Origin of the sequence: Aliiroseovarius marinus, assembly GCF_004360145.1 — a bacterium.
GTDB lineage: Bacteria > Pseudomonadota > Alphaproteobacteria > Rhodobacterales > Rhodobacteraceae > Aliiroseovarius > Aliiroseovarius marinus.
The window spans coordinates 57,672-260,699 of sequence record NZ_ML178714.1 but is presented as its reverse complement, the minus strand read 5'-3'; the positions used below and the strand labels follow the sequence as shown (position 1 = coordinate 260,699).

Annotated in this window: 210 protein-coding genes and 6 tRNA genes (1 of these 216 cut by a window edge); 104 read left to right on the top strand and 112 right to left on the bottom strand. The window is 60.2% G+C overall.

Going from position 1 to position 203,028, the window contains the following annotated elements:
• Positions 1-166 precede the first annotated feature (166 nt).
• Positions 167-3,118, top strand: a complete 2,952-nt coding sequence (locus EOL43_RS06040) for a Tn3 family transposase (protein WP_133486563.1) — start codon at positions 167-169, stop codon at positions 3,116-3,118.
• A gap of 171 nt (positions 3,119-3,289) precedes the next feature.
• Here the strand turns inward: EOL43_RS06040 and EOL43_RS06035 are convergent, their stop codons facing one another.
• The 3 genes from EOL43_RS06035 to EOL43_RS06025 all read right to left on the bottom strand — a co-directional run bounded on the left by EOL43_RS06035 (position 3,290) and on the right by EOL43_RS06025 (position 5,469).
• The gene (locus EOL43_RS06035) at positions 3,290-4,240 is read right to left on the bottom strand and encodes a DUF3179 domain-containing protein (protein ID WP_133486561.1); all 951 of its coding nucleotides are present in this window, start codon (positions 4,238-4,240) and stop codon (positions 3,290-3,292) included.
• Between the two features lie 94 nt (positions 4,241-4,334).
• Positions 4,335-4,976, bottom strand: coding sequence for a peptidylprolyl isomerase (locus tag EOL43_RS06030; protein ID WP_133486559.1), 642 nt, complete (start codon positions 4,974-4,976; stop codon positions 4,335-4,337).
• A complete protein-coding gene (locus EOL43_RS06025) occupies positions 4,969-5,469 on the bottom strand; it encodes a peptidylprolyl isomerase (RefSeq protein WP_133486557.1) in 501 nt (166 codons plus the stop codon). Before EOL43_RS06025 ends, EOL43_RS06030 begins: the two co-directional genes overlap by 8 nt.
• Before the next feature lie 152 nt (positions 5,470-5,621).
• Between EOL43_RS06025 and EOL43_RS06020 the strand changes: the two genes are divergently transcribed.
• The 9 genes from EOL43_RS06020 (at position 5,622) to EOL43_RS05985 (ending at position 13,206) form a co-directional block, all read left to right on the top strand.
• Positions 5,622-6,809 (top strand): phosphoglycerate kinase, encoded by a 1,188-nt coding sequence (locus EOL43_RS06020; RefSeq protein WP_133486555.1) that lies wholly within the window; start codon positions 5,622-5,624, stop codon positions 6,807-6,809.
• Between the two features lie 190 nt (positions 6,810-6,999).
• Positions 7,000-7,125: a hypothetical protein gene (locus EOL43_RS15560; RefSeq protein WP_276320885.1), complete on the top strand. Its 126-nt coding sequence runs from the start codon at positions 7,000-7,002 to the stop codon at positions 7,123-7,125.
• Positions 7,122-7,292 (top strand): hemin uptake protein HemP, encoded by a 171-nt coding sequence (gene hemP, locus EOL43_RS06015; protein ID WP_133486553.1) that lies wholly within the window; start codon positions 7,122-7,124, stop codon positions 7,290-7,292. Before EOL43_RS15560 ends, hemP begins: the two co-directional genes overlap by 4 nt.
• A gap of 242 nt (positions 7,293-7,534) precedes the next feature.
• The gene (locus tag EOL43_RS06010; protein WP_240686474.1) at positions 7,535-8,410 is read left to right on the top strand and encodes a fructose bisphosphate aldolase; all 876 of its coding nucleotides are present in this window, start codon (positions 7,535-7,537) and stop codon (positions 8,408-8,410) included.
• A 183-nt stretch (positions 8,411-8,593) separates the two neighbouring features.
• Positions 8,594-8,896, top strand: a complete 303-nt coding sequence (locus EOL43_RS06005; RefSeq protein WP_133486550.1) for an FtsB family cell division protein — start codon at positions 8,594-8,596, stop codon at positions 8,894-8,896.
• 177 nt (positions 8,897-9,073) lie between these two features.
• A complete protein-coding gene (pdhA, locus tag EOL43_RS06000; protein WP_133486548.1) occupies positions 9,074-10,075 on the top strand; it encodes a pyruvate dehydrogenase (acetyl-transferring) E1 component subunit alpha in 1,002 nt (333 codons plus the stop codon).
• Positions 10,076-10,099: 24 nt separating this feature from the next.
• Positions 10,100-11,464 (top strand): pyruvate dehydrogenase complex E1 component subunit beta, encoded by a 1,365-nt coding sequence (locus EOL43_RS05995; RefSeq protein ID WP_133486546.1) that lies wholly within the window; start codon positions 10,100-10,102, stop codon positions 11,462-11,464.
• A 12-nt stretch (positions 11,465-11,476) separates the two neighbouring features.
• Complete coding sequence (locus tag EOL43_RS05990) at positions 11,477-12,775, top strand: pyruvate dehydrogenase complex dihydrolipoamide acetyltransferase (protein ID WP_133486544.1); 1,299 nt, start codon at positions 11,477-11,479, stop codon at positions 12,773-12,775.
• A 95-nt stretch (positions 12,776-12,870) separates the two neighbouring features.
• On the top strand, positions 12,871-13,206 hold the full coding sequence (locus EOL43_RS05985; protein WP_133486542.1) for a carboxymuconolactone decarboxylase family protein: 336 nt from the start codon (positions 12,871-12,873) through the stop codon (positions 13,204-13,206).
• Positions 13,207-13,528: 322 nt separating this feature from the next.
• Here the strand turns inward: EOL43_RS05985 and cysE are convergent, their stop codons facing one another.
• On the bottom strand, positions 13,529-14,332 hold the full coding sequence (gene cysE, locus EOL43_RS05980) for a serine O-acetyltransferase (RefSeq protein ID WP_133486540.1): 804 nt from the start codon (positions 14,330-14,332) through the stop codon (positions 13,529-13,531).
• An 84-nt stretch (positions 14,333-14,416) separates the two neighbouring features.
• On the opposite strand from cysE, the gene EOL43_RS15510 reads away from it, so the two are divergent.
• Positions 14,417-14,755 carry a TraR/DksA family transcriptional regulator gene (locus EOL43_RS15510; RefSeq protein ID WP_240686473.1) on the top strand — a complete coding sequence of 113 codons (339 nt, stop codon included), beginning with the start codon at positions 14,417-14,419 and terminating at the stop codon, positions 14,753-14,755.
• On the opposite strand, the gene EOL43_RS05970 is transcribed toward EOL43_RS15510, so the two are convergent.
• The 23 genes from EOL43_RS05970 to EOL43_RS05860 all read right to left on the bottom strand — a co-directional run bounded on the left by EOL43_RS05970 (position 14,736) and on the right by EOL43_RS05860 (position 35,625).
• Positions 14,736-15,038, bottom strand: coding sequence for a DUF7742 family protein (locus tag EOL43_RS05970; protein WP_133486538.1), 303 nt, complete (start codon positions 15,036-15,038; stop codon positions 14,736-14,738). The genes EOL43_RS15510 and EOL43_RS05970 overlap by 20 nt on opposite strands.
• A complete protein-coding gene (locus tag EOL43_RS05965; protein ID WP_133486536.1) occupies positions 15,039-18,962 on the bottom strand; it encodes a baseplate multidomain protein megatron in 3,924 nt (1,307 codons plus the stop codon).
• Positions 18,962-19,408, bottom strand: coding sequence for an NlpC/P60 family protein (locus tag EOL43_RS05960; RefSeq protein WP_133486534.1), 447 nt, complete (start codon positions 19,406-19,408; stop codon positions 18,962-18,964). The genes EOL43_RS05965 and EOL43_RS05960 overlap by 1 nt, the downstream gene beginning before the upstream one ends.
• A 1-nt stretch (position 19,409) precedes the next feature.
• Positions 19,410-20,369 carry a DUF2163 domain-containing protein gene (locus EOL43_RS05955; RefSeq protein WP_133486532.1) on the bottom strand — a complete coding sequence of 320 codons (960 nt, stop codon included), beginning with the start codon at positions 20,367-20,369 and terminating at the stop codon, positions 19,410-19,412.
• Positions 20,369-21,001 carry a DUF2460 domain-containing protein gene (locus EOL43_RS05950; protein WP_133486530.1) on the bottom strand — a complete coding sequence of 211 codons (633 nt, stop codon included), beginning with the start codon at positions 20,999-21,001 and terminating at the stop codon, positions 20,369-20,371. The genes EOL43_RS05955 and EOL43_RS05950 overlap by 1 nt, the downstream gene beginning before the upstream one ends.
• A gap of 33 nt (positions 21,002-21,034) precedes the next feature.
• Positions 21,035-21,697, bottom strand: coding sequence for a phage tail tape measure protein (locus tag EOL43_RS05945; RefSeq protein WP_133486528.1), 663 nt, complete (start codon positions 21,695-21,697; stop codon positions 21,035-21,037).
• Positions 21,697-21,915 (bottom strand): rcc01693 family protein, encoded by a 219-nt coding sequence (locus EOL43_RS05940; protein WP_133486526.1) that lies wholly within the window; start codon positions 21,913-21,915, stop codon positions 21,697-21,699. The genes EOL43_RS05945 and EOL43_RS05940 overlap by 1 nt, the downstream gene beginning before the upstream one ends.
• Positions 21,908-22,240 carry a gene transfer agent family protein gene (locus tag EOL43_RS05935; protein ID WP_133486524.1) on the bottom strand — a complete coding sequence of 111 codons (333 nt, stop codon included), beginning with the start codon at positions 22,238-22,240 and terminating at the stop codon, positions 21,908-21,910. The genes EOL43_RS05940 and EOL43_RS05935 overlap by 8 nt, the downstream gene beginning before the upstream one ends.
• Positions 22,241-22,242: 2 nt before the next feature.
• Entirely contained in the window at positions 22,243-22,656 is a 414-nt protein-coding gene (locus EOL43_RS05930) for a phage major tail protein, TP901-1 family (RefSeq protein WP_133486522.1), read from the bottom strand.
• Between the two features lie 23 nt (positions 22,657-22,679).
• Positions 22,680-23,090: a DUF3168 domain-containing protein gene (locus tag EOL43_RS05925; protein WP_133486520.1), complete on the bottom strand. Its 411-nt coding sequence runs from the start codon at positions 23,088-23,090 to the stop codon at positions 22,680-22,682.
• Positions 23,087-23,425 (bottom strand): phage head closure protein, encoded by a 339-nt coding sequence (locus EOL43_RS05920; protein ID WP_133486518.1) that lies wholly within the window; start codon positions 23,423-23,425, stop codon positions 23,087-23,089. The genes EOL43_RS05925 and EOL43_RS05920 overlap by 4 nt, the downstream gene beginning before the upstream one ends.
• The gene (locus tag EOL43_RS05915; protein WP_133486516.1) at positions 23,422-24,027 is read right to left on the bottom strand and encodes a head-tail connector protein; all 606 of its coding nucleotides are present in this window, start codon (positions 24,025-24,027) and stop codon (positions 23,422-23,424) included. Before EOL43_RS05915 ends, EOL43_RS05920 begins: the two co-directional genes overlap by 4 nt.
• A gap of 164 nt (positions 24,028-24,191) precedes the next feature.
• A complete protein-coding gene (locus EOL43_RS05910; protein WP_133486515.1) occupies positions 24,192-25,409 on the bottom strand; it encodes a phage major capsid protein in 1,218 nt (405 codons plus the stop codon).
• A gap of 34 nt (positions 25,410-25,443) precedes the next feature.
• Complete coding sequence (locus EOL43_RS05905) at positions 25,444-26,016, bottom strand: HK97 family phage prohead protease (protein ID WP_133486513.1); 573 nt, start codon at positions 26,014-26,016, stop codon at positions 25,444-25,446.
• An 18-nt stretch (positions 26,017-26,034) separates the two neighbouring features.
• Positions 26,035-27,222 (bottom strand): phage portal protein, encoded by a 1,188-nt coding sequence (locus EOL43_RS05900; RefSeq protein ID WP_133486511.1) that lies wholly within the window; start codon positions 27,220-27,222, stop codon positions 26,035-26,037.
• Positions 27,223-27,417: 195 nt separating this feature from the next.
• Positions 27,418-28,683, bottom strand: coding sequence for a DNA-packaging protein (locus tag EOL43_RS05895; RefSeq protein ID WP_240686476.1), 1,266 nt, complete (start codon positions 28,681-28,683; stop codon positions 27,418-27,420).
• A gap of 540 nt (positions 28,684-29,223) precedes the next feature.
• Complete coding sequence (gene mltG / locus EOL43_RS05890) at positions 29,224-30,384, bottom strand: endolytic transglycosylase MltG (protein ID WP_133486507.1); 1,161 nt, start codon at positions 30,382-30,384, stop codon at positions 29,224-29,226.
• The gene (fabF, locus tag EOL43_RS05885) at positions 30,384-31,646 is read right to left on the bottom strand and encodes a beta-ketoacyl-ACP synthase II (RefSeq protein WP_133486505.1); all 1,263 of its coding nucleotides are present in this window, start codon (positions 31,644-31,646) and stop codon (positions 30,384-30,386) included. Before fabF ends, mltG begins: the two co-directional genes overlap by 1 nt.
• Before the next feature lie 181 nt (positions 31,647-31,827).
• Positions 31,828-32,571 (bottom strand): 1-(5-phosphoribosyl)-5-[(5-phosphoribosylamino)methylideneamino]imidazole-4-carboxamide isomerase, encoded by a 744-nt coding sequence (locus tag EOL43_RS05880; protein WP_133486503.1) that lies wholly within the window; start codon positions 32,569-32,571, stop codon positions 31,828-31,830.
• 171 nt (positions 32,572-32,742) lie between these two features.
• Positions 32,743-32,976, bottom strand: a complete 234-nt coding sequence (locus EOL43_RS05875) for an acyl carrier protein (protein ID WP_108856591.1) — start codon at positions 32,974-32,976, stop codon at positions 32,743-32,745.
• A 221-nt stretch (positions 32,977-33,197) separates the two neighbouring features.
• A complete protein-coding gene (gene fabG, locus EOL43_RS05870; RefSeq protein ID WP_133486501.1) occupies positions 33,198-33,935 on the bottom strand; it encodes a 3-oxoacyl-[acyl-carrier-protein] reductase in 738 nt (245 codons plus the stop codon).
• A gap of 67 nt (positions 33,936-34,002) precedes the next feature.
• Positions 34,003-34,944: an ACP S-malonyltransferase gene (fabD, locus tag EOL43_RS05865; RefSeq protein WP_133486499.1), complete on the bottom strand. Its 942-nt coding sequence runs from the start codon at positions 34,942-34,944 to the stop codon at positions 34,003-34,005.
• A gap of 90 nt (positions 34,945-35,034) precedes the next feature.
• The gene (locus EOL43_RS05860; RefSeq protein WP_133486497.1) at positions 35,035-35,625 is read right to left on the bottom strand and encodes a hypothetical protein; all 591 of its coding nucleotides are present in this window, start codon (positions 35,623-35,625) and stop codon (positions 35,035-35,037) included.
• Positions 35,626-36,060: 435 nt separating this feature from the next.
• On the opposite strand from EOL43_RS05860, the gene rpsF reads away from it, so the two are divergent.
• Genes rpsF through rplI form a run of 3 tightly spaced genes read left to right on the top strand, consistent with a single transcriptional unit; the run spans position 36,061 to position 37,294 of the window.
• Positions 36,061-36,417 (top strand): 30S ribosomal protein S6, encoded by a 357-nt coding sequence (gene rpsF / locus EOL43_RS05855; protein ID WP_133486495.1) that lies wholly within the window; start codon positions 36,061-36,063, stop codon positions 36,415-36,417.
• Positions 36,418-36,432: 15 nt separating this feature from the next.
• Positions 36,433-36,660, top strand: a complete 228-nt coding sequence (gene rpsR, locus EOL43_RS05850) for a 30S ribosomal protein S18 (protein ID WP_005982441.1) — start codon at positions 36,433-36,435, stop codon at positions 36,658-36,660.
• Positions 36,661-36,673: 13 nt separating this feature from the next.
• Positions 36,674-37,294, top strand: a complete 621-nt coding sequence (gene rplI / locus EOL43_RS05845) for a 50S ribosomal protein L9 (RefSeq protein WP_133486493.1) — start codon at positions 36,674-36,676, stop codon at positions 37,292-37,294.
• 74 nt (positions 37,295-37,368) lie between these two features.
• Here rplI and EOL43_RS05840 read toward each other — a convergent pair whose 3' ends face one another.
• Positions 37,369-37,689, bottom strand: coding sequence for a DnaJ family domain-containing protein (locus EOL43_RS05840; RefSeq protein ID WP_133486491.1), 321 nt, complete (start codon positions 37,687-37,689; stop codon positions 37,369-37,371).
• Positions 37,690-37,805: 116 nt separating this feature from the next.
• On the opposite strand from EOL43_RS05840, the gene EOL43_RS05835 reads away from it, so the two are divergent.
• Positions 37,806-38,291 (top strand): lytic transglycosylase domain-containing protein, encoded by a 486-nt coding sequence (locus EOL43_RS05835; RefSeq protein ID WP_133486489.1) that lies wholly within the window; start codon positions 37,806-37,808, stop codon positions 38,289-38,291.
• A 160-nt stretch (positions 38,292-38,451) separates the two neighbouring features.
• On the opposite strand, the gene tig is transcribed toward EOL43_RS05835, so the two are convergent.
• From tig to EOL43_RS05820, 3 genes are all read right to left on the bottom strand, one after another.
• Entirely contained in the window at positions 38,452-39,783 is a 1,332-nt protein-coding gene (tig, locus tag EOL43_RS05830) for a trigger factor (RefSeq protein ID WP_133486487.1), read from the bottom strand.
• Between the two features lie 22 nt (positions 39,784-39,805).
• Positions 39,806-39,890 (bottom strand) — tRNA-Leu (locus EOL43_RS05825).
• A 169-nt stretch (positions 39,891-40,059) separates the two neighbouring features.
• Positions 40,060-41,679 carry an NAD(P)H-hydrate dehydratase gene (locus EOL43_RS05820; protein ID WP_133486485.1) on the bottom strand — a complete coding sequence of 540 codons (1,620 nt, stop codon included), beginning with the start codon at positions 41,677-41,679 and terminating at the stop codon, positions 40,060-40,062.
• A 166-nt stretch (positions 41,680-41,845) separates the two neighbouring features.
• Between EOL43_RS05820 and EOL43_RS05815 the strand changes: the two genes are divergently transcribed.
• Together EOL43_RS05815 and glnA are read left to right on the top strand one after the other, a co-directional pair.
• The gene (locus EOL43_RS05815; protein WP_133486483.1) at positions 41,846-42,184 is read left to right on the top strand and encodes a P-II family nitrogen regulator; all 339 of its coding nucleotides are present in this window, start codon (positions 41,846-41,848) and stop codon (positions 42,182-42,184) included.
• A 35-nt stretch (positions 42,185-42,219) separates the two neighbouring features.
• Positions 42,220-43,626 carry a type I glutamate--ammonia ligase gene (gene glnA, locus EOL43_RS05810; RefSeq protein WP_133486481.1) on the top strand — a complete coding sequence of 469 codons (1,407 nt, stop codon included), beginning with the start codon at positions 42,220-42,222 and terminating at the stop codon, positions 43,624-43,626.
• Between the two features lie 151 nt (positions 43,627-43,777).
• Here glnA and EOL43_RS05805 read toward each other — a convergent pair whose 3' ends face one another.
• Together EOL43_RS05805 and EOL43_RS05800 are read right to left on the bottom strand one after the other, a co-directional pair.
• A complete protein-coding gene (locus EOL43_RS05805) occupies positions 43,778-44,047 on the bottom strand; it encodes a hypothetical protein (RefSeq protein WP_133486479.1) in 270 nt (89 codons plus the stop codon).
• A gap of 138 nt (positions 44,048-44,185) precedes the next feature.
• On the bottom strand, positions 44,186-44,962 hold the full coding sequence (locus tag EOL43_RS05800) for a heme-dependent oxidative N-demethylase family protein (RefSeq protein ID WP_133486477.1): 777 nt from the start codon (positions 44,960-44,962) through the stop codon (positions 44,186-44,188).
• Positions 44,963-45,197: 235 nt separating this feature from the next.
• On the opposite strand from EOL43_RS05800, the gene EOL43_RS05795 reads away from it, so the two are divergent.
• The 13 genes from EOL43_RS05795 to EOL43_RS05735 all read left to right on the top strand — a co-directional run bounded on the left by EOL43_RS05795 (position 45,198) and on the right by EOL43_RS05735 (position 57,481).
• Positions 45,198-46,412 (top strand): bifunctional alpha/beta hydrolase/OsmC family protein, encoded by a 1,215-nt coding sequence (locus EOL43_RS05795; RefSeq protein WP_133486475.1) that lies wholly within the window; start codon positions 45,198-45,200, stop codon positions 46,410-46,412.
• 91 nt (positions 46,413-46,503) lie between these two features.
• Positions 46,504-47,553 carry an alanine racemase gene (gene alr / locus EOL43_RS05790; protein ID WP_133486473.1) on the top strand — a complete coding sequence of 350 codons (1,050 nt, stop codon included), beginning with the start codon at positions 46,504-46,506 and terminating at the stop codon, positions 47,551-47,553.
• On the top strand, positions 47,550-48,335 hold the full coding sequence (locus EOL43_RS05785; protein ID WP_133486471.1) for an MlaE family ABC transporter permease: 786 nt from the start codon (positions 47,550-47,552) through the stop codon (positions 48,333-48,335). Before alr ends, EOL43_RS05785 begins: the two co-directional genes overlap by 4 nt.
• On the top strand, positions 48,332-49,078 hold the full coding sequence (locus tag EOL43_RS05780; RefSeq protein WP_133486469.1) for an ABC transporter ATP-binding protein: 747 nt from the start codon (positions 48,332-48,334) through the stop codon (positions 49,076-49,078). The genes EOL43_RS05785 and EOL43_RS05780 overlap by 4 nt, the downstream gene beginning before the upstream one ends.
• 81 nt (positions 49,079-49,159) lie before the next feature.
• Entirely contained in the window at positions 49,160-49,600 is a 441-nt protein-coding gene (locus tag EOL43_RS05775) for a paraquat-inducible protein A (RefSeq protein WP_133486467.1), read from the top strand.
• A 55-nt stretch (positions 49,601-49,655) separates the two neighbouring features.
• Positions 49,656-51,023, top strand: a complete 1,368-nt coding sequence (gene radA, locus EOL43_RS05770) for a DNA repair protein RadA (protein WP_133486465.1) — start codon at positions 49,656-49,658, stop codon at positions 51,021-51,023.
• A gap of 51 nt (positions 51,024-51,074) precedes the next feature.
• Complete coding sequence (locus tag EOL43_RS05765) at positions 51,075-51,656, top strand: CvpA family protein (RefSeq protein WP_133486463.1); 582 nt, start codon at positions 51,075-51,077, stop codon at positions 51,654-51,656.
• 174 nt (positions 51,657-51,830) lie between these two features.
• The gene (gene purF, locus EOL43_RS05760; RefSeq protein WP_133486578.1) at positions 51,831-53,282 is read left to right on the top strand and encodes an amidophosphoribosyltransferase; all 1,452 of its coding nucleotides are present in this window, start codon (positions 51,831-51,833) and stop codon (positions 53,280-53,282) included.
• Positions 53,283-53,323: 41 nt separating this feature from the next.
• A complete protein-coding gene (locus tag EOL43_RS05755; RefSeq protein WP_166636204.1) occupies positions 53,324-53,884 on the top strand; it encodes a DUF2199 domain-containing protein in 561 nt (186 codons plus the stop codon).
• Between the two features lie 48 nt (positions 53,885-53,932).
• Positions 53,933-54,586: an SDR family NAD(P)-dependent oxidoreductase gene (locus EOL43_RS05750; protein ID WP_133486459.1), complete on the top strand. Its 654-nt coding sequence runs from the start codon at positions 53,933-53,935 to the stop codon at positions 54,584-54,586.
• A gap of 131 nt (positions 54,587-54,717) precedes the next feature.
• Positions 54,718-55,515 carry a 5'/3'-nucleotidase SurE gene (gene surE, locus EOL43_RS05745; protein ID WP_133486457.1) on the top strand — a complete coding sequence of 266 codons (798 nt, stop codon included), beginning with the start codon at positions 54,718-54,720 and terminating at the stop codon, positions 55,513-55,515.
• Positions 55,512-56,180, top strand: a complete 669-nt coding sequence (locus EOL43_RS05740) for a protein-L-isoaspartate(D-aspartate) O-methyltransferase (RefSeq protein WP_133486455.1) — start codon at positions 55,512-55,514, stop codon at positions 56,178-56,180. Before surE ends, EOL43_RS05740 begins: the two co-directional genes overlap by 4 nt.
• A 122-nt stretch (positions 56,181-56,302) precedes the next feature.
• Positions 56,303-57,481 (top strand): LysM peptidoglycan-binding domain-containing M23 family metallopeptidase, encoded by a 1,179-nt coding sequence (locus tag EOL43_RS05735; RefSeq protein ID WP_133486453.1) that lies wholly within the window; start codon positions 56,303-56,305, stop codon positions 57,479-57,481.
• Positions 57,482-57,578: 97 nt separating this feature from the next.
• On the opposite strand, the gene EOL43_RS05730 is transcribed toward EOL43_RS05735, so the two are convergent.
• From EOL43_RS05730 to EOL43_RS05715, 4 genes are all read right to left on the bottom strand, one after another.
• Positions 57,579-59,537 (bottom strand): bifunctional 2',3'-cyclic-nucleotide 2'-phosphodiesterase/3'-nucleotidase, encoded by a 1,959-nt coding sequence (locus EOL43_RS05730; RefSeq protein WP_133486450.1) that lies wholly within the window; start codon positions 59,535-59,537, stop codon positions 57,579-57,581.
• Between the two features lie 156 nt (positions 59,538-59,693).
• Positions 59,694-61,154: a ribosome biogenesis GTPase Der gene (der, locus tag EOL43_RS05725; protein WP_133486448.1), complete on the bottom strand. Its 1,461-nt coding sequence runs from the start codon at positions 61,152-61,154 to the stop codon at positions 59,694-59,696.
• A 47-nt stretch (positions 61,155-61,201) separates the two neighbouring features.
• Positions 61,202-62,551, bottom strand: coding sequence for a PQQ-like beta-propeller repeat protein (locus EOL43_RS05720; protein ID WP_240686472.1), 1,350 nt, complete (start codon positions 62,549-62,551; stop codon positions 61,202-61,204).
• Positions 62,552-62,612: 61 nt separating this feature from the next.
• Positions 62,613-63,251 (bottom strand): tetratricopeptide repeat protein, encoded by a 639-nt coding sequence (locus EOL43_RS05715; RefSeq protein WP_133486446.1) that lies wholly within the window; start codon positions 63,249-63,251, stop codon positions 62,613-62,615.
• Between the two features lie 201 nt (positions 63,252-63,452).
• Here EOL43_RS05715 and EOL43_RS05710 point away from each other — a divergent pair, with 201 nt between their 5' ends.
• Positions 63,453-64,679: an efflux RND transporter periplasmic adaptor subunit gene (locus tag EOL43_RS05710; protein ID WP_133486444.1), complete on the top strand. Its 1,227-nt coding sequence runs from the start codon at positions 63,453-63,455 to the stop codon at positions 64,677-64,679.
• Positions 64,676-68,434 carry an efflux RND transporter permease subunit gene (locus tag EOL43_RS05705; protein WP_133486442.1) on the top strand — a complete coding sequence of 1,253 codons (3,759 nt, stop codon included), beginning with the start codon at positions 64,676-64,678 and terminating at the stop codon, positions 68,432-68,434. Before EOL43_RS05710 ends, EOL43_RS05705 begins: the two co-directional genes overlap by 4 nt.
• A 52-nt stretch (positions 68,435-68,486) precedes the next feature.
• On the opposite strand, the gene EOL43_RS05700 is transcribed toward EOL43_RS05705, so the two are convergent.
• Positions 68,487-70,313, bottom strand: a complete 1,827-nt coding sequence (locus EOL43_RS05700; protein WP_133486440.1) for an ABCB family ABC transporter ATP-binding protein/permease — start codon at positions 70,311-70,313, stop codon at positions 68,487-68,489.
• Positions 70,314-70,397: 84 nt separating this feature from the next.
• Here EOL43_RS05700 and EOL43_RS05695 point away from each other — a divergent pair, with 84 nt between their 5' ends.
• Complete coding sequence (locus EOL43_RS05695; RefSeq protein ID WP_133486438.1) at positions 70,398-70,727, top strand: ArsR/SmtB family transcription factor; 330 nt, start codon at positions 70,398-70,400, stop codon at positions 70,725-70,727.
• Positions 70,728-70,851: 124 nt separating this feature from the next.
• Here the strand turns inward: EOL43_RS05695 and EOL43_RS05690 are convergent, their stop codons facing one another.
• A complete protein-coding gene (locus EOL43_RS05690) occupies positions 70,852-72,018 on the bottom strand; it encodes a LysM peptidoglycan-binding domain-containing protein (RefSeq protein ID WP_133486436.1) in 1,167 nt (388 codons plus the stop codon).
• 108 nt (positions 72,019-72,126) lie between these two features.
• Here EOL43_RS05690 and EOL43_RS05685 point away from each other — a divergent pair, with 108 nt between their 5' ends.
• Positions 72,127-72,684 (top strand): LOG family protein, encoded by a 558-nt coding sequence (locus EOL43_RS05685; protein WP_133486434.1) that lies wholly within the window; start codon positions 72,127-72,129, stop codon positions 72,682-72,684.
• On the opposite strand, the gene rarD is transcribed toward EOL43_RS05685, so the two are convergent.
• The 8 genes from rarD to EOL43_RS05645 all read right to left on the bottom strand — a co-directional run bounded on the left by rarD (position 72,648) and on the right by EOL43_RS05645 (position 80,797).
• Positions 72,648-73,562, bottom strand: coding sequence for an EamA family transporter RarD (gene rarD / locus EOL43_RS05680; RefSeq protein WP_133486432.1), 915 nt, complete (start codon positions 73,560-73,562; stop codon positions 72,648-72,650). The genes EOL43_RS05685 and rarD overlap by 37 nt on opposite strands.
• 102 nt (positions 73,563-73,664) lie before the next feature.
• Positions 73,665-74,264 carry a superoxide dismutase gene (locus EOL43_RS05675; protein ID WP_133486430.1) on the bottom strand — a complete coding sequence of 200 codons (600 nt, stop codon included), beginning with the start codon at positions 74,262-74,264 and terminating at the stop codon, positions 73,665-73,667.
• 117 nt (positions 74,265-74,381) lie between these two features.
• Positions 74,382-74,807, bottom strand: coding sequence for a hypothetical protein (locus EOL43_RS05670; protein WP_133486428.1), 426 nt, complete (start codon positions 74,805-74,807; stop codon positions 74,382-74,384).
• 59 nt (positions 74,808-74,866) lie between these two features.
• On the bottom strand, positions 74,867-75,310 hold the full coding sequence (locus EOL43_RS05665; protein WP_133486426.1) for a hypothetical protein: 444 nt from the start codon (positions 75,308-75,310) through the stop codon (positions 74,867-74,869).
• A gap of 65 nt (positions 75,311-75,375) precedes the next feature.
• The gene (locus EOL43_RS05660) at positions 75,376-75,930 is read right to left on the bottom strand and encodes a sarcosine oxidase subunit gamma (protein ID WP_133486424.1); all 555 of its coding nucleotides are present in this window, start codon (positions 75,928-75,930) and stop codon (positions 75,376-75,378) included.
• Positions 75,923-78,955 carry a sarcosine oxidase subunit alpha family protein gene (locus EOL43_RS05655; RefSeq protein WP_133486422.1) on the bottom strand — a complete coding sequence of 1,011 codons (3,033 nt, stop codon included), beginning with the start codon at positions 78,953-78,955 and terminating at the stop codon, positions 75,923-75,925. Before EOL43_RS05655 ends, EOL43_RS05660 begins: the two co-directional genes overlap by 8 nt.
• Entirely contained in the window at positions 78,952-79,275 is a 324-nt protein-coding gene (locus EOL43_RS05650) for a sarcosine oxidase subunit delta (protein WP_133486420.1), read from the bottom strand. Before EOL43_RS05650 ends, EOL43_RS05655 begins: the two co-directional genes overlap by 4 nt.
• Positions 79,276-79,549: 274 nt before the next feature.
• A complete protein-coding gene (locus EOL43_RS05645) occupies positions 79,550-80,797 on the bottom strand; it encodes a sarcosine oxidase subunit beta family protein (RefSeq protein ID WP_133486418.1) in 1,248 nt (415 codons plus the stop codon).
• 222 nt (positions 80,798-81,019) lie between these two features.
• On the opposite strand from EOL43_RS05645, the gene ccmI reads away from it, so the two are divergent.
• The 4 genes from ccmI to EOL43_RS05625 all read left to right on the top strand — a co-directional run bounded on the left by ccmI (position 81,020) and on the right by EOL43_RS05625 (position 83,418).
• On the top strand, positions 81,020-82,276 hold the full coding sequence (gene ccmI, locus EOL43_RS05640; protein ID WP_133486416.1) for a c-type cytochrome biogenesis protein CcmI: 1,257 nt from the start codon (positions 81,020-81,022) through the stop codon (positions 82,274-82,276).
• Positions 82,273-82,740, top strand: a complete 468-nt coding sequence (gene ruvX, locus EOL43_RS05635; RefSeq protein WP_133486414.1) for a Holliday junction resolvase RuvX — start codon at positions 82,273-82,275, stop codon at positions 82,738-82,740. The genes ccmI and ruvX overlap by 4 nt, the downstream gene beginning before the upstream one ends.
• On the top strand, positions 82,737-82,970 hold the full coding sequence (locus EOL43_RS05630; protein WP_133486412.1) for a DUF1289 domain-containing protein: 234 nt from the start codon (positions 82,737-82,739) through the stop codon (positions 82,968-82,970). Before ruvX ends, EOL43_RS05630 begins: the two co-directional genes overlap by 4 nt.
• Positions 82,971-83,049: 79 nt before the next feature.
• Entirely contained in the window at positions 83,050-83,418 is a 369-nt protein-coding gene (locus EOL43_RS05625) for a hypothetical protein (RefSeq protein ID WP_133486410.1), read from the top strand.
• Between the two features lie 355 nt (positions 83,419-83,773).
• Here EOL43_RS05625 and ispG read toward each other — a convergent pair whose 3' ends face one another.
• From ispG to hemA, 3 genes are all read right to left on the bottom strand, one after another.
• Positions 83,774-84,889, bottom strand: coding sequence for a flavodoxin-dependent (E)-4-hydroxy-3-methylbut-2-enyl-diphosphate synthase (gene ispG, locus EOL43_RS05620; protein ID WP_133486408.1), 1,116 nt, complete (start codon positions 84,887-84,889; stop codon positions 83,774-83,776).
• A gap of 95 nt (positions 84,890-84,984) precedes the next feature.
• The gene (locus tag EOL43_RS05615) at positions 84,985-86,193 is read right to left on the bottom strand and encodes a helix-turn-helix domain-containing protein (RefSeq protein WP_133486406.1); all 1,209 of its coding nucleotides are present in this window, start codon (positions 86,191-86,193) and stop codon (positions 84,985-84,987) included.
• Positions 86,194-86,300: 107 nt separating this feature from the next.
• Complete coding sequence (hemA, locus tag EOL43_RS05610) at positions 86,301-87,524, bottom strand: 5-aminolevulinate synthase (protein ID WP_133486396.1); 1,224 nt, start codon at positions 87,522-87,524, stop codon at positions 86,301-86,303.
• A 270-nt stretch (positions 87,525-87,794) separates the two neighbouring features.
• On the opposite strand from hemA, the gene EOL43_RS05605 reads away from it, so the two are divergent.
• Entirely contained in the window at positions 87,795-89,171 is a 1,377-nt protein-coding gene (locus tag EOL43_RS05605) for a M20/M25/M40 family metallo-hydrolase (protein ID WP_133486394.1), read from the top strand.
• Positions 89,172-89,230: 59 nt separating this feature from the next.
• Here EOL43_RS05605 and EOL43_RS05600 read toward each other — a convergent pair whose 3' ends face one another.
• From EOL43_RS05600 to EOL43_RS05585, 4 genes are all read right to left on the bottom strand, one after another.
• On the bottom strand, positions 89,231-89,443 hold the full coding sequence (locus tag EOL43_RS05600; RefSeq protein ID WP_133486392.1) for an RND transporter: 213 nt from the start codon (positions 89,441-89,443) through the stop codon (positions 89,231-89,233).
• An 82-nt stretch (positions 89,444-89,525) separates the two neighbouring features.
• A tRNA-Asp gene (locus EOL43_RS05595) sits at positions 89,526-89,602 on the bottom strand.
• A gap of 152 nt (positions 89,603-89,754) precedes the next feature.
• Positions 89,755-89,831: transfer RNA gene (locus EOL43_RS05590), tRNA-Asp, on the bottom strand.
• A 212-nt stretch (positions 89,832-90,043) separates the two neighbouring features.
• Positions 90,044-90,119, bottom strand: a tRNA-Val gene (locus EOL43_RS05585).
• 158 nt (positions 90,120-90,277) lie between these two features.
• On the opposite strand from EOL43_RS05585, the gene EOL43_RS05580 reads away from it, so the two are divergent.
• Complete coding sequence (locus EOL43_RS05580) at positions 90,278-91,279, top strand: GlxA family transcriptional regulator (RefSeq protein WP_133486390.1); 1,002 nt, start codon at positions 90,278-90,280, stop codon at positions 91,277-91,279.
• A 4-nt stretch (positions 91,280-91,283) separates the two neighbouring features.
• Here the strand turns inward: EOL43_RS05580 and speB are convergent, their stop codons facing one another.
• A complete protein-coding gene (speB, locus tag EOL43_RS05575; protein ID WP_133486388.1) occupies positions 91,284-92,255 on the bottom strand; it encodes an agmatinase in 972 nt (323 codons plus the stop codon).
• Between the two features lie 202 nt (positions 92,256-92,457).
• Between speB and EOL43_RS05570 the strand changes: the two genes are divergently transcribed.
• The gene (locus EOL43_RS05570; protein WP_133486386.1) at positions 92,458-93,210 is read left to right on the top strand and encodes a hypothetical protein; all 753 of its coding nucleotides are present in this window, start codon (positions 92,458-92,460) and stop codon (positions 93,208-93,210) included.
• Between the two features lie 34 nt (positions 93,211-93,244).
• Here the strand turns inward: EOL43_RS05570 and EOL43_RS05565 are convergent.
• The 5 genes from EOL43_RS05565 to EOL43_RS05545 form a co-directional block, all read right to left on the bottom strand.
• Positions 93,245-93,320 (bottom strand) — tRNA-Val (locus tag EOL43_RS05565).
• 127 nt (positions 93,321-93,447) lie between these two features.
• Positions 93,448-95,853 carry an endopeptidase La gene (gene lon, locus EOL43_RS05560; protein WP_133486384.1) on the bottom strand — a complete coding sequence of 802 codons (2,406 nt, stop codon included), beginning with the start codon at positions 95,851-95,853 and terminating at the stop codon, positions 93,448-93,450.
• A 219-nt stretch (positions 95,854-96,072) separates the two neighbouring features.
• On the bottom strand, positions 96,073-96,558 hold the full coding sequence (locus EOL43_RS05555) for a flavodoxin family protein (RefSeq protein WP_133486382.1): 486 nt from the start codon (positions 96,556-96,558) through the stop codon (positions 96,073-96,075).
• A gap of 125 nt (positions 96,559-96,683) precedes the next feature.
• Entirely contained in the window at positions 96,684-97,826 is a 1,143-nt protein-coding gene (gene tgt, locus EOL43_RS05550; protein ID WP_133486380.1) for a tRNA guanosine(34) transglycosylase Tgt, read from the bottom strand.
• A gap of 54 nt (positions 97,827-97,880) precedes the next feature.
• Positions 97,881-98,132 carry a hypothetical protein gene (locus tag EOL43_RS05545; RefSeq protein ID WP_133486378.1) on the bottom strand — a complete coding sequence of 84 codons (252 nt, stop codon included), beginning with the start codon at positions 98,130-98,132 and terminating at the stop codon, positions 97,881-97,883.
• Positions 98,133-98,387: 255 nt separating this feature from the next.
• Here EOL43_RS05545 and EOL43_RS05540 point away from each other — a divergent pair, with 255 nt between their 5' ends.
• The 4 genes from EOL43_RS05540 to EOL43_RS05525 all read left to right on the top strand — a co-directional run bounded on the left by EOL43_RS05540 (position 98,388) and on the right by EOL43_RS05525 (position 100,680).
• Positions 98,388-98,753 (top strand): SUF system Fe-S cluster assembly protein, encoded by a 366-nt coding sequence (locus EOL43_RS05540; RefSeq protein ID WP_133486376.1) that lies wholly within the window; start codon positions 98,388-98,390, stop codon positions 98,751-98,753.
• A 154-nt stretch (positions 98,754-98,907) separates the two neighbouring features.
• Positions 98,908-99,558 carry a hypothetical protein gene (locus EOL43_RS05535; RefSeq protein ID WP_133486374.1) on the top strand — a complete coding sequence of 217 codons (651 nt, stop codon included), beginning with the start codon at positions 98,908-98,910 and terminating at the stop codon, positions 99,556-99,558.
• A complete protein-coding gene (locus EOL43_RS05530) occupies positions 99,551-100,258 on the top strand; it encodes a DUF3307 domain-containing protein (RefSeq protein WP_133486373.1) in 708 nt (235 codons plus the stop codon). Before EOL43_RS05535 ends, EOL43_RS05530 begins: the two co-directional genes overlap by 8 nt.
• 29 nt (positions 100,259-100,287) lie before the next feature.
• A complete protein-coding gene (locus EOL43_RS05525) occupies positions 100,288-100,680 on the top strand; it encodes a HesB/IscA family protein (protein WP_133486371.1) in 393 nt (130 codons plus the stop codon).
• 100 nt (positions 100,681-100,780) lie between these two features.
• On the opposite strand, the gene EOL43_RS05520 is transcribed toward EOL43_RS05525, so the two are convergent.
• Positions 100,781-101,698, bottom strand: coding sequence for an isopenicillin N synthase family dioxygenase (locus tag EOL43_RS05520; RefSeq protein WP_133486369.1), 918 nt, complete (start codon positions 101,696-101,698; stop codon positions 100,781-100,783).
• Between the two features lie 131 nt (positions 101,699-101,829).
• On the opposite strand from EOL43_RS05520, the gene tpiA reads away from it, so the two are divergent.
• The 4 genes from tpiA to EOL43_RS05500 all read left to right on the top strand — a co-directional run bounded on the left by tpiA (position 101,830) and on the right by EOL43_RS05500 (position 106,748).
• On the top strand, positions 101,830-102,576 hold the full coding sequence (gene tpiA, locus EOL43_RS05515; RefSeq protein ID WP_133486367.1) for a triose-phosphate isomerase: 747 nt from the start codon (positions 101,830-101,832) through the stop codon (positions 102,574-102,576).
• A gap of 112 nt (positions 102,577-102,688) precedes the next feature.
• Positions 102,689-104,086 carry a pyridoxal phosphate-dependent decarboxylase family protein gene (locus EOL43_RS05510; protein WP_133486365.1) on the top strand — a complete coding sequence of 466 codons (1,398 nt, stop codon included), beginning with the start codon at positions 102,689-102,691 and terminating at the stop codon, positions 104,084-104,086.
• A 146-nt stretch (positions 104,087-104,232) separates the two neighbouring features.
• The gene (trhA, locus tag EOL43_RS05505) at positions 104,233-104,967 is read left to right on the top strand and encodes a PAQR family membrane homeostasis protein TrhA (RefSeq protein ID WP_133486363.1); all 735 of its coding nucleotides are present in this window, start codon (positions 104,233-104,235) and stop codon (positions 104,965-104,967) included.
• A gap of 242 nt (positions 104,968-105,209) precedes the next feature.
• Positions 105,210-106,748: a trimethylamine methyltransferase family protein gene (locus tag EOL43_RS05500; RefSeq protein WP_133486361.1), complete on the top strand. Its 1,539-nt coding sequence runs from the start codon at positions 105,210-105,212 to the stop codon at positions 106,746-106,748.
• A 77-nt stretch (positions 106,749-106,825) separates the two neighbouring features.
• Here the strand turns inward: EOL43_RS05500 and EOL43_RS05495 are convergent, their stop codons facing one another.
• From EOL43_RS05495 to EOL43_RS05485, 3 genes are all read right to left on the bottom strand, one after another.
• Entirely contained in the window at positions 106,826-108,646 is a 1,821-nt protein-coding gene (locus tag EOL43_RS05495; protein ID WP_240686471.1) for an ABC-F family ATP-binding cassette domain-containing protein, read from the bottom strand.
• 31 nt (positions 108,647-108,677) lie between these two features.
• The gene (locus tag EOL43_RS05490) at positions 108,678-109,418 is read right to left on the bottom strand and encodes a GNAT family N-acetyltransferase (protein ID WP_133486358.1); all 741 of its coding nucleotides are present in this window, start codon (positions 109,416-109,418) and stop codon (positions 108,678-108,680) included.
• A 174-nt stretch (positions 109,419-109,592) separates the two neighbouring features.
• Positions 109,593-110,066, bottom strand: a complete 474-nt coding sequence (locus EOL43_RS05485; RefSeq protein ID WP_133486356.1) for an outer membrane protein assembly factor BamE — start codon at positions 110,064-110,066, stop codon at positions 109,593-109,595.
• 143 nt (positions 110,067-110,209) lie between these two features.
• Here EOL43_RS05485 and EOL43_RS05480 point away from each other — a divergent pair, with 143 nt between their 5' ends.
• The 8 genes from EOL43_RS05480 (at position 110,210) to EOL43_RS05445 (ending at position 116,291) form a co-directional block, all read left to right on the top strand.
• A complete protein-coding gene (locus tag EOL43_RS05480) occupies positions 110,210-110,806 on the top strand; it encodes a YceD family protein (protein WP_133486354.1) in 597 nt (198 codons plus the stop codon).
• Between the two features lie 244 nt (positions 110,807-111,050).
• Positions 111,051-111,260: a 50S ribosomal protein L32 gene (gene rpmF, locus EOL43_RS05475; RefSeq protein WP_108856658.1), complete on the top strand. Its 210-nt coding sequence runs from the start codon at positions 111,051-111,053 to the stop codon at positions 111,258-111,260.
• A 62-nt stretch (positions 111,261-111,322) separates the two neighbouring features.
• A complete protein-coding gene (gene plsX, locus EOL43_RS05470) occupies positions 111,323-112,405 on the top strand; it encodes a phosphate acyltransferase PlsX (RefSeq protein WP_240686470.1) in 1,083 nt (360 codons plus the stop codon).
• On the top strand, positions 112,402-113,376 hold the full coding sequence (locus tag EOL43_RS05465; protein ID WP_133486350.1) for a beta-ketoacyl-ACP synthase III: 975 nt from the start codon (positions 112,402-112,404) through the stop codon (positions 113,374-113,376). The genes plsX and EOL43_RS05465 overlap by 4 nt, the downstream gene beginning before the upstream one ends.
• Before the next feature lie 186 nt (positions 113,377-113,562).
• A complete protein-coding gene (gene ihfA / locus EOL43_RS05460) occupies positions 113,563-113,865 on the top strand; it encodes an integration host factor subunit alpha (RefSeq protein WP_133486348.1) in 303 nt (100 codons plus the stop codon).
• Positions 113,866-113,917: 52 nt separating this feature from the next.
• A complete protein-coding gene (locus EOL43_RS15505) occupies positions 113,918-114,943 on the top strand; it encodes a MerR family transcriptional regulator (RefSeq protein WP_240686469.1) in 1,026 nt (341 codons plus the stop codon).
• A gap of 100 nt (positions 114,944-115,043) precedes the next feature.
• A tRNA-Pro gene (locus tag EOL43_RS05450) sits at positions 115,044-115,120 on the top strand.
• Between the two features lie 97 nt (positions 115,121-115,217).
• Entirely contained in the window at positions 115,218-116,291 is a 1,074-nt protein-coding gene (locus tag EOL43_RS05445) for a 2'-deoxycytidine 5'-triphosphate deaminase (RefSeq protein WP_133486346.1), read from the top strand.
• Positions 116,292-116,393: 102 nt separating this feature from the next.
• Here the strand turns inward: EOL43_RS05445 and EOL43_RS05440 are convergent, their stop codons facing one another.
• The 8 genes from EOL43_RS05440 to EOL43_RS05405 form a co-directional block, all read right to left on the bottom strand.
• On the bottom strand, positions 116,394-116,810 hold the full coding sequence (locus tag EOL43_RS05440; protein WP_133486344.1) for a hypothetical protein: 417 nt from the start codon (positions 116,808-116,810) through the stop codon (positions 116,394-116,396).
• Between the two features lie 17 nt (positions 116,811-116,827).
• Positions 116,828-117,037, bottom strand: a complete 210-nt coding sequence (locus tag EOL43_RS05435; RefSeq protein WP_133486342.1) for a hypothetical protein — start codon at positions 117,035-117,037, stop codon at positions 116,828-116,830.
• A 4-nt stretch (positions 117,038-117,041) separates the two neighbouring features.
• Positions 117,042-117,722, bottom strand: a complete 681-nt coding sequence (gene scpB / locus EOL43_RS05430) for an SMC-Scp complex subunit ScpB (RefSeq protein WP_133486340.1) — start codon at positions 117,720-117,722, stop codon at positions 117,042-117,044.
• A complete protein-coding gene (locus tag EOL43_RS05425) occupies positions 117,712-118,506 on the bottom strand; it encodes a segregation and condensation protein A (protein WP_133486338.1) in 795 nt (264 codons plus the stop codon). Before EOL43_RS05425 ends, scpB begins: the two co-directional genes overlap by 11 nt.
• Positions 118,493-119,524, bottom strand: a complete 1,032-nt coding sequence (locus EOL43_RS05420; RefSeq protein WP_133486337.1) for a glycoside hydrolase family 3 N-terminal domain-containing protein — start codon at positions 119,522-119,524, stop codon at positions 118,493-118,495. The genes EOL43_RS05425 and EOL43_RS05420 overlap by 14 nt, the downstream gene beginning before the upstream one ends.
• 3 nt (positions 119,525-119,527) lie before the next feature.
• Positions 119,528-120,715, bottom strand: coding sequence for an SPOR domain-containing protein (locus EOL43_RS05415; RefSeq protein ID WP_133486335.1), 1,188 nt, complete (start codon positions 120,713-120,715; stop codon positions 119,528-119,530).
• Between the two features lie 103 nt (positions 120,716-120,818).
• Positions 120,819-122,540, bottom strand: a complete 1,722-nt coding sequence (argS, locus tag EOL43_RS05410) for an arginine--tRNA ligase (protein ID WP_133486333.1) — start codon at positions 122,538-122,540, stop codon at positions 120,819-120,821.
• Positions 122,541-122,788: 248 nt separating this feature from the next.
• Positions 122,789-123,931 carry a deoxyguanosinetriphosphate triphosphohydrolase gene (locus EOL43_RS05405; RefSeq protein ID WP_133486331.1) on the bottom strand — a complete coding sequence of 381 codons (1,143 nt, stop codon included), beginning with the start codon at positions 123,929-123,931 and terminating at the stop codon, positions 122,789-122,791.
• A gap of 139 nt (positions 123,932-124,070) precedes the next feature.
• Between EOL43_RS05405 and EOL43_RS05400 the strand changes: the two genes are divergently transcribed.
• On the top strand, positions 124,071-124,394 hold the full coding sequence (locus tag EOL43_RS05400; protein ID WP_133486572.1) for a HesB/IscA family protein: 324 nt from the start codon (positions 124,071-124,073) through the stop codon (positions 124,392-124,394).
• Positions 124,395-124,397: 3 nt separating this feature from the next.
• Here EOL43_RS05400 and EOL43_RS05395 read toward each other — a convergent pair whose 3' ends face one another.
• Positions 124,398-124,814, bottom strand: coding sequence for a globin family protein (locus tag EOL43_RS05395; protein ID WP_133486329.1), 417 nt, complete (start codon positions 124,812-124,814; stop codon positions 124,398-124,400).
• 141 nt (positions 124,815-124,955) lie between these two features.
• Here EOL43_RS05395 and EOL43_RS05390 point away from each other — a divergent pair, with 141 nt between their 5' ends.
• From EOL43_RS05390 to EOL43_RS05360, 7 genes are all read left to right on the top strand, one after another.
• Positions 124,956-126,146, top strand: coding sequence for a BaiN/RdsA family NAD(P)/FAD-dependent oxidoreductase (locus EOL43_RS05390; RefSeq protein WP_133486327.1), 1,191 nt, complete (start codon positions 124,956-124,958; stop codon positions 126,144-126,146).
• A gap of 62 nt (positions 126,147-126,208) precedes the next feature.
• Complete coding sequence (gene xth, locus EOL43_RS05385; protein ID WP_133486325.1) at positions 126,209-126,988, top strand: exodeoxyribonuclease III; 780 nt, start codon at positions 126,209-126,211, stop codon at positions 126,986-126,988.
• 9 nt (positions 126,989-126,997) lie between these two features.
• Positions 126,998-127,936, top strand: a complete 939-nt coding sequence (locus EOL43_RS05380; protein ID WP_133486323.1) for a nucleoside hydrolase — start codon at positions 126,998-127,000, stop codon at positions 127,934-127,936.
• Positions 127,933-128,379 (top strand): GNAT family N-acetyltransferase, encoded by a 447-nt coding sequence (locus tag EOL43_RS05375; protein ID WP_133486321.1) that lies wholly within the window; start codon positions 127,933-127,935, stop codon positions 128,377-128,379. Before EOL43_RS05380 ends, EOL43_RS05375 begins: the two co-directional genes overlap by 4 nt.
• Before the next feature lie 24 nt (positions 128,380-128,403).
• Positions 128,404-129,087: an endonuclease/exonuclease/phosphatase family protein gene (locus EOL43_RS05370; RefSeq protein WP_133486320.1), complete on the top strand. Its 684-nt coding sequence runs from the start codon at positions 128,404-128,406 to the stop codon at positions 129,085-129,087.
• Between the two features lie 90 nt (positions 129,088-129,177).
• Positions 129,178-130,440, top strand: a complete 1,263-nt coding sequence (locus EOL43_RS05365) for a cation:proton antiporter (RefSeq protein ID WP_133486319.1) — start codon at positions 129,178-129,180, stop codon at positions 130,438-130,440.
• A complete protein-coding gene (locus EOL43_RS05360; RefSeq protein WP_133486318.1) occupies positions 130,440-131,276 on the top strand; it encodes a PhzF family phenazine biosynthesis protein in 837 nt (278 codons plus the stop codon). The genes EOL43_RS05365 and EOL43_RS05360 overlap by 1 nt, the downstream gene beginning before the upstream one ends.
• Here EOL43_RS05360 and EOL43_RS05355 read toward each other — a convergent pair.
• Entirely contained in the window at positions 131,273-131,935 is a 663-nt protein-coding gene (locus EOL43_RS05355) for a TetR/AcrR family transcriptional regulator (protein ID WP_133486317.1), read from the bottom strand. The genes EOL43_RS05360 and EOL43_RS05355 overlap by 4 nt on opposite strands.
• Positions 131,936-132,054: 119 nt before the next feature.
• On the opposite strand from EOL43_RS05355, the gene EOL43_RS05350 reads away from it, so the two are divergent.
• The 5 genes from EOL43_RS05350 (at position 132,055) to EOL43_RS15330 (ending at position 136,048) form a co-directional block, all read left to right on the top strand.
• Positions 132,055-132,876: an oxidoreductase gene (locus EOL43_RS05350; RefSeq protein WP_133486315.1), complete on the top strand. Its 822-nt coding sequence runs from the start codon at positions 132,055-132,057 to the stop codon at positions 132,874-132,876.
• 77 nt (positions 132,877-132,953) lie between these two features.
• Positions 132,954-133,370, top strand: coding sequence for a Fur family transcriptional regulator (locus EOL43_RS05345; protein ID WP_133486313.1), 417 nt, complete (start codon positions 132,954-132,956; stop codon positions 133,368-133,370).
• A 123-nt stretch (positions 133,371-133,493) separates the two neighbouring features.
• Positions 133,494-134,366: a DMT family transporter gene (locus tag EOL43_RS05340; protein WP_133486311.1), complete on the top strand. Its 873-nt coding sequence runs from the start codon at positions 133,494-133,496 to the stop codon at positions 134,364-134,366.
• An 84-nt stretch (positions 134,367-134,450) separates the two neighbouring features.
• The gene (gene eno / locus EOL43_RS05335; RefSeq protein ID WP_133486309.1) at positions 134,451-135,725 is read left to right on the top strand and encodes a phosphopyruvate hydratase; all 1,275 of its coding nucleotides are present in this window, start codon (positions 134,451-134,453) and stop codon (positions 135,723-135,725) included.
• A gap of 170 nt (positions 135,726-135,895) precedes the next feature.
• A complete protein-coding gene (locus EOL43_RS15330; RefSeq protein WP_166636203.1) occupies positions 135,896-136,048 on the top strand; it encodes a hypothetical protein in 153 nt (50 codons plus the stop codon).
• Between the two features lie 82 nt (positions 136,049-136,130).
• On the opposite strand, the gene EOL43_RS05330 is transcribed toward EOL43_RS15330, so the two are convergent.
• Positions 136,131-136,457 (bottom strand): GYD domain-containing protein, encoded by a 327-nt coding sequence (locus EOL43_RS05330; RefSeq protein ID WP_133486304.1) that lies wholly within the window; start codon positions 136,455-136,457, stop codon positions 136,131-136,133.
• A gap of 122 nt (positions 136,458-136,579) precedes the next feature.
• On the opposite strand from EOL43_RS05330, the gene EOL43_RS05325 reads away from it, so the two are divergent.
• The gene (locus EOL43_RS05325) at positions 136,580-137,005 is read left to right on the top strand and encodes a cupin domain-containing protein (protein WP_133486301.1); all 426 of its coding nucleotides are present in this window, start codon (positions 136,580-136,582) and stop codon (positions 137,003-137,005) included.
• Here EOL43_RS05325 and EOL43_RS05320 read toward each other — a convergent pair whose 3' ends face one another.
• A complete protein-coding gene (locus EOL43_RS05320; protein ID WP_133486299.1) occupies positions 137,006-138,358 on the bottom strand; it encodes a divergent polysaccharide deacetylase family protein in 1,353 nt (450 codons plus the stop codon).
• A gap of 130 nt (positions 138,359-138,488) precedes the next feature.
• Here EOL43_RS05320 and EOL43_RS05315 point away from each other — a divergent pair, with 130 nt between their 5' ends.
• From EOL43_RS05315 to lexA, 6 genes are all read left to right on the top strand, one after another.
• Positions 138,489-139,070: an anthranilate synthase component II gene (locus EOL43_RS05315; protein ID WP_133486297.1), complete on the top strand. Its 582-nt coding sequence runs from the start codon at positions 138,489-138,491 to the stop codon at positions 139,068-139,070.
• Positions 139,067-140,083, top strand: a complete 1,017-nt coding sequence (trpD, locus tag EOL43_RS05310; RefSeq protein ID WP_133486295.1) for an anthranilate phosphoribosyltransferase — start codon at positions 139,067-139,069, stop codon at positions 140,081-140,083. The genes EOL43_RS05315 and trpD overlap by 4 nt, the downstream gene beginning before the upstream one ends.
• Positions 140,084-140,233: 150 nt before the next feature.
• Positions 140,234-141,034: an indole-3-glycerol phosphate synthase TrpC gene (trpC, locus tag EOL43_RS05305; protein WP_133486293.1), complete on the top strand. Its 801-nt coding sequence runs from the start codon at positions 140,234-140,236 to the stop codon at positions 141,032-141,034.
• Entirely contained in the window at positions 141,031-141,513 is a 483-nt protein-coding gene (moaC, locus tag EOL43_RS05300; RefSeq protein WP_133486291.1) for a cyclic pyranopterin monophosphate synthase MoaC, read from the top strand. The genes trpC and moaC overlap by 4 nt, the downstream gene beginning before the upstream one ends.
• Entirely contained in the window at positions 141,513-142,685 is a 1,173-nt protein-coding gene (locus EOL43_RS05295; protein ID WP_133486289.1) for a molybdopterin molybdotransferase MoeA, read from the top strand. Before moaC ends, EOL43_RS05295 begins: the two co-directional genes overlap by 1 nt.
• 143 nt (positions 142,686-142,828) lie before the next feature.
• Complete coding sequence (gene lexA / locus EOL43_RS05290; RefSeq protein WP_133486287.1) at positions 142,829-143,527, top strand: transcriptional repressor LexA; 699 nt, start codon at positions 142,829-142,831, stop codon at positions 143,525-143,527.
• Between the two features lie 75 nt (positions 143,528-143,602).
• On the opposite strand, the gene phaR is transcribed toward lexA, so the two are convergent.
• From phaR to EOL43_RS05275, 3 genes are all read right to left on the bottom strand, one after another.
• Positions 143,603-144,163, bottom strand: a complete 561-nt coding sequence (gene phaR / locus EOL43_RS05285; RefSeq protein WP_133486285.1) for a polyhydroxyalkanoate synthesis repressor PhaR — start codon at positions 144,161-144,163, stop codon at positions 143,603-143,605.
• Positions 144,164-144,338: 175 nt separating this feature from the next.
• A complete protein-coding gene (locus EOL43_RS05280) occupies positions 144,339-144,782 on the bottom strand; it encodes a phasin family protein (protein ID WP_133486283.1) in 444 nt (147 codons plus the stop codon).
• 151 nt (positions 144,783-144,933) lie between these two features.
• The gene (locus EOL43_RS05275) at positions 144,934-146,739 is read right to left on the bottom strand and encodes a PHA/PHB synthase family protein (protein WP_133486281.1); all 1,806 of its coding nucleotides are present in this window, start codon (positions 146,737-146,739) and stop codon (positions 144,934-144,936) included.
• A 111-nt stretch (positions 146,740-146,850) separates the two neighbouring features.
• Here EOL43_RS05275 and phaZ point away from each other — a divergent pair, with 111 nt between their 5' ends.
• Entirely contained in the window at positions 146,851-148,167 is a 1,317-nt protein-coding gene (gene phaZ, locus EOL43_RS05270) for a polyhydroxyalkanoate depolymerase (RefSeq protein WP_133486279.1), read from the top strand.
• Between the two features lie 75 nt (positions 148,168-148,242).
• Here phaZ and EOL43_RS05265 read toward each other — a convergent pair whose 3' ends face one another.
• The 4 genes from EOL43_RS05265 to EOL43_RS05250 form a co-directional block, all read right to left on the bottom strand.
• Positions 148,243-148,968 carry an alpha/beta fold hydrolase gene (locus tag EOL43_RS05265; protein WP_133486277.1) on the bottom strand — a complete coding sequence of 242 codons (726 nt, stop codon included), beginning with the start codon at positions 148,966-148,968 and terminating at the stop codon, positions 148,243-148,245.
• Positions 148,969-149,032: 64 nt separating this feature from the next.
• A complete protein-coding gene (locus EOL43_RS05260; RefSeq protein WP_133486275.1) occupies positions 149,033-150,001 on the bottom strand; it encodes an alpha/beta hydrolase in 969 nt (322 codons plus the stop codon).
• Positions 149,998-150,747: an alpha/beta fold hydrolase gene (locus tag EOL43_RS05255; RefSeq protein ID WP_133486273.1), complete on the bottom strand. Its 750-nt coding sequence runs from the start codon at positions 150,745-150,747 to the stop codon at positions 149,998-150,000. Before EOL43_RS05255 ends, EOL43_RS05260 begins: the two co-directional genes overlap by 4 nt.
• Positions 150,748-150,760: 13 nt before the next feature.
• Positions 150,761-151,429 (bottom strand): DNA-3-methyladenine glycosylase I, encoded by a 669-nt coding sequence (locus EOL43_RS05250; protein ID WP_133486271.1) that lies wholly within the window; start codon positions 151,427-151,429, stop codon positions 150,761-150,763.
• 161 nt (positions 151,430-151,590) lie between these two features.
• Here EOL43_RS05250 and thrS point away from each other — a divergent pair, with 161 nt between their 5' ends.
• From thrS to EOL43_RS05225, 5 genes are all read left to right on the top strand, one after another.
• Complete coding sequence (thrS, locus tag EOL43_RS05245; RefSeq protein ID WP_133486269.1) at positions 151,591-153,537, top strand: threonine--tRNA ligase; 1,947 nt, start codon at positions 151,591-151,593, stop codon at positions 153,535-153,537.
• Between the two features lie 414 nt (positions 153,538-153,951).
• Positions 153,952-154,245: a BufA1 family periplasmic bufferin-type metallophore gene (locus tag EOL43_RS05240; RefSeq protein WP_133486267.1), complete on the top strand. Its 294-nt coding sequence runs from the start codon at positions 153,952-153,954 to the stop codon at positions 154,243-154,245.
• A gap of 95 nt (positions 154,246-154,340) precedes the next feature.
• Positions 154,341-155,219 carry an MNIO family bufferin maturase gene (gene bufB, locus EOL43_RS05235; protein ID WP_133486265.1) on the top strand — a complete coding sequence of 293 codons (879 nt, stop codon included), beginning with the start codon at positions 154,341-154,343 and terminating at the stop codon, positions 155,217-155,219.
• On the top strand, positions 155,216-156,001 hold the full coding sequence (locus EOL43_RS05230) for an HvfC/BufC N-terminal domain-containing protein (RefSeq protein WP_133486263.1): 786 nt from the start codon (positions 155,216-155,218) through the stop codon (positions 155,999-156,001). The genes bufB and EOL43_RS05230 overlap by 4 nt, the downstream gene beginning before the upstream one ends.
• Positions 156,002-156,022: 21 nt before the next feature.
• Positions 156,023-156,571, top strand: coding sequence for a DoxX family protein (locus EOL43_RS05225; RefSeq protein WP_133486262.1), 549 nt, complete (start codon positions 156,023-156,025; stop codon positions 156,569-156,571).
• 65 nt (positions 156,572-156,636) lie between these two features.
• On the opposite strand, the gene EOL43_RS05220 is transcribed toward EOL43_RS05225, so the two are convergent.
• Complete coding sequence (locus tag EOL43_RS05220) at positions 156,637-156,993, bottom strand: hypothetical protein (protein ID WP_133486260.1); 357 nt, start codon at positions 156,991-156,993, stop codon at positions 156,637-156,639.
• A gap of 35 nt (positions 156,994-157,028) precedes the next feature.
• Complete coding sequence (locus EOL43_RS05215) at positions 157,029-157,364, bottom strand: arsenate reductase family protein (protein ID WP_133486258.1); 336 nt, start codon at positions 157,362-157,364, stop codon at positions 157,029-157,031.
• A gap of 264 nt (positions 157,365-157,628) precedes the next feature.
• Here EOL43_RS05215 and EOL43_RS05210 point away from each other — a divergent pair, with 264 nt between their 5' ends.
• Positions 157,629-157,847 (top strand): cold-shock protein, encoded by a 219-nt coding sequence (locus EOL43_RS05210; protein WP_133486256.1) that lies wholly within the window; start codon positions 157,629-157,631, stop codon positions 157,845-157,847.
• Positions 157,848-158,028: 181 nt separating this feature from the next.
• On the opposite strand, the gene EOL43_RS05205 is transcribed toward EOL43_RS05210, so the two are convergent.
• The gene (locus EOL43_RS05205; protein ID WP_133486254.1) at positions 158,029-158,718 is read right to left on the bottom strand and encodes a hypothetical protein; all 690 of its coding nucleotides are present in this window, start codon (positions 158,716-158,718) and stop codon (positions 158,029-158,031) included.
• A complete protein-coding gene (gene thyX / locus EOL43_RS05200; RefSeq protein WP_133486252.1) occupies positions 158,718-159,629 on the bottom strand; it encodes an FAD-dependent thymidylate synthase in 912 nt (303 codons plus the stop codon). Before thyX ends, EOL43_RS05205 begins: the two co-directional genes overlap by 1 nt.
• Before the next feature lie 153 nt (positions 159,630-159,782).
• Here thyX and EOL43_RS05195 point away from each other — a divergent pair, with 153 nt between their 5' ends.
• Together EOL43_RS05195 and EOL43_RS05190 are read left to right on the top strand one after the other, a co-directional pair.
• Positions 159,783-160,211, top strand: a complete 429-nt coding sequence (locus EOL43_RS05195) for a VOC family protein (protein WP_133486250.1) — start codon at positions 159,783-159,785, stop codon at positions 160,209-160,211.
• 32 nt (positions 160,212-160,243) lie between these two features.
• Entirely contained in the window at positions 160,244-160,972 is a 729-nt protein-coding gene (locus EOL43_RS05190; RefSeq protein WP_133486248.1) for a DUF1194 domain-containing protein, read from the top strand.
• Here EOL43_RS05190 and EOL43_RS05185 read toward each other — a convergent pair.
• The 3 genes from EOL43_RS05185 to EOL43_RS05175 form a co-directional block, all read right to left on the bottom strand.
• Entirely contained in the window at positions 160,966-161,463 is a 498-nt protein-coding gene (locus tag EOL43_RS05185; protein WP_205669529.1) for a MarR family winged helix-turn-helix transcriptional regulator, read from the bottom strand. The genes EOL43_RS05190 and EOL43_RS05185 overlap by 7 nt on opposite strands.
• Before the next feature lie 127 nt (positions 161,464-161,590).
• Positions 161,591-161,899: a succinate dehydrogenase assembly factor 2 gene (locus tag EOL43_RS05180; protein WP_133486246.1), complete on the bottom strand. Its 309-nt coding sequence runs from the start codon at positions 161,897-161,899 to the stop codon at positions 161,591-161,593.
• A 3-nt stretch (positions 161,900-161,902) separates the two neighbouring features.
• Entirely contained in the window at positions 161,903-162,298 is a 396-nt protein-coding gene (locus EOL43_RS05175; RefSeq protein WP_133486244.1) for a helix-turn-helix domain-containing protein, read from the bottom strand.
• 106 nt (positions 162,299-162,404) lie between these two features.
• Between EOL43_RS05175 and EOL43_RS05170 the strand changes: the two genes are divergently transcribed.
• Positions 162,405-163,607: a pyridoxal phosphate-dependent aminotransferase gene (locus EOL43_RS05170; protein ID WP_133486242.1), complete on the top strand. Its 1,203-nt coding sequence runs from the start codon at positions 162,405-162,407 to the stop codon at positions 163,605-163,607.
• A gap of 32 nt (positions 163,608-163,639) precedes the next feature.
• Positions 163,640-164,041, top strand: a complete 402-nt coding sequence (locus tag EOL43_RS05165) for a hypothetical protein (RefSeq protein ID WP_133486241.1) — start codon at positions 163,640-163,642, stop codon at positions 164,039-164,041.
• A 34-nt stretch (positions 164,042-164,075) separates the two neighbouring features.
• On the opposite strand, the gene EOL43_RS05160 is transcribed toward EOL43_RS05165, so the two are convergent.
• A complete protein-coding gene (locus EOL43_RS05160) occupies positions 164,076-165,437 on the bottom strand; it encodes an MATE family efflux transporter (RefSeq protein WP_133486239.1) in 1,362 nt (453 codons plus the stop codon).
• Positions 165,438-165,637: 200 nt separating this feature from the next.
• On the opposite strand from EOL43_RS05160, the gene EOL43_RS05155 reads away from it, so the two are divergent.
• Complete coding sequence (locus EOL43_RS05155) at positions 165,638-166,441, top strand: 3-hydroxybutyrate dehydrogenase (RefSeq protein ID WP_133486237.1); 804 nt, start codon at positions 165,638-165,640, stop codon at positions 166,439-166,441.
• A 40-nt stretch (positions 166,442-166,481) separates the two neighbouring features.
• Here EOL43_RS05155 and EOL43_RS05150 read toward each other — a convergent pair whose 3' ends face one another.
• The 4 genes from EOL43_RS05150 to EOL43_RS05135 form a co-directional block, all read right to left on the bottom strand.
• Positions 166,482-167,624, bottom strand: coding sequence for a lytic murein transglycosylase (locus tag EOL43_RS05150; RefSeq protein ID WP_133486235.1), 1,143 nt, complete (start codon positions 167,622-167,624; stop codon positions 166,482-166,484).
• 140 nt (positions 167,625-167,764) lie between these two features.
• Complete coding sequence (ppk2, locus tag EOL43_RS05145) at positions 167,765-168,718, bottom strand: polyphosphate kinase 2 (protein WP_420867497.1); 954 nt, start codon at positions 168,716-168,718, stop codon at positions 167,765-167,767.
• 151 nt (positions 168,719-168,869) lie between these two features.
• Positions 168,870-171,161 carry a glycosyl hydrolase family 28-related protein gene (locus EOL43_RS05140; RefSeq protein ID WP_133486231.1) on the bottom strand — a complete coding sequence of 764 codons (2,292 nt, stop codon included), beginning with the start codon at positions 171,159-171,161 and terminating at the stop codon, positions 168,870-168,872.
• Between the two features lie 201 nt (positions 171,162-171,362).
• On the bottom strand, positions 171,363-173,009 hold the full coding sequence (locus EOL43_RS05135) for a lysine--tRNA ligase (RefSeq protein WP_133486229.1): 1,647 nt from the start codon (positions 173,007-173,009) through the stop codon (positions 171,363-171,365).
• A gap of 152 nt (positions 173,010-173,161) precedes the next feature.
• On the opposite strand from EOL43_RS05135, the gene EOL43_RS05130 reads away from it, so the two are divergent.
• Together EOL43_RS05130 and EOL43_RS05125 are read left to right on the top strand one after the other, a co-directional pair.
• Positions 173,162-173,533, top strand: a complete 372-nt coding sequence (locus EOL43_RS05130) for a tellurite resistance TerB family protein (protein ID WP_420867498.1) — start codon at positions 173,162-173,164, stop codon at positions 173,531-173,533.
• 212 nt (positions 173,534-173,745) lie between these two features.
• On the top strand, positions 173,746-174,447 hold the full coding sequence (locus tag EOL43_RS05125; RefSeq protein ID WP_133486224.1) for a glutathione S-transferase N-terminal domain-containing protein: 702 nt from the start codon (positions 173,746-173,748) through the stop codon (positions 174,445-174,447).
• 43 nt (positions 174,448-174,490) lie between these two features.
• Here EOL43_RS05125 and dacB read toward each other — a convergent pair whose 3' ends face one another.
• The 3 genes from dacB to EOL43_RS05110 form a co-directional block, all read right to left on the bottom strand.
• Positions 174,491-175,918 (bottom strand): D-alanyl-D-alanine carboxypeptidase/D-alanyl-D-alanine endopeptidase, encoded by a 1,428-nt coding sequence (gene dacB, locus EOL43_RS05120; RefSeq protein ID WP_240686468.1) that lies wholly within the window; start codon positions 175,916-175,918, stop codon positions 174,491-174,493.
• Between the two features lie 131 nt (positions 175,919-176,049).
• Positions 176,050-176,646, bottom strand: a complete 597-nt coding sequence (locus tag EOL43_RS05115; RefSeq protein ID WP_133486220.1) for a nicotinate-nucleotide adenylyltransferase — start codon at positions 176,644-176,646, stop codon at positions 176,050-176,052.
• Positions 176,647-176,662: 16 nt separating this feature from the next.
• Positions 176,663-177,247 (bottom strand): hypothetical protein, encoded by a 585-nt coding sequence (locus EOL43_RS05110; RefSeq protein ID WP_133486218.1) that lies wholly within the window; start codon positions 177,245-177,247, stop codon positions 176,663-176,665.
• Positions 177,248-177,381: 134 nt separating this feature from the next.
• On the opposite strand from EOL43_RS05110, the gene ettA reads away from it, so the two are divergent.
• The 4 genes from ettA to EOL43_RS05090 all read left to right on the top strand — a co-directional run bounded on the left by ettA (position 177,382) and on the right by EOL43_RS05090 (position 180,622).
• Positions 177,382-179,037: an energy-dependent translational throttle protein EttA gene (gene ettA / locus EOL43_RS05105; protein WP_133486216.1), complete on the top strand. Its 1,656-nt coding sequence runs from the start codon at positions 177,382-177,384 to the stop codon at positions 179,035-179,037.
• Positions 179,038-179,045: 8 nt separating this feature from the next.
• Positions 179,046-179,465 (top strand): DUF2251 domain-containing protein, encoded by a 420-nt coding sequence (locus EOL43_RS05100; RefSeq protein WP_166636202.1) that lies wholly within the window; start codon positions 179,046-179,048, stop codon positions 179,463-179,465.
• A gap of 68 nt (positions 179,466-179,533) precedes the next feature.
• Entirely contained in the window at positions 179,534-179,896 is a 363-nt protein-coding gene (locus EOL43_RS05095; RefSeq protein ID WP_133486212.1) for a ribonuclease E inhibitor RraB, read from the top strand.
• Between the two features lie 234 nt (positions 179,897-180,130).
• Positions 180,131-180,622 carry a histidine phosphatase family protein gene (locus tag EOL43_RS05090; protein WP_133486210.1) on the top strand — a complete coding sequence of 164 codons (492 nt, stop codon included), beginning with the start codon at positions 180,131-180,133 and terminating at the stop codon, positions 180,620-180,622.
• Here EOL43_RS05090 and EOL43_RS05085 read toward each other — a convergent pair.
• The 8 genes from EOL43_RS05085 to EOL43_RS05050 form a co-directional block, all read right to left on the bottom strand.
• Complete coding sequence (locus EOL43_RS05085; RefSeq protein ID WP_133486208.1) at positions 180,619-181,005, bottom strand: acyl-CoA thioesterase; 387 nt, start codon at positions 181,003-181,005, stop codon at positions 180,619-180,621. The genes EOL43_RS05090 and EOL43_RS05085 overlap by 4 nt on opposite strands.
• Before the next feature lie 80 nt (positions 181,006-181,085).
• Positions 181,086-181,511: a homoprotocatechuate degradation operon regulator HpaR gene (hpaR, locus tag EOL43_RS05080; RefSeq protein WP_205669528.1), complete on the bottom strand. Its 426-nt coding sequence runs from the start codon at positions 181,509-181,511 to the stop codon at positions 181,086-181,088.
• The gene (locus EOL43_RS05075) at positions 181,462-181,908 is read right to left on the bottom strand and encodes a 5-carboxymethyl-2-hydroxymuconate Delta-isomerase (protein WP_133486204.1); all 447 of its coding nucleotides are present in this window, start codon (positions 181,906-181,908) and stop codon (positions 181,462-181,464) included. Before EOL43_RS05075 ends, hpaR begins: the two co-directional genes overlap by 50 nt.
• Before the next feature lie 74 nt (positions 181,909-181,982).
• A complete protein-coding gene (locus EOL43_RS05070) occupies positions 181,983-183,215 on the bottom strand; it encodes a Tm-1-like ATP-binding domain-containing protein (protein WP_133486202.1) in 1,233 nt (410 codons plus the stop codon).
• Positions 183,212-184,579, bottom strand: a complete 1,368-nt coding sequence (locus EOL43_RS05065; RefSeq protein ID WP_240686475.1) for an aldehyde dehydrogenase family protein — start codon at positions 184,577-184,579, stop codon at positions 183,212-183,214. Before EOL43_RS05065 ends, EOL43_RS05070 begins: the two co-directional genes overlap by 4 nt.
• The gene (locus EOL43_RS05060; protein ID WP_133486200.1) at positions 184,561-186,201 is read right to left on the bottom strand and encodes a tripartite tricarboxylate transporter permease; all 1,641 of its coding nucleotides are present in this window, start codon (positions 186,199-186,201) and stop codon (positions 184,561-184,563) included. The genes EOL43_RS05065 and EOL43_RS05060 overlap by 19 nt, the downstream gene beginning before the upstream one ends.
• 7 nt (positions 186,202-186,208) lie before the next feature.
• Positions 186,209-186,898, bottom strand: a complete 690-nt coding sequence (locus tag EOL43_RS05055) for a tripartite tricarboxylate transporter TctB family protein (protein ID WP_133486198.1) — start codon at positions 186,896-186,898, stop codon at positions 186,209-186,211.
• 78 nt (positions 186,899-186,976) lie between these two features.
• The gene (locus EOL43_RS05050) at positions 186,977-187,918 is read right to left on the bottom strand and encodes a tripartite tricarboxylate transporter substrate-binding protein (protein WP_133486197.1); all 942 of its coding nucleotides are present in this window, start codon (positions 187,916-187,918) and stop codon (positions 186,977-186,979) included.
• Between the two features lie 116 nt (positions 187,919-188,034).
• Here EOL43_RS05050 and EOL43_RS05045 point away from each other — a divergent pair, with 116 nt between their 5' ends.
• The gene (locus EOL43_RS05045) at positions 188,035-188,901 is read left to right on the top strand and encodes an IclR family transcriptional regulator (RefSeq protein ID WP_338068768.1); all 867 of its coding nucleotides are present in this window, start codon (positions 188,035-188,037) and stop codon (positions 188,899-188,901) included.
• Positions 188,898-190,250 (top strand): aspartate aminotransferase family protein, encoded by a 1,353-nt coding sequence (locus EOL43_RS05040; RefSeq protein WP_133486193.1) that lies wholly within the window; start codon positions 188,898-188,900, stop codon positions 190,248-190,250. Before EOL43_RS05045 ends, EOL43_RS05040 begins: the two co-directional genes overlap by 4 nt.
• Before the next feature lie 42 nt (positions 190,251-190,292).
• Here the strand turns inward: EOL43_RS05040 and EOL43_RS05035 are convergent, their stop codons facing one another.
• Genes EOL43_RS05035 through EOL43_RS05020 form a run of 4 tightly spaced genes read right to left on the bottom strand, consistent with a single transcriptional unit; the run spans position 190,293 to position 193,643 of the window.
• Complete coding sequence (locus EOL43_RS05035) at positions 190,293-190,661, bottom strand: VOC family protein (protein ID WP_133486190.1); 369 nt, start codon at positions 190,659-190,661, stop codon at positions 190,293-190,295.
• 53 nt (positions 190,662-190,714) lie between these two features.
• On the bottom strand, positions 190,715-191,026 hold the full coding sequence (locus EOL43_RS05030; RefSeq protein ID WP_133486188.1) for a 2Fe-2S iron-sulfur cluster-binding protein: 312 nt from the start codon (positions 191,024-191,026) through the stop codon (positions 190,715-190,717).
• Between the two features lie 26 nt (positions 191,027-191,052).
• The gene (locus tag EOL43_RS05025; RefSeq protein WP_133486186.1) at positions 191,053-192,342 is read right to left on the bottom strand and encodes a type I glutamate--ammonia ligase; all 1,290 of its coding nucleotides are present in this window, start codon (positions 192,340-192,342) and stop codon (positions 191,053-191,055) included.
• A 41-nt stretch (positions 192,343-192,383) separates the two neighbouring features.
• Positions 192,384-193,643: a cytochrome P450 gene (locus EOL43_RS05020; protein WP_133486184.1), complete on the bottom strand. Its 1,260-nt coding sequence runs from the start codon at positions 193,641-193,643 to the stop codon at positions 192,384-192,386.
• Positions 193,644-193,728: 85 nt separating this feature from the next.
• On the opposite strand from EOL43_RS05020, the gene EOL43_RS05015 reads away from it, so the two are divergent.
• On the top strand, positions 193,729-194,439 hold the full coding sequence (locus EOL43_RS05015) for a type 1 glutamine amidotransferase (protein WP_133486182.1): 711 nt from the start codon (positions 193,729-193,731) through the stop codon (positions 194,437-194,439).
• Here EOL43_RS05015 and EOL43_RS05010 read toward each other — a convergent pair.
• On the bottom strand, positions 194,436-195,086 hold the full coding sequence (locus EOL43_RS05010) for a GntR family transcriptional regulator (RefSeq protein ID WP_133486180.1): 651 nt from the start codon (positions 195,084-195,086) through the stop codon (positions 194,436-194,438). The two genes, EOL43_RS05015 and EOL43_RS05010, sit on opposite strands and share 4 nt — an antisense overlap.
• A 238-nt stretch (positions 195,087-195,324) precedes the next feature.
• On the opposite strand from EOL43_RS05010, the gene EOL43_RS05005 reads away from it, so the two are divergent.
• The 6 genes from EOL43_RS05005 to pta all read left to right on the top strand — a co-directional run bounded on the left by EOL43_RS05005 (position 195,325) and on the right by pta (position 202,325).
• The gene (locus EOL43_RS05005; RefSeq protein ID WP_133486179.1) at positions 195,325-196,722 is read left to right on the top strand and encodes an aminotransferase family protein; all 1,398 of its coding nucleotides are present in this window, start codon (positions 195,325-195,327) and stop codon (positions 196,720-196,722) included.
• A 99-nt stretch (positions 196,723-196,821) separates the two neighbouring features.
• Positions 196,822-197,412, top strand: coding sequence for a GNAT family N-acetyltransferase (locus EOL43_RS05000; protein ID WP_133486177.1), 591 nt, complete (start codon positions 196,822-196,824; stop codon positions 197,410-197,412).
• A gap of 92 nt (positions 197,413-197,504) precedes the next feature.
• The gene (locus EOL43_RS04995) at positions 197,505-197,807 is read left to right on the top strand and encodes a hypothetical protein (RefSeq protein ID WP_133486175.1); all 303 of its coding nucleotides are present in this window, start codon (positions 197,505-197,507) and stop codon (positions 197,805-197,807) included.
• A 55-nt stretch (positions 197,808-197,862) separates the two neighbouring features.
• A complete protein-coding gene (gene pdxR / locus EOL43_RS04990; RefSeq protein WP_133486173.1) occupies positions 197,863-199,341 on the top strand; it encodes a MocR-like pyridoxine biosynthesis transcription factor PdxR in 1,479 nt (492 codons plus the stop codon).
• Positions 199,342-199,459: 118 nt separating this feature from the next.
• Positions 199,460-201,235 carry a sulfoacetaldehyde acetyltransferase gene (gene xsc / locus EOL43_RS04985; RefSeq protein WP_133486171.1) on the top strand — a complete coding sequence of 592 codons (1,776 nt, stop codon included), beginning with the start codon at positions 199,460-199,462 and terminating at the stop codon, positions 201,233-201,235.
• Positions 201,236-201,320: 85 nt separating this feature from the next.
• Positions 201,321-202,325, top strand: a complete 1,005-nt coding sequence (pta, locus tag EOL43_RS04980) for a phosphate acetyltransferase (protein ID WP_133486169.1) — start codon at positions 201,321-201,323, stop codon at positions 202,323-202,325.
• Here the strand turns inward: pta and EOL43_RS04975 are convergent.
• Positions 202,322-203,028, bottom strand: the 3' portion of a protein-coding gene (locus EOL43_RS04975) for a phosphate acyltransferase (RefSeq protein ID WP_205669527.1). The gene runs 160 nt beyond the window's last position; the window shows 707 of its 867 coding nt (coding positions 161-867); its start codon lies beyond the right edge, outside the window; its stop codon occupies positions 202,322-202,324. The genes pta and EOL43_RS04975 overlap by 4 nt on opposite strands.

The following is a 203,028-nucleotide window of genomic DNA, read 5'->3' as shown; positions in this document are numbered from 1 at the left end:
AAGAGCTGCTTGTTTCATACAGATGTCATGTCTCCAAAACGGCCGTTTTATGGCCTGACTTAACGTGATTGCTGTGATCCTGAATCGGCGCGGCAAATCTGTCTTTTTATCGGTCTCTATAATATTCGATGTCTTCAAACTTGCAACTACCTTTTGAGGACACCCTATGGCCCGTCGACTACTTTCTTCCCGTGCGCATGCAGATCTCTTTGGGATACCGGTGGAACCTGATGCTTTGATCCGCCATTATCTGCTAAGCAGGCACGACATTGACCTGATCCGCACCCGACGCCGCGCCGAAAACCTCCTTGGTGTCGCGGTTCATATTTGTCTGCTGCGCCACCCAGGCTTTGGGTGGAGCGACGGCATCATGCCGCCAGCGGAGCTGATCGCTTGGCTTGCTGAACAGCTTCAGGTGGAGGCCTGTACTCTCGACGACTATGCCATCAGGAGAAATACGCGGCACGAACATCATGCCGTCGCGATGCGCCACTTGGGGCTTTCGCCTTTCGGATCTGAACATGTGCAGCAAGCGGAGGATATCGCCACGAGGGCGGCCTTCGCGACGGATCACGGCGTAAAGATTGTTGAGACTCTGGTCGCGGAGCTGCGCAAGCAGCATCTGGTATTGCCGAGCGTAGACACGCTTGAGCGCTTTGCGCTGAAGGGGCGGGCACGCGCTCGGCGCGAGGCTGCCGCTGCGCTGTTTGATGCTCTATCCCCGGACCAACGGGCCCAATTACAGGGGCTCTTGGTCAACGATCCGTCTGTCGGGCAAACGCGACTCACATGGTTGCGGGGCTATCCGCACTCCGCAAGCCCGGCCAGTATGACCGCGCTTCTAGACCGCCTGAAATATCTGCGATCGCTGAATTTACCGTCAAACCTTGGGCACGGCCTGCACCCTGACCGGCTGCTCAAGTTCGCGCGCGAGGGCGCTGTAGCACCGGTCAGTTTGCTGAATGATTTTGGCGAGCGGCGGCGGATCGCTACGCTCGCGGCGCAGATGTCGGATTTATCTATCACGGTCACCGACGCGACCATCGCCATGTTCGAGCGGCTGACCGGCCAGCTCTTCTCAAGATCCCGCAATCGCCAGGAGGAGGTTTGGCGTATGGGCAAAGCGCGGGTTGGCAAGCTGATGCAGCTCTTTGGCGAGTCCATTGATGCGATGGCCCGCGCACAAGAATTGGGGCAGGATCCATTTGCGGCACTCGATGCGGAAATCGGGTGGGACAAGCTTTTGGGCCGTCGTGACGAAATCGCCGGGTTCGGGGAATTGGCCACCAGTGCCCCCCTATCCCTGGCGGCCGAGCGTTATGCCTATATGCGGAAGTTCGCCCCCGCCTTTCTTGAAGCCTTCCAGTTCAATGCCACCGATGCGGGGGATGAGCTCAAGGACGCGATTGCCTTGTTGCGCGACCAGAACCAGAGCGGCAAGCGCAAATTGCCGGATGATCCGCCCATGCCCTTTGCCGCCAAGCATTGGCGATCGTTGATCGTTCAAGACGGTCAGCCGAAGCGGCGTGTCTATGAAACTGCCGTTGTTTCCACCTTGCGAGATCGTCTGCGCGCAGGAGATGTCTGGGTCGACGGCAGTCGTGAGTATCGCCGGTTCGACAGCTACCTTATGCCCCGAGACAATGCTGAAACTGTCATGCGGGATGCAGGCTTCGAGACCGATCCGGACGCGTGGCTGGCTGATCGCCGGACCATGTTGGCGAAACGTCTTGACCAAGTGGACCGCGCCTTGAAACGCAATGCTCTTACTGGCGTCCGTATCGAGCGCGGGCGGCTGAAAATCACACCACATGATGCGGTGACACCTCCTGCTGCGGTGCGTTTGGAACGGGCCATCGACGCCGTGATGCCGCGTATCCGCATCACGGAGCTGCTTTGGGAGGTGAATGCGCAGACAGGGTTCCTCGACGCCTTCACCGATCTGCGGTCTGGCAAGCAGCACGATGAACCCGCCGCAGTACTGGCCACGATCTTGGCCGGGGCCACTAATCTCGGCCTGGAGCGCATGGCCTATGCTTCATCGCGTGTCAGCCACGCTCAGTTGACCTGGGCGCAGACGTGGTACTTGCGGCCCGAGACATTCGCGGATGCCTTGGGCCGGATTGTCGATGCCCATCATGGTCTGTCCTTCGCGCAGCATTGGGGCGCGGCTGAGCACAGCTCATCAGATGGCCAGTTCTTCTCCGCCAATCGTGGCAGCGGGGTCATCAACGCAAAATACGGGCCCGACCCCGGGCTGAAGATCTATTCCTTCCTGTCTGGCCAGTACGGATCGTTCCATTCCAGTGTCATCGGGGCAACCGCAGGCGAAGCGCCTTTTGTGCTCGATGGCCTCCTGAGCAATCCGGCCAGCTTCGACCCCCTCGTTCATTACACAGATACCGGCGGCGTGTCGGACCACGTCTTTGCTCTGTTCCATCTGTTGGGGATGACCTTCGCGCCGCGTCTGCGCGACTTTCCGGACCGGAGGTTGGCCTGCTTCGGGGGCGCGAAGGCGTTGCCCACTTTGTCGCCCATCATCGGCAAGCCTATCAATGAAGAGGTGATCCGGCAGCATTGGGGCGATATCATGCGGCTCGCGGCTAGCATTCGGGACAAGTCTCTGAAACCGTCTGAAATCCTGCGCAAGCTCGGGGCGTACCGCCAGCAAAACCGGCTATATCTCGCCCTTGGCGAAATTGGGCGCATTGAGCGGACGCGCTTCATGCTCGATTGGATCGAGAACGCCGACCTGCGAATGGAATGCCAGGCTGGCCTGAATAAAGGTGAAGCGCGCCACTCGCTGGCCCACGCCGTCTTTGCGCACTCACAGGGGCGCATTCGTGATCGTTCTGAGGTTGCCCAACAGAAACGCGCTATGGCGCTCAACCTGGTCATCGCTGCCATCACATTCTGGAACACAATCTATATGGACAAAGCCGCCAACCACCTCGCAAAGACCAACCCACTGTACGATCCCGCCCTACTGCCGTTCACGTCGCCCCTCGGGTGGGACCACATAATCCTATCAGGCGACTTCGACTGGCATTCCGGAGCCGCAGACCGCAAAATTGCGCGGCCGCTTAACACCAGGCCGTCCAGAGAGTGGGGGACGTGAAGATGTTCCTTAAATGTTCCTCCTTAGCGTGGTTCTACGAAGAAACCTTCCGATGGGGCCTAACTCCGTATCGGGTTTTATCGACAGCAGCCATTGATGCGAACGCAGCGAAAGCGCACTCCGTCCGCATCTTACCTACTCAAGCGCTGCGCAGCGAAGGTCGGGAATGACCTATGATACGATTCCGCCCCCAGCCGGATCAGATCCCAAATTCATCTGATGTTCGACAGTTCCCATATTGTTCCGCCTTAACGGGATCCTACGAACAAACCTTCCGATTGGGCCCGTATCCAGTGCCGAGGCTTGCCCCGCAGTCCAACTAATGGTCACGCCCGCCTCGGTGATCTCGCCTTCTTTCGACAGGCGCGCGACGGGCCAAGCGCGGTCACCGACGCGGACGACGCGGGCCAGTGCGGGAACGCCATGGGGCGGCTGTTCCCCTGTAAAGAAACCGTAAGGGCGGTTGCGGCTATCGTAGCCCGCGTAGGGGTTGCGGCCATAGGATCGGTTGGCGCGGGGTTGGTCCATGACCAGCCCGTCGGGATTGCGACGGACAAATTCTGCCCAGCTTTCCATCCAGGCAGGCAGTTGTTTCAGCTGGGTGCCGGTGTGTTTGCCAACGATCCCCTCCCCCAGCGCCTGTTGCCACCAGCTTTCCGTCTGGTGGTCATACATCACCATGTCCGAGGCGCGCAGCTTGCCCGTTACGCCAAATGTCAGCTCTTGCGCGCCGACGCGGCGGTCGAAGACCATGCCCGAATTGCAGAGCGGGCAGAAGGTCACAGCGACGGGCACGCCGCCCACCGTGTCATTTACAATCTCATGCCATGTCAGATAGCGCAGTGGATAGGCACGCGGGGTCGCGCCTTGGATCTCGACCGTCAGGACGGGTTCGCGGGGGCCGATGCCGGTCTCGTCACTTGCATTGCGAAAGGCTGGGTCAGAGAGCGCGGGGATGCCATCGCGACCGGGACCGCCCGACAGGATTTCGTTCCAGCCGCCAATATTGGATTGTGTGAAATCGGTTTTCGGAAACTCGCGTTCCCACTGGGTCGGGTTGGCGCGCACGTCCTGCGCCCAAAGCCCGACGGTGATCGCAAGCATGGTCATCAGAATACGCATAGGGCCGCTCCTTTTCTCGGACAGACCCAGCCTGACAGAGAAAGAAGCGGCCCCATAGCCCCCCTCACGAGGGTTTGAGCATTCGTGCGCGTGCTTATTCGACCACGCGCATCGAGGTCATGACGTCGGGCTTGCCCAGCACCGACCCGTTCGGGCCTTCGCCGCGCTTGATCGCCTGCACCACGTCAAAACCGTCGGTCACATTGCCCACAACGGTGTATTTCCCGTTCAGGAAATCGCCGGGGGCGAACATGATGAAGAACTGGCTGTTGGCCGAGTTCGGGCTTTGCGAGCGGGCCATGCCCACGGTGCCAGTCAGATAGGGCTCGTCCGTGAACTCGGCCTTCAGGTCCGGGTAGGACGATCCGCCCATGCCCGCGCGACCGCCATTGCCGTCGGCCTTGCCGAATTCGACATCGCCGGTCTGTGCCATGAAGCCGTCGATCACGCGGTGGAAGACCACGTTGTCATAGGCGCCTTCCTTGGCCAGCGTGATGATCCGCTCAACATGCTCGGGCGCCAGATCGGGGCGCAGAGTGATCTCGATCACACCATTGGCCTCGCCTGCGACGGTGATTTCCACCTTGGGGGCGTCGCCCACGACGACCGGGTCCAACTCGGGCGGGGTCGATGGCCACAGCGTGTAGATCGCATAGGCCACGACCAAACCCACCCCGGCCAGAAACGCCAACCAGAAGGTGCGGCGCTCGCGCGGGGTGTAGTTGCCGTCAGACATCGGCAGCCACCTTGACCGAAACCATCACATCGGGGCTTGCAGGCGGCTCGCCACGGACAATCGCGTCGACATGCTCCATACCCGAGGTCACGCGACCATAAACCGTGTACTGACCGTTCAGGAAGTGGTTGTCTTTGAAGTTGATGAAGAACTGGCTGTTGGCCGAGTTCGGGTTCTGCGAACGGGCAGCGCCCAGCGTGCCGCGGTCGTGCGGCAGTTTCGAGAACTCAGCCGGCAGATCCGGCAGGTTCGACCCACCGGTGCCCGCATAGCGGAGCATGGTCGCGTCTTTGCCGTTCTTTACGTCGCCGGTCTGGGCCATGAAGCCGTCGATCACGCGGTGAAAGACCACACCGTCATATTCGCCTGCGCGGGCCAGCTCTTTCATGCGCTCGGTGTGCTTGGGAGCTACGTCGGGCAGCAGTTCGATCACCACGGTGCCGTCTTTCAGTTCCATCAGGATGGTGTTTTCGGGATCTTTATATTCGGCCATCGGGGCCTCCTTCTAAGATTATGTGTTTCGTTGGCGCCAAACTAAGCACGCGGGCGAAAAGATGGAAGGGCAGACGGGCTTCTTTTCGCCGCGCCTGTTGACCCGCGCGTGCTTTTGGTGTGCAACACGCCCGACACCTAATGGAGGGACCGATGGCCTGGAAAACACTCGACGAGATGGACCTGAACGGCAAAACCGTTCTGACCCGTGTAGACATCAACGTGCCGGTGAAAGATGGCGTGGTGACCGACGACACCCGCATCCAGCGCATCCTGCCTACCATCCGCGATATTCTGGCCGCTGGCGGCAAGCCGGTTCTTCTGGCCCACTTTGGCCGCCCCAAAGGCGAACGCGTGGCGGACATGAGCCTGTCTGTCGTGCGCCCTGCCCTTGAAGCCGCCCTTGGAAGCCCGGTGAAATTTGCCGAGGACTGCATTGGCGGGCCTGCCAAACAAGCCGTTGCCGCACTTGAGGCGGGTGAGGTTCTGCTTCTGGAAAACACCCGCTATCACGCGGAGGAAACCAAGAATGACCCCGCCTTTGCCGCCGCTTTGGCCGCTTTGGGCGATGTTTACTGTAATGACGCGTTTTCGGCCGCCCACCGCGCCCACGGCTCGACCGAGGGTGTTGCCCGCCTTCTGCCCTCTTGCGCAGGTCGCCTGATGCAGGCCGAGTTGTCGGCGCTTGAGGCTGCCCTTGGTGAACCTGTACGCCCGGTCGTCGCTGTTGTCGGCGGTGCCAAGGTCTCGACCAAGCTGGACCTTCTGGGCAATCTGGTTGCGAAGGTGGATCATCTGGTGATCGGTGGCGGCATGGCCAACACATTCCTTGCAGCGCAGGGTATCGACGTGGGCAAATCGCTGGCCGAGCATGACATGACCGACACGGCGCTAGAGATCCTGAACAAAGCGCAAGACGCTGGCTGCGAGATCATTCTGCCGTCGGATGTTGTCGTCGCCCGCGAATTCGCCGCAAATGCCGCCAATGAAACCGTCGCCGCCGACGCCTGCCCATCGGATGCGATGATCCTTGACGCTGGCCCCGCAGCGGTTGCCAAGATCTCGGACGTCTTCGAGCAAGCAAACACCCTGATCTGGAACGGCCCCCTTGGCGCCTTCGAGATCGAGCCGTTTGACACCGCCACCAACGCTGCCGCCCTGAAAGCGGCTGAGCTTTCTGAGGCGGGCAACCTGACCTCGGTCGCGGGTGGTGGTGACACTGTGGCCGCCCTGAACAAGGCAGGTGCTGCGGCGCGCTTCACCTATATCTCGACCGCAGGCGGCGCATTCCTTGAGTGGATGGAAGGCAAAGAACTGCCGGGCGTCGCCGCTTTGGGCTAAGCCAAGCCACGAAAACATCATTTTTCAACGCCCTGCGCAGAAATGCGCGGGGCGTTTTTTGTTTCGCATTTCCGGCTTGACTATTACCTGACTGTTTTTATAGGTATTACATATCAGCCAGTCGCACCCCCCTGCGATCAGCCGGAGACCTGAGGGGCACACCCGCCCCGCACCATCAGGAGCGCGACACATGACTGACTTTCACCGCGGATGCTTGACCGCCCGCACCGACATTCCAAACCCCATCCCTTTGCTTCCCGGCCTGCAAGCTTTGGCCGCGTGGATCGAGGCCGTCCTTGAAGGAGACCGCACATGACCGCCCCCATTACCAGCGCCGTATTTGAAACCGCCTTGCGGAGCACTCCACCCGAACATGATGCGTTGGATCTGACGCAAAGTGGCAAGACTGCCCGCATCGTGCTGAACGACATGGTTTATACGCTGACCATCACCCGCGCCGGCAAGCTGATCCTGACCAAGTAACCCGCGCAATCGCGAACGCATCGGCGCGTGTCGGCCAGAGTTCCCCTGCGCCGTCCAAGTTCCCTTCGCGCCCGTTGCCGAGGGGCAAGGCCCATATCCGTTTCATCCAACCTTGCCCCTCACTCTTTCCTACGCACACCTGTTAGCGCCAGCAGAATTGCATGCCCGCTCGCCCTCGCCTATGAACGGGGTAATTCAGACTTTTATTCACACGTGGGATCGACATGCCGAACCAAGCACAAATGGACAAGATCAAAGCCGGTCAGGGCTTCATCGCAGCACTGGACCAGTCGGGCGGATCGACCCCGAAAGCTTTGCGCCTTTATGGCATCGAAGAAGACGCCTATTCGGGCGATGCCGAAATGTTTGACCTGATCCACGGCATGCGCTCTCGGATCGCACAGGCTCCGGCCTTCACCGGCGAGAAAGTGATCGGCGCGATTCTGTTCGAGATGACCATGGACCGTCAGATCGACGGCAAGCCGACCGCCACCTATATGTGGGACGAGCGCGGCGTGGTGCCCTTCCTGAAAGTCGACAAGGGCCTTGCCGATGAAGAGAACGGCGTACAAGTGATGAAGCCGATGCCGGAACTGGATGCGCTGTGCGAACGCGCTGTGAAAGCAGGCGTATTCGGCACCAAGATGCGCTCGGTCATCAATGCGGCCAATGCGGATGGTATTAAAGCCGTCGTCGCCCAGCAGTTTGAGGTAGGCAAACAGATCATCGGTCACGGGTTGGTGCCGATCATCGAGCCCGAAGTCACGATCTCGATCGCAGACAAGGCAGCGGCGGAAGACATCCTGCTGGCCGAGCTGACCGCTCAGTTGGACGCACTGTCGGATGACCAGACCGTCATGCTGAAACTGACCCTGCCGGAAACCGCCAACCACTATAAATCGCTGGTGGAGCACCCGCGCGTGGCGTCGGTTGTGGCCCTGTCGGGTGGCTATTCGCGCGAGGAAGCCAACAATCGCCTGTCACAGAACACTGGCATGATCGCCAGCTTCTCACGTGCGCTGACCGAAGGCCTGTCGGCGAACCAATCGGACGACGAATTCAACGGCACCATCGCGGATACCATCGACAGCATCTATCAGGCATCCATCGCCGGATAAGCCTCTGCTTTGATTGCATTTTGAAACGGCTCGCAGCTTTGCGGGCCGTTTTTCTTTGACGCCCGAAAAAACTTTCCAACCGATTCGTTTTTGGGATTCACAAGCCGAATCACCTATGGCATAGTCTTCTTGCACCGCCCGAAAAGAGGTGGGCAAGAGGCAGTACATACAGGCAGGAGACCTATGGGCGCACCTCGCGCACAGACTGGAATTGGTGGAGTGATCTACTTTGTCGGGGCCGTTGGCCTTGGCCTTTACTTCACGTTTGCCAGTGTGCAGGGCGACTATGGACTATTCCGGCGCGTACAGATCGAGGCCGAGACGCAAGCGCTTTTGAAAGAGCGTGATGCGCTCTCGGCTCAGATCGCTGATCTGCGAAATCGCACCAAACGCCTGTCCGACGACTACCTGGATCTGGACCTTCTGGACGAACAAGCCCGCAACGTGCTGGGTGTTGTCCGCGCGGACGAGGTCGTTCTGCGCTAATCTGAGCGCGATTTTCCCTTTGTAATCTTATAGAAGCGCAAGCCTTGCGTCTGGCGCAACCCTGCCCCGCGCAAGGTTTTGCAAGTTTTTGTCGACCGGTGAGGGCGAAGTCTGTATAAGATAGTTTAACACTAAACTATTACTCTAAGCCAGATGACGCCAGGAGGAGGACGCCGCATGGCAGCTCGGAAAAGCGCTCCGAAAAAGACCGCAAAATCAAACACATCTAAAGAAGAGCTTCTCGAATACTATCGCGAGATGCTGTTGATCCGTCGATTCGAAGAAAAGTCGGGCCAGCTGTACGGCATGGGGCTGATCGGTGGCTTCTGTCACCTTTACATCGGTCAAGAGGCCGTTGTTGTCGGTCTGGAAGCCGCCGCGAAAGAAGGCGACAAGCGCCTGACCTCGTATCGCGACCACGGTCACATGTTGGCCTGCGGCATGGACCCGAAAGGCGTCATGGCCGAGCTGACGGGCCGCGAAGGCGGCTATTCGCGCGGCAAAGGCGGCTCGATGCACATGTTCTCGAAAGAGAAGCACTTTTATGGCGGCCACGGCATCGTTGGTGCGCAGGTTCCAATCGGCACCGGTCTGGCCTTCGCAGACAAGTATCTTGACAATGGCGGCGTAACCTTTGCCTATTTCGGTGACGGTGCGGCCAACCAAGGTCAGGTCTATGAAAGCTTCAACATGGCCTCGCTATGGCAGCTTCCGGTGATCTATGTGATCGAAAACAACCAATACGCCATGGGCACCTCGCTGCAGCGTGCCAGCTCGACCCCTGATATTTACACCCGCGGCGAAGCCTTCGGCATCCCCGGTGAAGCGGTTGACGGCATGGACGTCATGGCCGTGAAAGAAGCAGGCGAACGCGCGACCGCGCACTGCCGTGCGGGCAAAGGCCCCTACATTCTGGAAATGAAAACCTATCGCTACCGCGGCCACTCGATGTCGGACCCGGCCAAGTACCGCACCCGCGAAGAGGTTCAGAAAGTCCGCGAAGAACGCGACGCCATCGAACATGTGCGCGAGCTTCTGCTGCAGGGCAAACATGCGTCCGAGGATGACCTCAAGGCCATCGATAAAGAGATCAAGGCCGTTGTAAACGACGCCGCCGAATTCTCGAAGACCAGCCCCGAGCCCGCGCTCGAGGAGCTGTGGACCGATATTTACGCCTAAGCCTAGGACAGAGGAGAACACGATATGGCTACTGAAGTATTGATGCCCGCCCTGTCCCCCACGATGGAGGAAGGCACGCTGGCCAAATGGCTGGTCAAAGAAGGTGACGAGGTCGCATCGGGCGACATCCTTGCCGAGATCGAAACCGACAAAGCGACGATGGAATTCGAAGCTGTTGATGAAGGCATCATCGGCAAGATCCTGATCGCGGAAGGCACTGAAGGCGTGAAGGTGAACACCCCCATCGCCGTTCTGATCGAAGAAGGCGAAAGCGCAGACGACGTCGCGGCGGCCCCTGCCCCGGCAGCGGAAGCCCCTGCTGCTGCTGCGCCGGCAGCCGCCCCGGTTGCAGCACAGCCCATCACCTCGGAAGATCTGTCTGATCCGGAAATCCCGGAAGGCACCGAAATGCGCTCGACCACGGTGCGCGAAGCCTTGCGCGACGCGATGGCGGAAGAGATGCGCGCCGACGACACCGTCTTCCTGATGGGGGAAGAGGTCGCAGAATACCAAGGCGCCTATAAGGTCAGCCAAGGTCTGCTGGACGAGTTCGGCGCCAAGCGCGTGATCGACACCCCGATCACCGAGCACGGCTTTGCTGGTCTGGCAACGGGTGCTGCGATGGGCGGTCTGAAACCGATTGTCGAGTTCATGACCTTTAACTTCGCCATGCAAGCGATTGACCACATCATCAACACCGCCGCTAAGACCCGCTATATGTCGGGCGGCCAGATGTCGTGCCCGATCGTCTTCCGTGGTCCGAACGGTGCGGCTGCCCGCGTGGGTGCCCAGCACTCGCAGGACTATGCCGCATGGTATGCGCAGATCCCCGGTCTCTACGTGGCGATGCCCTATTCGGCAGCGGATGCAAAAGGCCTGATGAAAACCGCGATCCGCGAAGAAAACCCAGTTGTCTTCTTGGAAAACGAGCTACTTTACGGTCAAAGCTTCGACGTGCCGGTGATGGACGACTACGCCATCCCGTTCGGCAAAGCGCGCATCTGGCGTGAAGGCTCGGATGTGACCATCGTCAGCTTCGGCATCGGCATGAAATACGCTCTGGAAGCGGCTGATAAGCTGGCGGAAGAGGGTATCTCGGCCGAAGTGATCGACCTGCGTACGCTGCGCCCGATTGACTATGACACGGTGATCCGCTCGGTCCAGAAAACCAACCGCTGCATCACGGTGGAAGAAGGCTGGCCGGTCGCATCGATTGGCAACCACATCACCGCTCAGATCATGGAACGTGCGTTCGATTACCTCGACGCGCCGGTGATCAACATGACCGGCAAGGATGTTCCGATGCCTTACGCAGCAAACCTTGAAAAGCTGGCGCTGGTGACCACCGACGAAGTGGTGAATGCCGCCAAAGCTGTAACCTATCGTTAAGGAGACCGAGATATGGCAACCGAAATTCTGATGCCCGCCCTGTCCCCCACGATGGAGGAAGGCACGCTGGCAAAATGGCTGGTCAAAGAAGGTGACGAGGTCGCCTCGGGTGACCTTTTGGCCGAAATCGAAACCGACAAGGCGACGATGGAGTTCGAAGCCGTTGATGAAGGTATCATCGGCAAGATTCTGATCGCGGAAGGGACCGAAGGCGTAAAGGTAAACACTGCCATCGCCGTGCTGATCGAAGAAGGTGAAAGCGCGGACGACATCGCCGCAAGCGCACCTGCAGCGCCTGCTGCTGCCGAAGCCGAGGCCGCTCCTGCAGCGGTTGAGGCTGCGGCACCCGCTGCTGCTCCGGCGGCCCCTGCCCCGCAAGCTGCTGATGGTACACGCATTTTCGCGTCACCGTTGGCACGTCGCATCGCGGCAGACAAGGGTCTGGACCTGACGCAGATCACCGGATCGGGTCCGAAAGGCCGGATCGTGAAAGCGGATGTGGAAAATGCAACGGCAGCTCCGAAGGCGGCTCCTGCCGCGGCAGCTCCGGCGGCTGCACCTGCTGCTGCAGCACCCACCGGTCCCTCGGCCGATATGGTGGCTGCCATGTATCAGGACCGCGAGTACGAGGAAATCAGCCTCGACGGGATGCGCAAGACCATTGCCGCCCGCCTGTCGGAAGCCAAGCAGACAATCCCGCATTTCTATCTGCGTCGCGACATCAAGCTGGACGCCCTTCTGGCTTTCCGCAGCCAGTTGAACAAACAGCTGGAAGCGCGCGGTGTGAAACTGTCGGTGAACGACTTCATCATCAAAGCGGTCGCCAACGCGCTGCAAGCCGTGCCGCAAGCCAACGCCGTTTGGGCTGGAGACCGTGTGCTGCAGATGAAGGCCTCGGACGTGGCGGTTGCCGTCGCGATCGAGGGTGGGTTGTTTACTCCTGTTCTGCAGGATGCCGATCAGAAGTCGCTGTCCAGCCTCTCGACCCAAATGAAAGATCTGGCATCGCGTGCGCGTGAACGCAAACTGGCCCCGACCGAGTATCAGGGCGGCAGCTTTGCAATCTCGAACCTGGGCATGTTTGGTATCGACAATTTCGACGCCATCGTGAACCCGCCGCATGCAGGCATTCTGGCCGTCGGCTCGGGCGTGAAGAAACCCGTTGTGGGCGCTGATGGCGAACTGACGGTCGCCACGGTGATGAGCGTCACCATGTCGGTCGATCACCGCGTGATTGACGGCGCCGTAGGTGCGAACCTGCTGCAAGCCATCGTCGACAATCTGGAAAACCCGATGTCGATGCTGGCATAAGCATTCGCAATCGCGAATTTATTGACATGGCTCAAGGCGGGACATCTCGCCTTGGGCCATTTGCTTTTCCGAACACTCAATTTCGGAGAGACTTCATGGACTTCAAAGCCCTGCTGGACGACACAACAAAAAACACCAAATCCTTTGCAGCCGCACACCCTGAAGGTGCCAATGGCTTCCGCGCCATGCATAGGGCCGCGTTGGTCGACGGAGCACTGTCGGTGAAAGACAAAGAGCTGCAGTGCATCGCCATTGGGATCGTCAAGCAGTGCAACGACTGCATCGGATTTCATGTTCGTGCAGCTATCAAGGCAGGTGCCACCCGCGAAGAAGTGGCCGAGACCGTGGCCGTCACTATCCTGATGGGTGGAGGCCCCGCCTATATGTACGGCGCCCGTGCGATGGAAGCCTTCGACCAGCTGTCGGCCTAATCCCCCAGACACACAAAAGGGCGGCGCGGATGCGTCGCCCTTTTTGTCTTTTGACCGTCTGTGCGGTCTTTCTTTTCTGCCTCTGAGTGTTGTGCTGATTGGACCCGTGGTTCAGGTCGTCTTCACAACGATTAACCGGCCACTGCTACAAGAAACACTGCAGAAAACGCCACCACAGTGGCAAGCCAGATTTGCTTCATCTTCGGGGTCTCCCAGGTTGTCACTGGGCTTCTTTAGATGAAACTTCTGAAGCTTTACATTGATTTAGCGCAAATTTGCGGAAATCCGCCGATCGCCTGCACGGCAACCGGCGCAGCTCTACTTATTGGATAAGTGTCTGGTCCATTTCGACCGACGGGCAGTCACATCCAGCCTCGCCCACGATCTTGGCAGGCACACCAGCCACGGTGACGTTGCAGGGAATTTCTTCCAACACGACCGAACCCGCCGCGATGCGCGAGCAGTCCCCGACCTTGATGTTGCCCAGAACTTTGGCGCCGGCACCGATCAGCACGCCGTCGCCGATTTTGGGGTGGCGATCCTCGTCTTCCTTGCCGGTCCCGCCCAGCGTGACCGAGTGCAGCATCGAGACATTGTCGCCCACCACAGCGGTTTCACCGATCACGATGGAGTGCGCGTGGTCGATCATGATGCCACGACCAATCCGCGCGCCGGGGTGGATGTCGATGCCATAGACCTCGGAACAGCGCATCTGGATGAAATAGGACAGATCCTTGCGCCCTTCCTTCCACAGGTAATGCGCCAGACGATAGGCCTGCATCGCCTGGAAGCCCTTGAAGTACAGGACCGGCTGCAACATGCGGTGGCAGGCCGGGTCGCGATCCAGAACGGCCGTGATGTCGGCGCGGGCGGCCTCGGCCAGCTCGGCGCAGCTGTCATAGGCTTCGTCCGCAATCTCGCGCAGCAGCACCATGCTCATCTCGTTCGAGCTAAGCTTGGCGGCAAAGCGATAGGACAGCGCCTTTTCCAGCGTTTTGTGATGCAGCACACAGGCACCGATCAGACCGCCCAGAAGCGGTTCTTCAGCGATGGCTTGCTTGGCTTCGTCGGTGATCCGATCCCAAACCGGATCAATCCGGGTGAGGATTGCGCGTTTCTCGGCCATGATGTCTCCTGCGTTGCACGCTTAGGATACACCAGATAGGCTTGAATTTCAAAAAAGCAAAGCCGGAAAGCGCCTGAATTTCTCGTGACCCCAGATGACCTTGCCAAATTCAAAGCGCGATTGCGGTCCGAGTTGGACGAGCTTGACCGTGATGATGCGCGTGGGGCTGAGGGACAGAAGGTGGTGACGCTGGATCAACAGGCGGTCGGGCGGTTGTCGCGGATGGATGCGCTGCAAAATCAGGCGATGGCTAAAGCCACACAGACCCGCCGCACCGCCCAGCGCCAACGGATTATGGCAGCCTTGGCCCGGATCGAGGAAGACGAGTTCGGCTATTGCGAGGATTGCGGGGAAGAGATCGCGAAGGGGCGGTTGGATCTGGACCCCACCGCCCCGAAATGCGTTAGCTGCGCCGCCGGATAAGGCGCTTATGGCGCGCTTTCAGCGCTGCATAGACCGTCAGAAGGCAGTCCAGAAACTCCGGATCATCGTGGAAGGGTTCGGCCTGTCGCGGCAGGGACATGGCGACCGATCCCAAACTGCCATTTCCCCAGCGCGGATGCACCCGGCCCAGCGCCCGACGATATCGATCCGCGGCATCAGCACGCTGTAGCATCGCCAGCATCGCACCGGGGCGCCTACGCGGCCCAAGCGCCAGAAGCGCACAGGCCGCCGCCATCGCATCACCGGGCAGCACCGGCCGCATTTAGAGCGTCACCTGGAGCTGCGCATATGGCCCAGGTCCGAACCGCTCGGATATCTGCGCCACGTCGAGCATATAGGTGCCAAGCACCATATCGGCACTGCGAAGCGCGGCGTCATAGGTCCAACTGGAGCTGGTGACGTCCAGCTCACGCAGCACGGTGGCTCCGTCTCGGATCCGTAGACGATAGCGCTCATCAACTTCGCCCAGCGGCACCTCGGCCTCGCCCCAGGGGTCGCCGTCAATCCGCGTACGCCGGATCCAGCTGAACTGGTGATCCCCGCCGTCATCGCGTGCGGTCAGATGCACGGGCGCATAGGGGCGCAGACCGATGCCGTCGAACGCATGCTCTTCATGCACATAGCTTTCATCCGTATAAGCCTTGCGCGCCGGGCCAACACGATAGTGGCGGTTCAGCCCACGGGCAGAAGAGCGCAGCGGGATCTGTTCCTGCGTACCGTCCAGCACGACCACATAGCTGCCGACCGGCCACAACGATGGCATGGTTGCATCCGTCCCAAGCTGTCCACGCAGACGCAGGCTCAGGTCATAGGTCTGCTCGCCGACAAGATCTGCCGTCGCGAACTGCAGGATCTCCCAGTTGTCCGGGCTACCATCCCCGATCGCCAGAACATTGGCGCCATTCAGAAGGTCCTCGACCGAGACTGAGAACAAGTTGGACGGCGAGGAGAGCTTCACACGCACCGCGGGCCCACGGTCCAGCGTACCCGCAGGTGCGGCAAATAGATCGGTTTCTGTCACACCAATGATCGAGCGTGCGGTCACCCGGTCAATCCGGCGATAACCATTGTCACTGGCCGAGCGATAGACCGCAATATTTCCCGGCCAAGGGTCTGCTGTGACCGCGACATGCGGCGCATGTGGCACTTCATCGCCGGTCAGCAAAGGCAGATCCATGAAGATCGGGAAAACCGGAGCCGGCGCGACATAGGGTGTCACGGCGGGCGCGGGCTCGACACTGTCGGACGGCAGGAACAGGCCCGGCTCGACGCGCACGGCGCGGATGTTCTGCACACCTGCGTGCTCGACATGGTCCACACGGAAATGCTCGGTCCCGGCGTCGGTGTCCAGTTTCAGCACATCCCCTGCCCCTTTGGACAGTTCCGACGGCGGCAGGGCAAAGCTGGCGCTATCCCGCGCAACGCGGGCCTCAGAGAGCCAGCGCTCGGTGATGGCGCGCGCTTCGGCGCGGGTCAGGATCAGCGGAATTTCCGACGTCGACACCGTATAGCTGGTTTCATCCGGGAAGATCGCCTCGACCGCGCGGATGTCATAATCCCCACCGCTTTCGATATAGTTCAAGCGAACCCGCCCAGCGATCTCGGCCTCGGGCGCGCGAATACGTTCAAGGGTCGAGTCGCGTTCAGGTGACAGCGCCATCTTCTCGGGGTCCAAGATGTGGTCGGGCCGCCCTGTACGCGAGGCAAAGATCAGAACCCCTTCGCGTTCCGATACTTCAAACCCATAGGCCAGCATGAGCGGCTGAAGTGCTGCCCGCGCCCCACTGATCTGATCCACCACATAGCCACGCACCAAGCCATAGAGCTTGGACACATCATAGCGCGTCACGCCCGAGCGCTCGCAGATCTCACTGACCACCGAGGCCAACGACCGCGACGACGCACGCCCATTCAACCAGTGACCGCGCTCATAGTTTGCACCGTCGCTCCACAATCCCTTCCGGTTGGGGAATTGCGGGAAGGGACGCGTATCCCAAGCCCAGACATGGGCGCGGCTCATATCCAGCATCTGCACGCCGGTCGCACTATGGGTGGGGTTATTCACCACCTCTCCCCAATGGTCATACATCGCCCGTAGATATTGCGCCTGCATCAGGTCATCGCGCCGCCCGCTTGAATAACGCGGCAGCGAGCTTTCCGAGCTTTTGGGGTCAAGGAACTTGTTCGGCTGATTGGTGCCCTTGTCGATCGCTGCGCATCCGATTTCCGTAAACCAGAAGGGTTTCGATCCAGGCAACCAATCCGTCGGGGTCACATCGCGCACGCCACCGATGCGGTTATGGTGCGAGTTCTCCCACCAGCCGCGCAGGTCTTTATAGCGATAGACCCAGTCCTCGCCATGGGCACCATCGGTGATCGGAGTACGGATCTGCAACTCCCGCGCTTCGGGAGTCTTATAGTACCAATCAAACCCCTCGCCGCCTTCGATATTGGCTTTGAGGTAGTCGAGGTTATAGATCGCCTCATAGGACGCATCCGCATGCTCGAACCCATCGCGCCAATCGGACAGTGGCATATAGTTGTCGATCCCGATAAAATCGATCTCGTCATGGCTCCACAAGGGATCGAGGTGGAAGAATACATCCCCTGTCCCGTCCTGTGGCTGGTAACCGAAATACTCCGACCAATCGGCGGCGTAAGAGATCTTAGTTTCAGCCCCCAGAATACCGCGCACATCGTCGGCCAGCTGCATCAGCTGTGTGACTACCGGGAAGCTATTCCCCGGCCCCCGGATCTGGGTCAGGCTGCGCAGCTCGGACCCAATCAGGAAGGCATCCACGCCCCCCGCAGCGGCGCAAAGATGCGCATAGTGCAGGATGAAACGGCGATACGAAAACTCGTTCGGGCCGGTATAGTCCACGCCTGCGTCGGTGACGGTGAAATCGCCGGGCTGTGCATTTCCGAAAAAGGCATCGACCTGCGACACTGCACCAGAGGTGCCATCCGGCGACCCGGCGTGATGTGGCGCCAGCGTGGTGGTGATCCGCCCGCGCCATGGCAAGGCAGGCTGTCCGATCTGGGCAGACCAGGGATCGAACAGTGTATTGCCCTCCATCTGCTCCATCAGGATGAAGGGATAGAATGTAGTTTTGCGGTCATGGCGCGAGGCAAACTCAATCGCTTCCTTAACGGCCTGATCCGAGGGCGTGCCGCCATAGACCGGTCGGTCGTCGTCATCCCGCGGTATCAGCCCAGCCTGCGCACGCGACACGCCGCTGACGGTCCACGGCATGGATTTACCATCCATCTCGTGTTGCTCGACCCGAGGCTGGATCTGGCACGATCCGCAGCGCAGGTCATCCCCGAACCACGACACGACCAGGGCCGTGTTCTTGCAGTTGGGCATTTCCTCGCGCATTTGCCGATACGAGGTCACGAAATCCGTTTTGCCGGACGGGTTATTCAGGTTCGACCCGCCGCTGACACCCGGCCCACCATTGTAATGGACCTTCGACGTGGCCATCGCGTATTCCCCCGTACCCGGGATCAGCGCTACGGCCTGTGTGCCGCGCGCGACCTCTTTGTCCTGATCGGGCTGCTCAGGGCGGAAGACTTCAAAACTGAACTGCGGCACGCGGTTGCCGTACTGGGTGACATCCAAATCCTCGATCACCACATAGGCAATCCCGCGATAGGCCGGTGCTTTCCCGGCCCCTTTGACGGCTTCGATCTTGGGGTCAGGCAATTGGTCTTCGGTGCCCTTGTAAACACGGATGTTCAGGTCGCTTTTCTCGACCTTGTTACCATCGGCCCAGATCCGGCCCACCCGGGTGATTTCGCCCTCGCACAGGGCGACAGCCAGACTGATCGAGTAGCTATAGGTCGTGACCTCGGGTTCCGGCGGTTTAACCAATCCCTTGCCGCTGCCCCCAGTGGTGGTGGCGTTTTCCTTGAAGCGGGTCGACCAGATCACCTGCCCGCCCAAACGCGCCCGGCCATAGATCATCGGGATCGCAGTGCCTTCAGACGCTCCGCTCATGCGCAGCCGATCCACGCGCCCCGTCTCGATCGGGTCAGAGCCTGCACCCAGAATGCGATTGTCGATGGTTTGGCCGATCGTGGCCCCGATCGCCTTGCCGATCACCACCGAAGAAAGCCCCAGAACGCCGCCACCAATCGAGGCACCAGCCGCAGCACCCACGGCAGAAAGAAGTATCGTCGCCATCAGCTTGTCCTTTCAGGAAATTCAAAACACGCCACAATGCGGCGTGCCCAAGGGGTCGAAAGCGGGCTTTCGACGACTCCATGCCCGCTATAGGCATGGATAAATGAGGGGGCCGGCCCAGTGCGGCTGACAAAGCCAAGATGCTTGGCCACCGCGTCCGAGCGCATGCGGAACAGCAGGATGTCACCCGGTTGTCGGTCTTCAGGGAATTTAGGCACCAGATGAGATTGGGCGGCCTGCCACAGGGTCTCTTGCCCATCGGTCTCGGACCAGTCTGCGGTATAGGGTGGCACCTCCACGGGTTCCTGCCCCAGCACAGCCCGCCAGACACCGCGCACCAACCCAAGACAGTCACACCCCGCCCGCTTTTGCGAGGCTTGATGCACATAGGGCGTCCCCAGCCACTCCTGCAATTCTTGCAGTATCACTGCCTGTGTCTGCGCCATATCAACCCCCGGACAGCGGCAAGAATGGATTACCGCCTTCTTCGCTTGGGAAAAGGGCCTCAAGGTCCAACGTCTCGCGCCCATCACCGCCGTCATTCCGGCCAGAGGGGATCGGATAGGACATCAGCCAGTCCTCACCAGGGATGTCGGGAAACCCACGAAAGTTTAGGAAATTGTTGAACTTTTCGCGACAGGTCCGGGGCAGCTTGTCACAGCCAGCTTCCAACCGCACCCGATCACCCGGCTGCATCTCGGCACGCAGGGCTTCCCACAGCTCTATGGTCCGCGCACCGTCGTCCCCTTTCGTGTCGTTTTTGATGATCCCGCTTAGGCCTTCTGCGTCACCGCTGATAACCGTGAAACGTCCACGCACAAACCAATCCGCGGGATAGAGCGCCATGTCCGCGAACCGGAACACGGTCTCTTCGTCATTGCTGACCAGATCCAGCTCGACCGAGTACCCGGTTTGGCCCAGATCGAACCGGCATTTCCCATCGCCCAGCACGGCCGAACACGGCGACTGATACGCCCGCCCCTGCGGCTGGTTCATGGCCTCGCTCAGCCCGTTCAGTTCGGCGCGGAAACCACCCGCCTCGCGGGCCAACTCTCCGACCGTTCCACGAAACCGCAAGAAGCGTTGCGAGACATCGCGCCAATTGACCAACCAAGCTTCAACCTCGGCCCCGTCATAGCGGCCAGCACGGATGTCTTTTTCGCTGATCGCCTCGGTGGACAGGACGCCCAAAGCCTCGGTGTTGTCCACCGAAAGGCCCGTGGTTTGGCTCAGCGCATGCGCGGTCATCCCAGTATCGGCCTTGTAGGTGACCCCATCCATTTGCACGTCAAGATCGTGATCGGTGAAACCATACACCACACCATCGCGTCGCGTGACCTTCCACAGCCGTGCAATTGTTGTGACCGCTTCGTCCAGATGGGTCTGAAATTCTGTTGAGATCGCCATCAGACACGCACCTCGACAACGGGCACATTGGGGGCTTTACCGGCCTGAAATGACGCGACCGAGGTATGCACGCGGTCAGTGTCAAAGCGTACTGGTACGTCGAATTCGAACCCTGCCGTGACCTCGGCCCCCTCTTCCGGCGCCGTGACGAATGTGACAACACCCGTGGTCAGATCCACGCTGTACTGCGTACCCTCGATCTGAGGGTCGCCCTTCAGCCCCAGCTTGACGGTGCCCTCGACGGGCTTATGGATCGGACGCTCGTAGGTATCCGTTCCCGACCGATAGGTCTTGATCAGCTGAAACTCGGTTCTTACACCGTCGCCCCAACCCAAGATCTGATCGGTGAAAGCGATATCCGTTGAGGGCAGCCCGCTTTTATAGTCCGACCAGTCCTTCCAGCGAAACGCATGCAACTGCCCACGCCGCGCTTCAAAGAAAGCAATCAGCGTCTCGACATCATCAAGCGAGCGCATGCCGATCCCCGCGTCATAACGGCGGCGCGAGTGCTCCCACGGGGTGTTGCGTTCTTCAAACCCGTTGGCCAGCGTCACGACTTCAGTGCGCCGTTCAGGCCCACCAACCGAGCCGAAGCTCAGATTGGCCGGGAAGCGAATTTCGTGAAAGGACATGGCGAACGCTCCTCAGGTCGTAAAATCAGGGGATCAGCGGTGACGTTGCCCACGCGCAAGCGCGCGTTGGACATTCGCCGCGATCTGGCTTTGCGACCGGCGGAAGCTTTCAACATCCGGGGTCGAGATATTCATGGTGATGCTGACCGGAGCCCCGCCACCCGCCGCGCGTACACCCAGGCGTCCGTCGGCACCGCGGCTCAGCGGCATGATCGCTTCCGGACCAGCCTCGCCCATCAGGCCCGTCCCACCGCGCATCGGAAAGGTCGTCGCCTGCGAGACGACGCCCCCCTTGGCAAACGGCATCACACGTCCTTGTGTGAACGCACCACCATCCGCGAAGGGCAGAAAGGCGTTCGTGAGCGCTCCAACCCCTTGGCCAAGGATGTTGCCAAAGTGGTTGGTGACGGGATTGATCGCGGCGTTGAAGGCCGCATCGGTCATGGATTTCGCAACCATTTTCAACGCATCCGACAGCTTCATGCCGTCGAAGACCAACCCTTCGAACGCACGCCGCAACCCGGACGAGATGCCCGAGGACAGCTTGCTCACATCTGTGCTCAGATCCGAGATCGTCGAATGCATCCCCTTCAGTTCAAAAATGAACCCGGTCGTCATCTGCTGCGCACCGCCAAGTGCGGCCTCCAGCGCGTCGATCTGATCTTCAAAGCTGTCGATACTGTCCAAACCAGCCATCACATGCCCTTTCCAGTGGGGGCACGCGGTTCATCAGGGAACGCGCGTGCAAGCTCTTCCAGCCGCGACCGCAGGCAGGTGGCAGGTTGCCCCTCAAGCCCGGCCATCACAGCCAATTCAATGGGGGTCAGCGCCCAGAACTGATCCGGGCGCAGCCCCAGTTTTCCAAGGCCAAGGCGCATCAGACCCGGCCAGTCGAACCCGGCAGGCTCAGCCATCGGCGGCCTCGTTCGGGGTCAATGCAAAGGCGCGGGTCAACAGTTGACCGGCCGCCTTTGCCGCCTCGACCGGGCCGCCTTGGATTTCTGCAGCCAACAGGTCCGTTGCCGTGCCTTGCCAGCCCCCACCGCGCAGCCCGGCCACGATCAGCGCCAGCACATCCCGGCTGGAGAATTGCCCGTGTTCAAACCGCTCGACCAAGGACACGATCGAGGCTTCGCCCAGCTGCTCTTCCAGCTCGGCCAACGCCCCCAATGTCAGTTTCAGCACATGGGATGTGCCATCGATCACCAGCGCCACTTCGCCCGTCCACCGGTTGGTCATGATCACAGCGCCTTAAAGGTCAGTTCACCGGCCGAAGCCATCGACAGCTCATAGGTCGCCTCGCCATTATGCGAGCCCGCATACTCGATCGAAGTGATCATGAACGGGCCTTCAACCACGCCGAAATCGGGCACGATCACCTGAAAGTTCGGCACTTCGTTGTCGAAAAAGATCTGACGCGCCCGTTCATCCGTCGACGCATCCTTAAATACGCCCGAGCCCGAGATCGACGCCGATTTCACACCCGCGCCACCCAAAAGTTCACGCCAGCCGCCGGTGCTTTCCAGGCTGGTCACATCGACGCTTTCCGCGTTGAAGCTCAGGCGCGTAGCCCGAAGGCCCGCAATGGTCTCGAACACGCCGGTGTCGGTCATGTCGAGCTTGATCAGAAGGTCTTTGCCGTTTTGCGCAGCCATAGGATCACTCCGTTTTGAAAGGTTTAGTTGTCTTCGACACGTGCGCGGAAGATCAGGTCGATGCGGCGTACATCCGCGTCTTCAACCCGCCGCGCCCGCGCACGATGAAAGTTCAGATACACAAGCCGGCCACGCGCCAGGATCAGGCTGGCATCCACCAGCGTGTCACTGACCGCCGCGGCGACCTCTTTGGCGGCCTGAAAGCCTGCCGCATCCGTGACCACGCTGATCGTGACCTCGTGCAGCGCGCCTTGCCCGGTCATATCCGAGCGTTCGCGCACGTCTTCAGGCCCAAGGCTGACATAGGTACCGGTGATGATGCCCGCAGGCACCGCGTCATAGATCGCTCCGGGCACCAATGTGGACAGCGTGCTGTCCGCCGCGAGGCGCTGGTAGATGGCCTGTTGCAAAGCCGCAGAAACGCCATAGCTCATGCCGAGACCTCCTCTTGTGCAAAGCAGGTCAGGTAGTGCGCGCCCGCGTCGGCCTCAGTCACCGCAAGGATGCGGAAGATCCGCGAGCCATCGCGAAAGCGTTGATCAGGCTTCGGGCGCGACGGTGCGCCCTCAGGGGCCGCGCGCACCGTGATGCGAAAGGCAATCGACGACACGGTGGCCATGCCCGCGGCACGTTCACGCCCCGAGCCGGGCTTGACCTCGGCCCAGAGGGTGCCAAGCGCCTGCCAGCTTTGGGTGAAGCCCCCCGCGCCATCCGGCGCACGCACGGGCTCTTCCAGCGACAGCTTGCGGTTCAGGACAGGGCGCTTCATACCGCCCCTCCACCGCCAAACAGGCGCACAGTGCGATAGCGCTGCAAGAGCGCGGCAATCGCCGCAGGCAGTTCACCCTGCCCGGTCATGGCACCGTCCGCACGGTTCTCGTAATAACTCGCGGCCAGCAGCATCACGGCATGCGCCAGATCAGCAGGCAGATCGCCCCAGGCGGCACCAAAACCAGCCTCAAAGCCAATCACGGCCTGACCACCCACGGGAATGGCGGGCAAGCACAGCCCGGTTGACACAAGGCGGGGGCGGTGCATGTCCGGCTCCAACCCATAGCGGGTGGGGTCGATCACCTCGGTCCCGCCAAGACGGTCATGGATCTCAAGGCTCAGAACCTGCCTGACGGGTGCCACCGGCAGGGCTTGCGACGCCAGATCGCGCCAAGCGGTCAGGGTCCAGGTAAATTCGCGCGACAGAAGGATCTTGCCGGTGCGGGCCTCGATCGCGGCCATAGCGGCCCGAAGGTAGGTTTCCAGCACCTGATCCTGCACCCCATCATCGGCAAACCCGGTCCCCAGCCGCAGGTGGTCCTTGAATTGGGCGACCGGAAGGGCCGTGCCCGTCACTGTGGTCTGCTCGACTAACATCATGGATCATCTCCGAAATTCGGGCCCCTCACGTCATGTGGGAAAGGGTGGGCGCGCACCGTCCGTATTGCTCGGACGGAGGGGGAGCAGCTAGACAACACGGGAGTGGTCGGCGCGCGCCCTGCCCCGTGATGGCCCAAAGGTCACCACGGGATCAGGTCCGGTCCTTACGAGACCGAGAACTTCAGCAGTTTGATCGCAGCAAAGTCGCTTACGTCACCGCCCACACGCTTGGTGGCATAGAACAGGACGTGCGGCTTGGCCGAGAACGGGTCACGCAGGATGCGCGTGTCGGGACGTTCCGCGATGGTATAGCCGTTGGCGAAGTCACCGAAGGCGATCGACATGCTGTCTGCACCGATGTCGGGCATGTCTTCGACGATCAGAACCGGATAGCCGATCAGACGGGCGGGTTCGCCAGCCACGGTCGCATCCGACCACAGGAAACGGCCATCCGCGTCTTTCAGCTTGCGCACTGCGCCCACAGTTTTCGAGTTCATCACGAAGACCGCATTGGCGCGATAGTCCGCACCCAGCGCGTAAATCAGGTCGAAAATCGAGTCTGCCGGGTTGGTCGCGTTGAAGTCACCTGCCTCGCCAGTGGCAACATAACCTAGGTTGCCCCACGTCCAGCTGCCATTGTCCACAGCGGTGTGGTTCAGAATGCCCACGGGCTTTTCGACGCCGTCACCGTTGATGAACGCTCCGCTTTCCGCACGCGAGAATTTGTCGGCGATGCGGCCAGCCAGCCAACCTTCGATGTCAAAGGCGCTGTCGTCCAGCAGGCGCTGCGAGACCTTCGGCAGGGCCGACAGCTCGTGCAGCGGGATCGAGATGCGGTCGATCTGCGGGGTACCGGTTTCAGCGGCCGAACCAGTTTCCGACGCCCAGCCGGTGACCAGATCACCCTGATCGATCAGCACGTCATAGGCAGTGCCTTCCACGTTCACCACATTGGCAACCGAACGCAGCGAAGCGGCGTTGTTCAGCACGCCCTTGATGGTGTCCGCGGTCACCGGATCGACCAGATAGCCGCCGTCAGCCGCCACGGCCGAGGACATGGCTTTGCCTTCCAGATCGATGCCACGCAGCGCGTCATCGTCGCCCGAACGGACATAGGCCTCGAAGGCTTTCTGATGCGGGGCTTCCAGATCGGCAGCCGCGGCAAGATGCGGGCGTCCCGCGATGGTGTTAGATTTGCGATCCAGCATGGTCAGTCGCTCTTCCTGTTTTTGAAGTTTGGTGGAAATGTCTTCGTGAAACTGATTGATATCGCTCACGAAACCAGCCAGCGCGGTCTTCACCTCGGCAGCCGGAGTGGGGCCCGAAACCTGGCCAGCAGGCGCAGCCGACTGGCCCAGAGCCTTCGTCTCTTTGTTGCTCATCTTTGGGTCCTTTTCAGGGGGTCAGATCGCTGGCTCAGGCGTTGCGGGCCAGCATCAGGCGCGCGTCCTCAAGGGTCGCGGCCAGTTCACGCAAAGTGGTGTCATCGGCATCAGGCGCATCGCCCTTAGCCCCCACCCGCGCTGTCGGAAGCATCGGGAAGGTCACAAGCGACACCTCCCACAGCTCCAATTCCGTCAGGCGACGTCCGCCCGTTTGGGTCTTCGTCGATTTCTTGGTGCGATAGCCGATGGACAGCCCGTCGATGGCGCCCGCCTCGATCAGCGCCGCCGCCTCGCGGCCTTTCTCGACATCGCTCAGGATACGGCCTTTCACGTAAAGCCCCTTGGCATCCTCGCGCACCTCGTCCCAGATCCCGATAGGCTGAGCCGGGTCGTGCTGCCACAGCATCTTCACGCCGCGCCCCTTGGCCTTCAGCTCGTCCAGCGATTTGGCATAGGCCCCTTGGGCCACGACATCGCCACCATTGTCGACCTGATCGAAGAAGCTGGCATAGCCATCAATCTGAATGCCGTCTGCGGTCTGGACCGTCTCGCCCAGCTTGACGAACTTGTGCTCAAGCCCGAAATCGGTGTGGTAATCACTCATGGAATGCACCCTTTCTAGTTAGTCTTGAGCCAGCGGCGGCAGGCCCAGCAGGCTGCGCTTCTCGGAATCCGTCAGGAAGTCGGCCTCGGCCACGCGTTTCCACTGCTGGTCACGTTCAGCCGCCAACGCGGGCACCTGATCCAGATCCGGCTTCAGCTTCACCGCCTCGCCAGTGAACCCCGCCAACCAATGGCCGACACTGGCTGCGACTCGGGACACCAGAGGCACCACAGTCAGGCGATAGAAGGCGCGGCTGGCTTCTTGATAATTTGCGTAGGTTGCGTCTCCCGGAATGCCGATCAGCATCGGCGGCACCCCGAAGGCCTGCGCGATCTCGCGCGCGGCGGCTTCCTTGGTTTTCTGGAATTCCATGTCCGAGGGGCTGAACCCCATCGGCTTCCAATCCAGCCCACCTTCCAGCAGCATCGGCCGCCCCGCATTGCGCGCGCCCACGTGATGGCTTTCCATCTCGGACAGCAAGCGATCATATTGATCCGCACTCAGTTGCGCCTGCCCCTCGCCGCCTTTGTAAACAATGGCCCCCGAGGGTCGCGCCGCATTGTCCAGAAGCGCCTTGGACCAGCGACTGGCCGCGTTGTGCACGTCGATCGCCGTGGCCGCTGCCTTAAGCGGAGACAACCCGTAATGGTCGTCCTGCGGGTGGAAGGCTTTCACATGGCAGATCGGCGAGGCGCCTTCGGACACATGGAAACGGTGTTTGCGCGATCCGACCGTATAGTCATACGCCACCGGCCAACCATCCGCGCCGGGCACCAGCGCCATTCGGTCCGAGCGCAGCACATGCAGCTCGCGCGGTTGGCCCTCGTCGTCCAGAACCGCCTCCAGATACCCATTGCCGGTCAGCAACATCTGGCCAAAAAACGCTTCGAACAGCTCGGCCCGACCCTGTGCCGCGTTGGGGCGTGCCAGCAGCTCCAGCAGCGGGTGAATGTCATAGCGCTGCTGGTCGTCCTGCAGCACCAAAGGCAACGCACTGGCCGCTTCCGCGATCAGCTTGACCGAGCGAAAGCCGACCGGGTTCGCCGAAAAGCCAGACCGGGTCAGGCTGACCGTGTCGCGCGGGCTCCAGGCCACACGGCCAGCATTGCCATAGGCGATCACCGGCCCGGTGGCCGATGCTTTGGCCTCATGTGGCATCTCGGCCTTTGCGTCATCCGCGCCTCGCTTCAGAAAATCAAATACCATGCGCCTTGGCTCCTTGGTTTCGGTTTCCGGCCCCCCGGCGTTCCCCGGGCAAACCTGTCCTGTCCGGGCAAAACGCGCTCGCGCCACCCAGCGGATATTTTGTCATTTCGTGATCAGGCGGGGCTGGTGACCCATCGGGCTTTTCGCCCCGCCTTTCGATGTTTGGCACTTTGCCAGTGAGGGTTAAAAAACCCTTTAACCAAGCGTGCGCACCTGCGGTCTGCGGTAGGACGCAACGGGGTCGATGATCAGCTCATGCAGAGCCCAAACCAACGCGTCCACGCGGTCGGGGCTGCCTTTGCCCTCAAAGCCCTGGCTGGTCATCCGGCACATCTGATCCTCCAGCGCGGCCATGTTGCCCGCATGGCTGACCCGCCCCTGTTCATAGAGTGCTGCCACAGGTTCCGCCCGCGTGACCTTGCCGCGCGTCGCGCGCACAGCCTTGTAGGGCACAGTCGCGTCGATCTGACGGATCACGCTTTCCACAAGGTCACCCCCTTGGTTGACCTCGGCTACCAGCCGGTCCGCCTGATGCCGATCCATCGCGTTCAACGCGGCCTCGGCCCATTCCGAGGGGCTGGCCGCCGTCACACTGGCATCTTCCAGCACCACGGCCTTCCAGTTACCCGGGGGCCCCTTCGCAAAGACGCCCGCCACCACGATCCCGCATTCATCGGACCCTTTATGGCCCGTGACCGGCGGGTCCACCGCCACCACGACCCGATCCAGCACGGGCGTGTCCGACCCCAAGCGATGCTGGTCCAGCATCGCCATGGTCCACAGCGCGCCTTCGGTGTCTTCCAGAAGCACACCGTCCAGCTCTTGCCGCCCCAGCCGCGTATCCGCGTAACGCGTCCGCACTTCGTCCAGAAAGCTCTTCGCCAGATAGGCGCGGTTGGCTTCCGTCGGCGCATGGGTCGTCACCGTCGAGGGGTTCTTCAGGATCTGCTTCAGCACCCCCACATTGCGCGGCGTGGTAGTAACGCATTGCCGGGGATGCGTCCCAAGGCGCAACCCGAACTGCAACATGTCCCACGTGTCCTCGGCCTTTTTCCACTTGGCCAGCTCATCCACCCAAGCGGCATCGAACTGTGGCCCCCGCAGGCTTTCCGGCTCATGGGCCGAGAACACCTGTGCAATCGCACCATTGGGCCAGACCAGCCTGCGCCGCCCAGCCTCCCACACCGGGCGCCGGTCCGGGGGCGAGCACGCCAGAATGCCGCTTTCGCCAAACACCATCACCTCGCGCACCTGATCAATCGTCTCGCCCACCAGCGCCACGCGACGCGAGCGGCCAGGGTCCAGCGGTCCCGCCCCCTCGACCTCGGACCGCACCCATTCCGACCCGGCGCGGGTTTTCCCCGCGCCACGCCCGCCCATGATCACCCATGTCCGCCAATCCCCCTCGGGCGGCAACTGATGATCCAGCGCCCAGAATTCGAACAGATAGGGCAGCGCCATCAGCGCCCCGTCACTCAGATCGTTCAGAAAGCTCTCGCGCTCGTCTTGCGTCGCGCAGGCAAGCCAGTCTGCGCCCGATTTCGTCTCGGGCCTGAGCAAGGTCCAGCTCTGCCGCTCGTCCGCCGCCAAATCCGGCTTTACCACTTTGTTCAAGGCGTTTCCTTTCTTCAAATACCGTTTGCATCGCGCGGCGCACATCGGTCACGGCCTTCGCCAATTCCGGCGTGGTTTCGCACCCACCTGTTTCCGCCGTAGACAACTGGCGATCCAACTCTTTCAAAACACGTAGAAAAAACGCATCCGCGATCTTCATGTAATCTTCCGAAGCGGCGTCTTTCCCCAAAGGCGTAATCATTGTCATTCTTTTTTGTTGCCTCTCATGCTCTTGTCCGCACAAGCGACATGAAAAAACGGCCTCGGGCGGATGCCCAAGGCCGTTAGTTTCACGTCTTCTAGCGTATGTCAGAGACTACACGGGACCGTACGTTCGGTCAAAAAGCAACGCGCGGCTCCCGCGCGCTGCAGTAAGATTTTGGCAACCTACTGGTTTGCGCGCTCGGCTTCGATCTTGCGCCACTCCGCCACGTTGGCGTTGTGCTGCGCCAAGGTTTCCGCAAAGGCGTGCCCGCCCGTGCCATCTGCCACGAAGAACAGATAGGGCGTGCTATCCGGGTTCAACGCGGCCTCGATCGCAGCGCGGCCCGGATTGGCAATCGGGGTCGGCGGCAGCGCATCGATGACATATGTGTTATAAGGCGTCTCACGACGCAGCTCGCTTTGACGCAGACCACGCCCCAGACTGCCCTGCCCTTTGGTGATGCCATAGATGACCGTCGGGTCCGTTTGCAGACGCATCCCTTTGTTAAGGCGGTTGACGAATACGCTGGCAACCTGACGACGTTCCTCGGCCAGACCAGTTTCCTTTTCGACGATGGAGGCCATCACAAGCGCCTCTTCCGCATTCGCATAGGGCAGATCTGCCGCGCGGTTGTTCCACGCCTCGGCCAGAATTTCGACCTGCGCATCCTGCATCGAGGCGATCAGCGCCGCACGATCTGCACCCGCTTTCACCTCATAGCTATCGGGGGCCAAACTGCCCTCAGCGGGGGTGCTGGCAACCTCGCCCGATAGGAAATCGGCACGGTTCAGGCTGTCCACAACCTGCCAGCTGGTCACACCTTCAGCCACAGCGATCCGGAACCGCGTGTCACTCTCATCGCGTTTCTCAACATATGCGGCAGGGGCATCCCCCTCCAGCTCGGCCGGTTTGAACTCGGCGGTGATCTGGTACTCTTGCGTGGCCGGATCCAGTTCACGCACCTGCATGACAGCCGACAGAACACCGACGCGGTACAGAATTTCCGTCCCACAGGTCGAGGCCCCGCCACGCGTAACGATGTCCACGATCTCTTCCATTGAGGCGCCTTCGTTCACAAGGAACGAGCCCGCCTTCAGCGCAGACGCCTTGTCAGTATATTCCACACCAATCCGGAAGATAGACGCGTTCGTAATCGCCCCCTGCGCTTCCAGATTGTCCGCCACGCGCGAGAACGAGCTGCCGCGCTCGACCCGCAGGCAGATGGTTTCTGCCAGCGGACCTTCAGACGTGTACTGTTTCTGGCCCCACGCCACCACGCCGACCGCAACGATCAGCACAACAATGAACAGGCTCAGCGCATTCGAGGCGATGTTGCGCCACATCAGTCAGCAACCTTCCCCATCACAAGGCTGGCATTGGTGCCGCCAAAGCCAAAGCTGTTGGACAGCGCGACGTTGATTTCGCGTTTCTCTGCCTTGTTGGCAGCCAGCGACAGGCGCGGCTCGATGGCCGGGTTGTCCAGGTTGATGGTCGGCGGAGCGATCTGGTCACGGATGGCCAGAACGCAGAAGATCGCTTCCACAGCGCCCGCAGCGCCCAGCAGGTGGCCGATGGACGACTTGGTCGAGGACATGGTGGCCTTATCGGCTGCATCGCCCAGCAGACGCTCAACTGCGCCCAGTTCGACGGTGTCGGCCATGGTCGAGGTGCCGTGCGCGTTGATATAGTCAATCGCGGCAGGCTCCAGACCGGCTTTGCCAAGGGCGGCCTGCATGGCGCGGAAGCCACCGTCGCCATCTTCCGCAGGTGCGGTGATGTGATAGGCGTCACCCGACAGGCCATAGCCCAGCACTTCAGCATAGATCTTCGCGCCGCGTGCTTTGGCGTGTTCGTATTCTTCCAGAACTACAATGCCAGCGCCCTCGCCCATCACGAAGCCATCACGGTCTTCGTCATAGGGGCGGCTTGCGGCCTGCGGATCGTCGCCACGCTTGGTCGACAGGGCTTTACAGGCGTTGAAGCCCGCGATGCCCAGCTCACAGATTGCGGCCTCGGCGCCACCGGCAACCATGACATCAGCATCACCCGACTGGATCAGGCGGCTCGCGTCGCCAATGGCATGCGCACCGGTCGAACAGGCAGTCACGACCGAGTGGTTCGGGCCCTTGAAGCCAAACTTAATCGACACCTGACCCGAGATCAGGTTGATCAGCGAGCCGGGAATAAAGAACGGCGACACACGGCGCGGGCCGCGCTCATTCAGCAGGATCGAGGTATCGGCAATGGTCGACAGACCACCAATGCCCGAGCCGATGATCACGCCGGTACGCAGAAGGCTTTCCTCATCTTCGGGCAACCAGTCAGCATCTTTCACAGCCATCTCGGCCGCGGCCAGACCATAGAGGATGAAATCATCAACTTTGCGGCGCTCTTTCGGCTCCATCCAGTCATCCGGGTTGAAGGTGCCATCGGTACCATCGCCCAGCGGAACCTCGCAGGCATATTTGGTTGTCACGCGCGAGGCGTCAAATTTCGTAATCGGGCCTGCGCCGGACTGTCCGTCCAGAATACGCTCCCATGTTTCCTCAACGCCGCTTGCCAGCGGAGAAATCATGCCCAATCCTGTTACAACCACTCGACGCATTCTGGTGCCCTTTCTCAGGTTTTCAAATGTCTTGGCGGTGATAGCGCGGCTAGGCATGGTGGGGCAAGCCGAATCCGTGCAGTGGTGGACGCCCGCCGATCTGCCCCATCGCTTTGCAGGGGTAAAAAATGGCCGAAAGCAGAACATTCCGCTTCCGGCCCGCAATGCCAAACGCTTGCGCTTAGATAAACTCGGCTTTTGCCTCAGGCGCGGGACGCGCGACATCCAAAGCTTCCGCCAGATCGACATTTTTCGAGAACAGAGCCCGTCCGATCAGCGTCCCTGCGATGTTCGGGACATATTTCAGCCGCGCCACATCATCTAACTCGTGAACAGTACCCGCCGCGATCACCTGATGCTTGGTTTCGCCCGCAAGCGCGCTCAGAAGGCCCAGTTGCGCGTCCGGCTGCTCGATGTCGCTATCAATGTCCGTAATCAGCACGCTGGCCAGTGGCACGTCCGAATAGGACGCTATGAAGTCCTCGGGGGACATAGCAACGGGATTGCGCCACCCGTCGGTCATCAGGTTGCCCTGCCAGACGTCAGCGGCCAGTACGATCTGATCTGGATAGCGGTTCGCAAGCTCTTTCACCATCACCGGATCACGCGCAGCAACGGTTCCCAGAACGACACGCCCGGCGCCTTTTTCGATCCAGCCTTCCGCCATATCACGGGTGCGGATCCCGCCAGCCACCTGCACCGAACATCCGGACGCGTTGATGATCTTCTCGATCAACTCTGCATTGTCGCCCTCGCCAGCAACCGCATCGAAATCGGTGACTTGGATCCATTCGGCCCCAGCCTCGGCAAAACCCTGCGCTGTTTCCACGGGGTCCACATGCCAGATCGAGGGCTCTTCAAGACGACCGCGATGCAACGTCACACAACGTCCGTTCTGTAATTCGAGTGTTGGATAGATAATCATGGAGCGCCTCCTTCGCCAAACCAGTGATGGTTTAGTGAAGTTTAGCACATCCCATAGCGAGCGCTTAAATTCGGCTTAATTGGGGCTGAAACCGGCAAAAGAGGCTCTCAAACACAAAAAAACGGCCCATCCGAAGATAGGCCGTCTTTGAAACTCGTGTGTCCTGAAAGATCAGGCAGCTTCGGTGATGAATTTCACAGCGTCGCCGAAGGTCTGAATGGTTTCAGCAGCGTCGTCCGGGATTTCAATGCCGAACTCTTCTTCGAAAGCCATAACCAGCTCTACGGTGTCCAGGCTGTCTGCGCCCAAGTCGTCGATGAACGAAGCGGTCTCGGTGACCTTGTCTTCTTCAACACCCAGGTGCTCAACTACGATTTTTTTCACGCGATCTGCGACGTCGCTCATGATAAATCCTCACGTTAGTTCAGGGCTTGGCCCTTTTCGTTTGACCCATGTGGGCCGCTAAGTTTCCCGCGCGTTACGCCGAGACCCCCAGCCCATGCGGACTGCCCAGTGTGGGCTAATGGGGAAAACCTGCGCCGCCTATAACACATCGGTGAAGATAGGCAAACGCTTTCGCGGTGCAAGGGCGCAGACAAAAAAATCGCTGACCGCGCCCATCACCTTTAGAGCATAGCCATACCGCCATTGACGTGGATGGTTGCCCCGGTCGTATAGCCTGCCTCGTTCGAGGCCAGATACAGAACGGCTGCTGCAATTTCTTCCGGCGAACCCATGCGGCCAGCCGGAATTTGCGCCAGCGTGCCCGACTTCTGGTCGTCGGTCAGCTTGTCGGTCATCGCGGTACCGATGAAGCCCGGTGCGATGCAGTTGGCCGTGATGCCACGGCTGGCAACTTCGTAGGCGATGGACTTGGTCAGCCCGACCATACCGGCCTTCGACGCGGCATAGTTTACCTGACCGGGGTTGCCAGTTGCCCCAACGATCGAGCCGATGTTGATGATGCGGCCCCAGCGGGCTTTCATCATCGGGCGCATCACGCCACGGCACAGACGCATGGTCGAAGTCAGGTTGACGTTGATCACGTCGTCCCAATCCTGATCCGACAGACGCATGAACAGTTGGTCACGGGTGATGCCTGCGTTGTTCACCAGAATGTCGACACCGCCCATGGCTTCAACGGCCTGCTTCGGCAGAGCGTCTACGGCTTCGCCATCCGACAGGTTACACGGCAGAACATGGGCGCGTTCACCCAGTTCAGCGGCCAGCGCCTCAAGCGGTTCAACACGGGTGCCGGACAGCGCCACGGTGGCGCCAGCGGCGTGCAGTGCTTTGGCAATCGCGCCGCCAATACCCCCGGACGCACCGGTTACCAAGGCATTTTTTCCAGTCAGATCAAACATCTGCTTATCCTTCTTCACGTTTCCGGCCTGCCCGTATTCAGGGTGCAAGACCGGCTGAATTTTCTGATTATCCGTTCAGCGCTTCCGCAGCGGCTTTCACGTCCTCGGGCGATCCGATGGCACGGGTGGCAACCGATCTGTCGATCCGTTTGACCATGCCGGACAGGGCTTTGCCTGCCCCGATCTCCCAGATTTCAGTCACGCCATGCTCGGCCATATACGCCACGCTTTCGCGCCAGCGGACCGAGCCTGTCACCTGTTCAACCAGCAGCGAGCGGATCATTGCCGGGTCGGCGACCTCAGCCGCACGGACGTTCGCCACCAGCGGCACCGCAGGCGCGTTCATTTCGACGTGGACCAGCGCCTCGGCCATCACCTCGGCCGCGGGTTGCATCAAAGCACAATGGAAAGGTGCACTTACGGGCAGCAGAACCGCGCGGCGGGCACCCTTGCCCTTGGCGATCTCAACTGCGCGCTCAACGGCTTCTTTGTGGCCGGACACAACCACCTGAGCGGGGTCGTTGTCGTTTGCCGCCTGACAGATCTGCTCATGCGCCGCTTCCGAAGCCACCTCAGCCGCCGTGTCGAAGTCCAACCCCAGAAGGGCCGCCATCGCGCCAACGCCCACCGGCACGGCTTCCTGCATGGCCTTGCCACGGGTACGCAGCAGACGCGCCGTGTCGGCAACCGTCAAAGCGCCCGCGGCGGCCAGTGCCGAGTATTCGCCCAGCGAGTGACCGGCAACGTAGGACGCCGCGTCGATCGAGACACCTTCAGCCTCAAGCGCGCGCATGGTGGCCAGCGAGGTTGCCATCAAAGCGGGCTGTGCATTCTGGGTCAGGGTCAGTTCTTCCTGTTCACCTTCCCAGATCAACGCGGATAGCTTTTCGCCGAGCGCCTCGTCGACCTCGTCAAAAACGGCTTTCGCTGTGGGATAGGCGTCTGCAAGGGCCTTGCCCATGCCAATGCTTTGGGCCCCTTGCCCGGGAAATACGAATGCGCGGCTCATAGCCCCTCCTCTTTATGCCAATGGCTTCAGGGAATGGGATACCTTGCGACGCATCGCTGTGCAAACTGTTTGGGAATGAACCGCCTTGGATTAGGCGGCTCGGAAGGCGCGACCACCGGCACCATATGCAGCCCCGGCGCTCCGATGGCTTTCATAGCTAGGGATCGTCAACCCACCGCGATCATCTTTCAGATCCCGCAAAAGGCGCTCTTGAATGGGACGCAGCAACTGTTCGGGTCCAGACAGAACCTCGACAGCCGTCATGTTCTGATCCCCGTCATCCAGGCGCAGATACAAGGTAGCCTGACGCGTATTGCTCAATCCTCCTGCGCTTTTGCTGCAGGACAAAAGCAGCCCGGTCACATCCCCAAATGGGACCACAGTCTCGGTCTCGAACGTGTTGCCCGAGGTGATCCGACCACGACGCACTTCGCGGTTCTGAAGGTCAACATGAGTCGACGCTACGCCAGTGCTTTGACCCAGCAGATACAGCAGCCCACCCAGACCAACAAACAAGCAGGTCAAACCGATCTTCATCGTCAGAAGCACGGCGTCATCCAACGCTGGAGCGCTTTGCATCACCCACAGACCGGTCGAAGAAATCGCCAGCGCCACCCCCAGAAAACGACAGAATGCCCGCAACACCAGCCCACCGCTGACCGACTTCATCTGGTTCGTCAAAGCGTATCCCCAATTCGTGGGTGTAAGCAGAACCGGCTGAGAAGAATGGGACACTTCCGTGCCAGACTGAGGCAGTGGTGAAACCATGGTCATGGGAAAAGACTTTCCTGTTTTCATATTCGAATCTGACGTGCAGCAGAGTGTCAGAGCTAATTTCCCGCCCAAGTAAGGGCGCTTCCTAAACGTTCGACCCGAAGTGTGACGGAAGTTGGGCGTCCAATTGGTTAATGCGGGGCCATAATTTGCGCCAATCGTCACCAAAGCACCTTATTTAGACCTCGGACCCTGCCGCAAAGCCTTGCACCACATGGTCAGACGTGTATAAGGCACCGTCCTTTCCGTAAGTGAATGAACCGCGTTGCCTCTCGTGGATGGGTCGCGGAAAGGTTTTGACCCATTCTTTGAAGCGCGCTTGAAAATAGAACTGGAGTTCACATGCCCCTTTACGAGCATGTCTTCATCTCGCGTCAGGATCTGTCCAACGCGCAGGCTGAGAACCTCATCGAACATTTCGGCACCGTACTGGGTGACAACGGCGGCAAAGTCGTTGACAGCGAGTACTGGGGTGTCAAGACGATGGCCTACAAGATCAACAAGAACCGCAAAGGCCACTATGCCTTCCTGAAGACCGACGCTCCGTCGACGGCCGTTCAGGAAATGGAACGCCTGATGCGCCTGCATGACGACGTTATGCGCGTTCTGACCATCAAGGTCGACGATCACGCCGAAGGCCCGTCTGTTCAAATGCAAAAACGTGACGAACGCGGCGACCGCCGTGGCCGTGACCGTTAATCGGAGGTCTAACTCATGGCAGCTAAACCGTTTTTCCGTCGCCGCAAGGTATGCCCCTTCTCGGGCGACAACGCACCGAAGATCGATTACAAAGACACCCGTCTTCTGCAGCGCTACATCTCTGAGCGCGGCAAAATCGTTCCTTCGCGTATCACCGCCGTTTCGGCAAAGAAGCAGCGTGAACTGGCCCGTGCTATCAAGCGCGCCCGTTTCCTTGCTCTGCTTCCCTACGCCGTTAAGTAAGGGGACCTGATCAATGCAAGTTATCCTTCTGGAACGTGTGGCCAAGCTTGGCCAAATGGGCGACGTAGTTGACGTAAAGCCCGGTTACGCACGCAACTTCCTGCTGCCCCAGGGCAAAGCCCTGTCGGCTTCGGACGCAAACATCGCGTCGTTTGAAGCTCAGAAAGCGCAACTGGAAGCCCGCAACCTGGAAACCAAGAAAGAAGCAGAAGCTCTGGCTGAAAAGCTGGGCGGCGAGCAGTTCATCGTGATTCGCTCGGCTTCGGACGCTGGCGCTCTGTACGGCTCGGTCACCCCGCGTGACGCCGCCGACGTTGCAACCGCTGGTGGTTTCTCGGTCGACAAGAAGCAGGTTATCCTGACCGCTCCGATCAAAGAACTGGGTCTGCACACCGTCACCGTACGTCTGCACCCTGAAGTCGAAACCGAGATTGCCCTGAACGTGGCACGCTCGGAAGAAGAAGCCGAACTGCAGGCTTCGGGCAAATCGATCCAGGAACTGGCCGCTGAAGCAGAAGCTGAAGCCGAGTTCGAGATCGCCGAGCTGTTCGACGACATCGGTTCTGCCGCATCGGACGACGACGACCTGGTTCCGGCCGGCGACGACGCCGCAGAGGCATCGGAAGAAGAGTAATCTTCTCTCGACACAAGATAAGAAAGGCCGCTCGATCGAGCGGCCTTTTTCTTTGGCACTGATGTGGGTGATGTCTAGGAGGTGCGATAGAACTTGCGGCGTGCTTCCTGTTCGATCGACAGGCGCATCTCCAAATCCGCAAGTTTACGCATTACGGCTTTCTTTTCAGTTTCGTCTTTGGTTTGGCCCAACACCTTCAATTGCGCATCAATCGCCTTCTTCAGCTCGATCTCGCGTGGCAGCACGCCCGCTTCGGCCATGATACCCATGCCCGCAGACACGACATCGCCGCCCTGTCGATCTGGCAGAGGCTTCCCCTGCCCTTTCAGATCATCCAGCTGCCCTTGGGCTTTCGCTTTCTGGATATGGTGTTCGGCCAAGTCACGCCACTTCATATTTGATCTCCCGATCAATGCGTTGCTCTTCCGTATATATAAGCACAAATCGGCGACTTTTTAACGCGGAGGCTACAGCCTGTTCCTGCTGACAATTCTACCCCTATAGTTCTCGCATGAGAAAGTTTTCGCGCCGCACCGCCCTCGTCCTATTTGCTGCAACTGCCCTGACCGCCTGTGGCCGTCGATCAAGGCGGCGTACCGAGCGTACGGACGGTTTCAACCCGCCCCTCTATCCCAACGAAACACCCGAATTGCGGGCTCTGATCAACAAATGGGCGGACCACTACCAGATCCCGCGCGAGCTGGTGCACCGTCAGGCCGTACGCGAAAGCACACACCGTCCCGAGGCGCGCAACGGACCCTATTGGGGGCTTTTGCAGATCCTGCCCCAAACCGCCCGCACCATGGGACATCGCGGCCCGGCAGAGGAGCTGTTGGATCCGAATGTGAACCTGAAATACGCGGGTAAGTACCTGCGCGGCGCCTATATTGTGTCAGGTGGAGATATTGAGGGCGCGATGAAATGGTATGCGCGTGGATATTACTATGAGGCCAAGCGGTTGGGGCTGCTGGTCGAAACCGGCCTGCGCCCGGGATAGGGCTGCTGGTGGCTCACTATGTGAGCCTGGAGGGGCGTTGCCCCTCGGCCACTCGAGTTCGAGCGACCTCACCCCAGGATACTTTTTGCAAGAAAATGAGAGGCAAACGAAAAAGGCCGCCCCGATTTGGAGCGGCCTTCTGAATGTCTGTTGGTAAGACTTATTCGTCTTCCAGAGCCTCAACGGCTTTCTGCAGATCGTCTTTCGAGACTTCTTTTTCCGAAACTTCGGCCAGCTCGAATACGTAGTCCACAACCTTGTCTTCGAAGATCGGCGCCTGCAGCTGCTGACGCATCTGCGGGTTCTGCTGAACGAATTCAAAGAACTGGCGTTCCTGACCCGGGTACTGACGGGCTTGGTTCATCACGGCTTGGGTCATCTCGGCGTCGGTGACCTCGATCTCGGCTTTCTGGCCCAGCTCGGCCAGCAGCAGGCCCAGGCGTACGCGGCGACCGGCAAGTTTCTTGTGCTCGTCGGTGGCTTCGATTTCCGGGTGATCGTGGCCCTGCACGTCCGGGTTTTCTTCGTGCCACAGCTGGTGTGCGATCTGACCAGCTTCGGCGTCCAAGAGCGACGGCGGCAGGTCGAAATCAACCAGCTTGTCCAGCTCGTCCAGCAGGCCGCGCTTCATGACGGCACGAGCGGCACCGGCAAATTCTGCTTCCAGACGCTCGCCGATCTGCTCTTTCAGAGCGTTCAGGTCTTCGGCGCCAAACTTGGTGGCCAGCTCGTCATTGATCTCGGCAGCGACGGGCTCTTTCACCGCTTTCACGGTGCATTCGAACACGGCGTCTTTGCCAGCCAGGTTCTCGGCGCCATACTCGGCGGGGAAGGTCACGTTGACCTCTTTTTCTTCGCCGGCTTTCACGCCAACCAGCTGCTCTTCAAAGCCGGGGATGAACGAGCCCGAGCCCAGAACCAGCGGGTAGTCTTCAGCAGCGCCACCGTCGAAAGCTTCGCCGTCAACTTTGCCCAGGAAGTCGATTACAACCTGGTCGCCGTCTTTCGACTTGGTGCCTTTTTTGCGGTCTTTGAAGTCCTGAGCGGTCTCGGCCAGGTTGGCCAGCGCTTCGTCAACTTCGCCTTCGCCAGCTTTAACAACCAGCTTCTCAAGCTTGATGCCTTTCAGATCGACTTCGGGGATCTCGGGCAGAGCTTCGTACGACATTTCGATTTCAACGTCGTCGCCCTCTTTCCAATCCTCGTTGGTCATCTTCACGTCAGGCTGCATGGCCGGACGGTCACCCGATTCCTCGAAGTGCTTGTTCATGGCGCCATCGACAGCTTCCTGCATGGCTTCGCCCATCAGGCGCTGACCAAACTGCTTTTTCAGCAGAGCCATCGGCACTTTGCCTTTACGGAAGCCTTTCATTTCGACTTCGGGCTGCGCTTCGACCAGCTTTTCGTTGACTTTGGCGTCCAGATCAGCGGCCGGAACCACGATCTTGTAGCCGCGTTTCAGACCTTCGTTCAGGGTCTCGGTGACCTGCATCGTCTCGTCCTTCTTTCAATTTTGGTGCGGGTGGAGGGACTTGAACCCCCACGCCTTGCGGCGCCAGAACCTAAATCTGGTGCGTCTACCAATTTCGCCACACCCGCTAAAACCGAGGACGGCCCGCGTTTTCAGGACGGGGCCGTCCAAATTCGCGCCCTTCTAGCACCAGTGCGCAGCGGATGCGAGAGGAAAAGCGCCCTTATCCGGCTGGAGTTTGCCCAATTTTTTGCTCTTTCGGCGGGGATACCGGGCGTGAGCCCCAGAATCAGGCGCTTACGCCCCCAATTTGCGGAACACGGCGGGCAGTTGTTCGGGCAGATCCTCGGCAATCAGGCCCGGCCCAAACTCCAGTGCGCATTCCACATGCAGCCACGCCCCGGTTTCTGCCGCCTGCATCGGCGCAAAGCCCCGCGCGAGCAGCCCGGTGATGAAGCCTGCCAGCACGTCGCCCGATCCTGCGGTGGCCAGCCACGGGGCGGAGCGTTCATAGGCGGCGGAGTTGATGGAACACACGCCATCCGGCGCCGCGATCACCGTGTCCGGCCCTTTGAACAGCACCACACACCCTGCCCTTGCCGCAGCTTCGCGGGTCGCGTCCACTTTGGAATAGGCCGGGCCTTTGGTGGCAGGCGCGTTCAGCTTCTCGGCAATGTCAGGGAACAACCGCGCGAACTCGCCCGCATGAGGGGTCAGCACGCAGTTTTCATGCAGCATGTCGAACAGAGCAGACGGATCGTCCTTAAACGCCGTCAAAGCATCCGCATCCAGCACCATCGCGCGTTTGGCAGCCAAGGCCACCGGCACCAAGTTCCGCGCCCGCTCGACACCCAATCCGGGCCCAAGGCACAGCGCATTGAGCCGTTCATCGGCAAGCACCGCCTGCAACGTCTGCGCATCCCCCACCGGAGACAACATAATAGCCTCCAACCGCGCTGCGTTTTCTTGGAGTGCGCCGGGTGTCGGGGCGACGGTGACAAGCCCTGCCCCGATGCGTAATGCACCTCGCGCCGCAAGGCGGGCAGCGCCGCCTTTGCCGGACGGGCCGGAGAGAACGAGGGCGTGGCCGTGGGAGAATTTATTCCACCCGTAATTTTTTCCAATCCAAGTGGGCTTGCTGACCAACTCAACAATCCCTTTCACCTGCCCAGCTCCACAAGTTGCGTCCGGAGTCGAGATTGGCGTCGTTTCCTCCCCACTTTGCTTGGGATCGCTTCCAATTCCGATGGATTTGACAACGACTTTTTGCACACCTATCGGCCCAAGGGACAACCGATGTCCAAGCTTTTCGCTATGAAAACTGACCGTCAGGTTTGCCCAAACACAGCTATCAAATGGGTTTTCATCATCGTACCCAATATATCGACCGCTGTCGGCGCAAATTCCGCTCGGGATATCCACTGAAACTACATTGGGCATATCTTTGCTTGAAGAATAATAGTTCATTGTGTCTTGTACTACTCCAAGCGTGTAAAATGGACGGCTTAGACCTGTTCCGAAGATCGCATCAATGACGACTTTCGCCCCCATGTCGTGGTCAATGTCGAAATCGGCATCACCCAAAGGCTTAACCTCCCCCAACTCCATCCACCGCTCATAGTTCACCCGCGCATCCGGGGGCAGCTTCTCGGCGTCACCATAAAGGAACACCTCGACCTCCCAACCCCACTCTTTCAACAGCCGCGCGACCACGAACCCGTCGCCGCCATTGTTCCCCGGCCCGCACAGCACCACCGCTTTGTGAGAGGTCTTTGCCAGATCGGGCCATTCTTCGAAAATGGCCTCGACCACGCCTCGGCCCGCGCGCTCCATCAGCTCCAGCCCGGTGACCTCGCCCGACTCGATTGCGGCCGTCTCGATGGCGCGCATTTGGGCAGCGGTTAGCAATTCCGTCATCTCAATCTTCTCACTCTGCTCAAACTTCGCGCGCTCTGCTTAATTTTTAGGCACATGCTTAGTTTTTCACACCACGCGTGCGCTACCACCACCCTAGCCAATTGCCCCTCGCCAAGGAAAGTGGTCAGTGATGCTCAACACGATGTTTCGAACCGGGGGGCTATCCATGAAAAAGATCGAAGCCATCATCAAGCCGTTTAAGCTGGATGAAGTAAAGGAAGCACTGCAGGACATTGGCGTGCAGGGCCTGTCGGTGATCGAAGTGAAGGGCTTTGGCCGTCAGAAAGGCCATACCGAACTGTATCGCGGCGCCGAATATGTGGTCGACTTCCTGCCCAAGGTGAAGATCGAGATCGTACTGGCCGACGATCAGGTGGATGAAGCCATCGAAGCCATCATCGACGCGGCCAAGACCGACAAGATCGGCGACGGCAAGATCTTTGTCAGCCCCGTTGAACAAGCCATTCGCATCCGCACCGGTGAATCCGGCGACGATGCACTCTGAACCTAACGAATACACACGAACCAAAGGATACTGATATGAGCGCTCAAGACGTACTCAAGCAGATCAAGGATGAGGACATTGCCTATGTCGACATCCGTTTCACCGATGTGCGCGGCAAGCTGCAGCACGTGACCGTGGACTGCGACCTGGTCGACGAAGACTTCTTGGAAGAAGGTTTCATGTTTGACGGCTCGTCGATTGCCGGCTGGAAGTCGATCGAAAGCTCGGACATGAAACTGATGCCCGACACGGCCAGCGCTTACGTTGACCCGTTCTATGCAGAAAAAACCCTGTGTCTGCACTGCTCGATCGTCGAGCCCGACACCGGTGAGAAATACGGCCGTGACCCGCGCGGCACCGCCGAGAAAGCCGAAGCTTACCTGAAGTCCTCGGGCATCGGTGACGTGGCTTACATGGGTCCGGAAGCTGAATTCTTCCTGTTCGACGACGTTCGTTTCTCGAACACCATGAACAAAGTGTCGTTCGAAGTAGACGCCGTAGACGCCGCTTGGAACACCGACACCGAGTACGAAATGGGCAACACCGGCCACCGTCCGGGCGTCAAAGGCGGTTACTTCCCCGTGAACCCGATCGACGACGCACAAGACCTGCGTTCGGAAATGCTGACCACGATGAAGAACATCGGCATGAAGACCGACAAGCACCACCACGAGGTTGCTTCGTGTCAGCACGAGCTGGGCCTGATCTTCGACAGCGTCACCAAGCAGGCTGATGAACTGCAGAAATACAAGTACATCATCCACAACGTAGCGCACGCTTACGGCAAGACCGCAACCTTCATGCCCAAGCCGATCGCAGGTGACAACGGCACCGGCATGCACGTGAACATGTCGATCTGGAAAGACGGCAAGCCGCTCTTCGCTGGCGACAAATACGCTGACCTGTCGCAGGAAGCTCTGTGGTTCATCGGCGGCATCCTGAAGCACGCCAAGACGCTGAACGCTTTCACCAACCCGTCGACCAACTCGTACAAGCGTCTGATCCCGGGCTTTGAAGCCCCCGTTCTGCGCGCCTACTCGGCCTCGAACCGTTCGGGTTGCGTACGTATTCCGTGGACCGAAAGCCCGAAAGCCAAGCGCGTTGAGGCTCGCTTCCCGGATCCGGCAGCGAACCCCTACCTGTGCTTCTCCGCCCTGCTGATGGCTGGCCTTGACGGCATCAAGAACAAGATCGATCCGGGCCCCGCACAGGACAAGAACCTGTACGACCTGCCGCCGGAAGAGCTGGAAGGCATCCCGACTGTTTGCGCATCGCTGCGTGAAGCTCTGGAAAGCCTGGAAGCCGACAACGACTTCCTGACCGCTGGCGACGTGTTCACCAAAGACCAGATCCAGGGCTATCTGGACCTGAAATGGGAAGAGGTTTACGCCTACGAGCACACCCCGCACCCGGTGGAATACCAGCTGTACTACAGCTGCTAATCCCGGCACCAAACACGCGAAAGGGCACCGTTTACGGTGCCCTTTTTCATTTGCAGGGCTTCCTAGGCTTCGCAAGCACAACAAAAAAGGCGCCCAACAGGACGCCTTCTTCAATGATCTTCAAGCCATGAGAGCCCGAATTCTTTTAGGATCAGCTGCTCGCTCCAACACGGTCATGTGCCGCACGGTACTGGCGATGCCCTTCCTGAATGCAGAGAGCGTCACCTTCAGCTTTCGACATTCCGGCAGGAACGGCGATCGATTCATCCCACTGAACGCGGTCACGCATGTACAGCTGGCAGGTTACCACGCCTTTTTCGGTCTTGATCTGGACAGGGTTGCTTTCATATGCCGACTTGTCGACACAGCCTGCCATCACACCGGTGGCTGCAATTGCCATCACCAAAGTAAGTTTCTTCATAATTTTTCCCGCTCCATGTTCACTCGCGATATCTGCCCGTCGGGCACACATAGCTTTAAGCCACAAAATTTGTCTAAACTATGAATATTGGCGCGCAAAATTCAGTTAAACTGCGCTTATTTGCCCAAAGAACGCAGATCAATCGCGTTCCGGCAGATTGATCCCCAACGCGTCCAACCTTTGCTGCGCCAACACATAGGTATGGATCGAGAAGATCACCGCGTCCGTTTTCGCAAGTCGCTTCATGGTCTGCCGTTCGACTCGCAACCATTTGGGGCCGCCAGCGTCATAGCTTCGACGCTCCTCTTCCCGACGTGGCTGAAACAGCTCGGGATCGTTGTAGAATAGGTAATTCGCCCGCCACATTGGGCGCGCGACCTGAATGCCATCAAACAGGCGTTGAACCCGCCGGGCGATATCGGGGGTGTAGGCATCGACAGGTATGTGTATTTTCACCAATGGTTTAAGAAACTTCTGCTCAAGCGACCAACTGGCCGGAAAACAAAGGATGGCGCCTGTCATCACATGCTCATCGCCTTGTTTTAGCATGATAACAAAGTCTTCCTGCACCAGCGCGCCCGCTGTTAAAAGCGGCTGAGACCAGTCCAAAGGCACCAAACGCCCATCTGGGCAGCGCACCGCGTCTGCTCGCACCGCGAATCCCTCTTTGTCCGAGAGCTCCGTAAGCACATTTTCAAGCAGTTCTTCCGCCGCAGCGCGCGCACCATCGGACAGTTTATGAACGATCTGCCTATGTTCGCGCATCAAAGACAGTCTGTGCGCCATTTGCGCGTTATACGCATCATCAACCCGCAGCCAGTCTCCGGGCGCGACCGGATTCAGCCCCGGAAGCCGCGCGGTCTTGGGATCTGCCCAGGGCAGAATCGGTAGCTCGTTTTGACAGATCTCGACCATCTGCATCTCCTGCCGACTGACAGGCCGGACTGTGCGCGGCGCGTCACGGGGGTGCAAGCGCAATCTGAGGCGCCCCTTCAACTGAACCTACGTTTCTTCACCCTTGCGTGAGCTTGCCCCCGCCCCCCTTGCCGTGATGCTCGCCGCACGCCACCTTCGTCCGAGCACTTCATTTCCGTCAGACCGGACGATCTCTGCGCCCGCTTTGGCAATGCCGATCACGACAGGAGCCCCCATGCCGACCGAAAAGTTCACCTTCCCCGGACATTCCGGTCACGATCTGGCCGCGCGTTTGGACCTGCCGGATGGGCCGCATCTGGCAACCGCGCTGTTTGCCCATTGCTTCACCTGCGGCAAGGACATCGCGGCTGCGCGTCGGATCTCGGCCCGCCTCGCCGCGCTTGGCATCGCGGTCCTGCGGTTCGACTTCACCGGTCTTGGCCACTCGGACGGGGATTTCGAGAACACCAGCTTCACCTCGAACGTGCGCGACTTGGAGAGCGCTGCCGAGGCATTGCGCGCGCGTGGCTACCCGCCTGCCCTGTTGATTGGCCACTCGCTTGGCGGGGCTGCCGTGATCAAAGCCGCCTCTCACCTGTCGGGCATTCAGGCGGTCGTAACCATCGGGGCGCCTGCCGACCCCTCGCACGTCATCGAGAATTTCGAACACGCTTTGCCCGACATCGCCACCGATGGCGCAGCCGAAGTCTGTTTGGGCGGGCGCCCCTTCCGCATCGGGTCGGGTTTTGTCGAAGATGTACGCGAACATCAGTTGGACGAGGCGTTGCAATCCCTGAACGCCGCCCTTCTGGTCCTGCACGCCCCGCGCGATCAGATCGTCTCGATCGACAACGCGGCGACACTCTTCATGGGGGCAAAGCACCCAAAAAGCTTCATCACGCTGGACGATGCCGACCACCTGATCAGCCGCGCAAGTGACGCCGAATATGTGGCCGAGGTGATCGCCACTTGGGCCGCGAAATACGTGAACCTCGCTTCGCCTGCCCCGCCCATCGGCGCGCCCGAGGGTATCGTCCGCGTGTCCGAGGCCGACCCGCGCGGCTTCCTGCAGGACATCCAGTCCGGCCCGAAACACCACACCGTCGCAGACGAACCGCTTGCCTATGGTGGCACCAACAAGGGTATGTCCCCTTATGGCTTTCTGTCGGCGGGGTTAGGCGCCTGCACCTCGATGACCATCCGCATGTACGCCCGCCGCAAGGGCTGGCCTCTGGATCATGTCCGCGTCGAAATCTGTCATGACAAGGTCCACGCCCAAGATGCCGAAACCGGAGCGAAAAACCGGATCGATACCTTCCGGCGCGAGATCCACCTGACGGGCGATCTGGACGCCGATCAACGCCAGCGCCTGCTGGAAATCGCCGACCGCTGCCCGGTGCATCGCACGCTTGAAAACTCCAGCCATATCGAAACCGTTTTGACCGACTGACACAGCACACTGACGGGCGAAATCCGCGTGCAGGTGCTGCGCGTCCGCTTTTTACCTTGACCCGGGCCACCGCTCCGTCAAAAACCCCTGTATGAGTACGGGCAGACTGACAATTGATCTGGATGCAGTGGTCGCAAACTGGCGGGCGCTGGATGCAAAAAGTGGGGCAGAGGTTCAGACCGCTGCCGTGGTAAAGGCCGACGCCTATGGGCTTGGCGTGGGCAAAGTTGGGCGCGCCTTGGCCGCCGCTGGCGCACGGCGCTTCTTTGTGGCCGCCGCCGAAGAAGGGGCCGACCTGCGTGAAGCGCTTGGCCCCGGCCCTGAAATCAGCGTCTTTTCCGGCCATATGTCCGGCGACACGGATATGGTTCACGATCTCGGCCTTGTGCCAATGCTGAACTCGGTCGAGCAAGTGACCCGCCATCTGGAAGCCCTGCCCGGCCATCCGTTCGGCATTCAGCTGGACACGGGCATGAACCGCCTGGGGATGGAGCCTGCCGAATGGGCCGCCCTGCGCGACATCCTGCTGCCGCAAAACCCGCGCCTGATCATGAGCCATCTGGCCTGCGCGGACGAACCCGACCACCCGATGAACCACCAGCAGCTGTCGGCCTTCCATGACATGACCGACGGGGTTCAGGTACCGCGCAGCCTTGCGGCCACCGGCGGCATCCTTTTGGGGCCGGACTATCACTTTGATCTGACCCGCCCGGGCATCGGCCTCTATGGCGGCTTCCCGTTCGAGGACGCCCAGACAGTTGTCCACCTTGACCTACCCGTCATCCAAATCCGCGATGTCGCAGAAGGCGAGACTGTGGGCTATTCGAACACCTGGCGCGCCGAACGCCCCTCGCGCGTGGCAACCGTGGCCGCAGGCTATGCCGACGGTCTGAACCGTCACCTGTCGAACCAAGCCGTGATGTTTTTCGAGGACACGCCCTGTCCCATTCTGGGCCGCGTCTCGATGGATATGATCGGGGTGGACGTGACCCATCTGCGCGACACGCCGAAATTCCTGACCATGCTGTCGGAGCAGCAAACCGTCGATGATCTGGCCGAGATTGCGGGCACCATTGGCTATGAGTTCCTGACCCAACTGGGCCACCGCTATCACCGCCACTATGCACGGGGCCGCGCATGAACGCTGTGACCAAACCCTTGGCCACCATTGGCCGCGTGACCCTTGGGTTTCTGGCGCTTGTCGGACGCGTGGCGATCTTTGCGGGCCAATCCATCGCCCATATCGTCCGCCCACCCTTTTACCCGCGCGAGTTTCTGACCGCCGTTCTGAACATCGGCTATTTCAGCCTGCCCGTCGTGGGCCTGACCGCGATCTTCACCGGCGCGGCGCTTGCCCTTCAGATCTATTCCGGCGGCCAGCGTTTCTCAGCCGAGGCCGTGGTGCCCCAGATCGTCGCCATCGGTATGGTCCGCGAACTTGGCCCGGTTCTGGTGGGCTTGATGATTGCGGCGCGTGTGACCTCATCCATTGCGGCCGAAATCGCCACCATGAAAGTGACCGAGCAGATTGACGCCCTCGTCACCCTCTCGACACACCCGATGAAATACCTGACTGCCCCGCGCGTTTTGGCCGCGACGCTGGTCGTACCGCTACTGGTCGGCATCGGAGACATCATCGGCATTATGGGCGGCTTCATCGTCGGCACGCAGCAGCTTGGCTTTGCCACCGGCCCCTACCTGAACAACACGTGGAACTTCCTCGAGATGTCCGACATCGTGTCCTCGCTGATCAAGGGCGCGGCCTTTGGTTTTATCGCCGCCGTCATGGGCTGCTATCACGGCATGCGCTCGGGTCGCGGCGCGCAAGGCGTGGGCCGCGCCACCAAAACCTCGGTCGAGGCCGCCGCCGTTCTGATCCTTGCCGCCAACTTCCTTCTCACCAGCTTCTTTTTTGCCACATGATTGAACTTACAAACGTCCATAAAGCCTTTGGCCCGAAACGAGTTCTGGATGGGGTAGACCTGACCATCAACCGCGGTGAAAGCATGGTGATCATTGGTGGCTCCGGCACCGGGAAATCGGTGCTGCTGAAATGCATTCTGGGCCTGATGGTGCAGGATCAGGGAACGATCACGTTGGATGGCGAAGACACGTCGAAAGTCGAACGGGACGCCTTTCTGGCGCGCTTCGGTATGCTGTTCCAAGGTGGCGCGCTGTTTGACAGCCTGCCCGTCTGGCAAAACGTGGCCTTCCGCCTGCTGCGCGGATCGCTGGCCAAACCCAAAGAAGAAGCACGCGAGATCGCAATCGAGAAGCTGCGCCGCGTGGGCCTGACGCCTGACGTCGCCGACCTGTTCCCGGCGGAACTCTCAGGCGGCATGCAAAAACGCGTCGGCCTTGCCCGCGCCATCGCCGCCGAGCCCGAGATCATCTTCTTCGACGAGCCCACCACCGGCCTTGACCCGATCATGTCCGGCGTCATCAACGACCTGATCCGCGAAATCGTCGTCGAAATGGGCGCCACCGCCATGACCATCACCCATGACATGTCATCCGTCCGCGTGATCGCCGACCACGTCGCGATGCTGCACGGGGGCAAGATCCAATGGACCGGCCCCGTTGGCGACATGGACAACTCGGGCGACCCCTATGTCACGCAGTTTATTTCCGGCAGCGCCGAGGGGCCAATTGAGGCGGTGAGGTAACCAGCTTCAGCGGGAAAACCTTTTCATTTCTCCCCGAACAGCTGCCTTGCGAAATCGCCTTCGAGGGCTTTCATAGATCCCATGACACTTCGCTATCTCAACCTCGCCCTCCTCATCGCCTTCCCCATCGCGTGGTTCGCGCCGCTGATGCATGCGGGCATCAACCTGCCGCTCTTTGGCTTAAAAGAGGTCAGCGTCGTCTCGGGCCTGCAAGCGCTGTGGGACACCGACGTGGTCCTCGCCCTGCTTGTCACTTTCTTCGCCGTCTTTGCGCCGATCCTGAAGGTCCTTGGGCTGGCGCTGATCCAGTTCGGCATGATGCGCCGCCGGATGCTGCCGGCGTTCAACGTCTTAGGCAAACTCGCGATGGCCGATGTCTTTCTGATCGCGCTCTATATCGTCATCGTGAAAGGCGTGGGGTTAGCGAAGATCGAGACCGGCTGGGGTCTTTATCTGTTCACCGCCTGCATCCTGACCTCGATCGGGTTAAGCTTCGCGACGGCGAAACGCCAAAAAGCCTGACGGGACAGCCGGCTAACCCCTTGCGCCCGCGGCCCCAACCGGGCAGAAATTCCGCATGGCAAAAGCTCAGAAAATCTTCACCTGTTCGGCCTGCGGGGCCAGTTCTTCGAAATGGTCCGGGCGCTGCGAGGGCTGTGGGGAATGGAATACCATTCAGGAAGACACCCCGCTCAGCGCTGGCCCTGCCTCGAAATCCTTGGGTGGCAAGCGCGGCGCATCAATTGCCCTGACCGATCTGTCCACCGAAGAAGCCCCGCCGCCGCGCACTGAATGCGGCATGGGAGAGCTGGACCGCGTGTTGGGTGGCGGTCTGGTCCCCGGCTCGGCCATTCTTGTGGGCGGCGATCCCGGCATCGGGAAATCCACCCTGCTGTTGCAAGCCGCCGCACGCTTTGCACAGGCGGGCCTGCCCACGATCTATGTCTCGGGCGAGGAAGCCTCGGCCCAAGTACGCATGCGTGCGCAGCGCTTGGGGTTGACAGATGCGCCGGTGCGCTTGGCTGCCGAAACCAACCTGCGCGACATCATGACGACGCTGGACAATGAACGCCCGGCCCTTGCGATCATCGACTCGATTCAGACCATGTGGGCCGACAATGTGGACAGCGCGCCGGGGTCCGTCAGTCAGGTCCGCGCCGCCGCGCACGAGCTGACCACCTTCGCCAAAAAGCGCGGGATTTCAGTCGTATTGGTGGGACACGTCACCAAGGAAGGCCAGATCGCTGGCCCCCGCGTGGTCGAACACATGGTCGACACGGTGCTGTATTTTGAAGGCGAGCGCGGCCACCAGTTCCGCATCCTGCGCGCCGTGAAGAACCGTTTTGGCCCAGCGGACGAGATCGGCGTGTTCGAAATGACGGGCGCTGGCCTCTCCGAAGTTGTGAACCCATCTGCCCTTTTCCTGTCCGACCGCGAGGATCCTGCCCCCGGATCGGTGGTCTTCGCCGGCATCGAAGGCACACGCCCGGTTTTGGTCGAGCTTCAGGCCCTTGTCGCGCCCTCGCCCCATTCACAGCCCCGCCGATCGGTTTTGGGCTGGGACAGCGGGCGTTTGGCGATGATCCTCGCCGTGCTCGAAGCCCGCTGCGGCATCCCGTTTGCCGGGCTCGACGTCTATCTAAACGTCGCCGGTGGCATGAAAATCTCGGAGCCCGCAGCCGATCTGGCTGTGGCGGCGGCGCTACTTTCCGCGCGCGAGGACGCCTCGATCCCCAAAGACACTGTGGTTTTTGGCGAAATCAGTCTATCAGGAGCCCTAAGGCCTGTTGGTCAGACCGAAAACCGGTTGAAAGAAGCGCAAAAACTTGGTTTCACGTCTGCGATAGCGCCAACACGCAGCAAGACCGGCTCGGGCTCTGGGCTGAACATACAGAAGATGTCGGACCTGACCGGGTTCGTCGGAGACATATTCGGGGCCGGATAGGCCCAATAACAGGGACGGTATCGGGACAGTATCCGAACCGAAGTGACGATAATGGAAGGTTTCACGCTGATTGACGGGATCGTGGCAGCGGTCATTCTTATCTCGGCAATTCTGGCTTATTCGCGCGGGTTCGTCCGCGAAGGGATGTCGATCCTAGGTTGGGTTGCCGCCGCGGTTCTGGCCTATATCTTTGCTCCGCGCGCCCTGCCGCTGATCAAGGAAATCCCGGTTCTGAAAGACTTCATCGCCGACAGCTGCGAGCTGTCGATGATTGCGGCCTTCGCGGGCGTCTTTGCCTTGGCGCTGGTGGTCGTATCGATCTTCACACCCTTGTTTTCCTCAGCCGTACAACGCTCGGCCCTTGGCGGGCTGGATCAGGCGCTTGGCTTCATCTTCGGCGTGCTGCGTGGCCTTGTATTGGTGGCAATCGCGCTGGTGGTCTACGACCGTATTGTGACGACCGACACGATCCCGATGGTGGATGACAGCCGCACCGCCAAGATCTTTGCCCGCACGCAGGATCGTATCAACGAACAGATCCCCGAGGACGCGCCCGGCTGGATCGTTGGCAAATACGAAGAGCTGGTCGGCGCCTGCTCGGGCGGTTTGCCCACCACCGAGACCGGAAACTGATCCCATCACAACGCGCCCCCCGGCGCGTTGTTTCGTTTCAGGGGCTAGAATTAATCGCCCCGGCATTGTGATAGTTTGATGACACGGGCCAACCTCTCCAGTAAGAGAGGCCCAACGCCACGGAATCGGAGACCGCTGCTCATGTCCGACACCTCGCCCGCCTGCCCTTCCACCATGCCATTTGCGCATCCGTTTGATGACGACAAGCTGAAAGAGGAGTGCGGCGTATTCGGCGTCATCGGCCTGAAAGACGCGGCCAACTTCGTCGCGCTTGGCCTGCACGCGCTGCAACACCGCGGACAAGAAGCGGGCGGCATCGTTTGCCATGACCCGGTTGAAGGCTTCAACTCGGCCCGCCGCTTTGGCTATGTGCGCGACAACTTCACCAAGGCCAGCGTGATGGAGACCCTGCCGGGTCCGCTGTCCATCGGCCACGTCCGCTATTCCACCGCCGGATCGAAAGGCGCCGTCATCCGCGACGTGCAGCCCTTCTTTGGTGAGTTTTCGATGGGTGGCGCTGCGATTGCCCATAACGGCAACATCACCAATGCCGACGCCCTGCGCCGCGAGCTGATCGAGCGCGGCTCGATCTTCCAAAGCTCGTCGGACAGTGAATGCATCATTCACCTGATGGCCCGCTCGCTGCAACGCACCATCCCCGAGCGGATGGAAGACGCGCTGCGCCGTGTGGAAGGCGCGTTCTCGGTGGTGGCCATGACCCGCACCAAACTGATGGGTGTGCGCGACCCGCACGGGGTACGTCCGCTGGTTCTGGGCAAGCTGGGCGACGGCTGGGTTCTGTCCTCGGAAACCTGCGCGCTGGACATCATCGGTGCCGAGTTCATCCGCGAGATCGAACCGGGCGAGATGGTCGTCATCACCGACGAGGGCGTCGAAAGCAGCTTCCCGTTCCGCCCGCAGCCCTCGAAGTTCTGCATCTTCGAACACGTCTATTTCTCGCGCCCCGACAGCTCGTATGGCGGTCGCTCGGTCTATGAAACCCGCCGTCAGATCGGCGTGGAACTGGCCCGCGAAACCCCCGTCGAGGCCGATCTGGTCTGCCCGATCCCGGACAGCGGCGTGCCCTCGGCCATCGGCTATAGCCAGGAAAGCGGCATTCCCTATGCTCTGGGCATCATCCGCAACCAGTATATGGGCCGCACCTTCATCGAGCCGACCGAGCAGATCCGCAACATGGGTGTGCGCCTGAAGCTGAACGTGAACCGCGCCCTGATCCGCGGCAAACGTGTGGTTCTGGTGGATGACAGCGTGGTGCGTGGCACCACGACCCGCAAGATCAAAGAAATGCTGCTGGACGCAGGCGCCAAGGAAGTCCACTTCCGCATCGCCTCGCCCCCCACCGCATGGCCCTGCTTCTATGGCGTCGACACTCCCAACCGCGAGAAACTTCTGGCCGCCCAGATGACCGAGGACGAGATGTGCGAACACCTCAAGGTCGACAGCCTCAAATTCATCTCGCTCGACGGACTCTACCGCGCCGTTGGCGAAGCCGAAGGCCGCAACAAAGAGTGCCCGCAATATTGCGATGCATGTTTCTCGGGTGAATATCCGGTGACGCCTGCGGACCAGATCGAAAAAGGGTTCGAGCTGAAGGCGGCGGAATAGTGAAGTTTCTGGAACGCTTCTTTCAGAAAGGGTCTGAGGACTTGTCCAAGGACCCTCGCTGGAGGCGTTTCAATGACAACTCCTACAATTGCCCCTGCTGCGAACGCAGCTTTTCCGGCATTTTCGACATCGGCTTTGACCACCCTGACCCTTGGCCCCACGGGCATCGTGGTGCAAGCGGTCAAGACGAACTGATCGTTGGCGACGACCGTCTTGGCACGGATTTGTGCAGGTTCGACGGCCATCTGTTTGTCCGATCTGTCTTGTACCTGCCCGTCAAGGGAAGTGGCGAACGGTTCGGGTTCGGATGCTGGGGATCGCTAAGCGACGAAAACTTCGACACCTACGTAGAGGACTCTCTCGGGGAAGCCGTGTTCGAAGGGGCTTTTTCGTGGCTCGCCAATAGCCTACCCTGTTTCGAAAGCAAAGAGCCACTGCCTTGCAACATGACGCCCGGCGCGGAAGGGCAGCGGCCGTCGCTGTGGGTCCAGGAAGGCCACCCGCTATTCGAAGCCCAGCAAGACGGGATCAGCTTCGACACGCTTCTCGATATTTATGCGAAAACGGGTAATGACCTGCGCCCGCACCTATCAGACGCGTAACCGCTTCCCACACTCGACAATCCAACCAGACACCGTTAAGCCGCCCCTATGACCGACACACAGAAAATCGCCCTCGTAACCGGTGCATCGCGTGGCCTTGGCGCCGCCCTCGCGCTGGAGCTGTCCAAAACCCATCACGTTGTGGCCGTGGGCCGCACCACCGGTGCCTTGGAAGAGCTGGATGACAAGATCAAGGCGCAAGGTGGCTCTGCCACGCTGGCGCCGATGGATGTGACCAACAAGGACGCGATGGCGCATCTGTGCCGCTCGATCCATGATCGGTGGGGGCCGATTGATGTCTGGGCGCATACGGCGATTTACGGCCCTGCCCTGATGCCGACCCCTGATCTGGACGACAAAGGCTGGACGCAGGCGTGGAATACGAATGTCGAGGCGACACGCAACCTGATCTACATGGTCAACGCGCTGATGACGGATGACAGCACGGCGCTGTTCTTTGCCGACGACCATGCTGGCGAGAAGTTCTTTGCGGGCTACGGCGCCACCAAGGCAGCCCAAGTCGCGATGGTCCGCAGCTGGGCGGCAGAGAACGCCAATATCGGTCCGTGCGTAATCGTGGCCGAGCCCAAACCGCTTGCAACCTCGATGCGTGCGCGGTTCTTCCCGGGCGAAGATCGCAGCAAACTGGCTCCGGTCGAAGACGAGGCAAAGCGCATCCTGTCCGAGGCGGACCTCACCTAAAACTCTGGCCGGATCGCAACGGTTTTCACTTCGTCGCCTTAACACCAGCCGCCGTGCTTGCTGCACCGGCGTCGCTGCCCTATTGAATGGCAAAAGGCCACCACATCGGGGCTCGGCGGAAAGGGCACACCATGCGCATTCTCATCACCAATGACGACGGGATCAACGCGCCCGGCCTGAAAGTGGCCGAAGCCATCGCCCAGCAGGTCGCACAAGACTTGGCGGGCGAGAAGGCCGAGATCTGGACCGTCGCCCCCGCCTTCGAGCAATCCGGCGTTGGCCACTGCATTTCCTACACCAGCCCCTTCATGATCGCCGAGCTCGCCCCGCGCCGGTTTGCTGCCGAAGGCAGCCCCGCCGATTGTATTCTGGCCGCGCTTTATGACGTGATGCCCGAACGCCCCGATCTGGTGATCTCCGGCGTGAACCGGGGCAATAACTCGGCCGAAAACGCGCTTTATTCCGGCACGCTGGGCGCCGCGATGGAAGCCGCCCTGCAAGGCCTGCCCGCCATCGCCCTGTCGCAATATATGGGCCTCGGCACCAAGGATCTGGACAGCGTGTTCCAAGCCGCAGCCGCTTACGGCCCCGAGATCGTGCGTAAACTGGTCGAGGCCGGTCCGTGGGATAAGGGCGCGAACTATCCGATCTTCTACAACGTGAACTTCCCGCCGGTCGCCGCCGATCTGGTCAAGGGGATCCGCACCGCGCCGCAAGGCTGGCGCCACGACGCGTTTTTCGGGGCCGAGGCGCATCAAAGCCCCTCTGGCCGCAAGTTCCTGTGGATCAAGGGCGGGCCGCAAGCCACCCCGTCAGAGCCGGGCATGGACCTGACCGTGAATCTGGAAGGCTACGTCTCGGTCACCCCGATGCGGGCAGATCTGACCGCGCATGACCATCTGGCCACGCTGGAAGGGCTGTTTGAATGAGCCAAGCCGACGGACAAGCCCCCGCTGCCTGGGATGCAGAACAGAAGATGCAATTTCTGTTCGCGCTGCGCTCAAAAGGTGTGACGAACCCGCGCGTGCTGTCGGCCATGGAAGAAATCGATCGTGGCCCCTTTGTGCGCGGCGTGTTTGCCAAGCGTGCCTATGAAGACATGCCGCTGCCGATTGCCTGCGGTCAGACGATCTCGCAGCCCTCGGTCGTGGGGCTGATGACGCAGGCGGCAGACATTTCGCCCCGTGACAAGGTGCTCGAACTGGGCACCGGGTCCGGCTATCAAGCCGCGATCCTGTCGAAGCTCGCCCGCCGCGTCTACACCATCGACCGCCACCGCCGCCTTGTGGCCGAAGCACGCGAGCTTTTTGAGGCGATGGACCTGCACAACATCACCGCCATCACGGGCGACGGATCGCGTGGCCTGCCCGATCAGGCCCCGTTCGACCGCATCATCGTCACGGCGGCTGCAGAAGACCCGCCCAGTCCGCTCTTGGCGCAGCTGGCGGTTGGCGGTATCATGATCATACCGGTCGGACAGTCTGACGCCGTACAAAGCCTGATCAAGGTCACCAGAACCGAGACGGGATTTGACTATGAAGAGCTGCTGCCGGTGCGGTTCGTACCCCTTTTGGAAGGGCTGGGGCGCGAGTGACGATTTTTCCCGCGACGGCGGGGTCCGGTTGGGGTATCCCAGCCACATCATGACAAGGCCCACAAAAAGGGTCACATGCAGAGCCTGACAAACAGGCCCATGAATTGAGGAAGAGACGAGCAATGCCACTCCACAGCACATTTGCGTGCCTGCCCCCGCATGTCGAGACGCGTCGCGGGGCGAAAACGCGCGCGACACTTCTTTTGGGATCGCTTCTGGCGCTTTCCGCCTGCGGGAATTTCGACATGGATTTCCGCGGTCTGGCTGGGGGCGAGCTGTCCACCGCCCACGCCGCGCAATCTGTCGGCACCGCCCAACGCCCCAAACCCGATAACCGAGGCGTGATTTCCTATCCGGGCTATCAGGTGGCCTTGGCCAACCGCGGGGACACGGTCGCCGATGTTGCAAGCCGTATCGGCATGAGCCCCGCCGAGCTGGGCCGCTATAACGGTCTGGCACTGGACGCGCCCCTGCGCGAAGGCGAGCTTCTGGCCCTGCCCCGCCGGGTAGCGGAACCTGCCAGCGGTGTGATCAAGCCCGAGGGCGAGATTAACATCACCACGCTGGCTGGCGATGCTATTGATCGGGCCGGCAACACGCCGGCGAAGACGACCGCACCCAAAGTCTCAGGACAACAGCCCGTCCGCCACCGCGTTGAACGCGGCGAGACAGCCTATTCAATCGCACGCAACTATGGCGTGTCGGTAAGGTCCTTGGCCGATTGGAACGGGCTGGGTTCCAGCCTAACGGTGCGCGAAGGACAGCACCTGCTGATCCCCGTGAAAGTCGCCGCCCCGGTGAAAGAGACCCGAATCTCGCAGCCCGGTCAGGGATCGGCCACGCCGACCCCGCCGTCGGCGGCCGAGGCTCTGCCGAAGAACGAGGTGAAACAACCTGCGCCCAAGACCCCTGAGGCCCCGAAACTGTCTGACACCCGCACCAAGGCCAGCGCAGCCCAGATGTCCCTGCCCGTCGCGGGCAAGGTGACCAGCGCGTTTGATGCCGAAAAAGCGGGATACATCCTGATCTCGGCCAAGCCAGGCGATCCGGTGAAAGCCGCGGCCAGCGGCACGGTGCGGCTGGTATCCAAGGACGTCGAAGGGGAAGAGATCGTGGTGATCGACCACGGCAATGGCACCCAGACGGCCTATAGCTTCATTTCCGGCATCACGGTGAAGAAGGGGCAGAAGGTCAAGCGCGGTCAGCAAATCGCCGTGGCGACCAAGAACCGGTATAACGCGATCCAGTTCCTTGTCTTCAAGGGCACCGAACCCGTGGACCCGATGCCTTATCTGAACTGAAGCAGGGGCTTTGCCCCTCGCCCCGTCCGGGGCTCACCCCAGGATATTTAGAGCAAGAAAATAAGGGCCGCCGGTATCGGGCGGCCCTTTTTGGTGGCTAGAGCGTAATGCGGAAGAGTGCAAACCCCGTATCGCTGGTGCCTGCCTCTTCAATTGTGACGCCTTCCACATTGCCCGCGTGCGGTGCTGCGGCGGGTCCGGTTTCAAACAGGACCGTTGTGTCCTCCATCGGGGCAAAACGCCAGTTGGCGTCGGCTTTAGGGCTGACGGTGCCCTGTTCAACGATATAGCGCACGATCACGTCACGGTTGGTATCTGGCCCTTCAAATACCGTCGTCGAGCCATCCGCCCCGGGGAAGCTGCCGCCGCCTCCGGCGCGATAGTTGTTGGTCGCAACTATGAACTCCTGCGCGTCATCAATCGGTTGCCCGTTGAAGCTGAGATTCGCGATGCGATGGGCATCGGGGGCTACAACTTCGCCCTTCTTGTTGTAGCGCGAGGGTTGGCTCAGATCGATTTCATAGGTCACGCCGTCGATCACGTCGAAATTGTAAGACGGGAAGTCAGGGTTCAAAAGCACAGCATCTTCGCTGCCCGCGTCGATCTGGTTGAACATGCCCGCGGACCGTTCCAGCCATTCGCGCACCGTTGCACCGTTGATGCGGACCGCCCGGACCGTGTTGGGATAGAGGTACAGGTCCGCGACATTCTTGATCGCCACATCCCCCACAGCCACATCGGTGTAATAGTCCGGACCACCCCGGCCACCCGCCTTGAAGGGCGCAGCGGCGGACAGGATCGGCAGACCTTCGTGTTCTGTCCCCTGCATCATCTGTTGGATGTACCAGGTTTGGGCGTTGGATACGATCTGGACGGACGGATCATCCGCCACCAGCGCGAAATAGCTGTGCAGCGGGGCGTCTGTCTTACCCACCGCGCGGCGCACATAGGCCAGCGTCTCGTCGTGATCAGTTTGGACCGAGGCCAGAACCGCCGATACGCTATCGACCAGAGCCGTGATCGAGCGATCTTCGTTCCGTTTATAGATCGGGCGCGCCTCGGACGTGTGGGACACCACGCGCCATGCGCCGCCATCGTGTTCGATCAAGAGGTCGATCAGACCCATATGCGAGCCCCAAAACCCGCCCATCACGGCGGGGGTGCTCATGATCGTGCCGCGGTCCACATCCACACCGGGGAAATCGGCATAAGTCGAGGACGGGAAGACAAGGTGCGAATGCCCGGTCAGGATCGCGTCGATGCCATCAATGGCCGCCAGCGGGATCGAGGCGTTCTCCATCCCATCCGAATGATCCGCCGCACCGATGCCCGAATGCGACAGCGCGATGATCAGATCTGCGCCTTCCTCGCGCATTTGCGGGATATAAGCCTTGGCGGCCTCGACGATGTCGCGCGCCTGCACATTGCCTTCCAGATGGCGGCGGTCCCAGTTCATGACTTGTGGCGGCACAAAGCCGATGAACCCGATCTTGATGGGTTGCGTGGTGCCTGCGCCATTGGTGATGGTACGTTCGACGATCACATAGGGTGGCAACAGCGTGTCGTCTTCGCGCGGGGTCGCGCCCAGCTGTTTCGCGACGTTCGCACAAACCACAGGAAAGTTCGATCCGGCCAAAGATTTCATCAGGAAATCCAAACCATAGTTGAACTCGTGATTGCCCAGCGTCGAGGCATCATAGCCAAGCGTGTTCATGGCATTGATGATCGGGTGGGTATCACCTTCCTTCATGCCACGTTCATAGGCGATATAGTCGCCCATCGGGTTGCCCTGTAAAAAGTCGCCATTGTCCAGAAGCAGCGAATTGGTTGCCTCGGCCCGGACATCATTGATCAGGGATGCTGTGCGCGCCAGACCGACGCGATCGGTCTCGCGATCCGAGTAGTAGTCATAAGGGAAGACATGCACGTGCAGGTCGGTTGTCTCCATAATGCGCAGATGCGCCTGATTGGAAGATGCTTGTACAGAGTATGGATGAAGCGCGATGAAGCCGGCGGTGCTGGCCAGAAAACCGCGGCGTGTCAGAGTAATAGGCATGGGAACCTCGGTCCTGTTGTATGATTTTTTGAATGCTAGGGTCTCAGCATGACAGAGAAATGACGCGAACCGAGAGTCATTTTCCCCGGAAAAGCGAAACTCCGCCCGTTTGGTCGCGGGCGGAGTTCGTAGTTTTCAGCAGGATCAGCGCAGGATCTATTCGTCCGCACGGCCTTTCCCAAGGTGCTTCCGCAACCGCGAGGGCGTTGATTTCTTGCGGTTTTTATAGGGGTTCTTGTCCCCCTGCCCACGCATCGTCAGGCGAATGGGCGTGCCCGGCATGTCGAAATCTTCACGCAGACCATTGATCAGGTAGCGTGAATAGCTGTCGGGCAGCTTGTCGGGATGCGAACACATCACAATGAACCCCGGCGGGCGCGTCTTGGCCTGAGTCATATAGCGCAGCTTGATGCGGCGACCACCCGGTGCGGGGGGCGGGTGCGCCGAAACCATCTCGGCCAGCCAGCCGTTCAGATGTGCGGTTTTCACGCGGCGGTTCCACACGTCATAGGCGCGCATGACGGCCTCGTGCAGGCGGTCCATTCCCCGGCCTGTCTTGGCCGAGATTGTCACGAGAGGCGCCCCGCGCAGCTGTGGCAGCAGGCGATTGAAGGCTTCCAGCAAGCCTTTCAACTTGGCTTGCTTCTCGGGCTCGACGTCCCATTTGTTCACGGCGATGACCACGGCACGGCCTTCGCGTTCCGCTAGATCCGCGATACGCAGGTCTTGCTGTTCGAACGGAATGGCGGCGTCCAGCAGGACCACAACCACCTCGGCGAATTTCACCGCGCGCAAACCGTCAGATACGGACAGCTTTTCGAGCTTCTCTTGTACTTTCGCACGTTTACGCATCCCAGCAGTGTCGAAAATCCGGGTCGGCGTTCCGTTCCAGTCGAACTTCAGCGAAATCGAGTCGCGGGTGATCCCCGCTTCGGGTCCGGTCAGCAGACGCTCTTCGCCGATCAGCTTGTTGATCAACGTCGACTTGCCCGCATTCGGGCGACCAATGACGGCGACCTGAAGCGGCTTGTCACGGGTCGGCAGAACCGGGGCGTCTTCGTCGCTGTCCGCATCGATCTCGACCTCGGTCTCGGGGGCGGATTCAGCCGCGCGGGCTTCGAATTCCTTGGCGATAGGTTCCAGCGCCATCAAAAGCTCGCCCATGCCTTCGCCATGTTCGGCAGACATGCGCACGGGCTCGCCAAGGCCAAGCGAATAGGCCTCGATCACGCCAGCGTCGGCGGCTTTGCCCTCGGCCTTGTTGGCAGCCAGAATGACGTGGGCATTCTTGCGGCGCAGGATGTCGGCAAACACTTCGTCTGCAGGCAGGATCCCTGCGCGACCGTCCACAAGGAACAAGCAAGCGTCAGCCATTTCCACCGCGCGTTCGGTCAGGCGGCGCATCCGGCCCTGAAGGCTTTCATCCGTCGCTTCTTCCAGACCCGCCGTGTCGATCACGGTAAACCGCAGGTTCCCCAACCGGGCCTCGCCTTCGCGCAGGTCACGGGTTACGCCCGGCTGGTCATCCACCAGCGCAAGACGCTTGCCAACCAGTCGGTTGAACAGGGTCGATTTGCCCACATTCGGGCGCCCCACAATGGCGAGGGTGAAGCTCATTTTGATCTCCGGGTCACATCAAGCGCCCCGCATACACGGTTTTTAAGTCAGCGCAAAGCCAGAAGTTTGCCGTCGCGCGCGACCACGTAGGCAACACCGTTCACGACGACCGGGCGCGTAGCCGCGCCGCCGGGAAGTGCGGTCTGCGTGATCAGGCTGCCATCCACCGGATTATAGCCACGCATGAACCCGTCCGAAGACGCAACCCACAGCTTTCCACCGGCCAGAACCGGGCCAAGATTGGCGTGGATACGCTTGATCTTGCGCGCTTGGCGCTTGGTGAAATACGGCAGGCGCGTACCCCAGATGCGTTCACCAGTGGTCGCGTCCAGACGCACGATTTCGCTTTCGTCCGAGACCATGAAGACCGAACCACCCGTGACCCAGACAGGGCTGGTGGCGCCTTCTTTCGCGGTCCACAGGCGTTCACCCGACAGGTTCAGGGCAACGGTGCGCCCAGCCGAGCTACCGGTGTAGATTACGCCGTTCTTCACGACGGGTTCACCCGTGATATCAGTGACTTGAGTATAGGCGCGGCCCACGCGTTCGCCCGCGATCAGGCTGGACCACGTACGTGTCCCACCCTTTTTCAGAGCAGCAACGATTTCACCCGACCCAAACGGCAGCAGCACCACGCGCTCGGTCACCGCTGGCGACGAGACGCCCACAACGCCGTCCGAGCTTGGCGTGCCGGTCAGGCGCCATTTCACCTTGCCGGTGGCGGCGTCCATCGCCCATGCGGTGTTGTCGCGGCTGACCACATATACCAGACCACCCACGGCTGCGGGTGCACCCGATCCGGGCGCGTCCATGCGTTGTTGCCATTTCACGTTGCCGGTCGCGGCGTCCAGTGCCGACACGATGCCAAAGCCCGAGGACACGAACAGCGTGCCGTTCGCATAAGCCAGACCGCCGCCCGAGGCATCATCCGAACGATCCGAGCCCGGTGTCAGGTCCCGCGCCCAAAGGCTTGCCCCCGCAGTCGAGGTCGCGACCACCTGAGCGCGGCTGTCCAGCGTGAAGATCCGGCCATCCGCCACGACGGGTTCGGCCGTGATGCGGTGTTTTCGGTCATTGCCCTGCCCGATCGGCGCGCTCCAGATCAGCTGCGGATTGGCCGACAATGATGCGTGCTGCACCTGATGCGAAGGCGAACCGCCCAGATGGGTCCAGCTGGTGTGGTTCACTGTGGCGGGCAAAGTGATGGGGCGCGGGCCGTCCTCTTGTTCGGTTTCGGCGCGGGCAGCAATGGCCGCGTCCGCGGCATCGGCCCCGAGAGTCTGAGGGTTCGGGCTGCGAAGATCCTCGCGCTCGCCCGGCAGGATGTATTCCGGCGTGGAACAGGCTGCCAGAATGCTCATCGAGGTAAGAAGCGCGGCGCTGAATTTGAATTTCACGTTAACCCCCCAAAAAGGACTCTTATAAATTTCATCAAAGGCTTGTGGCAAAACCTGACGATCAGGATGCCTCTGGCGTGCCCCCTAGCGCCACAATCAACTGAGTTGCCCGACGACGCAAGGCTGTCGTGGCCTCATCGTCCAGCAGAAGCGCCTGCAATCGGCTAATCGCCGCCGCTTCGTCCCCTGCGCGCAGCTCGGCCAGGGCCAAGGCCTCTTCGCCCAGCACACGGTAAGGCGCACCGGCCACAACGACCGGCGCCAGCAGGCTGCGTACCTCGTCCAGCGATCCGGCATCATCCTGCATCTGCGCCAGGCGCAGCATTGCCAGATGGCGGAAATGATCGGGCAGCGACGCATCAGCCGCAATCTGCCCCAGCGCATCGGCGGAAACATCGCCACTGTCGCCCGCCAGCAGCAGGTTCAGAATGGCGGTTTGTGTGCCCTCGCCCGCGATCCCCTGAAGGGCTGCGATTCTGGCTTGCGGATCTTCGATGCCTTCCGCTTCCAAAATGGCGTCTCCAAACGCCTCGGCTGCGGTCTGTGCGCTGGCTTTGCGCCATTCGTTATAGGCCGCACCGCCCACCACGGCGACCACGGCCACAACCGCGATCCAGCCATAGCGGCGCATCATGCCATACAGCTTATCCCGGCGAACCTCTTCGCTCACTTCATCAATGAAACTGTCTGTGTCGCTCACGGGTTTGCCTCCGATTTCAGTCGCTTTCTTTTGCCCCAACGAAGCCCCGATGCCAAGAGGCATCAACCCGACAGAGCGATAAAGCAGTTTCGGCGATCTTTCCGATCACAAACCGTGATCAAGTTCACCTAGGGGCAAGCTTGTTACCGCGAACAGGAATACCTATGTTCAACCGCAAAACATTACCCATCAGGAGGGGTCATGCGCCTATTCCCTATTTTGACCGCATTACTGGTCGTTGCGGGCTTGTTCATGCTTGTGTTCCAGCGCGATACCTTAGACGAAGCTGCCGGTGTGACCGAGGCTGCCGAGATTACGGCAGAAGCCAAGAACAGCAACGATGATCAAACCGGCCTTTCGGTTGTCGTTCTGAAGTCTATCGCACGCGAGATTGAAACTCCTATCGTCATCCGTGGTCGGACTGAAGCGACGCGCCGGGTTGAGCTGCGCGCCGAAACCTCGGGTCAGGTCATTTCCGATAAGCTTGCCAAGGGGACGACCGTTGCCAAGGGCGACGTGATGTGCCGCCTTGATCCCGGCACGCGGGATGCCAGCCTTGCCGAAGCCAAGGCCCGTCTGGCCGAAGCCAAGGCCCGCGCCCCCGAGGCCGAGGCCCGCGTGATCGAGGCGCAAGCCCGGTTGGACGAGGCCACCATCAATCTGACAGCAGCCGAGAAACTGTCAGAAGGTGGCTTTGCATCTGACACCCGCGTCGCCAATGCCCGTGCTGGCGTGGAAGCTGCACGGGCTGGCGTCATTTCGGCCCAATCGGGCGCCGCCACATCTGATGCCGCGATCCAGTCGGCCAGCGCCGCTGTTGCCGCCGCCGAGCGCGAGATCGAGCGCCTTGAAATCCGCGCGCCCTTTGCAGGCGAGTTGGAAACCGACACCGCCGACATCGGCACCCTGCTGCAGCCCGGCGCAGATTGCGCCACCTTGGTGCAATACAATCCCGTGCGCGTCGTGGGCTTCGTGTCCGAGCTTCTGGTTGACCAACTCTCGACCGGATTGACGGCGACTGTCCGTCTGGCCTCGGGCCGGATGCTGCAAGGCACGGTTAGCTTTGTGGCCGACACCGCAGATCCCGTTACCCGCACCTTCCGCGTAGATGTCGAAGTGATCCCCGCCGAGGGCGAGGCGCCCGTGCGCGCCGGACAGACTGCCGAGATCGTGGCGACCGGCCAAGGCACCGAGGCGCATCTGTTACCGCAAAGCGCCCTGACGCTGAACGACGACGGCAATCTGGGCGTGCGCGTTGCACTGGACGGCGATATCGCGGGCTTCATGCCCATCACCGTTGTGCGCGACAGCCTGAAAGGTGTTTGGGTCGCTGGCCTAGGGGACGCCGCTGACGTGATCATCATCGGCCACCATTATGTCACTGACGGATCTGCCCTTGCGATCACCTATCAGGAGACCGGGTTATGACCGCGATCATCGACTGGGCCTCTGAACGGGCCCGTATGGTCATAGCCTTCGTGATCCTGTCGGTTCTGGCAGGCACGATTGCCTATGTCAGCCTGCCGAAAGAAGGCGAGCCGGATATCGAAATTCCGGCTTTGTTCGTTTCGGTCCCCTTCCCCGGCATTTCCGCCGCAGATGCCGAACAGCTTCTGGTCCGCCCGATGGAGACCGAGCTGGCCGATATTGATGGCTTGAAAACCATGTCCGCCACCGCGGCCGAGGGCTATGCCGGTGTGGCGCTGGAGTTCGAGTTCGGCTGGGACAAGACCAAGGTCATGGCGGACGTGCGCGACGCGATGAACAACGCCGAAGCGGATTTCCCAATGGGGGCCGATAGCTATTCGGTGAACGAGATCAACTTCTCGGAATTTCCGATCATCATCGTGAACCTGACCGGCAATGTGCCTGAACGCACGCTGGTCCAAATCGCACGCGATCTGCAAGACCGGCTCGAGGCGCTGGACAGCGTGCTGGAAGCCTCGCTAGCTGGCTATCGCGACGAGATGATCGAGGTCGAAATCGACCCCTTGAAGCTGGAAGCCTATAACGTCACCGCGGGCGAGCTGATCTCGGTTGTGCAAAACAACAACCAGCTGATCGCAGCGGGGGATATCAAGACGCCCACGGGCTCGACCGCCGTCAAGATCCCGTCCTCGTTTGACGAGCTGCAGGACATCTATGACCTGCCCATCAAAGTGAACGACGACAGCGTCGTCACGCTGGGCGATCTGGCGACGATCCGCCTGACTTTTGAGGACCGCGAAGGAACGGCGCGCTTCAACGGCGACACCACCGTGGCGCTGCAAGTGGTCAAACGCAAAGGCTTCAACTTGATCGGCACCGCCGCCGAGGTACGCCGCGTCGTGGATGAAACCCGCGAAGAATGGCCGCCCGAGCTGCAAAAAGCCGTCTGGGTCGGTACCTCGAACGACCAATCCATCATCGTGGACAGCATGGTGCGCCAGCTGGAAGGCTCGGTCGTGACCGCGATTGCGCTGGTGATGATCGTGGTTCTGGGCGCCTTGGGCACCCGCCCGGCCCTGCTGGTGGGGTTCGCAATCCCAACCTCGTTCCTTTTGACCTTCGCCCTGTTCGGCGCGCTTGGCGTCACAATCTCGAACATCGTGATGTTCGGGTTGATCTTGGCCGTGGGGATGCTGGTCGACGGGGCCATCGTGGTGGTTGAGTACGCGGACAAGAAGATCAAGCTGGGAGTCGGCCCCATGCAGGCCTACACGATGGCCGCCAAGCGGATGTTCTGGCCCATCGTCAGCTCGACTGCGACCACGCTATGTGCCTTCCTGCCGATGCTGTTCTGGCCCGGCATTCCGGGTCAGTTCATGGGCTGGCTGCCCAAGACGCTGATCTACGTGCTTTCTGCCTCGCTTCTGGTGGCGCTGGTCTATCTGCCGGTGGTCGGCGGGGTTTCGGGCCGGATCAGCCGCCTGTTTGGCACACTATCGAAAGCCCTGTCATTCGCGCCGATCTGGGTGCGGGTGCCGCTGGCACTGATCTTCGCCTATGTGCTGTTCCTGTCGGCCCTGCAGCTTTTGAACCCCGGTTATATCTTCGGCGGCACTAGCCCGATCGAGGGCGCGATGGCCATTCTGCCGGGCGCACTGATGTTCCTGATCGGGGCGTCGGGGACGTCCATCGCGATGGGCTCCATCGACTGGCACATGCCGTGGCACCGTGAAGATGATCACATCCACGGCGGCTATCAGCGCACCGCGTTTGGCCGTGTGATCCACTTCATCGCGGGCAATCCGATCATGCCGATTGTCTCGATCGCGTTGGTCGTCACCTTCGTGGTCGGCACTTTCATCACCTTCAGCCGCAACAGCCTTGGGGTCGAGTTTTTCACCGACAGCGAGCCCGAACAGGCCATCGTGTACGTGCGCGGACGCGGCAACCTGAGTGTGGCCGAAAAAGACGCTATGGTCCGTCAGGCCGAGGAAATCGCGCTGAACACCAAGGGCATCGAAAGCGTCTTTGCCTTTGCAGGCGCAGGCGGTCTGAACCAGAACACCGGTGGCGCCTCGGGGCCGCGCGACACGGTGGGGCAGTTGCAGATCGAACTTGTCGCCTGGGCCGACCGCCCCTCGATCGAGAAAGACGCGCCTTTGTTCGGCATCATCCCGTTCAAAACGCACGAGATTGACCCGGAATATGATGGCGATGCCGTGATGCTGCGGCTGGAAGAAGCGCTGAAAACCATCCCTGGCATTCGGATCGAAGTTCTGAACCTGAACCGCGGTCCGGCATCGGCCAAGCCCGTGCATCTGCGCTTGAAGGGCGACAATTGGGAGGTCCTGCAAGCCGCGACTGAAGTTGCAGTCGCAAAGTTCGAAAGCACCCCCGGCCTGAACGCCATCGAAGACACTCTGCCCCTGCCCGGAATCGACTGGCAGCTTCAAGTTGACGTGGCCGAGGCTGGGCGCTTTGGCACCAACGTCGCCACCGTGGGCGGCATGGTGCAGCTGATCACCAACGGGATCCTCTTGGATACAATGCGGGTCGACAGCTCGGACGAGGAAATCGAGATCCGCGTCCGCCTGCCAGAAGAAGACCGCGTGCTGTCCACACTGGACACCCTACGTCTGCGCACACCGGGCGGGTTGGTGCCGTTGTCAAACTTCGTCACCCGCACGCCGGTGCCAAGCTTCGCCCAAATCGACCGTGTCGATCAAAGCCGCTACTACGACATCAAAGCCGCTGTGGTCGGCGATCTCGTGCGCCTGACCGATGACAGTGGATTCGATCAGATCGTCCCGTTGGAAGACGCCGACGCGCTGATGGCCGAAAATGCGGACCTAACCCGCACCCCCGTCACGCCTGCCGAGCGTATTGCCACGCTGACCGACTGGATCGACACGACCGGCCTGCCAGATGGTATCAGCTATGAATGGACCGGCGATCAGGAAGACGAGGCAGAAAGCCAAGCCTTCTTGGGGCAGGCTTTCATCGGCGCGCTTGGGTTGATGTTCATCATCCTTCTGGCGCAGTTCAACAGCATCTATAACTCGGTTCTGGTGCTTTTGGCGGTGGTCCTGTCCACCACGGGCGTGCTGATCGGGATGATGGTGATGCAACAGCCGTTCTCGATTATCATGACCGGGACCGGGATCGTTGCGCTGGCGGGGATCGTGGTGAACAACAACATCGTGTTGATCGACACCTATCAGGACTATGCCAGCCATATGCCCCGGATAGAGGCGATCACCCGCACGGCCGAAGCGCGCATCCGTCCCGTTCTGCTAACCACCATCACCACGATGGCCGGTCTGGCACCGATGATGTTCGGCCTGTCGTTGGACTTCTTTGGCGGCGGCTATTCGATCGACAGCCCGACCGCGCTGTGGTGGAAGCAGCTGGCGACCGCCGTGGTCTTCGGTCTGGGCATCGCGACTGTTCTGACGCTGGTCTTCACGCCGTCCATGCTGGCCCTGCGGGTCTGGGTATCCGCGGGCGCCTATCGGTCGTTCACGGTTCTGGAAAGTCTTGCACACAGCTCGGGCCAGATTGCCCGTGACAGGGTGTTGGAAAAGGCCGCCAAGAAACAGGAACTGCACGAACTGCAATGGGTCGAGGACGATCCGGCCCCTGCCGAGGACACCCCCGAGCCAGTGGTCACCGAGACCCCACCCCCGGCCACAGCCGAGGCGCTGCAACCCGAACCGGACCCCAAACCGGGCAGCGGCAAGGCCGCTGCAGAATAAAGAAAAGGCGCGGAGAGATCCGCGCCTTTTTCGTCTCTAGCTGTTGGGAGGATCAGCCCGCTAGAGCTTGCGGCTCTTCCTCGCTGGCTTGACGCGCCCACATCGCGGCGTAGCGGCCGCCATGCTCCAGAAGTTCGTCATGGGTGCCTTGTTCGACAATGACACCAGCCTCCAGCACCACGATCTCGTCCGCATCCACGATGGTCGACAGGCGGTGCGCGATGGTGATCACGGTGCGCCCCTGCCCCATCTCGCTTAGGCTGTCCTGAATGTCGCGTTCGGTCTGGCTGTCCAAGGCCGAGGTCGCTTCGTCCAGCAGCAGAATTGGCGGATTCTTCAGAAGCGTCCGCGCAATGCCCACACGCTGCTTTTCACCGCCCGACAGTTTCAGCCCGCGTTCGCCCACTTGGGTCTCATAGCCCTCGGGCAGTTCCATGATGAAGTCGTGGATCTTGGCCGCCTTGGCAGCGGCTTCGATTTCGGAACGCGACGCGTCGGGGCGGCCATAAGCGATGTTGTACAGCACCGTATCGTTGAACAGGACTGTGTCCTGCGGCACCACGCCGATCTGCGCGTGCAGGCTGTCCTGCGTCACGTCGCGCACGTCCTGCCCGTCGATGGACAGACCTCCACCATTCACGTCATAGAAACGGAACAGAAGCCGCCCGATGGTGGACTTGCCTGACCCAGACGGGCCGACGATGGCCACGGTTTTCCCCGCGCCCACATCCAGTGACACGCCTTTCAGGATGGGCCGCGCGGCGTCATAGCCGAAATGCACGTCGTTGAAAGACAACGCCCCGCCAGTCACGGCGATCTCGGACGCATCGGGCTTGTCAGTCACATCAGCGGGCTGTTCCAGCAGGTCGAACATCTCGCTCATATCCACCAGCGCCTGCCGGATCTCGCGATAGACGGTGCCAAGGAAGTTCAGCGGCATGGTGATCTGGATCATATAGGCGTTGACCATGACGAAATCGCCCACGGTCAGCTGCCCGTTCTGCACGCCAATGGCGGCCAGAACCATCACCGCGACCAGACCGCCAGTGATCAGAAAGGCTTGACCGAAGTTCAGGAAAGCCAGTGAATACGAGGTTTTCAACGCGGCTTGCTCATAGCCCGCCATCGCACTGTCATAACGCTCGGCCTCGCGTTTCTCAGCGCCGAAATATTTGACGGTTTCGAAGTTGAGAAGGCTGTCGATGGCCTTCTGGTTCGCGTCCGTATCCTGATCATTCATTTCCTTGCGGATGCGCACACGCCATTCGGTCACTTTGAAGGTGAACCAGACATAGGCCCAGATCGTCACAACAACGACGGCGAGGTACCAGACGTCAAAGGTCACAAACAGGATCAGTGCGATCAGGCCAAGTTCAAGGATCAGCGGCCCCATCGAGAAGAGCATGAAGCGCAACAGGAACTCGACCCCCTTCACACCACGCTCAATGATACGGCTGAGGCCACCGGTCTTGCGCGTGATGTGATAGCGCATGGACAGGCGGTGAATGTGGGTGAAGGTCTCAAGCGCCAGTTGGCGCAAGGCCCGCTGGCCAACGCGGGCAAAGATTGCATCTCGCAGTTGCTGAAATCCGTTGGTCATCAGACGCGCCATGCCGTAGGCCAAGGTCAGACCGACCGCCCCGGCCCCAAGCATATAGGCCGGCGCCGTGCTGTCGCCCGCCAGCTCGTTCACCGCCCAGCCATAGAACCACGGCGTTGCCACGGCGACGATCTTGGAAAGCAGAAGCGCCAGCATGGCCAACACGACGCGGCGTTTCACCCAGGGGTGCTCGGCCGGCCAAAGATAGGGGGCGACGCGCCGGATGGTACGCCAATTGTTGTCTGGAAGCTCGGTCGAGGTGATGCGGCTGGGCGCCATAAGGCTGCTCCTTGCTGATGTGCGATTTCGCAACGACCTAAGGTCGGTCTTGCTTTATTTCAACATTTCATCAATAGTTGAAGCATGGAACAGAGTCGAGTCCTGAAATCCCTGTCTGCCATGGCCCATGACACGCGGCTTGAGATCGTGCGTCTGCTGGTGCCGCGTGGCGATGACGGGCTGTGTGCTGGTGACATTGCGCAAACGCTGGGGGTATCCGCCTCGGGCCTGTCATTTCATTTGTCGCAATTGGAGCAAGCGGGGCTTTTGACATCGCGCAAGGAAAGCCGGCATGTGATCTATGCGGCGGACCGGGCGGCCCTTGGGGGTGTCATTTCCTATCTTTTGAACGACTGCTGCGCTGGGGCTGCCGAGATTTCCGGCTGCATCGCGCCCCGCGCCCAGAAGGTATAGAGGGGCGTCGCCCCTCGCCCTTGGCTAGGGCTTCGCCCGTTCTCAGGCGAAACTGTCCCCCGGACAGTTTCCAGGAAGCCTTCGAACCCCAAGGTATTTACAACAAGAAAATGAGGGCAGTGCTTTACTCGGGGATCGTGAAGACCTGCCCGGGATAGATCAGGTCCGGGTCACGGATCTGATCGCGGTTCGCTTCAAAGACGCGGACATAGAGCACCCCTTCCCCAAGATTGTCCCGGGCGATGGCCCAAAGGGTTGAGCCGGGTTGCACCGTGACTGCCTCGACCCGGGTGCGAGTGTCCACCGCGGCGGTTGCGGCGGCGATCTGCGCAACCTCTTCGCGTTTGAACGGGGTTTCCGTGCGCGACGTTACAGTGCCATCGGGGGCAAGTTCGTCCACGCGCAAGGTGTAGATGCCGGCCGCGACATCGGGCAAAGGCAGGCGCCATTGGCCGTCTTGAGGAATGGGCGCGGTTTTGATCGGCGCGTTGTCCAGATAGACCCGCAAGGCCCCGCCCCCTGAGGCACGGCCGGACAAGGCGACCTCGCCCTGATCATCATAGGAAATCGCGTCGATGATGACGTTCTGTACGGTCAGATCGCCCGCATCGTCCTGCAGGACGGTGATCCCATCGTTATCCGCCAAAAGAACACGCGGTGCGGCGGGAGCTTCCGGGGCGGCAGGTGTTTCCGGAGCGGCGGGCTGTGCTGGGGCGTCCTCAGCGCTGGCAACCTCAGGCGCCTCTGGCGCGGCGGTCGGTGCTGGCATGCGCGGTTCGATCAGAACGGTCTGCGCAGGGGCTGCATCTTCTACTACCTCGCCTGCGTCATTCATCATCTGCAGGCTCAATTGGCCGGGCTCTGTGACCTGCAGATCCAGCAAGGCGACGAAGTTGCCAGCATCATCCGCGGTCAGCGTTTCAACCGGCGCACCATTGAACGACAGCTGTACGCTCGCACCCGGCGCCGCATGCCCGGCGACCACAGCGCGTCCGTCGGGATCGACACGGACGACGTCAAAGGCTGGCGCATTGGGAGACCCTGAAGGCTTGGTCGGGGCGGCATCGGAGGACGTTTCAGCCTCGGCGGTCGTATCCTCGGCCGTCGGCGCGACCGGTTGCTCGACAACGGGGGTGTCTTGGGCGGTCTGTGGCGTGTCGACCGGTTCGGACACCGGCGCCTGAGCACGCTGATCAAAGCTGCAATATCCAAGCGCAGCCACAATGACAGCAGCCCCGACACCAATCCAAATCTTGCCAACGCCCGCAGCGCCGCCTGAGTTTTCAGCCATTTACATCCCCTGTTGCGATCTTACTGTCGCGTTGTCTTGCCCGACCCTAACAATACCGCTAACACCGGTCAAAAGATCATTCCGATATATTCGCACCCGGAGACCCTGATGACACAACATACAGCCTCGATCTGCGTTTACTGCGGCTCTCGCATGGGGAATGACCCCGCTTATCGCGCCAGTGCGGAAGGCTTGGGTAAAGCGCTGGCCGACAATAGCTGGCGGCTGGTTTATGGGGCCGGAGACGTGGGGTTGATGGGGGAAGTCGCCAAGGCAGCGCAGGTTGCAGGTGCCAACACCTTTGGTGTCATCCCCGAGCACCTTTTGAACTGGGAAGTCGGCAAGCGTGATCTTACCAGCTTCATCGTGACCGAGAATATGCACGAGCGTAAAAAGGTGATGTTCATGAACTCGGACGCGGTGGTGGTGCTGCCCGGCGGCGCTGGATCGTTGGACGAGTTCTTCGAAATCCTGACATGGCGTCAGCTGGGCCTGCACAAGAAACCCATCCTGCTGCTGAACGTGAACGGGTTCTGGGATCCGCTGGTTGGACTGTTGGATCACGTGATCGATCAGGGCTTTGCCGAGGACAGCCTGAAGGGCTTCGTCACCGTCGTAGATAATGTGGATCAGGCGGTCGCCGCTTTGCGCACCGCCCTGTCCTGACGATAGGCACCCACTGAGTAGATGGCCAAGGCAGCCCAGATCAATGGGAAGGCGATCATGTGCCAGATGGTGATCGTTTCACCCAGAATGGCGACCGCGCAGAGGAACTGAAGGCTGGGGTTCAGGTATTGCACCACACCGACGGTCGACAGTTTCAGGCGGCGCGAGGCATAGCTGAACAGCATCAGCGGACCACCCGTCAGAAGGCCAGATCCGATCAGCATCGCGCTGGAGACAAAATCCGAGCCGAACACAGAGCCATTACGACCCACGATCCCTTCCCAGCCTTGGGTATGCGTCCCCCACAGCCAGATCAGCGCAAGCGGTGCCAAAAACAGCACTTCGGCCACGACGGTAACCACGGGGCCGGCCGCGATCAGTTTCTTGATCACGCTATACGTCGCGAAGGTGCCGCCCAAAAGCAGCGCCAACCACGGTGCAACGCCTAACCCGATGGTCAGGGTCAGGACCGCTCCGGTCGCCAGAAGCACAGCGGTCAGCTTGCTGGCGGACAGCCCTTCTGCAAAGAACAGCATACCCAGCGTCGCCATGATCAGCGGAAAGATGAAGTAACCGAGGCTGGCCTCGACCACCATCCCGACCTGTACCGACAGGATAAATCCGCCCCAGTTGACCGAGATCATCACCGATGCCAGAAGCACCAGAAACGCCGTGCGGCCGGTCATCAGCGCGGGCAACTCTTTCAACCGCCCTTGTAGCGCCAGATAGAGCCCCAAAAGCACCAGTGACCAGAGCGAGCGATGGCTGAGCAGCTCAAGCGGCGGCACATCGGCCAGCGCGTAATAATAGAGCGGAGACAGACCCCAGACCGTGCAGGCCACGATAATGGCGATGACGCCTTTGGTTGTGTCGCTCATGCGGCCCTCCTGCCCTTCCCGGAAGACTTTGCACAAAAAAAGCGGCCACCCAAGGGGCAGCCGCATCTAATCTTGTGATCTCGGGCATCACGCCCGTTTGGGTTACAGGCGCGAGGCCACGTTTTCCCAGTTCACCAAGTTGTCGAGGAAGTTCGACAGGTAGGCCGGACGTTTGTTGCGGAAGTCGATGTAGTACGAGTGCTCCCACACGTCACAGCCCAGCAGTGCGGTCTGGCCGAAGCACAGCGGGTTCACGCCGTTTTCGGTCTTGGTCACTGCCAGCGACCCGTCAGCGTTTTTCACCAGCCACGCCCAGCCCGAGCCGAACTGACCCGCGCCAGCAGCCGAGAACTGCGACTTGAATTCGTCAACCGAACCGAAGCTTTCAGTGATCGCTTTTTCCAGCTCACCCGGCATGGCAACCTTGCCCGGGCCCATCATTTCCCAGAACTGGTTGTGGTTCCACAGCTGCGAGATGTTATTAAAGATACCGTTCTGCGCGACAGCTTTGTCGTCATAGGTGCCAACAATGATCTCTTCGAGGGTCTTACCCTCCCACTCGGTGCCAGCGATCAGCTTGTTGCCGTTGTCGACATAGGCCTTGTGGTGCAGGTCGTGGTGAAACTCCATGGTTTCAGCCGACATGCCAAACTCGGCCAGTGCGTCGTGAGCGTAAGGAAGATCGGGAAGTTCAAAAGCCATTTTGGGCCCCCTGTTCAATGCGTGTTTCCGTTGCCCTTAGATGGGGCAGCAAAGGTGGTATGGTCAAGGGTTGCAGGCATTTTTTCAGCCGCTTTCATGCATCCCCTGACCCATTACTCACTTCTTCTGGACGCATTTCCCTTTCGCACGGAAGGTATTGGTGAAGCGAATGGGCTTCATGGTTTCGGTTGCTTGCAGCGTTCCTTTGGTGACGGTCAGACGATAAACCATATTCTTAACCAGCATCTGCTTACGTTCCGTCGTGGTGATCGGCACATTCCGCACGTTCCAAGAGAACGTGTAACGCTTGTTGTTGTTCACCGAGATCTTCGCTTCGATCGGCTTGCCGTAGATCTCTTTGATCAGCCCATCAAACACCATGGCCTTGTCCGAATTCGGATCAAACTCGACCACGGTCTCGGGTGGGATCCAGGCCCCGTCATTCGCCCCAGTCGGGGCAAGCTCGCAAACATAGACCGTGGCTTGTGCGGACAGCGGGACAAGCGTGCTCATCGCAAGAACGGCAGCGAAGATTTTGTTCATTGGTAAACTCCATAATCAGAAAGGGTGAGATTAGTTGATGGTGATACACACCCTGTGCATCACCGGATTTTGCAGGCCCCCGTTAGGCGGCGGGATTGTTCAAAATACTTTACAAGAGTAACTGCCCTGAGAATGGCAGTAAGATCTTCTGGATCGATGGAAACGGTATAGAGAACGCGCCGCGAACTGGCACCCAAAGGGCGGCGGGAATCGACTGGCATGCTTTCATTTACCGTCTCAACTTCAAAAACGTCGCGCGTTCTTATGTCGTCGGTTGCGCGGCCTTCGATCGGGTGCCCATCATCGGTTTTGACGATGTTCCCCAGAACCCAAACGCGGTCATTTCGATCTACGTTGATTGACAGAGAAGACGGAACCCACTTCCGATCATTGGCGCGCACTTTAAAATTGCAATCATACGATTCTGCCGCTGCAAATGACGTTAAAAACAAGGATGAAAACAGCGTAGACGCCAGTAATTTCATAAAAAAAGCCTCAATCAACCTAACAGTGTGCTAGATTGATTGAGGCCTGAATTCAACCCTAAAACGAGGGCGGTATTCAGTTTTTAGAATACCTCACCACCCGGCTGGGCCGCGTCTTTCAGCAGATCGAATGCATATTGGGCAACCGATCGAAAGCAGACAAGAACCGCGGTCTCGTCATCTTCCAGGTAGAAGGCCGCCGGGATCTGCGCGATGCGGGTGCGGCGCAGCATGCCGGGCTGCATGACCGAGGTATCGGCAGGTGCAAGCTTTGCGATCACTTCGCGGCAGGCAGTGCCCTTTACGCGGTAAACAGCGCGCGCGTCCGAGACGTTGACCACCAGGGAATGCTCGTCGCCCAGCGATGCCGTCGCAGCTTCGACAATGCCCGGTGCTTCGGCGTGATCGACGATCAGCAAAAGCTCGTCCGGTGACATCCAGCCCACGCGGCCTTTGGCCCCTTCGGTCACTTCGCCCTGACCCGGCATAGCGGCGCCCGTGACGGCTTTCACCGCCTTGGCAACACCTTTCGAGGCCAGATCACCACGCAGGGTGATCATGCCAGTCAGGCCAGCCTCTTCGACTTTGCAATAGCCGTCAAACGACGCGCCTTGGAGTGCGGAAACTGCGTTAGACATTTTGCTTCGCTCCCTCTTTGTCATAGAAGACCGGATCACAGATCCGCGCCTTGATCACCGTGTTCGAGCCATCCACCGTGGGGAAGTCGATGACCTCGCCCATACGGTCGGGACCATGCAGAACCAGACCCATCGCGATGCCTTTTTTCAGCGTCGGCGAATAATAGGTCGAGGTCACGCGCCCGATCATGTTGCGCTGGCCGTGGACATTGTTGCCCTCGCCCACTGCATAGGCGCCATCCGGCAGGACGGATCCGTCCAGCGTTTCCAGACCCACCAGCTTCCAGCGCTCAGGATCGGTCATGTGCGAGCGCTCTTGCGCGCGTTTACCAAGGAAGTCTTCCTTCTTCTTGGAGATCGCCCAGTTCAGCCCTAGATCCTGCGGGATCACGGTGCCGTCGGTTTCGTCGCCGATCATGATAAAGCCCTTCTCGGCGCGCATGATGTGCAGACACTCGGTGCCGTACGGCATCACACCGAACTCTTCACCGGCCTCCAGCAGCGCATCCCAGAAGGCGCGGCCTTGGCAGGCAGGTACGGCGATCTCGTAGGACAGTTCGCCCGAGAACGAGATGCGGTAGGCGCGCGCGTCGAAGTCACCGATCTTGCCGTCAGCCCACTGCATGAAGGGCAGTGCTTCGGCCGACAGATCCATGCCACCGCCAGCTTGTGCATTGAGCTTCTCAAGCACCTTGCGGGCGTTGGGGCCAACCACGGCGACCTGCGCCAGCTGCTCGGTCACGTTGGCAACATAGACTTTCCAGTCCCACCATTCGGTCTGCAGCCATTCCTCCATCCACGCGTGGATGCGGTCGGCGCCACCCGAGGTGGTGTGGCACAGCCACGTGTCTTCGTCGATACGGGCCACAACACCGTCGTCCGACAGGAACCCGTTTTCCGAGCACATCAGGCCATAGCGGCATTTGCCGATTGCCAGGTTCGACATCATGTTGGTGTACATCATGTCCATGAACTTGCCCGCGTCGGGGCCTTTCACGATCAGCTTACCCAGCGTGGACGCGTCCAGCAGGCCAAGGTTCTCGCGGGTGTTTAGCACTTCGCGATGCACCGCTTGCTCGTTGGTTTCCCCCGGCTTGGCGTAGCAATAGGGGCGACGCCAGTGGCCGACGGGCTCCATATACGCGCCCGCGTCTTCATGCCATTGATGCATCGGCGTGCGACGGATCGGCTGGAAGATTTCGTGGCGCGCTTCGCCTGCAATCGCACCGAAGCTGATCGGCGTGTAAGGCGGGCGGAAGGTGGTGGTGCCGGTGGTCGGGATCTCTTGATCCAGAGCATCCGAAAGCACCGCCAAGCCGTTGATATTCGACAGCTTACCCTGATCGGTCGCCATACCCAGCGTGGTGTAACGCTTGGTATGCTCGACGCTTTCATAGCCTTCACGCGCGGCCAGCTGAACGTCGGACACCTTCACGTCGTTCTGATAGTCCAGCCACATCTTCATGCGCTTCTTCGGACCTGCGCCCTGCGGCATGATCCAGACTGGTGCCATCGGCTGTTCGCTTTCAGCGTCAGCTTTCGGGCCAGCCTTGCGGATGGCCTTGCCACCAGCTGCTTTGCCCGCAGCCTTACCGGCCGCATAAGCGTCTTCCAGCGTGTCGGCCAGCGACATCGCGCCCGAGGCCGTGCCTGCGGTCACAACAAACGCTTCGCCGTCATGGCTGGTCGGTGCACGGTTCGGATCGGGACGGAAATGGGCCTGCGCCTCATCCCAGATCAGCTTGCCTCCGCAATGCGACCACATGTGCACGACCGGGGACCAGCCGCCGGACATGGCAACTGCATCACATTTGATCTCTTCCAAGGCCGAGCCCTCGCCCGCCTGCAGGCAAACCGATACGCCAGTGACGCGCTTGCCGCCATGCACTTTGGCGATGGCTTTGCCAGCCTCAACGCGGATGCCAGCAGCACGGGCCGCTTCGGCCAGCGGGCCAGTGGCTTCCGCGCGGGCGTCCAGAACGACGGGCACTTCCAACCCGGCCTCTTTCAGCGTCAGCGCCGTGCGATAACCGTCGTCATTGTTGGTCACGACCACAGTGCGGTCGCCAATCGACACGCCCCAGTTCACCACGTAATCGCGCACGGCCGAGGCCAGCATGACGCCGGGAATGTCGTTTCCTGCGAAGGACAGCGGACGTTCGATGGCTCCGGTAGCGGTCACGATCTGCTTGGTACGGATGCGCCACAGACGGTGACGTGGACGTCCGTCGCCCGGGGTGTGATCGGCCACGCGTTCGTAGCCCAGCACGTAGCCGTGGTCATAGACGCCCGAGGCCATCATGCGGGTGCGCAGGGTGACGTTCTCCATGCCTTCCAGTTCGGCCAGCGTTGCGTCGATCCAGTCGTCAACCGACTGACCGTCGATCTCGCCGCCATCAACTGCTGCACGGCCACCCCAGTGGTGGGTTTGCTCCATCACCAGCACTTTTGCGCCCGAACGGCCAGCAGCCAGAGCCGAGGCCAGACCGGCCACACCGCCTCCGATGATCACGACATCGGTGTGGAGGTAATAGTGCTCGTAACGGTCCGCATCGGCCTCGGTCGGAACCTGGCCCAGACCGGCGGATTTACGGATGATCGGTTCAAACACGTGTTTCCACGCGGCAGCCGGTGCCATGAAGGTCTTGTAGTAGAAGCCAGCGGGCAGGAAGCGCGCAGCATAGTTGTTCACCACGCCCACGTCGAACTCGAGGCTCGGCCAGTGGTTTTGCGAGGTGCAGGTCAGACCGTCAAACAGCTCGGTCGTGGTGACGCGCTGGTTGGGTTCAAAGCGCTCGCCCTTCCCCAGATTAACCAAGGCGTTCGGCTCTTCCGCGCCAGAGGCCACTACGCCACGCGGACGGTGGTATTTGAACGACCGGCCCATCAGCATCTGGTCTTCGCCCAGAAGGGCTGCGGCCAGCGTGTCGCCCTCGTAGCCCTTCATGCGTTTGCCGTTGAAGGTGAAGTTTTTCGGTTTCGAACGGTCGATCAGGCGACCGCCTTGTGCCAGACGGGTGCTCATTCGTAGCCCCCCCACTCAGGATGTTTCTTCTTGATCTTGGCGACCAGCTCTTTCGGCGGCTCATAGGTCTGGGCCGGATAGGTGCCGTAAACCTCAAGCGTCATGGTGTTGCGCGCCGCGTGGAACCACTTGCCGCAGCCCGAGACATGCCGCCAGCGCTCAAAGTGAACGCCTTTCGGGTTCTTGCGGTGGAACAGATAGGTCTCGAACTCATCATCGGACGAGCCGGGGCCAAAACGCTTCAGATGCGCTTCGCCGCCGCCATGCAGGTCCGTTTCATCGGCCATCACGCCGCAATATGGGCATTCAAGGATCAGCATTTTGCAGCTCCAATCGTGTGTTTCTCTAGCTCGGCCAAAAAAGCGGGCCGCGTTAGGCAGACTTCATCTGCGCCATCACCAAACGAAATGAACGCAGTAACCATTTCAGTCTCGGGCGAGTATTCGAAGACCATCGTATTGTTCTCGTAGGTCGCAGGTTCACCTGCATCCCACCCCTTACTTAGACGCTTCACAACGTCCTTGTATTTGATGCGATCACCGCTCAAGAGTTCCCCATGCATCGGATGGAGTTTGTTGGTTTCTTGCCCCACCATCAGTGCGCCACCCCCGCAGCCACGCTTTCGTCGATGAAGCGTCCTTCGGTGAAACGGTCTAGACCGAACTCGGCGGCCAGAGATCCCGGCTCGCCCTTCGCGACGGTTTCAGCCATGGCCCAGCCCGATCCGGGGATCGATTTGAAGCCGCCGGTGCCCCAACCGCAGTTGATGAAGCAGTTGCCCAGTGGCGTCTTACCGATGATGGGTGAGCGGTCTCCGGTCACGTCCACGATGCCGCCCCACTGGCGCAGCATTTTCAGGCGCGAGATGATCGGGAAGGTCTCGACCAGTGCGCGGACGGTCTCTTCCACGTGGTGGAACGATCCGCGCTGGGTGTAGTTGTTGAACCCGTCGGTGCCGCCACCAATGACCAGCTCGCCTTTGTCCGATTGGGACATATAGCCGTGCACGGTGTTGGCCATGACGACCACGTCGATGCAGGGTTTGATCGGCTCAGACACCAGCGCTTGCAGGGCAACACTTTCCATCGGCAGACGGAAGCCAGCCATGTCGGCCAAGTGACCCGCGTTGCCCGCGACAACCATCGCCAGCTTGTCGCAATCGATCTGACCCAGCGTGGTGTCGACGCCTTTGACAACGCCATTTTCAGACCGCACGCCGGTCACTTCGCATTTCTGGATGATGTCCATGCCCATATCGGAACACGCACGGGCATAGCCCCAAGCCACCGCATCGTGACGCGCGGTGCCCGCACGTTCCTGCCACAGCGCACCCAGAACGGGATAGCGCGGGCCGTTGATGTTCATGATCGGCACCAGTTCTTTCACGCGCTGGGGCGAGATGAACTCGGTCTTCACGCCTTGCAGAGCGTTGGCATGCGCCGTGCGCTCGTACCCGCGCACCTCGTGCTCGGTCTGGGCCAACATCATGACGCCGCGGGGCGAGAACATGACGTTATAGTTCAGGTCCTGCGACATCGTCTCATACAGAGAACGTGCCTTTTCATAGATCGCCGCCGAGGGATCCTGCAGATAATTCGAGCGAATGATGGTGGTGTTACGGCCGGTGTTCCCGCCGCCCAGCCAACCTTTTTCGATGATCGCCACATTGGTGATCCCGAAATTCTTGCCCAAATAATATGCCGTGGCCAACCCGTGGCCCCCAGCCCCTACGATCACCACATCGTACTTCTTCTTGGGCTTGGGCGATTTCCACGCCCGCTCCCAACCGGTGTGATAGCGCGCAGCTTCCCGCGCAATGGCAAATGCCGAATAACGTCGCATGCGATTCCCCTGTCTGGGTTTTCGGTTTGTGTCGGTTTTACGCCGAAGCGACATGACACCATCCAAGATCAGCGTCATTTGATCGGAAAAAGACGACATAATCCACAAATCGCGTCACTTTTCCGGCATGCCGATTGTCGCAGGCCCTGATCTGGGGTTTTGCGACGGCCCGTAGCGCATTACATGGAGTGAGCTACGAATGAAAAGCCGCGCGGAGGATACATGGATAACTTGGCATTCTGGGCCATCATTGGCGCAGCCACCTTGGCGACCATCCTTGTTCTGGCGCGGCGCTTGCTGGCGGTATCTTCCGGCGACACGTCTAAGGACGAAGCCGAAATGACGTCAGACATGAAGGTCTATCGCGACCAACTGTCTGAACTGGATCGCGATATCGCTCGGGGCACCGTGTCAAAAGAAGATGCCGACCGCGCCCGTGTTGAAATCTCGCGCCGTCTGCTGGACGCCGATAAAGCCGCGAAAGCCCGGAAGGCCGCGCAGGACACGCCCAAAGGTCTGACCCGCGTCACGATGGGCCTTATCGCCATTATTTTGGCGGCTGGCAGCTTTGGCCTTTACTGGACCATCGGTGTGCCGGGCGCCCCGGATTACGGACGCGCCAAGCGTATCGCGATCAGTGACGAGGTGCGCCAGAACCGCCCTTCGCAAGAACAGGCAGAAGCGCAGATGCCCGTCTGGGGTGGACCTCCGATTGATGCGCCTGCTGACTATCTTGAGCTGGTCGACGGGCTGCGCAAAGCCGTCGAAGGGCGCCCTGACGACCCGCGTGGGCTGGACCTTCTGGCGACCCATGAAGCGGCGCTTGGCAACATGGTTGCCGCACGCAAGGCCATGAGCCAACTGCTTGAGATCAAAGGCGATACCGCCACGCCGGATGACTACGCCCGTCAGGCGGAGCTGATGATCAATGCCGCTGGCGGCTTCGTCTCGCCCGACGCTGAAGCCATGCTGCGTGCAGCCTTGGAACGCGACCCAACCCACGCCTTCGCCCGTTTCTATACTGGATTGATGTTCGCCCAGAACGGCCGCCCGGATCTGGCGTTCCGTATGTGGCGTCGCCTGTTGGAAGAAGGTCCGACCGACGCAGAATGGTGGCCTGCCATCCGCGATCAGATCGGTGACCTCGCGGCCCTTGCGGGCGAAGACTACATCCCGCCCTCCGCCCCTGAAAGCGACCTTAGCGGCCCCAGCGCTGATGACATCGCGGCGGCAGAAGACATGTCCGAAGAAGACCGGGCTGAGATGATCCAAGGCATGATCACACGCCTCTCCGACCGGCTGGCAGCCTATGGCGGCACGCCTGCGGAATGGGCCCGCCTGATCATGGCGCTCAGCGTCGTGGGCGAGACGGACCAAGCCGCAGCGATCTACGCCGAGGCGCAATCCGTCTTTGCCACCCAGCCCGAGGCCCTGACCATCGTGACCCGTGCGGCCCAACAGGCGGGAATCGCGGAATGATCTATGAGAGCATCGAAGAGTTTGCAGCTGCCCTGCCCCCCATGACGGCCCTTGCCGGGCTCGATCTGGGGACCAAGACCATTGGCGTCGCGGTCTCGGACAGTTTCCGTCAGGTGGCGACGCCACTGGAAACCATCAAGCGCAAGAAGTTCACGCTGGACGCCGAACGCCTGCTCGAGATTGCCAAGGACCGCCAGTTGGGCGCACTGGTGCTGGGCCTGCCCCGCAATATGGACGGAACGGAAGGCCCGCGCTGCCAGTCTACCCGCGCTTTCGCCCGCAATCTTGAGAAACTGACGGACCTGCCCATCGGTTTTTGGGACGAACGGCTGTCCACCGTGGCCGCCGAACGTGCCCTGCTCGAGGCGGATACGTCTCGAAAACGTCGCGCCGAGGTCATCGACCACGTCGCTGCCGGGTATATTCTGCAAGGTGTATTGGATCGGTTGAGGCATCTAGGATGACGGACGACGTCTGGAAAAGAAACGAAATCGCAAGCCCCTGCGTGAAGATCTGCGTGGTCCATCCCGAGGCCCGGATCTGCACCGGCTGCTATCGCACGATCGAGGAAATCGGGGGTTGGTCCAGAATGACGGACGACCAACGCGCGCGCATCATGGGCGAGCTGGACGCCCGCAAATCTAGCCTGACCAAACGGCGCGGTGGACGCCGAGCACGCCTGAGCCAAGGCTGATCACTGCCCCTCACCGCAACGTGACAGCACGTCATGGCACGGCACGCTAGACTGTCCTGACATGTTTCAGGAGCGTCTTATGCGAACCCCCTTGGCCATCATACTCTGCGCTTTTCCCACGCTCGTCGCGGCGAGCGATTGGAACACCCGCGCGGATGACCAGCCATTGTCTACGGCAGAATTGCGCGAACAATTGGTAGGGAACACTCTCGTCTTTTTCGACAATGGGCAGTCCGTCTACGCGGTGAATGGAGAATACTCCTACACCTATGGCGAAGGCGGCACGTGGCTGGGGCATTACGAGTTGAAAGAGGATGGCGTTGCCTGCACCACTTTCGTCACTGGAAGCACACGATGTGATCTGATCGTCCAGAGCGGCACGCGCATGATCCTGATCACAGAAGACGGACTACGCTTTCCCATACGAGATATCATTCCAATCAAGTAAGCGCGCTCGGCCATGCCTCGCGCCCAGCAAGGCGATGGCCGGCTGCGCCGGTCGGGGGCGCTGCCCCGCATGAGTTTCCTGCGGAAACTCATGCCCCCCGGGATATTTTTGAGCAAGAAAATGAAAAAGGGGGGCCCCAACCGCCCCCCTCTGAAAATGAGTTTCTCATTTCCTTGCACGGCCATCGGCGTCCCCGCCTGTTCCGCGTCCCCAATCTTACAAGACTAGGTTAACAATTTCTTATTTTCTTGCGGCAATTATCCTAGGGGTTCGAGGGCTTCCCGGAAACTGTCTAGGAGACAGTTTCGCCTGAGAACGGGCGGAGCCCTGAGTTGGCTCGAGGGGGCAAAGCCCCCTATTCTGCCGCTTCCGCCTCGATCTCGGAGGCGCGTTTCTCAACCAACTCTACGATATGGTCGACCATTTTGTAATTGTCGAGCTTATGGTCCTGTTTTCCAGCGACATAGACCATGCCAGATCCAGCCCCACCACCGGTAAAGCCGACATCGGTCATCAGCGCTTCGCCGGGGCCGTTTACGACACAGCCGATGATCGACAAGCTCATGGGGGTATGGATATGCGCAAGGCGTTCTTCCAGCGTGGCCACAGTCTTGATCACATCAAAGCCCTGACGCGCGCAGGACGGGCAGGAGATGATATTGACACCACGGTGACGCAAACCAAGGGATTTCAGGATCTCGTAGCCGACTTTAACCTCTTCGACAGGATCCGCCGACAGGCTGACACGGATCGTGTCACCGATGCCGGCCCACAGCAGGTTGCCCAGACCAATGGCCGATTTGATTGTGCCGGAGACGAACCCGCCTGCCTCGGTAATCCCCAGATGGATGGGGGCATCGGTGGCCTCGGCGATGCCGTGATAGGCGGCGGCCGACAGAAACACGTCCGAGGCCTTCACGCTGATTTTGTATTCCTGGAAATCGTTGTCTTCCAGAATGCGGATATGCTCGAGCCCACTTTCCACCATCGCCTCGGGGCAAGGTTCACCATATTTTTCAAGCAAATGCTTCTCGAGCGAGCCCGCGTTTACGCCGATCCGGATCGAGCACCCGTGGTCCTTGGCAGCCTTGATCACTTCGCGTACGCGGCCTGCATCGCCGATATTGCCCGGGTTGATCCGCAGGCAGGCAGCACCGGCTTCAGCGGCCTCAATCGCGCGTTTATAGTGGAAGTGGATGTCGGCCACGATGGGGACCGGGCTTTCGGCCACAATCTCTTTCAGCGCGGTGGTCGAGCCCACATCGGGGCAGGAAATGCGGACGATGTCAGCGCCCGCTTCTGCGGCAGCAAGCACCTGTCCCAGCGTGGCCTTTACGTCCGAACTGTCTGTGTTGGTCATGGTCTGCACCGCGATCGGCGCGCCGCCACCTACAGGCACATTGCCTACCATGATCTGCCGGGATTTCCGGCGCTCAATATCACGCCACGGACGAATGGGATTGTGAGACATGTGTAGAATTCCAGCTGGCTTCTCTTGCTCAGACAGATAGCGCGCGTTGCTACCCGCGACAAGGCGCGCCCTAAAACAGATCGCTCAATAAGTGATTATTCGGCGGCTTGCAGCTCGGCCACGACAGTTGCTAAATCGGCATCTCCGTCCAGATCGGCAAGCGCAAAGTTCTCACGCACCGCGTCCTGAGACAGGGCAATATTCTTGACGACGGTCGCGCCAGCACCCGCAGGACCATAGGCCGCGCCATTCACCGCGAAATAGATTGATCCCGCATTGCCGGACCGCATGATCGGCGCCTGTTCGGTCTTGGGCAGGACATAGGTTTCGCCCGCGTCGAGGATCTTTTCGAAGATCACGCTGCCATCAGCGGTCTGGATACGGATCCATGACGGGCGGACGGCAAACACAGCCACATCTGCGGCATCTGCCCCAAGCACCTGAACTTTACCTGCGGCTGGCGCTGCGCTGGCAAGGCGCGTATCGCTTTCCGGGAAGCTTTCTTCGATGACAGGAAGCTCAGGCGTTTGAAGCCCAGCCAAAACGCCAACAGAATTCGGGTTCAGCGTCGAAATCGGTGCGTCGCGATGGTTCAGAACCGGCACGTCCAGCGCCTGCGGGCGATAGAGGCGGTCCAGAGCCTCGACAGTCGGCGGCGCGGTCAGGCCAGCGGCGGCGACTTGGGTGTTTTCACCGTCGGCAGCAAGGGGAGCGTTTTCCAGCTCAGGCAGCTCAGACAATACCCCTGGCGTCTGTTCAATCGGTGCGAAATCAACCCGCTGAACTTCCTTCAGCATAGCCCATCCGCCATAGCCCAGCCCACCGATCAGCAATAGCAGCATCGAAATCGATCCGATTGCGCCCGGCTCGATGCCAGCGAAAATGCTTTCCTTTTGGGGGACCCAAGTTGCGTTCGGATTGGACAGGGGATCTCCGCGATGTTCAGAGGCCGGCGACGCCTTTTTCTCGCTGACCAGACCATTGGACAGGCCGCGATCCACTTCAAAGCCAGCTTCGGCGCAGAAGGTCGAATAGGCCCATTCGGGATCAAGCCCCAGATAACGCGCATAAGAGCGGACATAGCCCGCGATGAACCCCTGCGACGCGAAGGCCGAGGGGTCTGCGTTTTCAATGGCTGCGATGTAGTTGGCTTTGATCTTTAGCTCGCGCTGAACGTCCAAAAGAGACTTCCCAAGCGTTGCACGTTCACCGCGCATCACATCGCCCAACAGGACCTCGTAGGAATCGAACCCCGTAGGTTGTTCTTCTTCCTCGACCTGAGACGTGCTCCAACGCCCGATCATGCCAACTGCTCCTGATGCCTCTTGTCCCTAGGAAACGATTCGTGGTCCATCGTTTCCCTGTGGGGAAAGTAACACATCACGGAAATTTGTGTATATTAACTTTCAGCTTACGCCGACAGTTCGGCACGATTTAGCTCACAATGCGACCACAGGCTGTCCAGCGCGCGGACAAGCTTGTCCATTTCGTCCGGACCGTGCACTGGCGAGGGCGTAAACCGCAGCCGTTCTGTGCCACGCGGAACCGTCGGGAAATTGATCGGCTGAACGTAAATCCCGAAGTTTTCCAACAACATATCCGACAACTGCTTGGTATGTACCGGATCCCCAACGATCACCGGCACAATGTGCGAGCCGTGATCGATGATCGGCAGGCCCATCCCTTTCAGGCGGGTCTTCAGGATCTTGGCTTGGGTCTGGTGCTGGTCACGCAGCGACTGGTCAGTCTTCAGATGCTTAACCGATGCCGCGGCCGCAGCTGCCACCGACGGCGGCAGAGATGTCGTGAAGATGAAGCCGGGCGCATAGGAACGCACCGCGTCACACATCTTGGCCGAGGCCGCGATATAGCCGCCCATCACACCATAGGCTTTCGCCAGCGTGCCGTTGATGATGTCGATGCGGTGGGCCAGGTTGTCACGCTCGGTGACCCCTGCCCCGCGCGGGCCATACATGCCTACAGCGTGGACTTCGTCGATATAGGTCAACGCGCCAAACTCGTCAGCCAGATCGCAGATTTCTTCAATCGGGCCGAAATCGCCGTCCATCGAATAGACGCTTTCAAAGGCGATCAGTTTCGGGGCGGCGGGATCGTCGGCTTCCAAAAGCTCGCGCAGATGGGCGACGTCGTTGTGACGGAAAATACGTTTGGCACCGCCATTGCGACGCACGCCTTCGATCATCGAAGCGTGGTTCAGCTCGTCCGAATAGATGATCAGGCCGGGGAACAGCTTGGGCAATGTCGACAGGGTCGCGTCATTGGCGATGTAGGCCGAGGTAAAGACCAACGCGGCTTCCTTGCGGTGCAGGTCGGCCAGCTCGGCCTCAAGTCGCTTGTGATAGACCGTGGTGCCCGAAATGTTGCGCGTACCGCCCGAACCGGCGCCGGTGGCGTCGATGGCTTCGTGCATGGCTTCAAGAACAACTGGATGTTGACCCATACCCAGATAGTCGTTGCCGCACCATACGGTGACCGGCATTTCGCTGCCATCAGGCTTGGTCCATGTCGCATGAGGGAACTGCCCTTTGCGGCGTTCAATCTCGATGAAGGTGCGATAGCGCCCTTCCTCATGCAGGCGCGACAGCGCCTCGTCCAGCTTGTTTTCGTAGTCCAATTTACCCTCCCGGGCCGTTTCATCCTGTTCCCTGCGCAGCTTATACAGGGATTCCCCCGCAAAACACATTCAAAAAAACGTATGTCGCGCCTGTTCGCTTACCCATCCTCCGGGACTTTGAGCGGTTTTACATTGATCCACCTCAAACGAAAGCCTTTTCATCACGAGCGCGACAACTCGTCCATGGGACCTTCGGACAGGATCGTATCTGGACAGCGGCGACGGCAGTGATAGGCTCGGTTCAAATTTTCCCGACACCGGAGACATACCATGTCGCTTGATCAAGTTCTGGACCGCATTGATGCGGACCTTCCCGACGCACTCGACCGTTTGATGGAGCTTCTGCGCATCCAGTCGATTTCCACCGACCCCGCCTTTGCAGATCACTGCGTGACCGCTGCTGACTGGCTGGCAAATGATCTGAAAACGATTGGTTTTCAGGCAGATAGGCGCGACACCCCCGGCCATCCGATGGTTGTGGGGCATGGCGGCGACGGGGATCGCCACCTGCTGTTCTATGGCCACTATGATGTGCAACCCGTCGATCCGCTGGACAAGTGGGACCACGACCCGTTCGCCCCGTTTGTCGAAGACACCCCCAATGGCAAGATCATCCGCGCCCGCGGCGCATCGGACGACAAGGGCCAGTTGATGACCTTTATCGAGGCCTGCCGCGCATGGAAAGAAGTGCATGGATCGTTGCCTGCGAAACTGACCATCTTCCTTGAAGGGGAAGAGGAATCAGGCTCGCCGTCGCTGGTCCCCTTCATGGAAGAGAATCGTGATGAGCTGACCGCCGACATCGCTTTGATCTGTGACACCTCGATGGTCAGCCCCGGCGTGCCCTCCATCGCCAGCCAGCTGCGCGGCATGCTGAAGGACGAATTCACGCTGGTCGGACCGTCGCTGGATCTGCACTCGGGCCACTATGGCGGTCCGGGCCTGAACCCGCTGCGCGAAATGTCCCGCATTGTCGCCAGCTTCTATGATGACGAGACCGGCAAGGTCGCGGTCGAGGGCTTCTATGAAGGAGTCCATGACACTCCGGCGGATCAGCTGGAGGCATGGGAAAACTCGGGCTTCGATCAGAAAGCTTATCTGGACAATGCGGGCTACACGCAGAGCCACGGCGAGAAAGACCGCTCGTGTCTGGAACAGCAATGGGCGCGCCCGACGCTGGAAGTGAACGGTATCTGGGGCGGCTATAACGGCGTCGGCTCGAAGACCGTGATTCCGTCGGAAGCACATTGCAAGATCACCTGCCGCCTTGTGGGCGATATGGACCCTGACAAGCTGCGCGACCGCGTGCGCGCCCATGTCGAGGCGCAGTTGAAGCCGGATATGAAAGTGATTTGGGACAACGATCTGGAAGGCTCGCCCGCCGCCGTTATGGATATCACCCGCCCTGAATTCAGCGCCGCCCAGAAAGGGCTATCGGACGAATGGAATCGCGACGCGGTCTTTGCGGGTATGGGCGGATCGATCCCGATCGCGGGCTATTTCAAGTCGATCCTCGGCATGGAAAGCATGCTGGTGGGCTTTGCCAATGACGACGACAAGATCCACTCGCCGAACGAAAAATACGACCTGCAGAGCTTCCACAAAGGGATCCGCAGCTGGGCGCGTATCCTGGCGGAACTGGCCTAAACTCAGCTAGATCGCGAAAACACCCAAAACCCCGGACGCTCCCGCGCTCCGGGGCTTTTTTATGCCCGCTTCAGGCGTACCAGTTTCAGAATCAACAAGATCCAGGGCGCGCCGTGCAGCAGCAAATCGAAGATATCGACAGGCTTCACCAGCGTGCCAGAGGCCAGCATCACCAGCTTCTCCCAGATATGCGGTGGGGCGAAGGGGGCTAGTCCCAGTGTCAGGCAGGCAATCAAGATCAGGGAAAAGGGCATTTCGTCGATGAAGGACATAAGGGTCTCCTGATCCAAAGGGTTACACCACACGGGTTCACCCGCCTTAACAGGCCAAAGCATTTGACGAAATGTGGTGAAGTGGCGCGGTTGACGGGGCTCGAACCCGCGACCCCCGGCGTGACAGGCCGGTACTCTAACCAACTGAGCTACAACCGCGCGTAGCGGTGGGAATAGCCCGAGGCCCGCGGGGGGTCAATGGGGAAAAATGCGGTTTCGGTTGAAAAAGTTCCGGCGTCGACTGGGGCTGCATTTCGACACCCCAACAACGAAAAAACCCCGCCAAAGGCGGGGCTTCTTTCGGGCAGTGGTGGCGCGGTTGACGGGGCTCGAACCCGCGACCCCCGGCGTGACAGGCCGGTACTCTAACCAACTGAGCTACAACCGCTCACTGCCAGTCTTGCGACTGTTTGGGCGTTCTATTCGCACCCACCGGAGGCGTCAAGCGGCCTTTTGCAGATTTCGAATTATTTTTTGATGACCCGATCATTGGCGCGAAACGTGGCCAAACATGCCCCCTGCCCGCGTATGACGAACAGCCAGGGCGTCTGAACACATATGCCCCGCGTAGGGACAACATACGATGCTTTGGGGAAGGAATGGTGGGTGATGAGAGACTCGAACTCCCGACATCTTCGGTGTAAACGAAGCGCTCTACCAACTGAGCTAATCACCCGCCGTGGGACGCGACATATCGCTATTCGCCGGGGCTTGGCAAGAGGTGAAATCCACTTTTTTCATTTTCTGACGCACACGCATTAAAACTGGACGCTGAGTTACTTTGTGTGCATGGCAAAGCACGCTAAACTGCGTTCGTTAGCTATCAGGTTTGCCATGCAAGAACCCGTCGTTCCAAAGGGCGTTGCCCATGTCGTCGTCACCCCTCCGGCCGAGCCCGAAACGATTGTTTTCGTGCTGCTGGACAACTTGTCGATGCTGGCGTTCACCTCGGCCATCGAGCCTTTGCGCATTGCGAACCAGTTGACAGGGCATATCCTGTATCGCTGGACCACCATGTCGGCAGATGGCGAAAATGTGCGCTGCTCAAATGGGATCGAGATCGGCATTGATCGCCCCATTGGCGAGACGCCCGCCAACAGTCGGGTCTTTGTGTGCTCGGGTGTTCAGCCTGAACGTTCCCTGTCGACAAAGGTCGCGGACTGGGTGCGCCTGCAGTGGCGCTTGGGGCGCACAGTTGGGTCGCTCTGCACTGGGGCCTATACGCTGGCGAAGGCAGGCATTCTAGGCGGACATAAGTTCACCCTGCACTGGGAAAACATCGCCCCTTTTCGCGAGCATTTCCCGGATCTGGATCCGGTCGAGCAGCTTTACACCATCGACAATCGCGTCCTGACCTGCGGCGGTGGAGCGGCGGCGACCGACCTGTTTTTGCGGCTGATCTATGACACGCATGGGCCCGTGCTGTCGCAGGCTGTGTTGAACATGTGCCTGCACACCGTCCAACGGTCCGAGACCGATCGCCAGCAAAGCTCGACCTCGGCCACGATCGGGGTGCGCAATGACAAGCTGGTGCGGGTGCTGACCTATTTCGAAGAAAACCTCGAGGACAGCGTCAATCTGGACATTGTCACCGAAGAGCTAGGCATCTCGCGCCGCCAAATGGAACGCCTGTTCCGCCACCATCTGAACACGACGCCGAAGAAATACCTGCAGGATTTGCGCTTGCAACGCGCCCGCATTCTTCTGGCGGAAACGGACATGCCGGTGGTCGATGTGGCCATCGCTTGTGGCTATGATTCTGCGGCCTATTTCTCGAAACGGTTCCGCGAGACCTTCGGCATGTCCCCCCACCGGTTTTCGGCCGGCGGGGGATAAGGCTTTATCCGGCCTGTTTGTTGTGGAAGATGAACCCCAAGAAGTTCAGCAATAGCTGTGCGGCGAGAATCTGAGTGCTTTCGGTCGGATCATAGGCAGGCGCGACCTCGACCAGATCAATGCCGACCACATCGCCACGCTTGCTGAGCCCCTGTAGGATCTCCAGCACGTCATAGTACGCAAAACCGCCATGGCTGGGCGTGCCGGTCCCCGGCGCAATCGACGGGCAGAACGCGTCAATGTCGATTGTCACATAGTACCGCGCGCCTTCGGGAATACGCTCCAACACGCCGTCCGTGCCCAGCTTGCGCACCTGCCGCACCGACAGGATGTCCGAGCCGCGCGCCCGCGCGTCGTCATAGCCTTCTTTCGCGGTCGAGGACACGTTGCGAATCCCCAGCTGAGTCATGCCCGAGACATAGTCCTTCTCGATCGCGCGACGCATTGGGTTGCCGTGGCCCTCGGTCACGCCATGGCGTTCGTCGACAAAATCCAGATGGGCGTCGATTTGCACCACGTGAATCGGCCCATTTTCGGCGCAGTCCTCTTCAAAGGCGCGAATACAGGGAATGTTGATCGAGTGATCCCCGCCGATGGTCACCGGCAACGCGCCTGCGTCCAAAATCTTCTTCACGCCATATTCGATGTTGGCGTGGCTTTTACCGGTCATGGTGTGGACGATATCCGCGTCACCCAGATCGACGATCCGCACGTCACTGCCAAGATAGGTCGCGTCATCTTCATGGTCATACGCACCCGCATGGCCGAAGCTGAACAGGGTCGAGGCCTCGCGCACCGCCCTCGGGCCAAACCGCGCGCCGGACCGGTATTGGCAGCCGAAATCGAACGGAGCGCCAAGAACGGCCACATCGGCGTCAATCTGATCCCAATTTTCTACGTAGGGCTTCTTGCCAAAGGTGGCGATTCCGACAAATGGCAGGTTCAACCGACCGCCTGCATAGCCGTGTTCTGACATGCGTTCCTCCTGTTGCGTGACCGGAGAAGTGAACCGGAAAACCTGCAAAGAGGAAAGCAAAATTCGCCGAAGCTTGGCATACATTTACCCTATGTTTCGCGTGCACTTGGGCTTGAACCGGGGACCCGCCGCGCCCTAGATTGGTCCAAGCGGCGCGGCGCGCGTGTTTGCAACCTATGACGACTGAGTATTGGGGCCCGGTTTGAGCGAACTTCTTTTTGACGGCACCTCTCTCCGGGTCATTGGAAGCTCGGTTGACCGCCCAAAACTGTTCGTCACTTTCGACCATTGGCGGCGCCATCGTGCGTCATTCCCGGACTACACACCCTCCAAGACCGCTCTGGAGCACGGCTATGGGCATATCTACGTCCAAACGGACCAGAATGACTGGTTTCTGAACCAAGACACCACCCGATTGCGCGCGTTTCTGTCAGAGCTGTGTCAGGGAAAGGAAAGCTGCTCGGTCGGGTTCTCAATGGGGGGATATGGAGCGCTTTTGTTCGCCAATGCGCTGCGCCTGCGTCGGGTTCTACTGCTGTCTCCGCAGTATTCCATCATGCAATCGAAAGCGCCCTACGAGGCAGGATATCAGGAAGAAGCAGCGTTGTTGGATCCTGCACTGGACCAACTTGAGCCTTTGGAAGAGGGCCACCGTCTGCAGGGCATCATTGCCTATGATCCAAGGCAAGCTCCACAGGATCGCCTGCATGCGGACCACATTCGCGCGCTGCACCCAGACCTTCAGCCGGTCGCCCTGCCCTTTGGCGGTCACACAGCGCTGAAGCATATGGATGGCACGGGCGTCATCCACGATATTATACGGACCTTTATCGAAGACGATCTGTCAGCTGGTGCGATGCGGGGCGTGCATGGCCTGATCGGGCGCAATTCGACGCGCTACAAGCAGCGCATGAAGGCCTATCTTGACCAGAGACGCGCGCGCAGCACCTCTTAATCAAGAGCGCCATCACTTTGTATTCAAAGATAAATGGTGGGTGATGAGAGACTCGAACTCCCGACATCTTCGGTGTAAACGAAGCGCTCTACCAACTGAGCTAATCACCCGACTGGACGCTATGTAGCGCCGCCGCGTCGGGGGTGCAAGAGGCAGAATGCAGCCAAATCCAGCGTAAATGAAAAAGGGCGCGACAGATACCTGCCGCGCCCCTGAATTTTGCCGATCCGGTCAGGATCAGTGCGCCACGGCACCCGATCCGCCCGCATCCTTAGCCAGCGCCTTGGCGGCGGCCTCTTCTGCGGCTTCGTCCCATTCGACGGCTTCCGGCTTGCGCACCAAAGCGTGTTCCAGAACCTCGGACACATGGCTGACGGGAATGATGGTCAGCCCCTCTTTCACGTTGTCCGGGATCTCGCGCAGGTCTTTTTCGTTTTCCTGCGGAATGAGAACCGTCTTGATGCCCCCGCGCAACGCAGCCAGCAGCTTTTCTTTCAAGCCACCAATGGCCAGCGCATTGCCGCGCAGCGTCACCTCGCCCGTCATGGCGATGTCCTTTTTCACCGGAATGCCCGTCAGGACAGACACGATGGACGTCACCATGGCCAGACCAGCCGACGGACCATCCTTGGGCGTCGCGCCTTCCGGCACGTGCACGTGGATGTCCCACTTTTCGAACTGGGGCGGCTTCACGCCAATCTCAGGCGCGACCGAGCGGACATAGGAGCTGGCCGCATCAATCGATTCCTTCATGACGTCGCCCAGTTTCCCGGTGGTCTTCATCCGACCTTTGCCCGGCAGGCGCAGCGCTTCGATCGACAGAAGATCGCCACCCACGCTGGTCCACGCCAGCCCGGTGACTACACCCACCTGATCCTCTTGCTCGGCCAGACCAAAGCGGTGCTTGCGCACGCCCAGATACTCGTCCAGCAGATCGGGGGTTACATCGACGGTCTCGACCTCTTTCTTCACCAGCTTGGTGACGGCTTTCCGCGCCAGTTTCGCCAGCTCGCGCTTCAGGTTCCGCACGCCCGCCTCGCGGGTGTAATAGCGGATCACATCCGTCAAAGCGCCTTCCGAGACCGAGAACTCACCCTTCTTCAGCCCGTGATCCTTGATGGTCTGGGGCAGCAAGTGACGCGAGGCGATCTCGCGCTTCTCATCCTCGGTGTAGCCGGCCAGCGAAATGATCTCCATCCGGTCCAGAAGCGGGCCTGGCATGTTGTAGGAGTTCGCGGTGGTCAGGAACATCACGTTCGACAGGTCGTATTCCACTTCAAGATAGTGGTCGACAAAGGTCGAGTTCTGTTCCGGGTCTAGCACTTCCAGCATCGCCGAGGCCGGGTCGCCACGGAAATCCTGCCCCATCTTGTCAATCTCATCGAGCAAGATCAGAGGGTTCGTGGTTTTCGCCTTTTTCAGCGCCTGAATGATCTTACCGGGCATCGAGCCGATGTAGGTCCGGCGGTGACCGCGGATCTCAGATTCGTCACGCACGCCACCCAGCGAGATGCGAATAAACTCGCGTCCCGTGGCCTTGGCAACCGATTTACCCAAGCTGGTTTTACCCACACCCGGAGGGCCAACAAGGCACATGATCGGGCCTTTCAGCTTCTTCGAGCGCTGCTGAACAGCCAGATACTCGACGATGCGTTCCTTGACCTTCTCAAGCCCATAGTGATCCGCATCCAGAACTTTCTGGGCGTTGTTCAGATCTTTCTTCACGCGGCTTTTCTTGCCCCATGGCAGACCCAGCATCCAGTCCAGATAGTTGCGCACAACCGTGGCTTCCGCGGACATGGGCGACATGTTGCGCAGCTTCTTCAGCTCGGCATCCGCCTTTTCGCGGGCTTCCTTGGAAAGCTTTGTTTCCTCGATCTTTTCTTCCAGCTCAGCCAGTTCGTTCTGGCCTTCTTCGCCGTCGCCAAGCTCCTTCTGAATGGCCTTCATCTGCTCATTCAAATAGTACTCGCGCTGGGTGCGCTCCATCTGCGACTTCACGCGGGTCTTGATCTTCTTCTCGACCTTCAGAACGGACATTTCGCCCTGCATCAGGCCAAAGACCTTCTCCAGCCGCTCGGACACAGTGAAGGTTTCCAAAAGCTCCTGCTTCTGTTCAACCTCGACTCCCAGATGACCGGCCACAAGATCGGCCAGCTTGTCAGGTGCGCGGGTTTCAGAGACAGCGGCAAGCGCTTCTTCGGGAATGTTTTTCTTGATCTTGGCGTAGCGCTCGAACTCTTCCCCGACCGAGCGCAGCAGCGCTTCGATTTCGTTCGGGTCGCCCGGACGTTCTTCGATCACTTCCGCAAAGGCTTCGAAGTAATCTGCATTGTCGACATAGTCAGTGATGCGCACACGCGACTGCCCCTCGACCAGCACCTTCACGGTGCCATCGGGCAGTTTCAGAAGCTGCAGCACATTGGCCAGCACGCCGACCTGATAGATACCGTCGACGTCCGGTTCATCAATCGCCGGGTCGATCTGGCTGGACAGCAAAATCTGCTTGTCATCTGCCATCACCTCTTCCAGCGCACGCACGCTTTTTTCACGTCCGACGAACAGCGGCACGATCATATGCGGGAACACCACAATGTCGCGCAGCGGCAGGACCGGGAAGGATTGGCTCAGTTGCTCACTCATGGATCTTCCTTATTGTTGGGCAGTCCGCATGTCCCCGAATGTCGGCAGATCACACGTCCTCCTGGAATTCGGCCTGTGTCACAGACCTGTCACGCCGAAATGGGGATGCGATTTTGGTTTTTCAACCGCGTTCGACGCGCGCTTCACCCCATAGTGACCAGCAATTTCGCGATCCACAAGGCGGGGGGCGGAATTATCCACAGGAATTTCGGGCCTGATTTAAAAGACGCCCAGCGCAAGACCCGCAGACAGCGCCGCCCCAAGCGCGCGACAGGGTGCCAAAGCCTCCGCATCCAGCTGTTTCGGGGCCAAAATGGCTTCGGGCGTTTGGGCATGGGTGCAGAGGATCAAGGGCGGCTGCACCTCACGCAGGCGCCAACCGGTGGCGATCCGGGCCAACTGCCGCGCAGCCCCTTCCCCGTCCGACCCCGCACAAATCATCTGGGCATAGGGCCGCCCCTCAATCCGGCCCAGCACAGGATAGTAACAGCGGTCGAAAAACTCTTTCATCTGCCCCGACAGGCTGGCGAGGTTTTCCGGCGCACAGAACAAATATCCGCTCGCGGCCAGCAGATCATCGGGCTCGGCCTCCTCCGCCGTTAAAATACGCGCCGCCCCCTCTTCACGGGCCGCATCATACGCCGCCTCGGCCATTTGCTGGGAGCCGCCAGTGCGCGAATGCCATATGATCAGAAGCTCAGCCATGCCCTTCAATACCAACCCACGCATTTTCTTGTCAAAAATATCCCGGGGGAGCATGAACTTCCGCAGGAAAATCATGCGGGGGCAGAGCCCCAACAGGCTCACGAAGTGAGCCACCAAACACCATATTACAAGGGCTCGATATCCCCTTGCGCCCTCCCTGCATGGAACTCGGCCTCCCACGCATCAAAGCGCCCTTCGGAGATCGCATCGCGCATCCCCTGCATAATCTCTTGGAAGTAATGCAGATTGTGCCAGGTCAGCAGCATGCCCGAGATCATCTCGTTCGAGCGGAAGACGTGGTGCAGATAGGCCCGCGAATAGCTCGTACAGGCCGGACAGGTGCAGTTTTCGTCAATCGGGCGCGGATCGTCTTGGTGACGGGCGTTCTTGATGTTCAGAACCCCCATACGGGTCCAGACCTGCCCCGTACGGCCCGAGCGGGACGGCAACACACAATCCATCATATCCACACCGCGCTTCACAGCCCCCACGATGTCATCGGGCTTGCCCACGCCCATCAGATAACGCGGCTTGTCTTCCGGCAGATAGCCGGGTGCATAATCGAGACAGTCGAACATCGCCTCTTGCCCCTCACCCACAGCCAGGCCACCGATCGCGTAGCCGTCAAACCCAATATCGGTAAGCGCCTTGGCCGATTCCTCGCGCAGATCAGCCTCAAGCCCGCCCTGCATGATGCCAAAGAGCGCGTGCCCCGGACGGTCCCCGAACGCATCGCGCGACCGCTGCGCCCAGCGCATCGACAGGCGCATGCTTTCGGCAATCCGTTTGCGATCGGCGGGCAGCGCGGGGCATTCATCAAAGCACATCACGATGTCTGACCCCAGAAGCTTCTGGATCTCCATCGAGCGTTCTGGCGTCAATTCATGCTTTGACCCGTCGATATGCGATTTGAAGGTCACGCCCTTCTCGGTCAGCTTGCGCAGACTTGCCAGCGACATAACCTGAAACCCGCCACTGTCCGTCAGGATCGGCTTGTCCCAGTTCATGAACTTGTGCAGCCCACCTAGCCGGTCGATCCGTTCTGCCGTCGGGCGCAGCATCAGATGATAGGTGTTGCCCAGCAGAATATCCGCGCCGGTCGCAGCAACGCTTTCGGGCATCATCGCCTTTACGGTGGCCGCGGTCCCCACGGGCATGAAGGCGGGCGTACGAATGTCGCCACGCGGCGTGTGAATCACCCCGGTACGCGCGCGCCCATCGGTTGCGTTCAGCGTATACGAAAACTTTGTCGTGCTTTGATCAGTCATGGCCGAGATGTGGCCCAACACGGCCCGAAAGCCAAGGGCAATTGTCAGATCACCTCACCCCTCGGGCGGGGTTTCCCCGTCATCCTCTCGCGCAATGGCCGCGAGAATATTGGGATCCTCTGCCAACCGCTGGGCCAGACGCTCTAGCCGGCGGCTGGTCACCATCAGCTCCGTCATGGTGATCGGATCCAGATGCATGGCGAAGTCATAGGTGAAGTCTTGCACCATCTGCGCCGCATCGGAAAGCTGAGCAATCCTGTCTTTAGTGCCCCCCCGCTCCGGGAAGCCTTCCATCTCCGTGGTCATCGCGCCACGCACCCCTTTTCGATCCCCTCACCCTAAAAAGGGCACAGCCCCCATCAGAGCCTTTCCAACTGAAACTGACCTGCAACTATGGCGAAATTTGGCCCCCACTTCGTCAATATATAGCTGTAATTATGGTGGCTTTTTCCAAGCTTGATCTTTGGTTTCTGCCTGCATTTTTTCCTGTCTGCCATTGCCCCTCTGGACCTTGCGACACGAGAACCCTATATGTTCGCTCAGGATTAGAGCGAGACCAGCATGACCGATACAGCCGATACAAGGATTGAAGGGGAACCCCTGATCAAACCGTCCAGCGTAGAGCACCCGCTTTATGACGCGGTGGTCGAGGCCTGCCGCACCGTCTATGACCCTGAGATCCCAGTAAATATCTTCGATCTGGGCCTTGTCTACACGATCGTGATCAACGACCAGAACGAGGTCGACCTGATCATGACCCTGACCGCCCCCGGCTGCCCCGTTGCAGGCGACATGCCCGGCTGGCTGGTCGAAGCGATTGAACCCGTTGCGGGCGTCAAACAGGTGAATGTCGAACTGACGTGGGAGCCGCCCTGGGGCATGGAAATGATGTCAGACGAGGCGCGGTTGGAACTGGGATTCATGTAAGCCCTCACCCGGTGCAACTTCTGTCGACGCAGATCGGCCCAGCGCAACCCAATCGGGTTGCGTTTTGCGTTTCGCAATCATTTTCGGATGCATTCCCCCAATCGCAACCTAAAAAGGTTGCACTTTACCATTCGCAGCCTATTATGGTTGCACCATGAGTGAAAACCTATCCCATATCGTCGTCCTGACGGGGGACATCATCGGCTCGACCCAAATGACGCCCGAGGATCTGGAACGCGCCTTCGACGCGCTGTCTGCCTCTGCCGAGGTTCAGGCCGAGTGGCACGGAGAAGACCTGCATTTCACCCGCCAGCGCGGAGACGGATGGCAGGTCAGGCTCGCCCGTCCGGAACTGGCGCTGCGCTCAGCGCTGGCCTTTCGCGCGGCGTTGCGCTGTGAGGGGAAAGAGTTTTCGACGTTTATGGCGGTGGCAGAGGGGCCAGCCTCTCCGATTCCCAGCGGTACAACCCTGAACCAACTCACTGAACAGCCATTTGTCGATAGTGGTCGCCTGCTTGAAGTGCTTAAACGCTATCCAAACGAACGGCGAATGGGTCACCTGAATATCAGTGCCGTCGGCGCAACATTCGCGCTTGCCGACCACATCTCGCAGGGCTGGACCCCGGCGCAAGCGACTGCCATTCTTCTCATGCTGGCTCCGGGAAAGCTTCCAAGCCATACCGACGTGGCAAGAGCGCTGGGCAAGTCCCGTCAGGCTGTAACGAAAGCACTGGAGGGCGCGGGGTTCGACGCAGTTTGGACCGCGCTGGAAAACATCGAGAACGAAGAGGCCAAAGATGATTGAAACCTTCACAGCCCTCCTCTTCGCCCATGTGCTTGCTGATTTTGTCTTTCAAACCAATTGGATCACCGACAACAAGCGGCGCCCCCAAGTCCTGCTTCTGCACGCGCTGATCGTCCTTGTCACCGCACAGGCCGCGCTGGGCACCTACGATGCGCCCGAACTGCTTGTTCTGGCCTTCGCGCACCTGATCATCGACGCCGTGAAGTCATTTGGCGGATTTCGGAAGCTCTCGGGATTTCTTTGGGATCAGGCGGCACATCTTGTGACCATCATCGCCGTCGCAGCCTATGCCCCGACGCTCTGGGACACATGGCCCGACACCGCCCTGCCCCTTCTGGCAGTGGCCGCAGGCGCCATCGTCGCCACCCGCGCCGGCGGCTTTGCCATCGGGCTCCTCATGCAGCCCCATTCCCTGCGCATCCGCAACAACGGGCTGAAGGGCGGCGGCTGGACCATTGGCATTCTGGAGCGCGGGCTGGTCTTCGTTCTGATCCTTGCCGACCTGCCACTCGGCGTGGGCTTTCTGGTCGCCGCCAAATCCATCCTACGCTTCGGCACGGCCAGCCGCGATCAGCGCACCGCCGAATACGTGATCATCGGCACGCTTGCCAGCTTCGGCTGGGCCATCCTTGCAGGTTTTGCCACTCAAGCCCTGCTTTCGCTTCTGCCCCCGCTTGAGATTGCCGTTCTGCTTCCCTAAATTAGGGACAAGCGACAAGGATCACAGACATGTTCGGTATTCCCGGCAAATCACCCATCACCATGACCCCAGCAGCCGAAGCACAAATCGCTAAGCTGATGGAGAAAGACGGCCACAAAGGCCTGCGCATCGGCGTCAAGAAAGGCGGCTGTGCGGGGATGGAATACACGATGGATTACGTGGACGAGGTCGAACCCCATGACGAGGTCGTCGAACAGGGCGATGCCCGCGTGATGATCGCCCCTATGGCGCAGATGTTCCTGTTCGGGACCGAAATCGACTATGAGGTCTCGCTTCTGGAAAGCGGCTTCAAGTTCAACAACCCCAACGTGACCGAGGCCTGCGGCTGTGGCGAGTCGATCAAGTTCGACGATGCCCTCTCGGCCGCGCCCACCGACCTGAACGCGCCTCCCAAGTTCTAAGCACGCCCAAGCGCGCGCATTTTCTTGTCACAAATATCCCGGGGGAGCGCGCAGCGCGGGGGCAGCGCCCCCAGGCTCACAACGTGAGCCACCGACGCGTTCAGCTTCCCGTCTGCGCCATCAGGTGCAGATAGGTCTCGTCAAACCGTTTCTTCATATGATCACCCGCCATGATCACCTGCCCTGATCCGCGCGGGGCCACATTGGTGTCGTGGTTGGGGTTAAAGAACATCGGGACCGAGATCCGCTCATCCCCTGATCCAACCACACGGTGCAAGGTGGCCTTTACACGGCCTTCCGTCCACATCTCCAGCATCTCGCCGAAATTGATGACGAAGTCACCCAGCTGCGCATTGACCGGAAGCCAGTCGCCGTCTGCCCCCAGCACCTCCAACCCGGCCACGCCGTCGGACGCCAGAAGCGTCACGCAGCCGTAATCCGTATGCGCGGCGATGCCGAAATCCTTATCCCCGGCCCAGCCAGGACGCGGTGGATAATAGTTCCCACGCAGCAGCGCCATCGGGCGCGTAAAGGCCGCGTCGAAATAGCTCTCATCCTCGCCAATCGCAGCAGCAATCCCGCGCAGAACCCCCATCGCAACCCCCAGCGCCTTGGCATAGTAGGCCTGAATGGCTTCACGAAAACCCTCAAGCTCAGGCCATTGATTGTCGCCGTAGACCGACAGGTTAAAGGCGCGCAGCGGGTCATTTGCGGCCAGTTCAAACCCACAATCAAAGACCTCTTTGAAATCCGGGTTGGCGTCGGGGTCCACCTGTTCGCTGCCCGCAGCGCCCCAACCGCGATTGGCACCCGTCCGCGCCATGTTCACCGCGTCCTTCACGTCCTTGGGCTGGTGAAAGAATGCGCGATACATCGCAATCGTCTCGGCCAGCTCATCTGTGCTAATCGCCGTGTTGTGCACGGTCAGAAAGCCCACCTCCTGCACCCCACGCAACAGCTCGGCCATCGTGGCGGGGTCGCGGGCATCAATCAGGGCAGCGTCCAATCTGGGGATCATCGGGGACCTCGTGAATAAACTTGCCCGCTTCTACAGCACACTCCCCACGGTTCAACGGCAAAATAGCCGCAGGGCTTGACGCCCCGCGCGCCGCAATGGAAAACGGACCGAACAAGACGAGGGAGATCGACATGCGGCGGAAACTGGCAGCAGGCAATTGGAAAATGAACGGCCTGCAGGGCAACCTGGCCGAGCTGGACGCGCTGGCGCAGGGCTTCGGGGAGGCCAATTGCGATATCCTGATCTGCCCCCCTGCCACATTGATCCACCGCGCAGCCTCGGCCAGCGGCGACACCATCGCCATCGGCGGGCAGGATTGCCACGCAGCAGAAACCGGGGCGCATACGGGCGACATCTCGGCCCAGATGCTAAAGGACGCGGGCGCAAGCTATGTGATCCTAGGCCATTCGGAGCGCCGCGAAGATCACCATGAAAGCGACACAGACGTGCGCCAGAAAGCCCGCGCCGCCATCGAGGCCGGCCTGAAGACTGTGATCTGCTGCGGCGAAAGCTTGGAAGAGCGCGAGGCGAACAACACGCTGGATATCATTGGCGGACAGCTGGCGGGCTCGATCCCAGATCAGGTGACAGCCGAGAACCTGATTGTCGCCTATGAACCCATTTGGGCGATTGGCACCGGGAAAGTGCCTACGCTGGATCAGATCGGCGAAGTACATGACTTCATCCGTGACCGTCTGGTGCGCCGCTTTGGCGATGGCGTCGGCCTGTCGACCCGCATCCTTTATGGTGGTTCGGTGAAGCCCAGCAACGCGGCCGAGATCTTTGGTGTCTCGAACGTAGACGGCGCGCTTGTGGGTGGCGCTAGTCTGAAGGCCGAGGATTTCGGCCAGATCATCACGGCACTGTCCGCAGCCTGATCCGCGACACACATCAGATGTCCAAGCCCCGGCCCTCGCGTCGGGGTTTTTCATATCTTGACAGAGCAGCCCATATATTTAACATCGCAATTAAATAGCGCAGGAGCTCCCGATGAACTACGATGATCTGGCCGACTGGCAAAAACGCGCTGCCGATTGGGCGCGCGACTATCATGCAGGCCTGCGTGATCGCCCGGTGCGCCCCGACATTGCACCGGGGGAGTTTCTGGCCAAGATCGAAGCCCCTGTGCCCGAAGCCCCGGAAGCGATCGAGACCATTTTCGACGATTTCACCCAGCTTGTGCCCGACGCCATGACCCATTGGCAGCACCCGCGTTTCTTTGCCTATTTCCCAGCGAATGCTGCGCCTGCCTCGATGCTGGCCGAGCAACTGGCCAATGCCATGTCCGCCCAAGCGATGCTGTGGCAAACCGCGCCTGCCGCCAATGAAATGGAGGAACTGGTGATCCGCTGGCTGCGCGACGGGCTTGGATTGCCCGCTGACTTCACCGGCACCATCCATGACAGCGCGACGACCGCGACGTTTTCCGCCGTGACGACGATGCGTGAGCTGGCGCTAGGACACACCGGCATCACCAAAGGCCTGTCGGGCGCGCCGCAGCTGCGTATCTATGCCAGCGCGCAGACCCATTCCAGCGTCGACAAGGCGGTGCGCTTGTCCGGGATCGGGCAGGACAATTTGGTGAAGGTGCCAACAATTCCTGGCCACCCCACATGGTCAATGGATCCAGACGCACTGGATCGCTTGATCCGCGAAGACATTGCTGCCGGGCGCAAACCTGCTGGTGTCGTACTGTGCGTAGGCGGCACCTCGATCGGGGCGTGTGACGACATTGCGGCCTGTATCAAGGTGGCCCACAGCCACGGGCTGACCGTTCATGTGGATGCAGCCTGGGCCGGGTCCGCGATGATCTGCGAGGAATTCCGCCACCTCTGGGCCGGGATCGAGGATGCGGACAGCATCATCTTCAACCCGCATAAGTGGCTGGGTGCGCAGTTCGATTGCGCCGTGCAGTTCCTGCGCAACCCCGGACCGCAGATCGGCGCGATGGGGCTGCGGCCTGAGTATCTGAAGACCCAAGGCGCGGACGAGATCGTGAACTATAACGAATGGACCCTGCCCCTTGGCCGCCGCTTCCGCGCGTTGAAAATCTGGTTCCTCTTGCGCGCCGAAGGCCTGTCCGGCCTGCGCACCCGCATCCGCAATCACGTCGCGTGGGCGAACGAGGCCTGCGATGCCATCTCCGCCCTGCCCGGGTTCGAGATCACTACGCCCCCGATCCTCTCGCTGTTTAGCTTCCGCTACAAGGATGACGCCAATACCGCCGAGCTGTTAGAGCGTGTAAACCGCGATGGGCGCATTTATCTGACCCAGACACATCACGACGGACAATTCGTCATTCGCGTCTCTGTAGGACAGTTCACCTGCACGCGAGAGGATGTGATGACCATCCCCGCGGTTCTGTCCGAACTCGCGCACGATCTGTAAGGTCAGGAAATCTTTACATTTTCGTGACTATGCTCTATCCTATAGAGGCTGGTGTCACGGGCATCTGACATTTTATTGACCAAAGCCCGGCACACCCAAGCCTGTATCGCCCCTTATATTAGAGGCAAGCGAGAGAGGGTATTCACATGGATCGTTTCCGTGAACATTTTCTGGGCCGCTACACTGAAAACCTGTCGGACAGCTGTACCGCCCACCACACTGACACTCTGCCCGAGCGTCATGGTTTCGGGCAGCACTTCACTTTTCGCGAATACGTCGCCGATGGGGTCGTGCATGGGCTGGGGGTGATCGCTGCGCTGATCGGCTCGATCACGCTGATCCTTTGGGCCTCGGGCGACGCGCCGATGGGGCATCTGCCACCGCTTTTGGTCTATGGCATCGGAATGGTCGCCAGCTTTGGCCTGTCCGCTGCCTATAACATGACCCTGCACACATCCGCCCGTTCCGTCCTTCGCCGCTTTGATCATGCGGCGATTTTTCTTTTTATCGCGGCCACCTATACGCCCATCGCGCTAATCGGGATCGGCGGGACCACCGGCGTGGCTTGGGCGGCCCTGATCTGGACGGTGGCGCTGTTTGGCATGACGCTAAAGCTCTTTTTCCTCTGCCGGTTCGAACGGACGGGCTTCATGCTGACCCTGATGCTGGGCTGGATGGGCGTTCTGATGATCGGTCCGCTTCTGGCCAGCGTCAGCCTTGGGGTGCTGATCCTTTTGGTGGGCGGAGGGTTTCTGTTCACCATCGGCACGCTGTTTCACCTGCGCGAGCATTGGCCTTTCAACCGGGCGATCTGGCATGTTCATGTTCTTCTGGGGGCCGCTGCCCACTATGCCGCCGTTGTGATGGTCGCGTGGTCCTGACCACTTCCTCACCACCCGATTGGGTTCAGAAAGCGGCATATTGAATGACGCAAACGGAATAGAATCCCCGGCTTTCGTCTTCGATAGTTAACACTGTGGAGGAACCCTATGGATCGACTGGATTGGAAAATCTCGATCGTTGTGCGCACCATTGGCGCCGAGCGTGGTCGTGCAGCACGTGGCCGCCCCTGCTGATGTCTTTTCCCAGAAATTGACAATACTGCAGCAAGGACACCCCACATATGACAGCAAGAACTTCGCGCCGCGCGGGCGGCCGTCAGGCCCGCCAAGCCCTTCGCGCAGCGCCTTTGGCCAAGGATTCGCGCCCCGTACGCGCCGGCCTTGAAGGCGGCACATATAAGCCCCTCACCCCGGAAGGCATGGAGCGCATTCACCAAGCCGCCCTGGACGCGCTCGAGCAGATCGGTCTGGCCGACGCCCCCCCGTCCGGCGTCGAGATTATGACCAAAGCCGGCGCCATTCTGGGCGATGACGGGCGTCTACGCTTCCCCCGCGCCTTGGTCGAGGACATGCTGTCCAAGGCCGCCAAGAACATCACCCTCTGCGCGCGCGATCCGCAGCATGACCTGAACCTGGCAGGGTCTCGCGTGCATTACGGCACGGCGGGGGCAGCGGTGCATATGGTCGATGTGGACGGGCGCGAATACCGCGACAGCACCGTGCAAGACCTGCACGACGCCGCGCGGATCGTGGACCAGCTGGACAACATCCACTTTCTGCAGCGCCCAATGGTGTGCCGCGACATTCCCGACAACCGGGAAATGGACCTGAACTCGATCTATGCCAGCGTGACCGGGACCAAGAAACACATCGGCGTGTCCTTCACCGAGCCGGATTTCGTCGATGACGGGATCGAGCTGTTGCACATGATCGCTGGCGGCGAAGACAATTGGCGCGCGCGTCCCTTCGTGTCGAACTCCAACTGTTTCGTTGTTCCGCCGATGAAATTCGCCACCGAAAGCTGCGAGGTGATGGAGAAGGTCATCGCCGCAGGCATGCCTGTCTTGCTGCTGTCCGCTGGCATGGCCACCGCCACCGCCCCGCCCACGCTGGCAGGCGCGATCGTGCAGGCCGTGGCGGAATGCTTGGCGGGCGTGGTCTATGTGAACGCGATCAAACCGGGGCATCCGGCGATCTTCGGCACTTGGCCCTTCGTGGTCGACCTTCGGTCTGGCGCAATGTCCGGCGGATCGGGCGAACAGGCGTTGATGACCGCGGGTTGCGCGCAGATGCATCAGTTCTATGGCCTGCCAGGCGGCGCGGCTGCCGGGTTCTCGGACGCGAAATTGCCCGACATGCAAGCCGGGTGGGAGCAGATGTGCTCGAACGTGATGGCCGGTCTGTCGGGGCTGAACATGGTCTACGAGGCCGCGGGCATGCACGCGTCCCTTCTGGGCTTTTGCCATGAAAGCCTGATCCTTGGGGACGATATCATCGGGCAGGCCTTGCGCTGTGTGCGCGGGATCGAGGTGACCGAGGATGCGGTTAGTCTGGATATGATGCGGTCGGTCTGTCTGGGCGGGCCGGGGCATTATCTGGGCGAGGATCAGACGCTAAGCTTGATGCAGACGGAATATGTCTATCCCACCCTTGGCGACCGCACGTCGCCCAAGGAATGGGCCGAGGTCGGCAAGCCCGATCTGGTGCAGGCGGCCAAGGCGCGGAAAGAGGCCATCTTGGCGGAACGTTCACGTGCGCATCTGGACCCGGAGGTGGACGCGGCAATCCGCGCGCGGTTCAATATCCATCTGCCGAAGTAGGCGCCGAATATGCAAGATCAGGACCGGGGGTTTTGCACCCCCGGGCCCCCGCAGGATATTTTTGACAAGAAAATGCGTTAGCTGGCCGCTTCGGCTTTTTCCTCAAGTTCAAGCCATTCTTCTTCGGCGGCGGCAAGTTTCTGTTGGCGTTCGGCCAGACCTTCCGAGGCTTTCTTGAATTTCACGGGTTCCTTGGTGAATAGATCCGGGTCCATCAGGAACTCTTCCAGCTTGGCGATCTCGGCCGTCAGACGGTCCATTTCGCCGGGCAGCGCTTCGAGCCGGTGTTTTTCGGTGAAGCTAAGGCCGGAAGCGGCTTGCTGGATCTTGGGTTTGTCTTTCGCAGGCGCTTTGGGTTTCTCAGATTTCTTCGCTGCCGGAGCCTCGTCTTCCTGACGTTGCGCACGATAATCTGACCAGCCGCCCGCATAGGCCGTGGCGACCCCGTTGCCTTCCATTGCAATCGTACGCTCAGCCACGCGATCCAGGAAATCACGGTCGTGGCTGACGACCAGCACGGTGCCATCAAAGCCCGAGATCAGCTCTTGCAGCAGGTCCAGCGTTTCCACGTCCAGATCGTTGGTCGGTTCGTCGAGCACCAGAAGGTTGGATTGCCGCGCCATGATGCGGGCAAGGATCAGGCGGGCTTTCTCGCCGCCGGACAGCGAGCGCACCGGCGCGCGGGCTTGTTCATCCGAGAACAGGAACTCTTTCAGGTAGCCGACCACATGTTTCGGGTTGCCCCGCACCATCACCTGATCGGATTTGCCCGAGATGCGCATTTCCGGGTCCGAGGTTAGGTTCTCCCACAGGCTGGCATTGTCGTCGAGCGTTGAGCGGTTTTGGTCAAAGACCGCCATCTCGATACCCGTGCCATGCGAGACGCTGCCCGTGTCCGGGTCTTCCTGCCCGGTCAGGATTTTCAGAAGCGTGGTTTTGCCTGCGCCGTTAGGGCCGACAAAGGCGATGGTTTCGCCGCGCATGACGCGCAGGTCGAAGGGTTTCAAGATCACTTTGTCGCCGTAAGACTTTGAAATCCCCTTGGCTTCGATCACCTTGCGGCCAGATTTCGGACCGGCTTCCAGCGCCATTTCAGCGGTGCCCTGCCGTTTTATCTGCGCAGCACGTTCGTCTTTCATCGCGTGCAGCGCGCGCAGGCGGCCTTGGTTGCGTTTGCGCCGGGCCGAGATGCCTTCGACGGCCCAGCGGGCTTCGGCTTTGATTTTGCGGTTCAGCTTGTGGCGGTTTAGATCTTCGTCTTCCCAGACCTTGTCACGCCATGCCTCGAAGTGCTCAAACCCCTTCTCCTGACGGCGCACCTGCCCCCGGTCGACCCAGAGCGTGGCACGGGTCAGCGCGCGCAGGAAGGCGCGGTCGTGGCTGATCAGAACAAAGCCCGCACGGGTTTGTTGCAGCTCGTTTTCCAACCATTCGATGGCCTGAATGTCGAGGTGGTTGGTCGGTTCGTCCAACAGCATGAGTTCCGGCGCTTCCGCCAGCAGCTTGGCCAGCGCCGCGCGGCGGCGTTCCCCGCCCGAGGCGGTCGCGACCGGCGTATCAAGCTTCATTTTCAGCCCTTCGGCGACACGCTCGACCAGATAGTCATGTCCCGGCTCAAGGCCCGAGGCAGCGAATTCACCCAGTGTCTCGAAAGCGGACAGGTCCGGGTGCTGGTCCATATAGCCCACGGTGACGCCCGGCGACAGAACGCGGGTGCCGGTGTCGGGCTCGACCATGCCAGCCATGATCTTCATCAGGGTCGACTTGCCCGACCCGTTGCGCCCCACCAGCGCCACGCGGTCGCCGGGCTGCACCACAAGGTCCAAACCGTCAAAGATAGGATCGCCGCCGAAGGTCAGAGCGATATCGTTCATCTGCAAAAGGGGTACACGTGCCATAGGGCCGGGTTACGGGCTTGTGCCTTTGGGGTCAAGCGGGCGCGGCCACCGCGCGCAAAAGTCGGGCGCGTGCAGGCGGGACCGAGGCGATCTCGACCCCTGTAAACACATGCAGCGTGTTCAGGTCGTGATCCACCACCGCATGGTCCGAGACCCAGCCGCCCATCATCAGATAAGTGCGCAGAAGCGGCGGCAAGCCCAGCATGGCGCGTTTGGCGTCAGGGGTACGGCGCAGGCGTTGCGCAAAGCGAAATACCTTGGGGGCTTTGACACGCGGCAACCAGCGTTTGGGGGCGATATGGCGATCCCGGAGCAGCGCGAATGTGTCCAGATAGCGTGCCTCGTCCGTGCCCTGAAAAGACGAACAGCCGAACATCAGCCCGATGTTTTCTTGATCCACATAGTGCGTCATTGCCCCCCATGCGACGCGCAGGATATCCGCGCCGTCTTGGGCGTCTGGGTCGATACAGAAGCGGCCCATCTCGATCATCGGGCTGTCGTAGTCGCGCAGGGCCGACAGCTCGTAGAACTGGGCAGAGTAGCTGTCACCGATAGACGTGCCATTCTGAAAGGGCATCAGCCGGAAGCAGGCGACAAGTTTACCAGTCGAGACCTCTTCCACCAGCATGTGACGGCACATATCGTCATAAGGATCAGCGTCCAGCCCCTCGCCGCCACGAAAACACCGATGGCGCAGGGCTTGGGCGGCCAGAATGTCAGCCTGTGTTTCGTCAAACCGCGCTTGATAGCGGGGTGTCGTCCCGATCGGCATGTGGTGCCTCCGCTTGGTTCACGCGAATGCCATTGCATTCATATGCGCATGCGCCCTTCTGGCAACAAGATATGACAGAGCGGTGACGTTGCGAAAGCGAAAGCTGTGCCCCCTACCCCGCACATGAAAAAGGCGCCGGAAGACCGACGCCAATTTGCGAGGTTTTGGAAAGGTTTAGTTTCCGCCCAGCTGTTCTGCCAAGTCGATTCGGCCGAACGACCCAAAGAGCTGACGCAGGAAGCTGACGCCCTTGATGTTGCTGGCGGTCACGCGGCGCTCAAGCACAATGACGCGCCCGTCTTCCAAACCGAACCGCTCGATATTCTCGACGCGTCCTTTGCCGTCAAAGCTGATCGCCAGAACTTCGCGGTCGATCTCTTTCGGGGCATTGTAGAGGTAGTGTTCGAAGCGCGAGCGGACATAGTAAAACCCGCTGTCAGACAGCAATCCTGCGGTCCCCGGCTTGCCAATCGCCTCGGTCACGGTTTCACGGGTATCTTTGCCAACCACCAGAAGATCCACATCTTCTTTCACCGGCATATAGCCGTGATTGCGGTAGGTTGCGGAACAAGCCGTCAAGGCGATCGCAAGCGTCACAGCGGCAACAGCCTTGCCCGCGCGTTTCACCCTATCCGAAAGATAAGACATATGCTCCCCTTGCGTTTTTCCCTTGCTTCTGGGTATCGGCTTATCTCAGGAACGGCTTTGGTTCAAGAAACGAAACCGATCTTGTATCCAGCGGTGGGGATTCCCACCATATACCGCGCAACTTAATGTCAGGAGACACCGCCATGAGCACCGATACGCCCAACACTGGCCAAGACGCGCCTGTGTATCAGCACGTGTTGCGCGTGGCAGATCTGTCGACCAGCGCAGAGACCTCGTTCGAACTGATCCCGACAGCGGCAGAGTGCAAAGCGATTGCCGATGATCTTGGGCTACCGGCTCTGCGCAAGGTCCGGTTCAAGGGCACGTTGGTGGCACGCGGCAAGCGGGACTGGCAGCTGAAAGCGCAGCTGGGCGCGACCGTGGTGCAGGACTGCGTTGTGACACTTGATCCCGTCACCACGCGGATCGAAGAACCCGTCAGCCGTCGCTGGGTCCGTGATCTGCCCGAGCTTGAGGCCGGGGACGAGATTGAAATGCCGGATGATGAAACCTTGGAACAGCTTGGGCCCGAGATCGATCTGGGTGAAGTTCTGACCGAATCCCTTGCGCTCGCCCTGCCGCTGTTTCCGCGTGCAGACGGCGCCGAATTGGACCAGAGCAACTTTGCTGCCCCCGGCGTGGCCCCAATGAGCGATGAGGATGCAAGGCCGTTTGCGGGACTGTCTGCCCTGCGCGATCAACTGGCAGGCAAAAGCGACTCGGACGACGACGGCAAATAAGCCGACTGGGGCGTATCACGCGGAAATACCCCCGAAAAACCGCAGTTTTCGGCGAAATCGGCCCAATCTGCACTTGCAAGAAAGAAGAATCCCAGTATTTTCCCGGCTTCTTCCACAAGATGGGTTGGACAGCGCCCCGCAAACAGCGTATGAGGCGCCAGACTCAGACACGAGGATAAGCAGGCTTCCCCGAAGTCTAAAGAATTCACCGGGCCATGTGCCCCCAAAATCGAAGGTTGAGACCATGGCCGTCCAACAGAACAAAGTATCCAAGTCGCGCCGCAACAACCGCCGCGCACATGACGCTCTGGTTGCTGCGAACCCGAACGAATGTTCGAACTGCGGCGAGCTGAAGCGCCCCCACCACGTGTGCCCGTCCTGCGGTCACTATGACGACCGTGAAGTTGTTGCCATGGCCGATGAAATCGACCTGGACGACGAGGACGCAGCGTAAGGCACTTGCCCCGCGCGGGTGGGCATGTCAGAAAATCCCCGAGCATGGGATAAAGAATGACAATGAACGCCCCCAAACGCACAATCGTATCGGTCGACGCCATGGGCGGAGATCTTGGACCGGCAGCCGTGGTTGCCGGTCTTGCGCTGTCTGCAGACAAGAACCCGAATATCGGGTTCATTCTGCATGGCAATAAACCCGAACTGGAAAAACTGGTCGCACGGACCAAAGGTCTGGCCGAGGTCTGTGACATTCGTCACGCCGACGAGGTCGTGACGATGGACGCCAAGCCCAGCTTTGTGATGCGAAACGGTCAGAACACCTCGATGTGGTCGACCATTGACGCGGTGCGCAATGGCGAGGCCGATGTGGCCGTTAGCTGCGGCAACACCGGCGCCTTGATGCTGTTGTCGATGGTCCGCCTGCGCAAGCTGCCCGGCGTGAACCGTCCGGCGATTGCCTGCCTCTGGCCCTCGCGCAACCCTGAAGGCTTCAATGTGATGCTGGATGTGGGCGCGGATATTCGCGCCGATGACACCGACCTTCTGCAATACGCCATGATGGGCGCGTCCTATGCACGCAACGGTCTTGGGCTGGAACGCCCCCGAGTCGGCCTGCTGAACGTCGGAACGGAAGAGCACAAAGGCCGTCCCGAGCTGAAAAGCGCCAATGAACTGATCGCAGAGGCCGCGGATCGCGCCAATATCGACTATGTCGGCTTTGTCGAAGGGGGCGATATCCCCTCGGACCGCGTGGACGTGATTGTCACCGATGGCTTCACTGGCAACGTGGCGCTGAAGACCGCCGAAGGCACGGCCAGCCTTGTCTCGGGCCTTTTGCGCGATGCCTTCAACGCGACCCTGCTGTCCAAGCTGTCAGCGCTTCTGTCGCTGACCTCGCTGCGGCGCCTCAGCAAACGTGTGGACCCCCGCCGCAACAATGGCGGCGTGTTCCTTGGCCTGAACGGCACCGTGGTCAAAAGCCACGGCTCGGCGGATGCGACAGGCATGTCTGCCGCCGTCAAACTGGCCTTCCGCTTGGCTGAAAGCGGCTTCACGCAGAAGCTGGCCGCGCGGGTTGCATCCGCCGGTACGCCAAGCCAAGATCAAAAAACTCAAAAACCGGAAGGTAAGCAGCCAGAATGACACTTCGCGCCGTGGTCAAAGGCGTCGGGCACTATCTGCCCGAACGCGTGGTTCCGAACTCGTATTTCGAAGACATTGTAGACACATCGGACGAATGGATTCGCACCCGCTCGGGGATTGAACGTCGTCATTTCGCTGCAGAAGACGAAACCACCTCGAAAATGGGCGCCGACGCAGCGCGGGCAGCGCTTGCGGATGCGGGGTTGGAGCCGGATGACATCGACGCCATCGTCGTCGCCACCTCGACCCCGGACCTGACCTTCCCGTCGGTCGCCACCATGATCCAGAACGAGCTGGGCATGACGCGCGGCTTCGGCTTTGACGTGCAGGCTGTCTGCGCAGGCTTCGTATTTGCCCTGACCAACGCCAATGCGCTGATCGTATCGGGTCAGGCCAAACGCGTGCTGGTCATCGGCGCCGAGACATTCTCGCGCATTTTGGACATGAAAGACCGCGCGACCTGCGTGTTGTTCGGCGACGGCGCGGGTGCGCTGGTGCTGGAAGCTGAAGAAGGCGCCGGAGAAAACACCGATCGCGGCATCCTGTCGGCGGACCTGAATTCCGACGGTCGTCTGCGCGAGATGCTCTATGTAGACGGCGGCGTGTCGACCACGCAGACCTCGGGCCACCTGCGTATGCAGGGCAACCCGCTGTTCCGCCAAGCGGTCGGAAAACTGGCCCAGACCGCCGAAACGGCGCTGTCGAAAGTCGGCCTGACCGACGACGATGTGAGTTGGATCGTGCCCCACCAGGCCAATATCCGCATCATCCAAGGCACCGCCAAGAAACTGGGCGTCCCGATGGAGCGCGTCGTGGTGACCGTTCAGGATCACGGCAACACCTCGGCGGCCTCAATCCCGCTGGCCATGTCTGTGGCGCGCGCTGAAGGTAAGATCAAGGACGGAGATCTTCTGGTCGCAGAAGCCATTGGTGGCGGTTTGGCGTGGGGTGCCGTGGTTATCCGTTGGTAAAGCACCTACCTGCCTGCGTCCCACATCCCCATTTTCCCCCTGAATTGCGCAGGCAAGCTTCTGCTTTCGCAAGCCATTGATATTGACTCGGAATTTCAAAAATTCCATGCTCGCTTCAATAACTGATCATGCCCGGTGCCCATGCACCCATAAAAAGGGCAGTTAAAGCCATTCTGGGGGGACAATATGAGTGAAAAGACTTTGACCCGCATGGACCTTAGCGAGTCCGTGTTTCGCGAGGTCGGCCTGTCGCGCAATGAAAGCGCGCAACTGGTTGAAAACGTCTTGAACCACATCTCGGACGCGCTGGTATCTGGCCAAAGCGTCAAAATCTCGTCATTCGGAACATTTTCCGTCCGCGATAAAGCGGCGCGCGTTGGCCGCAACCCCAAGACAGGGGAAGAGGTGCCGATCCTGCCGCGGCGCGTCTTGACCTTCCGCCCCTCGCATCTGATGAAAGATCGCGTTGCGGATGGCAACAAGCGCTAAACGGGGCCTCTGACGGCACCCACGCGGCACAGAGTAGAAGGCAGGCACACGCATGGACAAGAAGTCTCCGGACGCGTTTCGCACCATCAGCGAAGTGGCCGATTGGTTGGGTGTGCCCACGCATGTTCTGCGCTTCTGGGAAAGCCGGTTTACCCAAGTCAAACCTGTCAAACGTGCCGGGGGGCGGCGGTATTATCGCCCCGCGGATATGGAGCTTTTGGGCGGCATTCGGAAGCTTTTGCACGAAGACGGCATGACCATTCGCGGCGTCCAGAAACTGCTGCGCGAAAAAGGCGTGAAGCATGTGGCGGCCATGTCGCCTCCGCTGGACAGCAACGAAATGCGGAACTCTGACGGGTCGAATGTCGTCCCGCTGACACCGCCATCCAAGGCTGTCGAAGAACCAGAGACAAACGACGCGCTGACCTCTGCAGGGCCTGCAGATGAAGAAACACCGCCCGTGCCGCAAGAGGCTACGGAAGCACCGCAGGACGCCGCCATTGACGAGACGCCGCCGACTTTGACCGATGCGGCAGAAGACGCAGCCAGCATGGATGCGGCCCCCGAAGACCCCGTTGACGACGGCCCTGCCGAACCGGATCTGTTCGCCCCCGAGTTTCTGCAAGTCGCGGAAATGGTTGAAGAATCGGAGCACGAGCCAGAACCCACCGCGCCCGAACACCATATCGAACCGACTGAGCTTGATGCCGACATCGCCGCGTCGCATCCGGAAGAAGACGTCTCGAGCCCCGTCGACGACGACACGGTTTTCGACGCTGCAGTTTCGCAAGATACGCCTGAGCCCGAGGTCGCACAACCCGCAGAGGAAGAGCCCGTAGCAGAGCCTGATCCCGTCCCTGAAGCGCCGTCCCCCATCGACATCTCGCATGTTGCGGCGGATGTGTCAGACGACGCCTTCCCCCCCGCGCCGGACGCTTTGGCTGTCACACGTCTTCGCGTACTCCGTGCCGCAGGCACGCCGCTGCCGGAAGATGCCCTGCGCAATCTGACCGCGCGCCTATCCGATCTGGCGGCGCGCATGGCCCCTGCCCCTTCGGACAATGGGCAGGCAGAATGACCCTGCAACAGGCTTGGGCAACGTCTTTGGAAAGAATGCGCATTTTCCGCTCTTTTCTCGCTTGCCCTGCCCGTGAAAATCACTATGTAAGGGCCTCAGTCGGGCTATGGCGCAGCCTGGTAGCGCGTCCGTCTGGGGGACGGAAGGTCGCAGGTTCGAGTCCTGCTAGCCCGACCAATTCAAAAAACGCCCGCCCGGGTTTCGGGCGGGTGTTTTTGTATCTAACAGGCAGCGCGGGCGGCATCCCGGCGGCCCGCGCCGAAGGAGGAACGCCATGAAATCCGGTGTGCTGGCCGATCATCAGATCCGGCAGATGATCACGGAAGGCGGTATTTCCGCGTCCTCACCCATCCTGAACGAACAGATCCAACCGGCCTCGCTTGATCTGCGACTGGGCGAAAAAGCCTATCGCGTGCGCGCATCCTTCCTGCCGGGGAAAGATGCCACCGTGGCTGATCGCCTCTCGGAACTGACCATGCACGAGCTGTCTCTGACTGGCGGCGCGGTGCTGGAAAAGGGCTGCGTCTATGTGATTCCCCTGATGGAACAGCTGAACCTACCTGAAGGCATGACCGCCGCTGCCAGCGCAAAAAGCTCAATCGGGCGCGTCGACCTGATGACCCGCGTGATCACCGATCAGGGGATCGAGTTCGACCGCGTGCCCGAAGGTTATGACGGCCCGCTTTATGCCGAGCTTTGCCCGCAGAGCTTTTCCGTTGTCGCCCAGCCCGGCCAACTGCTGAACCAGATCATCTTCCGGCAAGGCAAAACGATTCTATCCGACGATGAACTGCGCGATGTGCATGCCCGCAGCCCCATCGTCTCGGGCGAGCCAGTGATTTCAGACGGGCTTGGCTTTTCGGTCGATCTGAAGCCTGCTGACGGCGATCTGGTCGGCTATCGCGCCAAGCGCCACACCGGTGTCGTAGACCTGTCGAAACTGGCCCATTACGACCCGGCTGAGTACTGGGAAGAGGTCCGCACCACCGAAGGCCGGATCATCCTGGACCCCGGCGCGTTCTATATTCTGGTGAGCCGCGAAGCCATCGCCATCCCGCCCGATTGCGCCGCCGAAATGGCCCCCTATCTGGCGATGGTCGGCGAGTTCCGCGTGCATTACGCAGGCTTCTTCGATCCCGGCTTTGGCTATGATGCCGCTGGCGGATCAGGCTCGCGCGGGGTGCTGGAAGTCCGCTGTCACGAGGCCCCATTCGTGCTGGAACACGGACAGGTCGTCGGTCGCTTGGTCTATGAAAAAATGAGCGAAATCCCCGAGGCGCTTTACGGTGTCGACATCAAGTCGAACTATCAGGGCCAAGGGCTGAAGCTGTCGAAGCATTTTAAGTAGGATGCACTCACGCCTTAGTTTCCTGCTCGCTGCAGTCAGATCCTTTTGACTTAGGATCGTAACGATAGCAGGGGGATCAGTCTCTCATTCAGCCCAAGAAAACTAGCTCTTAGAATGCAAGGCCCCCAGAAGAGAATTGCCCACTTCCTCATATTTTACCTTCGCCCAAAGACCGATTAACCGTTCTTCATCTGTGATCTGTTTCGCAAAGATATACGTCTTCCGAACACGCCCGTCTGAGAGTTCCTTGTCCACCTCCGTCATCTTCGGAGTAAGATCAGAAAGCCATAGATACATGTAGACAAAGACCAGCAATGGTCGTTCGTCGATTGCCTCTAGGTAGTCTTCGATAGAATTTGCTGCAGCGAGAACAGCGTCAAAACTGCGGTTACGAACAGCTCTTTCAAGATCAATAAACATCAATAGCAGTTTCTGATCTTGCAGTACTCGTTTCCCACGACTCGACTTTTCGACACCGTGAGTTTTCAGCTTCTCAACTACAAATTCGTAGATATTCACGGCACAACAACACCAGCTTAAAACAGCCGCCGCCCTATCCGCATGGACTTCCGCCCACGGTTGGCAAGCTCGCGTGCTTTGCGAGCCTCTTGGCGCTCTTCCGGGGTCATGTCTTCAACCCGTTTACCTTTCCGGGCCGCAATGTCGATCCCGGTGTTCACACCTTTGTTGATCAGGCGGCGCGTCACCATGCGGATGACCATATTAATCAGCTGATTGGCATTCATGGCATCAATCCTCGAACAGTTCGGACTGGCCTTCGGGGCTTTCGTCCTCGTCGTCGCTGTTGGGTCCGGGCATTGCGCCGGGGGGCGGACGGCTTTCCAGCAGACCGGCCGAGCGCAGCTCTTTCAGCCCCGGCAGGTCACGGGCGCTTTCCAAACCGAAGTGATCCAAGAAGCCCGGCGTGACCACGAAGGTGACCGGGCGGCCCGGCGTCATGCGGCGGCGGCCAAAGCGGATCCACTCCATCTCGATCAACTGATCAATGGTGCCGCGACTGACGGACACGCCGCGGATCTCTTCAATCTCGGCCCGTGTAACTGGTTGATGATAGGCGATAATTGCCAAGGTCTCGATCGCGGCACGTGACAGTTTGCGCTGCTCGACCGTTTCTTTCTGCATCAGATAACCAAGGTCGGGTGCGGTGCGGATCGCCCATGCGTCGCCCACTTTGACAACCGACACACCGCGCCCTTCATAGCGTTTGCGCAGGTGGACCAGAGCCTCGGCCGCATCGCAGCCATGAGGCATCCGGTCTTCCAGTTCTTTCACGCTGACGGCCTCGGTAGAGGCAAAAAGGATGGCCTCGACCATCCGTTCCTGTTCGCCCATCGGCGGGGCCTCGAACAGGCTTTCCTCGCGCGCGTCCTGCCCTTCTTGGGGCGTGTCACTGATCACATCATCCGTCATGCGTTTTCCTGCGGATTTGAATGGGCGCGAACGTGTCGCCCTGTCTAAGTTCAAGCTCGCCCCGTTTGGCCATTTCCAACGTGGCGGCAAAATTCGCGGCCATGGCCGAGCGGCGCTTGGCGGGTTCGACCTCCCACCCTTCGGGCAGGTAGGACGTCAGCTCGGTCCAGTCGCCCGCATAGTTGATCAGCCCGCGCATTCGATCCAGTGCCTGCTCCATCGTCATCACCGCATCGCGGTCCATGACAAAGGGGCGGAATTCGTCCTTGGTGCGGATCCGCGCGTAACCCTGCATCAAGTCTAGAAGCGTCGCGGTATAGGTCACGCGGCGCACGCGGGTCACGTCTTCGGGCACGCCACGGGCGAAGAAATCTCGCCCCAACTGGTCGCGGGCCATCAACTTGGCAGCGGCATCACGCATGCCCTGAAGGCGTTCCAGCTGGAAGGCAAGGTGGGCGGCGAGTTCCTCGCCTGACGGGCCTTCTTCTGAGGGATCTGGTGGTAGAAGCAGGCGCGATTTCAAGAAGGCAAGCCACGCCGCCATCACCAGATAGTCAGCGGCCAGTTCGATCCGCAGGTGCCGCGCGCGTTCCACAAAGGCCAGATATTGTACCGACAGTTCCAGAACCGAGATTTTGCGTAGATCCACCTTCTGGGTACGGGACAGAGTCAAAAGAAGATCGAGCGGGCCTTCGAACCCCTCGACGTCAACGATCAGCGCCTCGGCGGCCAACCGCTCGGACACTGACATTGCATCTTCTTGAAACTCTTCAGTCTCGCTCATCGCCTGCCTGTATTACTGTCTCACCAGTCATCAGGCTTTGAAATTCAGCGTCCAAGGCATCAATGTCAATGGGAACGGGCGGTTTGCGCCACGAAAGCGCGGTTTCGGCGCGTGAAAGCGCCTCTCCGGTCAGATCTCCGCAGGCGTCGGCGACCTCTTCCATCTGCTCAAGCACGCCATTGCAGTGCAGAACGATGTCGCAACCGGCCCGCAATGCCGCGCGGGATCGCACGGACAGCGCGCCGGACAATGCTTTCATCGAGATGTCGTCGGTCATCAGAAGCCCACCAAAGCCGATCTTGTCACGGATCAGCGCGATCATCTCGGGGCTTTGGGTCGCGGGATGGTCGGGGTCGATGTCTTCGAAAACGATATGGGCTGACATGCCCAAGGGCAGCCCGGCCAGCGGCTCGAAGGCCATGAAATCGGTCCAGCCAAGTTCCTTGGCCTTGGTCTTGACCCGCGGAAGCTCCAAATGGCTGTCCATCGTCGAGCGGCCATGCCCGGGGATGTGTTTCACCACAGGCAGCACGCCGCCATCCAGCAAGGCCTGTGCCACGCTTGCAGCGCGTTCGGCCACTTTGACCACGTCTTCGCCGTAGCAGCGGTTATGCAGGATCGGATGGGTCTCACCCGTGGCAATGTCGGCCAGCGGCGCACAGTTGCCGTCGATTCCGACCGACAAAAGTTCATCCGCGATCAGGCGATAGCGGATATAAAGGCTGCGGACCGAGGCTTTGGGGTTCAGCTTGACCTGATCCAAAGCGGGCAGCCACTCGCGCCAATACGGCGCGCCCATACGGGCCACACGGCCGCCTTCCTGATCGATGAAAATGGGCGCGTCCCGCCCAACGGCGCCGCGCAACTCGCTGGTCAGCGCGCGCAACTGGTCGGGCGTGTCCACATTCCGCGCGAACAGGATGAACCCCCACGGCTGCGCGCGCTCAAAGAAATCCCGTTCGGCCCGCGACAGCGTGATGCCCTCGCAGCCCAGAATATATGCGCCAACGCGGGACATAGTTTACCGGGTCACAACCGGGATGCAGGCAGCTTTGTCAGCCATCAGCACCGAACAGAACCGGCGCGAGTCCGCCAGATCGGCAAAGCCCATCGCACGCAGGCGATAGAAGGTTTTGCCGCCGGTCTGGGCTTTCTCGATCACGCGGGTTTTGCCGCCCATATAGTCCTCGAACCGGGCCGACAGAACGTCCCACTGTTCGCGGGCAACCTCGGCGCTGTCAAAGGCCCCAAGTTGCACCAGACGCGTACCGGGGGCGAGGGTCGAGGGATCGACCTCTTTCGCGGCGGCGGGGGCGGACGGCACGGGGGCCGCGACTTTGGTGTTCAGATCGGCGGGACGGACAACCGGGCGCAACGACGTGCTGACACCGGGGACCGAGGCCGGGATGATGTTCACGCCGGGTGTTGCCGGTTCTTCAACTGCGGGTGCCGAGGGCGTCGGAAGCACGGTGGCCGCAAGCGAGGCAACAACCTCGGTCGGCTCGATCTCAGCTTCACCGCCCAGCATGGGGCTGTCAGCGGCGATCTGCTCGGCAATGGCCAGCGCGGCGGCAACCGGATCAACGTCGGCCGCGGTCTCGGTCACGTAGGCCTGAATGGCGGCAGCCGGAAGGGACAGGTCCGTATCGGCGCGGGCAACTTCGGCGACCGAGGCATCTTCGTCGGTCAGCGACGCAGGCTCGGGCGCCAGAACAAGGCGATCAGCAGGGGCCGAGGCCTCGCCTTCCGCCTGCACAGCATTCACGGCCAGACCTTGGTGGTCCGCCGATTGGCCACCGGGATTTTCGGGCTGCACGCGCATCGGACCTTCCAGCGCACGCACGACCGGAATGCCGGTCACATCGCGCACGGCCAGCTTGTAGCCCCAGACGCCAAGACCCACGATCAGCGCCAGTGAAACGGCGGCGCCTGCATAGTTCAAAAGCCCGCCAGCCCCGGCACCTCGCGGTGCGGTCGGTTCAGCAGGTTGGGGATAGTATCCCTGATCCGCATAAGGCGCGTCCTGATAGCCCGCATAATCGGCCTGCATCGGCGCCTGTTGCACCTCTGGCCCACCATGAGCCGGATGCACATAGGCAGACGCGCCTGCCGCTGCAGAACGCATCACAGGTTCAGGGCGATGCCCATAGTCGGGATGATTTTGATACGCCGGATGCGGGGCGCCATGCCCCCAATTTGCTTCTGCCATCTTGCCTCACACCCGGTATCTCCAGGGGCTTGGCCTTTATGGCTCTTTCCACACCCTGCACCGGTCAAACTGCTCTACTCGCACTCGACCGGGGCGCATTTTGTCAGCGCATTTCCTCGGCCGGAGTTACGCCCAAAATACCCAATCCGGACGAAATGACAACGGCCACGGCACGCGGTAGGGCAATTTTTGCCGCCGATGAGTCATTATTGCCATCTTGAAGGAAGCGCAGTTCCGGCTTGTCGTTGCCACGGTTCCACAGCGCATGGAAGTCCGAGGCCAGCTCGTACAAATAGAACGCAATCCGGTGCGGTTCATGGGTGCGCGCGGCGATCTCGACCAGACGCGGCCATTCGGCCAGCTTCTTGGCCACGGCCAGCTCGGCCTCGTCCTGCAAATTCGGCGTGTCGGTCAGGGTCACGCCCTGCTCTTCCGCCTTGCGCAGAACCGAGCGCACACGCGCGTGGGCGTATTGCACATAGAAGACCGGGTTGTCCTTGGACTGCTCCAGCACTTTGTCGAAATCGAAGTCCAAAGGCGCGTCGTTTTTGCGGGTCAGCATTACGAAACGGGTCACGTCCGAGCCCACCTGCTCGACCACATCACGCAGGGTGACAAAGTTGCCCGCCCGCTTGGACATTTTGAAGGGTTCGCCATTTTTCCACAGCTTCACCAACTGGGTCAGCTTGATGTCCAGCGGCACCTTGCCGTCAGACAGCGCCGACACAGCCGCTTTCATCCGCTTCACATAGCCACCGTGGTCGGCACCAAAGACGTCAATCAGCGCATCAAAGCCCCGCTCGACCTTGTCGAAATGGTACGCAATGTCCGGCGCGAAATAGGTCCAGCTGCCGTCTGACTTCTTCACCGGGCGGTCCACGTCATCGCCATGCTCCGTCGATTTGAACAGGGTCTGCTCGCGCGGCTCCCAATCCTCGGGCTTTTTGCCCTTGGGCGGCTCAAGCACGCCCTCATAGATCAGGCCCTTGTTCTGAAGCGTCTCCAGTGCGCCTTCGATCCGACCCGTGCCATACAGTGATTTTTCCGAGAAGAAGACATCCATCTTCACACCCAGCTGCGCCAGATCCTCGCGGATCAGGTCCATCATGGCCTCAGTCGCAAACTCGCGGATCGCAACCAGCCAGTCGGCTTCCGGCTTGCCCACATAGGCGTCACCCACCTTGGCTTTCAGCGCCTCGCCCACCGGGACCAAATAGTCGCCGGGATAGGTGCCATCCTCAAACGCGACCTCTTGGCCATGCGCTTCCAGATACCGCAAATACACAGACCGCGCCAACACATCGACCTGCGCGCCACCATCGTTGATGTAGTACTCGCGCGTCACGTCATAGCCCGCGAAATCCAGCAGGCTCGCCAGCGCATCCCCAAAAACCGCGCCGCGCGTGTGCCCCACATGAAGCGGCCCCGTGGGGTTGGCCGAGACATATTCCACGTTGGTCTTCTGCCCAGCGCCCATGGTCGAACGACCATAGTTCGCATCCGCCAACACGCCTTCGACCAGACCAGCCCAAACCGTCGCCGCCAGACGCAGGTTCAAGAACCCGGGACCTGCCACCTCGGCCACGTCAATGCGCGCATCCTCGGCCAGCTTTCCGGCCAGCACATCCGCAATGTCGCGGGGTTTCATTTTGGCGGGCTTCGCCAAAACCATCGCCGCATTCGTCGCCATATCCCCATGCGCCGCATCGCGCGGAGGTTCGACCGCCACGTTGTCAAAGCTCAGCCCCTCGGGCAAAGCGCCTTCGCTGACCATCTGGGTCAGGGCATCAATCACAAGCGCGCGAATATCGGCAAACAGGTTCATCGGTCTGGTCCTTTTCTCTCAGGCGCACTCCTAAAGCGTTTCGGCATACTATTGAACCACAATAGTATGGCGAAACGCCCGGACCTTACCAATCTCGAGGGCGTTTCGAATTCAAGCTGTGAGCCAACTTGATCTCGAAACGCTTTAGCACCCCCAACCCAAAGGTCAAGCGATGCAGGCGCCCGCCCCTTCCTCTTGGCAAAAATACCTTGGGGTGAATTGGCTGAAAGCCAAGAGGGGCAAAGCCCCTACCCGCCCAACCCCAAACGCGCATGCTCCTGCAACGCAAACCGGTCCGTCATCCCGGCAATGTAGTCTGACACCAAGCGCGCCAAGGCAGTCTCGCCTTCTGCGGCTTCAATCTCGCGACACCAGTCCTCAGGCAACTCCATCGGATGGGCCATGAAATGTCCGAACAGATCGCCGACCACTGCGGTGACGCGCGTGCGCATTTCAACCACGGACGGTGCACGATACATGCGAGTGAACAGAAACTTTCGGATGACTTTCAGGTCGGCCCACAGATCAGGTGAGAAGCGGATAACCGCGTGGTCCAGCGCGCGAATATCTTCCACGGATTGTGGATCAGCCGCGTTCAGCAAGGCCTGCGACGTATCTAGCACGTCCTCAACCATCACGCCAAAGACCCGCCGCAGCGCCTCGTGACGCCGCCGACCTGCGTCCAGTCCGGGATAGAGCCCATCTACCTCGGCAATCGCAGCACCCACGATGGGCAGCTCAGCAATTTCTTCCATGGTGAAGAGACCCGCCCGTAATCCGTCATGCAGATCGTGGTTGTTATAGGCGATGTCGTCTGCCAACGCCGCCACCTGCGCCTCGGCACCCGCATGCGTCGACAGCTCCAGATCATGCTTGGCGTTATACTCGGCCAACGCGTAGGGCAGTTCACCGGTCACCGGGCCGTTATGCTTGGCAATGCCCTCCAAGGTCTCCCATGTCAGGTTCAGCCCGTCCCATTTGGCATAGTGCCGTTCTAGCGAGGTCACGATTTTCAGCGCCTGCGCGTTGTGATCAAAGCCGCCAAAGGGGGCCATCAACTCGTCCAGCTTGTCTTCGCCCGTATGACCAAAGGGCGTGTGGCCAAGGTCATGGGCCAGCGCTACGGCCTCGGTCAGGTGACTATTCAGCCCCAGTGCCCCCGCGATGGTCCGCGCCACCTGCGCCACCTCGATGGAATGGGTCAGGCGGGTGCGGAAATAATCGCCCTCGTGCTCAACGAACACCTGCGTCTTGTGCTTCAGCCTGCGAAAGCCCGAGGAGTGGATGATCCGGTCGCGATCCCGTTGATACGGCTCGCGAAATTCGCTTTCCCCTTCCGGGTACAGTCGCCCCCGGCTGCCACCGGGATGGGTTGCAAAGCTGGCAAGCATGGCTGCCCCTTTCCGCCTGTCATGTCTGGCCTCTTGCGGATGTCCCGTCCGCGCGCGCCTGTCCGGGGCGTCTTGTCGCGCCCGTCAGGCCAACCTATATTGCGTTTTGCGTGAACATGAAACGGATTTCCCGATGGACCTGACCCTGCCCCCCAAAGTCACTGACCGAGCCTTCGCCCGCCTGTCCGAGATCGGCGCAAGCCAACAGGGCAAAGCACTGCGCGTCGCAGTCGAAGGTGGCGGCTGTTCGGGCTTTCAATACGAGATCTCGCTGGATGATCCGGCCGAGGGCGATCTGGTCCTGTCGGGCGGCGGCGAACAGGTGGTGGTGGACGAAGTGTCGCTGCCCTTCCTTGCCGATGCCGTGATCGACTTCACCGAGGAACTGATCGGCGCCCGTTTCGTGATCGACAACCCCAATGCCACGGCCTCTTGCGGCTGCGGCACCTCGTTCTCGATCTAAGCGTCACGCGGCCATCAACTCTGCGCCAAGCGCCATCGCGTCCAGTGCGTCTTCCTTGGCGATCCGCCAAGCATAGGCGAAATCCGCTTGCCACGAATTGCCCAACTGGCGTTTCAGCGTCCCGATCAGCGTGGTGGCCAGCAGCTCGGCATGGTCCGCGCCAAGACCCCGCATCGCCATGCGGAACCCGATCAGGCGCAGCCCAGCGGTTAGCGTCACGTCCTTCCCGGCAAATGCCACCATCAGACGATAGAGCATACGGACTTGCGCGGCGTGATCGTCGATCCCTTCGGGGAAGATCACCCGCAGCTCTGGCGCGCGGTGAAATAGCAGCGGAAAAAACGCCTCGGCAAACGCGTCTTCCTGTCCGACCAAAAGGTCCAGACTGTGCAGGCATTGGGCGCGGGTCAGATGGTCCATGACAGTGATCCTTCCAGTGAAACGTCAGATTTGCCTCAAACTTGACGGGTCTCGGTTAACAATTTCTGACTGCGCCTGCAGAAAACCACCTCGCCGCGCATTTTTCTTCCCCCCACCCAGCGAACAGGGTACGACGCGCGCATGAAAACGGAATGGCATACGATCATTATTGGCGCAGGCGCGGCGGGGCTGTTTGCTGCCCCCTATGCGGCCAAGGCAGGCGCCACGCTGGTCATCGACCACGCCAAAAAGCCCGGCGAGAAGATCCGGATTTCCGGCGGCGGGCGCTGCAATTTTACCAATATGTATGCCGAGCCGAAGAATTTCGTGGGCCAGAACCCGCATTTCCACAAATCCGCGCTCGCCCGGTTCAGCCAATGGGACTTTGTCGAACTGGTCGATCAGGCGGGGATTGCGTGGCATGAGAAAACGCTGGGGCAACTCTTTTGCGACGGGAAGTCCACGCAGATTGTTGAGATGCTGACGGACCGGCTGGCAAAGGCCGGGGCAGAACTGGCGCTGAACACTTCGGTCAGCGCGATCTCGCGAACTGATAACGGTTTTCAGCTGGAAACCTCGCAAGGCCGGCTCACCTGCAAAAACCTGATCATCGCGACGGGCGGCAAGTCGATCCCCAAGATGGGTGCGACAGGCTTTGCCTATGATATCGCGCGACAATTCGGCCACCAGATCATCGAGACCAGCGCGGGGCTTGTGCCCTTCACATTCCCCGACGGGCGGTTTGCGGCGCTATCCGGCCTGTCCCTGCCTGTGCGCGTCTGGAACGACAGCGCCAGCTTTGAAGAGGCGCTGCTGTTCACGCACCGTGGATTGTCCGGCCCCGCGATCCTGCAAATCTCTTCCTACTGGCAGCCCGGAGAACCCGTGCATATCGACCTGACCCACGGGTTGAACCTGCGCGAGGCGCTGCGCATCCAACGCCAGACCGAAGGGCGGCGGCAGTTGTCGACGGAACTCTCGCGCCACCTACCCGGAAAGCTGGTCGATCACCTCGCCACCGAATGGGCGGATCGGTTCGACCTTACACAGCGGCTGGCGGACCAGTCCGACAAGGCGCTGGATGCGCTGATGGACCAACTGTCCGATTGGCAGCTTACGCCTTCGGGCACCGAAGGTTATCGCACCGCCGAGGTCACGCTGGGCGGCGTGTCCACCGACGGGCTCGACAGCAAATCCATGATGTCGAAAACGGTCCCCGGGCTTTACTTCATCGGCGAATGTGTCGACGTCACCGGCTGGCTGGGCGGGTTCAATTTCCAGTGGGCTTGGGCCAGCGCCCATGCCGCCGGGCGGCATATCGCCGAAGCCTGAGCAGCTATGCTTGCGCCCACCCGCGTTTGCCCCCACAGTGACCCCAACAACAGGAGAGCCTCATGAAAATCGCCAGCTTCAACATCAATGGCATCAAGGCCCGTTTGCCCGCCCTGATGGACTGGCTGGACGAGGCGCAGCCGGACGTGGCGATCTTGCAGGAAATCAAGTCGATTGACGAGAACTTCCCCCGCGAAGCCTTTGAAGACAAAGGGTATAACGTCGAAACCCACGGGCAGAAAAGCTTCAACGGCGTGGCACTTTTGTCAAAGCTCCCGCTTGAGGATGTGACCCGCGGATTGCCCGGCGATGACGCGGACGAACAGGCCCGTTATATCGAGGCGACCGTGGTGGGCGATCAGGCTGTGCGGATCTGCGGGCTCTACCTGCCCAATGGCAATCCCGTACCAGGTCCGAAATACGACTATAAGCTCGCATGGATGGAGCGTCTGCGCGCCCGTGCCGAGGAACTGCTGGTCGAGGAAATCCCTTTCCTGATGGCGGGCGACTATAACATCATCCCGCAAGCCGAAGACGCCGCCCGCCCGCAGGATTGGGTGGAAGACGCGCTCTATCGCCCCGAAAGCCGCGAGGCCTGGCGCAAGATCCTGAACCTTGGCTTGACCGAGGCGTTCCGCGCCCGCAACCAAGCGCCCGAGCAGTATTCGTTCTGGGACTTCCAGCGTGGCTCGTGGCAGCGCAATGACGGCATCCGGATCGACCATTTCCTGCTGTCCCCGGAATGTGCAGATATGCTTGAGGACTGCCAGATCGACAAAGAGGTTCGTGGGCGTGAAAAGCCCTCGGATCACGTACCGATTTGGGTGAAGTTGGCCGCGTAAGGGATTGGTATGACACGTAAGATCATCATCGACACCGACCCCGGCCAGGACGACGCGGTCGCCATCCTTCTGGCGCTGGCCAGCCCCGAGGATGTCGAGGTTCTGGGCATCACGGCCGTCGCCGGAAACGTCCCTTTGGCCCTGACAGCCAAGAACGCCCGCATCGTCTGCGAACTTGCAGGTAAGCCCGAGACCCGCGTCTTTGCGGGATGCGACCGTCCGCTCCGCCGTGATCTGGTGACTGCGGAATACGTGCATGGAAAAACCGGGCTCGATGGGCCAGACCTGCCCGATCCCACCATGCCGTTTCAAGACCAGCACGCGGTCGATTTCATCATCGAAACCCTACGCGCGGAACCTACTGGCACCGTGACGCTCTGCCCACTTGGGCCGCTCACCAACATCGCCACCGCCTTTGAACGTGCCCCTGACATTGTGGACCGCGTACAGGAAATCGTTTTGATGGGCGGCGCCTATTTCGAGGTTGGGAACGTCACTCCAGCGGCGGAATTCAACATCTATGTCGACCCGCAAGCCGCTGATATCGTGTTTACATCCGGCGTTCCGCTTGTTGTGATGCCGCTGGATGTCACCCACAAGGCGCTGGTGACCAAACCCCGAAATGACGCCTTCCGCGCCCTGCCCGGAGACGTCGGCCATGCGGTGGCCGAGATGACGGATTTCTTCGAACGGTTCGACATCCACAAATACGGATCCGAGGGCGCGCCGCTGCACGATCCGACCGTCATCGCCTATCTGATCCGCCCGGATCTGTTCACCGGTCGCCACATCAATGTGCAGGTCGAAACCTCGTCCGAGCTGACCATGGGTATGACCGTCGCCGATTGGTGGGGCGTGACTGACAATGCCCCCAATGCCATGTTCATCGGAGACCTCGATGCGGATGGTTTCTTTACCCTTCTGACCGAAAGGATCGCCCGCCTATGAGCAGCCTGCGCCTTGCCACTCTGGACGATCTGGACCGACTTCTGCCCCTCGTGGCCGGGTTCCATGCCGAGGCTGGCATCGAACAGGACGACGCCACACGACGCGGTGCCCTGATCCCGCTTCTGGAAGGCTCGCCCCATGGCGCAATCTGGATGATCGGCCCGCGCGTGGCCCCGGTGGGCTATGTCGCAGTCAGCTTCGGCTGGTCGATCGAATTCGGCGGCATCGACGCGTTTCTGGACGAAATCTATGTCCGCGAGCGGGTGCGCGGGCGTGGCATGGGATCGGAAGCTTTAGCCGCCCTGTCCCGAGCCCTGTCCGGGCAAGGTGTGAAAGCCATGAACCTTGAGGTCGACGCCGATAACGAGCGCGCGCGTGCGCTTTATGAACGCATGGGCTTTCAGTCGCGGAACCGCTATCATTTGATGACACATCTCTTCTGACGCGCCCGCGCGGGCGGTTTGGCTATGGACCTGAAACTCGCCACATATAACATGCGCAAGGCTATCGGGCTGGACCGCAGACGTGACCCGCATCGCATTCTGCATGTGCTGAACGAGTTGAATGCGGATGTACTGGTCCTGCAAGAGGCGGACCGGCGTCTGGGCCCCCGCCCCACGGCCCTGCCCTTCAAACTGATCGAAGGCGAGACGGATTTTGTGCCCGTACCGTTTGCTTCGAACGGGCTGTCGTTGGGCAGTCATGGTAACGCGGTGCTGGTCCGGAAAGGGCTGACCTTCCACGACGCGCGCACCGTGGAGCTTCCGGGGCTCGAGCCACGCGGCGCGGTATCGGTCGGGATTGAGGGCAAGATGCAGGTGATCGGCACCCATCTGGGCCTCTTGCGCCCATATCGCCACCAACAAATGCGCGCGCTCGCGAAGCATTTCGACCATATCGAGCTGCCCACCGTCATCCTTGGCGATTTCAACGAATGGTCCCCCCGGCGTGGGTTCGAACCGCTTGAGCAGCATTTCGACATTCACAGCCCTGGCCGCTCCTATCACGCGTCACGCCCGATGGCAGCGCTGGACCGGATTGCGACATCCGAGGGCGTCGAACTGCGGGATGCGGGCGTCGATCAGTCTAAGCTGGCGCGCATCGCCTCGGACCACCTGCCGGTCTGGGCAAAGCTGCGCATCACGGAGTAAGCAAATCCGTCGCGATTTCCGATATTTGTCTATACCCGCGCCCATGCTATGAGGCGCACAAACACGACTTTTGATGACACGGGTTCGAGAATGACTTTTCTGCAAATTGCATCGCTTTTGATTGTTCTGGCGGGCCTCTTCGGGGCCATTAACTATCTTTTCCTGAAACTGCCCTCGGCCATCGGGATCCTTGTGGTCTCGCTGTTCGCCTCCGTCGCGATCCTGCTGCTGGACCTTGTCGCGCCGGGCCTTGGCGTCGCCGATCAGGTGCGCACGCAGGTGACCAGCATCGACTTCTCGGATGCGCTGCTGGAAGGCATGCTGGGGCTTTTGCTGTTTGCAGGGGCGCTGCACGTGAAGATCTCGGACCTGCGCCAGCAATGGCGGCTTGTGTTCCTGATGGCCACCATGGGCGTGGCCCTGTCGACCGCCGTGGTCGGCGTGGGCTTCAGCTGGATCACTGGGATGCCCTTGCTGATCGCGCTGGTCTTTGGGGCGCTGATCACCCCCACAGATCCCGTCGCGGTGCTGGGCGTGTTGCGCGAGGCGAACCTGCAAAAGTCGCTGGAAACCAAGATCGCGGGCGAGAGCCTGTTCAATGACGGCGTCGGCTATGTGGTCTTTCTTGTGCTGATCGGGCTGGCCTTCCCCCATCACGGCGGCCACGGTGGCGGACACGAGGAAAGCGCGGCCATGGGCGCCGTCATGTTGTTCCTACAAGAGGCCGTCGGGGGCGCGGTTCTGGGTGTGGTCTTGGGCTGGCTGACCTTCCGTATCATGCGCCGGATCGATGACTATTCGCTTGAGGTTCTCTTGACCCTTGGTTTGGCGTTCGGGGGCTATGAACTGGCTGTCGCCCTGCACTTCTCGGCCCCAATCATGGCGGTCTGCGCGGGTCTGCTGATCGGTGACGTGGGCGCGAAACACGGGATGAGCGAAGAAACCCGCAACTATGTCGACGCCTTCTGGAAACTGATCGATGAGATCCTGAACGCCGTCCTGTTCCTGATGATCGGGTTCGAGGTCTTCGCCGTCGCCTTCACCATGGACGCCGTTGTTGCGGGCACGCTGGCCATCGCATTGGCGCTTGTCGCGCGCCTGACCGCCGTGGCGGTGCCTGTGCTGCTGCTGAAACCGTTCCGAAGCTTCTCGCGCGGGGTGATCCCGATCATGACATGGGGCGGATTGAAAGGCGGGATTTCCGTTGCGCTGGCGCTTTCGCTGCCTGACAGTGAGTGGAAACCGCTGATCCTGACCGCGACCTATATCGTCGTAATCTTCTCGATTATCGTGCAAGGGCTGACTGTCGCCCCGATGGCGAAACGGATCGGCCGCGAACCGGAGCTGATGTGATGCGCGATTATGGTGTCTATGATGTGTTTACCGACACGGCCTTTGGCGGCAACCAGCTGGCCGTGATCCCGAATGCCGAAGGGTTGTCGGACGCGCAGATGCAGACCATCGCGCGCGAGTTCAACTTCTCGGAAACCACCTTCGTCTTACCGCCCGAGGATCCGGCCCACACGGCGCGCATTCGCATCTTCACGCCAAACCGCGAGTTGCCCTTCGCAGGCCACCCCACAATTGGCACCGCGGTGATGCTGGCAGATATGGGACATGGTCCCGACATGGTGCTGGAGCTGGGCGTCGGCCCCCTGCCCGCCTATGCCGAGGCCGGTCAGGCCAGCTTCGTAACCGAGGTGCCGTTAGAGCGCAAAGGCACGCCCGAGATCGATCTGGTCGCCCGCGCCATCGGCTGCGCGCCAGATCAGATCGTGACCCAGCCCGAGATCGCTTCGCTGGGCGGAGATTTCGTCTATGCGCAACTGGACAGTCGCGAGACACTGTCGGCCCTCTCGCCCAACACCGACGCCATGCGCGAAGGGACGCTGCTCTTCCCCGGCAATCACGACTTCGCGGTCTATGCGTGGGTTGAGGATGCCGATGGCACGATCCATACCCGCATGTTCGCGCCCTTGGATGGCATCCCGGAAGACCCGGCCACAGGCTCCGCCGCCGCGCCCTTGGCCGCGCTTCTATGTGCCGATCGTGGGGAGCCCCAAAGCCTGACCATCCATCAGGGCGATGACATGGGCCGCCCGTCACAAATCCATCTGAAGGCCGAGCCCGGGCGGGTCACTGTCGCCGGATCCGCCGTGCGCACCATGTCAGGAAAACTGATCCTTTAGCCTTCTAGGGCCGGGGCCATCACGGCCTCAAGGATCAACCGTGCAGAGGGTTCGAAACTGGGGGCGAACGCGTAGGCTCCGAACGCCTCGCGCATGTCGTCGGGCAATCCTTCGGGATCACGCTGCGCCGAGATGTCGAACTGTGCGGCCCCCTGCATCGCCATCATCAAGGTACGGGCCAGCGCCTCGACCTGATCGGGTCCGACGCCTGTGACATAGGCCAAATGCATGGACCACTCGTGCCCCAGGGCGAGCAACCGGCGTTTGGCAGTGAACAGGGGTTCATCGGCCACATTGGCTTCGATCACCGCCACCAGCCGCGCGAACAGCGGCAGGAACAGCGGTGTGGTCAGGGCGTTTTCTGTCATCAGATGCGCCAAATGCGCTGCACTGTCGCCAAGCTTGGCGTTGGCTTTGAACCGGTCGACCACCTCATCCATCGCCTCAAGAAACAACAGCAAGAACAGCTCTTCCTTCGAGCGGACATACAGATACAGGGTGCCTTTGGCCAAACCTGCCCGCTTGGCCAGCCCGCTCATCGTCACGCCGTCAAAGCCTGATTCGTCGATGATTTCACGCGCAGCCGCTAGAATTCCGGCCTGCCGTTCGGCCTTCTGATCCTCGGACCGCGCCCGTTTTGCGTTATCTTCCAATACCATAGCCCATCACGCGACGAAATCGCCACGCTCCCCTTGATAACTGACCGTCGGTCATTTAATTAACTGACCATCGGTCACTTAATCTGTGTACCCCCTCTTCTTAGTGAAAGGCAAATGCCATGAAAAAGAAAGTTATCCTGATCACCGGCGCATCTTCAGGGATTGGCAAGCAGACCGCGCTGGATCTTCTGGCAGCAGGCTACACCGTCTATGGCGGCGCGCGTCGGGTGGACGCCATGTCCGAGATCACCGCAGCGGGTGGGCATGCGCTGTCGCTGGACGTCACGGATGATGCGTCGATGCAGGCTGCCGTCGCAAAGGTTCTGGACGCTGAGGGCCGGATCGACGTGCTGGTCAACAACGCGGGCTACGGCCTTTATGGCGCGGTCGAAGACATCCCGATGGAGGTCGCCCGCAAGCAGGTCGACACAAACATTTTCGGGCTGGCCCGGATGACTCAGCTGGTGCTGCCGGGCATGCGCGATCAAGGCAGCGGGCGGATCATCAACATCTCGTCCATCGGTGGCACGATCCATACACCGATGGGCGCCTGGTATCACGGCACCAAATTTTTCGTGGAAGGATTCACGAACACCATGCGGCTCGAGGTTGAAGACAAAGGCATCTATATGGTGCTGGTTGCCCCGGGACTGATCGACACCGGCTTTGGCGACGTGGTGGGCGAAGAGATCACCCGCAACTCGGGCACCGGCCCTTATGCCGACATTGTCGAGAAGATGGTAAGTGCGGCGCAGAACCCCTCGCCTTCGCTGAAAGGTTCGCATCCCAAGGTGATCTCGGACGCGATCCGCCGCGGGATCGAGGACGCCAAGCCGCGCACCATCTATCGTGCGGGCAAGTTTGGTTACGTTCTGCCACTTCTGCGCCGGATCCTGCCGCATCGTGTGTTCGACCGGATGATGAAATCCATGATCAGCTGAGATACCCCCGCCTGCCCCCTTTGCCTGCCCGAATTTTCACGGCATAAGGGGTCGGGCATCAAAACACCGAGGGGCATATGTCAGGCGCATCCATTTTGAAACGTTGTGAAGAAATGGGGCTGCGCATGACCGATCAGCGCCGCGTGATTGCGCGTGTGCTGGAAGATGCCCATCACGACCACCCGGATGTGGAAGAGCTGCACGCGCGCGCCGCCGCCGTGGACAATCGCATTTCGCTGGCTACCGTGTACCGCACTGTAAAGCTTTTTGAAGAGGCCGGCATTCTGGTGAAGAACGAGTTCGGTGATGGCCGCGCGCGCTATGAAAGTGCCGATCGCGACCACCACGACCACCTGATCGACCTGACCACCGGCGAGGTGATCGAATTCCTCGATCCCGAGATCGAGGCGCTGCAGGAAAAGATCGCCGCCAAGCTGGGGTACGAGTTAAAGGGCCATCGGCTGGAACTTTACGGCGTGCGCAAGAAAGACTGAGGCGCGCCGCGATCCATCACGCCCCGTGATTGGAAACATCACCGAATCCCCCCTTGCCGCACCACCTGAAATCGGTTTCTGTCGTCGGACTGCGCGGACGGCTCCGCGCCTATGGGACAGAACATGCAAAACATTCGCGGCATCATCCTTGTGACCTTCTCGATGGCGGCTTTCGCCATGGAAGACATGTTCATCAAATCGATGTCGCGCGGCATTCCTGTCTCCGAAGTGCTGGTCTTTCTGGGGCTGGGCGGGATGATCGCCTTTGGCACCCTGACCTATGTGCAGCGCGGCACGCTGGCGCCGTTGGTGCATCGCGACATGCGTTCGCCCATCATGCTGTGGCGTAACGCGTCCGAGGCTGTCGCCGCAATGTTCTTCATCACCGCCCTGTCGCTGGTGCCGCTGTCGACCGTTGCCGCTGTCTTTCAGGCGACCCCACTGGCGATCACTGCGGGCGCCGCGCTGTTTCTGGGCGAACAGGTCGGTTGGCGGAGGTGGAGCGCCATTGGCTTTGGCTTCATCGGCGTCTTGATCATCATCCGCCCCGGGAGCGACACGTTCCAACTGGCCGCCCTTCTGCCCTTGGGAGCGGTGATCACCATCGCCGTGCGCGACCTGCTGACCCGGCAGATGGATCCCTCGATCCCATCCGTCAGCGTGGCCTTCTATGGCTTCTTCGCTGTCATCCCGGCGGGGCTTCTTCTGGCCCCGATCAACGATCCTTTCCTTGTGCCGCAGGGCGTAGAATGGGCCTTCATGCTGGGGGCCGTCATCTGCGGCGTCTCGGGCTACTACGCGATCGTTCAGGCGATGCGCATCGCGGAAACGGCGATCATCATGCCGTTTCGCTATATGCGGCTGATCTTCTCGATGATCCTGGGCATGCTGATCTTTGCCGAGCGCCCCGACAGCTGGACCTATCTGGGCGCGGCCATCGTCATTGGCACCGGAATCTACATGTTCTTGCGCGAACATCAGGCCCGCGCGCGCTAACATCTCACCTGCCCTGTTGTCGTGTCGCGCGGAACAGGCTAAAGACGCCTCAACTGAAGTTTTCTTCTTATTGGGAGCGCTAACATGAGCACCATCGTCGATATTTTCGCCCGCGAGATTCTGGACAGCCGCGGCAACCCCACCGTCGAGGTGGACGTCATTCTGGAAGACGGCACGTTGGGCCGCGCTGCTGTGCCCTCGGGCGCGTCGACCGGTGCCCACGAAGCCGTGGAAAAGCGTGACGGTGACAAAGCTCGCTACTTGGGCAAAGGCGTTCTGGCCGCCGTGGAAGCCGTGAATGGCGAGATCGCGGACATGCTGGTTGGCTTCGACGCGACCGAGCAGGAAGCCATCGACGCCGCCATGATCGAACTGGACGGCACCCCCAACAAAGGTCGCCTTGGCGCCAACGCCATTCTGGGCGTGTCACTGGCCGTGGCCAAAGCGGCTGCCGACGCCTCGGCCCTGCCGCTTTATCGCTATGTTGGCGGTGCTTCGGCCCGCGTTCTGCCGGTGCCGATGATGAACATCATCAATGGCGGCGAGCACGCCGACAACCCGATCGACATTCAGGAGTTTATGATCATGCCGGTCGCCGCGGAGAACATCCGCGAAGCCGTGCGCATGGGCGCTGAGGTGTTCCACACCCTGAAAAAAGAGCTGTCGGCCGCTGGCCTGTCGACCGGCATCGGTGACGAAGGTGGCTTTGCCCCGAACATCGCCTCGACCCGCGACGCTCTGGACTTCATCATGAGCTCGATCGAGAAAGCAGGCTACACCCCCGGCGAAGACATCTATCTGGCCCTCGATTGCGCCGCGACCGAGTACTACAAGGACGGCAAATACGTTCTGTCGGGCGAAGGCAAATCGCTGAGCTCGGAAGAAAACGCCGCATATCTGGCTGCGCTGTGCGACGACTACCCGATCATCTCGATCGAAGACGGTATGTCGGAAGATGACTGGGACGGCTGGGTCGCCCTGACCAAGGCCATCGGCGACAAGGTGCAGCTGGTGGGCGACGACCTGTTCGTGACCAACCCGGCCCGTCTGGCCGAAGGCATCGAAAAGGGCGCTGCCAACTCGATGCTGGTCAAGGTGAACCAGATCGGTTCGCTGTCGGAAACGCTTAAGGCCGTCGACATGGCCCACCGCGCCCGCATGACCAACGTCATGTCGCACCGCTCGGGCGAGACCGAGGATGCAACCATCGCCGACCTCGCCGTGGCCACCAACTGCGGCCAGATCAAAACCGGCTCGCTGGCCCGTTCGGACCGGTTGGCCAAATACAACCAGCTGATCCGTATCGAGGAAAGCCTGGGAACGACCGCCGAATATGCGGGGCGTTCGATCCTGAAGTGATCAGTCCCCAGAACGACTGGAAAGCCCTGCTGGAAACGGCAGGGCTTTTTGCTTTTGGAGCCAAGCACCCCGAGCAAACCCGGGCTTCTGGGCCGGTTGATCCACGTCATAGCCCCGGGAATGGCATTACGAGCAGAATGAAGTTGTCCAACAAAGAAGGAGACACCTAAATGCTTAGATTGTTTTTTGCCCTCCTTGCGTCCTCCACGCTATTGGTCGCTTGTGCCGACACCGAGACCTATCCGTTGTCAGGCGAGGAATGCACGGCGAATGATCCGGTTCTGGATCTGGATGCTGCAGACTGCACCGTGCCGGGCGTATAAACACGCACGCATCTTTGCCGAGTTAAGGCCCCATTTTAAGGGCGGGGGGCATCTTGCCTCCCCGCTCAGTATTTCATTTGCATCAAACAGTCTGATAGTTCGCACGCCCCTTGGCAGCGGTTTTCATCGCATTCATCGCCTCTGCGCTGGTCATCAACTTGGTCGTGGACCCGCCGGACATCATGCCCGAGGCCCCGACCACCAAGGCGCAAGCGGCCATGGTTTCGTCATCCGGCGCTTCGATCAGCGCCACAACATCATCGTCTCCGAAACAGAAAAACAGGTGATGCAGCTTGGCCCCCATGCTGTCGATCATCGCCCCAGCCGCCGCTTCGCGGTCCTGCGGTTTATCGACCAACGCACGCAAACTGTCCGTGCTGTAGCGGCCCCGAAATAGATAAAAAGACATATCAACCTCCTGATTGGAAATGGATGATAGGTCCCTGCCCTGCCTCGCCACTCGTGAATGGGCCGGATTTTACCACAAATTGCAGATGGCGCGTATCCGTCGAAAGGCTATAGTCCTGCCCCATGACCCCGAACCAGATCATTCAGCACCTCGACCTCGCCCCGCATCCCGAAGGTGGGCATTATCGCCAGACATGGGTGGATACGGATGCCGACGGGCGCCCCAGCGGCACCTGTATCTATTTCCTGCTAAAAGAGGGCGAGCAGAGCCATTGGCACCGGGTCGATGCGGGCGAGATCTGGCTGTATCACGCAGGCGCGCCCTTGGTGCTGTCGATGTCTAAGACCGACGAAGGCCCCGCCACCGACCACATGCTTGGCCCCGATCTTGCAGCGGGACAGGCCCCGCAAATCATCGTGCCAAAGGATCACTGGCAAGCGGCGCGCACGACCGGAGCCTATACGCTGGTCAGCTGCACCGTTTCACCGGGATTTCAATTCGAGGGCTTCACACTGGCCGCCCCCGGCTTTGACATTCCGCGCGCCTGATCAGGAACCGCCTAGTAGCACCGTGGACACCGGCACCATCGCGACCGAGCCGACACGATTGCCCACGCTCCATTCGACCAGAGCGGTCAGCGTTTCCGGCACCGCCCGGCCCATCAGGATCACACCGTCTTGCTGATCAGCCTTGAAGGCTGCGTTGTCCAGAAAACGGCGGATGACCTTGTTGTCCTGCCCATTTCCATCCAGATCACGGAACACCAACCCTGCCGGAACGCCGGTTTTCAGCGCGTTCTTGTGGCCGGTGTTCAGCCCCTCGGGTAGCGTGATCAACCCATGACCCGAGGCCACAAGAATCTCGGCAATCTGACGCGACAGGGGCGCGTTGGTCTGAAAGCCGCTGTCGGGCGCCATATAAACAGCCACACCCATGTTCAGCTTGGGCTGTTGCACCTGCAGGTTCACCTCGGCGTCGGTTGGGGTTGCGTTGGGCGGCAGATCCGCCTGCATCACAAGCTCGGCCCCAGCCGCGCGATAGAACGCGATGGCATCGTCCAGATCGGGCGCAGTGACATCCAGAATGACGCTGACCGGGAAGGGCAGCTTATCCATGCCCTCAAGTTTGGTACGCTCAGGGCCCATATCCTTCAGCACAACCGCCATCAAAGGGCGTCCTCCGATGGCCAACGCGGGAACTGCATTGCGTTCGATTGCCAAAGGCGACGAAGACAGATCGAGCAGCGCCGTTTCAAGCGGCTGGGCCAGATCGATCGCGGGAGCCTCTTCACCCGCGTCAGCCGAGCCAATGCTGGGCAGACGGTTGGTGGTCACGCCGGGCGCTTGGTCGGTAAGGGGCGCAACGCTTGTGCCCAGCCCGATGCGCCGATCCGTGGTCACCTCGGGCTCTTGTGCGTTTGGCGCACTGGCGTCAGCCTCGGCCACATCAGGTGCGGACGCCTCGGGTGCTACGATTGCGGCGTCAGAGGTCTCGGCTTCAGGTGCAGCGGGTGCGGGCTGTTCTTCAACCTCTGTTGCATCTTCTTCGGGTTCGGCTGCGGGGGTTTCTGTCTCGACCGCGTTGCCCTCGGTGGCCGTATCTTCACCAACGGCGTCTTCGATCGGCGTCTCGGGGGCCTCCACCGGCGCAGAGGGCGCGGCCTCTTCAACAATTTCAGGCTCGTCCACGGCCTCGGCGACAGGCGCAGCATCCGCTTCTGGCGCGGCGACGTCGGCCGGTGTTTCCACAACTTCCGGGGCCTCTGTCGGGGTCGGCGCTTCGGTCTGGACAATCGGTACAGGGGCCGTCTGGATGGGTGGTAACATCGGTGATACGAACGCCAAACCGACCGCCGAGACGACACCGCCGCAAATTACGCCTGTAAGGAAGCCTTTTGCCATGGCTTTTACCCCCTGATTACTCGATTGATCCCGCGCCGCTCTTGACCCTCGGCGCTTGCCTAGACCATGTATAGCCCGACAGGGGCATTTCGTAACCCCTTCTAATACAACTTTGGCGAAAGGCCGCGAGATGATCCTGCTGATCGATAACTATGACAGCTTTACCTACAACCTCGTCCATTATTTCGGCGAGCTTGGGGCCGATGTGGTCGTGCGTCGCAACGATGCACTGAATGTGCAAGAAGCGATGGGCATGGGCGCGGATGGGATCGTCCTGTCCCCCGGCCCCTGTGACCCGGCACAGGCAGGCATTTGCCTGCCATTGACGTTGGCCGCTGCCGAAGCAAAGGTGCCGCTCTTTGGCGTTTGCTTGGGCCACCAGACGATTGGCGAGGCGTTCGGCGGCGACGTTGTCCGCGCACCCGAAATCGTACATGGCAAGATGGGCACCGTCCTGCACGAAGGCAAAGGCGTGTTCGAAGGCCTGCCCTCGCCGCTGCAAGCGACGCGCTATCATTCGCTGGTGGTGGATCGCGCCACCCTGCCCGACTGCCTTGAGATCACCGCCGAGCTGGACAACGGCCTGATCATGGGGCTGCGCCACAAAGAGCTTGAGATTGAAGGCGTGCAGTTCCACCCCGAAAGCATCCGGTCCGAGCACGGCCACGCGATGCTGGAAAACTTCCTGAAGAAAACAAAGGTGGCGGCATGAGCGACGCGATGAAACCTCTGATTTTTGCGGCCACCGAAGGCCCGCTGTCGCGCGGACAGGCCGAAGACGCGTTTGAAGAGCTGTTCGAAGGCCGTGCAACGCCTGCTCAGATGGGCGCGCTTCTGGCCGCCATGCGCACGCGCGGGGAAAGCGTGGCAGAGTATTCAGCCGCTGCCGCCGTCATGCGCGCCAAGTGCAATGCGGTGAACGCGCCTGAGGGTGCGATGGACATCGTGGGCACCGGCGGCGACGCGTTGGGCACCCTGAACATCTCGACCGCCACCGCCTTTGTTGTGGCGGGTGCTGGCGTGACTGTTGCCAAGCACGGTAACCGTAACTTGTCGTCGAAATCGGGCGCTGCAGATGCGCTGACCGAGATGGGCGTGAACGTGATGGTCGGCGCAGACGTGGCCGAACGTGCGATCAACGAGGTCGGGATCGGCTTCATGATGGCCCCGATGCATCACCCGGCGATCAAGCACGTCATGCCGGTGCGCCAGGAAATGGGCTGCAAAACGATCTTCAACATCCTTGGTCCGCTGACCAACCCCGCAGGCGTGAAACGCCAGCTGACAGGCGCTTTTGCGGCAGATCTGATCCATCCGATGGCCGAAACGCTGTTGGCCCTTGGGTCCGAGAAAGCATGGCTGGTACATGGATCCGAGGGGATGGACGAGATCTCGATCACCGGGACGACAGCCGTGGCCGCAGTCGAGGATGGCGCAGTGCACACCCGCGAAATCCACCCCGAGGACGCGGGCCTGCCGGTGCACCCGCTGGCCTCGATCCTTGGCGGCGAGCCCGCCGAGAACGCCGTCGCCTTCCGCGCACTGCTGGATGGTGCGCCGTCTGCCTATCGCGATGCGGTGCTGTTCAACGCCGCCGCCGCACTGATTGTGGCCGACAAGGTGAGCGATCTGAAATCCGGTGTCGAAATGGCCGCCGAAAGCATCGACAGCGGCGCTGCGAAAGCCAAGATCGAGGCGCTGGCTGCCCTAACCTCGGCGGCATAAACCTTTCGCCCGGCGGCACGCCGGGCAACGCCCGTCCGCCCCCACCGGGCGGGCGTTATACGCCCACCCGACGGACGGTCGATGCCCTTCGCGCAAATCCTGCACGCATTCCGCCTTCCATCCGCCCCCTGCCCGCGCTAGAACCAGCGCATGAGCACTGTTCTGGATAAAATCAAAGCCTACAAACTCGAACACGTGGCCGCGTGCAAAGCCGCCCGCCCCCTGTCCGAGGTCGAGGCCGCCGCCCGCGCCGCAAGCCCAACCCGTGGCTTCGCGGCATCCCTGATGAAAGACGCCGAAACCGGCTATGGTCTGATCGCCGAGGTCAAGAAAGCCAGCCCGTCCAAAGGCCTGATCCGCCCGGATTTCGACCCTCCCGCGATCGCCAAAGCCTATGAGGCTGGCGGCGCGTCCTGCCTGTCGGTCCTGACAGATGCCCCGTCCTTCCAAGGTGCGGATGAATTCCTCGTGGCGGCCCGCTCTGCCGTGTCGTTGCCCGCGCTGCGCAAGGATTTCATGTATGACACCTATCAGGTAACTGAGGCCCGCGCCTTGGGCGCTGACTGCATCCTGATCATCATGGCCTCGGTCGAGGACAGCCAAGCGCAAGAGCTTGAAGACGCAGCTTTTTCCTGGGGCATGGACGTTCTGGTCGAAGTGCATGACGAAGAAGAACTGGAACGCGCGACGATCCTGAAGTCGCCGCTTCTGGGCGTGAACAACCGCAACCTGAAGACTTTCGAGACCTCGCTCGACACCACCCGTCGCCTGTCGAAACTGGCCGGGAAAGAGCGTCATCTGGTCTGCGAAAGCGGCCTCTTCACACCGCAAGATCTGGCCGACATGGCCGCGCACGGCGCCCGCAGCTTCCTGATCGGTGAAAGCCTGATGCGTCAGGACGATGTCGAGGCCGCAACCCGCGCCATCCTAGCCAATCCGGTGCCCGCATGAGCGATAGCCCCCTGACCCATTTCGACGCCGAGGGACAGGCCCATATGGTCGATGTCTCGGACAAGGCTGTGACCGATCGCATCGCGCTGGCTGAAGGCTTTGTGCGCATGACGCCCGAGACATTGGCGCTCGTCACCTCGGGCACGGCCAAGAAAGGCGACGTGTTAGGCATTGCGCGTCTGGCCGGGATCATGGGGGCCAAGAAGACGTCCGACCTGATCCCGCTCTGCCATCCACTGCCGATCACCAAGGTCGCGTTGGAGCTTGAGCCGCAACCCGACCTGCCCGGCGTGCGTATTACCGCCACCGTCAAAACCGGCGGCCAGACCGGTGTGGAAATGGAAGCCCTGACCGCCGTGTCGACCGCCTGCCTGACGGTCTATGACATGCTGAAGGCGGCCGAGAAGGGCATGGAAATCACGGGCATTCGCCTTCTGCGCAAAGAAGGCGGGAAATCAGGTATCTACGAGGCAAGCTGATGATCACGGTGAACGAGGCGTTAGACGCAATCTTTGAGCTGGTCACGCCTTGTGGAACCGAAGAGGTCCCGCTGGCCGAGGCCGCTGGCCGCGCCCTGGCAGCCCCCGTCACCGCCACCCGCCTGCAACCTCCTTTTGCCGCCTCGGCCATGGATGGCTACGCGCTGAACGGCGTTGAAGCCGACCCCGAAGCGATGTTCCGCGTGATTGGCGAAAGTGCTGCCGGACACGGGTATGAAGGCCGCGTGGGCCCCGGAGAATGCGTTCGCATCTTCACCGGCGCGCCCCTGCCCGAAGGCACAAATCGCGTCATCATTCAGGAAGATGTGGAGCGCAAAGGCAACCTAATTACGTTGGCGCGCAAGCTAGACAAAGGCCCGCATGTGCGTCCGGCAGGCGCCGATTTCAAACCCGGTGACAAGATCCCCGCGCCCCGCGTGCTGACCCCTGCCGATCTGGCGCTGGCCGCAGCGATGAACGTGCCCACCCTGACCGTCTCCCGCAAACCTGTCGTGGCCCTTCTGGCCACAGGGGACGAGCTGGTCATGCCCGGCGAGGAACCGGGACCGGACCAGATTATCGCTTCCAACAGTTTCGGCCTGAAAGCCCTGATTGAGGCGAACGGAGGTCACGCCCGCATGTTGCCCATCGCGCGCGACAATGCTGACAGCCTGCGCACTGCGCTGGAGCTTGCCGCAGATGCGGACCTGATCGTCACCATCGGTGGGGCATCCGTCGGGGATCACGACATCGTTGGCGATGTGGCCGCCGAAATGGGCATGGATCAGAGCTTCTATAAAGTCCTGATGCGCCCCGGAAAGCCCCTGATGGCCGGACGGATGGGCGATGCCGTGATGATCGGCCTGCCCGGAAACCCAGTATCCTCAATGGTTTGCGGTCACGTTTTCCTTGTTCCAGCCCTGCGCGCCATGCAGGGATTGGGTGAATCGGCCGCCCCGCGACATCAGGCCATACTTGCCGCGGATGTCCGTCAGAACGGACCTCGCGAACACTATATGCGTGCGCGAGTGGACGGCGGCCAAATCACTGTCTTCGACAGCCAGGACAGCGCCCTTCTGAGCGTTCTGGCCCAAGCAAACGCACTTCTGGTGCGTCCGGTCGCAGCGCCTGCGCTCGAAGCTGGTGCACAGGTTGAGTATCTGCCGATCTGACCCGTGGGGCCGCGCATAGGCCCGCAGTTGACACAAAAAGAGAACATGGCTAGAACAGAACTTGAACGCCCCGCGACGAGGGCCTTGGGCTGAAGGTCTAAATATATCCCTTTCGCCCCGTAAACGAGGACGGAGGAACGCAGATGCTGACCCGCAAGCAGTTGGAACTTCTGGAATTTATCCACAAGCGCATGCAAAAGGATGGGGTGTCCCCCTCTTTTGACGAGATGAAAGAGGCGCTGGACCTGCGCTCCAAATCCGGCATTCACCGCCTGATCACAGCGCTTGAGGAACGCGGCTTCATTCGCCGCCTCGCCCATCGCGCCCGCGCAATCGAAATCGTGAAGCTGCCGGAAACCATGGAAAACGCGGGCCGTGCCGGGTTCGAACCGCGAGTGGTTGAAGGTGGACGCCCTGAAAGCACGCCAAACACCGCGCTGCCCTTGGATGCGCTTGGCGTGAACGAACTGCCGCTTCTCGGGCGCATCGCTGCGGGTGAACCGATCGAAGCGATCACTGACGGGGCGCAGCATGTCTCGGTTCCCGGCGCGATGCTGGGCGCCGGTGGGCGTCACTATGCGCTGGAAGTCAAAGGCGACTCGATGATCGACGCCGGGATCAACAATGGCGATGTTGTTGTGATCCGCGAAACCAATCAAGCCGAGAATGGCGATATCGTGGTCGCTCAGGTCGATGGCTATGAGGCGACGCTGAAACGCTTCCGCAAAAACGGCGACATGATCGCGCTTGAGGCGGCAAACCCCGCCTATGAAACCCGCCTTCTGCCCGAAGGACAGGTGAAGGTGCAAGGCAAGCTGGTCGGGCTGATCCGGACCTACTAAGTCCTCAAACACCACGCGAAACGAAGAAAGCCCGGTCTGCTGCCGGGCTTTTCTATGAGATCAGGGTCGCGCGTCTTAGCTGAGTTTCGACAACTTCGACTGCAGCTCGACCAACTGCTTCTTGATCTTGTCCAGTTCGTCAGCATCTCCGGACTTTTCGTCCGTCTCGCTGTCCTGTGCTGGTCCCGAAGATCCAGAGAAGCCGCTCATCATTGCCTTCATGAAGGCTTCCTGCTGGGCCTGCATGGCCTCGAACCCTGGCATGTTCGCCATGGGATTACCCATGCTGCCAAGATTTTCCATCATCTTCGACTGACCATCGCGCAGCATTTCAAAGCTGGCCGCAAGGAACTGCGGCACGACGCTTTGGGCCTGCGTGGTATAGGAACGGACCAGGTCGGTCAGCACATCCACTGGCAAGACATTTTCGCCGCGGCTTTCATGTTCTGCGATGATTTGCAGTAGATACTGACGTGTCAGGTCATCGCCGGATTTCAGATCGATGATCTGTACCTCGCGCCCATCGCGGATGAACCCCGCAATGTCGTCCAAGGTTACGTAATCGGACGTTTCCGTATTATAGAGCCGCCGGCTTGCATATCGCTTGATCAGCAGCGCGTCCTGAGACTTGTTCATGTTACCTCCCCGCAGAAAATTATCTTTCTGCACTGCAAAATCCTAGCAGCGCGGGGCGTAAAGGCAAGACTTTTGCTCAAATTCCGTGCGGGACCCCCAAAAAGAAAAGGACGGGTCAGTGACCCGTCCTTCAGGAAGTTGCCGGGGGGAGGAGTGCTCCGGCGTATATCCTTGCTTATTTCGAGGTTGCCTTCTTGGCAGCTTTCGAAACTTCGTCGGTTGCTTTTTTAACTGCAGCCTGAGCTTCTTCGCCCAGCTCTTTGCCGGCAGCCATCATCAGCTCAACGGTTTCAGCTTGAACTTTTTTAGCAACTTCAGCGAAAGCAGCCATGTTTTCAGCAGCCAGCTCAGCCTGAGCCGAAGCGAAGTCGGTCATGGCTTTGGTGTAGTCGGTTGCTTCGTCTTTAGCAGCAGCAACGTCGCCCATTTTGGCCAGAGTTTCTTTGGTCCACTTGGTCGAGATCTCGGCCGACTTGTCAGCAGCCTGCAGGGCTACTTTCGACATTTTCTCGCCCAGAGCAGCCTGGTTTTTGAAAGCGTCTTGTGCGATCGACATGTCCATCGGGAAGTTGGCCATCATGTCCTGGAACATCTTGGTGTAGTCTTGAGTCTTAGTCATTTTAAAGCTCCTAGAGTAGCGGGGGCGCCGGGAGAAAGCGCCGGTCTGTTTCTGGGAACAATATGCATGCTGCAGTGCAGCAAATCAAGTTTTTTCTGCACTGCAGCATGTAACACTTTTAAGTTGTTGGTTTCCAAGTCTTTAGACGGCTCTAAGCGCCCGGAATCGCCCTTACGTAGGTGCCGGGTGCCGGTGCGAGCGGCTCGTGCGACGAATCACCGGGCTCGCGCGCATCGACCTTCTTGCCGGACTTCTTCGACAGCCATTTGTCCCAACGGCCCCACCACGATCCCTCGTGGAAGCTGGCGCCTTCCTGCCAGTCTTCGGGCGCCTCAAGCCAATCTTCGTTGGTGTAGTGACCGTATTTCTTCTTCGACGGCGGGTTCACGATCCCTGCAATATGGCCGCTTTCGGACAGGATGAACGTCTTGTCCTTACCGGACATCTGCCGCATCCCATTATAAGAAGACTTCCACGCCGCGATGTGATCCGTCTCGCAGGCGATGGCGCAGATCGGCGTATCGACATCCGACAGCTTCAGGGTTTCACCCAGCAGGTTAAACCCATCCTCGGCGAATTCGTTGCCCACACACAGCCCGCGCAGATACTCGACCGTCATTTTGGCCGGCAGGTTTGTGCTGTCGCCATTCCAATAGAGCAGATCAAAGGCGGGCGGTGTCTTGCCCAGCATGTAGCTGTTGATGGCCGGACCATAAATCAGGTCATTCGGCCGCAGATACGAGAAGGTGCGTGACATGAAGAAGCTGTCCAGATAGCCGCGTTCGGTCACCTCTTCTTCGATCCCATCCACAAAATCGGCATCTAGAAAAACGCCGACCTCGCCTTGATCCGAGAAGTCGGTCAGCGTGGTAAAGAATGTGGCAGAGTTCACGGATTTGTCGCCACGCTTTTTCATCAGCGCCAGCGTCAGGGACAGCGTTGTGCCCGCAATGCAATAGCCAACCACGTTGACCTTCTGCTGACCTGTGATCTCTTTCACCTCGCGGATTGCGGCCATATAGCCGTCTTCCACGTAATCCCCCAACCCTACATCACTATATGTCGCGTCCGGGTTGACCCAGCTGACAACAAACAGCGTATAGCCTTGATCAACGATCCATTTGATCAGGCTGTTCTGTTCCTTCAGGTCCATGATGTAGAATTTGTTGATCCAGGGCGGGAAGATGATCAGCGGCCGCGCATAGACCTTTTCGGTGGTGGGGGTGTATTGGATCAGTTCGATCATGCGGTTGCGATAGACGACCTCGCCGGGGGTGGTGGCGATGTTGCCGCCGACCTCGAAGGCACTTTCGTCGACCAGCTTGACCAGAAGCTCGCCGTCATTGGCTTCCAGATCTGATACGAGGTTCTCAAGCCCATCGACCAGCGACTGACCGTTCGTCTCGATCGCGCGTTCCATCGCGTCCGGGTTGGTGCCCAGAAAGTTTGTCGGGCTCATCATGTCGATCATCTGCTGGGTAAAGAAGTCCAGCCGCTTACGCTCGTCCCCGTCCAGCCCTTCCACACCGTTCAGGGCTTCGGTCATCGCCCCCGAGGTGATCTGGTACTGACGCTTTAGGTAATTGAAGTAAGGATGCGTTTCCCAAAGGGGGTTCGAGAAACGGCGATCCTTGGGACCACTATCTTCAGGCGCTTTGAACTCGCCCGACATCAGGGCGGATTGTGCTTCGACCGCGTGTTCCAGCGTTTTGCCCCAGAAAGCGGCCTGCTGTTCGATCATTTTCGCGGGGTTTGCCATCATGTCCGACCACATCGAATTGGCGGCCTTGATATAGAACTCTTGCCCCGGGCCTTGAAGGCTGGGACGTACGGGTTTTCGGTTTGACATGATCTCGCCCAGACGGGTGGACAGCTCTTCAATCTTAGCAAGATTCGTGCCCAATTCGCTGGTATCCGGCACCAATCCTGCCGAAGTTTCTTTTTGATCAGTTGTCATAAGACGAATTCCCCCCTATCATTTCGCTACTGCAGCATATCAAAAACCGCATGTGTTAAGGACTATGCAAACGCAGCACCGAAAAAGCAAAGGCTAATTAGGGGATTGTGCATGCGCTATATGGCGACCTACGACCTGATGGAGACCATCCGGAATACGAATCAGTGGCTTGGAGCCACGGCCGCAGCGATGGGTTCCTACCCGGCGACAGCATTGTTCCCCAGCCCTGTGTTTCAAATGATGGCCGCCTGGGGCGAAGTTACCGAGCGCAGCTTTCACCGTATGATTGTGAAGCCCGACTGGGGCATCACCAGCGTGGTGGCCGAAGACGGGCGTGATCATGTGGTGCAGATCGAGAAGCTGGTTGAGCGTCCCTTTGGTGACCTGATCCAGTTCAAAGTTCTGGGCCGTCCGGAAAAAGCGCGCCGCGTGATGCTGGTTGCCCCCATGTCGGGCCACTATGCAACGCTGCTGCATTCGACCGTCGCCAGCCTTCTGCCCGACGCCGAGGTTTATGTGACCGACTGGCACAATGCCCGCGACATCCCGGTCAGCGAAGGCAAGTTCGACGTCGAAGACTACACCCTGTATCTTGTCGATTTCATGCGCCACCTTGGCCCGGACATCAACGTCGTGGCTGTGTGCCAGCCGGCCCCGCTGACGCTGGCCGCCACCGCCTATCTGGCCGAAATCGACCCCGAAGCACAGCCGCAGACCCTGACCCTGATCGGTGGCCCGATCAACCCGGACGCTGCCGCCACCGACGTGACCGACTTTGGCCGTCGCGTGACCATGGGCCAGTTGGAAGAGCTGGCGATCCAGCGTGTGGGCTTCAAATATGCCGGTGCGGGCCGCATGGTCTATCCGGGCCTGCTGCAGCTAGCCGGTTTCATGTCGATGAACTCTGAAACTCACTCGAAAGCCTTTGCCGACCAGATCATGCGCGTCGCCAAGGGCGAGGCGTCGGATCACGACAAGCACAACCGTTTCTACGATGAATATCTGGCCGTCATGGACATGACTGCCGAGTTCTATCTGTCGACCGTCGAGCGTCTGTTTAAAAACTGTGAAATCGCGAAGAACGAGTTCGTCGTGGATGGTCACAAAATTGATATTGGCGCCATCACCGATGTTGCCGTGAAGACCGTCGAAGGTACCAAGGACGACATCACCGCCCCGGGCCAGTGTATTGCTGCTTTGGACCTGCTGACGGGCCTGTCGGACGACAAAAAGGCCAGCCACCTGGAAGAAGGCGCAGGCCACTACGGTATTTTCGCGGGCAAGAGCTGGCGCAACAACATCCGTCCGTTGGTTCTGGATTTCATCGATCAGAACGCCGGGCGCCACGCCGCGCAGGCTGCCAAGAAGAAGGCCGCCAAAAAGGGCAAGCCGGTTGCTGTGAAGGCCGTGAAAAAAGCAGCAAGCTAAGACAGCTGCGATAGACACATAAAAAACGCGCCTGCCCACCGGCATGGCGCGTTTTTTATGTCCTAGGGGCAGAGATCACGCGATAGCGCGGACCCTCAGCTGCAACGGCAGCTCCATCCATGCGCGCAAGCCGATGTTCACATGCTCGGGCGTTTCCAGTGTCGGCAGGTGCCCTGCATCAGGCAGGATGACCAGCTCGGCGTCTTGGATCAGTTCGGCCATGGTTTCGTGGCGCTTGGGTGGCGTCAGCGTGTCATGTGCCCCACACATCACCATCGTCGGCACCTTCAAACGTTGCAGCGCGCGCTGCGCGTCTGGACGGCGTTGAAGCGCGCGGGACTGGCGCACGAAGACCTCGGGTCCGATATCGCGGGCCATTTGAAACACCAGATCCATGATTTCGTCCCGCTTGGGACCGGGCGCTAAAACGTTGGGCGAGAATGCCTCGGACATCGCTTGATCCAGCCGACCGATGTTGGCGTGCACGATCTGCGGTTCGCGCCACGCGGCCTGCGCAGGCGTGTCCGCCAAGGGCGAGGTCGAGATCAACGCCAGCCGGTTCACCCGGTCGGGCGCACGTCGCGCCATCTCCATCGCGACGATCCCGCCAAGGCTAAGCCCCGCCAGTGTAAAGCGCGTAGGCAGTTGATCCAGCAAACGCGATGCCATCTCGCGGACGGTGTCGCCTTGCGTGGGTGCGGCCACAATCACTGTGTGGTCGCGTGATAAGTCGTTGATTTGCGGTCCGAAAACGCGTGCGTCGCACATCATCCCCGGGATCAAAACCAAAGGTTCCCTCATGCCTGCCTCGTATTTTTTTTATATCGTTAGCAGAACTTTGAGGGCTGCCCCGGATGGGCGCAAGTTATAACCCGCGCGCCCAGTCCAGAATTTTCGCGACCGTGGGATCTGTGCCATTCGGGCTGACAATGTCGCCTGCCAACACATGCGCCATCGGATCTTCGACCGCCCCGGGGGACACGACGTGCCGATGCACGATCCCGCCCCAGCCTGCGGCGACTTTCTCGGTCGCGTCGGCGGACACCACTTGATCCTCTTTCGCATAGATGAACAGCGCCGGCACATCGACGATCCCATAGCCCGAGTTCGCCGCCACCTTCACCATCGCCGCCATCGGCATCAGTGCGGTGGTCGGATAGCTTTCGGTCCAATACTTGGCCTGCGCATCGTTCAACGGCGCGAAGCCACGGGTTGCGCCGTTCACCAATGGCACCCAATGGCGCGCGGCAGGGAAGGTCAGCAGCGCGGCTTTGGAATTCTTGATCCCGAAATTGGGCGAGATGAAGGTGATCCCTTTGACATCACTTACGGATGCGTCGTCAAACATCCCAAGCGCCGCGACGGTGCCGCCCGTCGAGGTTGCGATGATCAGAACCTCGTCCCCGATGGCGCGTCCGATGGCCATTGCCTCGGCAAAATCGACCATCCAGTCATTGACGGTCGGCCCCGCCATTGCCTCGGCGCTGCGGCCGTGACCGGCCAGACGGGCGTTATACAGGTTGGCGCCCAACCCTTCAGCCACCAATTGCTGGACCGGGCTGATTTCCTGATGGGTGGCCGAGAAACCGTGGATATAGACGACGGACAAAGGTGTCTTTTCCCCTGCCTCGCCTGCCCAGACGATCTGTTTCTCGGCTCCGTCGACCAGATCATCAAACACAGCTTCCCGCTGCGCCAGATAGGCTTCTGGATCGGGACCAATTGCGGCCTCGTCAAATTGAACGTTCAGGTCGACCGGCTCGTAGGGGCCGATGACGAACAGGGCCGCAACAACTGCGGAAACGGCCATGGCGGTACGCAACGGGCCCTTCATGCTGCACCTCGGGCCAGAACGACCTTGACCATTTTCTGGATCGTGCGCAGGCATTCGTCATCCGAGAACCGGTGGTCCGCCCCTTTCACAAGGATCAAGCGGATGTCGTCGCCGTCTACATGCTCCAGCAATTTCACGGCCTGAGACGTCGGCACCGCGTCATCTTCTGTCCCCTGCAGGAAGCGCACCGGCATATCCAACCGCAGCGGCGAACGCAGGACGAAATTCTCGCGCCCGTCTTCGATCAGGCGTTTGGTGATGATGTAATCCTCGTCATAATCCGAGGGGAGCGTCAGGAAGCCCTCGCGCTCCATCTCGGCTTTCTGTGCGTCGGTGAACCCAGCCCAGTACCCATCCTCGGTGAAATCCGGGGCGGCTGCGATGGTCACCAGCCCCATGATCCGCTCGGGCCGCGCACGCGACAAAAGAAGCGACTGCCAGCCGCCCATCGAGCTGCCCACCGCCAGAATGGGGCCGTCGATCAGCTTGTCCACGACTTCCAGCGTGTCCTCGTGCCAATCGCCAATGCTGCCCTCGGCAAAGGTGCCCGAGCTGACGCCGTGGCCCGAATAATCAAACCGCAGGAACGCGCGGCCTTGCTCTTTCGCCCAGGCTTCCAGCGCGACGGCCTTGGTGCCTTCCATGTCCGATTTCAGACCAGACAGGAACACAATCGTGGGCCCCTGCCCTTCCGTCTTCACATAGGCAATGCGACGTCCCTGCGCCGTGTCGAGATATGCGGTCAATCCTCTATCCTTCTTAGTCGATACTATATGCTAAAACGCGCGAGATTTCGGTGAAGCTGCGCCCGCTTTCTTCGTGCCATGTGTTGAACGCGTCCTGCACAGCCGCTTTGGCCACTTTCGAGGTCGGCGCCTTGTCGATCACCCCCTCGGCCACCAACCGCGCCACCACGTCCCGCGTCATCATGAACCCATCGCGCCCCATCCGACGAAGCGCATAGGCGCCGGTATTGCCACCCAGCCGGGAACCGTTGGATTTCAGCCAATCGAGCAACCCGAAATAGTCGTCCGCAGGCCAGTCGCCGACCTTCCGCCCGAAGCTGCCGGCCTCATCCGCGACAGACTGAATGAACACGGCGTTCTCTTGGATGGATCGGATCTTGGGCGCGCTTCGAATAACACGCGTGTCGGCCAGCAATGCGTCAAACCATTCCTCGGACATCATCGCACAGCGGCCAATGTCGAACCCATGGAACGCCTCTTCGATGCCATCCCATTTGTTGACAATCACTTGCCACGCCAGACCTGCCTGAAAGATCCCCTTGGCAAAACAGGCCAGCCATTCGCTGTTTTCCGTTGCGGCCAATTCATCGGCAGAGGCAGGCTCTGGAATGTCGCCCAACACCGCCCCGAACGAGCCTTTGCGTTCGACCGCCATCATCAGAATGTCGTCAAATTTCCGCATGCGGCCCCTCCTGACCCGCATCTTGCCCCCGCCCCTCGTGAATGCAAGCCGATTTTCGGATTGCCGCCGTTGACTTCGCGACGCGCGCAGGTAAAAACTCGCGCAGACATAACCCGCAACCGGGCGTTCCGTGGGCGCCAAAACGACGAGGAGCTAGGCCGATGAGCCAGATTTCCCTTACATTTCCCGATGGCAATGCACGCGCGTATGACGCAGGTGTAACCCCAGCCGAGGTCGCTGCCAGCATTTCCAACTCGCTGGCCAAGAAGGCCATTTCCGCCACTGTGAACGGGGCCCATTGGGACCTGCAATGGCCGATCACCGACAATGCCGAGATCGCCATTCACACGATGAAAGATCCCGATCAGGCACTGGAACTGATCCGCCACGACTTTGCCCACGTGATGGCGCGTGCCGTGCAAGAGATCTGGCCGGACGTCAAAGTCACCATCGGCCCGGTCATCGACAACGGCTGGTATTATGACTTCGACCGGGAAGAGCCGTTCACGCCGGAAGATCTGGGCGCGATTGAAGCCAAGATGAAAGAACTCATCAACAAGCGCGACCCCGTCACGACCGAGATCTGGGAACGTGACCGCGCGGTGAAATTCTATCAGGCCAACAACGAACCTTATAAGGTCGAGCTGATCGAAGCCATTCCGGGCGACGAGCCGCTGCGCATGTATTGGCACGGTCATTGGCAGGATCTCTGCCGTGGTCCGCACCTGCAGCACACGGGCCAGCTGCCCGCCGACGCGTTCAAACTGATGAGCGTGGCCGGGGCGTACTGGCGTGGAGATAGCGACCGTGCCATGCTTCAGCGTATCTATGGTGTGGCCTTCCAGAACAAAGAGGGCCTGAAAAAGCACCTGCACATGCTGGAAGAGGCCGCCAAGCGCGACCACCGCAAGCTGGGCAAGGAAATGAACCTGTTCCATATGCAGGAAGAAGCCCCCGGTCAGGTGTTCTGGCACCCCAACGGCTGGACCATCTATACTGAACTTCAGGACTACATGCGCCGCCAGCAACGCAAGGGTGGCTATGTCGAGGTGAACACGCCGCAAGTGGTGGACCGCAAATTGTGGATCGCCTCGGGTCACTGGGACAAGTATCAGGAAAACATGTTCATCGTTGAGGTGGACGAAGATCACGCCCGCGAAAAGGCAGTGAACGCCCTGAAACCAATGAACTGCCCCTGCCACGTGCAGGTGTTCAATCAAGGTCTGAAATCCTATCGCGACCTGCCCCTGCGCATGGCCGAGTTCGGGTCCTGTGCACGCTACGAACCTTCGGGTGCTCTGCATGGGATCATGCGGGTACGTGGGTTTACGCAGGATGATGGGCACATCTTCTGTACCGAAGATCAGATCACCGACGAAACCGCGCGTTTCATCGAGTTCCTGTCCAAGGTTTATGCCGATCTGGGCTTCCACAACTGGACCATCAAGCTGTCCACCCGTCCGGAAAAGCGCATCGGTGAAGATGAAAGCTGGGACCGCGTGGAAAAGGCGCTTGGGGATGCCTGTAATGCGGCGGGCTACGAGTACGAGATCCTCGAAGGCGAAGGCGCGTTCTATGGTCCGAAGCTCGAGTTCACCCTGACCGACGCGATTGGCCGTGACTGGCAGTGCGGTACGCTTCAGGTGGACCCGTTCCTACCGGAACGTCTGGATGCCAACTATATCGGCGAAGACGGCGCGAAGCACCGCCCGGTCATGCTACACCGCGCGACGCTGGGCTCGTTCGAACGCTTCATCGGCATCCTGATTGAAGAACACGCAGGCAAGCTGCCCTTCTGGCTGGCCCCGCGTCAGGTGGTTGTGGCCTCGATTGTGTCGGACGCGGATGACTATGTGCATCAGGTTGTCGAAACCCTGAAAGCCAAAGGCATCCGGGCCGAGGCCGACATCCGCAACGAGAAGATCAACTATAAGGTCCGCGAACATTCGGTCGGCAAAGTTCCGGTCATTCTGGCTGTCGGCATGAAAGAGGTCGAAGACGGCACCGTGTCGATGCGTCGTCTGGGCGAAAAGCACTCGAAAGTGCTGCCGCTGGACGAGGTTGCCGCGGATCTGGCCAAGGAAGCCACCGCGCCCGACCTGGCCTGATCGCCCAAAACCTGAACAAAAGCGCCCTTTGACCCCGTCAGAGGGCGCTTTTTTGTGCCCAAGGGCTGTTACACGGGCTCACAAAACACGTGAGACCCCCCCTGCCGCAGCGCAGAAAGTTGTAACATTACAAAAATCTGCGCGTCAGATTCTGAAAGATGTGATCCGTGCGGCGGCTGTTTTCGTAACGAACTGTGACCGCGCAAAATTGCCAACCCGGCGGAAACGCAAGTTTTCTTGGGCTTTCGCAAATCCGTCGTCCGCCCCGCCGTTCACGCCCGCGTTATATGCCGCTCGCGCTGACCTGACAGGCCCGTGATCCACGTTTTCGTGAGTGGAGACCGCCAATTTCCCAGCCTAACTTTTCCTCACCGCCTCGAAGCGGAACGAATTACAAACCCGAAAGGAAATACGATGTCGAAGAAAACTGTAGCCATCCTGGGCGCTGTCACCGCTGCTGTAGCTGCCAACGCTGCCCCGGCTTTTGCTGAAGACAATGAAAAATGCTTCGGCGTGTCGCTGGCAGGCCAGAATGACTGTGCAGCTGGCCCCGGCACCACCTGCGCCGGTTCGTCGACCGTTGATTATCAGGGCAACGCTTGGAAACTGGTTCCGGCTGGCACCTGCGAAACCATGGAAATCACTGGCGCAGACGGCAAAGTTCACAAAGGTTCGCTGACCGCAACCGAAATGAACCTGCCCAGCTAATCCGGACGGATTTCTGACTAGTCCCCATAAAACCGCTCTGGCCATCCTCGCTTGGCCAGAGCGACCCAACAAAGAAAAACACGAAGGGCTTTGACATGCTGAACCAACGCAATACCACAACGCTTCCCGATGGCGCTGGCGTTGGATACAAACCGCAGCATTTCCAAGACCTTCTAAACGCGCCCGGTGCTGTCACCTGGCTGGAAATCCACGCCGAGAACTATATGGGCGACGGTGGACGTCAGATCGCGCAGCTGCGCCATCTGGCCGATCATTTCCCGATTTCTGTCCACGGTGTGGGCGCCTCGATCGGCGGCGAAACCCGACTGGACCCCGAACATCTGGCGCGTTTGAAAAAGCTGGTGGATTGGCTGAACCCGGCCAGTTTCTCGGAACATCTGGCATGGTCGACCCATGACAGCGCGTTCCTGAACGACCTGCTGCCCCTGCCCTACACCAAGGACACGCTGACCCGCGTCACTGCGCATATTAACGAAGTGCAGGACCTGTTGGGCCGCAAGATGCTGCTTGAAAATCCGTCTTCGTACTTGGCCTTCGCGGAAAGCACCTGGTCCGAGCCCGACTTCATCCGTGAAGTCGCCCGCCGCACTGGTTGTGGCCTACTGTTGGACGTGAACAACGTCTTCATCTCGGCCACCAATCTGGAGTTTGAGGCACTGGACTATCTGGACGCCTACCCGCTGGAATTGGTCGAGGAAATCCACCTTGCCGGCCACGACGAAGACGCGGACGAACTTGGCCGCAAGCTTCTGATCGACAGCCACGGCAAACCAGTGGACGAGCCCGTCTGGGCGCTGTTTGACCACGTCATTGCCCGCACCGGTGCGCGCCCTGCGCTGATCGAATGGGACAATGACGTGCCCGACTGGGAAATCTTGGAAAGCGAAGCCGCCCGCGCCACCGCGCAGATGGAGGCCGTTGTCGCAGGACAAAGCCTGATGGTGTCCGCATGACCCAAGACACACTGCCCCAAGCGCCCGCCCGCGCCACCGTATCCCAGGCCGAATTCCGCGCCGCGATCCTGAACGCACAAGCCGATGTGCCCGAGGGGCTGGTCAATCCCGATGGCCAGCAGGCCTCCAAGCGCTTTTCGGTCTATCGCAACAACGTGGTGCACAGCCTGTCCGAGGCGATGCTGACGGGCTTCCCGGTGCTGACCAAGCTGTTGGGCGAAGAATTCTTCCGCGAGATGGCCAAGGTCTATCTGCGCATCCACCCGCCGGCCTCGCAACTGATGATGCATTACGGCGCGGCCCTGCCCGGCTTTCTGGAAAGCTTCCCCGGCACGTTGCACCTGAAGTATCTGCCCGACGTGGCCCGCTTGGAACTGGCCCTGCGCCGCGCTTATCACGCGGGCGACGCAGACCCGATTGACCCGGCCGAGCTGACTACCCTTGGCCAGCACGAGTTGATGGAGGCCCATCTGACGCTGGCCCCCGCCTGTGAGGTGCTGCAAGCCAAATGGCCCGCCAAATCCATCTGGGATTTCAACATGGCAGACGGCCCGCAACCCAGTGCAGGCGGCGAAGACATCCTGATCTCGCGCATAGGGTACGAGCCGAAGACCTTTTTGCTGCCGGAAGGCGCGGCCGAGTTCATCTCGTCGCTGTTGAAGGGGCGCAGTTTTGGCACGACTCTGGGATTGGCCACGTCCAACACCCCGGATTTCGACCTGACTGCCACACTGACCGTTCTGATCGCGGCGCAAGCAATAACCGGCATAGACCGGGCATAATAGAAGAAGGAAGGACACACCATGCAAGCCTTGGTGAACATTCACAACCGGCTGGCCGGACTGGCCGACCGCGCCGCCCCCGAGGTGCTGCCCTTACTGGCACGCTTCACCTTTGCCGCGACGCTACTTGGCTATTTCTGGGCGTCTGCCCTGACCAAGGTCGGCCCCGGCATTTTCGGCATTTTCAAGCCATCGCTGGGCGCCTACGCGCAGATCTTTCCCAAAGCGATGGAGGCCGTCAGCTATAATGTGGGCGACCTGTCCTTCTTCCACTGGGCCGTTGTCTTCGCTGGCACCGTGGCCGAGTTCATCCTGCCGCTTTTGATCGTGATCGGGCTGTTCACCCGGCTGGCCTCGTTGGGCATGATCGGCTTCGTCATCGTCCAAAGCCTGACCGATCTTTTTGGCCACGGAGGCATCCAACATGCCGAAACCCTCGGCGCGTGGTTCGACCGCATTCCCGACAGCCTTATTCTGGATCAACGCCTGTTTTGGGTCGTCATCCTTCTGATCCCCGTCCTGAAAGGCGCAGGATCGCTGTCGGTGGACCGACTGCTGAAGCTCAAGTAACCAGTGTCTGAGTAAAGTCCCTGAAAGGGCACCCTTGCGGGTGCTCTTTCTTTTTGGGCGCCCGATTAATGCGGATCCGGCTTCACCGCCGCCAGCGCCAAAAGCCCGCCCAATCCGGCCAGCGCAATCGGGAACATGGTGAAGACACCATAACCAAAGGCAAAATACATCCCCGCAGCCGAGGCCAACATCAGCGCGCCCCCAATCTGCGCCACCGAGCGCGCCATCGCACCACCGGCAAGTGCCAGAAGCGGTGCGATCAGGGCAAAGGCCCGCACGCGACCGGGATGTTCGACCTGCTCGGCCAAGTCCGGAAGCTCGCCGAACCGGTCGATCACTTCCGTGTATCCATATCCAAAAAATCCGACGATCATGCCCAAAACACCAGCAATCACACCCAAAACCAACGCGGCATTACGCATCACATTTCTCCTGCTCTTTCATCCCAGATAGGGGATCAGGCGCCGGTCTCCAACCACTGCGCCTGCGTTTTTGCGTCCCAACCCAGCGTCAACGCACCGTCTGCCTCGATCACCGGGCGCTTCATCAGCGTGGGGTGCTGGGCCAACAGGGCAACCGGTTCGCCTGCCCGCTCACCCTCGGACAAGCCCCGCCACGTGGTCGAGCGCTTGTTGACCAGAGCCTCCCCAAAAGCCGCGTAAAACCGCTCCAGATCAGCGGCGTCCACCCCATCGGCACGCACGTCTACGTATTCCAGCGCCTGTCCAGCCGCCTCCAACGCCTTCACAGCCTTCCGGCAGGTGTCACAGTTTTTCAGTCCCCAGATGCGCATTTCGCCCCCTGTCATATTCCTGTCACGCGGCCCGCCCAATGTGCCGCCAGCGCCTGTTATGACCGTAATCGGCGCGAAACGAAAGGACGCAGAGACCCGCTGCAAACCCGGCATCGCAAAGGTTTCCCTTGCAATTTGCCGCGCCGTACCCACATTGGGACGGGTAAGACAGAACTATCTACCGCCTCCTTTCATGCAGTCGGACGATACCTGATTGCAAACGAAAGCCCGCAAGATGCAGGGTTAAACAAAGGAGAAGCGGATATGTCCGATAAACAAACCGGCACCGTAAAATGGTTCAACACCACCAAAGGCTATGGCTTCATCGCCCCCGATAACGGCGGCAAAGATGTGTTTGTACACATCTCGGCTGTTGAGCGTTCGGGCCTGACCGGTCTGGCCGACAACACCAAGGTTGCCTACGACCTGCAAGAGGGTCGCGACGGTCGCCAGTCGGCGGTTGATCTTGAGGTACAGGGCTAAATTAGTCTTCACCGTATAGAATTGCGAAACCCCGCGGCGATTGCTGCGGGGTTTTGTTTTTGTGGGGTGCGGATGCAATGCCTGTCTAGCACCAAGTTCGCTGAGGGCATCGCCCGACCTCGGGTGGGTGCGAAGCGCCCTCCCGTGGGGGAGGTCGGGCGCTGCCCGTGCGCGGCACGGGCTAGTCCTTCTTAGCCTCTCGCGTGGCGTTGATACGCTCATCAAGCTCGCTGTCAGACAGAGGCTCAACCGGCCCCAACAATCGCGAGAAAGAAGTCCGCCATTCCCGCGGGAACGTGCTCGGCACAACCGAGTTCAAGAAACTGCGACGCGCTTCAAAAATACACGACGCCGGATCCAACCTGTTGAAATCATCCTTCTGGGGCTGACCCGCCCGAACCAGCTCGCGATAAGACCTCCAAAGAAACCGGTCGGCTTCATCCGGGCGCGCGATGCTTTCCATCGCAAAATAGGCTGCCATGATCGCATCCAACGGCTCGCGGCGATACCCCTCGAAAGCAGGGCCTTTTTCGGCCCCGTGACGATCATCTTCGTGAAGATAGTTCGGAAACAGGAACCGTCCACGATCCACAAGTGCTGACAATTGCGCAGCCTTCTTGCGAGCCTCATCAACATCCACAACACCCTGACCAATACACTGGGCAAAGGCCTGCGCCTCAGATGCTGCGGTCAAAAAATCGGCAGAAAAGGCCGTTATTTCTTTGCGAAACTCGGCCAGATGCTCATGTCGCCCAGACCGGCGAGAGATTTCATGGAGCCGGTGGTTGATGACAAACCCCAAGATCGCGATGACGATCGAGGACAGTGCAGCAACACTACCCCAGTCAAAGACCCCGAGATTAATCTCCATCAGTCCGCTTTCAACTCCGCCTCAAACTCGCGCCATTCGCCCTTCGACATGCCCGAGTTCTCCTGCGTAACTTCCTCACCTTTCAGCATCCGGCGGATGCAGTCCATGGCGCGGCCGGACAGATTGGCACCGCCCAGACGATAATCCTCGAACGCGCCGTATGCAGCGGGAACCCAATCGGCGACGACCTTGCAGATCGCGTCCGCATAGACGCGGATTTCGTATTGGGCGTGGTGGTCGGCGCGCAGGCGTAGGAAGTGGAACAGGTTGTGCAGGTCCACTTTCCAGTACCATTGGGTATAGATGTTGGCGGGCAGGTTCATGCGGGCCAGTTCGCGGGCCAGACCGTCCTGCCCCTCGTCCGAGATCATCTGTTCATAGTGATCATAGGCGCGGTTGCTGTCGGCCTTCAGGATCTCCAGCACGCGGGCGGCTTCCTCGCCCTGCAGCGTCGCGCCACGCCCCTGATTGTTCACCACCGATTGCGCAGCGATGTGTTCGGGCGCAGGGATATAGAACTCGCGGTCGAGGATCGAATAGCGGGCCGAGTATTCGTTCACATTCGCGGTCCGGTGACGGATCCACTGGCGCGCCACGAAGACCGGCAGTTTGACGTGCAGCTTGATCTCGCACATCTCGAACGGGGTCGAGTGCCAGTGGCGCATCAGATAGCGGATCAGCCCTTCGTCGTTCTGCACCGATTTGGTGCCCTTGCCGTAAGACACCCGCGCGGCCTGACAGATCGCGGCGTCATCGCCCATATAATCGATCACGCGGACAAAGCCGTGGTCCAGCACTTCATGCGCGGTATAGAGGTGTTTCTCCATCCCGTCGCTGATGGCGCGGCGGGTGGTGCCGGTCTGGGCGCGTTGCTCTTCGATTTCCTGGATCTGCTCGGGGCTCAATGACATGACGAATCTCTCGTGTGTTGGATGCCCGGCCACTATATCTAGGTGCGGGCGTCCGCCCAACAGCGATATGACGGAAAATATGTCACGCCTTTCCCTTCGGCGCGACAATGCTAAGGTGGCGCAAACACTTGCGCCTGAATTGGAGAGATACACATGGGACTTCGCTATTTGCACACCATGGTCCGGGTGAAAGACCTTGAGGCCAGTATGCGGTTTTATGCACTGCTGGGACTGGTAGAAACCAAGCGGCGAGATGACGAAGCCGGTCGGTATTCGCTGATCTTCATGGCGCCCCCAGAGCAACCCGACTGCCCGGTCGAATTGACCTATAACTGGGATGGCGATGACGGGCTGCCGTCTGACAGCCGTCACTTTGGTCACCTGGCCTACGAAGTCGATGATATTTACGCCACGTGCCAGCATCTGCAAGACAACGGCGTTGTCATCAATCGTCCCCCCCGCGATGGACGCATGGCGTTTGTACGCTCGCCGGACAATGTTTCAGTCGAGCTGCTGCAGGCCGGGGGCGCCCTGCCCGCGCAGGAGCCGTGGGCCAGCATGGAAAACTCCGGGCACTGGTGATGCTGATACAGGCCACATTCGATACGGGTGCGATGCGTTTTCTAAAGCGGATCGCCGCAATTGGATTAGCCTGTACGCTTCCGCACTTGGCACAGTCCCAACCCCAGTGCCGGCAAGCGCTTGCGCTGGGGCTAGACGTCTCGGCTTCGGTCGACCGTTACGAGTATCGCCTGCAACTGGATGGCTTGGCTGCCGCGCTGGAAAGCCCCGACGTGGTCGAGAAACTTTTGGCCTCGTCCGAGACCGTTATCGAACTGAGCGTCTTCGAGTGGAGCGGCCCAAGCAATCAGCGGGTGCTGCAAAACTGGACTGCTCTGACCTCGGAAACTGTGATCTCGGACATTGCCAATGTCCTGCGCCAAACCGAACGCGTCCCTGCTGATCCCTCGACCGGATTGGGACGCGCCATGCTGTTCGGGGCCGATCTGCTGCAACAGCGCCCCGACTGCTGGTCCCACAGCTTGGACTTGTCTGGCGACGGGCAGTCGAACTCTGGCCCGCGTCCGCAAGACGTGCAAGAGGACCTGCGGCTACGAAATGTCGTTGTGAACGCATTGGTCGTCGGTGCATCTGTACCGGGACGCGATCTTACCTCGTATTTCGAGGCTTATGTGCTGCACGGATTTGGCAGTTTCACCATGCAGGCCGAAAGCTTCAAAGAGTTCGAAGCCGCGATGATCAAGAAACTGTTGCGCGAGGTTCAGGGCGTGATGGTGTCAAAAGCATCCCCCGCCCCAACATTTCCAAACGCAACTCAATAGATATAGCGGATCTGGTCGGTCCAATAGCGTTCGACACGTTTCAACGCGGTATTGATGTCGTTGATCCCATCCGAGGACAGCACATCCCGCGACTGCAGCCCGTCCGCGTGACGCTCGAACAGTCCTGCGACAGTGTCACGGATGGAACGGCCTTTTTCTGTCAGGCGCACTCGCACGGAACGGCGATCAATCTCGCAGCGTTGATGGTGCATATAGCCCATCTCGACCAGTTTCTTCAGGTTGTAGGAGACGTTCGAGCCTTGATAATAGCCGCGGCTTTTTAGCTCGCCCGCCGTGACTTCGTTGTCGCCGATGTTGAACAGCAAAAGCGCCTGAACCGCGTTTACTTCCAGAACGCCAACACGCTCAAACTCATCCTTGATCACATCCAAGAGCAACCTGTGCAAACGCTCGACCAACGCCAGCGCCTCAAGATACTGCACAACAAAGCCATGATTGACCGTTTGCCCGATTTGCAAATGCATGCTCATCCGTCTCTCCGAACCGTTACTGAGACGACTCTTGAGCCTGAAAGAAGAACATTCAGTTAAATATCGCGGAAAACTGCGCCGGAGTTCAGGACAATTTTCGGAAAATCGCCCTGTACCCCGTGGCCACTTAGCGTGATTGCATGTGCTGCGCGATCCGCGAGATCAGCTCGGACAGCGCCTCGGGGGCGTCCTGCTGGCCCGACACCCACTGATAGAGATCCTGATCGTTTTCCCCAAGCAGCGCCTCGTAAAGGTCCAGCTCTTCGGTGGTCATATTTTCCAGATGATCATCCGCGTAGCGCGTCAGGATGATGTCCATCTCTTTGATCCCGCGCCGCATCGAGCGCATGGCCAGACGCTTTACACGGTGCTCGGGCGTTTCGCCTTCGCGCGCGCCGGGTGTTTCCTTCAGCTGATCATAGGGAATTCCGCTCATGTCTTATCCTTCCAGCCGCTTACGCAGGCGTTTTTCAAGCCGGCCCAACTGCTCGGCCGAGCGGCTCATCTGCATCTTGATGTCGCGAATTTCAAGCAGAAGATCGCGCACCTCGGGGGCGTCTCCGTCTTCAAGCGTCGGTTCACTGACCCCTTCGCCCTCGCCAGTCAAAAGCCAGCGCATCGAGACATTCAGAACGCCCGAGACCATCTGCAATTTGTTGGCGCGTGGTTCGGACAGATCCTCTTCCCATCCGCGCAGGGTTTTCAGTTTCACACCCAGCCGTCGGGCCAATGCGGATTGCGACATGCCTTCGGCTTCGCGGGCGGCGGCCAGGCGATCCCCGAAGGTCGCGGCGTCCTCGGAAAACCAATCGCCGTTCGCTACAGTCTGTTCCATGCCTGTCTCTCCTTATGCAATGTCGATATCGGGCACCTGATGATGCTTGATCCGCCTCGCGGCGCACCCTAGAAGAATTGCGACCAACATACAAACCGAGGCCGCCATGTCTTTCCTCTCCGCGACACTTGACCGCGTAAAACCTTCTCCGACCATCGCTGTATCGACCCTCGCAGCCGAGCTGAAAGCCGCTGGCCGTGACGTCATCGGCCTTGGCGCGGGCGAGCCGGATTTCGACACCCCCGACAACATCAAAGCCGCCGCGAAGGCTGCGATTGATGCGGGCAAGACGAAATACACCGCGCCGGACGGGATGCCCGAGCTGAAGCAGGCGATTTGCGACAAATTTAAGCGTGAGAACGGGCTGGAGTACACGCCCGCGCAGGTTTCGGTCGGGACCGGCGGTAAGCAGATCCTGTATAACGCGCTGATGGCTACGCTGAACCCGGGCGACGAGGTGATCATCCCGGCCCCTTATTGGGTCAGCTACCCCGACATGGTGCTGCTGGCTGGCGGTGAACCCGTCGTCGTGGAATGCCCGATTGAGACCGGCTTCCGTATGACGCCCGAGCAGCTTGAGGCCGCGATCACGCCGAAAACCAAGTGGCTGATCTTCAACTCGCCTTCGAACCCGACGGGCGCAGGCTATTCGCGTGACGAACTGAAGGCGTTGACCGACGTTCTGATGCGCCACCCGCATGTCTGGGTGATGACGGATGATATGTACGAGCACCTTGCCTATGGCGATTTCGAATTCTGCACCCCGGCCGAGGTCGAACCCGGCCTTTATGATCGCACGCTGACCTGTAATGGCGTGTCGAAAGCCTATGCAATGACCGGCTGGCGGATCGGCTATGCGGCGGGTCCGGTGGAACTGATCGCAGCGATGCGCAAGATCCAGTCGCAATCGACCTCGAACCCCTGTTCGGTAAGCCAATGGGCTGCTCTTGAAGCGCTGAACGGGACGCAGGACTTCATCGCTGAAAACAATAAGATGTTTGTCCGCCGTCGCGATCTGGTGGTCGAGATGCTGAACGCCGCCGAGGGCATTGAATGCCCGGTGCCGGATGGGGCGTTTTACGTCTACCCCTCGATCAAAGGCTGTTTGGGCAAAACCTCGGCCGGTGGTGTGAAGATCGACGACGACGAGACCTTCGCCAAAGCACTGTTGGAAGAGAAAGGCGTGGCAGTTGTCTTTGGCTCGGCCTTTGGTCTGTCGCCGAACTTCCGTGTCAGCTATGCCACGTCGGACGAGGCACTGAAGGAAGCGTGCACGCGCATTCAGGATTTCTGTGCGTCTTTGGTATAGAACCGAAGGCGATTAGAATCGAAAGGTCCCAGATGTCCGCTGTCCTGCCTGACTATTATTTCCGTGTCCGTGAAAACGGAGCTTTCGTGTTCAAGGTGGATACGGAAAACCGGCAACGCCGGATCGAGCTGGACCAGATTGCGGTTTTGAACATCAAAAACGGCGATGTGAAACCCCAAGGCGGTCGTGAGTTGTCTGACGAGGACAATGCCGCGATTGCCGAGTGGATGGAGCAGCGCCGCGCGCAGCTGAAGCAGCGGGATATCGATGATATCCTGCGCACGGTCGATCACCTGAACCTGACGACGCATTGGGCGCAGGCGCGGGCCTCGGACGAAGATCTGGAACAGGTGACCGACGCGCTTTTGCTGGCCATGCACGATCTGCGCACGATGTTGGTGCGCAAAAAAGCAGATCGATTGACCAAGGGCTAATCGCCACCACAATCAGCAAGTTTGGTCGCCTGCTCTATCGGGCAGGTGCGCCAATACGCGAGCTTTGCATCCAAAAGCGCCACGACATGAAGGCACCGGCGCAGAGCAGGCCCAACAGCAATCCCCACCAGACACCGACTGCGCCGAAGCCCAACGTGATGCCCAGCACATAGGACGATCCCATCCCGACCAGCCAATAGCTGAGGCTGGCGATGATCATGGGCACCCGTGTGTCCTGCACCCCGCGCAGAAGCCCCATGGCGATGGCCTGCGCGCCGTCTGCGAATTGAAACAGAGCGGCGACCACCAGAAGCGAAGTGCCAAGCACGACGATCTCGGCCCGCAAGACTTCGTTCGGGTCGAGGAACAGCTGGATCAGCGGCGCCGGGAAGACCAAGAACAGGATGACGGTCAGCCCACCGAAGAGGACCGATGCCAGCGTCACCGCTAGGGCGCCCCGGCGTAGGCCCAGCTCGTCCCGGCGGCCCAAGGCGCGGCCTGCGCGCACCGTCGCCGTCATCGACAGACCCAAATGCACCATGAAGAACAGCGCCGTGATCTGAAGCGCGATGCCGTGCGCGGCAAGCTCTAGCGTGCCGATCAGCCCCACAACGATGGTCGAGGCCGAGAACATCCCCACCTCGGCCAATGTGGTCATGCCGATGGGAATGCCCAGTCTCAGGAGCGCCACCAAGGCCTCCCAGTCCGGTTTCCAAAGCCGTTGGAACAAGGCCTGTTCCGGGTTCAGGCGCGCTGCATAGATCCACAGAACGATCCCCGCTGCGATCTGGATCGTGACCGAGGCAATCGCCGCCCCACGCACACCCAGTTCCGGCGCGCCCCAGTTGCCGAAGATCAGCGCATAGTTGATGACCGCATTCATCACGGCCGCAATCACCGTCGCCCACAGGACAATGCGTGCGTGCTCTAGCGCGGACAGGTAGCTGCGCAAGGACATCACGATCAAAGACGGGATCATGCCAAAGCCTGCGATCCGCAGATAGTCCTGCGCAATCAGGCTGAGCCCCTCATCCTGCCCCATCGCCTGCAGGATTGGCGCCGACATCCACATCAGGGGCAGCACGGCCAGTGCAAAGCCGACAGAAATCCACAGGGCCATCCGGGTCAAGCGCCGTACGCGCACCTCGTCGCCGGCCTCTTCCGCCTCGGCCACCATGGGCATCAGGGCAAAGCCCGGACCGGCCCCCATAATCAGGAAAATGAAAAAGAATGTGCCTGCCAGCGTGACGGCGGCCAGTTCCTCGACCCCGTACCAGCCCAGCATGATCGTGTCGGTGATCTGCACCGAAAACTGCGCCAGTTGCGAGGCCACCAGCGGTGTGCCCAGAACCAGAACTGCACGCATGTGCTGAGGGAGAGTCATTACCTGTGTCATTCCCCACCTCTATTGTGGGTAGTGCGGCGGGGCAAGCACAGAGTGTTGGCGCTATCGTATCGCGGTAACGGTGCGTATTGGCGTTGGTATCGCCACGTCGGTCGCCACTTCGACAGGTCCGCCATAGCTCAATCGGGAATGCAACGCTATCGTGGGCGTGCCGGCCCTGTCAGGGCGCATGGGCATCGAGGAGGACACATATGACTGACCTAACGGGCAAAACCGCGCTTGTAACCGGATCCGTACAGGGGATCGGGCTGGCCATGGCAAAAGCATTCGCAAAGGCAGGCGCACGCGTGGCCCTTCACGGGCTGGCAGACGCAAAGATGGCGCAGGACGCGCTGAATGAGGCTCTGGACGCAGGTGCACCCGATGCGCGTTTCTTCCACGCTGATATGCGTGATGTCAGCGCCATTGAACAGATGATGGATGACATGGCTGATTGGGGTGGGGCCGATATTCTTGTCAACAACGCAGGCATTCAGAAAACCGTGCCGCTGGCCGAGGCCGACCAAGAGACCTGGGATGCCATTCTCGACGTCAATTTGTCGGGGGCGTTTCACACCATGCGGTTGGCAATGCCCTTGATGGCCGAACGCGGGTTCGGGCGTGTGATCAATATCGCGTCAGTGCACGGACTTGTCGCCTCGAAGTACAAAGCGCCCTATGTGGCGTCAAAATTCGGACTGGTCGGCATGTCGCGCGTAGCGGCGCTGGAATACGCCGATGCCGGAAGCCGAGCCTCTGGCGGCGTCACCGTAAATTGCATCTGTCCTGGCTGGACCGAGACCGCCATCATCGAGCCGCAAATTCAGGAACGGGCCGCCGCGCATGGCGGTGATCGGGAGGCCGGAATAGCCGAGTTGCTGGCCGAAAAGCAGCCCTCACGCCGCACATCGGATCCTGCGGAAGTCGGCGCACTGGCGCTGTGGCTCTGCGCGCGTGAGGCGCATAACGTGACGGGCACCTCGATTCCGATTGATGGGGGCTGGACGGCACAATAGGCGCAGAAAGCGGTCCTTTTCGACGGCCAGTCAGAAGCCGCTACAGCATTGCAAGCAACGCTTTCGATGGCATACCGGTCACCCGAAGCCCGCGCGACCTCTGGAAGGCCTCAATCGCGGCGAAGGTCTTTTTTCCCAAGACGCCATCGGCCTCGCCCGTGTCAAAGCCTGCGCGGGTCAGCCCGCGTTGCAGGGCCTTGCGATCCTCTAGCGTCAACCCGTGTTCATCTGGTCCGAACGAGGCGCGCAACGCGGGGCGCCCGACCAGCCGGTCGGACAGATGCCCTACGCCAATGATGTATTTCTGCGCGTTGTTGTAGCGGGCCAGAACCGCGTAGTTGTGATAGACTTCGAACACCGGGCCACTGTCACCTGCAGGCTTGACCACGCGGCCCCTGCCCGACGGCGCACGCCCGGTGATCTCTTCGCCCCATCGCTGCCCGCGCCTCCAGCCCGACCGGCTGAGATACGCGGCGGTCGAGGCAAGCGCGTCGGTGGGATCATCTGACCAGATATCCGCCTTGCCGTCGCCCCGGAAATCCACCGCATAGGCCAGATAGGACGAGGGGATGAACTGCGTATGCCCCATCGCGCCCGCCCAGCTGCCCACCATGCGCGCGGGTGTGACGTCGCCACGTGCAAGGATCTTGATCGCAGCGGCCATCTGCCCCTCGAAAAAGCGGCCGCGCCGACCGTCAAAGGCCAGCGTCGCCAGCGCGGACATCACCGGCACATCGCCGCGCCGTTCACCATAGCGGCTTTCGACACCCCACACGGCGACGATCACCTCTTTCTCGACGCCGTAACGGGCCTCAAGCCGGTTCAGCAGGCTTGCGTGTCTGGACAGCATCGCCCGCCCCTTCGCAATCCGCGCGTCCGAGGCGGCGATAGCCAGATAATCCTCGAACGAGCGCACGAATTCGGTCTGATTGCGGTCGCGTTCCACCACGCCGGGCAGATAACCCACATTGCGGAAGGCACGGTTGACAGCGGACGCGGGCAACCCGCGCGCGATCATCCGTTTCTTGGCCCCCGGGACCCAAGTGTCAAACCGCGTATTGCGCACCGCGCGCATCCCACCAGACGCACTCGGCGGAACGCTGCTTACTGTGCTTCCAGATTGGCAAGCCCCAAGAGAAACAACCGACAAACCGGCCAGAATGAAACGTCTGGAATAGGGCATAAAATCACCTGCACTGCTTGTATAAAAAGCGCTCCGGGGACCGTGCGCAAATCTGTTTTCTCCAGACTACCCCGCCTCAACAAAAGATAGAATGAAAAAGGGGCGCCTAAGCGCCCCGTCGTTCTGTGTTGTCTGTCAAATCAACCGCGACGCTGATCCGGATGCAGGCTTGAGCCCAAGATGTGATCGGCGTTGTGGATCACTTGGCTGGCGTGACCTACGATCAGCGGATCCGGCGCGCGGACCAAGTCATAGTCCTTGTCAGGATAGTCAACGGTCGACAGGAAGTGGCGCATGCATTCCAGACGCGCACGCTTCTTGTCATTCGACTTGATGATGGTCCACGGCGCATCGGCAGTGTCTGTATAGAAGAACATCGCCTCTTTAGCTTCCGTGTAGTCGTCCCATTTCGAGAGCGATGCCACATCCACCGGGCTCAGCTTCCAGCGCTTCAACGGGTCATCCTTGCGGCTGTCAAAGCGGCGCTTCTGCTCTTCACGGGTGACCGAGAACCAGTATTTGTACAGGCGAATGCCCGAGCGCGTCAGCATGCGTTCGTATTCGGGCGTCTGGCGCATGAACTCAAGATATTCGCTGGGGGAACAAAAGCCCATCACGCGTTCAACGCCTGCGCGGTTGTACCACGAGCGGTCATAGAAAACCATTTCGCCCTCGGTCGGCAGCTGGCTGATATAGCGCTGATAGAACCACTGGCCGCGCTCTTCGTCAGTCGGTTTGTTCAGCGCGACAACGCGCGCTTCGCGGGGGTTGAGGTGCTCCATGAAGCGTTTGATCGTGCCGCCCTTACCGGCCGCGTCACGGCCTTCGAATAGAAGCACGAATTTCTGACCCGTTTCACCAACCCAGCGCTGAACTTTCAAAAGCTCGGCCTGCAGGCGTGCTTTCTCGGCCTCGTATTCCTTACGACCCAGCTTGGTGTCATAGGGATATTTGCCGTTTTCAAAGGTCTCGCGGATCTGATCTGCACTTACCTTGGGGAACGGTTTCTGCTCGGGCTTGGGCGCCTCTGCAGGCTTCGCGGCCGCCTTTGCAGCGGTTTTCGGCGCACTGGTACGGGTCTGATTCACACTCATTCGCATCTCTCCTTGATTGTCCGGTTTGCCTCTAACAAACCCGGCCGGACCGCGCCTTGATCCGCATCAAGAAATTTGAAGATGTTGGGGTGTTTCCCGCCAAACGCGTCGAAAAAGGGCCCACCAATCGGCGGGCCCTTTCTTAAGTGTATTAAACAGGCTTGTCCGTACGCAGGGTCACATGCGCCGTCCCGCGCACCGGCTTGGACCATTTCAACTGCGCCAGTTTCGCACCGGTTCCTTGGTTCACCAGAACATGCGGATTGTCCCAAACCTGATTGTTGGAGCTGTCGCGCAGATCACCCTCGATCACGACAGACGAGACCGTCCGCGCGTTGCCACCGAACGGGAAATAGGCCGAGCCATCCAAGCTCCAGGTGCTGGCTTCCGTGTTCTGATTGAACTCAAGCGTCACGGGCGAGATCGTCCGCTGGTCGACGCCCACGAAGGCATTGTCCTTGAAGGTCACGTCGCGCATGCTCCACCCGTTCAGCGTTCCGTGGGTGGTCGACACGCTTTCGACCCGGTCAATGCGCCCGTTCAACGACCGGAAGGTGTTGTTGCTGACGTGCAGGCCAGACAGATAGTGCCCGGTGCCGAACGGCTTGATCATGATCCAGGTGAACCACGGCGCAACGTCATTTGCGGTAAAGATGTTGTCCGTGATCGTCATCCCGCCGAATGCATATTCATTGCTGAAATCAGGCTCCGAGTCGTGCTCGTTGTTCCATTCGACCATGCAGTTGTCGATATAGTTGCCAGTCAGCACGGTCTTGTTGTTCTCAAGGGTGAACACGATGCCTGCCACGCGTGGACCATCCGTGACCTCGTCCCCCTGATACATGTGGTTGCCCTGAATGATATGGCCCGAGCCATACATTACCATCGACGTCCCCATGCGCTGGAACTGCGTGTCGCGGATCTTCGAGTCATTGGCGTTCACATTCAGCGCAACCGACACACGGTCCGTTGCCGGCAGGCTTTGTTCGGCCGAGATGAACTGACAACGGTCCACCTGAAGCCCCTGACAGGCGCGTCCGATCGAACTGATTCCATGGTTCTTGGGCTTAATGAAGTGACAGTCCTGGAACACCATGTTTTCGCCATTGCGCGCCAGCATCACAGCCGAAGCATGCGAGTTACACTGGAACTCGATCTCGATCAGGTTTAGGCGGCGTAGCTCGGCAAATCCACCAAGGTCCAGCACATATTTGTGGCGGGTGAACGTATAGGTCTGGTTGGGATCCGCGCCCCAGAGCGGGCGGCTCAGTTCAAGCTCTTCCGCGCTGATATCGACCGATTTCACATACACTTCTCGTCCGACCCCGTTGCCGGTCACGATCGAACCCGGCTCGATCGCCGAGATCCCGGACACATTCGTCAGCTTATTCGGATTGGCGGGGCTGTACTGCGCCGCCGAGGTCGTCACCTCGTCGTCCCAAGCCGCCCCGCCAATGACGTAGAACTGACCATTGCGGATCGCGCGCCGGATCAGGAACGTGTCCGAGGTCGCGTAGGCCCCTTGCATGTCAATGGGCTCGGTGACATCGATGCGGCGTCCACACATGTCCAGAACCTTGTGGTCAGCATAGTGCAGCAGTGCCTGAAACGCCTTGCGGAAGCCCAGAAGTTCGTCCCCGAACGCGTCGATATAGGTGGGCAGGTCGAAGCTGCGCGTCAACGACAGATAGACGTTGTCGGCCATCGTCACCGTGCCTTCAAAGCGAATATCCGTGTGCAGGGTCAGGTTGGCACCGATAAAGAAGACACCGTCGGGCACCAGCAGGGTTCGCCCGCCGGACGCTGCATCGGCGGCCTCGAACGCGGCGCGGTCATCGGTGACACCGTCCCCAACGGCTCCAAAATCGCGCACATCGACCCAATCCATCATGTCGCGCAGATAGGCGCCGGTCACGTCTTCGACGATGATGTCGTCAATGCGCACTGCCGCCCCATTCGACCCGGTCAGGTCCAGACCCACATGGGCATAGGCGACGTCCTCGCCCCAGACCATATCAACGCTCGACCGGCTGCCCGATCCGATGATGGCCGAGATCTCGACCACTTCGCCATAGGATGTCAGCGCGACCTCGGGCCCGGTTTCAACATATCCGGTGGCATGCCCCCCACCCGTCAGGCTGGGACGGGTAGCGATACGCACAGATGGCAGCGGGCCTGAGATCGCCTTGACCCGTGCCCGAACCCGCAAATAGCATCCCTGCTCAAACGGTGTCTGGCCCATATAGCGCAGCGTTTGCGTGTTCTGATCCTTGAACAATTCCAAACAGCCATCGAAATCCTGATCCGCCGGTACGATGGCCGCATTGCCCGCCCCGTCATACGTTAGGCTGCCGGGGGTGCCGTCCTCGCTTGACCAGACATCCAGCCCATCCTCAAATTCAGGCGGCATGAACACCACCCCTTCGGTAATCGCCTTGTTCATCAGGTTCCCTTTCCGGTCGATATCCACGCAAAGCCCCGCGCAAACGCGTTGGGGCGCGCAGGACGGGGCGAGAAACGTCAAAAGGGGTAAATGTGGGCGGTTAACGGGCGTTAAGACGGGCGTGCGTTGCACGGGGGAGTAGAACGAAAAACAGCGCCCGAAAACTCGAACGCCGCTAATAATTTCAATATCTTGAAGGTTTTACTTCACCAGTTCGCCAGCCAGCGCTTTGTCGATCAGGGCAGCCGTCTCCTCGGCCCCATAAAGGGCCGCGAAGCCCCCGAAACGCGGACCTTGGCTGGCGCCCAGAAGCACCTCGTATAGCGCTTTGAACCAATCGCGCAGGTTCTCGAACCCGTGCAGTTTGCCCAGCGCGAAGACCACCGATTGCAGGAACTCGTCCGAGTGGAAGTCGACCGCAGGCAGCGGATCGTCGTTCCCCATCATCTCGTTCTTGCGGGCAATCGCGTTCAGCGCCACGTCGCCATCGCGCAGGGCTTTCGCCAGCTCTTCCAGCGCGCCACGCTCTTGATCCGTGGGCAGGCGGAAGACCTTCGCAGGCTCTACGAAGTCCTCATAGTACTTCACGGCATAACCTGCCGCTGCATCCAGATCCGGGTGCGTCTCCGGCGTCGCGTCCGGCGCATAGCGCTGAATGAAGCCCCAAAGCTGCGCCTTGTCATGGGCCGAGGCCACAGACGCCAGATTGAGCAGCATCGAGAACGGAACGACCATGTTCGATACCGGCACGTCGCCGCCGTGGATGTGCCAGACCGGGTTGTTCAACTGCTGCTTCAAGTCCTGCTTGTGATAGGCGTTCAGCTGCTGGTGATATTCGTCCATCGCCTTGGGGATCACATCAAAATGCATCCGCTTCGCGGTCTTAGGCTTCAGGAACATGAAATAAGCCAAGCTCTCGGTCGAGGCATAGGTCAGCCATTCGTCGATCGACACGCCATTGCCCGAGGTTTTCGAGATCTTCTGACCGTTTTCATCCAAGAACAGCTCATAGGTAAAGTGCTCGGGCGCACGCCAGCCCAGAATGCGGCATATCTTGTCATAGATCGGCGTGTTGGTGGAGTGGTCCTTACCATACATCTCGAAGTCAACTTCCAGTGCGGCCCAGCGCGCCCCAAAGTCCGGCTTCCACTGTAGCTTCACATTGCCGCCAGTGACGGGCAGCGTCCACTCTTTGCCGTCTTCATCGTCAAAGGTAATGGTGTGATCCTCAGCGTTCACCTCTTTCATCGGCACGTAAAGGACACGACCGGTTTCCGGGTGGATCGGCAGGAAGATTGAGTAGGTCTGGCGACGCTCTTCACGCAGGCTTTTCAGCATCACTTCCATGATGTCGTCATATTTCTCGACCGCGCGCTTCAGCACCTCGTCAAACTGGCCGGAGCCATAGAATTCGGTTGCCGAGTAGAACTCGTATTCAAACCCGAACGTGTCCAGGAACCGGCGCAGCATGGCATTGTTGTGATGGCCAAAGCTTTCATGTGTGCCGAACGGATCCGGCACACTGGTCAGCGGCTTTTGCAGGTGGTCATGCAGGCTTTCCGAATTCGGAACGTTGCCCGGCACTTTCCGCATGCCGTCCAGATCGTCCGAGAAGCAGACCAGCTTGGTCGGAATGTCCGAGATCACCTCGAAAGCGCGTTGAATCATTGTGGTGCGCGCAACCTCGCCAAAGGTGCCGATATGGGGCAGACCCGACGGGCCATAGCCCGTTTCAAACAGCACGTATCCCTTATCCGGCGCGCCCTTCTGGTAACGTTTGAGCACCCGGCGCGCCTCTTCAAAGGGCCAGGCTTTCGAACTCATCGCGGCGTCACGCATTTCGGACATGTGCTTTCCTTTCATCTCGTGCATCTTGCACGTTGTGCACTCCCTATTGCGAAGGGCTCGCGGGGTCAATATTCTGCACCGCAACAGAGGAGCAAATCCAATTGCAAGATATTCCCCATTCCCTGACCCCTCAGGACAGTCTGATTGCCGTGATGATGGCGGTGTCCGCGTCGGACGAACACATCACTTCCGCCGAACTGCTGACCATCGAACGGATCGTCAATCACCTGCCGGTCTTCGCGACCTATGACCCCGACCGGTTCAAAACCGTTTCGCAAACCGTGTTTGACCTGTTCGCGGTTGAAGACGGGCTGGACGCTCTGTTCGGCCTCGTACGTGACAACCTGCCGGAAAACCTTTGGGAAACCGCCTATGCGCTGGCTTGTGATGTCGCCGCTGCGGATGGCGTGTTGCAAGGCCCGGAACTGCGCATCCTGGAAGAGATCCGTTATGAGCTAAACATCGACCGCCTGCATGCCGCCGCCATTGAACGCGGGGCGCGCGCGCGTCACATGACGCTGTAAGCGACGCTGATTTTTGACCATCGCAAAAGGGGCCGCACGGCCCCTTTTCTGTATTCCCCACCGTGTCCGAAAGGACACCACGCGCGCGTGATCATGCCGAACCTTGAAGCTGCCACCCCGCCGCCCCATATTCGGCCTCAATCACACACGCAGCCCCTTGAGCGCGCGCTGATACGCGGCCACATTCAAGGTTCGACTTTCTAGGACACCCCATGTTGCAAGACTTCAAGATTACCCAGCGTTGGCCCGCTACCCGGCCCGACGTCATCCAGCTTTACTCGCTGCCCACCCCCAACGGCATCAAGGCTTCGGCCATGCTGGAAGAAACCGGCCTGCCCTACGAAGCGCACCGTATCTCGATCATGGATGGCGACCAGTTCACACCCGAATATTTGTCGCTCAACCCAAACAACAAGATCCCCGCGATCATTGATCCCAATGGACCGAACGGCAAACCCCTGCCGCTGTGGGAGACCGGCGCGATCCTGATCTACCTTGCTGAAAAGTCTGGAAAGTTCCTGCCCACTGACCCGGCAAAACGCGCCGAGGTGCTCCAGTGGCTGATGTGGCAGATGGGCGGCTTTGGCCCCATGTTGGGCCAGTTTGGTTTCTTCTATGCCGCCGCTGGGAAAGATTTCGAAGACAAGCGCCCGCTGGAACGCTACCGCGCGGAAGCAAAGCGACTTCTAAGCGTTCTGGACAAGCGTCTGGACGGGCGCGATGTCGTGGCCGGAGACGAGTATTCGATCGCGGACATCGCCATCTGGCCATGGGTTCGCGTGCTGTTGACCGGCTATAACGCGGGCGACGCGCTGGAGCTTGATAGCTACGCAAACGTACAGCGTTGGTACGCCATGAGCGCCGACCGCCCGGCCTCGAAAATCGCGGTGAATATGCCGCCGAAGCCCGAATAAGGCTGCTGCTAGCAAACACAAAAGGGGCCACACGGCCCCTTTTTTATGTCCCGAACAGCACCGACCAGCGCGCAATCAGATCATGTTGCAATCTTCGTGATCGGCGGCTCCAACCTTTTGCGCCCTTTGGACGTTCCCGGAACGCTTTTGGAATGGCGCCCCGTCGCTCCATATCTGCCGTGAAAATCGCAAACGCCAGCTCGCGCCCGTTTGGCGCGGTGACATAGCCCGCCAGCGCCGACACGAAGTTCAGTGTCCCGGTCTTGGCACGGATCGCGTGGGTTCCGCCTTCAGGCAATAGCTCGGACTTGGGCGGGATGTTTTTCAGAAGCGGCGCAAGATCGCCATCCGGAGACAGCGTGACCAGCGCACGCACCATATCGCGCGCTGTCACGATGGACTGATCGCTCAGCCCGCTATGGTCCGCAAATCTCAGCCGCCGCGTGCCCAACGCGTCCTGCGCCCAGTCTGACATCTGGTCCGCCGAGCCTGCCAAATCCGCAGGCGTACCGCCCGCCTCGACACTCGCCGCCATGCCGACCACTTCCGCCGTCAGGTTGGTCGAGTATTTCAGCATGTCCTGCACGATCTCGGCGACCGGGGCCGACGCGTGCGACACCAGAACGTCGCCCTCAGCTGCTCCATTTTGCGCCAGAGGGCGGGGCAGCTTCACCCCCTGCCCGCGCGCCAGAACCTGAAAGACCTCACCGGTGTAGATGTCAGGTCTCCGGACCGGCAACCAGCGTGACCCGCCCTTCCCCAGCGCCGTGCGCGCGACTGTCCAACTGTCGACACCCGCCGCATCCTTATAGGTGAAGATCGGAGACTTCCTGTCTACGACCTCCATCCGCGCCACTTTCACCGCAGGGCGCAGCGTTTCGGACCGCGCATCCATCGCAACAGCCCAGCTTTGGCCTTCGCGCTTCCATTCGAAATGCACACGGTTGAAGTTCAGGTTCAGCCCCGAGATCGACGGGTTGTACCCCAGATGATCCGGCTGCCCGGGATCAATCACCCGCTGATAGGGCAGATACGCGCCGTTCACATGAAACTTGCCGGTGATCCCGCTCACGCCCAGCGCGCGCAGGTCTTTTGCCATCTGTGACAGCGCATCGGTGTCCAGCGTGGGATCCGCGCCGCCCACAAGGATCAGGTCGCCTTGGATGATGCCTTCTTGCACAGGTCCAGTCGCCAGCAGGCGCGTTTGAAAGCGATGCTCCGCACCAAGGATCGATAGGGCATAGGCCCCCGTGATCGCTTTCGCGACACTGGCAGGCGGCAAAGGCAACACAGGGTTGTGAACCTCAAGCACCTCGCCCGTGTGGGCGTCCGCCACCACGAAGCCAATCTTCCCGCCCAGTCCGGCATCGGCCACCATAGCTGCGACCGATGGCAGACCTCGCTTGGCGTAATCGCCCGGTTTGGGCACAGGAAAAAGCGACGTCGCAGGCGCGTTGGCAAAGGCAGGCATCCCTACCCCAGCCCCCAGTCCCGCCAAAAATGCGCGTCTTGAAAAAGGGTTATTCATGGGGCGAGTTAAACCGCTGGCTTTCGCGCAATCAAGACGGAAACCCGCCGATCAGCACAATCTTTCTGACAGGTTCACCAGTCGCCGCGCGCCCGGATCTGTGACGAAGACACATCCACCATCGGCACATTCACCAAAGACCACGCCGGGGCTTCGGACACCCGCAGTTTCGCGGCCTGCCGCCCAGTGATCTGCGCCGCGCGAAACCGGCGTGCCGCCTTAGACACACGCGCCGCGCCGCGATCCCCCGGCCGGGCCAAGATTCCAATCGGCACGTGCGACATGATCCAGTCCCACTGTTCCCAGCGATGGAAATCCGCCAGATTGTCGGCGCCCATTAGCCAGACGAAATGCACACCCGGATAAAGTGCAATCAGCGCCTTCAGCGTTTCCGCCGTATAGCGCGTTCCTGTGTGTGCCTCGATCTGCGTGACCTTCACGCGCGGATGCTGCATCACGTCTCGTGCATGGTCGAGACGCTGCTCCAGCGGCGCGGGCCCATGCGCCTTCAACGGATTGCCCGGTGTCACCAACCACCACACCTGATCCAGCCCGAACCGCTTCAACGCCTCGCGCGTGATGTGCACGTGCCCCTCATGGGCCGGATCAAACGACCCCCCCAACAGGCCAATCACCTGACCGGGGCGTGCATATGGGTAGCGATGTCGCATCATATGGCCCGTCGTCCTAGCTGGGACATTTCAGATAGTCTTTCAGAAGCTCTGCCCAAGACGCCTGTGGATCGAAACCCGGGACGAGACCGTCCCCCTCGATCGTACCCAAGACCGCTTTCATACCATGCGCAATCATGTAATCCGGTCGGTAGTTCGGGGCACCTTGCGACTTTGCCATGCTGCAGATGCGGGCATGTCCATCAGAGCCATCACCTTTGAACTTCTCGAACGCAGCCGTAATCCGTGGCGCCCAGTCTTCGCCAACGGCATTTGCGACATCCATGATAAGAACCTGATAGGCGCCATGGGCCGTCTTGTCCGAGACCCGACGGGCGTCAAATTCCCCACGCAACTGTAAGACAACGACCATTTCAATCGCTCGCGCATCATCCCCATTCTCAAAACACCGTTTCAGACTGGTCGCCAGATCCGCGGGCGAATAGTCTCTCCTGGCTTCCTCGGCACTTATGCACGGTAGATTATGTGTGGGGCGCAGGTTGCCCTCGGTGTAGATGTTAGTGATCTGCGCCAATGCAGGTGCATAACTTGCAACAAGGGCAAGGATCGGAACAATCGGGGAAAACAATCGGTAAATCATGACAGCAGCGTTACATGTTGTCTTTCAAGAGGTCCAGCCACCACAGATACCCAGCGCGTTTGTCGCTCTTGTGTTGCACCACTGGTCGCACATAGTTATCAGGTCGTGACACGAATTTGCTGAGGACGCGCAATATGGCCGCTTATCAATATGTCTACCACATGGATGGTGTTTCCAAGACCTACCCCGGTGGCAAGAAATGCTTTGAAGACATCCGCCTTAGCTTCCTGCCGGGCGTAAAGATCGGTGTGGTCGGTGTGAACGGCACCGGTAAATCGACCTTGATGCGGATCATGGCGGGCATCGACAAGGACTTCACCGGCGAGGCATGGGCCGCCGAAGGCGCCAAAGTCGGCTATCTGCCGCAGGAGCCCGAGCTGGACCCGTCGCTGGATGTGCGCGGCAATGTCATGCAGGGCGTGGCCGAAAAGAAAGCCATCCTCGAGCGCTATAACGAGCTCGCCATGAACTACTCAGACGAAACCGCCGAGGAGATGGCCAAGCTGCAGGACGAGATCGACGCCCAGAACCTCTGGGATCTGGACGCGCAGATCGACGTCTCGATGGAGGCCCTGCGCTGCCCCCCCGATGACGCCGACGTCACGACCCTCTCGGGTGGTGAGAAACGCCGCGTTGCGCTGTGCAAGCTGCTTCTGGAAGCGCCCGACATGCTGCTTCTCGACGAACCGACCAACCACTTGGACGCCGAGACCATCGCGTGGCTGCAACAGCACCTGATCGACTACAAAGGTACCATCCTGATCGTCACCCACGACCGTTACTTCCTGGATGACATCACCGGCTGGATCCTTGAACTCGACCGTGGCCGCGGCATCCCCTACGAAGGCAACTACTCGGCATGGCTGGAACAGAAAGCCAAACGGCTGGAGCAAGAGGCCCGCGAAGACAAATCCAAGCAGAAAACGCTGGAACGCGAGCTGGAATGGATGCGTCAGGGTCAGAAAGCCCGTCAGGCCAAATCCAAGGCCCGTATCGCCGCCTATAACGAGCTCGCCAACCAGTCCGAGCGCGACAAAGTGGGCCGTGCCCAAATCGTCATCCCCAACGGCCCCCGTCTGGGCGGCAAGGTGATCGAGGTCACTGGCCTGAAAAAGCACATGGGCGACAAGCAACTGATCGAGAACCTCGACTTCTCGCTGCCCCCCGGCGGCATCGTCGGCGTCATCGGCCCGAACGGCGCCGGTAAATCGACGCTGTTCAAAATGCTGACCGGTCAGGAACAGCCCGACGAAGGCACCGTGGAACTGGGTGACACTGTGAAACTGTCCTATGTGGACCAGTCGCGCGATGACCTGAACGACAATGACACCGTCTGGGAAGCCATTTCCGGCGGGGCCGAGATCATCGAACTGGGCGACGCGCAGGTGAACTCCCGCGCCTATTGTTCCAGCTTCAACTTCAAGGGCGGCGATCAGCAGAAGAAGTTGAACCTGCTGTCGGGCGGTGAGCGCAACCGCGTCCACATGGCGCGTCTGTTGAAAGAGGGCGGCAATGTGCTCCTCCTCGACGAACCGACCAACGACTTGGACGTGGAAACCCTCCGCGCGCTTGAAGACGCACTGGTCGACTTCGCCGGCTGCGCCGTCGTCATCTCGCACGACCGCTTCTTCCTTGACCGGATCTGCACCCACATCCTCGCCTTCGAAGGCGACGCCCATGTGGAATGGTTCGAAGGCAACTTCGAGGATTACGAAGAGGACAAGAAGCGCAGACTGGGACCGGATGCGCTGGAGCCCAAGCGCTTGAAGCATAAGAAGTTTACGCGGTAGCACAAATCGTGTCGGCTTCTGATCCTGTCAGAATAACTCCTACGGAAGAAGTGGTTCTTAAGACCTCTTCTTCCGTTTCGGGACACGCTTGTGTTTTTGAGGACGATGGGACGACGGGATACCTGTATGCTTTGAAGCCAGCCGAAAATGGCGACGCTATTGGTCCCATTGCTGACGCTGTTCTTGTGTACCAGTACACTGAAGGAAATCCGCGACAACATAGTGCGGAACTCCAATTTCATTGGACTGAATCCGGTAGTTGTTGTGGCCTTGCGTTGGATGGCCACCTCTATGCACTATTCGACTTCGATACTCAGACTGGCTTTAGCATTTCCGGTTTCCCGCCAGCCTCTGATGCCGATGGTTGGGCGCGTTCCAAAGAAATGGCGGATGCATATAAACTGCTTTCGATTGTTCAAGATGATTAGCATAAGTTTCTTGAGCTGTGATGGCGGGTACAACGGCTAGAATAGCTAGATAACAAGAGACAAACCGCATGACCGCAACGCTTGATGAACTTGTAGTCGAAAATCAAAAACTTCTCGAAGGCTTTGCTTCAGACGGCGTCGATCTAAACCAAGAGTTCCAGTTTGTCTTTCGAGTGGTTTTGCCGAACAAACACGCGGCAAGGCAATTCAGAACCTATATCCGTGAACATGCTGAAACGCTATTTCTCGGCTCACGGTTTGAGCTGATGCTGGTCGCCGACTATCGAGATTTCGCGGAATTGCAAATCGAGTTCAACATGAAAGCCGAACCGAAACTGGTTTCCCAAGTCGAGTATGCATTGCATCGTGAATCACGAGCATTTGGCGGTGAAGACGTAGATTGGGAGTTCAACAAAGCGCAATCTGCCTGATATCCAGTGACTGGCACCTGAACCCTGGGTGGGCGGAACGCCCTGTCACGCCGAAGGCGTGCCTCTGGCACGACGGGGAGGGTCATCTCTCGGCGATTGCAAGCAATCACCTGCCGATCAGCGGGGCGTTGTCTGGCCTATCGGTCGGACGGTTTGCTGTCAGCACCTCCCCCAAAACTAGCCACATCCCCAACCCCTTGCTAAGCTTCCCCTATTAAGAAGAGGGGAAATATTATGAAGAGAAGGGTATTTCTGGCGCTGACGGGCGCTGGGGTTTTGATGGCATGTGCGCGTCCGGGTGTGCTCGGGCTGGCGCCGAACACTACGTTGATCATCGTGCGGCATGGGGATCGGACAGGGGAAAATCTGAATGCCATCGGGCGCGCGCGGGCGCAGGCTTTGGTGGGGGCGCTGGATGGGGTCCATGTCGATGCGATCTATTCTCCCAGCGTGCAGCGCAATCTGGACACGGCGCAGCCTCTGGCCACGGACCGCGATCTGCCAATCAACCGGTTGCCTGCCAACGGCATGGCCGAGCGGTTGCTCACCGCGTCCGCTGGCAAAACAGTCGTTTGGGTCGGCAACAAGGGCAATCTACGAGAGATCTGGGAGGCCCTCGGCGCGGGCGGAGAGCCGCCGTTGAACTACGGTGACCTGTTCATCGTCTCGTCCAATCGCTTTGGCATGCTGCAGGTGGATCGCAGGCAGCACGGACCAGCCGTCTAGTCTTTCTTCACCGGGACCGGGGTGCCGTCATCATCCAGCGAGACGAAGACAAAGACGCCCTCGGTCACCTTGTGCTTGGATCGGCCACGATCACGTTCCGACCACGCCTCGAGCGTCACAGACATCGAGGTGGTGCCAACCCGTGTGACCTCGCCATACAGGCACAAAACGTCGCCCACTTTAACTGGCGAGATGAACTTCATCGCGTCCACCGCCACGGTGGCCACGCGCCCGCCAGCGTATTCCGCCGCCAGCACGCCACCTGCGATGTCCATCTGGGACAGCACCCAGCCGCCGAAGATGTCTCCGGCCACGTTGGTGTCCTTGGGCATGGCAAGCGTGCGCAGGATGATGTTGCCTTCGGGGGCGTCAGTATTGGACATTGGGGGGCCTCGTTCTTTGCTTACCTCTGCGTAAGCCGCGCCAAGCCCCCATGCAAGAACGCCGTTACGTGACACCCGGATCAGGCTGCGCGGGCGACGTCGTAAAGCTCGTTCAGCAGATCCAGAAGCGTTTCCATCCTCTCGGTCCCGAACTTGTCTTCCAGATCCTCGTAAATCCCGGCCGCTTTCTGCGACATGGCGTTGTATTTCGCCCGGCCTTCTTCGGTGATCTGCACGCGGCGGCGGCGGGCGTCGGTGTCTGCTACACGCTCGATCAAGCCACGCTCGGTCAGGGTTTTCAGGATGCGCGACAGGCTGGGCGGCATCAGGACGCAACGTTCGGCCAATTCGGTGGCGCAGCAGGGTTTGCCTTCGGCCAGCACGCGGACCACGCGCCATTGCTGGACCGTCAGGCCGATATCGTCGAGTTCCTGACGGAAGGGTTTGAGGGTCGCCTCACGGGCGTGGAGAAGTGCCAGAGGCAGGGCGCGATCGAGTTTCTTCATCATTGTCAGTCCTTTCGCGGATGGCCGCGTGGATCGTGCTCCAACCTTTCCGGCTGAAGCGGGTTTCGATTTCCTGAACCTCGAGACTAAGAATGAAGGGCGTGTCGCCCATCTGTGGGCGCAGCGCGTCCTCAACCGCGCTGTAAAGGGTGTCGGCGATGGCCTCGCGCGTGGCCTCGTCCCGTCCCTGCCCTAATCTGAGGATCATATCCAGGAAGTGATACCCGCCTGCCCCATCGCCAATGGCGTCGATGTCAGCCTCGAACCCACGCACGCGGATGCCGCCAATGGGACACTTCCCAGTGGCGACCAAAGCCGTGCGCATGGTTTCGGCCAAAGCGGAAAGATCCGCGTGCTGGCCCAGCCCATTGCTGAATTCGAATGACAGGTGTGGCATGTTCACTCCTTAACACCGACAATAAATACCCGTCGCGCCTAGATTGCAAATCATTGCGGGTGCAACAAGTTGTCTCAGGGGGTAACCAGGCCCGACGCCACCCACGCATCGAATTCCTCCAATACGCGATCCGAGAACGCGGCGTCATTGATATGGCTGTCCAACTCGATCAGCGTCACGTTGTCGGGGCAATGAGTGCGGATTTCGTCGATGAAGGCAGCAAGCCCGTCCGCGTCATGCAGCGGGCCACCGGGACGGTCCCATTCATTGCCACCCTCAAGCGGCAGGATCAGGTTCACCGGACCTTTCGCACCTGCCAATTGCGTGCACATGGCCCGCGCCATCTCGCACCGCTGGTCGGGGGTCATCATGACCGAGGACAGTAGGCGGTTATGCGCATGTACCTCTTGGCCGGCTAGCTTCGGCGGAATGTCCTGCCAGCCGATGAAATCCACCAGATCGTAGCAACCGATGGACACCATCTGAGGTGTTCCTGACGCGCCTGCATTGGTCATGCGGTCGGGGCCAGCCGAGATGGTCGAGCCCATGATATGGTTGCCCAACTCTTGCGGTGCGAAATCCAGAACGGCAGCAAAGGCACCCTCGCCCGCAAGGCTTTCAAACGCCCGCCCGCCCATGCCTGTGGCGTGGAACACGGCGACTTCAAACCCGCGCTCTTCCAGCGCCGGTTTCAGGCTGACCATATAGCGCAGCACGGTTTTTCCGAAGCTGGTCATGCCGATCAGCGGTTTTTGGAAGTCCGGTTTCTCGACCGCACGGGCCGCACCCAACACGGCACCTGCCGCCTGTGACAGCGATGCTTTACAGATCGAGTTGAGGCCATAAAGCCCACCTGCCCAGAGGATCATCTGCACATCGGCAGGCAGTCGTTCCGGCGGGATCAGGGGCGAGAAGCTGACCGTCGACACGACGTATTTCGGCACCCCAATCGGCAGCGCCTGACACAGGTCCAGCGCCGCATCCGTGCCCATCGTGCCGCCCAGCACGATCAGCCCGTCAAACACGCCTTCACGGTAGAGTTTCAACGCCAAAGCGGCCGAGCCCTGCGCCATGATCTGCATGGCGGTGTTCTCGTCCCCGCTGTCGATGGCGGCTTGGATGGACGACCCGCCGGCCTCTGCCACGTCATGTTTGGAATAGTCACACGGCGCGCTGGGATCCCCCAGAACCGAGATGTCCATTGTCGCGACATCTCCGCCCTGCGCCCGGATCACATCGGCGATATAGTTCAGTTCGTCATCTTTGGTGTCATAGGTCCCGACGACCAGAATTGTCTTATCGCTCATAGCTGCATCCATGCTGTCTTGAGGTCGAAATACTTGTCGAAGGCGTGCATCGACTTGTCATGGCCATTGCCCGATTGCTTGACGCCGCCCAAAGGCACCGTGCCATCCGCGCCGCCATAGGTGTTCACGTGGACCACGCCCGCCTGAATATCGCGCACCATGTTGTGCGCGCGGCTGAGGTTCGAGGTCCAAACCCCCGCAGCCAAACCGAATTTTGTCGAGTTGGCGATGGCCACAGCTTCCTCATCCGACTTGAACGGTGTGACCGCCAGCACCGGGCCGAAGACCTCATTCTGGGCCACGTTGTCTTGCGGCTTCACGCCTTTCAGCACGGTCGGCTCCATGAAGTATCCGCCGGTGTCCTCCATGATGCGCGCGCCGCCAAGTGCGATCACGGCGCCCTCTTCCACGGCTTTCGTCACGAAGTTCAGATTGCCTTCCAACTGCGTCAGGTTGTTCACCGCGCCGATATTGGTGGTCAGGTCCAAGGGGTTGCCCACCTTCATCGCCGCCGCATGACGCGACAGCGCCTCGACAAACTCGTCATGGATACTCTCTTCGACCAACAGGCGCGAGCCTGCCACGCAGACCTGCCCCGCATTGCGGAAGATCCCGGCGGCGGACACTTTGGCCGCTTGCTCCAGATCCGGCGCGTCGGCGAAAACCACGTTGGGGGACTTGCCGCCCAGCTCCAGATAGCACCGTTTCAAGTTCGACCGCGCCGAGTATTCCAACAGCCGTCGCCCGACCCCTCCAGAGCCGGTGAAGACCAGAACGTCCACGTCCATCGACAGGGCCAGCGCCTCGCCCGTGACGGACCCGGCCCCGGTCACAACGTTCAGCACGCCATCCGGCAGTCCGGCCTTGGCGGCCAGCTCGGCGAGTTTCAGAAGCGACAGTGAGGCGGTTTCGGCAGGTTTCAACACGACCGAGTTCCCCGCCGCCAGCGCGGGTGCCAATTTCCACGCGCCGATCATCAGCGGGAAGTTCCACGGGACAATCGCACCCACGACACCCACGGGTTCCTTATGAACAAGCCCAAGCACGTTGCCCGCGGTTGGGGCAATCTCGCCATAAACCTTGTCCAACGCCTCGGCATAATAGCGGAAGGTGCCCGCCGCCGATCCCGGCTCGGCCTTCAGGGCCATGCCGATCTCGGTCCCGTTATCGCGCACACCCAGAACGGCCAGTTCCAGCGCGTTGGCCTCGATCAAGTCGGCCAGCTTGTGCAGCACCTTCTTGCGATGCGCGGGGGCTGCCCGCGACCAACGCCCGTCGTCAAACGCCCGCCGTGCCGCCGCAACCGCCCGGTCCACATCCGCTGCGGACGCCCGTGCGATCGTGGTCAGTCTTTGTCCGTCAATCGGCGAGAGAACGTCTTGCGTTTCGCCCTCAGCTTCTTGCCACGCTCCGTCAATATATAGTTTCTGCGGCGCGACAGGATGGCGGGAAAGCTCGTTGATGCGTGACTGATCTGCCATTCGTCTTTCTTTCTTTCCTTATAGTCCAGCCAGACCCGGCGGAAATGCAGGGCCAGAACCAGAACGATCATTCCAAACAGGATCGCCGCGATAGGGCGATCGATAAAGTCCAGTGGGGTCTTCACGCGCGCCATAGCGCTGCGAAGTTTGACCTCCATGATGCCGCCCAGAACCATGCCCAGAACGATGGGCACGACGGGCAGTTGCATGCGTTTCATGACGAAGCCGAAGATGCCGAAAGCGGCGGCGATGATGCAGTCGGTCAGCGAGTTGCGCAGCGAATAGACCCCCACAAAGCTGAGGACCAAGATGCAGACGCCTAGGAAGCGGTTCGGGATCTTTACCACTTTGATCAGCTGGTTTGTCGCGACCAATAGGAAGGCCACCACAAGCACGTTCAGGATCAGCAGCGCGAGGTACAGCGCCACCACGAAGTCCATGTCGTTCTGGAACAGCTGCGGGCCGGGGATCACGTTGTGGACGTAGAACACGGACAGCATCATGGCCGTCAGCGCCTCGCCCGGAATGCCCAGCGCCAGAAGCGGCACCATGGCGGCACCGGGGACCGCGTTATTGGCAGTCTCGGCCGCGATCAGCCCTTCGCTTGATCCATGCCCGAAATCCTCGGGCCGCTTGGAGGACTTCTGCGCGTATGTGTAGGACATGAACTGCGCCGTGAACTCGCCCACGCCGGGGATCATGCCCATGACCACGCCGAATGTGGCAGAGATACCTGCGATGCGTGGGTGGCGGGCCAGTTCGCGGAAGCCTTGGAAAAAGCTGCCCTTCAGCTTGGTCAGGCGCACTTTTTCGTCGTCACCATGCAGCAGGGTAAAGGCTTGGCTCAAAGCAAACAGCCCCAGCACCACAACGATCAGATTCACGCCACCGGACAGCCAGCTTTGGTCGAACGTATAGCGTTTCGAATAGCTGGCTGGATGTAGGCCAATGGTGTTCAGCCAGATGCCGAAACACGCCATCGCAGCCGCAATCAGTGTGTGTTTCCGGTGTGCCGTGACGACAAGGATAATGCCCAGAAGCGCGGCCAAGAAAATCTCGCGCGAGCCGAACATTGGGGCGATTTTTGCCAGAATGGGTGCGAAGAAGATCAGGCAAACGACCGAGAAGATGCCCCCAAAGAAGGACGAGCTATAGGCCAGCGACAGCGCGCGCCGCGCCTCGCCTCGTGTGGTCATCGGGTAGCCGTCATAGGTGGTCAGCGCATTCACCGCCGTGCCCGGCGTGTTGATCAAGATCGCGGGGATGGATCCCCCGTACATCGAACTGCCATAGATGCCCAGCAACACGGTCAGCCCGACAATCGGGTCCATGGAAAACGTCGCGGGCAACAGGATCGCAATGGCGACCGCCGGACCCACGCCAGGGATCGCACCGATCAGCACACCACCGACCGAGCCCACCAAAAGCGCCAGCACCACATCCCAACGCGCCAGAACCGAGGAACTGGCCTGCACTTGAGCAAGGAAGTCGTAGATCAGGTCCATGCTGCCCTCAGAAATTCAGGATAAAGAACGAGCGCAGCGCGCCCGGAAGGTATTCATAGAGCGCCGCGCCGGGGATCTTCACTTGCAGGAAGCTTTTGAAGACCAGCACAACGGTGACCGCGAAGACGCCCGCGCTCCACATCATCAAGCGCGAGCGATAACCCACCCGCCATGTCAGGATCAGCGAGAACGCGATGGTAACCGGCAGATAGCCGATCAGCGGCACCAGAAGAACATAGGCTAGGAACCATCCGGCCCATTCGAAGACAGACGCCCAGATCTTGGCTTCGCGCCGGTCGGTCCAGTGCTGGTACAGCCACGTCACGCGGATGATGGCCACCAGAAACACCATGGGGGCAGCAGCAATCGGACCGAGCCACAGCGCCAAGCCAATGGCCAGCACGGCCCAGAACAGGCTTTCAGCCCATTGGAACCAATCTGCCTCGCGCATCCAGCGCGGCAGACGACGGGGCTTACGGGGAAGATGCCAGAAATGCAGCGCGGTGAACAGCACCATGCCCCCAACGCCAATTGCGGGCCAGAACCGCGGCTGTGCAAAGAAGTCTTTGCCTTTCAGCCACTTGGTTTGATCTTCAATGGCAGCCAGCAATAGCGTGGCGCAGATCAGAAACAGGGCCGCGAACAACACCTGACCGCGCTGTGGCCGGTCGGGATGTTCTGTGATTTCGTCGCTCATATCAGGCGCTTTCCGGGGGCTTGGTCGTCACGCGGGGCCAGCCAAAGCCAGCCCCGCAAAAGGTCGTATCAGAGGGGATTACTCAAGGATCCCGCTGATCACCGCACCAGTTTCCTGATCGGCTGCGATGCGTGCGGCCGAGGCTTCGGCATCCATCCAGTAGACCAGCGCGCCGGTCTCTTTGGCGACGGCCTGAGCACGCTCGCTCATCACGGTTTTCGACGCGACGGCTGCGATCTTCTCGCGCACGTCGGCGGGGGTGTCCTTGGTGACGAACAGGCCGTTCCAGAGTGCGATGTTCAGCTGCGAGTCCAGTTCGCCGATGGTGGGTGTGTCGGGCACAAGGCTGATGCGGGTGTCGGTGATCGACATCAGGACTTTCACGTCATCCAGACAGGGCAGGATCAACTGCAGCGTAGTGTTGATCACGTCCGCGTCGCCCGAGGCCAGCGTGTTGCAGTCCAGCGCGTCGAAGGCTGCGTCCGAGCCCCACTCAAATCCCGCGTTCTTCGAATAAGCCTTCGTCACCTGCGTCGGCGTCAGCACGTCACCAAAGTGACCCAGCGCCACGTCATTTTCCTTGGCATAAGCAGCCAGTTCTTCCATCGAGCTATAGGGCGCGTCGCCCGAGGTCGCCACGACGAAGGGATAGGTCAGAAAGATGCCGATCGGGTCGAACTTGGCCGGGGCCAGCTCGTCAATGCCGATCTCGTGGCCGATCACAGGCACGGCGGGCACGAAGCTGCCGATGGTGTAGCCGTCAGCAGGCGCGGTTGCCACGTCGATGGCACCGGGGAACGGACCGCCGCCGCCACCAGGCTTGTTCACGACCGCTGCCGACACGCCGTACTCCGCCTGGAAGTCTTCCGCGATCATGCGTGTCAGCACGTCTTCCAGATCGCCCGGAGGCCACGGCACGATGAAGCTGACCGGCTTTTCCGGATATTCGGCCAGTGCGGGTGCGGCGACCATGGTTGCGGTTACGGCCAGTGCGCCAGCCAGAATGGATTTGGTTTTCATGACGGTCTCCCTGTTTCGTCAAATCGGGCTTCATCTATTCGGTTCATTATTTGAACCATCGGTTTTAAAATAGATTGACAGACGGGAGTGATTCCTGTCAACAAAACAATGAACATATGAACGAATTTCTGCACAGGACGCTTGCGACCATGGGCAGAACCCAACCGGAAGGCCCCATGGGAACAGCATCCAAAGCCCTGTCATTGCTGAATTATTTCAGCCGCGCCCAATCTCAAATCGGGCTAAGTGACTTGGCACGCCTATCAGGTATGAACAAGGCAACTGTCTATCGCCTGATGGGCGAACTGGCCGATCATGGATTCGTTGAGCAGGTCGGCGCGGGTCGGGAATATCGCCTTGGCCCCGCCTTTTTGCGACTCGCAGCTCTGCGCGAAAAAGCTGTTCCGATGCGCGAATTGGCGCTGGCTGAGCTGACAAAACTCAGCGAGTTGACAGGCGAAACCTCGCATATGTCGCTCCTAAACGGAGAGGTTCTGTCCAACCTCACCTACAGCTACGCGCATAAGCACGGCACGATGGTGATGATGGAAGATGCCGAGGTGCTCGAGCTGCACTCGACTGGCTCGGGCTTGGCCGTCTTGGCCTTCTCGCCCGCCCCGTTCGTCGACGCCATTCTCAGCAAACCACTGGTCGCGCGCACCCCCGAAACCGTCACCGATCCCGCAGCCATTCAAGCTTTGCTGCCGAAGATTCGCAAACGTGGGATGGCGTGGTCGATTGGTGGCTATGAACGGGATGTCTATTCCCATGCCGTGCCGATTTTCGACGCCGGATCGCAGTGCATCGGTGCGATGGCCGTCGCAGCCCCGGTCTCGCGTATGACGGACGAGCTGCGTGCCACGATCCAAACCGAACTTGCCCTTGCTGCCCGCCGTACCACGCGCGTGCTTGGGGGCTTCCCGCCTGACAGTTTTCCAAAAATCAACCCCACAGACTCTCCTGTAGAAAGCGAGCTGACATGAAAGATTCCAACTTTCTGAAAGAAAAGAACGCCCGTTCGCTCTGGCATCCAATGGCGCATCCCGCCGACAGCCTTCAGAACCCGCCAACCATCATCACTGGCGCCTCTGGCGTGAAGATCAAGGACGTCGACGGGCACGAGGTCGTCGACGCAGTGGGCGGGCTGTGGAACGTGAACCTTGGCTTCTCGAACCAGAAGATCAAGGATGCGATTTCCGCGCAGTTGGACACCCTGCCATATTATTCGACCTTCCGCGGCACCACGAATGACAAAGTGATCGAGCTGTCCGAGATCCTGCGCGACTTCTTCGCGCCGGACGGGCTGACGCGAGCGTTTTATACCTCGGGCGGATCGGACAGCGTGGAGACGGCGCTGCGTCTTGCGCGCCAGTATCACAAGGTGAAGGGCGACACCGGTCGGACCAAGTTCCTGAGCCTGAAGAAGGGCTATCACGGCACCCATATGGGCGGCGCATCGGTAAATGGGAACGCCAATTTCCGCACCCAATACGAGCCGCTTCTGCCCGGCTGCTATCATATCCCCGCGCCTTACACCTATCGCAACCCGTTCAACGAAACAGACCCCGAGCGTTTGGCCCAGCTCTGCCTGCAAGCGATGGAAGACGAGATCGCATTCCAGGGCGCAAACACCATCGCCGCCATGATCATGGAACCCATTCTGGGCGCAGGCGGCGTCATCCCGCCCCATGAAAGCTTCATGCCGGGCGTGCGCGAGATCTGCTCGAAGCACGGTATTCTGCTGATCGCGGATGAGGTCATCACCGCCTTCGGTCGTACCGGCGGCTGGTCGGGTAGCCGGTATTGGGGCGTGCAGCCTGATTTCATGTGTACCGCCAAGGCGATCACCAACGGCTATTTCCCATTCGGCGCGGTGATGATTGCCGACCACGTGGTTGAAACCTTTGAAAAAGATACGACCGGCGCGGCTGCCATTGGTCACGGCTATACCTATTCCGGACACCCTGTCGGTGCCGCCGCAGCCGTGGCCTGCATGGAAGAAACCATGCGCCTGAAGGTGAACGAAAACGCCGCCGCCCGTGGGGCCGAGCTGTTTGCGGGCCTGCAAGAGCTGGCGGCGCAGCATGACATCATTGGCGACGTGCGTGGGGGTCATGGGTTGATGTGTGCGCTGGAGCTGGTCTCGGACCGCGCAACCAAAGCGCCAATCGACAAGAAGACCATCGGCACCCTGCAAGAGGTCGCCTATCAGAACGGCGCGATGGTGCGCGTCTCGGGTCCGAACGTAATCATGTCACCGCCTCTGGTCCTGACCTCGGACGACGTTCAGACCATTCTGAGCGCGCTGAAAGCGGGTTTCGCCGCGGTCTAAAGCTTTCTCAAACAACCAAAGGCCGCCCCAACCGGGCGGCCTTTATCTATGCTGATCTATCAAAATCGGGAAGCCATCTGGGTCGGTAACGACAAAGCTGCCCGGCCCCTCAGCCCCACCCTGTTCCTGCGTGACCGCGATCCCCGCCGCCTGAAGCCGCGCCTTAATCGCGCGCACATCGTCGAGCGGATCAACATTGGTGGCATTCTGATCCCAGCCAGGATTGAAGGTCAGCATCGCCCCTTCAAACATCCCTTGGAACAGCCCCACCAGTGTGTCGCCGTTCTTCATAATCAGATAGTTATGTTCTTCCGTGCCGGCATAAGCGGTGAAGCCCAATGCCTCGTAAAACACCTTCGACGCGGCCAGATCCTTGACGCCAAGGCTGACCGAGAACGCTCCGAGTTGCATGATGTGATCCTCCCTTTGCCACAAGTGTAGCACATGGGCGGATCACCGAGGGTTTAGACCGGGACGATTAACCGAATACCGTCCAAATCATCCGACGCTTCGATCTGGCAGGACAGACGCGAGGCGTCGGTCACTTCGCCATCTGCCATGTCCAGCATCGCCTCTTCGAAGTCGCCTTTTTCGCCGGTTTTGGACAGCCAATCGCTGTCGACATGGACGTGGCACGTCGCGCAGGACAGAGAGCCGCCGCATTCGCCCTGAATGCCTGCGATATTGTTCGCTGTAGCGGCTTCCATCAGGTTCACGCCCGTCTGGACGTCAGCCACGACTTCCTCGCCCCCAGGCAAGACCCAGGTTACTTTCATCTCGTATCTCCTTGTTATTTCTTCGTTTAGACGAAGTTCACATAGAAATCGCGCAGCCCGTCGCCCTCAAGGTCTCGGGTCTTGATGACCTCTTTGCGCTTCATGAAAATGTGGTTATCGACCAGCAAACGGCCAACACGGTCGCCCAACACGGTGTCGGCCTCCAGATCGTTCATCGCCGCTTTCAGGTTCACCGCCGTGCCCTCCTTGGCCTCGGTGCGATCAAATCCGTCGCCGCCTTCAATAGGTCCAAGCGGATAGTTATTCTCGAGCCCCAACAGAGACGCCTGCAACACCGCCGCCACCGCCGTATAGGGATTTGCTGTCGCGTCTGCCATCCGGTGCTCCAACCGCGATTTCGCACCGCCCTCGCCGGAAATCCGGGTGGTGACATTGCGGTGATCCCCGCCCCAGTTGCGCCAGTAGCCCGACAGCGATCCCGGCTGCAAACGCTGGTAGGAGTTCGTCGTGGGTGCGACCAGCCCGGCAAGCCCCTTGTGATGATGCATCAGGCCCGAGATACAGCCGCGCGCTAGATCATTCATATGATCCGGCCCACCGACGGGTCCGTTGTCCAGCGCATTGCCGCCCGAACGGTCCCGGAAGCTATAGTTGATATGCATCCCCGAGCCACCCGCCTCGGCAATTGGCTTCGGCATGAAGGTCAGGACCAGCCCGTGCTCCAGCGCAACTTCGCGGGCCATCTGGCGGAACAGCACGATGTCGTCCACATGTTTCAGCGCCTCATCAAAGGTCAGCGTGAACTCGAACTGAGGGCTATCGTATTCGCCCGTCATCATTTCGAGATTAAAGCCCAGCTTCTCGGCGCGTTCCCAGATATCATCTGTGAACCGCAGAGGATCGGTAAACGGTCCTGTACCATAGACCACGCCACCCGGCGCGTCATAGGGGACAAGGCGGCCGATCTCGTTGGCCATCAGGGCAAAACATTCCAGCTCGATCCCGACCATCGGGGTCAGGCCGCGTTCTTCCCACGCTGCAATGGCGCGCTTCAGCGCTTGCCGTCCGCACAGCTCCAGCGGCACGCCGTCTTGGTCATACAGGTCACCGATGACAATCTGCGTCGAGGCCTCCCACCCCTCACGGATGTCTTCGGCCCGCCAGCGCAGCTCCATATCCGGCAGACCTTGTTTCATCATCGCGCCCGGCGCGTCCAGAAGGTCTTTGTCGTAGTGCACGCCATAGGTGGACCGGCAGAACCGCGTGTCCCCGGTGCCAATTTTCGAGCCGGGCAGATATTTGCCGCGCAGTATGCTCAGATGATCAAGCCACAAGGCCCGCAAACGATCTTTCATGTATCCTCCCTGCCCGGTGAACCGGGTCGCCCCTTTTGGGGTTATTTGGCCTGCATGGTGACAGGCAATTCCTTGATCCCACCCACGAAATTCGAGCGTAGGAATTTGTGGTCCCCGGCAGGTTCCACCATTTTCACGCGTTTCGCCAGTTCTTCGAACAAAACCCGCACCTCAAGCCGTGCCAGATGCATGCCCAAACAGACATGCGGCCCGCCTTGCCCGAAGGACATGTGGCGGTTGGGGCTGCGGTGCAGGTCAACGCGGAACGGGTCGTCAAAGACCTCGTCATCGCGGTTGGCCGAGGACCACCAGAACAGCACCTTGTCGCCTTCTCTGATTTGCTTCCCATGCATCTCGTGATCCCGCGTCGCGGTGCGGCGGAAATAGAGCGCGGGCGTGGCCCAGCGGATGATTTCATCGGGCGCAGTAGCCCAAATGTCGCCGCCGTCCTGCATCTGACCCAGCAGTTCGGACTGATGCGCCATCGCCTGAATGCCCGCAGCAATCGAATAGCGGGTGGTGTCATTGCCAGCCGCCACGAGCAGACAGAAGAAATTGCGGAACTCTTGTTCCGGCATCACATGGCCGTCGCGGTCCGGCTGCATGATCATATGCAGCACGCCATCCGTGTCGCCTTTGCGGTTCTTTTCGTCGATCAGGCGCTTGGCATAGTCAAACAGCTCGGCTCCGGCGGGCGAGTTGAACGGCATCATGCGGTACTCGTCCGTCTCCATCTTGTCCAAGACGTGATCGGTAAAGTCCGGGTCTGTGTTGGCGATCAAGGCGTCGCCCTTCTCGACCAGCCACGGCAGGTCTTCGTCCGGGGTGCCGATGATCCGGCCCAGCATCATCATAGGAAGCTGACGTGCAATCATCTTGGTGGCATCGAACGTCCCGGTCTCAAGCGCCGCATCCAGAATAGGGTGACACAGTTCGCGGATCTGATCCTCGAACCCGGCGACCACAGGGCGCGAGAACGCCTTCCCCACCATCACACGGGTCTTCATGTGCTCGGGCGGATCGGTTTCCTGAAAGGTGCGGCGGGCCAGATATTCCTCGTATGTCTGGTCCTCCATCCGGATCCCGCGGGCCGAGGACATCAGCTCGTAGTTCCGGTTCAGCTCGGTGATGTCGGCGTGGCGCACCACGTTCCAGAAGCCCTCGCCCCCGTCCCAATCGGTCCAGCTCAGCGGGTCTTCCCGGCGCAGACGCGCAAAGGTGTTGTGCGGGGCGCCATTCACGAAGGTGTCGTGGCTGGACAGATCCGCAAATCCATCATCCTGTGGGGTCCAAACGGTCATGCGCACCTCCGTGGCGTTTTTATATTGTACTTAGCGCGTCTATAAATATATTAAGGAACATGTTAAGTATGTAAAGGGCGAAATCATGCGCATCGCAATTCTGATGGCAAACACCGATGAAAGCAGCTTTGCCGATCAGCACCCGAAGGACGGCGAGAAATGGACCACGTTGTTGGCGAACCAGCGCCCGGATTGGGACTATGTGGCCTTTTCCGTAAAGGATGGTGACTTCCCGCAAGAGCTTGAGGTCTTTGATGGTTTCGTGATCACCGGCAGCCCGGCATCGGTGCATGACGATGACGCGTGGGTCGGGCAGCTGTCAGATCTGATCCGCACCCTTCACGCCCAGAAGGCCCCGCTCTTCGGTGCCTGTTTTGGGCATCAAGCCATTGCGAAAGCCCTTGGGGGCAAGGTTGAAGCGAACCCCGGCGGCTGGGTTTTCGGCTCGACTCAGATGGGTATCAGCACCCCCTCCCCGTGGGTCGAGGCACAGCGATTCCGTCTGTATGGTGCGCATATCGAGCAAGTGACCCAGATGCCCGAGGGCGCAACCAATATCATGACCTCCGAAGGCTGCCCCATCGGCGGGTTCCGTATCGACGATCACGTCTTCACCACGCAAAACCATCCGGAAATGACGCCAGACTTCATTGCAGCCTTGATTGATGAGTTGGAAGGCGAAAAGCCCGCGGAGGTGATCGCACGCGCCCGTACCTCACTTGCACAGCCTGCGGACGGCCCTCAGTTCGCGGAATGGATCGTCAGGTTCTTCGAGCACGCGAACGCGCAAGGCTAACCCAGCGCGGCCAGCAGATCCGTCACAGTCACGCGGTCGAACAGGACATGTTCGGTCATCAGGGCGCGCGCCTCGTCCACCTTGTGGGCAAGGATCAGCTCGGCAATCTGCCGATGCTCGCGCGCGCTTTCTGCAATTGCGCCGGGATTGCGATAGCGGGCGCGGTAATAGGCGATCAGCTTGCGCCCGTTCATCTTGATCATGTCCAGAAGGAATGGGTTCCCGGCCGCCTCGGCCACCTGTTTGTGGAAGGCAAGATTTAGGGTGTAGTAGCCGTTTGGATCGCCATCCCCCTTGTCACGCGCATGGACCTCGCAAGCCTCGACGATCTGCATCAGGGCAGCCCCATCTTCGGCCCCGATCCGACGCGCAGCCAACCCTGCCGCCTGCCCTTCCAGCTGGGCGTTCACTTCGAGAATGGACAGAAATTCTTCAAAGCTGGGTTTGAACAACACAGCTCCTTTGCGCGGCGGGCGCGTGACCAATCCCATCGCTTCCAGCCGCAGCAACGCCTCGCGCAAAGGCGTGCGCGAAACCTCGTATTGCGCGATCAGCGCGTTCTCGTCGATCGCCTCGCCGGGCGACAATTCGCCCCTGTCAATCGATGTCAGGATTGCATTCAGCACGATTTCGGTTTGTCCAGCCATGCGGGCAGTTAAGCAAATCCTGCAGGGAATTCCAGCTTTCGCGCGCATTCCGTGTTATATTTCAATGGCAGCCAACCAGTTAGCCCCGCGCAGCTCGCGGTTTCGCACTAATTCTGGATATAATCTAATAGCGGGCTGGCCCTATTTTCGTTTGCGATTTCCGAGAAGATATTTGATCAAAGAATCTCTGTTCCCACGGCCCGCTTCGCACGGGGAACCTTCAGCACCGGAGGACGTCATGGACGGTCAAATCAAAGAAAACGATATCAGCCACGTAGTCGAGGCCGATAAGGCCCATGTCTGGCACCACCTGACCCAGCACAAGCCCTTTGAAACCGGTGATCCCCGCATCATCGTTGAAGGCAAAGGCATGCGCGTGTGGGACCAGAACGGCAAAGAATACATCGATGCCGTGTCGGGTGGCGTCTGGACCGTAAACGTGGGCTATGGCCGCGAAACCATCGCTGACGTCGTACGTGACCAGCTGGTGAAAATGAACTATTTCGCTGCGGCTGCGGGCTCGATCCCCGGCGCGCTGTTCTCTGAGAAGCTGATCGAAAAGATGCCGGGTATGAGCCGTGTCTACATCACCAACTCGGGCTCGGAAGCGAACGAAAAGGCCTTCAAGATGATCCGTCAGATCGCCCACAAGCGCTATGGCGGCAAGAAAACCAAGATTTTGTATCGCGACCGCGACTATCACGGCTCGACCCTTGCGACCATGTCAGCCGGCGGTCAGGACGAACGCAACGCGCAGTATGGCCCCTTCGCACCGGACTTCATCCGCGTGCCGCATTGCATGGAGTACCGCAAGCACGAGCTGGGACTGGAGCATCTGTCGGGTGCCGAGTTCGGCCGCGCTGCTGCTGACGCGATTGAAGAGGTCATCCTGCGCGAAGGTCCGGAAACCGTTGGCGCACTGTGCCTTGAACCCATCACCGCAGGCGGTGGCGTCATCGAAGCGCCCGAAGGCTACTGGCCGCGCGTGCAGGAGATCTGCGAGAAATACGACATCCTGCTGCATATCGACGAGGTCGTCTGCGGTCTGGGCCGTACCGGCACATGGTTTGGCTATCAGCACTATGGCATCAAGCCCGATTTCGTCACCATGGCGAAGGGTGTGGCCTCGGGCTATGCGGCGATTGCCTGCTGCGTGACCACCGAGCGCGTGTTTGACATGTTCAAAGAAGATGCCTCGGACCCGATGGGCTATTTCCGCGACATCTCGACCTTCGGCGGCTGCACCGCTGGTCCCGTCGCCGCGCTGGAAAACCTGCGCATCATCGAAGACGAGGGCCTTTTGGAGAACACCACCAAGATGGGCGAGCGCATGATGGCGAACCTGAACGCTTTGGCCGAAAAGCACGCTGTCATCGGCGACGTGCGCGGCAAGGGTCTGTTCCTGGGCGCCGAGCTGGTCAAAGACCGCGAGACCAAGGAACCGGTTTCGGAAGCCGAAGTCGGTGCCGTTGTTGCCGATTGCGGAGCGCAGGGCGTGATCATCGGCGCGACCAACCGCTCGCTGCCCGGCCGCAACAACACGCTGTGCTTCAGCCCAGCTCTGATCGCGACCGAACAGGACATCGACCGGATTTGCGAAGCCGTGGACAACGCTCTGACCAAGGTCTTTGGCTGATCGCTCCTAAATTGGACTGGTCAAAAAGTTCAAAGGCGGCTCTGGAAACAGGGCCGCCTTTTTCGCATCACGATCAGGTTCAACAAAAGGATCAGTATCATGTGGCCAGCCCCCGTTACCCTTACCGGCACTCACGTTACGCTTGCCCCCCTCAGCCTGGACCATGCACCAGCTTTGAAAGAGGCCTGTGCAGACGGGGAGCTGCACCGCTTATGGTACACCTCAATCCCCAAGCCCGAGGACATGGAGGCCGAAATCATCCGGCGCCTGTCTCTGCAGGACGCGGGATCAATGCTGCCCTTCTGCGTGATGACGCCAGACGGCACGCCGATCGGCATGACGACCTTCATGAATATCGACGCCACCAACAAGCGGGTCGAGATCGGATCGACGTGGTATCGCACATCTGTCCAACGCAGCCCGCTGAATACCGAAGCCAAGCGGCTGCTTCTTACCTACGCCTTTGACGACTTGAATTGTATCGCGGTCGAGCTCCGCACCCATTTCATGAACCATCAAAGCCGGGCCGCGATTGAACGACTGGGCGCCAAACTGGATGGCGTGTTGCGCAGCCACATGGATCAGGGCAACGGGGTGCTGCGCGACACAGCGGTCTATTCGATCATCGCGTCGGAATGGCCCGCCGTCCGAGCAAACCTGACATGGCGGCTTGAAAAGCCAAGAAAATAAGGGCGTTCACCATCCCGTGATCCGGCAGGACTGGACAATTAACCATTTTGTTCTATATTTGTTCTCACTCGATGTGAACAAAGGAACGCGCCATGGCCCAGCCCAGAAGCCTGCCCCCGACGCCGAAACAGACGGACTATGCCCGCGCGATCGCGTCAAAGCTTGGCGCGGCGATTCCGGCAGACGTGGCGCAAGATCGTGCTGCCCTGTCAGGCTGGATTGGCGAACATCAGGCCCGCTTGAAAGCCCGTGCCACACAGCCTCGCGACACACGGGCGACCTCGAAACAAGTAGCATATGCCGAGCGTATCGCGCGCGCCAAGCGCCGGTCGGTCCCGGACGAATGCTTTCGCGATGCTGGGTTGATGTCAGCCTGGATCTCGTCCAATCGCTGAGAAGTAGAGTATATCCAGATTGCACCCCAACTAGGTCCAATATAAGGTGCCCTTTATGGCAGCACCTGTTGAGACATTCTTTCTGGACCCTGACGCCCAGGGCACCCTTCAAGCGCAGATCCAGCAAATGATCGCCGAGGCGATCCTGTCCGGACGCCTGCCCCGTGGCGAAAAGCTACCCTCGACCCGAAAACTGTCGACCCATCTTGGGGTCAGTCGGATCACGGTTACGCTGGCCTATACCGAACTTCAGGCGAATGATTACTTGTCCTCTAAAGGGCGGTCGGGCTTCTATGTGTCGGAAAACGCACCAGAACCGCCCAGCTTCCAACCCCGCGCCCGCGGCGAGGATAAGGTCGACTGGCATCGCGCCATCGGCAACCACTTTACCGGGGGCAGCACACCCAAGAAGCCGCAGAATTGGCGGCAACAGAAGTATCCCTTCATCTATGGGCAGGCCGACCCAAAACTCTTTGACCACAACGCATGGCGCCTATGTGCCCTTCGCGCATTGGGGCACAAAGACCATGAAGTGATGATGGGCGACTACTATGATCAGGACGATCCGCAGTTGATCGAATTCATCGCCCGCCACATCCTGCCGCGTCGCGGCATTCTGGCCCGACCAGAGGAAATCCTGATCACCTTGGGCGCACAGAACGCGCTGTGGATGGCCGCGCAGATCTTGCTGACCCAGCGCCGGACCGCTGCGATTGAAGATCCTTGCTATTACTCGCTGCGTGACGTGCTGACCCAAAGCCGCTGCCATCTGGTCAACATCCCCGTCGACCGCGACGGCCTGCCACCCGAGGCCCTGCCCGATGGCACAGACGTGATTTTCTCGACGCCCAGTCACCACAGCCCGACAACGGCCACCATGCCGATCGAACGCCGCAAGGCGCTGCTCGCGCGCGCCAAGGAATTGGACGCTGTGATCGTGGAAGACGACTATGATTTCGAGATGTCGTTCCTGAAGCCCCCCTCCCCCGCACTGAAGTCCTTGGACCGCGAAGGGCGGGTGATCTACGTGGGCAGTTTCTCGAAATCACTGTTTCCGGGACTGCGCCTTGGCTACATGGTCGGGTCTGAACCTTTCATCCGCGAAGCCCGCGCCCTGCGATCCGCCGTGCTGCGCCACCCGCCCGGCCTGATCCAACGCACCGTCGCCTATTTCCTGTCTTTGGGCCATTACGACGCTCTGATCCGCCGGATGGGCAGCGCCTATCAGGAGCGGCGCGAAGTGATGAATCAAGCCATCGACGATGCAGGGCTGAGCATTGCTGGACGGGGCGTTTTTGGGGGCTCGGCCTTCTGGATGCGAGCACCTGAAGGGGTGGACATGGGCCAACTGGCCGGGCAGCTCAACGCCAAGGGTGTCTTGATTGAACCCGGCACGCCCTTCTTCCGCGGCCCCAATCAGCCCACCAATTTCTATCGGATCGCCTATAGCTCGATCCCAGCTGCGCGCATTCCCCAAGGGATATCGCTGATCGCAGACGAGATCGCAGCCGCTGAGAAATCTGGCGCCAGATAGCTGAGACAACTGGCCCTATAGGCTTTGGGTCGCGCTGCCTTAAAAAGATCTAGGAAAACCGATACTGCGGACGAAACGATTTCGCCGCACGACCACCAATTCAAGGGAGAGCGTCACAATGAAGATGACCACGGAAGAAGCGTTTGTCAAAGTGCTTCAGATGCATGGGATTGAGCATGCGTTTGGGATTATCGGGTCGGCGATGATGCCGATTTCGGACATTTTCCCGGATGCGGGGATCACCTTCTGGGACTGTGCGCATGAAGGCTCGGGCGGGATGATGGCTGACGGCTACACCCGTGCGACCGGCAAGATGTCGATGATGATCGCGCAGAACGGCCCCGGCATCACCAACTTCGTGACCGCCGTGAAAACAGCCTACTGGAACCACACCCCGCTGCTGCTGGTCACCCCGCAGGCCGCCAATAAGACCATCGGCCAGGGTGGCTTCCAGGAAATGGAACAAATGCGCATGTTCGCTGACTGCGTGGCCTATCAGGAAGAGGTGCGCGACCCCGCCCGTGTGGCCGAGGTTCTGAACCGCGTGATCATGAACGCCAAGCGTGCCTCGGCACCGGCGCAGCTGAACATCCCGCGCGACATGTTCACCCAGATCGTCGACATCGATCTGCCGGCGATTGTTGAGTTTGAGCGCCCCTCGGGCGGTGCTGACGCGGTGACTGAAGCGGCCAAGCTGATCTCGGACGCCAAGAACCCGGTGATCCTGAACGGCGCAGGCGTTGTCCTATCGAAGGGTGGCATCGAAGCCTCGAAGCGGCTCGCCGAGCGTCTGGACGCCCCGGTTTGCGTGGGCTACCAGCACAACGACGCCTTCCCCGGCTCGCACCCGCTGTTTGCAGGTCCGCTGGGCTATAACGGCTCGAAAGCCGGGATGGAGCTGATCAAGGAAGCAGACGTTGTTCTGTGCCTTGGCACCCGCCTGAACCCGTTCTCGACCCTGCCGGGTTACGGCATGGAATACTGGCCGTCGGATGCGAAAATCATTCAGGTCGACATCAACCCCGACCGCATTGGCCTGACCAAAGCCGTGACCGTGGGCATCGTGGGCGACGCCGCCAAAGTGGCCGAAGGCATTCTGGCACAGCTGAGCGACACTGCCGGTGACGCGGGCCGCGACGAACGCCGCGCCCGCATCGCGCAGAAGAAATCGGCCTGGGCCCAGCAGCTGACCGAGATGACCCACGAGGACGACGATCCCGGCACCACCTGGAACGAACGCGCCCGTGCGGACAAGCCCGACTGGATGAGCCCCCGCATGGCGTGGCGCGCGATCCAGCAGGCGCTGCCGAAAGAGGCAATCATCTCGTCCGACATTGGCAACAACTGCGCGATCGGCAACGCCTATCCGTCCTTCGAGGAAGGCCGCAAGTACCTCGCCCCCGGCCTGTTCGGTCCCTGTGGCTATGGTCTGCCGGCTGTTGTTGGCGCCAAGATCGGCTGCCCGGACGTGCCAGTTGTGGGCTTCTCGGGCGACGGTGCCTTCGGCATCGCGGTGACCGAGCTGACCGCCATCGGCCGCGAGGAATGGCCCGCCGTGACCCAAGTGGTCTTCCGCAACTACCAGTGGGGTGCGGAAAAGCGGAACTCGACACTGTGGTTTGACGACAACTTCGTCGGCACCGAGCTGGACCAGCAAGTGTCCTACGCCGGCATCGCCAATGCCTGTGGCCTGAAAGGCGTCGTCGCCCGCACCATGGACGAACTGACCGCCGCGCTGAACCAGGCCGTGGCAGACCAGAAGAACGGCATCACCACCCTGATCGAGGCGATGATCAACCAGGAACTGGGCGAACCCTTCCGCCGCGACGCGATGAAGAAGCCGGTCAAAGTCGCCGGCATCAACAAAGACGACATGAAACCGCAACAGGTTTGATGAAAGCTCCCGGGCGCGGGATCCCTCGCGCCCGGAGTTTTGGCGGGTCCCCATTCGGCCCCTGTTCCATGACCATGAGGCTCTGATGAAACCGCTTGAAACCCTTCTGAAAAACGCAGCACGCACCAACCTGAGGATTATCCTGTCCGAGGGCAGCGATCCGCGTGCCGTGACTGCGGGGTATCAAGCCGTATCGCAGGGCATTGCGCGTATCGGCCTTGTCGGCGACACCGCCGCAATTCAAGCAGAGTTCGACACGCAAGGGCTTGAAATCCTTGACGGGATCGACATTCACGACCCGGCAACCTCGCCGCTGCGCGATGAACTTGCCGCGCTATATCACGATTTGCGCAAGCATAAGGGTGTCTCGCTTGATGATGCACAGGTCGCCGTCGACCTGCCCCACATCTTCGCCGCTCTTTTGGTAAAATCGGGCCACGCGGACGGCACTGTCGGTGGCGCCGTTGCGACCACAGCTGACATCGTGCGCGCAGCCATTCAGATCATTGGCACCAAGCCGGACACCAATCTGGTGTCCTCGTTCTTCCTGATGCTGTTCTGCAAAGAGCATCACGATCGCAAAGGTGCGATGATCTTCGCCGATAGCGGGCTGGTGGTAGACCCTTCTGCCGACGAAATGGCGCAGATCGCGCTCAGCTCGGCCAATTCCTTTGAACGTCTGATCGGTGAAACGCCGCGCGTCGCGATGCTATCCTTCTCGACCCGGGGCAGCGCCGAGCACAACGCGGTCTCAAAAGTTGTAACGGCCACCGAAACTGCCCGCTCCCGTGCGCCTGATCTTCTGATCGATGGGGAGCTTCAATTTGATGCCGCTTTCGTCCCCGACGTGGCCGCGCGCAAAGCCGAGGACAGCCCCCTTCAGGGCAACGCAAATATCTTTATCTTTCCCAATCTGGAAAGCGGCAACATTGCCTACAAGATCGCCCAACGCATGGGTGGTGCCGAGGCCATCGGACCCATCCTTCAGGGTCTGGCCAAACCCGCCAATGACCTGTCTCGCGGCTGTTCCTCTGAAGACATCCTGCACATGATTGCCGTCACCGCAGCTCAGGCCAGCGCCAGCGATTAACGCCCGCTTGTTCCTGCGATCGATAAAACGGTCGCGGCAATGATCTCGTCCACGGTTGCGCCCCGGCTGAGATCACAAATCGGTTTCCGAAAGCCTTGCAGGATGGGGCCATAGGCTTTTGCGCCAGCCAACTGCACCAACAGCTTATAGGCAATATTGCCCGCATCCAGATCCGGGAAGATCAACACATTGGCCCGGTTGGTCAAGTTGGCTTGTTTCTTCTGGGCGGTCATGATGTCCAGCGCCGCATCCGCCTGAACCGGACCGGGGAATCCCGCAATAAAGGCGGCTTCGCGGACTTTCTCGACGCTGTCCCCTGCGCCGGAATACCCGGTCGAGAAGGACAAAAGCGCGACATCCGCCCGCCCCAGAAGCGATTTGGCGGTCTGGGCACTTGCCGTGGCGATGTCCGCCAGCTCTTGCGCTGTCGGCGCGACGTTCACCGCACAGTCGGCAAAGACGAACTCTTGCCCATCTGGCAAAACCATCAGGAAGTAGCTGGACGGCGTTTGGATGCCGTCTTCCAGCCCGATCACCATCGATGCGGCTTCCAGCACACGGCGCGTGGGCGCGATGGCCCCTGCGACCAACAAGTCAGCCTCGCCCGCCGCGACCATGGCAGCCGCGCGCATCAGGGGCCGTTGCAACAGTCTTTTGGCGATCGAACTGCGCATGGCCCGGTTCGAGGTCAGCGCGTCGAGGT

Excerpts from the sequence above, each read along its gene's own strand:
- EOL43_RS05895 (WP_240686476.1), bottom strand. The coding sequence starts at position 28,683 with ATGGCGCTGCCCTATCTGTTCGAATTCTGGGCGCTGGATCATCAGTTG.
- tgt (WP_133486380.1), bottom strand. The coding sequence starts at position 97,826 with ATGACTGATCAAAGCACGACAAAGTTTTCGTATACGCTGAACGCAACC.
- EOL43_RS05330 (WP_133486304.1), bottom strand. The coding sequence starts at position 136,457 with ATGTCTTTTTATCTATTTCGGGGCCGCTACAGCACGGACAGTTTGCGT.
- EOL43_RS05990 (WP_133486544.1), top strand. The coding sequence starts at position 11,477 with ATGGCAACCGAAATTCTGATGCCCGCCCTGTCCCCCACGATGGAGGAA.
- tpiA (WP_133486367.1), top strand. The coding sequence starts at position 101,830 with ATGCGGCGGAAACTGGCAGCAGGCAATTGGAAAATGAACGGCCTGCAG.
- EOL43_RS06040 (WP_133486563.1), top strand. The coding sequence starts at position 167 with ATGGCCCGTCGACTACTTTCTTCCCGTGCGCATGCAGATCTCTTTGGG.
- EOL43_RS05740 (WP_133486455.1), top strand. The coding sequence starts at position 55,512 with ATGAGCCAAGCCGACGGACAAGCCCCCGCTGCCTGGGATGCAGAACAG.
- EOL43_RS05960 (WP_133486534.1), bottom strand. The coding sequence starts at position 19,408 with ATGGCGCAGACACAGGCAGTGATACTGCAAGAATTGCAGGAGTGGCTG.
- purF (WP_133486578.1), top strand. The coding sequence starts at position 51,831 with ATGCCATTTGCGCATCCGTTTGATGACGACAAGCTGAAAGAGGAGTGC.
- rplI (WP_133486493.1), top strand. The coding sequence starts at position 36,674 with ATGCAAGTTATCCTTCTGGAACGTGTGGCCAAGCTTGGCCAAATGGGC.
- EOL43_RS05260 (WP_133486275.1), bottom strand. The coding sequence starts at position 150,001 with ATGAAGGGCCCGTTGCGTACCGCCATGGCCGTTTCCGCAGTTGTTGCG.
- EOL43_RS05175 (WP_133486244.1), bottom strand. The coding sequence starts at position 162,298 with ATGGAACAGACTGTAGCGAACGGCGATTGGTTTTCCGAGGACGCCGCG.
- EOL43_RS05670 (WP_133486428.1), bottom strand. The coding sequence starts at position 74,807 with ATGAACAAAATCTTCGCTGCCGTTCTTGCGATGAGCACGCTTGTCCCG.
- EOL43_RS05445 (WP_133486346.1), top strand. The coding sequence starts at position 115,218 with ATGAAATCCGGTGTGCTGGCCGATCATCAGATCCGGCAGATGATCACG.
- EOL43_RS05415 (WP_133486335.1), bottom strand. The coding sequence starts at position 120,715 with ATGGCAGAAGCAAATTGGGGGCATGGCGCCCCGCATCCGGCGTATCAA.
- EOL43_RS05350 (WP_133486315.1), top strand. The coding sequence starts at position 132,055 with ATGAAAAAGAAAGTTATCCTGATCACCGGCGCATCTTCAGGGATTGGC.
- EOL43_RS05230 (WP_133486263.1), top strand. The coding sequence starts at position 155,216 with ATGACCCAAGACACACTGCCCCAAGCGCCCGCCCGCGCCACCGTATCC.
- rpsR (WP_005982441.1), top strand. The coding sequence starts at position 36,433 with ATGGCAGCTAAACCGTTTTTCCGTCGCCGCAAGGTATGCCCCTTCTCG.
- EOL43_RS06035 (WP_133486561.1), bottom strand. The coding sequence starts at position 4,240 with ATGCGTATTCTGATGACCATGCTTGCGATCACCGTCGGGCTTTGGGCG.
- dacB (WP_240686468.1), bottom strand. The coding sequence starts at position 175,918 with ATGCCTGCCTTTGCCAACGCGCCTGCGACGTCGCTTTTTCCTGTGCCC.
- EOL43_RS05485 (WP_133486356.1), bottom strand. The coding sequence starts at position 110,066 with ATGTCTTATCTTTCGGATAGGGTGAAACGCGCGGGCAAGGCTGTTGCC.
- EOL43_RS05490 (WP_133486358.1), bottom strand. The coding sequence starts at position 109,418 with ATGCCGATCGGGACGACACCCCGCTATCAAGCGCGGTTTGACGAAACA.
- EOL43_RS05530 (WP_133486373.1), top strand. The coding sequence starts at position 99,551 with ATGATTGAAACCTTCACAGCCCTCCTCTTCGCCCATGTGCTTGCTGAT.
- EOL43_RS05015 (WP_133486182.1), top strand. The coding sequence starts at position 193,729 with ATGCGCATCGCAATTCTGATGGCAAACACCGATGAAAGCAGCTTTGCC.
- EOL43_RS15560 (WP_276320885.1), top strand. The coding sequence starts at position 7,000 with ATGACTGACTTTCACCGCGGATGCTTGACCGCCCGCACCGACATTCCA.
- fabF (WP_133486505.1), bottom strand. The coding sequence starts at position 31,646 with ATGCGTCGAGTGGTTGTAACAGGATTGGGCATGATTTCTCCGCTGGCA.
- EOL43_RS05710 (WP_133486444.1), top strand. The coding sequence starts at position 63,453 with ATGCGCCTATTCCCTATTTTGACCGCATTACTGGTCGTTGCGGGCTTG.
- speB (WP_133486388.1), bottom strand. The coding sequence starts at position 92,255 with ATGTCAGAACACGGCTATGCAGGCGGTCGGTTGAACCTGCCATTTGTC.
- EOL43_RS05600 (WP_133486392.1), bottom strand. The coding sequence starts at position 89,443 with ATGTCCTTCATCGACGAAATGCCCTTTTCCCTGATCTTGATTGCCTGC.
- EOL43_RS05605 (WP_133486394.1), top strand. The coding sequence starts at position 87,795 with ATGTCGCTTGATCAAGTTCTGGACCGCATTGATGCGGACCTTCCCGAC.
- trpC (WP_133486293.1), top strand. The coding sequence starts at position 140,234 with ATGAGCACTGTTCTGGATAAAATCAAAGCCTACAAACTCGAACACGTG.
- EOL43_RS05820 (WP_133486485.1), bottom strand. The coding sequence starts at position 41,679 with ATGACGGAATTGCTAACCGCTGCCCAAATGCGCGCCATCGAGACGGCC.
- EOL43_RS05805 (WP_133486479.1), bottom strand. The coding sequence starts at position 44,047 with ATGAAGAAACTTACTTTGGTGATGGCAATTGCAGCCACCGGTGTGATG.
- EOL43_RS05915 (WP_133486516.1), bottom strand. The coding sequence starts at position 24,027 with ATGATGTTAGTCGAGCAGACCACAGTGACGGGCACGGCCCTTCCGGTC.
- EOL43_RS05155 (WP_133486237.1), top strand. The coding sequence starts at position 165,638 with ATGACTGACCTAACGGGCAAAACCGCGCTTGTAACCGGATCCGTACAG.
- EOL43_RS05325 (WP_133486301.1), top strand. The coding sequence starts at position 136,580 with ATGACCCCGAACCAGATCATTCAGCACCTCGACCTCGCCCCGCATCCC.
- EOL43_RS05555 (WP_133486382.1), bottom strand. The coding sequence starts at position 96,558 with ATGGCTGAGCTTCTGATCATATGGCATTCGCGCACTGGCGGCTCCCAG.
- EOL43_RS05395 (WP_133486329.1), bottom strand. The coding sequence starts at position 124,814 with ATGGACCATCTGACCCGCGCCCAATGCCTGCACAGTCTGGACCTTTTG.
- EOL43_RS05615 (WP_133486406.1), bottom strand. The coding sequence starts at position 86,193 with ATGATCGGGCGTTGGAGCACGTCTCAGGTCGAGGAAGAAGAACAACCT.
- lon (WP_133486384.1), bottom strand. The coding sequence starts at position 95,853 with ATGAGTGAGCAACTGAGCCAATCCTTCCCGGTCCTGCCGCTGCGCGAC.
- alr (WP_133486473.1), top strand. The coding sequence starts at position 46,504 with ATGAGTACGGGCAGACTGACAATTGATCTGGATGCAGTGGTCGCAAAC.
- EOL43_RS05540 (WP_133486376.1), top strand. The coding sequence starts at position 98,388 with ATGACCGATACAGCCGATACAAGGATTGAAGGGGAACCCCTGATCAAA.
- EOL43_RS05645 (WP_133486418.1), bottom strand. The coding sequence starts at position 80,797 with ATGCGACGTTATTCGGCATTTGCCATTGCGCGGGAAGCTGCGCGCTAT.
- EOL43_RS05935 (WP_133486524.1), bottom strand. The coding sequence starts at position 22,240 with ATGACCAACCGGTGGACGGGCGAAGTGGCGCTGGTGATCGATGGCACA.
- EOL43_RS05785 (WP_133486471.1), top strand. The coding sequence starts at position 47,550 with ATGAACGCTGTGACCAAACCCTTGGCCACCATTGGCCGCGTGACCCTT.
- EOL43_RS05625 (WP_133486410.1), top strand. The coding sequence starts at position 83,050 with ATGCGAACCCCCTTGGCCATCATACTCTGCGCTTTTCCCACGCTCGTC.
- phaZ (WP_133486279.1), top strand. The coding sequence starts at position 146,851 with ATGCGCTATATGGCGACCTACGACCTGATGGAGACCATCCGGAATACG.
- EOL43_RS05165 (WP_133486241.1), top strand. The coding sequence starts at position 163,640 with ATGTCCGCTGTCCTGCCTGACTATTATTTCCGTGTCCGTGAAAACGGA.
- EOL43_RS05545 (WP_133486378.1), bottom strand. The coding sequence starts at position 98,132 with ATGACCACGGAGATGGAAGGCTTCCCGGAGCGGGGGGGCACTAAAGAC.
- EOL43_RS05190 (WP_133486248.1), top strand. The coding sequence starts at position 160,244 with ATGCGTTTTCTAAAGCGGATCGCCGCAATTGGATTAGCCTGTACGCTT.
- EOL43_RS06025 (WP_133486557.1), bottom strand. The coding sequence starts at position 5,469 with ATGGCCGAATATAAAGATCCCGAAAACACCATCCTGATGGAACTGAAA.
- EOL43_RS05875 (WP_108856591.1), bottom strand. The coding sequence starts at position 32,976 with ATGAGCGACGTCGCAGATCGCGTGAAAAAAATCGTAGTTGAGCACCTG.
- EOL43_RS05185 (WP_205669529.1), bottom strand. The coding sequence starts at position 161,463 with ATGAGCATGCATTTGCAAATCGGGCAAACGGTCAATCATGGCTTTGTT.
- pta (WP_133486169.1), top strand. The coding sequence starts at position 201,321 with ATGAAACCGCTTGAAACCCTTCTGAAAAACGCAGCACGCACCAACCTG.
- EOL43_RS05405 (WP_133486331.1), bottom strand. The coding sequence starts at position 123,931 with ATGCTTGCCAGCTTTGCAACCCATCCCGGTGGCAGCCGGGGGCGACTG.
- EOL43_RS05215 (WP_133486258.1), bottom strand. The coding sequence starts at position 157,364 with ATGCGCATCTGGGGACTGAAAAACTGTGACACCTGCCGGAAGGCTGTG.
- EOL43_RS05945 (WP_133486528.1), bottom strand. The coding sequence starts at position 21,697 with ATGGCTGGTTTGGACAGTATCGACAGCTTTGAAGATCAGATCGACGCG.
- EOL43_RS05005 (WP_133486179.1), top strand. The coding sequence starts at position 195,325 with ATGGACGGTCAAATCAAAGAAAACGATATCAGCCACGTAGTCGAGGCC.
- fabD (WP_133486499.1), bottom strand. The coding sequence starts at position 34,944 with ATGAGCCGCGCATTCGTATTTCCCGGGCAAGGGGCCCAAAGCATTGGC.
- pdhA (WP_133486548.1), top strand. The coding sequence starts at position 9,074 with ATGGCAGCTCGGAAAAGCGCTCCGAAAAAGACCGCAAAATCAAACACA.
- EOL43_RS05735 (WP_133486453.1), top strand. The coding sequence starts at position 56,303 with ATGCCACTCCACAGCACATTTGCGTGCCTGCCCCCGCATGTCGAGACG.
- lexA (WP_133486287.1), top strand. The coding sequence starts at position 142,829 with ATGCTGACCCGCAAGCAGTTGGAACTTCTGGAATTTATCCACAAGCGC.
- glnA (WP_133486481.1), top strand. The coding sequence starts at position 42,220 with ATGAGCGCTCAAGACGTACTCAAGCAGATCAAGGATGAGGACATTGCC.
- EOL43_RS05135 (WP_133486229.1), bottom strand. The coding sequence starts at position 173,009 with ATGTCCGAAATGCGTGACGCCGCGATGAGTTCGAAAGCCTGGCCCTTT.
- EOL43_RS05685 (WP_133486434.1), top strand. The coding sequence starts at position 72,127 with ATGACACAACATACAGCCTCGATCTGCGTTTACTGCGGCTCTCGCATG.
- EOL43_RS05170 (WP_133486242.1), top strand. The coding sequence starts at position 162,405 with ATGTCTTTCCTCTCCGCGACACTTGACCGCGTAAAACCTTCTCCGACC.
- EOL43_RS05010 (WP_133486180.1), bottom strand. The coding sequence starts at position 195,086 with ATGGCTGGACAAACCGAAATCGTGCTGAATGCAATCCTGACATCGATT.
- EOL43_RS05210 (WP_133486256.1), top strand. The coding sequence starts at position 157,629 with ATGTCCGATAAACAAACCGGCACCGTAAAATGGTTCAACACCACCAAA.
- EOL43_RS05985 (WP_133486542.1), top strand. The coding sequence starts at position 12,871 with ATGGACTTCAAAGCCCTGCTGGACGACACAACAAAAAACACCAAATCC.
- thrS (WP_133486269.1), top strand. The coding sequence starts at position 151,591 with ATGAGCCAGATTTCCCTTACATTTCCCGATGGCAATGCACGCGCGTAT.
- EOL43_RS05180 (WP_133486246.1), bottom strand. The coding sequence starts at position 161,899 with ATGAGCGGAATTCCCTATGATCAGCTGAAGGAAACACCCGGCGCGCGC.
- mltG (WP_133486507.1), bottom strand. The coding sequence starts at position 30,384 with ATGTGGCGCAACATCGCCTCGAATGCGCTGAGCCTGTTCATTGTTGTG.
- EOL43_RS05780 (WP_133486469.1), top strand. The coding sequence starts at position 48,332 with ATGATTGAACTTACAAACGTCCATAAAGCCTTTGGCCCGAAACGAGTT.
- EOL43_RS06010 (WP_240686474.1), top strand. The coding sequence starts at position 7,535 with ATGGACAAGATCAAAGCCGGTCAGGGCTTCATCGCAGCACTGGACCAG.
- EOL43_RS05630 (WP_133486412.1), top strand. The coding sequence starts at position 82,737 with ATGACGGACGACGTCTGGAAAAGAAACGAAATCGCAAGCCCCTGCGTG.
- EOL43_RS05315 (WP_133486297.1), top strand. The coding sequence starts at position 138,489 with ATGATCCTGCTGATCGATAACTATGACAGCTTTACCTACAACCTCGTC.
- EOL43_RS05920 (WP_133486518.1), bottom strand. The coding sequence starts at position 23,425 with ATGAAGCGCCCTGTCCTGAACCGCAAGCTGTCGCTGGAAGAGCCCGTG.
- der (WP_133486448.1), bottom strand. The coding sequence starts at position 61,154 with ATGAGCTTCACCCTCGCCATTGTGGGGCGCCCGAATGTGGGCAAATCG.
- EOL43_RS05650 (WP_133486420.1), bottom strand. The coding sequence starts at position 79,275 with ATGCTGATCCTTGAATGCCCATATTGCGGCGTGATGGCCGATGAAACG.
- EOL43_RS05660 (WP_133486424.1), bottom strand. The coding sequence starts at position 75,930 with ATGTCTAACGCAGTTTCCGCACTCCAAGGCGCGTCGTTTGACGGCTAT.
- EOL43_RS05025 (WP_133486186.1), bottom strand. The coding sequence starts at position 192,342 with ATGAAAGATCGTTTGCGGGCCTTGTGGCTTGATCATCTGAGCATACTG.
- argS (WP_133486333.1), bottom strand. The coding sequence starts at position 122,540 with ATGAACCTGTTTGCCGATATTCGCGCGCTTGTGATTGATGCCCTGACC.
- rpsF (WP_133486495.1), top strand. The coding sequence starts at position 36,061 with ATGCCCCTTTACGAGCATGTCTTCATCTCGCGTCAGGATCTGTCCAAC.
- xsc (WP_133486171.1), top strand. The coding sequence starts at position 199,460 with ATGAAGATGACCACGGAAGAAGCGTTTGTCAAAGTGCTTCAGATGCAT.
- ccmI (WP_133486416.1), top strand. The coding sequence starts at position 81,020 with ATGGATAACTTGGCATTCTGGGCCATCATTGGCGCAGCCACCTTGGCG.
- EOL43_RS05115 (WP_133486220.1), bottom strand. The coding sequence starts at position 176,646 with ATGCGACATCGCTACCCATATGCACGCCCCGGTCAGGTGATTGGCCTG.
- pdxR (WP_133486173.1), top strand. The coding sequence starts at position 197,863 with ATGGCAGCACCTGTTGAGACATTCTTTCTGGACCCTGACGCCCAGGGC.
- EOL43_RS05075 (WP_133486204.1), bottom strand. The coding sequence starts at position 181,908 with ATGCCACACCTGTCATTCGAATTCAGCAATGGGCTGGGCCAGCACGCG.
- surE (WP_133486457.1), top strand. The coding sequence starts at position 54,718 with ATGCGCATTCTCATCACCAATGACGACGGGATCAACGCGCCCGGCCTG.
- moaC (WP_133486291.1), top strand. The coding sequence starts at position 141,031 with ATGAGCGATAGCCCCCTGACCCATTTCGACGCCGAGGGACAGGCCCAT.
- EOL43_RS05500 (WP_133486361.1), top strand. The coding sequence starts at position 105,210 with ATGACAGCAAGAACTTCGCGCCGCGCGGGCGGCCGTCAGGCCCGCCAA.
- trpD (WP_133486295.1), top strand. The coding sequence starts at position 139,067 with ATGAGCGACGCGATGAAACCTCTGATTTTTGCGGCCACCGAAGGCCCG.
- EOL43_RS05905 (WP_133486513.1), bottom strand. The coding sequence starts at position 26,016 with ATGAGTGATTACCACACCGATTTCGGGCTTGAGCACAAGTTCGTCAAG.
- EOL43_RS05930 (WP_133486522.1), bottom strand. The coding sequence starts at position 22,656 with ATGGCTGCGCAAAACGGCAAAGACCTTCTGATCAAGCTCGACATGACC.
- EOL43_RS05995 (WP_133486546.1), top strand. The coding sequence starts at position 10,100 with ATGGCTACTGAAGTATTGATGCCCGCCCTGTCCCCCACGATGGAGGAA.
- EOL43_RS05940 (WP_133486526.1), bottom strand. The coding sequence starts at position 21,915 with ATGGCTGAGCCTGCCGGGTTCGACTGGCCGGGTCTGATGCGCCTTGGC.
- eno (WP_133486309.1), top strand. The coding sequence starts at position 134,451 with ATGAGCACCATCGTCGATATTTTCGCCCGCGAGATTCTGGACAGCCGC.
- EOL43_RS05030 (WP_133486188.1), bottom strand. The coding sequence starts at position 191,026 with ATGAAAGTAACCTGGGTCTTGCCTGGGGGCGAGGAAGTCGTGGCTGAC.
- rarD (WP_133486432.1), bottom strand. The coding sequence starts at position 73,562 with ATGAGCGACACAACCAAAGGCGTCATCGCCATTATCGTGGCCTGCACG.
- EOL43_RS05370 (WP_133486320.1), top strand. The coding sequence starts at position 128,404 with ATGGACCTGAAACTCGCCACATATAACATGCGCAAGGCTATCGGGCTG.
- EOL43_RS05295 (WP_133486289.1), top strand. The coding sequence starts at position 141,513 with ATGATCACGGTGAACGAGGCGTTAGACGCAATCTTTGAGCTGGTCACG.
- EOL43_RS05090 (WP_133486210.1), top strand. The coding sequence starts at position 180,131 with ATGAAGAGAAGGGTATTTCTGGCGCTGACGGGCGCTGGGGTTTTGATG.
- EOL43_RS06020 (WP_133486555.1), top strand. The coding sequence starts at position 5,622 with ATGGCCTGGAAAACACTCGACGAGATGGACCTGAACGGCAAAACCGTT.
- EOL43_RS05045 (WP_338068768.1), top strand. The coding sequence starts at position 188,035 with ATGAACGAATTTCTGCACAGGACGCTTGCGACCATGGGCAGAACCCAA.
- EOL43_RS05225 (WP_133486262.1), top strand. The coding sequence starts at position 156,023 with ATGCAAGCCTTGGTGAACATTCACAACCGGCTGGCCGGACTGGCCGAC.
- EOL43_RS05375 (WP_133486321.1), top strand. The coding sequence starts at position 127,933 with ATGAGCAGCCTGCGCCTTGCCACTCTGGACGATCTGGACCGACTTCTG.
- EOL43_RS05280 (WP_133486283.1), bottom strand. The coding sequence starts at position 144,782 with ATGACTAAGACTCAAGACTACACCAAGATGTTCCAGGACATGATGGCC.
- EOL43_RS05055 (WP_133486198.1), bottom strand. The coding sequence starts at position 186,898 with ATGAGCGACGAAATCACAGAACATCCCGACCGGCCACAGCGCGGTCAG.
- EOL43_RS05535 (WP_133486374.1), top strand. The coding sequence starts at position 98,908 with ATGAGTGAAAACCTATCCCATATCGTCGTCCTGACGGGGGACATCATC.
- EOL43_RS05360 (WP_133486318.1), top strand. The coding sequence starts at position 130,440 with ATGCGCGATTATGGTGTCTATGATGTGTTTACCGACACGGCCTTTGGC.
- ruvX (WP_133486414.1), top strand. The coding sequence starts at position 82,273 with ATGATCTATGAGAGCATCGAAGAGTTTGCAGCTGCCCTGCCCCCCATG.
- EOL43_RS05480 (WP_133486354.1), top strand. The coding sequence starts at position 110,210 with ATGAGCACCGATACGCCCAACACTGGCCAAGACGCGCCTGTGTATCAG.
- EOL43_RS05925 (WP_133486520.1), bottom strand. The coding sequence starts at position 23,090 with ATGAGCTATGGCGTTTCTGCGGCTTTGCAACAGGCCATCTACCAGCGC.
- EOL43_RS05815 (WP_133486483.1), top strand. The coding sequence starts at position 41,846 with ATGAAAAAGATCGAAGCCATCATCAAGCCGTTTAAGCTGGATGAAGTA.
- hpaR (WP_205669528.1), bottom strand. The coding sequence starts at position 181,511 with ATGAAGAAACTCGATCGCGCCCTGCCTCTGGCACTTCTCCACGCCCGT.
- EOL43_RS05035 (WP_133486190.1), bottom strand. The coding sequence starts at position 190,661 with ATGCAACTCGGAGCGTTCTCGGTCAGCCTTGGCGTCAAGGATCTGGCC.
- EOL43_RS05800 (WP_133486477.1), bottom strand. The coding sequence starts at position 44,962 with ATGGTCGAGATCTGTCAAAACGAGCTACCGATTCTGCCCTGGGCAGAT.
- EOL43_RS05040 (WP_133486193.1), top strand. The coding sequence starts at position 188,898 with ATGAAAGATTCCAACTTTCTGAAAGAAAAGAACGCCCGTTCGCTCTGG.
- EOL43_RS05840 (WP_133486491.1), bottom strand. The coding sequence starts at position 37,689 with ATGAAGTGGCGTGACTTGGCCGAACACCATATCCAGAAAGCGAAAGCC.
- xth (WP_133486325.1), top strand. The coding sequence starts at position 126,209 with ATGAAAATCGCCAGCTTCAACATCAATGGCATCAAGGCCCGTTTGCCC.
- EOL43_RS05525 (WP_133486371.1), top strand. The coding sequence starts at position 100,288 with ATGTTCGGTATTCCCGGCAAATCACCCATCACCATGACCCCAGCAGCC.
- EOL43_RS05700 (WP_133486440.1), bottom strand. The coding sequence starts at position 70,313 with ATGGCGCCCAGCCGCATCACCTCGACCGAGCTTCCAGACAACAATTGG.
- EOL43_RS06030 (WP_133486559.1), bottom strand. The coding sequence starts at position 4,976 with ATGTCTGACGGCAACTACACCCCGCGCGAGCGCCGCACCTTCTGGTTG.
- EOL43_RS05020 (WP_133486184.1), bottom strand. The coding sequence starts at position 193,643 with ATGACCGTTTGGACCCCACAGGATGATGGATTTGCGGATCTGTCCAGC.
- EOL43_RS05060 (WP_133486200.1), bottom strand. The coding sequence starts at position 186,201 with ATGGACCTGATCTACGACTTCCTTGCTCAAGTGCAGGCCAGTTCCTCG.
- EOL43_RS05250 (WP_133486271.1), bottom strand. The coding sequence starts at position 151,429 with ATGCGGAAATTTGACGACATTCTGATGATGGCGGTCGAACGCAAAGGC.
- rpmF (WP_108856658.1), top strand. The coding sequence starts at position 111,051 with ATGGCCGTCCAACAGAACAAAGTATCCAAGTCGCGCCGCAACAACCGC.
- ettA (WP_133486216.1), top strand. The coding sequence starts at position 177,382 with ATGGCCGCTTATCAATATGTCTACCACATGGATGGTGTTTCCAAGACC.
- EOL43_RS05655 (WP_133486422.1), bottom strand. The coding sequence starts at position 78,955 with ATGAGCACCCGTCTGGCACAAGGCGGTCGCCTGATCGACCGTTCGAAA.
- EOL43_RS05520 (WP_133486369.1), bottom strand. The coding sequence starts at position 101,698 with ATGATCCCCAGATTGGACGCTGCCCTGATTGATGCCCGCGACCCCGCC.
- trhA (WP_133486363.1), top strand. The coding sequence starts at position 104,233 with ATGGATCGTTTCCGTGAACATTTTCTGGGCCGCTACACTGAAAACCTG.
- EOL43_RS05340 (WP_133486311.1), top strand. The coding sequence starts at position 133,494 with ATGCAAAACATTCGCGGCATCATCCTTGTGACCTTCTCGATGGCGGCT.
- radA (WP_133486465.1), top strand. The coding sequence starts at position 49,656 with ATGGCAAAAGCTCAGAAAATCTTCACCTGTTCGGCCTGCGGGGCCAGT.
- EOL43_RS05900 (WP_133486511.1), bottom strand. The coding sequence starts at position 27,222 with ATGGTATTTGATTTTCTGAAGCGAGGCGCGGATGACGCAAAGGCCGAG.
- EOL43_RS05690 (WP_133486436.1), bottom strand. The coding sequence starts at position 72,018 with ATGGCTGAAAACTCAGGCGGCGCTGCGGGCGTTGGCAAGATTTGGATT.
- cysE (WP_133486540.1), bottom strand. The coding sequence starts at position 14,332 with ATGGCCGAGAAACGCGCAATCCTCACCCGGATTGATCCGGTTTGGGAT.
- EOL43_RS05195 (WP_133486250.1), top strand. The coding sequence starts at position 159,783 with ATGGGACTTCGCTATTTGCACACCATGGTCCGGGTGAAAGACCTTGAG.
- EOL43_RS05705 (WP_133486442.1), top strand. The coding sequence starts at position 64,676 with ATGACCGCGATCATCGACTGGGCCTCTGAACGGGCCCGTATGGTCATA.
- bufB (WP_133486265.1), top strand. The coding sequence starts at position 154,341 with ATGCTGAACCAACGCAATACCACAACGCTTCCCGATGGCGCTGGCGTT.
- EOL43_RS05580 (WP_133486390.1), top strand. The coding sequence starts at position 90,278 with ATGCAAGAACCCGTCGTTCCAAAGGGCGTTGCCCATGTCGTCGTCACC.
- EOL43_RS05910 (WP_133486515.1), bottom strand. The coding sequence starts at position 25,409 with ATGAGCAACAAAGAGACGAAGGCTCTGGGCCAGTCGGCTGCGCCTGCT.
- EOL43_RS05795 (WP_133486475.1), top strand. The coding sequence starts at position 45,198 with ATGCCGACCGAAAAGTTCACCTTCCCCGGACATTCCGGTCACGATCTG.
- EOL43_RS05125 (WP_133486224.1), top strand. The coding sequence starts at position 173,746 with ATGTTGCAAGACTTCAAGATTACCCAGCGTTGGCCCGCTACCCGGCCC.
- EOL43_RS05365 (WP_133486319.1), top strand. The coding sequence starts at position 129,178 with ATGACTTTTCTGCAAATTGCATCGCTTTTGATTGTTCTGGCGGGCCTC.
- EOL43_RS05320 (WP_133486299.1), bottom strand. The coding sequence starts at position 138,358 with ATGGCAAAAGGCTTCCTTACAGGCGTAATTTGCGGCGGTGTCGTCTCG.
- EOL43_RS05880 (WP_133486503.1), bottom strand. The coding sequence starts at position 32,571 with ATGATTATCTATCCAACACTCGAATTACAGAACGGACGTTGTGTGACG.
- EOL43_RS05240 (WP_133486267.1), top strand. The coding sequence starts at position 153,952 with ATGTCGAAGAAAACTGTAGCCATCCTGGGCGCTGTCACCGCTGCTGTA.
- EOL43_RS05150 (WP_133486235.1), bottom strand. The coding sequence starts at position 167,624 with ATGCCCTATTCCAGACGTTTCATTCTGGCCGGTTTGTCGGTTGTTTCT.
- EOL43_RS05970 (WP_133486538.1), bottom strand. The coding sequence starts at position 15,038 with ATGCGGCCGGTGCTGCCCGGTGATGCGATGGCGGCGGCCTGTGCGCTT.
- ispG (WP_133486408.1), bottom strand. The coding sequence starts at position 84,889 with ATGTCTCACAATCCCATTCGTCCGTGGCGTGATATTGAGCGCCGGAAA.
- EOL43_RS05510 (WP_133486365.1), top strand. The coding sequence starts at position 102,689 with ATGAACTACGATGATCTGGCCGACTGGCAAAAACGCGCTGCCGATTGG.
- EOL43_RS04995 (WP_133486175.1), top strand. The coding sequence starts at position 197,505 with ATGGCCCAGCCCAGAAGCCTGCCCCCGACGCCGAAACAGACGGACTAT.
- EOL43_RS05950 (WP_133486530.1), bottom strand. The coding sequence starts at position 21,001 with ATGTCCTTTCACGAAATTCGCTTCCCGGCCAATCTGAGCTTCGGCTCG.
- EOL43_RS05140 (WP_133486231.1), bottom strand. The coding sequence starts at position 171,161 with ATGAACAAGGCGATTACCGAAGGGGTGGTGTTCATGCCGCCTGAATTT.
- EOL43_RS05050 (WP_133486197.1), bottom strand. The coding sequence starts at position 187,918 with ATGAAAACCAAATCCATTCTGGCTGGCGCACTGGCCGTAACCGCAACC.
- EOL43_RS05775 (WP_133486467.1), top strand. The coding sequence starts at position 49,160 with ATGACACTTCGCTATCTCAACCTCGCCCTCCTCATCGCCTTCCCCATC.
- EOL43_RS05130 (WP_420867498.1), top strand. The coding sequence starts at position 173,162 with ATGATGGCGGTGTCCGCGTCGGACGAACACATCACTTCCGCCGAACTG.
- thyX (WP_133486252.1), bottom strand. The coding sequence starts at position 159,629 with ATGTCATTGAGCCCCGAGCAGATCCAGGAAATCGAAGAGCAACGCGCC.
- EOL43_RS05355 (WP_133486317.1), bottom strand. The coding sequence starts at position 131,935 with ATGGTATTGGAAGATAACGCAAAACGGGCGCGGTCCGAGGATCAGAAG.
- ihfA (WP_133486348.1), top strand. The coding sequence starts at position 113,563 with ATGAGTGAAAAGACTTTGACCCGCATGGACCTTAGCGAGTCCGTGTTT.
- EOL43_RS05000 (WP_133486177.1), top strand. The coding sequence starts at position 196,822 with ATGTGGCCAGCCCCCGTTACCCTTACCGGCACTCACGTTACGCTTGCC.
- plsX (WP_240686470.1), top strand. The coding sequence starts at position 111,323 with ATGAACGCCCCCAAACGCACAATCGTATCGGTCGACGCCATGGGCGGA.
- EOL43_RS05420 (WP_133486337.1), bottom strand. The coding sequence starts at position 119,524 with ATGTCCCGCGTTGGCGCATATATTCTGGGCTGCGAGGGCATCACGCTG.
- EOL43_RS05425 (WP_133486338.1), bottom strand. The coding sequence starts at position 118,506 with ATGAGCGAGACTGAAGAGTTTCAAGAAGATGCAATGTCAGTGTCCGAG.
- EOL43_RS05965 (WP_133486536.1), bottom strand. The coding sequence starts at position 18,962 with ATGGCGACGATACTTCTTTCTGCCGTGGGTGCTGCGGCTGGTGCCTCG.
- EOL43_RS05095 (WP_133486212.1), top strand. The coding sequence starts at position 179,534 with ATGACCGCAACGCTTGATGAACTTGTAGTCGAAAATCAAAAACTTCTC.
- EOL43_RS05495 (WP_240686471.1), bottom strand. The coding sequence starts at position 108,646 with ATGGCACGTGTACCCCTTTTGCAGATGAACGATATCGCTCTGACCTTC.
- EOL43_RS05085 (WP_133486208.1), bottom strand. The coding sequence starts at position 181,005 with ATGTCCAATACTGACGCCCCCGAAGGCAACATCATCCTGCGCACGCTT.
- EOL43_RS05345 (WP_133486313.1), top strand. The coding sequence starts at position 132,954 with ATGTCAGGCGCATCCATTTTGAAACGTTGTGAAGAAATGGGGCTGCGC.
- phaR (WP_133486285.1), bottom strand. The coding sequence starts at position 144,163 with ATGAACAAGTCTCAGGACGCGCTGCTGATCAAGCGATATGCAAGCCGG.
- scpB (WP_133486340.1), bottom strand. The coding sequence starts at position 117,722 with ATGACGGATGATGTGATCAGTGACACGCCCCAAGAAGGGCAGGACGCG.
- tig (WP_133486487.1), bottom strand. The coding sequence starts at position 39,783 with ATGCAGGTCACCGAGACCCTGAACGAAGGTCTGAAACGCGGCTACAAG.
- EOL43_RS05275 (WP_133486281.1), bottom strand. The coding sequence starts at position 146,739 with ATGACAACTGATCAAAAAGAAACTTCGGCAGGATTGGTGCCGGATACC.
- EOL43_RS05220 (WP_133486260.1), bottom strand. The coding sequence starts at position 156,993 with ATGCGTAATGCCGCGTTGGTTTTGGGTGTGATTGCTGGTGTTTTGGGC.
- hemP (WP_133486553.1), top strand. The coding sequence starts at position 7,122 with ATGACCGCCCCCATTACCAGCGCCGTATTTGAAACCGCCTTGCGGAGC.
- EOL43_RS05465 (WP_133486350.1), top strand. The coding sequence starts at position 112,402 with ATGACACTTCGCGCCGTGGTCAAAGGCGTCGGGCACTATCTGCCCGAA.
- EOL43_RS05160 (WP_133486239.1), bottom strand. The coding sequence starts at position 165,437 with ATGACACAGGTAATGACTCTCCCTCAGCACATGCGTGCAGTTCTGGTT.
- EOL43_RS05070 (WP_133486202.1), bottom strand. The coding sequence starts at position 183,215 with ATGAGCGATAAGACAATTCTGGTCGTCGGGACCTATGACACCAAAGAT.
- EOL43_RS05730 (WP_133486450.1), bottom strand. The coding sequence starts at position 59,537 with ATGCCTATTACTCTGACACGCCGCGGTTTTCTGGCCAGCACCGCCGGC.
- EOL43_RS05955 (WP_133486532.1), bottom strand. The coding sequence starts at position 20,369 with ATGGCGATCTCAACAGAATTTCAGACCCATCTGGACGAAGCGGTCACA.
- fabG (WP_133486501.1), bottom strand. The coding sequence starts at position 33,935 with ATGTTTGATCTGACTGGAAAAAATGCCTTGGTAACCGGTGCGTCCGGG.
- ppk2 (WP_420867497.1), bottom strand. The coding sequence starts at position 168,718 with ATGAGTGTGAATCAGACCCGTACCAGTGCGCCGAAAACCGCTGCAAAG.
- EOL43_RS05435 (WP_133486342.1), bottom strand. The coding sequence starts at position 117,037 with ATGAATGCCAATCAGCTGATTAATATGGTCATCCGCATGGTGACGCGC.
- EOL43_RS05380 (WP_133486323.1), top strand. The coding sequence starts at position 126,998 with ATGACACGTAAGATCATCATCGACACCGACCCCGGCCAGGACGACGCG.
- EOL43_RS05390 (WP_133486327.1), top strand. The coding sequence starts at position 124,956 with ATGAAAACGGAATGGCATACGATCATTATTGGCGCAGGCGCGGCGGGG.
- EOL43_RS15505 (WP_240686469.1), top strand. The coding sequence starts at position 113,918 with ATGGACAAGAAGTCTCCGGACGCGTTTCGCACCATCAGCGAAGTGGCC.
- EOL43_RS05835 (WP_133486489.1), top strand. The coding sequence starts at position 37,806 with ATGAGAAAGTTTTCGCGCCGCACCGCCCTCGTCCTATTTGCTGCAACT.
- EOL43_RS05695 (WP_133486438.1), top strand. The coding sequence starts at position 70,398 with ATGGAACAGAGTCGAGTCCTGAAATCCCTGTCTGCCATGGCCCATGAC.
- EOL43_RS05765 (WP_133486463.1), top strand. The coding sequence starts at position 51,075 with ATGGAAGGTTTCACGCTGATTGACGGGATCGTGGCAGCGGTCATTCTT.
- EOL43_RS05205 (WP_133486254.1), bottom strand. The coding sequence starts at position 158,718 with ATGGAGATTAATCTCGGGGTCTTTGACTGGGGTAGTGTTGCTGCACTG.
- EOL43_RS05750 (WP_133486459.1), top strand. The coding sequence starts at position 53,933 with ATGACCGACACACAGAAAATCGCCCTCGTAACCGGTGCATCGCGTGGC.
- EOL43_RS05265 (WP_133486277.1), bottom strand. The coding sequence starts at position 148,968 with ATGAGGGAACCTTTGGTTTTGATCCCGGGGATGATGTGCGACGCACGC.
- EOL43_RS05110 (WP_133486218.1), bottom strand. The coding sequence starts at position 177,247 with ATGATTTACCGATTGTTTTCCCCGATTGTTCCGATCCTTGCCCTTGTT.
- EOL43_RS05675 (WP_133486430.1), bottom strand. The coding sequence starts at position 74,264 with ATGGCTTTTGAACTTCCCGATCTTCCTTACGCTCACGACGCACTGGCC.
- EOL43_RS06005 (WP_133486550.1), top strand. The coding sequence starts at position 8,594 with ATGGGCGCACCTCGCGCACAGACTGGAATTGGTGGAGTGATCTACTTT.
- EOL43_RS15330 (WP_166636203.1), top strand. The coding sequence starts at position 135,896 with ATGCTTAGATTGTTTTTTGCCCTCCTTGCGTCCTCCACGCTATTGGTC.